This is a genomic window from Filimonas lacunae (assembly GCF_002355595.1).
Lineage (GTDB): Bacteria > Bacteroidota > Bacteroidia > Chitinophagales > Chitinophagaceae > Filimonas > Filimonas lacunae.
This window is the reverse complement of sequence record NZ_AP017422.1, coordinates 7,266,607-7,497,292: the sequence shown is the minus strand read 5'-3', so window position 1 is coordinate 7,497,292 and position 230,686 is coordinate 7,266,607. Positions and strand designations below refer to the sequence as shown.

The 230,686-nt window shown below is 43.4% G+C and carries 172 protein-coding genes and 2 tRNA genes (2 of these 174 running past the window's edge); 67 read left to right on the top strand and 107 right to left on the bottom strand.

Annotated features, from left to right (window positions below; translation table 11 throughout):
- Both FLA_RS29715 and FLA_RS29710 read right to left on the bottom strand, forming a co-directional pair.
- Positions 1-622: the 5' portion of a universal stress protein gene (locus FLA_RS29715; protein ID WP_076377198.1), read on the bottom strand. 218 nt of this gene lie to the left of the window's left edge; only the first 622 of its 840 coding nucleotides appear in the window; the start codon lies at positions 620-622; the stop codon falls past the left edge of the window.
- Positions 623-689: 67 nt separating this feature from the next.
- On the bottom strand, positions 690-1,886 hold the full coding sequence (locus FLA_RS29710; protein ID WP_231940362.1) for a thiolase family protein: 1,197 nt from the start codon (positions 1,884-1,886) through the stop codon (positions 690-692).
- Positions 1,887-1,974: 88 nt separating this feature from the next.
- Here FLA_RS29710 and FLA_RS29705 point away from each other — a divergent pair, with 88 nt between their 5' ends.
- On the top strand, positions 1,975-3,027 hold the full coding sequence (locus FLA_RS29705) for a quinone-dependent dihydroorotate dehydrogenase (protein WP_231940361.1): 1,053 nt from the start codon (positions 1,975-1,977) through the stop codon (positions 3,025-3,027).
- A 77-nt stretch (positions 3,028-3,104) separates the two neighbouring features.
- On the opposite strand, the gene FLA_RS29700 is transcribed toward FLA_RS29705, so the two are convergent.
- Positions 3,105-6,158: an AsmA-like C-terminal region-containing protein gene (locus tag FLA_RS29700; RefSeq protein ID WP_076377194.1), complete on the bottom strand. Its 3,054-nt coding sequence runs from the start codon at positions 6,156-6,158 to the stop codon at positions 3,105-3,107.
- A gap of 114 nt (positions 6,159-6,272) precedes the next feature.
- On the opposite strand from FLA_RS29700, the gene FLA_RS29695 reads away from it, so the two are divergent.
- The 8 genes from FLA_RS29695 (at position 6,273) to FLA_RS29660 (ending at position 15,220) form a co-directional block, all read left to right on the top strand.
- Positions 6,273-7,046 (top strand): TerC family protein, encoded by a 774-nt coding sequence (locus FLA_RS29695; protein ID WP_076377192.1) that lies wholly within the window; start codon positions 6,273-6,275, stop codon positions 7,044-7,046.
- 20 nt (positions 7,047-7,066) lie between these two features.
- Positions 7,067-8,260 (top strand): carbamoyl phosphate synthase preATP-grasp domain-containing protein, encoded by a 1,194-nt coding sequence (locus FLA_RS29690; protein ID WP_076377190.1) that lies wholly within the window; start codon positions 7,067-7,069, stop codon positions 8,258-8,260.
- Positions 8,261-8,718: 458 nt separating this feature from the next.
- The gene (gene radA / locus FLA_RS29685) at positions 8,719-10,095 is read left to right on the top strand and encodes a DNA repair protein RadA (RefSeq protein WP_076377188.1); all 1,377 of its coding nucleotides are present in this window, start codon (positions 8,719-8,721) and stop codon (positions 10,093-10,095) included.
- 2 nt (positions 10,096-10,097) lie between these two features.
- Positions 10,098-10,790, top strand: coding sequence for a ComF family protein (locus FLA_RS29680; RefSeq protein WP_076377186.1), 693 nt, complete (start codon positions 10,098-10,100; stop codon positions 10,788-10,790).
- A gap of 66 nt (positions 10,791-10,856) precedes the next feature.
- Positions 10,857-11,414, top strand: coding sequence for a glutathione peroxidase (locus FLA_RS29675; protein ID WP_076377184.1), 558 nt, complete (start codon positions 10,857-10,859; stop codon positions 11,412-11,414).
- Positions 11,415-11,497: 83 nt separating this feature from the next.
- A complete protein-coding gene (locus FLA_RS29670) occupies positions 11,498-12,721 on the top strand; it encodes a DNA polymerase III subunit (RefSeq protein ID WP_076377182.1) in 1,224 nt (407 codons plus the stop codon).
- Positions 12,722-12,842: 121 nt separating this feature from the next.
- Positions 12,843-14,300 (top strand): PSP1 domain-containing protein, encoded by a 1,458-nt coding sequence (locus FLA_RS29665; protein ID WP_231940360.1) that lies wholly within the window; start codon positions 12,843-12,845, stop codon positions 14,298-14,300.
- A 179-nt stretch (positions 14,301-14,479) separates the two neighbouring features.
- Positions 14,480-15,220 (top strand): porin family protein, encoded by a 741-nt coding sequence (locus FLA_RS29660; protein WP_096511386.1) that lies wholly within the window; start codon positions 14,480-14,482, stop codon positions 15,218-15,220.
- A 94-nt stretch (positions 15,221-15,314) separates the two neighbouring features.
- On the opposite strand, the gene FLA_RS29655 is transcribed toward FLA_RS29660, so the two are convergent.
- The 4 genes from FLA_RS29655 to FLA_RS29640 all read right to left on the bottom strand — a co-directional run bounded on the left by FLA_RS29655 (position 15,315) and on the right by FLA_RS29640 (position 21,915).
- Complete coding sequence (locus FLA_RS29655; RefSeq protein ID WP_076377175.1) at positions 15,315-16,493, bottom strand: hypothetical protein; 1,179 nt, start codon at positions 16,491-16,493, stop codon at positions 15,315-15,317.
- 18 nt (positions 16,494-16,511) lie between these two features.
- The gene (locus tag FLA_RS29650) at positions 16,512-17,162 is read right to left on the bottom strand and encodes an ATP-binding cassette domain-containing protein (RefSeq protein ID WP_076377173.1); all 651 of its coding nucleotides are present in this window, start codon (positions 17,160-17,162) and stop codon (positions 16,512-16,514) included.
- A gap of 80 nt (positions 17,163-17,242) precedes the next feature.
- The gene (locus tag FLA_RS29645) at positions 17,243-18,937 is read right to left on the bottom strand and encodes a DUF4836 family protein (RefSeq protein WP_076377171.1); all 1,695 of its coding nucleotides are present in this window, start codon (positions 18,935-18,937) and stop codon (positions 17,243-17,245) included.
- Between the two features lie 59 nt (positions 18,938-18,996).
- Positions 18,997-21,915, bottom strand: a complete 2,919-nt coding sequence (locus FLA_RS29640) for a glycoside hydrolase family 3 N-terminal domain-containing protein (protein ID WP_076377169.1) — start codon at positions 21,913-21,915, stop codon at positions 18,997-18,999.
- A gap of 285 nt (positions 21,916-22,200) precedes the next feature.
- On the opposite strand from FLA_RS29640, the gene FLA_RS29635 reads away from it, so the two are divergent.
- Complete coding sequence (locus FLA_RS29635) at positions 22,201-23,262, top strand: helix-turn-helix domain-containing protein (RefSeq protein ID WP_076377167.1); 1,062 nt, start codon at positions 22,201-22,203, stop codon at positions 23,260-23,262.
- Positions 23,263-23,551: 289 nt separating this feature from the next.
- Entirely contained in the window at positions 23,552-23,821 is a 270-nt protein-coding gene (locus tag FLA_RS29630; RefSeq protein ID WP_076377165.1) for a hypothetical protein, read from the top strand.
- A gap of 1 nt (position 23,822) precedes the next feature.
- On the opposite strand, the gene FLA_RS29625 is transcribed toward FLA_RS29630, so the two are convergent.
- From FLA_RS29625 to FLA_RS29600, 6 genes are all read right to left on the bottom strand, one after another.
- On the bottom strand, positions 23,823-25,289 hold the full coding sequence (locus FLA_RS29625) for a TlpA family protein disulfide reductase (protein WP_076377163.1): 1,467 nt from the start codon (positions 25,287-25,289) through the stop codon (positions 23,823-23,825).
- A gap of 3 nt (positions 25,290-25,292) precedes the next feature.
- Complete coding sequence (locus FLA_RS29620; RefSeq protein ID WP_076377161.1) at positions 25,293-26,666, bottom strand: RagB/SusD family nutrient uptake outer membrane protein; 1,374 nt, start codon at positions 26,664-26,666, stop codon at positions 25,293-25,295.
- Positions 26,667-26,676: 10 nt separating this feature from the next.
- Positions 26,677-30,087 (bottom strand): SusC/RagA family TonB-linked outer membrane protein, encoded by a 3,411-nt coding sequence (locus FLA_RS29615; protein ID WP_159445070.1) that lies wholly within the window; start codon positions 30,085-30,087, stop codon positions 26,677-26,679.
- A 431-nt stretch (positions 30,088-30,518) separates the two neighbouring features.
- Positions 30,519-31,697, bottom strand: a complete 1,179-nt coding sequence (locus FLA_RS29610) for a FecR family protein (protein WP_076377157.1) — start codon at positions 31,695-31,697, stop codon at positions 30,519-30,521.
- Positions 31,698-31,813: 116 nt separating this feature from the next.
- On the bottom strand, positions 31,814-32,509 hold the full coding sequence (locus tag FLA_RS29605; protein ID WP_076377155.1) for an RNA polymerase sigma factor: 696 nt from the start codon (positions 32,507-32,509) through the stop codon (positions 31,814-31,816).
- A gap of 616 nt (positions 32,510-33,125) precedes the next feature.
- Complete coding sequence (locus FLA_RS29600; protein WP_076377153.1) at positions 33,126-34,172, bottom strand: hypothetical protein; 1,047 nt, start codon at positions 34,170-34,172, stop codon at positions 33,126-33,128.
- A gap of 477 nt (positions 34,173-34,649) precedes the next feature.
- Between FLA_RS29600 and FLA_RS29595 the strand changes: the two genes are divergently transcribed.
- The gene (locus FLA_RS29595) at positions 34,650-35,099 is read left to right on the top strand and encodes a MauE/DoxX family redox-associated membrane protein (RefSeq protein ID WP_076377151.1); all 450 of its coding nucleotides are present in this window, start codon (positions 34,650-34,652) and stop codon (positions 35,097-35,099) included.
- A 52-nt stretch (positions 35,100-35,151) separates the two neighbouring features.
- Positions 35,152-35,451, top strand: coding sequence for a hypothetical protein (locus FLA_RS29590; RefSeq protein ID WP_076377149.1), 300 nt, complete (start codon positions 35,152-35,154; stop codon positions 35,449-35,451).
- Between the two features lie 27 nt (positions 35,452-35,478).
- Here the strand turns inward: FLA_RS29590 and FLA_RS29585 are convergent, their stop codons facing one another.
- From FLA_RS29585 to FLA_RS29540, 9 genes are all read right to left on the bottom strand, one after another.
- Complete coding sequence (locus tag FLA_RS29585; protein ID WP_076377147.1) at positions 35,479-36,888, bottom strand: RagB/SusD family nutrient uptake outer membrane protein; 1,410 nt, start codon at positions 36,886-36,888, stop codon at positions 35,479-35,481.
- Positions 36,889-36,917: 29 nt separating this feature from the next.
- Complete coding sequence (locus FLA_RS29580; RefSeq protein ID WP_076377145.1) at positions 36,918-40,490, bottom strand: SusC/RagA family TonB-linked outer membrane protein; 3,573 nt, start codon at positions 40,488-40,490, stop codon at positions 36,918-36,920.
- A 142-nt stretch (positions 40,491-40,632) separates the two neighbouring features.
- Positions 40,633-41,841, bottom strand: a complete 1,209-nt coding sequence (locus FLA_RS29575; RefSeq protein ID WP_076377143.1) for a FecR family protein — start codon at positions 41,839-41,841, stop codon at positions 40,633-40,635.
- Between the two features lie 53 nt (positions 41,842-41,894).
- Complete coding sequence (locus tag FLA_RS29570; RefSeq protein WP_076377141.1) at positions 41,895-42,467, bottom strand: RNA polymerase sigma factor; 573 nt, start codon at positions 42,465-42,467, stop codon at positions 41,895-41,897.
- Positions 42,468-42,685: 218 nt separating this feature from the next.
- Entirely contained in the window at positions 42,686-43,903 is a 1,218-nt protein-coding gene (locus FLA_RS29560) for a hypothetical protein (protein WP_076377137.1), read from the bottom strand.
- Positions 43,904-43,907: 4 nt separating this feature from the next.
- On the bottom strand, positions 43,908-44,279 hold the full coding sequence (locus FLA_RS29555; protein ID WP_076377135.1) for a hypothetical protein: 372 nt from the start codon (positions 44,277-44,279) through the stop codon (positions 43,908-43,910).
- A gap of 238 nt (positions 44,280-44,517) precedes the next feature.
- Positions 44,518-44,814 (bottom strand): hypothetical protein, encoded by a 297-nt coding sequence (locus tag FLA_RS29550; RefSeq protein ID WP_076377133.1) that lies wholly within the window; start codon positions 44,812-44,814, stop codon positions 44,518-44,520.
- A 142-nt stretch (positions 44,815-44,956) separates the two neighbouring features.
- Positions 44,957-45,565: a pseudouridine synthase gene (locus FLA_RS29545; RefSeq protein WP_076377131.1), complete on the bottom strand. Its 609-nt coding sequence runs from the start codon at positions 45,563-45,565 to the stop codon at positions 44,957-44,959.
- Between the two features lie 202 nt (positions 45,566-45,767).
- Positions 45,768-46,022, bottom strand: a complete 255-nt coding sequence (locus tag FLA_RS29540) for a hypothetical protein (RefSeq protein ID WP_076377129.1) — start codon at positions 46,020-46,022, stop codon at positions 45,768-45,770.
- 120 nt (positions 46,023-46,142) lie between these two features.
- Here FLA_RS29540 and FLA_RS29535 point away from each other — a divergent pair, with 120 nt between their 5' ends.
- The 4 genes from FLA_RS29535 to mutL all read left to right on the top strand — a co-directional run bounded on the left by FLA_RS29535 (position 46,143) and on the right by mutL (position 53,190).
- Positions 46,143-46,940 carry a hypothetical protein gene (locus tag FLA_RS29535; RefSeq protein WP_076377127.1) on the top strand — a complete coding sequence of 266 codons (798 nt, stop codon included), beginning with the start codon at positions 46,143-46,145 and terminating at the stop codon, positions 46,938-46,940.
- 24 nt (positions 46,941-46,964) lie between these two features.
- Positions 46,965-47,612, top strand: a complete 648-nt coding sequence (locus FLA_RS29530; RefSeq protein ID WP_076377125.1) for an alpha/beta hydrolase — start codon at positions 46,965-46,967, stop codon at positions 47,610-47,612.
- A 204-nt stretch (positions 47,613-47,816) separates the two neighbouring features.
- On the top strand, positions 47,817-51,047 hold the full coding sequence (locus tag FLA_RS29525; RefSeq protein ID WP_076377123.1) for a S41 family peptidase: 3,231 nt from the start codon (positions 47,817-47,819) through the stop codon (positions 51,045-51,047).
- Positions 51,048-51,162: 115 nt separating this feature from the next.
- Positions 51,163-53,190, top strand: coding sequence for a DNA mismatch repair endonuclease MutL (mutL, locus tag FLA_RS29520; RefSeq protein WP_076377121.1), 2,028 nt, complete (start codon positions 51,163-51,165; stop codon positions 53,188-53,190).
- Positions 53,191-53,332: 142 nt separating this feature from the next.
- Here mutL and FLA_RS29515 read toward each other — a convergent pair whose 3' ends face one another.
- Positions 53,333-54,652 carry a D-alanyl-D-alanine carboxypeptidase/D-alanyl-D-alanine-endopeptidase gene (locus FLA_RS29515; protein WP_076377119.1) on the bottom strand — a complete coding sequence of 440 codons (1,320 nt, stop codon included), beginning with the start codon at positions 54,650-54,652 and terminating at the stop codon, positions 53,333-53,335.
- A gap of 114 nt (positions 54,653-54,766) precedes the next feature.
- Here FLA_RS29515 and FLA_RS29510 point away from each other — a divergent pair, with 114 nt between their 5' ends.
- A complete protein-coding gene (locus FLA_RS29510; protein ID WP_076377117.1) occupies positions 54,767-56,809 on the top strand; it encodes a M13 family metallopeptidase in 2,043 nt (680 codons plus the stop codon).
- 80 nt (positions 56,810-56,889) lie between these two features.
- On the opposite strand, the gene FLA_RS29505 is transcribed toward FLA_RS29510, so the two are convergent.
- On the bottom strand, positions 56,890-58,026 hold the full coding sequence (locus FLA_RS29505; RefSeq protein ID WP_076377115.1) for a formimidoylglutamase: 1,137 nt from the start codon (positions 58,024-58,026) through the stop codon (positions 56,890-56,892).
- Positions 58,027-58,195: 169 nt separating this feature from the next.
- Between FLA_RS29505 and FLA_RS29500 the strand changes: the two genes are divergently transcribed.
- Positions 58,196-59,962 carry a BatD family protein gene (locus tag FLA_RS29500; RefSeq protein WP_096511378.1) on the top strand — a complete coding sequence of 589 codons (1,767 nt, stop codon included), beginning with the start codon at positions 58,196-58,198 and terminating at the stop codon, positions 59,960-59,962.
- On the opposite strand, the gene FLA_RS29495 is transcribed toward FLA_RS29500, so the two are convergent.
- From FLA_RS29495 to FLA_RS29475, 5 genes are read right to left on the bottom strand one after another with little or no spacing between them, the layout of a single operon-like run.
- Positions 59,959-60,669 (bottom strand): response regulator transcription factor, encoded by a 711-nt coding sequence (locus FLA_RS29495; RefSeq protein WP_076377111.1) that lies wholly within the window; start codon positions 60,667-60,669, stop codon positions 59,959-59,961. The genes FLA_RS29500 and FLA_RS29495 overlap by 4 nt on opposite strands.
- A 1-nt stretch (position 60,670) precedes the next feature.
- Positions 60,671-61,657 (bottom strand): sensor histidine kinase, encoded by a 987-nt coding sequence (locus tag FLA_RS29490; RefSeq protein WP_076377109.1) that lies wholly within the window; start codon positions 61,655-61,657, stop codon positions 60,671-60,673.
- Between the two features lie 5 nt (positions 61,658-61,662).
- Positions 61,663-63,216: an alpha,alpha-trehalase TreF gene (treF, locus tag FLA_RS29485; RefSeq protein WP_076377436.1), complete on the bottom strand. Its 1,554-nt coding sequence runs from the start codon at positions 63,214-63,216 to the stop codon at positions 61,663-61,665.
- 48 nt (positions 63,217-63,264) lie between these two features.
- Positions 63,265-63,747 carry a gliding motility lipoprotein GldH gene (locus tag FLA_RS29480; RefSeq protein ID WP_076377107.1) on the bottom strand — a complete coding sequence of 161 codons (483 nt, stop codon included), beginning with the start codon at positions 63,745-63,747 and terminating at the stop codon, positions 63,265-63,267.
- Positions 63,748-63,776: 29 nt separating this feature from the next.
- The gene (locus tag FLA_RS29475) at positions 63,777-64,652 is read right to left on the bottom strand and encodes a YicC/YloC family endoribonuclease (RefSeq protein WP_084206085.1); all 876 of its coding nucleotides are present in this window, start codon (positions 64,650-64,652) and stop codon (positions 63,777-63,779) included.
- Between the two features lie 107 nt (positions 64,653-64,759).
- Between FLA_RS29475 and FLA_RS29470 the strand changes: the two genes are divergently transcribed.
- The gene (locus FLA_RS29470; RefSeq protein ID WP_076377103.1) at positions 64,760-66,142 is read left to right on the top strand and encodes an aminopeptidase P family protein; all 1,383 of its coding nucleotides are present in this window, start codon (positions 64,760-64,762) and stop codon (positions 66,140-66,142) included.
- 116 nt (positions 66,143-66,258) lie between these two features.
- Positions 66,259-67,668, top strand: coding sequence for an FAD/NAD(P)-binding protein (locus FLA_RS29465; RefSeq protein WP_076377101.1), 1,410 nt, complete (start codon positions 66,259-66,261; stop codon positions 67,666-67,668).
- Between the two features lie 35 nt (positions 67,669-67,703).
- On the opposite strand, the gene FLA_RS29460 is transcribed toward FLA_RS29465, so the two are convergent.
- The 4 genes from FLA_RS29460 to FLA_RS29445 form a co-directional block, all read right to left on the bottom strand.
- Positions 67,704-68,777: a SusE domain-containing protein gene (locus tag FLA_RS29460; RefSeq protein ID WP_076377099.1), complete on the bottom strand. Its 1,074-nt coding sequence runs from the start codon at positions 68,775-68,777 to the stop codon at positions 67,704-67,706.
- A gap of 27 nt (positions 68,778-68,804) precedes the next feature.
- Positions 68,805-70,370 (bottom strand): RagB/SusD family nutrient uptake outer membrane protein, encoded by a 1,566-nt coding sequence (locus tag FLA_RS29455; RefSeq protein WP_076377097.1) that lies wholly within the window; start codon positions 70,368-70,370, stop codon positions 68,805-68,807.
- A gap of 19 nt (positions 70,371-70,389) precedes the next feature.
- Positions 70,390-73,377 carry a SusC/RagA family TonB-linked outer membrane protein gene (locus tag FLA_RS29450; protein ID WP_076377095.1) on the bottom strand — a complete coding sequence of 996 codons (2,988 nt, stop codon included), beginning with the start codon at positions 73,375-73,377 and terminating at the stop codon, positions 70,390-70,392.
- 332 nt (positions 73,378-73,709) lie between these two features.
- On the bottom strand, positions 73,710-74,462 hold the full coding sequence (locus FLA_RS29445) for an NUDIX hydrolase (protein WP_231940359.1): 753 nt from the start codon (positions 74,460-74,462) through the stop codon (positions 73,710-73,712).
- Positions 74,463-74,587: 125 nt separating this feature from the next.
- Between FLA_RS29445 and ligA the strand changes: the two genes are divergently transcribed.
- The 5 genes from ligA (at position 74,588) to nth (ending at position 79,601) form a co-directional block, all read left to right on the top strand.
- Positions 74,588-76,768 carry an NAD-dependent DNA ligase LigA gene (ligA, locus tag FLA_RS29440; RefSeq protein ID WP_076377093.1) on the top strand — a complete coding sequence of 727 codons (2,181 nt, stop codon included), beginning with the start codon at positions 74,588-74,590 and terminating at the stop codon, positions 76,766-76,768.
- 108 nt (positions 76,769-76,876) lie between these two features.
- Positions 76,877-78,163 (top strand): phosphopyruvate hydratase, encoded by a 1,287-nt coding sequence (gene eno, locus FLA_RS29435; RefSeq protein ID WP_076377091.1) that lies wholly within the window; start codon positions 76,877-76,879, stop codon positions 78,161-78,163.
- Positions 78,164-78,246: 83 nt separating this feature from the next.
- Positions 78,247-78,558 carry an FtsB family cell division protein gene (locus tag FLA_RS29430; protein WP_076377089.1) on the top strand — a complete coding sequence of 104 codons (312 nt, stop codon included), beginning with the start codon at positions 78,247-78,249 and terminating at the stop codon, positions 78,556-78,558.
- A gap of 81 nt (positions 78,559-78,639) precedes the next feature.
- Positions 78,640-78,918 (top strand): hypothetical protein, encoded by a 279-nt coding sequence (locus FLA_RS29425; protein ID WP_076377087.1) that lies wholly within the window; start codon positions 78,640-78,642, stop codon positions 78,916-78,918.
- 35 nt (positions 78,919-78,953) lie between these two features.
- Positions 78,954-79,601, top strand: a complete 648-nt coding sequence (gene nth / locus FLA_RS29420) for an endonuclease III (RefSeq protein WP_076377085.1) — start codon at positions 78,954-78,956, stop codon at positions 79,599-79,601.
- 46 nt (positions 79,602-79,647) lie between these two features.
- Here nth and FLA_RS29415 read toward each other — a convergent pair whose 3' ends face one another.
- Entirely contained in the window at positions 79,648-80,298 is a 651-nt protein-coding gene (locus FLA_RS29415) for a tetratricopeptide repeat protein (RefSeq protein ID WP_076377083.1), read from the bottom strand.
- Between the two features lie 103 nt (positions 80,299-80,401).
- On the opposite strand from FLA_RS29415, the gene FLA_RS29410 reads away from it, so the two are divergent.
- Positions 80,402-80,473: transfer RNA gene (locus FLA_RS29410), tRNA-Arg, on the top strand.
- Between the two features lie 93 nt (positions 80,474-80,566).
- Here the strand turns inward: FLA_RS29410 and FLA_RS29405 are convergent.
- Both FLA_RS29405 and dgt read right to left on the bottom strand, forming a co-directional pair.
- Positions 80,567-81,319, bottom strand: a complete 753-nt coding sequence (locus FLA_RS29405) for a hypothetical protein (protein WP_076377081.1) — start codon at positions 81,317-81,319, stop codon at positions 80,567-80,569.
- The gene (gene dgt, locus FLA_RS29400) at positions 81,300-82,934 is read right to left on the bottom strand and encodes a dGTP triphosphohydrolase (RefSeq protein WP_076377079.1); all 1,635 of its coding nucleotides are present in this window, start codon (positions 82,932-82,934) and stop codon (positions 81,300-81,302) included. Before dgt ends, FLA_RS29405 begins: the two co-directional genes overlap by 20 nt.
- 1,771 nt (positions 82,935-84,705) lie before the next feature.
- Here dgt and FLA_RS29395 point away from each other — a divergent pair.
- Positions 84,706-85,734, top strand: coding sequence for a S41 family peptidase (locus tag FLA_RS29395; RefSeq protein ID WP_084206083.1), 1,029 nt, complete (start codon positions 84,706-84,708; stop codon positions 85,732-85,734).
- 357 nt (positions 85,735-86,091) lie between these two features.
- Here FLA_RS29395 and FLA_RS29390 read toward each other — a convergent pair whose 3' ends face one another.
- From FLA_RS29390 to FLA_RS29330, 12 genes are all read right to left on the bottom strand, one after another.
- Positions 86,092-86,349 carry a hypothetical protein gene (locus tag FLA_RS29390; RefSeq protein WP_144263985.1) on the bottom strand — a complete coding sequence of 86 codons (258 nt, stop codon included), beginning with the start codon at positions 86,347-86,349 and terminating at the stop codon, positions 86,092-86,094.
- A gap of 483 nt (positions 86,350-86,832) precedes the next feature.
- Complete coding sequence (locus tag FLA_RS29380) at positions 86,833-87,753, bottom strand: NAD(+)/NADH kinase (RefSeq protein ID WP_076377073.1); 921 nt, start codon at positions 87,751-87,753, stop codon at positions 86,833-86,835.
- Positions 87,750-88,772 carry an SPFH domain-containing protein gene (locus FLA_RS29375; protein WP_076377071.1) on the bottom strand — a complete coding sequence of 341 codons (1,023 nt, stop codon included), beginning with the start codon at positions 88,770-88,772 and terminating at the stop codon, positions 87,750-87,752. The genes FLA_RS29380 and FLA_RS29375 overlap by 4 nt, the downstream gene beginning before the upstream one ends.
- 248 nt (positions 88,773-89,020) lie before the next feature.
- The gene (locus tag FLA_RS29370; protein ID WP_076377069.1) at positions 89,021-90,373 is read right to left on the bottom strand and encodes a DUF4302 domain-containing protein; all 1,353 of its coding nucleotides are present in this window, start codon (positions 90,371-90,373) and stop codon (positions 89,021-89,023) included.
- Between the two features lie 6 nt (positions 90,374-90,379).
- The gene (locus tag FLA_RS29365) at positions 90,380-91,777 is read right to left on the bottom strand and encodes a substrate import-associated zinc metallohydrolase lipoprotein (RefSeq protein ID WP_076377067.1); all 1,398 of its coding nucleotides are present in this window, start codon (positions 91,775-91,777) and stop codon (positions 90,380-90,382) included.
- Between the two features lie 18 nt (positions 91,778-91,795).
- Positions 91,796-93,277 (bottom strand): RagB/SusD family nutrient uptake outer membrane protein, encoded by a 1,482-nt coding sequence (locus FLA_RS29360; protein ID WP_076377065.1) that lies wholly within the window; start codon positions 93,275-93,277, stop codon positions 91,796-91,798.
- 38 nt (positions 93,278-93,315) lie between these two features.
- A complete protein-coding gene (locus FLA_RS29355) occupies positions 93,316-96,960 on the bottom strand; it encodes a SusC/RagA family TonB-linked outer membrane protein (protein WP_231940358.1) in 3,645 nt (1,214 codons plus the stop codon).
- 230 nt (positions 96,961-97,190) lie between these two features.
- On the bottom strand, positions 97,191-98,366 hold the full coding sequence (locus FLA_RS29350) for a FecR family protein (protein ID WP_076377061.1): 1,176 nt from the start codon (positions 98,364-98,366) through the stop codon (positions 97,191-97,193).
- 154 nt (positions 98,367-98,520) lie between these two features.
- Positions 98,521-99,090 (bottom strand): RNA polymerase sigma factor, encoded by a 570-nt coding sequence (locus FLA_RS29345; RefSeq protein ID WP_076377059.1) that lies wholly within the window; start codon positions 99,088-99,090, stop codon positions 98,521-98,523.
- A 165-nt stretch (positions 99,091-99,255) separates the two neighbouring features.
- The gene (locus FLA_RS29340) at positions 99,256-101,256 is read right to left on the bottom strand and encodes a fibronectin type III domain-containing protein (protein WP_076377057.1); all 2,001 of its coding nucleotides are present in this window, start codon (positions 101,254-101,256) and stop codon (positions 99,256-99,258) included.
- 11 nt (positions 101,257-101,267) lie between these two features.
- Positions 101,268-108,338: a carboxypeptidase-like regulatory domain-containing protein gene (locus FLA_RS29335; RefSeq protein WP_076377055.1), complete on the bottom strand. Its 7,071-nt coding sequence runs from the start codon at positions 108,336-108,338 to the stop codon at positions 101,268-101,270.
- 31 nt (positions 108,339-108,369) lie between these two features.
- Positions 108,370-110,064 (bottom strand): hypothetical protein, encoded by a 1,695-nt coding sequence (locus tag FLA_RS29330; RefSeq protein WP_076377053.1) that lies wholly within the window; start codon positions 110,062-110,064, stop codon positions 108,370-108,372.
- A 129-nt stretch (positions 110,065-110,193) separates the two neighbouring features.
- Between FLA_RS29330 and FLA_RS29325 the strand changes: the two genes are divergently transcribed.
- Together FLA_RS29325 and FLA_RS29320 are read left to right on the top strand one after the other, a co-directional pair.
- Complete coding sequence (locus FLA_RS29325; RefSeq protein ID WP_076377051.1) at positions 110,194-113,250, top strand: ligand-binding sensor domain-containing protein; 3,057 nt, start codon at positions 110,194-110,196, stop codon at positions 113,248-113,250.
- A gap of 50 nt (positions 113,251-113,300) precedes the next feature.
- On the top strand, positions 113,301-113,942 hold the full coding sequence (locus FLA_RS29320) for a response regulator transcription factor (RefSeq protein ID WP_076377049.1): 642 nt from the start codon (positions 113,301-113,303) through the stop codon (positions 113,940-113,942).
- Here the strand turns inward: FLA_RS29320 and FLA_RS29315 are convergent.
- Positions 113,914-115,167, bottom strand: a complete 1,254-nt coding sequence (locus FLA_RS29315; RefSeq protein WP_076377047.1) for a sensor histidine kinase — start codon at positions 115,165-115,167, stop codon at positions 113,914-113,916. The two genes, FLA_RS29320 and FLA_RS29315, sit on opposite strands and share 29 nt — an antisense overlap.
- Before the next feature lie 25 nt (positions 115,168-115,192).
- Positions 115,193-121,279: a HAMP domain-containing protein gene (locus FLA_RS29310; protein ID WP_197705838.1), complete on the bottom strand. Its 6,087-nt coding sequence runs from the start codon at positions 121,277-121,279 to the stop codon at positions 115,193-115,195.
- Between the two features lie 125 nt (positions 121,280-121,404).
- Here FLA_RS29310 and FLA_RS29305 point away from each other — a divergent pair, with 125 nt between their 5' ends.
- Positions 121,405-121,818: a response regulator gene (locus FLA_RS29305; protein WP_076377045.1), complete on the top strand. Its 414-nt coding sequence runs from the start codon at positions 121,405-121,407 to the stop codon at positions 121,816-121,818.
- A 160-nt stretch (positions 121,819-121,978) separates the two neighbouring features.
- Here FLA_RS29305 and FLA_RS29300 read toward each other — a convergent pair whose 3' ends face one another.
- The 5 genes from FLA_RS29300 to FLA_RS31305 all read right to left on the bottom strand — a co-directional run bounded on the left by FLA_RS29300 (position 121,979) and on the right by FLA_RS31305 (position 127,649).
- On the bottom strand, positions 121,979-123,400 hold the full coding sequence (locus tag FLA_RS29300) for an RtcB family protein (protein WP_076377043.1): 1,422 nt from the start codon (positions 123,398-123,400) through the stop codon (positions 121,979-121,981).
- Positions 123,401-123,418: 18 nt separating this feature from the next.
- On the bottom strand, positions 123,419-124,477 hold the full coding sequence (locus tag FLA_RS29295) for a nucleotidyltransferase domain-containing protein (RefSeq protein WP_076377041.1): 1,059 nt from the start codon (positions 124,475-124,477) through the stop codon (positions 123,419-123,421).
- Positions 124,452-125,228 carry a nucleotidyltransferase domain-containing protein gene (locus FLA_RS29290; RefSeq protein ID WP_076377039.1) on the bottom strand — a complete coding sequence of 259 codons (777 nt, stop codon included), beginning with the start codon at positions 125,226-125,228 and terminating at the stop codon, positions 124,452-124,454. The genes FLA_RS29295 and FLA_RS29290 overlap by 26 nt, the downstream gene beginning before the upstream one ends.
- An 11-nt stretch (positions 125,229-125,239) precedes the next feature.
- Positions 125,240-127,447: a TerD family protein gene (locus FLA_RS29285; protein WP_076377037.1), complete on the bottom strand. Its 2,208-nt coding sequence runs from the start codon at positions 127,445-127,447 to the stop codon at positions 125,240-125,242.
- A gap of 85 nt (positions 127,448-127,532) precedes the next feature.
- Positions 127,533-127,649: transfer RNA gene (locus FLA_RS31305), tRNA-OTHER, on the bottom strand.
- 269 nt (positions 127,650-127,918) lie between these two features.
- Between FLA_RS31305 and FLA_RS29280 the strand changes: the two genes are divergently transcribed.
- From FLA_RS29280 to FLA_RS29270, 3 genes are all read left to right on the top strand, one after another.
- A complete protein-coding gene (locus FLA_RS29280) occupies positions 127,919-128,947 on the top strand; it encodes a helix-turn-helix transcriptional regulator (RefSeq protein ID WP_076377033.1) in 1,029 nt (342 codons plus the stop codon).
- A 63-nt stretch (positions 128,948-129,010) separates the two neighbouring features.
- Positions 129,011-129,856, top strand: coding sequence for a methylated-DNA--[protein]-cysteine S-methyltransferase (locus FLA_RS29275; protein WP_076377031.1), 846 nt, complete (start codon positions 129,011-129,013; stop codon positions 129,854-129,856).
- A gap of 66 nt (positions 129,857-129,922) precedes the next feature.
- Entirely contained in the window at positions 129,923-131,374 is a 1,452-nt protein-coding gene (locus tag FLA_RS29270; protein ID WP_076377029.1) for an NAD-dependent succinate-semialdehyde dehydrogenase, read from the top strand.
- Here FLA_RS29270 and FLA_RS29265 read toward each other — a convergent pair.
- The 5 genes from FLA_RS29265 to FLA_RS29245 all read right to left on the bottom strand — a co-directional run bounded on the left by FLA_RS29265 (position 131,371) and on the right by FLA_RS29245 (position 137,329).
- Positions 131,371-133,161, bottom strand: coding sequence for an AMP-dependent synthetase/ligase (locus FLA_RS29265; RefSeq protein ID WP_076377027.1), 1,791 nt, complete (start codon positions 133,159-133,161; stop codon positions 131,371-131,373). The two genes, FLA_RS29270 and FLA_RS29265, sit on opposite strands and share 4 nt — an antisense overlap.
- Positions 133,162-133,277: 116 nt before the next feature.
- Positions 133,278-134,288, bottom strand: a complete 1,011-nt coding sequence (locus tag FLA_RS29260; RefSeq protein ID WP_076377430.1) for a tetratricopeptide repeat protein — start codon at positions 134,286-134,288, stop codon at positions 133,278-133,280.
- A gap of 10 nt (positions 134,289-134,298) precedes the next feature.
- On the bottom strand, positions 134,299-135,531 hold the full coding sequence (locus FLA_RS29255; RefSeq protein ID WP_076377025.1) for a DUF1015 domain-containing protein: 1,233 nt from the start codon (positions 135,529-135,531) through the stop codon (positions 134,299-134,301).
- Between the two features lie 20 nt (positions 135,532-135,551).
- Complete coding sequence (serC, locus tag FLA_RS29250; protein ID WP_076377023.1) at positions 135,552-136,622, bottom strand: 3-phosphoserine/phosphohydroxythreonine transaminase; 1,071 nt, start codon at positions 136,620-136,622, stop codon at positions 135,552-135,554.
- A 65-nt stretch (positions 136,623-136,687) separates the two neighbouring features.
- The gene (locus FLA_RS29245; RefSeq protein WP_084206077.1) at positions 136,688-137,329 is read right to left on the bottom strand and encodes a DUF502 domain-containing protein; all 642 of its coding nucleotides are present in this window, start codon (positions 137,327-137,329) and stop codon (positions 136,688-136,690) included.
- Positions 137,330-137,491: 162 nt separating this feature from the next.
- Between FLA_RS29245 and FLA_RS29240 the strand changes: the two genes are divergently transcribed.
- From FLA_RS29240 to FLA_RS29225, 4 genes are read left to right on the top strand one after another with little or no spacing between them, the layout of a single operon-like run.
- Complete coding sequence (locus FLA_RS29240; RefSeq protein WP_084206076.1) at positions 137,492-138,112, top strand: TetR/AcrR family transcriptional regulator; 621 nt, start codon at positions 137,492-137,494, stop codon at positions 138,110-138,112.
- A 4-nt stretch (positions 138,113-138,116) separates the two neighbouring features.
- A complete protein-coding gene (locus FLA_RS29235; protein ID WP_076377426.1) occupies positions 138,117-139,481 on the top strand; it encodes a TolC family protein in 1,365 nt (454 codons plus the stop codon).
- A gap of 19 nt (positions 139,482-139,500) precedes the next feature.
- Positions 139,501-140,646 (top strand): efflux RND transporter periplasmic adaptor subunit, encoded by a 1,146-nt coding sequence (locus FLA_RS29230; RefSeq protein WP_076377019.1) that lies wholly within the window; start codon positions 139,501-139,503, stop codon positions 140,644-140,646.
- A gap of 48 nt (positions 140,647-140,694) precedes the next feature.
- Positions 140,695-144,270 carry an efflux RND transporter permease subunit gene (locus tag FLA_RS29225; protein ID WP_076377017.1) on the top strand — a complete coding sequence of 1,192 codons (3,576 nt, stop codon included), beginning with the start codon at positions 140,695-140,697 and terminating at the stop codon, positions 144,268-144,270.
- 45 nt (positions 144,271-144,315) lie between these two features.
- Here FLA_RS29225 and FLA_RS29220 read toward each other — a convergent pair whose 3' ends face one another.
- Positions 144,316-144,612 (bottom strand): hypothetical protein, encoded by a 297-nt coding sequence (locus FLA_RS29220; RefSeq protein ID WP_076377015.1) that lies wholly within the window; start codon positions 144,610-144,612, stop codon positions 144,316-144,318.
- Positions 144,613-144,830: 218 nt separating this feature from the next.
- On the opposite strand from FLA_RS29220, the gene FLA_RS29215 reads away from it, so the two are divergent.
- Together FLA_RS29215 and FLA_RS29210 are read left to right on the top strand one after the other, a co-directional pair.
- Positions 144,831-145,190 carry a helix-turn-helix domain-containing protein gene (locus FLA_RS29215; protein ID WP_144263983.1) on the top strand — a complete coding sequence of 120 codons (360 nt, stop codon included), beginning with the start codon at positions 144,831-144,833 and terminating at the stop codon, positions 145,188-145,190.
- Positions 145,191-145,204: 14 nt separating this feature from the next.
- A complete protein-coding gene (locus FLA_RS29210; RefSeq protein WP_197705837.1) occupies positions 145,205-145,993 on the top strand; it encodes a TIGR00266 family protein in 789 nt (262 codons plus the stop codon).
- A gap of 58 nt (positions 145,994-146,051) precedes the next feature.
- Here FLA_RS29210 and FLA_RS29205 read toward each other — a convergent pair whose 3' ends face one another.
- The 3 genes from FLA_RS29205 to FLA_RS29195 all read right to left on the bottom strand — a co-directional run bounded on the left by FLA_RS29205 (position 146,052) and on the right by FLA_RS29195 (position 148,357).
- Positions 146,052-146,471: an organic hydroperoxide resistance protein gene (locus tag FLA_RS29205; protein WP_076377011.1), complete on the bottom strand. Its 420-nt coding sequence runs from the start codon at positions 146,469-146,471 to the stop codon at positions 146,052-146,054.
- A 146-nt stretch (positions 146,472-146,617) separates the two neighbouring features.
- Positions 146,618-147,388 (bottom strand): Bax inhibitor-1/YccA family protein, encoded by a 771-nt coding sequence (locus FLA_RS29200; RefSeq protein WP_076377009.1) that lies wholly within the window; start codon positions 147,386-147,388, stop codon positions 146,618-146,620.
- 60 nt (positions 147,389-147,448) lie between these two features.
- Positions 147,449-148,357 carry a polysaccharide deacetylase family protein gene (locus FLA_RS29195; RefSeq protein ID WP_076377007.1) on the bottom strand — a complete coding sequence of 303 codons (909 nt, stop codon included), beginning with the start codon at positions 148,355-148,357 and terminating at the stop codon, positions 147,449-147,451.
- A 281-nt stretch (positions 148,358-148,638) separates the two neighbouring features.
- Here FLA_RS29195 and FLA_RS29190 point away from each other — a divergent pair, with 281 nt between their 5' ends.
- On the top strand, positions 148,639-150,159 hold the full coding sequence (locus tag FLA_RS29190; RefSeq protein WP_084206074.1) for a T9SS type A sorting domain-containing protein: 1,521 nt from the start codon (positions 148,639-148,641) through the stop codon (positions 150,157-150,159).
- A 120-nt stretch (positions 150,160-150,279) separates the two neighbouring features.
- Here FLA_RS29190 and FLA_RS31605 read toward each other — a convergent pair whose 3' ends face one another.
- The 11 genes from FLA_RS31605 to FLA_RS29140 all read right to left on the bottom strand — a co-directional run bounded on the left by FLA_RS31605 (position 150,280) and on the right by FLA_RS29140 (position 167,297).
- Positions 150,280-150,429, bottom strand: coding sequence for a hypothetical protein (locus FLA_RS31605; protein ID WP_159445069.1), 150 nt, complete (start codon positions 150,427-150,429; stop codon positions 150,280-150,282).
- Between the two features lie 13 nt (positions 150,430-150,442).
- Positions 150,443-151,855: an alpha-L-fucosidase gene (locus tag FLA_RS29185; protein ID WP_076377004.1), complete on the bottom strand. Its 1,413-nt coding sequence runs from the start codon at positions 151,853-151,855 to the stop codon at positions 150,443-150,445.
- 64 nt (positions 151,856-151,919) lie between these two features.
- Positions 151,920-152,384, bottom strand: a complete 465-nt coding sequence (locus FLA_RS29180; RefSeq protein ID WP_076377002.1) for an SRPBCC family protein — start codon at positions 152,382-152,384, stop codon at positions 151,920-151,922.
- A 59-nt stretch (positions 152,385-152,443) separates the two neighbouring features.
- Positions 152,444-154,735, bottom strand: a complete 2,292-nt coding sequence (locus tag FLA_RS29175; protein WP_076377000.1) for a GH92 family glycosyl hydrolase — start codon at positions 154,733-154,735, stop codon at positions 152,444-152,446.
- Positions 154,736-154,740: 5 nt separating this feature from the next.
- The gene (locus tag FLA_RS29170) at positions 154,741-155,451 is read right to left on the bottom strand and encodes a basic secretory protein-like protein (RefSeq protein WP_084206073.1); all 711 of its coding nucleotides are present in this window, start codon (positions 155,449-155,451) and stop codon (positions 154,741-154,743) included.
- Positions 155,452-155,457: 6 nt separating this feature from the next.
- Complete coding sequence (locus FLA_RS29165; RefSeq protein WP_076376998.1) at positions 155,458-157,743, bottom strand: GH92 family glycosyl hydrolase; 2,286 nt, start codon at positions 157,741-157,743, stop codon at positions 155,458-155,460.
- A 32-nt stretch (positions 157,744-157,775) separates the two neighbouring features.
- Complete coding sequence (locus FLA_RS29160; RefSeq protein WP_076376996.1) at positions 157,776-158,723, bottom strand: hypothetical protein; 948 nt, start codon at positions 158,721-158,723, stop codon at positions 157,776-157,778.
- Positions 158,724-158,732: 9 nt separating this feature from the next.
- Positions 158,733-159,653, bottom strand: a complete 921-nt coding sequence (locus FLA_RS29155; RefSeq protein ID WP_076376994.1) for a PorP/SprF family type IX secretion system membrane protein — start codon at positions 159,651-159,653, stop codon at positions 158,733-158,735.
- An 11-nt stretch (positions 159,654-159,664) separates the two neighbouring features.
- Positions 159,665-162,295, bottom strand: coding sequence for a T9SS type B sorting domain-containing protein (locus tag FLA_RS29150; RefSeq protein WP_076376992.1), 2,631 nt, complete (start codon positions 162,293-162,295; stop codon positions 159,665-159,667).
- 24 nt (positions 162,296-162,319) lie between these two features.
- On the bottom strand, positions 162,320-164,143 hold the full coding sequence (locus FLA_RS29145) for a RagB/SusD family nutrient uptake outer membrane protein (protein ID WP_231940357.1): 1,824 nt from the start codon (positions 164,141-164,143) through the stop codon (positions 162,320-162,322).
- A gap of 25 nt (positions 164,144-164,168) precedes the next feature.
- On the bottom strand, positions 164,169-167,297 hold the full coding sequence (locus FLA_RS29140; RefSeq protein ID WP_076376990.1) for a SusC/RagA family TonB-linked outer membrane protein: 3,129 nt from the start codon (positions 167,295-167,297) through the stop codon (positions 164,169-164,171).
- Between the two features lie 175 nt (positions 167,298-167,472).
- Here FLA_RS29140 and FLA_RS29135 point away from each other — a divergent pair, with 175 nt between their 5' ends.
- The 6 genes from FLA_RS29135 (at position 167,473) to FLA_RS29110 (ending at position 173,623) form a co-directional block, all read left to right on the top strand.
- The gene (locus tag FLA_RS29135) at positions 167,473-168,924 is read left to right on the top strand and encodes a sensor histidine kinase (RefSeq protein ID WP_076376988.1); all 1,452 of its coding nucleotides are present in this window, start codon (positions 167,473-167,475) and stop codon (positions 168,922-168,924) included.
- Positions 168,925-168,935: 11 nt separating this feature from the next.
- On the top strand, positions 168,936-169,631 hold the full coding sequence (locus tag FLA_RS29130; RefSeq protein ID WP_076376986.1) for a response regulator transcription factor: 696 nt from the start codon (positions 168,936-168,938) through the stop codon (positions 169,629-169,631).
- Between the two features lie 62 nt (positions 169,632-169,693).
- Positions 169,694-170,314, top strand: a complete 621-nt coding sequence (locus tag FLA_RS29125; RefSeq protein WP_076376984.1) for an HAD family hydrolase — start codon at positions 169,694-169,696, stop codon at positions 170,312-170,314.
- Between the two features lie 19 nt (positions 170,315-170,333).
- Complete coding sequence (locus tag FLA_RS29120; RefSeq protein WP_084206072.1) at positions 170,334-171,800, top strand: M28 family peptidase; 1,467 nt, start codon at positions 170,334-170,336, stop codon at positions 171,798-171,800.
- A 552-nt stretch (positions 171,801-172,352) separates the two neighbouring features.
- Positions 172,353-172,700, top strand: coding sequence for a hypothetical protein (locus tag FLA_RS29115; protein WP_076376982.1), 348 nt, complete (start codon positions 172,353-172,355; stop codon positions 172,698-172,700).
- A gap of 140 nt (positions 172,701-172,840) precedes the next feature.
- On the top strand, positions 172,841-173,623 hold the full coding sequence (locus tag FLA_RS29110; protein WP_076376980.1) for a hypothetical protein: 783 nt from the start codon (positions 172,841-172,843) through the stop codon (positions 173,621-173,623).
- Positions 173,624-173,635: 12 nt separating this feature from the next.
- Here the strand turns inward: FLA_RS29110 and FLA_RS29105 are convergent, their stop codons facing one another.
- From FLA_RS29105 to FLA_RS29095, 3 genes are all read right to left on the bottom strand, one after another.
- Positions 173,636-174,004 carry a DUF4260 domain-containing protein gene (locus tag FLA_RS29105; RefSeq protein WP_076376978.1) on the bottom strand — a complete coding sequence of 123 codons (369 nt, stop codon included), beginning with the start codon at positions 174,002-174,004 and terminating at the stop codon, positions 173,636-173,638.
- 74 nt (positions 174,005-174,078) lie between these two features.
- Positions 174,079-174,672, bottom strand: coding sequence for a Crp/Fnr family transcriptional regulator (locus tag FLA_RS29100; RefSeq protein ID WP_076376976.1), 594 nt, complete (start codon positions 174,670-174,672; stop codon positions 174,079-174,081).
- Entirely contained in the window at positions 174,669-175,259 is a 591-nt protein-coding gene (locus tag FLA_RS29095) for a peptidylprolyl isomerase (RefSeq protein ID WP_231940356.1), read from the bottom strand. Before FLA_RS29095 ends, FLA_RS29100 begins: the two co-directional genes overlap by 4 nt.
- A gap of 59 nt (positions 175,260-175,318) precedes the next feature.
- Here FLA_RS29095 and FLA_RS29090 point away from each other — a divergent pair, with 59 nt between their 5' ends.
- The 5 genes from FLA_RS29090 (at position 175,319) to metH (ending at position 184,693) form a co-directional block, all read left to right on the top strand.
- A complete protein-coding gene (locus tag FLA_RS29090; RefSeq protein ID WP_076376974.1) occupies positions 175,319-178,468 on the top strand; it encodes an ATP-dependent helicase in 3,150 nt (1,049 codons plus the stop codon).
- Between the two features lie 43 nt (positions 178,469-178,511).
- A complete protein-coding gene (locus FLA_RS29085) occupies positions 178,512-180,074 on the top strand; it encodes an Ig-like domain-containing protein (RefSeq protein WP_076376972.1) in 1,563 nt (520 codons plus the stop codon).
- A gap of 37 nt (positions 180,075-180,111) precedes the next feature.
- A complete protein-coding gene (recR, locus tag FLA_RS29080; protein ID WP_076376970.1) occupies positions 180,112-180,732 on the top strand; it encodes a recombination mediator RecR in 621 nt (206 codons plus the stop codon).
- 192 nt (positions 180,733-180,924) lie between these two features.
- A complete protein-coding gene (locus FLA_RS29075; RefSeq protein ID WP_076376968.1) occupies positions 180,925-181,953 on the top strand; it encodes a homocysteine S-methyltransferase family protein in 1,029 nt (342 codons plus the stop codon).
- A gap of 37 nt (positions 181,954-181,990) precedes the next feature.
- On the top strand, positions 181,991-184,693 hold the full coding sequence (gene metH, locus FLA_RS29070) for a methionine synthase (RefSeq protein WP_076376966.1): 2,703 nt from the start codon (positions 181,991-181,993) through the stop codon (positions 184,691-184,693).
- Positions 184,694-185,523: 830 nt separating this feature from the next.
- Here metH and FLA_RS29065 read toward each other — a convergent pair.
- The gene (locus tag FLA_RS29065) at positions 185,524-188,637 is read right to left on the bottom strand and encodes an AsmA family protein (protein WP_076376964.1); all 3,114 of its coding nucleotides are present in this window, start codon (positions 188,635-188,637) and stop codon (positions 185,524-185,526) included.
- A 28-nt stretch (positions 188,638-188,665) separates the two neighbouring features.
- Positions 188,666-189,409, bottom strand: a complete 744-nt coding sequence (locus FLA_RS29060; RefSeq protein WP_076376962.1) for an LOG family protein — start codon at positions 189,407-189,409, stop codon at positions 188,666-188,668.
- Positions 189,410-189,486: 77 nt separating this feature from the next.
- Here FLA_RS29060 and FLA_RS29055 point away from each other — a divergent pair, with 77 nt between their 5' ends.
- The 4 genes from FLA_RS29055 (at position 189,487) to FLA_RS29040 (ending at position 191,382) form a co-directional block, all read left to right on the top strand.
- Positions 189,487-190,251, top strand: coding sequence for an exodeoxyribonuclease III (locus FLA_RS29055; RefSeq protein ID WP_076376960.1), 765 nt, complete (start codon positions 189,487-189,489; stop codon positions 190,249-190,251).
- An 8-nt stretch (positions 190,252-190,259) separates the two neighbouring features.
- Positions 190,260-190,565, top strand: a complete 306-nt coding sequence (locus FLA_RS29050) for a DUF4286 family protein (RefSeq protein WP_076376958.1) — start codon at positions 190,260-190,262, stop codon at positions 190,563-190,565.
- 293 nt (positions 190,566-190,858) lie between these two features.
- Positions 190,859-191,128, top strand: a complete 270-nt coding sequence (locus tag FLA_RS29045; RefSeq protein ID WP_076376956.1) for an HU family DNA-binding protein — start codon at positions 190,859-190,861, stop codon at positions 191,126-191,128.
- Positions 191,129-191,253: 125 nt separating this feature from the next.
- Complete coding sequence (locus tag FLA_RS29040) at positions 191,254-191,382, top strand: 30S ribosomal protein THX (protein WP_076376954.1); 129 nt, start codon at positions 191,254-191,256, stop codon at positions 191,380-191,382.
- 95 nt (positions 191,383-191,477) lie between these two features.
- Here FLA_RS29040 and pdxH read toward each other — a convergent pair whose 3' ends face one another.
- The 3 genes from pdxH to FLA_RS29025 all read right to left on the bottom strand — a co-directional run bounded on the left by pdxH (position 191,478) and on the right by FLA_RS29025 (position 193,994).
- A complete protein-coding gene (pdxH, locus tag FLA_RS29035) occupies positions 191,478-192,131 on the bottom strand; it encodes a pyridoxamine 5'-phosphate oxidase (protein ID WP_231940355.1) in 654 nt (217 codons plus the stop codon).
- A 155-nt stretch (positions 192,132-192,286) separates the two neighbouring features.
- Complete coding sequence (pyrH, locus tag FLA_RS29030; RefSeq protein WP_076376952.1) at positions 192,287-193,006, bottom strand: UMP kinase; 720 nt, start codon at positions 193,004-193,006, stop codon at positions 192,287-192,289.
- A gap of 79 nt (positions 193,007-193,085) precedes the next feature.
- Positions 193,086-193,994 (bottom strand): bestrophin family protein, encoded by a 909-nt coding sequence (locus FLA_RS29025; protein ID WP_076376950.1) that lies wholly within the window; start codon positions 193,992-193,994, stop codon positions 193,086-193,088.
- A 92-nt stretch (positions 193,995-194,086) separates the two neighbouring features.
- Between FLA_RS29025 and recQ the strand changes: the two genes are divergently transcribed.
- Complete coding sequence (gene recQ / locus FLA_RS29020) at positions 194,087-195,979, top strand: DNA helicase RecQ (protein WP_076376948.1); 1,893 nt, start codon at positions 194,087-194,089, stop codon at positions 195,977-195,979.
- A gap of 66 nt (positions 195,980-196,045) precedes the next feature.
- Here the strand turns inward: recQ and tsf are convergent, their stop codons facing one another.
- From tsf to rplM, 4 genes are all read right to left on the bottom strand, one after another.
- Positions 196,046-196,882 carry a translation elongation factor Ts gene (gene tsf, locus FLA_RS29015; RefSeq protein ID WP_076376946.1) on the bottom strand — a complete coding sequence of 279 codons (837 nt, stop codon included), beginning with the start codon at positions 196,880-196,882 and terminating at the stop codon, positions 196,046-196,048.
- Positions 196,883-197,001: 119 nt separating this feature from the next.
- Positions 197,002-197,883 (bottom strand): 30S ribosomal protein S2, encoded by an 882-nt coding sequence (rpsB, locus tag FLA_RS29010; protein WP_076376944.1) that lies wholly within the window; start codon positions 197,881-197,883, stop codon positions 197,002-197,004.
- A gap of 39 nt (positions 197,884-197,922) precedes the next feature.
- Positions 197,923-198,312, bottom strand: coding sequence for a 30S ribosomal protein S9 (gene rpsI / locus FLA_RS29005; RefSeq protein WP_076376942.1), 390 nt, complete (start codon positions 198,310-198,312; stop codon positions 197,923-197,925).
- 36 nt (positions 198,313-198,348) lie between these two features.
- Positions 198,349-198,792: a 50S ribosomal protein L13 gene (rplM, locus tag FLA_RS29000; RefSeq protein WP_076376940.1), complete on the bottom strand. Its 444-nt coding sequence runs from the start codon at positions 198,790-198,792 to the stop codon at positions 198,349-198,351.
- Between the two features lie 310 nt (positions 198,793-199,102).
- Between rplM and FLA_RS28990 the strand changes: the two genes are divergently transcribed.
- The 3 genes from FLA_RS28990 (at position 199,103) to FLA_RS28980 (ending at position 204,647) form a co-directional block, all read left to right on the top strand.
- Complete coding sequence (locus tag FLA_RS28990; RefSeq protein ID WP_076376936.1) at positions 199,103-200,284, top strand: C1 family peptidase; 1,182 nt, start codon at positions 199,103-199,105, stop codon at positions 200,282-200,284.
- 92 nt (positions 200,285-200,376) lie between these two features.
- Positions 200,377-202,311 (top strand): transglutaminase-like domain-containing protein, encoded by a 1,935-nt coding sequence (locus FLA_RS28985; RefSeq protein ID WP_076376934.1) that lies wholly within the window; start codon positions 200,377-200,379, stop codon positions 202,309-202,311.
- 32 nt (positions 202,312-202,343) lie between these two features.
- The gene (locus FLA_RS28980; protein WP_076376933.1) at positions 202,344-204,647 is read left to right on the top strand and encodes a DUF3857 domain-containing protein; all 2,304 of its coding nucleotides are present in this window, start codon (positions 202,344-202,346) and stop codon (positions 204,645-204,647) included.
- A 57-nt stretch (positions 204,648-204,704) separates the two neighbouring features.
- Here FLA_RS28980 and FLA_RS28975 read toward each other — a convergent pair whose 3' ends face one another.
- On the bottom strand, positions 204,705-205,403 hold the full coding sequence (locus FLA_RS28975; RefSeq protein WP_076376931.1) for a YjjG family noncanonical pyrimidine nucleotidase: 699 nt from the start codon (positions 205,401-205,403) through the stop codon (positions 204,705-204,707).
- Positions 205,404-205,494: 91 nt separating this feature from the next.
- Between FLA_RS28975 and FLA_RS28970 the strand changes: the two genes are divergently transcribed.
- Positions 205,495-206,202 carry an SDR family oxidoreductase gene (locus FLA_RS28970; protein ID WP_076376929.1) on the top strand — a complete coding sequence of 236 codons (708 nt, stop codon included), beginning with the start codon at positions 205,495-205,497 and terminating at the stop codon, positions 206,200-206,202.
- A 123-nt stretch (positions 206,203-206,325) separates the two neighbouring features.
- Here the strand turns inward: FLA_RS28970 and pheS are convergent, their stop codons facing one another.
- Together pheS and prfA are read right to left on the bottom strand one after the other, a co-directional pair.
- Positions 206,326-207,357, bottom strand: a complete 1,032-nt coding sequence (gene pheS, locus FLA_RS28965; protein ID WP_197705836.1) for a phenylalanine--tRNA ligase subunit alpha — start codon at positions 207,355-207,357, stop codon at positions 206,326-206,328.
- A gap of 36 nt (positions 207,358-207,393) precedes the next feature.
- Entirely contained in the window at positions 207,394-208,461 is a 1,068-nt protein-coding gene (gene prfA, locus FLA_RS28960; protein ID WP_076376927.1) for a peptide chain release factor 1, read from the bottom strand.
- 110 nt (positions 208,462-208,571) lie between these two features.
- Here prfA and FLA_RS28955 point away from each other — a divergent pair, with 110 nt between their 5' ends.
- On the top strand, positions 208,572-209,726 hold the full coding sequence (locus FLA_RS28955; RefSeq protein ID WP_076377410.1) for an amidohydrolase family protein: 1,155 nt from the start codon (positions 208,572-208,574) through the stop codon (positions 209,724-209,726).
- Positions 209,727-209,731: 5 nt separating this feature from the next.
- Here the strand turns inward: FLA_RS28955 and FLA_RS28950 are convergent, their stop codons facing one another.
- A complete protein-coding gene (locus FLA_RS28950; protein WP_076376925.1) occupies positions 209,732-210,592 on the bottom strand; it encodes an aldo/keto reductase in 861 nt (286 codons plus the stop codon).
- 154 nt (positions 210,593-210,746) lie between these two features.
- Between FLA_RS28950 and FLA_RS28945 the strand changes: the two genes are divergently transcribed.
- A complete protein-coding gene (locus tag FLA_RS28945; protein WP_076376923.1) occupies positions 210,747-211,430 on the top strand; it encodes an OmpW/AlkL family protein in 684 nt (227 codons plus the stop codon).
- Between the two features lie 46 nt (positions 211,431-211,476).
- Here the strand turns inward: FLA_RS28945 and FLA_RS28940 are convergent, their stop codons facing one another.
- Positions 211,477-212,133 carry an NAD(P)H-binding protein gene (locus FLA_RS28940; RefSeq protein WP_076376921.1) on the bottom strand — a complete coding sequence of 219 codons (657 nt, stop codon included), beginning with the start codon at positions 212,131-212,133 and terminating at the stop codon, positions 211,477-211,479.
- Between the two features lie 18 nt (positions 212,134-212,151).
- The gene (locus FLA_RS28935) at positions 212,152-212,640 is read right to left on the bottom strand and encodes a DUF1543 domain-containing protein (protein ID WP_231940354.1); all 489 of its coding nucleotides are present in this window, start codon (positions 212,638-212,640) and stop codon (positions 212,152-212,154) included.
- A gap of 107 nt (positions 212,641-212,747) precedes the next feature.
- Here FLA_RS28935 and FLA_RS28930 point away from each other — a divergent pair, with 107 nt between their 5' ends.
- Both FLA_RS28930 and FLA_RS28925 read left to right on the top strand, forming a co-directional pair.
- Positions 212,748-213,134 carry a hypothetical protein gene (locus FLA_RS28930; RefSeq protein WP_076376917.1) on the top strand — a complete coding sequence of 129 codons (387 nt, stop codon included), beginning with the start codon at positions 212,748-212,750 and terminating at the stop codon, positions 213,132-213,134.
- On the top strand, positions 213,131-213,910 hold the full coding sequence (locus FLA_RS28925; protein ID WP_076376915.1) for a dienelactone hydrolase family protein: 780 nt from the start codon (positions 213,131-213,133) through the stop codon (positions 213,908-213,910). Before FLA_RS28930 ends, FLA_RS28925 begins: the two co-directional genes overlap by 4 nt.
- Before the next feature lie 14 nt (positions 213,911-213,924).
- Here the strand turns inward: FLA_RS28925 and FLA_RS28920 are convergent, their stop codons facing one another.
- Both FLA_RS28920 and FLA_RS28915 read right to left on the bottom strand, forming a co-directional pair.
- Positions 213,925-214,173 (bottom strand): hypothetical protein, encoded by a 249-nt coding sequence (locus FLA_RS28920; protein ID WP_076376913.1) that lies wholly within the window; start codon positions 214,171-214,173, stop codon positions 213,925-213,927.
- A gap of 14 nt (positions 214,174-214,187) precedes the next feature.
- Positions 214,188-216,041: a gamma-glutamyltransferase family protein gene (locus FLA_RS28915; protein WP_076376911.1), complete on the bottom strand. Its 1,854-nt coding sequence runs from the start codon at positions 216,039-216,041 to the stop codon at positions 214,188-214,190.
- A 188-nt stretch (positions 216,042-216,229) separates the two neighbouring features.
- Between FLA_RS28915 and FLA_RS28910 the strand changes: the two genes are divergently transcribed.
- The gene (locus FLA_RS28910) at positions 216,230-216,622 is read left to right on the top strand and encodes a YkvA family protein (protein ID WP_084206068.1); all 393 of its coding nucleotides are present in this window, start codon (positions 216,230-216,232) and stop codon (positions 216,620-216,622) included.
- A gap of 38 nt (positions 216,623-216,660) precedes the next feature.
- Here the strand turns inward: FLA_RS28910 and FLA_RS28905 are convergent, their stop codons facing one another.
- Together FLA_RS28905 and FLA_RS28900 are read right to left on the bottom strand one after the other, a co-directional pair.
- Complete coding sequence (locus tag FLA_RS28905) at positions 216,661-217,158, bottom strand: DinB family protein (protein WP_076376909.1); 498 nt, start codon at positions 217,156-217,158, stop codon at positions 216,661-216,663.
- 79 nt (positions 217,159-217,237) lie between these two features.
- Positions 217,238-217,849 (bottom strand): hypothetical protein, encoded by a 612-nt coding sequence (locus FLA_RS28900; protein WP_076376907.1) that lies wholly within the window; start codon positions 217,847-217,849, stop codon positions 217,238-217,240.
- A gap of 125 nt (positions 217,850-217,974) precedes the next feature.
- Here FLA_RS28900 and FLA_RS28895 point away from each other — a divergent pair, with 125 nt between their 5' ends.
- Positions 217,975-218,820 (top strand): hypothetical protein, encoded by an 846-nt coding sequence (locus FLA_RS28895; RefSeq protein ID WP_076376905.1) that lies wholly within the window; start codon positions 217,975-217,977, stop codon positions 218,818-218,820.
- Positions 218,821-218,992: 172 nt separating this feature from the next.
- Here FLA_RS28895 and FLA_RS28890 read toward each other — a convergent pair whose 3' ends face one another.
- The 10 genes from FLA_RS28890 to carB all read right to left on the bottom strand — a co-directional run.
- Positions 218,993-219,574: an NUDIX domain-containing protein gene (locus tag FLA_RS28890; RefSeq protein WP_076376903.1), complete on the bottom strand. Its 582-nt coding sequence runs from the start codon at positions 219,572-219,574 to the stop codon at positions 218,993-218,995.
- A gap of 11 nt (positions 219,575-219,585) precedes the next feature.
- Positions 219,586-220,200: an HD domain-containing protein gene (locus tag FLA_RS28885; RefSeq protein WP_076376901.1), complete on the bottom strand. Its 615-nt coding sequence runs from the start codon at positions 220,198-220,200 to the stop codon at positions 219,586-219,588.
- A 73-nt stretch (positions 220,201-220,273) separates the two neighbouring features.
- Complete coding sequence (locus tag FLA_RS28880) at positions 220,274-221,392, bottom strand: AAA family ATPase (RefSeq protein WP_076376899.1); 1,119 nt, start codon at positions 221,390-221,392, stop codon at positions 220,274-220,276.
- The gene (locus tag FLA_RS28875) at positions 221,361-222,071 is read right to left on the bottom strand and encodes an RNA ligase family protein (protein WP_076376897.1); all 711 of its coding nucleotides are present in this window, start codon (positions 222,069-222,071) and stop codon (positions 221,361-221,363) included. The genes FLA_RS28880 and FLA_RS28875 overlap by 32 nt, the downstream gene beginning before the upstream one ends.
- A 168-nt stretch (positions 222,072-222,239) precedes the next feature.
- A complete protein-coding gene (locus FLA_RS28870; RefSeq protein WP_076376895.1) occupies positions 222,240-223,760 on the bottom strand; it encodes a c-type cytochrome in 1,521 nt (506 codons plus the stop codon).
- A 42-nt stretch (positions 223,761-223,802) separates the two neighbouring features.
- Positions 223,803-224,651: an SDR family NAD(P)-dependent oxidoreductase gene (locus FLA_RS28865; RefSeq protein ID WP_076376894.1), complete on the bottom strand. Its 849-nt coding sequence runs from the start codon at positions 224,649-224,651 to the stop codon at positions 223,803-223,805.
- A 94-nt stretch (positions 224,652-224,745) separates the two neighbouring features.
- Positions 224,746-225,951, bottom strand: a complete 1,206-nt coding sequence (locus tag FLA_RS28860) for a DUF1028 domain-containing protein (RefSeq protein ID WP_076376892.1) — start codon at positions 225,949-225,951, stop codon at positions 224,746-224,748.
- 228 nt (positions 225,952-226,179) lie between these two features.
- Positions 226,180-229,602, bottom strand: coding sequence for a polysaccharide deacetylase family protein (locus FLA_RS28855; protein ID WP_076376890.1), 3,423 nt, complete (start codon positions 229,600-229,602; stop codon positions 226,180-226,182).
- 63 nt (positions 229,603-229,665) lie between these two features.
- Complete coding sequence (gene recO / locus FLA_RS28850) at positions 229,666-230,403, bottom strand: DNA repair protein RecO (RefSeq protein WP_076376888.1); 738 nt, start codon at positions 230,401-230,403, stop codon at positions 229,666-229,668.
- A 75-nt stretch (positions 230,404-230,478) separates the two neighbouring features.
- Positions 230,479-230,686, bottom strand: the 3' portion of a protein-coding gene (gene carB, locus FLA_RS28845; RefSeq protein WP_231940353.1) for a carbamoyl-phosphate synthase large subunit. It continues 1,385 nt past the right edge of the window; 208 of the gene's 1,593 nt are visible here — the last part of the coding sequence; its start codon lies off the right edge, out of view; the stop codon is at positions 230,479-230,481.

The window sequence follows — 230,686 nt, the reverse complement described above, 5'->3', positions numbered from 1 at the left end:
CCAGCATCAGCCCTTCGTAATTGGCATCTTCCGGCAAAGGATCTAATTCACTGCTTACATTTAATACAAACAGCTTGGCCTTTGTCATTTCCAGCAAATCTACAATCGGCTGCACGGGAGTAGTTTGCACTACCTGCTTAAAATCGCAGGCCAGCATTACTTCTTCAATGGGCTTATAGCGGCACTCGGCCGGAATAATGATAACAGGTACATTGGTGTGTTTGGCAACATTGGTGGTATTGCTACCTACCAGCACTTCTTCTACTTTACCACCACCTGTAATGCCCATGATAATAAGCTGCACCTGTTCGCGCTCTACAATATCCTGCACGCCTTCTGTTAACGAATTGAACTCACAGGCAGATGCAATAGGGATAGTGGTGCTGTAAGTTTCTTTGATATTGGTAATAAAATTATCCATTCCGGTTTGACTAACCTGCTTTACATCATCCAGACTCAGCATTTGTAAGGTGGGCATCATAGGATCTACCGAAATAGGCAGCTCGTAACTATGATAAAATAACACCCGCGCGGCCTTAATATCTTCAGCTAATTGTAGCGCGTATAAGGCAGCATTCTTTGCAGTGGACGAAAAGTCGGTAGGAACCAGAATTGTTTGCATACATGAATTATTTTTTTGATAAAACTATACCTGGGGTACCATGCATACAATGACCAATATCATGCCATTACATATTCTCTATTATTCCTGCAATGCCTTGTCCACCACCTACACAGGCAGTAACAATGCCGTATTTCTTATTCAGTCGTTTCAGATCATTTAATATTTGCACGGTTAACTTACAACCAGTACAACCCAGCGGATGACCTAATGCAATGGCCCCGCCATTAATATTTACAATATCTGGGTTCAGGTTCAGCTCGCGTATTACCGCCAGTGATTGGGAAGCAAATGCTTCATTCAGCTCTACCAGGTCAATATCTCCTAAGGTCATACCTGCCTGCTTCAATACTTTAGGTACTGCTGCTACCGGACCTATGCCCATAATACGGGGATGTACGCCAGCACTGGCGCAATTTACCAGGCGGCCAATAGGTTTCAGGCCCAGTTCGTTTACCATACGTTCGCTCATTACTACCACAAAGGCAGCGCCATCGCTGGTTTGCGAGCTGTTACCGGCAGTAACACTACCACCCAATGCAAACGCAGGTTTTAATTTGCCCAACGCTTCCAGGGTAGTATCTGCCCTCACACCTTCATCCGTATCTACGATAAAAGTTTTCGATTTCTTCTTACCATTTTCATCCACATACACCTGCTCTACGTTAATAGGTAATATTCCAGGTTTGAAATAACCATTCTGAATAGCGTGCATGGCCTTTTCATGTGAGCGCAGCGAAAAAGCATCCTGATCGTCACGTGAAACATTAAACTCTTTGGCAACTGCTTCCGCAGTTAAGCCCATGCTCAGGTAGTAATCCGGTTCGTCTTTGGCAATGGAATAGGCAGGTACTGTTTTCCAACCAGCTGTAGGCACCAGGCTCATGCTTTCGGTGCCACCCGCTATAATGCATTCGGCCATACCTGTGCGTATTTTAGCTGTAGCCGTGGCTATGCTTTCCAGGCCGCTGGCGCAATAGCGGTTAATAGTGATACCCGCCACTTCAATACCTAATGCACGGGCAGCTATAATGCGGCCAAACTGTAAACCCTGCTCTGCCTCCGGCACCGCATTTCCTACAATCACATCATCCACACGTTTAGGATCCAGCTGTGGCACAGTGGCCATCAGCCCTTTTATAACTTCTACCGCCAGATCGTCGGGGCGATAAAAACGTAAACCACCTTTTTTGCTTTTTCCTACGGCGGTTCTGTATCCGGCTACTATATAAGCTTCCTGCATGGTATTTTGTTTCTTATCCAAATATAAACAATAAAATGTAAATAAGTTGTCTATGCAACTAAGTTAACATCAGCTTGTAATTTGCCGCGGGTGCATTTATCTTCGCGCCATGATATACCCCCTTCTTCGTCAATTACTGTTTAATCTGTCGCCCGAAAAAGCGCACTATTTTTCTATGAACCTGTTGCGCAGCGGGTGCAGTCTTGGGCCGGTAAAATCGATGGTACAGCAGTCTTTTGAATTAAAAGACAGCCGTTTGCAAAAAGAGGTGTTTGGCCTGCAATTTAAGAACCCGGTAGGATTAGGAGCCGGTTTCGATAAAAACGCAGCTTATTTAAATGAACTGGAAGCCCTGGGCTTTGGTTTTGTGGAAATTGGCACGGTTACCCCCAAGGCACAACCTGGTAATGAACAGCCACGCCTGTTTCGCCTGCCGGCAGATAAAGCGCTGATCAACCGCATGGGCTTTAATAACGACGGGGTGGAAGTAGTAGCAGAAAGATTATTGAAGTGGAAAAACAGAAAAATACAGTCTGGTGCCAACAAGATGATTATTGGCGGTAATATTGGAAAAAACAAGGTTACCCCCAATGAGGATGCCTGGAAGGACTATGAAATTTGTTTTACCCGACTGTTTGATGTGGTGGACTATTTTGTAGTGAACGTTAGCTCACCCAACACACCCGGCTTACGCGAATTGCAGGAGAAAGATTCGTTGCGTAAAATTTTATCGCGCTTACAGGAAATTAACCAGGGCAAGCAGGCCCCCAAGCCATTGCTGTTAAAAATAGCTCCTGACCTTACCAACGAGCAATTGAATGATATTGCCGACCTGGCAGCAGAAGTAAAGCTAAGCGGCTTGGTGGCCAGCAATACCACCATTGACCGTAGTAACCTTACCCCGAGCTCTAAAGCGGAAAGCGAAAAAATTGGCGCTGGTGGTTTAAGTGGTTTGCCCGTAAAAGCCCGTTCTACAGAGGTGGTAAGCTACCTGGCACAGCAAACCGGCGGCAAAATTCCTATTATAGCCAGTGGCGGTATTTTTACCGGAGCAGATGCCCGGGAAAAGTTACAGGCTGGCGCTTCATTAGTGCAAGTGTGGACTGGCTTTATTTATGAAGGTCCTTCTATTGCTAAAAACATTTGTAAGCAACTGTTATAAGACTATCGTTTGAACTGATGATATGAAAAAAGCCGCAGAAATGATTTCCTGCGGCTTTTTTATGAATGTACATGCTATTAGCTCTTTTTCTTTAACAGCCCTTTCAGCAAGCCTTTGCCCGCTTCTTCTACCTTTTGTTTGGTACTTAATGAATCTTTAGTAGTGGTGCTATCTTTTTTCGCGCCCAGCAACTGGTCTTTTAAAGCATTGCCGGCATCTTTCACCAACTGATTTTTAACGCTGGCTATAGTATCTTTTACCGCTTGTTTTGCAGCAGCCACCGCACTGTCGGCTGCCGCTTTCTTTTCAGCAGCAAAGGTGCTTGCCTGTTGTTTTAATTCATCAGCCACGCTGCTACCCGCCCCTGCCAGATCGGTGCTTACAGTTGGTTTATTAATGAAGCCACCCAGGTTTACTTTCAGATTGATAATATCGCCTGGTGTAATATTTATTCCTTTGCTGCTGGCTTTAGCAGCCAGGCTATTTACCAGTTGATTGGCCTGTGTGCCCAGTTTTTCACGCGGCACTTTCATATTGATCACATAATTCAGGCTTTGATCTAAACCATGTGTGCCGCCTATTTCCATGCCTATATCCTTCACCTGAACAGTAAAAGGTTTTACCAGCACTTTACCATTGGCAAACTCAAAGTGACTTTTAATGTCTTTTACCGTAATCTGCTGCAGATCGTTCAGTTTTAAGGTAGAAGCAATTTTATCCAGCGGACCGAACTTGCTAAGCATACCTTGCAGTAACAGCAAGGTGCCATCTCCGGATAAAGTGGAAAGATCGGGCATCATATTTTCGCCCAGGTTTCCTTTCAGGCTCATTTGTGAAGTAAGCTTGCCCGACAAAAACTGCCCTACAGGCATCAGCTTTTGTACGGTATTGAAAGCAGTAAAGGTTTTTTGAATATCCAGGTTTTGTACATCATAGGCCATGCTGATAGCAGGCTTCTTTTTACTGGCTTTGGTAGCATAGGAACCATTGAGCGCAATAGTACCGTCCAACGCTTCCATCTTCACATTTTTAAGTGTAACCGCTTCATCCTTTATTTCCAGTGTACCTGCAATATTCTTATAATCTACTTTATCATATTTCACATTTCCTGCGCTGGCATCTACTGTAAACTGGATATTGGCAGGCACTGCAAAAGGCTCTGATGTAACCGCTGTAGTATCAGCAGCGCTGGCAGGCACCATACCCATCCATTTATTCAGGTCTATTTTATCCGCATGCATTTGCAGTGTTCCTTTCAACGGCTCGTCTTTTAAAGCATACCCCAGCAGGTTATCAAAACCACCGGCAGCCGTAAAATTGGTTTGCATAAAGCTACCACTCACATTGCTGATGCTTACTCTGGCAGGTGTAAATGCCAGGGTGCCCGATTGCAATGCTACGCCATCCGGGTACTCTTTGGATTTGTACTCCACCTTAAACACCTGTAAAGTACCCGCAGTTTGAAAAGCGTCGTACTTTTTAGCATCTACATATGATTTCTTTCCTTTGCAAGAAATATCTGCATTCAGCTGTCCTGATAAGGAAGTACCTGGTTCAAATGTATAGAACTGCGCAATGTTGGCGAGGTTAAGCCCTCCTTTAGCAGTTACTTCAAAATAAGGGTCAGTGGCCGGCGTCTTTAACAACAAGGTTAAGTCAGCACCATCCTTTCCCACCTCCACGTGTGCAGATGGAACCTGAATAACAGTGTGGTCGGGCACCCCATCCGGGTTGGTAAACTCAATGCGTGCATGTGTGTTTTGTACAGGCTGAGGAAAAGCCGGAGAAGCATAATACAGTTTATTGATCTCCACAAAACCACTGGCGCTAAAGCTGCCCGGCTTTTGTTGTGTAACCACTACCACATCTCCTTTTGCCTGCACATCGGCATTAACCGTACCCGAAAGCTTTGTTCCGTTTTCCAGCTTTACAAAACGGGTAACACCGGCAAGATCTAAATTGCCTTTAGCGCCGGCATCAATGTATTGTTTGGTAAGCGGATTTTTTAACAGCAAATGAAAATCGAAAGGATCGGCGCCAAATTCAATATGTGCTTTGGATATATCCACTACAGTATTATCTGTAACGCCATCAGGGTTGTTTACTTCTGCTGCTACCCGGATGTTTTTAACCGGGGCAGGCAAATCAGGATACTGGAAAAAACCATCTTCCACATTCAGCTTAATATTATAAGCCGGTATTTGCACACCATTGTACACTCCTTTTACAAAGCCGCTCAACCCTGCCTTACCACTGGTTTTGATAGAAGCGAAATCGTTTTTATATACAGCCGGCACTAACGATAAAAAACTTTTGAAATCGTTGGAAGGTGCGTTAAAGCTGATATCCATGTTATAAGTGCTATCGTTCATGAACTGGAAAAAGCCCTTGGCACTTAGTTTCAGATCATTGATGGCAATGTCGTTTGTATTAAAAGTATACTTACTGTTTTTAGCATCTATCTGCAACTTCAGCCCTACTGCTGTTTTTGTATTCAGCAAATAAGGAATGCCCCCATAAGTGAAGGTTACTGCATCAGCTGTGGTGTGCGTATCCAGTGTAAACAAGTCGGACGTAAAATCGCCACTGCCTTCATGATTGAGGTTTACAATTTCTGTGCTCATGGCGCCTACCTGGTCGTCATATACAATATAGCCGTTGCTAATACTGTAATGCTGCAGTTGCATGCTAAAAGGCTTGCCTTCTGTGGTGGCCGTATCGGTTGTTGCATCCGGCTTTGTAATATTCCAGTTGGCTTTACCATCTTTATTTACAATAGCCCGTATACGTGGCGTGTTAATATTAACCGCATAAATGCTCATTTTACTACCACTGATCACACTCCACAGGTTTACCGCCACATCTGCTTCTTCGGTACTTACCAGGGTATCTTTGGCAAATTCATCAATACCCACCACATAAAAATGCTTCAGCGAAACGGAAGCACGCGGGAAATGACGGATGAAAGAGAGACTTACATCGGAAAAATCGGCTTTGGCCAGAATGTTTTTATTGATCTGTTCTTTTACAATACGGATGATTTTTCCTTTAAAAAGTAAGGGTAATGTAATTAACAGAGCAAGCAATACCAGCAGGCTGATACCTGTAATCTTCAGCACTTTTTTAAGCATCGTCTACGTTGGGTTTTGTATTAGTCAATTGGGGTTACAAATGAAAGATAAGGGTGATTTCCATTATTCGGAACTATTTTTGAATATTTGCTGTACATATTAGAACAGTTTGGCATGACACAAATTTTTACGGCTGACAACCTTGTCAGTTTTTTTGTATTGGTAATTCTGGAAGTGGTATTAGGCATTGATAATGTGATTTTTGTAAGTATTATCATGAATCGCCTGCCCAAAGCGCAGCAACCCAAAGCCCGTGTTTTGTGGATGATATTTGGTATTATTATGCGCAGCATTTTGTTGATGGGCTTAAGTTGGCTATTAGCACAAAAAGGCCATTATCTGTTTTCAGTGGCCGGAAAAGGCTTTGACCTCAGCAGTTTGGTAATGCTGGCGGGTGGCTTGTTTCTGATTTATAAAACGGTAAAAGAAATTCATCATAAGCTGGAAGGCGAGGAAGAGCATGCAGATGGCACTAAAAAACCGCTGGGCTTTTCTGCGGCCATTTTTCAGATAGTGCTGATTGACATGGTATTTAGCTTTGACAGTATTATTACTGCCGGGGGCACCGCCAAAGTGGTGGAAGTAATGATTGCTGCGGTGGTGGTAGCTATGATTATTATGTTTTTATTCAGCCCGGCCATTGCCGGCTTTATTCACAAACATCCTACTTTAAAAATGCTGGCCCTCTCCTTTTTGGTGATGATTGGCTTTGTATTATTAGTGGAAGGTTGGGACAGTGAACGTTCGCACGACCTGCACCTGAAAAACTACGTTTATTTTGCGATGGCCTTTTCATTTATAGTGGAATTGTTAAACATGCGCCTGAGAAAGGGACAAAAATCTGAGCCGGTGGAATTGAAATCCCCACGTCTCGACGAAAAACCCTAATTTCGCGCAATCTTTCGAAAATGAGCAATACACTTTCCTCCAACGAATCGAATCCGTCCGGTAAGAAAAAAATCATCGTTTTAGGTAGCGGTCCTAACAGAATTGGCCAGGGTATTGAGTTTGACTATTGTTGCGTGCATGGTCTGCTGGCTATTAAAGAAGCAGGTTATGAAGCGATTATGGTAAACTGTAATCCTGAAACCGTATCTACTGACTTTGACATTGCGGACAAGCTGTACTTTGAGCCCGTGTACTGGGAACATCTGTGGGAAATAATTGAGCTGGAGAAGCCTGAAGGGGTGATCGTTCAGCTTGGTGGCCAAACAGCCTTGAAGTTGGCTAAGCGCCTGCACGAGAAAGGTATACGTATTATAGGTACATCTTATGACAATATGGATATCGCCGAAGATCGCGGCCGTTTCAGCGACCTGCTGAAAGAGCTGGATATTCCGTATCCTCAGTATGGAACCGCTTACACTGCTGATGAGGCTATTGAAGTAGCCAACCAGGTAGGTTACCCGGTGCTGGTTCGCCCCAGCTACGTATTGGGCGGTCAGCGCATGCGTATCGTTATTAACGACGAAGAGGTAGAAAAAGCGGTGATCAGCCTGCTGAAACACATACCCAATAACAAAATACTGATTGACCATTTCCTGGATCGTTGCCAGGAAGCGGAAATTGACGGTATTTTTGATGGTACTGATTTTCACGTAATGGGCGTAATGGAGCATATTGAACCTGCTGGTATTCACAGCGGTGACAGTAATGCTGTGTTACCTGCCTTTAACCTGACTCCGATGGAAGTGACCACTATGGAGTTTTACGCTGAAAAAATTGCCCGTGCTTTAAATATTCGCGGTTTAATTAATATACAATTTGCTGTAAAAGAAGGAAAAGTGTTCGTAATTGAAGCCAACCCACGTGCTTCCCGTACCACTCCGTTCATTGCCAAGGCTTACGGCATTCCTTACCTGAACATTGCCACTAAGGTGATGCTGGAAGATAAAAAACTGAAAGACTTTACCATTAAAAAGCAGCTGAAAGGCTACGCCATTAAGGAACCGGTGTTCAGTTTTGACAAATTCCCGGGTGTAAACAAGGAATTAGGACCAGAAATGAAGAGCACAGGCGAGGCCATTCGCTTTATTAAAGACCTGCGGGACCCTTACTTCCGCCAGTTGTATAAAGAAAGAAGCATGCACCTGAGCAAATAACGAATAAATAAAGCCCCGTTTACAACAAACGGGGCTTTTTCTTTCTCATGTGCATTCTCATGCAGTGGAAATAGAATATCTTATTAATTCATTTTCTTATAACAGTTAACGCTTTGTTAAGTAAATATAACCTACCCACCTGACAAAACGGAATAATCCGGCCGCTTTTTTCCGGATTTTAAGGTGGGTTCAGGGGCTGTGAAAAGGGTGGCACCGTATAATGAATTAAATTTATATAAATGTGTATAACCCAACCTGACAGCATTACGGAAAAAGTGTCATTATGCCACGCTGGCTTGCATTTCAGCGATTCAAAAGTTTTCAACAAGGGCAAAAAATAATTTTGATTTGTGGCTCATTATTGTAATTTAGTGGCAGAATTTAATGGGTTAGTAAGTAAAAGGTCGGCATTCATGCTGGCCTTTTTACTTGGCGGCAAGTGACCTTATCTTTACAGCATGAGCAAAATAAAAACAGCATTCTTTTGCAGCAATTGTGGTTATGAAAGTGCAAAATGGCTGGGCAAATGTCCTTCATGCAACCAATGGAACACCTTTATAGAAGAAGTGCTGGACAAAGGCAATAAAAACGAACAGCATAACTGGAAAAATTACACCGAAACCAAACGCCAGGGTAAAACCATAGCCCTTAGCCAGGTAAGCAGCATTGAAGAAGAAAGAATTGTTACCGCCGACAGCGAATTAAACCGTGTGTTGGGTAGCGGCATTGTACCAGGTAGTATAGTGTTAGTAGCAGGCGAACCTGGTATAGGCAAAAGCACCTTGTTTTTACAAAGCGCATTGCAATTACAAGACGTGGTTACCTTATATATAAGTGGGGAGGAAAGTGAACAGCAGATTAAAATGCGGGCCGACAGGTTGGGCATTGTCAATGAAAACTTCTATTTGCTTACCGAAACTTCTACCCAGGTAATTTTCCAGGAGATTAAAAAGCTAAAGCCGCAACTGGTGGTGGTAGACTCTGTACAAACATTACAGTCTAACTTTATAGAATCATCTCCCGGCAGCATTTCTCAGATACGGGAATGTGCCGCAGAGTTTCAACGCTTTGCCAAGGAAACCAATACACCTGTTTTCTTAATAGGCCATATCACCAAAGACGGCAACATTGCCGGACCTAAGATATTAGAACATATGGTAGATACGGTGCTGCAGTTTGAAGGCGATCGTAACTATACCTACCGCATATTGCGCACATTGAAAAATCGCTTTGGCAGCACTGCCGAACTGGGCATATATGAAATGCTGTCTTCCGGTATGCGTCCGGTGAGCAACCCATCTGAAATTCTCATCACGCATAAAGAAGACCAGTTAAGCGGTGGAGCTATAGCAGCCACTATGGAAGGCTTGCGCCCGTTGTTGATAGAAGTGCAGGCACTGGTTACCCCCAGCGTATATGGCACCCCGCAACGCACCGTAAGCGGTTTTGATTTAAGACGTTTACAATTGCTACTGGCTGTGCTGGAAAAGCGTGGCGGATTTCAGTTTGGATTAAAAGATGTATTCCTGAACATTGCAGGCGGTTTAAAGGTAGAAGATCCATCCTCCGACCTCGCAATTATATGTGCCCTGCTTTCGTCGTATGAGGATGTTCCTATTCCACAACATATTTGCTTTGCCGGTGAGGTAGGCCTTAATGGTGAAATACGCGCCGTGAATCGTATTGAACAACGTATTGCAGAAGCAGAGAAACTGGGGTTTGAGAAAATTGTAGTATCCCGCTATAACCAGAAAAACCGGGATGCAGTTAAACACCTGAACATAGAAGTGCTGGCATTAGGCCGTGTGGATGAAGTATACCAGTTGTTGTTTTAAATATGAAACGCTATATCACCTCTTTGCTGCATTTGTTTTACCCCCACAACTGTGCGGGTTGCGGTTCTGATGTGTTAGCACCCGATATACCTGTATGTGCATCCTGCCATAGCCAGTTGCCGGCAACCTCCTTTATGGGAATAGAAGGCAATCCTGTTGAAAAATTGTTTTATGGCCGGGTGCGCATAGCGGCGGCAGGTAGCCTGTTTTATTTTACCCGGCAATCTGCCGTGCAACGCATACTTTTTCAGTTGAAATATGAACGCAACCAGCAAACGGGCTTATGGCTGGGTAAGCAATTAGGCCAGCAGTTAAAAAGCAGCGGAAGATTTGCCCACGTTACTGCTATTATACCAGTGCCATTGCATCATCGTAAACAAAAACAACGGGGCTATAATCAGTCGCAGTTAATTGCAGAGGGCATATCCTCCGTTTGTAAATGGCCGGTTATCACAAAGGCTTTACAACGTAGTGTATTTACCAGCACTCAAACACACCAGAACCGGGAAAACCGGTTGCTGAACCTGCAGAATGCTTTTTCCGTTCACCCGCAACACCTTCTGTCCCACACACACGTTTTATTGGTTGACGATGTAATTACTACCGGGGCTACCCTGGAAGCGTGTGCACTGGCCTTGCAACAGCAGAAAATTACCGTAAGCATTGCCACCATCGCCAGCACCTTGCTATCTTAACACAGTTTATTTTTTCGATACCCCTTAAATGCCCACCTTTGTTAGTATCATTAAAAATAAAAAAGCATGAAATACTTCATTTTTTGCCTCGCCTTTATAGCTATAGGTTTTGCTGCTATTAGCAAAACGCCTTCTTTCAAACCCAAGCCTAAGACTATTTATAATTTTAAGATTGCTTCTTTAGATGGCGGCACTATTGATTTCTCGGCCTACAAAGGCAAGAAAATACTGATAGTAAACACTGCCTCTAAATGTGGCTTTACTAAACAGTATAAAGGTTTGGAAGCTTTGTATGAAGCGCATAAAGACAAACTGGTGATTGTAGGTTTTCCTTCCGACAACTTTGGTGGCCAGGAATACCAGGACAACAGCGAGATTAAAGAGTTTTGCCAGAAGAACTTTGGCGTAACCTTCCCATTGACTACCCGTGTTGATGTAAAAGGAGACAGCATTACACCCGTGTTTGATTACCTGACTCACAAAGTGCAGAATGGTGTATTAGATGCAACTATTGGCTGGAACTTTAATAAGTTTATCATTGATGAAAAAGGCAACCTGCTGGCTCATTTCGACAGCAAGGTTACACCGGAAAGCCCTGAGCTGCTGAAGTATATAGAACAATAATCAGTGGCTGTACCTAACAGCCCTGTTATAACACCTGGAATAGCGGAGATATTTTTTGTTAGTTGAATTTTTGATGTAGGCATATGCAGTTTGATAAGGTTATCGGGCAAAAGGAAGTGAAACAGCATTTGGTAGAGATGGTACAGCAAAACCGTTTAAGCCATGCATTATTGTTTTTGGGAAAGGAAGGCAGTGGCGTATTGCCATTAGCCCTGGCTTTTACCCAATTTGTTACCTGCACCACCCGTTCGGGCAAAAATAAAACGCCTAAACAGGAAGCAGGCCCTTCTATGTTTGGTGACGAGCCAGCAGCAGAAGCGCCTTCTACTCCACAGTTGTTAAATGACTCCTGCGGCACCTGCCCCGCGTGTTTTAAGGCGCAGAAGCTGATGCACCCCGATATACATTATTCCTACCCTGCTATACCCCGCAAAAGCGGCGATAAACCTACCAGCAGTGATTATGCTACCGAATGGCGTGAGTTTGTAGCAAACCAGCCCTATGGCAATGCTTTTGACTGGCTGCAGTTTATAGGCGCAGAAAACAAACAAGGTAATATTACCGCCGATGAGTGTAACGATATCATCAGGAAATTAAGCCTGATGAGCTTTGAAAGCGAATACAAGATCCTGTTAATGTGGATGCCCGAATACTTAGGTAAAGAGGGCAACAAGTTGCTGAAATTAATAGAGGAGCCACCACCTAATACCTTATTTGTGCTGGTGGCCGAAAACGAGGAACAGATATTACCTACTATATTAAGTCGCTGCCAGCTGGTGAAAGTGCCTTTACTGGAAACGGCTGAAGTTGAAAAAGCTTTAATTGAACGTGCCAATGCCCCGGCCCAAACGGCCCGGCAAACAGCTGGTATTGCCGAAGGCAACTACCGCGAGGCGCTGCAATTATTGCAACATGCAAGCGACGACTGGCAAAGCCTGCTACGCGACTGGCTGAATGCTGCCTTAAAAGGTGGCCCCGGCGCACAGGTAAAATGGATTGAAGAAATAAGCAAACAGGGCCGGGAAAAGCAAAAGCAGTTTTTGCGCTATTTCAACCACCTGTTAGAGCAAAGTATACGTATCCGGGTAATGGGCGCTGATAGAATTATGCTGCCCGACCAGGAAAAAGACTTTGCCCAGCGCCTGAACAAAATAGCTTCCGTAAGCCAGCAACAAACGCTGATTGAGGAGCTGGACAAGGCCGCTTATTACATAGAACGCAATGCCAACGCCAAAATGCTGTTCCACGCCCTCACCATTAAGCTCTACCACATTATTCAGGATAAAGCGCTATTTTTGACTGGATAGACATTACAGTAATTACTAATAATATTGAAATCAAGGATATATGGGATGTGGATCATGTGGAACAGGCAAACCTGGCGGCTGTAAAAGCCATGGGAGCTGCGGCACAGGTAGTTGTAACAGAATGAATGTACACGACTGGCTGATGAACCTCCCTTTTAGCGATCCCGAAAGCAGTTGTAAAGTAGTAGAAGTATCTTTTAATAAAGGAAGCCGTAAAGAATATTTCAGGAATAATTCTCTTCAGTATTTTGAAAAAGGCGCATACGTAACAGTTGAGGGCGTAAGTGGATTTGATGTAGGGGAAATAAGCCTGACCGGTGAACTGGTTCGCCTGCAAATGAAGAAAAAAGGGGTGGATGAGTTTAACCCCGATATGAAAAGAATACTACGCCAGCCTTCTGAAAAAGACGTTGAACTATTTCAGCAGAACAAAGCACGCGAGCCACAAATGTTGATGCGCTGCCGCGCTATTGCCCGTCAGCTGAATATTCAGATGAAGCTGAGCGAAGTAGAAATTCAGGCTGATGGTAAAAAAGCTACTTTCTTTTATACTGCCGATGATCGCGTGGATTTTCGGGAAATGATTAAAATTTACGCCGGCGAGTTTAAGGTAAAAGTGGAAATGCGGCAGATAGGCATACGTCAGGAAGCAGCTAAAGTAGGTGGCATAGGAAGCTGTGGCCGTGAATTATGCTGTAGCACCTGGTTAACCGACTTTAAAAGTGTAACCACTACAGCTGCCCGCTACCAGAACCTGAGTATTAACCAAACCAAATTGAGTGGTCAGTGCGGCCGTTTAAAGTGCTGCCTGAACTACGAACTGGATACTTACCTGGATGCCTTACAGCAATTCCCGGACAATGCAGACACGTTGGAAACCACACGTGGCACTGCACACCTGATTAAAAAAGATATTTTCAAAAACCTGATGTGGTATGTGCTGCCCGATAGCAGCAAACAATACCCCTTAACCATACAGCGGGTAAAAGAAATAAAGCGTCTCAACGGTCGCGGCGAAAAGGTGGAAGAGTTACAGGCAGTAGAACTGGTGAACAACAAGCCCAAAGAAATAGAACCGCAGTTTGTAGACGTAGTAGGCCAGATAAGCCTGCGCAGCCTGGAAAGAGGTAGCAAGCGCCGTAAAGAAAAAGACCATCGCGAACAGCAACAGCAACGCAACGATCGCAAAGGTGGCAGCGGTGGTGGTCATAACGAGCGGGAAGCCAAAGCAGAGCGTAGCCATGAGCCACAACAACGTGGCGGTGGTGGAGGGCAGCAGCGAAATGCGGGCAATGAGCAACAACGCCAGGGCAACAACCAGGGCGGTGGGGGTAATAACAAACCACCTCAGCAACAACAGCAGCGCAACCAGCAACAAAAACCAAAGCAGCAACAACAGCCTCAACGCCAGGGTGGTGAGGGCAACAATAACCAGCAGCAAGGTAGTGGCAACAACAAACCGCCACAACAGCAGCAGAAACACCCGCCCAGGCAACAACGGCCACATCATAATCAAAGGCCACCACAGGATAAAAAACCGCCACAACAAACACCTCCTCCGCCTTCTGATAAGGCATAAAGGTGTTTTAACGATAAACTTTCAAATCGCCGTACTTTTACCCGTACGGCGATTTTTTTTCTACACTATTCAACCAGGCAGCATTGGCACAATATCCCCGTATACAGCTGGTAATCATCATTTTATAAATTCTGGCACGGTCTTGGTCTTTCTACCTGCATTAACCAAAAATTCGCACTATGAAAAAGAGAATGATTTTGATGATGGCAGGAATTGCAGGCTTTACAATGGTTAGCAACACCTATGCACAAACAACCACAACTACCACTTCTTCTAACACTAACCCAGGCGGGGTGTATATAAGAGGGGGTTTAAGTCTTGCCAACATTTCTACCAATGGAGATGGAACCACTAGCAGCTCTAATACCCTGGCCACTTTTAATGCTGGCTTTTTGGGTGACCTTCCCTTAAATGACATGTTTTCTTTACAAGCCGGTTTATTTTTACAAGGAAAGGGGGCTAAGGCTAACCAGTACCTGGATGACAACAACCACAACGACAACTATGTAAAAGCCAGTTTTCGTCCTTATTATCTGCAGGTTCCTGTAAACTTTGCGGTAAAAGTACCATTAGGAACTGATAGCCGTATTTTCATAGCTGCGGGACCGTTTGTATCTATGGGACTTTGGGGTAACACAACCGTTCGCACGAAAGTTGCCGGGGGAGCAGAAAGTGTAACCAAATCTGATATTAAGTTTGAATCTGTTGACGGTAATGGCCAAAATGACAACAACTACGATCGCTTTAAAAGATTTGAATTCGGCTTAAACGGCGCTGCTGGTATTGAAGCTGGCCGCATGATGTTAGGCGTTAATTACGATTGGGGCCTGAGCAAGATCAACCAGATCTATGACAATCAGAACAACGACAAAAACAAATACCGCACCTTTAGCATTAACCTGGGTTACCGCTTAAACTAAAAGGTATTTATTACAAAAGCATATTTTAAAGCGCAATAAAAAGCCGTAAGCAGTGAGATACCCGCTTACGGCTTTTCCTTTATAATAATGATACCTATTGCCTGATATACTTTTTGATAGTACTGCTGTTTACCAGCCATAATACTATTAAGATAACTAAAGCAGCCAGTATAGTGTATGCAGATAAAAAATGAGGGATGTACATACTCTGTGCTTCCAGTACATTAGCCAATACAAACTGCAGGATGGAAATAACCACCAGCACAGCAACAATTACTACAATATTGGATGGAAAAAAACGACGCATCAAAAAGCGGTATAACTGCGTAGGGGCTGCACCTAATGTAATAAGCAATATAATTTCTTCTTTACAGGAAGCAATAGTTAACTGAATAAACAGAGTGAATATCAATAAGGCAAAAAGCAACATCAGAAAGCCCGTAACCCCGGATATATTCACTACTGTGTTTACTATCTGACGGTATTTGCTGAAACGTGTTTTATCAGCATCAGTAGTAAGCCCATGATCTGCCAGGTATTTCACCAGCTCCGGATTACCTGCATCTTTTGTACGTATTACCACACGGGATGGCTTAGCATTGGTATTGTTACCAAAACGCTGATTGGCCCAATCCATAAAAACCTGCGGCACCAATACAGAAGATATTCTATCGCTAAAGCCTACCACTTTGGCGTAGTAGGGAAAAGAACCTAAAGAAGTGCGCACATTTACTTTAAGTGGCATGTTTTTTATCAGGTCTTGTGTCAACTGTGGCAAGCCCTGTGAAGTGGCAAAACCGAAGTTGTATAAATCCAGGAACATATTAGGAATGATGATAGGAATAAATTGCGATTGATCGTTCCAGGTCCAGTCTTTATCCACCACATCAATAAAAGCATCTGGTACGCTTTCAAAGAACAGATCGGTATAAAAAGGTAATTGCCCATCTCCACCTTCTGCCGATATTTTAAACCTGCTGGGTGTAAGCAAGCCCACAGCATCTACAAAAGATTGTTGTTTTAGCTCGTTAATTTCCTGGTCGCTTAAGGTTGTAGCACCTACCGTTTTTTCGTTCACCACCTTGTTCAGTACCAGGAAATTGGCTACACTATCCTGATTAGTTTTACCATGTAACAAGCTGTTATAATTCACCTGCAACTGCACAGCAGCCAGTATCAGCAATAAAGCCACCGACAAACCGGTTACTGCCATAATAAACCTGGTTCGGCCTGCGCTTGCTTTAATCAGTTTCTTTAGTAAGGTATTCAGCATACGATGATATAGGGTTAATTACAGGTTGTAAAAGACATTATAATCAAAATGTGCATCTTCATCCAAATCGGTAAGTACAAACCCGGCCTTACGCTTTTCGCACTCTTCTGCTATTAATGCAGCTGCTTTGCGGGTGTTGTTTGCATCCAGGTGGCTAAAAGGCTCATCCATCAGTAGCCAGTTAAAAGGCTGCACCAATGCACGAACAATAGCAATACGTTGCTGCTCGCCATAGCTGCAAAGCCCTGCACGCTGCTGTAGTATATGCGTAATGCCTAACCGTTCGGCCATGGCATCAATAACAGAAGCATCATACAATGGCGTGGGGGTAAGCACCCTGTTTAATTCTATATTTTCGCGCGCTGTAAGGTTTGTGAATAAACGTAAATCCTGGAACACCACACTTACTTGCTGCTGACGCAGCACTGCCATAGCAGTGGCATCATAAGCACGCTCATCTTTGTTATCCCATAACACAGCCCCTTTATAATCATCACGCAACCTGTACAATATATGTATCAATGTTGTTTTACCTGTGCCGCTGGGCGCTTTTACTTTAATACGCTGTCCTTGCTGCAACAAGACATCTGTATTCCAGATATCACTGCTGCGTTGTAATATTTTATCACGTAAAGGAACCGGTACCAGGTTTTGTAAGGCTAGTTGCATAGCTATTGATTATACACTACAAATCTATGTTACAAAAAAGCCCCGCTATACGGGGCTTTTATCAATATACTGTTATGTTATTATTTAACAGGAGCCACCGGCACTGCTACAGTAGAATCAACAGCTACAGAATCGGCAGCCTCAGCAGCATCCGAAGCAGCAGCTGCGCGTGCTTCTTCCTGCTTAAATTTATTTGCCACGGCCCATCCCAGTTTTACAAGGGTAGCCAGGCTGTTTTCTTTTTCATTACCGGTACGTAATTCCATTACGCCTTTTGAAGTGTTGCCTTCATATTTATCGGCGCTAACATAAGCATCTTTAAAAGTGGCTTTTACCTGGTTCATGATATCAATAGAAGAACTATCTACAGGTATAACGCTGAATATTTTGCTTAAATCAACATACATATAAGCCACTTTGCCTTTTCCTTTGCTGATTACATCACCAGGGATACCCGCTTTACCAGTACCTGTTTTGTATTGACCCAGTAAGGTAGAATCGCTGGCAACCAGCATGTTTTTCTCGTTCAGCTCTACCACCACAAAACCACCTAATGGCATGGCAGGTGTATAGCCGGTAGCGGTTTGTGTTAACCAGCCTTTAGCCGCTAAAGCAGACAGTACTTTATTATAAGACGCTTTATCTCCTACTTTCGCGTTGAAAACATATTTGATAGAAGGAGTTTTGGTTTTGTATTCAGGATAATCCGGATTAGACTTTTCTTCTACTACAAAATCGCTGAACACAACAGCCATGTCCCCTTTGAATGCCTTGGTAACATCTTCAACCGTAAAGCCTAATGTGGTCAGGTATTGGTTAGCTGTAGCTTCAAAACCGCCATACCTGATGATTTCAGCAATTAAGCCTAAGTCGAAGTTAACGGACAGTAAGCCGGTAACATTGTTAGAAGGATAAGTAGTTACCATATCCAGATCAACAGCAGATGGTGGATATTTTTTGATCATATCGGCCATTACCTTACCGCTGTACGAAGTGATATTAGCTTCTACCTTACCATTTTCAAAATTCACCACTATGCCTGAATAAGAATCTTTTACCAGATCGCTTATTTTGGTCATACCCAGCATAGGCAATGCATTAAATGCTCCACCGCTGTTAACCCACAACAGCAGGTCAGCCTTTTCTTTGATGAAATTTTTAAACGGATCAATAGCTAAGGCAGATTCTTCTGTCTTTAATTTGAACAGAGTAGCTAATTGCGTGCTGGCAGTTTTGCCGCTGGCAGCATTGTCATCAGAAAAAGAACGTGTTTGTGTGGCACCGGTTAAAATCAATACTTCATCGTTCCAACCTGCTACGGCATCACCATCCAGTTCTATTTCAGAATAGCCATCTACTTTTTTCACAGTGGCTTTAGGCATTTGCTTTTTCAGGTAAGCTTCCAGTTTAGAAGCGCTGGATACGGCAGCCACTGCACCAAACACCTGGGAAGTACCGCTCATCATAGAACCGCGCTGCTGAACAAAGCCGAATATGTCGCTCTGCCAGTCGATACCGGCATCTTTTAAATCTTCCCACTTTTTAATGTCTTCGGGAGCTACCTTACTTTCGGTAAACACTACTTTCAGCAGCGAGTCAATTTTAACCTGGCTGCCTTCCAGTTTATCGTTCAGTCTTTTAGCATTGGCAGCAAAAACAAAAGAAGCGTCTTTAGGGATGTACTTAATTTGCTTAGGTACACTCTTTTTGCAGGAGGCAAACAAAATAATGATTGCAACAACCGACAGGGATAAGGTGGTTTTTAGAATTTTCATTGTTATTCAAAGATTGATAAATGCTTAACGAATATATTATGAAAGTATGGCAAAGTGAACTAATTGTTACGAATGGCTTGATAAATAACCTCGTGAATAGCTGACCTGACATTCAATCGGGTTAATTTATCATTGCTCCCTCCTTCAGGGCAAACCCGGTTGCTCAGGAATATATACAACAGGTTTTGCTCAGGATCGGCCCATACGCAGGTACCAGTGAAGCCCGTGTGTCCAAACGCCTGTGCAGTAACTCCGGCAGCAGGATACGGAACTTTACGGGTGGCATTGTCCTTTTCCGGCTTATCAAACCCCAATCCCCGTCTGCTTACTTTACTGTGATAAGCGGTAAAAAAATCAATGGTTTCTTTTTTCAGCAGATGAACTTTATTCCATTCACCGCCATTTAATAGCAATAAATAAAGCTGAGCCAGATCATGTGCATTACTAAACAGCCCTGCATGACCGGCAACACCTCCTAAAAGAGCAGCTCCCGGATCATGCACATCGCCGCGTAATAGTTGCAGCCTGAAATACTTTTCCTGCTCTGTAGGTGCAATGGTGTTTACAGGTAAATATTTCCAGGGTTGAAAAGTGGTGGTTATCATATGCAACGGCCCATAAAAATGTTCGCGCGCAAACTCATCCAAAGGCATGCCAGATACCTCTTCAACCACCTTTCCCAGGAAAATAAAGTCATTATCACTATAAATATATGTGTTGGGGGCACCTAATGGGCTCTGTAAAATCCTTTTATAGAGTGTATCCTTCCAGGTATTTCTTAAAAACATGCCTTTGGCCACCCTTACCTGGTGGTTGCTATCCTCCTTTTCAACAAAAAAGCCCCTGAGGGGCTTTCCGGTCACCGTATGAATGGTTTCCTTGTAAAATGGTATAAAAGCAGTGAGTCCTGCCTGGTGTAGCAACAGATTTTCGAGAACCAGGTGCTCTTTATCGGTGCCCTTTACCCAAGGCAGGTAATCGCCCAGCGTTTTATGGATATCAATTTTACCTTGCTCATACAACTGCATAATGCTCACAGTAGTGGCTGAAATTTTGGTAACAGAAGCCAGATCATATACCGTTTCGGTAGTTACCGGCTCCTTCTTATCATAGTTCATATATCCGTAAGCCCGGTTAAATACGATGTTACCATCTTTTGCCACCAGCACCACACAACCCGGAGTGGCGCCTTTTTGAATAGCATTTTCAGCAATAGAGTCTATTGCATGGAGTGCCGCCGTATCTATTTTTATAGCAGTAGTGTTTACCGCAACAGACTTGCCGGAGATAATGCCAGTGCCATAGGTAAACTCCTTGCACACAGTAACAGGCAACGTACCATACGCTGTTTGCTTTCCTTGTAATAATGCCACTGCTGTTTCATGCATCAGGCTGTCATCTTCATAACAAGCCACCAGGTTATGCGCCTGGCAAAGATTTTTTATAGCGTAGGGATTGCCAAAGACAAAGCTGGTTACATTATCCTGCTGCTGCAACTGATTTAAAAGCGTAACAGCTGCATTACTGATTCCGAAGTTACCTGCCGGGTATTTATTATACTGATGTACTCCTATAATAATAGCGTCATAAGTTTTCGACTGTTCTAACAGTGCTTTTGCCTGGGCTTCTGTTTGTTTGTAGTCAAAATAAAAGCACTCCGCTCCCAACTGTTGCTGTAAAAGCTGCGCAAAACGGTTGGATTGTGCAAGCCCGATACCTATAAAAGCCACTTTCCCCTTTTTAACAAAGGGAATGGCGGCTGTATTTGTTTGCTTTAATAAGGTGATAGCCTGGGCATATACTTCCTTTTTTAAATCAGTAATACCTGCATTCAATTGCACGGTCAGGTTTTCGGTTTGTACAGGCTGCAGTGTGTTTAAGCCCAGGTTATACTTAGCCAGTAGCACGCGTCGCACATGTTCATCCAGTTGTTCTTTTGTAAAAAGGCCTTTCTTCATGGCTTTTTTTACTTTGCTGATCGTACCCTTAATATCACCCGGCAAACACAGCATATCATTTCCCGCAATAAGGCTTTGCAAGCCCGCCTCACCCGCAGGATAAAATTTGGTCACCCCTTTCATTTCCAGTCCATCTGTGAACGTAATTCCCTTAAATCCCAGCTGGTTACGCAATAGGCCCGTTACGTTTGCAGGAGATAAAGAAGTAGCGCGGTTGGGCGTGCTGTCAATAGCAGGAATATATAAATGCGCTACCATCATACTACCTACCCCCGCCTGTATCAGCTGGCGGAAAGGGTAAAGCTCCAAAGAATCTAACTGTGTAACAGACTTATTAATCACCGGAAGGTCCAGATGGCTGTCTACCGCCACATCTCCATGTCCCGGAAAATGTTTACCACACGCCATTACACCCGCATCCTGCATACCTTTGGTAATAGCAATGCCCCAGCGGGCCACTTTATACTTGTCTTCACCAAAACTGCGGAAATTGATAACAGGGTTATTGGGGTTGTTATTGATGTCTATTACCGGAGCGTAGTTCACCTGTATACCTATACGTTTACACTGTTCGGCAATAGCCTTCCCTACCCTGTACACCAGGTTTTCATCAGACACAGCCCCCAATGTTAGCTGATCGGGATATTTAGGCACACTGTCAAACCGCATTCCCACACCCGTTTCGCCATCTACACACACCATCACCGGAGTAGCGGCAGATGCCTGGATATGATTTATCATCTGCGCCTGTTTTACAGGCGGCCCCTGAAATAAACAAATGCCCCCGATATTGTATTTTTTGGCATAGGCCGCCACCTGATCATCGTAATAGGCAACTGTTGTGCCCTTCCGCTCGCTTACCCTTAGCACCATCAACTGGGCAATCTTCTCCTTTTTATTCAGTGTTTTAAATACACTATCTACCCAGTGAGCGGCCTGTTCATTCGCTTGCAAAAACTGTTGGGCGCCCGAATAACTCCATAAACAACATAACAAAGCCAAAACCAGCAGTTGCTTCATAAGATATAATTGGTTTATTTCTAATGACTAAGATAAGCATTAATTGGCCTGCCGCTGTTTTACACCAAAGTATGCCTGCAATTAGACACAGATATGCAAAAAAATATATGCGATGTATATGCAAATGAATTAATTTAATGCCGGAAACACATTCCACTCCTCTGGTTATCATATTCTTTTCCGTACTTATAGAAAGCTGCTAACAGGTGCAACAGGCACTAGTATCGACTTGCCAGTTCCACTTGGGTGATATCAGCATTTATTAACCAATAGGATTTATAACTTATGAACGACCTGTTAACCTTGCGCCATTGGCAAAAAGGTACTGCTAATAATGAGATACCCGCTGTGCTATGCCGTTATGTGCCCGAATGGCCACATAGCAATACAGAAACCCTGCACTACCCTTTTGGACATGTGATTACGGTATCACATACCGACAACAACACCCGGTATATCAGCCGCACTACCCATTTACCACATAAACCACAAACCTTTACTATTACCATACAACACCCGGCGGTGATATGCTATATCCGTGTAAAAGGCGCCGCCAGCATGCAGGTACAAAGCGAACATATCGATGCAGGTAACAGCACTATGCGTATTGGTTACCTCCCGGAAGGTGAAATAGCCGTAATGCCCGAAACAGGATTGGGCATTTCTATTATGATAGATATTGCCACTATCATCTCCCAATATGCCGACCAAAGCTACCAGGTACAGCAACTGTTGCAACACATCCGAAAAAATCCGCAACAGCTGCTAACCCTGCCTACTATCCCTCTCAACTACTGGCAACAAGGCGTGGTACACCTGTTACTGAATATAGGTAAGGATATGCAACACAGGCCTTCACTACATACCTGCACGCACCAGCTGGTAAGGCTTTACCTGATAGCCATGAACGATGATATTTCGGCCAGCACACAACAAAAACTCAATTTTGAAGTGCTTTCCGGTCGTAAAACAAAAAAAACATACCTGCTTCCCAACACATCTGAAAGCTTTCAATACTCAGCTATTGAAAACTATCTGCTTCAGCATTTAAAAACACATCTGAAAAAAGAAGAAGTAGCTACAGCCATGAACATTGGAGAAAAGGAATTTGTGCGCCTGTTCAAAGATGGTTATGGCAAACCTTATCGTGAAGGCTACCTGGAGCTTCGGATGCAAAAAGCATTTGAGCAGGTAATGCATGGGCAAGATAAATTATATAACATAGCAAGAAGCATAGGATACCAGCAACAGTCGGCCTTTGGAGAAAGGTTTGTTGAGTTTTTCGGTTTCCCTCCTACACTATACAAATGGCCATACATAAAAATAAAAAAACCATTATATAAATGAGCGGCAGGAAAAAGTCCTGTTGGGATATAAATGCCCCGGAATAAAAAAAAGTGTGTTCCTATATTTGTAAGGTCATTCATAAAGAGCACAACCAATGATCGCAAGCAGTAACCAAACTTCTATCAGTATCTGTATTATCCATTGCTCAGACTAAACCGGGCATTCGTTTCATTCATTTTCATACGCCAATCTATTAACTATAGCCAAAGCTGGCCGGGACTTGTGATGCGCTAACACCAGCCAGCCCAATCAGAACGGACATCATTTATTCATTACAAAATACGATTTTATGCAGAAGCTTAAAATTGCGCTATTGTTATTATCTATGGTAACCACGGGCATATTCGCCGCTATTAACCAAAAGGACAATGGAAAGAAATATTACCGCGACGCTTCGGGCGTTTTTCTCTTGAAAGATGGCCTGACCGGCACTTGCGAGTCGGGCGTTTATAACTGTGAGTATAAATTTAATGGCATCACTACTAATGTACCCATTAGCCAAACCGCTTCCGACTATACAGCTACAGGAACTGTATCACGGGTATTTATGCCGGATTAAGCTAGTTAACAGGAGAACAACTGATGTGTTCTCCTGTTTTCATTGCATGTATCGACTGAAGTAACCCATCTTTATTTTTGAGTACCCGTTGGTATTTAACAGCAAGGTTACCAGAAACATCAAACAACAACAAGGTTGGATACCCGGTGATGTTGTAAGCCTTAATCAGGGCATGTTCTTCTCCCTGCCCGCCTGTATAAAGGTTATATACATTAGATTGCTCATGAGTATAAATTCCATCGGCAACACTCTTTAGCCATAACATGTTATCATTGTCTGTACATACAGATAAAAACACAACATTCTCATCCTCCCTTAACAACTCCTCTACAGGATTCAAAACATCATGATACAACTGTGCACAACTTGCACATCCTGTATACCAAAAGTCCATCAATACCACTTTACCTGCAAAATCCTTCATATGAACCAATACATTAGAATTGTTATTCAGATGGAAAGGAAATGCGGCAGCCCCTACAGCAAGCACATGCTGCATTTGCTCCAGCTCTGTTTTAGCATATCTGTCCTGCATTAACAATAACGCCTCAGTAGCCTTTGCATCCACATCATTGTCTCTATAATAATTACTTTTGAAAAACAGCACAAACACCTTGTCTCTGCAAGAGCCGGCCGCCTGTTGCCTGATATAAGCAAACAGATTCCGCTTCAAAGAATACGTTACTTCCACCTGAGCATGCCAATAAGCAGTCTGAGCCCCATATCCATCACTGTCCCTTTCCCACTGTTTGCAAACAACAGCATTCATCTCCTCCTGAAACAATTTGTAAATATCTGCTCTGCATTTTTGCACTGCTACTTCAGAACTGAAAACACTCCGAACCAGGCTATGCGGCTGAAGCATTGAATGAAAATATTTTTCCTTCTGCAATAGCAACATTTGTTGTACCTGATGCTTCAAAAAAAACAATAGCTCTCCGCCAATCTGCTTACGGAATCTTTCCAGTACAGCTGCCTGCGAAACAGCTATTTTGTTATAGCTGGCTATAACAGAGTTGAGACTCATACGAAAGCCAGCCGAATCCCAACGTAACGCTTCTGCGCCCAGGCTGTACTGATGATGCAAGCGACTAATGTCATATTGACAAGATAAGTCCTCACGTCTCTTACCCGCGAAATTGATCTGATGATGTTTCCACAATAAAGTATAGGTACAACTATCGTATGCTATAAAATTTTCAAGAATTAACACCCGCTTTCCTGCAGACTTTCTGTATAGATTAAAACAATAAAACCTATCACCCGTATAAGCTACTATATCAAGACGACTATCCACTGTAATCAACTCACTCTCCCTTCCATTTAATACTCCCCAATACTTATAACTGTTATACACCACTACAAATGTGTCAGCAACATTACCCCTACGTTCAACTGTGCCAGAACCGGCGTTTACAGCTGTCATCAACAGAAAAAAAGCTACACACAAAACACCGGCCTGCCTCATAAGTTATCTGGGGTTTTGAGGAACGCCGGATAACCTTATTTCTTCATCAGGGATGGGAAGAACGTATCGTTTATCATTAGGCGGCAATACGTAATCAGATCCGTTAAGCTTTCTATATAAAGTAACCGCAAACCTGCTATCTCTATTCAATCGTTTTAAATCAGCCCATCGTAAACTGGTAAAGGGCATTTCTTTTCTTCGTTCCTGTATCACCTTTTTCAAAATATCCTCTCCCGAGTCTGAAGAGAAAGCTACATAGGTGCCAGGCTTGTAGCGCGTTGAGATTAAATCATTCAAATCTTTCAATGCTGCCATATTATGTCCTGTTCTGACATTAGCTTCCGACCGGATTAAATACAGTTCATTTACCGCTAATCCGGCAAAGGGATAAGAAGAACCTGTATAGGTTCCTTTAAAGTAATTCAATCCATTGTTTACCCTAAAAAAAGCCGCACGTCTGATGTCATTTGCTTCATATTGCTGATATAAAGCAGAATCAATGATTGCCCTGAACCCGGATGGAGATGCAATTCCATATACAGCAGATTCTGCATAAAAGATCACCTCCTTATTTTTAGGATATACAGGAAAGGGCCGGTTAACCGCAGAATTAATATCTGTACTAAAATTATAGAGTGAAGTACCCATTTGCAAAGCACTATCAGCATAGGCAACTGCAGCAGGATATTTCTCCATATCAAGATATATACGAGCCAATAAAGCATAAACAGCCTGCTTGCCAGGTCTTGATTGATAGAAAGGATAAGCAGGCAAATACAATAAAGCTTCCCGCAAATCGTCAGTAACTTTTTTATAGCAATCGCCTGTAGAGGAACGGCCAACCCTTTGATTTACATCTGACGACAGCCTGAGCTGGATGCCTAAATCAACTGCAGCAGTTGCAGAATCATAATGTGGAGCAAACAATTGAAGCATATTATAAAAAGCATAGGACCTGAAAAAAAGTGAAGACCCTCTTATATTATTCCATGCAGCACTATTCTTTTTTTCTGCCTTTTCCCATCCTTCCAAAGCCACATTTGCAAAAGCAACCATTAACGATGCATCACCCCAGTCAAACGGCGTTATTCCCTGGTATACATTTTCGTCCCATGTATAAGCCATCCGTTCAATAGGCAAACTAGCCGCAAGCCATGTAGAATAAGAAACATAATAATTATCACACCCAACAATGCCTAAGGCCGGGTAACTTGCATTCATGCGGTTTGTATTATCCAGCAACGCCTGAAAATCTTCTTCTACTTTTGGTATTACATCACTCTTATTCAATTTTACATCCAGCCATTCATCCTGTTTCTTACAAGCAGCCACTGTAAGTAAAAAAAGTACTATAGAGGTAAAGTAAAGCGTTTTCATATGCAAATTTTTATAGGCTTACTCTAACTCCCAAAGAAGCAGAGAATGGATTAGGAAAAGCGGCTAAACCGAGTTGAGAATCGTTATAGTCAGGATCAAGATGACTTTTATTGGCTCGCCATAATATACCAATATTATTAAGATAGGCATACACTTCAAAAGAGCTGATTGCTTTATTCTTAAATAAGGTATGCTTTAAATCATAAGCAATCTGAATATCCTGTAAACGAATATGATCCCCCTTCTCTACCAACACAGAAGAAAATCTATAGAAACTACTTCTATTCACGTCTTCCGGGTATATCAGCGAAGGAACAGATGTGATTTTTTCATCACCTGGTTTCTTCCATGCTTTAGCTACATCTGTATTAGGAGTAGACAGTAACTTTGAATAATCAGGATAGATAGAATTTCGTCTGAAAAAATATAGCAACTTATAGGTGAGATTAAAAGAGAGGGATATAGCACCATACCTGAAACTATTTCTCACAGCCCCAAACACTTTGGGACGTGCCGATCCATGAAATACCAGGTTATCATTAGACGTGTGTATCAGCGTGCTATAATCAGTGGAAATATCTTTATCTTTTATTCCTTGCGGCGCTCCATTGCCGGGATCAAGACCCGCCCATTTATAACTAAACATAGAATACAAGGGCTTGCCTACTACTGCAACAAGCCCGCCACTACCTGCACTATTACTACTTACCAAATCCGGCGCCAGATACCTGGCATCAAATGTAACTACCTTGTCTGTTAAATAGTTAAACAGCACAGTCGTATTCCAAACAACCTTTCTGTTCACAGGCCGTATATTTAAAACAACGTCTATCCCTTTGGTTAATGTAGCAGCAGCATTTCCGGCAAAAGAAAAAAAACCTGTTGATGGTGCCAGCGGCGCTGTTTCTACAAGATCTTCCCCACGTTTATTATATAATTCTACTGTTCCGGAAAGCACGTTACTGGCTTTACCAAAATCAAAACCAATATTAAAGGTTTTTACCTTTTCCCACCGGAGCTCCGGATTGGGAGGATTTACAATATCAGCGCCATTAGTACCATTTAATGTATTAATACCATATACTGCAGTTAAATAGCCTGCTCCATTATACACATTTCCATTATATCCAAAAGAAGCCCGCAACTTCAAATAAGGAAGCCATTGCACATGATAAAACGTTTCCTTGCTGATATCCCAACCAACGCCGGCAGACCAAAGCGGCGTGACTCTATGATTTGTTTTTACGCCAAATATGTTAGCCCCGTCTTTCCTGCCACTTAATGAAAAATGGTATTTCTTATCATAAGTATAAACCAGGTTGCTATAATAAGAAATAAATCTGCGCAAATTAGCCTGTTGTTGTCCCTGAGCAGCCGGTAGCTGCACACTTCCATTGGGATTAGTAGCATAATACTCGCCAAAATTGAGATTTGATATACCCGTGCCGTATTCATCGTTATATCCGTAAGTCTGGGTATAATATCCTTTATAATCGATCTGCCTTAATTCAGCTCCAACAATACCTGTAAGCTCGTGCTTTTGAACAAGCTGGTGGTAGTTTATCTGCCCCCTGGCATTATTGGCAATGGTAAGACCATGAAGGTTGTATAAAATCTGGCCCTTAGGAAGCGGATACGACAAGCTACCTGTAGCTGAATTGTATTGAGTATACTGATTCACCAGGTTTCTTACCAAAAAAGAACCCTCCGCATACAGCTCCTTTCCTTCCACAGCTTCTCTTTCGTTTTGATACAGCAACTCAACATTCAAAAAAGGAAACATCTTATATCTTACAAGCCCCTTCATAAGTATACCGTTAGTAGTTGACACATTATCGGCCATAGCCAGTTCGTTTAATGGATTATAAGTCCAATCCAGAAACCCCAGCGCCTTTACACTATCCAGGTAAGAAGAGCGATAATTCGTAATCACACCCAGATTATTGCCCGCATCATCTTTAAAACGAGCATAAGGAAACAGCTTGTTATTTAATGCAAAACCAGCCGCACCATATACAATCCTATTATTATTTCTGGTTCTGCCATTGGTATAAATGATATTAGCAGCCAGTTCCAGATTTTTAACAGGATAAAAAGAGGTATACGAGTTAACAGTAACACGATCATAGTTATTGCGTCTCAGGTAACTGTTATTTCTGTCATACCCTACTACCATAGCATACGACAGGTTATCACTTCCCCCTCTTAGTGTAATGGCATGTTGCAGGTTCACACTTTTAGTATACACATAACGATTGTAATCATTACGCACGTCATATCCTTTGAGTGCATTCATCTGGCTGGCAGAATCTACCGAAGAGATAATGCCTGCCCTCGTCTTAGCCATAATTTCAACAGCCGGGCTAATCGCGGGAAAGCTTTCATCATTACTTAAATCTGCATCATAAAACCCCTGGTTAAAAAGATAAGACTCCACTCCTATGTACTCAGGCGAAGGAATGTAATTATGGCTATAAAACAAATCGGGCTTCTGCCCGATTGTAATGTTAGAATTAAAGTCCACTTTCATTTTCTGGTTAAGCTCTCCTTTTCGGGTGGTAATTACAATAACCCCATTACCAGACCTGGCCCCCCAGATAGAAGCAGCAGCTGCATCTTTTAAAACAGTGATACTCTCTATAGCATTAGGATTAATATTACTAATGTCTCCCTCATAAGGGAAATTATCCAACACAATCAGCGGACTAGCCGCATTGCCCGGCAATAAGGTAGAGCGTCCGCGAACACTGATCAGTTCATCTTCCGGATTTGTTTTATTAAATATAAGCCCGCTGGTAACGCCATCTAATCTGTCTAAAATCCCTGTACTTACTCTCCTGTTCAGGAGTTCGTTATTCATAAAAAAATAGCTGCCGGTTGCCCGTTCTTTAGGCAGCGGCTGATATCCAGAACTCGCCACCCGAACACTGTTAATAGCCGTGGTAAGCTGATCTAGTGTAACTACTGTAACAACTGCTCCTTTTAATACCGTCTCGGTTGATTGATGGCCAATAAATGTGATAACAGCAGCTATGGAGTCTGTTTTGCTATAAAAACTGAACTTTCCCACTTGGTCGGTAACTCCCAGCACCCTACCCTCTTTGGTGGAAATTACAGCTCCATGTAACGTTTCACCCAGATTATCCAATACAACCAGCTGTATTTTTTTTACAGAGTCTTCTTCTTTTTGCAAACGCCCAGACGACTTTTTTAACCAGGAAACTACAATGTATTTGTCATTGACATTATAAGTTAAAGATTGCCCTTTAAAACATAAATCCAGGATCTCGTTCAAACCTGCATTATTTACATGTATGCTAACAGGAATAGACTTTTCAAGCACTCTTGCATCGTAGATAAAGGTATAGCCTGTTACACTTTCTATAACCTTAAATGCCTTAGCCAGAGGCTGTTCTTTCATCCGCAGATTATACCTCTGCCCATAGCCCAAAGACGCTATCAACAGAAAAGCAGCTACCTGCAATACAGCTAAAAACCTGGAACGATCAAAGGCACAGGAGAACCACATCCTGCGTAAACAGGTAAAGAGTTTATGTTGAAGGGAAAGCATAAGAAGTCAGTTTATAATGTTTGGCACGTAAACAACAACGGGACAAGGATTAAAAAATAAAGGCAGTGTAGAAACAGCGCCTTCTTTACTTGTGTTTGTGGTCCCCGTATAATTTATATTATTACGGCATGAAAACTATTTGTTACTTATCTTGTATTAATCTCCTATGTAAGTCTTGCAGTTAACGGACATAAAGCCTTTTAGCAATCGTTTCCTATTTGTTGGGCGTGCTTTATTCATTTGGGTACGGTTTTGATAAATATTATTTCTATGGCTTCCTATTACTTACTTATCTCTATCTTCCTCACTAATACTTTGTTTCCATTAATAGCAAACTGAATACTTCCTGTTTGCGACAACAATTCCAGGAGCTTAGGCAATGGAATATTTCTTGGAACTGTAGCAATCAATGGCACATTCATATCCTCTTCAAATACCACACTCACATTATACCATCTACCAACCTGCAACATCGCATCTTTAATATCTCCATTAAATACAAATACGTTATTCTTCCAGGCAATCACCGCATTAACATCCACGCTATCCAACACTTTTACATCCTTTTGTTGCTGCCCCTTTACCAGCACTGCTTGCTGGCCGGGAATCAGTTGCTTCGAAGCTCCCCCGTTTTCAATAACAACTGATCCCGCAAGCAATGTTGTTTTTATTGTATGTTCATTCTTATAAGCATGTACGTTAAATGAAGTTCCCAGTACCCCGATATTGCAGCTTTCAGTAGCTACAGTAAAAGGCTGTTTACTATTTCCGGTTACTTCAAAGTAAGCTTCCCCTGTCAAATGCACTTTTCTTGCATTTGCCCCACGGTCAATTTCATATGATAAAGAGCTTTCTGCATTCAACCACACCCTACTTCCATCAGGCAATATCAATTTATATTGTCCGCCACGAGGTGTAGTAAGTGTATTGTAAACAGCTTTGTGCATCTCTGCAGAACCATTTACTTTATACATCAACCATCCACTGTCCAGTTTTATAATATCCATGTCTTCTTCACTGGCAATAACACCCAAAGCAGCTTCACTCACATTTACTACCTTATTATTCGCCAATGTTAACAATGCAGCATCTTTTCCCGGTACTCCGTACACTTCTTTACCCTTATAACCCGCTTCAACACTATCAGATTTCGAAGATGCAGCGTACCACCAATAAGCTGTAGTAGCCATCAATAGCACAGATGCCGCTGCATATACCCAGATACGCCTCCATTTAAAAACCTTTGCTTCCTGTTTTTTTACAAGCGAGGCATCAGTCACAACCGGAGGTGCAATAGAATGTGGTGTTGAAGATGCATCCCCTTTCTCCTGCGTAAATTTTTCAAAAAGCTCTTCTCCCCCTTTTTCTCCTAACGCATCAAGCATCTTTGCTACACCTTTGGAACTGGCAACATTATTCTTGTATCTTTCTAAAAAATCATCCAATCTTTCTGTGCTCATACTTCCTCTTAATTAAGGCGTTAATACACCAGGTCAGGGGGCTTTTATAACGTAGAGGATGAAAAGGAAGAAGTCTAACATATGGACAAGCAACTTTTTTTAAAAAAAGTTGAAAATTAATCCTGTGCCCCCACCAACGAAGCCCGAACCTTTTTCATAGCTTCTACCATATAAAGGCCAACAGCAGACACACTGATGTTCAATTCGCCGGCAATATCTTTATGACTCATGCCTTCAAATTTGCTTAGTCTGAATACTTTTTGCTGCTGTGCAGGCAATTCAACTACCGCCTTTTCTACCAGTAGCATCAGTTCTTTTGTTTCGTAGGAGGTATGCGCCAACGTATCGGAGGTTATCAGGGTACTGGCTTCGTTAAGATCGATGATCTGTTGCCTGTTGGCTGCGTTGGTAAGATATTTATACAAGCACCTGGAAACAATTCTGAAAAGATAAGCGCGTGGATAAGTCACGTTTTCCAGGTATTTTTTTTCATCCCAGAGCCTTATATAAATTTCCTGAACTAATTCAGTAGCAATGGGTACCGATTTTGTCATTTTAAGACAATAACTGTACACCCGGGTACTTGTACTATCATAAAAACGCTCAAAAGCAACCGGATCTCCTGCTGCTATCGCTTTAAACCATTCTTTTTCATCATTGCTTCCTGCTGTGGATTCAGTGGGAGATAAGTGCTTTTTACCAATAAAGCCTTCCGGCAAATTAAATGCAGCAGCAAACAATCTGATAAGATGGCGAAAAAAAGCCTGTAATGTAAAAGATGGGCTAATTGCCTGTACGGGGTTAAGCATCATAACATTTAGTCATTTTCACCACCAGAGGTAAAATGAAACAATGCGTAAACAAACACCTTTAGCTGTTCCGTGTGCAAAATAATTATCCTTTACAATACTAATGGTGTTTACGAGTGTCACATTTTAATCAACGGGTAACTGTGATTCAAATCTATTAAAATTTAAGTATAAATATTACAGGAGATGATTTTAAACCCCAATTTTAATAGAAAAAACAAGTCTTTTCCAAACGCATTAATCGCTTGTTTAATCTGTTACCTATCTAAAATATAACTATATCTCACCTGAAAACTGTTGCATAAATAAGGGCGACACTCTTTCATCACATGCAGGTGATTTTTGGGCAACAAAACAGCCCTTAATATGTCAGCGATAGTAAAAGTTTTGTGGGAGATAGTAAATGATAAAAAATAAAAAAACAGATCCAGTAATTTTATCAGGCTTTACGGTTCACAGTTTTTAAAGATATATTTAAAAAGAGGTCATTATGTAACCGTCCTGATGTGTTTACTTCAGGAATGTACTTGGGGTGAAGGGCTACATTCCTGTGGCCTTTCTACGAATCCTGCTATACTGCCTTCTTTGTCCAAAGAAAGCAGCTATAACAGGCAGTAGTTTAATGAAAAAATATTTCGGGATTTACAGCAGTTTTTTGATTAAAAAGCTGCTCAATAGGCACGTCCATCCGTGTAATAGGTTTGGGATTAATAATTTCAAGATAAGCGCGCATTTCCTCTAAAAAATTATCCTCTGTTTCATTAAAGTTATCAATCCATCTTGCATATAAATTTCTATCCCTTTCTTCCGAACGGCCTGGCGTCATTAGAACACGCAAGGTTTCTTTTTCCTGAATAATAGTAGAATCGCCCTCCTTTCTAAACTCCAGTTCATAATCGCCATAATAAATGCTATATCGCAAAACCACCTTGCCGCTTCCATACAGGCTTAACAACTGCCCCGATTTCTCTTTCACAATATCCTCCAGCCGGTAAATACAGAAGTCTTTAATAAACTCGGCAACCCCCATACTGGCAGATGCAGCTACATCCATTCCATCATGGTTATTATACATCTTCAAAACACGGTTAATAAAAATTTCAGGCGGCTTCTCTTCATGCCTGTGCAAATACTGTACAGTGGCCCCATCTTCTGTTTTTAATACAGGATACTCTTTCAGATAAGCAATTAACACATCTTCCTGAATGAATTGTTTATGAAGATTGGAAGATCGCGTAAGTTCTACCATCTTCTCCAGGCTATCAAGCGGCTGATCTAACGTATATAACCGGTCGTGACAGTCGGTATAAAACATACTATTGCCGGAAATAAAAAAGCTTAACCCATACAACTCTTCCGCATGACAAACCAAACAGGCATTCCCTGTTTTATAAAGCTTTTCCAAATCGACAGTTTTTATTTTCTGAATCCCGCTTTCATCAAAAACCGGAAAATATTGTAAAAATTCTTCCACACCTCTAAATAAACAGGCATAATGAAGGGAACCTCCTATAGTAGAAGAGAACACAGAACTGCATAGTTTGACCTCCTCCTTTCCCTTCAAATCATTGGAATAAGCAATCTCTACATCAAACATATTAGTATCAGCGGTGTAGTAACTAGACAATAATTGAGTTACCAATCTAATCTGGGCTACGTTTCTCATAACAAAATACGTTTTACAACAATTTAATGAAATATATCATATCTGAACATTTTAAATGCGTAAGCCTGACAATTAATGGCCGCTTTACCATTTGCGCTTCACAAACACATTGATATATACCAACTTACCTCCATTTTTTACGCCAAATCAAATATCATTACAACTCAGGCAGTTACAAAAAAGCCATGCAAAAGTGACAAAAAAAGACAAAAAGCAAAGCTTCGGCGAAGTTTACCAATCACCTTGTTTTAATGAGTACAATACAAGTAAATCGGCACAAAAAATGCATGATAATCTGTGAACATTTGTGTCAATTTTAAGAGTATCCTAGCTTGGAATGCGCTTGAAAGAGTGGTATTTTTACTTAACACAACACACACATTGAACACCTAAATCAAAAAACGATCAAGTACAAAAATAAAGCCTGTTGACCTGCTGAAGAATCCTCCTTCTATTTATCAAAATGCATAAAAGACCATGAAAAGAAAAGAATTGTGCCTGGAAGTTATTTCCTGGCTCCTCTTCATATTATTTGTATATACGGCCAGTACCAAGCTGATCCATTATAAATTAACCATCAGCAATATGAACAACCAACCCTTTGATAATAAGTATTCCTCCTTATTAACTTTCGGGTTACCTATTGTTGAATTTATTATTGCCGGCTTGCTCATTTTTAAAAAGACGATGCTTTCAGGATTGTGGTCGTTTTTGGGCCTAATGGCGCTTTTTACGGGATATATTATATTAATTAAGGTAAACTACTACGGACGAATTCCCTGCTCGTGTGGCGGCGTTATTTCAGGCTTTAACTGGACACAGCACCTGTTCTTTAACCTGGCCTTTATTGGTCTGGCTATTATAGGCATTCTATTACACAAGCAGGTGTACGGTAAAACCCAACTTCAAATACAGCAGATGGCATAAAACCATCTGTATAAAATAGCTCTATTATACACGTTAAAACAAATCAGAATTTATGAAAAAACTTAAAATTGCTATTCTCGCAATAGCTGTAATTGCCAGCATTGGTGGAGTGTTTGCCAACAAAAAAAGGGGTTCTCAGTATTTTTATTTAGAAGTAGGTGAAACCGTTTCAGGTAAGAATGCTGTAAAAACAGCAGGTGATCAGGAAAACCCACCAAGCTCTTATTGTGAAGGAGGTTCCAATGCATATATATGTCGCATTTTAACAAACCCGGGCGCCCCAGCTTATCAACCAGGAGATTTGATTCCAAGAGCGGATTTCACTGCCTATGAATTTTACTCTGCAGAATAAATTAAAAAGGGTGCGAATGCACCCTTTTTAATGCCTGTTGTTTTGTATTAAACCCTCCTGCTGAAGAATGTTGTTATTAAAAGGATATACATAATTTATATCACCTGGCTCCAGCGAATAACTCTTTCCTTCAAATACACGAGTTAACTTTTTTGCAAACCTGCTATCATTGTTCAATCGCTTCAGGTCCTCCCATCTTATTTGTCCTGTCGAAGGAAATTCTTTCCTTCTTTCCATTAAAACGGTTGCCAAAGCAGAATCTGCATTTGAAGTAACATAATCAACATAAGTACCTGGCTTATACCTGTTACGCAATACATCATTCATATCCTTCAGTCCATCAGTTAGGTTATTTAAGCGAACATTACATTCAGCGCGCATAAAGAAAACCTCGTTAATACCCAATCCGGCAAACTGGTTCCTGCCTCCTGTGTAAGTTCCTATTATCCTTGCCTTCTGTGGCTGTAGATAAGTATAAAAAAGCGTTTTTCGCAGATCATTGTCGCTATAAGAGTTATATAAAACTGTGTCAACATAGCTTTTATTTACTGTAGTCCCTGGTGAGGCGATAGCGTTTGCAGCACCTTCAGCATAATACAAAATCTCCGGGTTGCCTTTAGTGTATGTTGGAAAACGATAGGTAACACTCAGAGAGATAGATGGATCTGTAAAATTTAGTAAAGAATTTTTATACATTAAAACTGAATCACAACATTTCTTTGCTTCAGCATACTCCTCCATCTGCAAATAAGCTTTTGCTAACAACGCATAAGCGGCCAACTTTGAGGGTCTCATAACAAATCTCGCAGTTACAGGCAAGGATGCAACCGCACCATTTAAATCACTTATTATCTGCTGGTAAGTATCCTGCACACTTGATCTTTGAACCAGAATATTCGCATCTGTAAATGTTCGTATAGGAATGCCTAAATCACCAGATGCAGTTACTTTATTATATTGCTTCGCATAGGTATTTACAAGATTATAAAACATAAAAGCTCTTAAAAATAAGGCATGCCCTTTAACAGAATCATATGCTAATCTATTGTCCGCAGTTTCTGTTATTTTCGCCAATCCTTCTAATGCAATGTTTGCAGAACGCACAATAATGTATGCCTGTGTATACCCGCCATCATAGGTGGTTATACCAAAAACATCAGGCTTCCACAAAAATGCATTAACAAAATACACAGGGGTTACTGTTGTATTATCTACCAGATAATAATTATCAATACCTGTAAGACCAATAGATATGTAATTATAATTAAGAATACCTGAATTATCCAGCAACGCCTGAAAATCGGCTAATGTAGTAGGAACTACATAATCATCATTGCTTTTAGCATCCAGAAATTCATTTTGTTTCTTGCAAGCCGTTACAAAAACGAACAACATAACCAACAACTGGCAATAATTAAATATTTTAAATTGCTTCATATCCTTTCCTGGTTAATAACTGAATCAAACTATAACGATGCTCTTACACCAAAGGAAACCGACAACGCCTGTGGCATATCCATACTATCCGGATCTATATTAAATTTATTCGCCCGCCAAAGAATCCCTACATTATACAAGTAAGAATATACTTCCATTTTTTTAAAAGCTTTCATAGTACTGCCCGTATTAAAAGTATAGCCTACTCGAATATCTTGCAAGCGAATATGATCACCCTTGGTTATCAACGCCTCGGAGTACTGAAAAAAAGCATTCCTATACCCGTTATCATTAGAGTTATACAAAAGTGAAGGGATGACAGTATTTTTTTCATCTCCCGGCTTTTTCCAACGCGAAGAATAATAAGCAGAGGAATAATTATTATATAAAGCATCTTGTTCATTAATAGAGACAGCAGGGCGACGGAAAACATAACCGAACTTATATGTAATATTAAAGGACAAGGAAATTCCTTTGTAATTAAAATCATTTCTGAACGAGCCATAAATAGAAGGCACACCTGATCCGGAATATACTACACTATCGATATTATAGTTATTAACAATCCCTGTATAATCCTTACTCACTTGGCCTTTTAAAATCCCCTGGGGATCTCCGGTTTGTGGATCAAGTCCTGCCCATTTATAACTTAATAACCCAAATAAAGGTTTCCCTACTACATACAAGAGATTGCCATTGTCAGTCATAACATTAATAGCTCCTGGTGGGGTATTATATGACAATATCTTATCCTTCATCAAGTTAAGTAACAATGTGCTACTCCAGTGGAAATTTATATGTTGAATATTAAGAGAAGTAAGCTTTACTTCCATTCCATGTGTAACAGTACTGCCAGTATTCCTATATACTTTCCCTGCATTACCAACTTGTGGAGGCTGCTGTAAATATACTTCTACCAAATTCTCTCCCTTTTTAATATAAGCCTCAATAGTACCAGTTAATATTTCATTTTTAGTTCTGAAGTCTAAAGCAAGATTAACATTTCGGACCTTCTCCCATTTAAGTTGTGGGTTTCCTAAAGCGATAATAGAAATGATTGGAACCTGAGTAGTAGGATCTGTAGAATAAAACCCTGTTGTATAGGCAGAACCTGCATTATAAATATTGCCATTATAACCATAAGTAAAGCGACCGCGTAAATATGGAAGCCAGCTTTCTTTGTAAAAAGACTCATTGCTGATTGTCCAGCCTAAACCAGCTGACCATAGAGGCGTTATCTTATTATTGGTTTTAACTCCAAATAAATTCGTACCATCTCTTCTGCCACTTACCGTTAAATCATATTTGCTTTTATAATTATACCCAATATTTGTATAATAAGAAATAAATCTATTTAATACATACCCGCCATTTGAATTACCTGAATACACATTAGAAATGGTGTTGCTGCCAGATGGATTAGTATTATAATAGCTATTATAATTTACATTTTGAGCAAAAGTCCCTGTAACATCATTATACCCTAAATAAGCCACCCTGGCGCCGCTAAAAGCACTTTCTTTTATTTCCGCCCCCAATATTGCAGTAATAGAATGATCGTTGAATCGTTGATTATAATTTATTTGTCCCCGCCCATTTTGAATTAACCATTTATAACGTGCATTTTCCAGTATAGCGCCTTTTGGGAAATTATAAATAAAAGTACCGGAAGATCTATTATACTGTGAAAAAAGATTCACATAATAACGAGTCGAATATGCATCTTCACTCATTTCATTTCTGGTAGTTGAAATCTGTTCTTCCCGTTGGTATTGTAATTCGAGTTGTAAAAATTTAGCTACATTATATTTAACAGCTGCTCTTAGTAGCAGATCATTCCTGTTTGTGATATTATCAGCAAGCTTTAAATCATTTAATGGACGATATGTTGCATCCATAAAGCCTAATTGACTAATGCTATCTACATAAACCTGCCTGTAGTCTTTTACAACTGCCATTGCATTTCCATTTGCATCTGCTAATTGCGCATAAGGATAGAGCAAAGGAGTTTTAGCACTCTTTGAACTAATATCACCATACCCAATATCATTATTCAATAAATACTTGCTCATGCTATAATTAGCTGCAAGTGTTACTTCTAGATTTTTTAGAGGTGTAAATATATTGGTAACATTAAATGTAGTGCGACGATAACCGTCTCGCACCAGATTGTCTCTGTTTCTATCATGTCCTACCGAAAAGGTATATCTGACATCCTTTGTTCCTCCACGAAGGTTTACAGCATATTGTTGATTTATGGCTTTCTGATATACATACTTCAACCAGTCATTTCTTACATCATTCTTTTTGTAAGCGTTAATGGCCTCATCTGCCGCCGCAGCAGTTATCTGGCCTGAACGTTTCTTTGCCAGAATTTCAACCACTGGAGATAATGCCGGAAAGGTAGTCGTATTGGCTATGTCATCGTTAAAATACCCCTTATCAAACAGATCTTTTTCCAGCTCAATATAATCTTCTGTATTTATGTATCCTTTGGCTTCTTTCAGTTTAGGTTTTCCTTTAATGGTAGTACTCGCATTTAATTCCAACTGCAGCTTTTGATTAAATGCTCCCTTTTTAGTTGTAATAACAACAACGCCATTGCCGCTTTTGGTTCCCCAGATACTTGCAGCAGCAGCATCTTTTAATACAGTAATAGATTCAACATCATTAGGATTGATATTACGCATATCTCCCTCATATGGAAAATTATCTAAAATGATTAGCGGGTTGGTATTCACTTCAACAGGAGAAAGTGTACTTACCCCTCTTATTGAATACCCCAATCCCTGCGTATTAGGCCCCGTTGTAAGTCTGGTAGCTCCATCTACAGTTGAGGTCAACATCCCACTGGTAATATTACTGATACGGCTTAAAATATCCGTACTGGAAGCCCTGTTAACATCTTCCTGGCTAAGCAGCACAAACGATCCTGTAGCCCTTTCCTTCGGTATTTTCTGATACCCTGTAACAGGGTTCAGCTTTATATCTTCCAGCTGCGCTACGGTGGGTTTCACTACAATAGTGATGGCAGGTGCGCCCCCTACAGAAGCTTCTGTTCTTTCACAGTTCAGACAGTTGGCTACCAATTGTGTATTCAGTCCCAACTTTGTGAGTGTAAAAGTGCCATCATCTGCAGTGATAGCATAACGATTCCCTCCTTTTACAGATACAGTAACCCCAGCTAAGGGTTCATTATTGTCATTCACCACCATACCTGTAACAGCGTACAGGGTGTCTTTTGTAGTACGTTGATTTTTGTCGCCCGGCGAATTATTGCCAGACCTTACTAAAACAGACTTGTCATTGATCCTAAAAAGATAGCCGCCTTTGGAAAAAAGCGTTTTTAACACCTCTTCCAGGGGAGTTTTTTTAACCTTTATGGTAACTAAGGGTGCATTTTTGAATATTTCAGGCTGGTAAGTAAAGGCAACACCAGTTTGTCTTTTAATCAGCTTCAGCACCTTTTCAATGGAAACATCATGAACATCCAGGGAAACAGTAGGCTCCTGCCTATAGGCATAAGTTTTTGCTGCAATGCAGAAAACGAGAAGTAAGACACAAATAATTTTGAAGGATACGGAAGGGTTAATAGAATTCATACCTTAATTTACTGCTATTTGGCTTTAAAGCACTTACAGATTAAGGCAAAAATGACAATAATTCTTCAACCAATAAAGAATTGTCGCCGTAATAGACGAGATAATATTCAAAATGGCAGCAAAATGAATGGAAATAACTGGCTTAGTTGATAAAAATGGTTCTGTTCTCTACTTTGTATTCCAGTTTCACGCCGATAAAGCGAATGTTTTCCAGGGTTTCTTCGAGCTTATTACTACGGTTGAATTTACCGGTAATGGTGGTTTCTTTTTTTACAGGGCTTTTATAAACGATTTTTACGTTATACCAGCGGGCTAAATCGTCCAGCACTTTGGTAAGCGGGGTATTCTCGTATTCAAAATATCCTTCTTTCCAGGCTATCACACTCTCAATATCTACATCTTTTTCCACTTCAATGTTACTACCCGCAAGCATGTTGGCCTGATCGCCTGGTTTCAGTACAAAGGCCTGTGTGTTATTGCTGGCAGCAACTTTAACGGCACCGCTTACAAGTGTAGCCTGAATAGTGTGATAAGTGTTGATATTGAAGCTGGTTCCCAGCACCTCAACATCCATGGCTTTTTCTTTGGAAGAAGAAGATGTAATAACGTGGAATGGTTGGGAAGCATTTTTGGCCACTTCAAAATATGCTTCCCCTTCTAACAGTTCAACGGTACGGCTGGTACCTTGAAATTCGGATGGGAAACGCAGCTTGGTAGCTGCGTTCATCCAAATCCTTGTACCATCGGAGAGAGTTAGCGAATACTCACCTCCGTTCGGAATTATTATGGTGTTTATCAGTTGGCCCAAGTACCCTGCTGACTTGTTATTAGCAACGGCCTGACTAATATCGTATGCGATCTGTCCTTCTGCTGTTTTACGAATACCGGCATTCCCTTCTTTAGCCAGCTCGCCACCAACAGAAACAGTGCTTAAATCAATTTGTTTTCCATTACTCAGCACCAGCGTAGCTTTTTTGCCACCCGGTACTATTGGCCCGCTTTGGGCAACAATAGTACCGGTCTGGTGATTTTTAGAGTGATTCAGTGCCCAAAAAGCGCCTGCACCCAGTATAATCAACCCGATTACACTTGCGGCAATTTTTGAATAGGTTAGCAACGGCCTAAGATTACCTGGTAATCTCTTTTCGTTGTTTTCATGAACAGCCTGCATTAGGCTCTCATGAGAGCGATTATATATCTTATCCAGCTCAGATTCTATTTCGGGAGCCAAAGCTTCCTCAAAATCCAAACCGGAAATCCAGGCATCTACCGCTTTAATTTCCTCAGCGGTAGCCTGTCCATCTGCATAGTGATGTAACGCCTGTAATATATCCTCTGGTAAGTTATCCATAGTGGTGTTATAACTATAAAGAGTAAGCTAAATGAATAAATACGTATTCGATTCTAAAAAAAAATTGCAATAGCTAAAAAAAACAGGGTGGCTACCTTTTCCAGTGATTTTTTCACTTTGCCCATACCTGTTTCCAGCTGTTTTTCTACGGTGCGGGGAGACAATCCGCGCTCCTCTGCTATTTGTTTGGCAGAAAAGCCGTTCAGCTTGCTATCAATAAATACCGTCCGGCATTTTTCGGGAAGTTTGTTTATTTCCGCATGCAGACGTTCCATTAGAAACTTGCTGTTATAAATATCCTCAGGGGTTTTCCCTGTAGCCTGCTCCGGCATTTGCTCACCAGGCATATATGTGCGCTTGCTTTTAGAGAGGAATCGGATAGCGCCATATTTGGTACAGGTAAAAAGGTATTTGCTGATATCTTCAATCTGATGCGTTGCACGATTTTTCCAGAGACTCATAAATATGTCCTGAACAATATCTTCTGCCGCCTGCAAATCTTTGGTGATTTTGAATGCAACATTATGACAGGAACGTGCATAGCGCTGATGCAACGCACTAAAAGCGGTTGCATCATCTTTTTTGATGAATTCTATTATTTCTGCATCACTACACTGCGTGTACATAATTATTTATGTTCTTGCCAGGGGAGGGTAATGTTCAGTGCAGGTGTGAGGAATAAATTCCCGGAACATCCCTTATAAGCAAAGTATTGTAAATATAATACTATCAGCAGGTTCCCCACCGTTTTTGAACCTTGTTTTTTCCTTAAAACATGGCTAAGTGCCCCTGATGTCAGGCGCTTCATAATTATATAATAAAGCAGGCAGGCTGCTAAGTGCTTTTAGCGTTTATTGCCAAACCCCGTTAAGAAACTCAATGCCGCCACCAGGTTACCGCCTTTTGATACTACGCCATCAAAATTGCGCCCAAACGAAAAAGTCAGTTTCTGGTTTTTCCAGATAGCATAATCTGCATTGAATATTAACCGCCAGGATGGCTTAATGGAACTTCCGGACACCACACTTCTATATAAAGCTTCCATGCTGGCGCTGAATTTAGAAGCCTCGTTTGCATAAATATAACGCACCCCATAGTCAAGGGTCGATAACTTTTCTTCTGTATTCGGCTCATTGTCTTTGGCAAAAACCTGGGAGGGATTATATAAATAACGTACAATACCCAATAGAGAACTCCCCTTTTTATCTGTATATCCAAACGTAGTCCACACTCCGGCATTATGCACATTGGAAGAATCGAACCTTTTATCCATGAACGCTGCACTAATTCCACCCGCCACATCCCACGACCACCCCTGCCTGTTTAATACAAAAGAAGCAGCGCTATCCTTTAAAGCTTTCAGGTCGTATTTCTTAAAATCGTCATTATTAAACTGGTCTACAACGGCGTTAATAGAATCGGAGATGGTTTTGTACGCCTGCGACTCGGTAAAAGCCAGTTTGTCTTTGGCAGTATCCAGCATATAACTACGTTGTTTGTATAACCGGGTATATTCCGGATCATTTTCCCGCCATTTACGCAAAGCTTCACTTCGGCTGCGGTTGATACTATACTGTACTGCCCAGATATGATTTAAACGCCTGGTGGTTTCCTTGTCATAAGCAGGTCGGACCAGGGAAAACTTAAACCCTATGGCGCCATAGGTATTTCCGGCCCTGAAAGTGCTAAGCGAAGAATCTTCCGGGTTTCTGATAGCTAAAGAAACTACCAGCGTTTGTTTAAACACATTTTTGAAATCTGTTTTAGCCAGCCCTGCAGTAGTAAAGTCGGTACGTTTCGACAATAACCAGTAGGGAGCCAGATCAATAGCATAGTTGGAAGGCAGTTTGGAAAAAGAACCTGTAGCTGATTGCAGCGAAAGCATAAAGGCCGAAATATCAGTAGGTTTTTCTATATCACTGGTAGCAAAACCCAACAAGTTAGCCCCCGGTGATGCAGGCGCTTTTAATAAGTCCAGATTAATGGTGGTATCCTGCGCTTTTATCACACATGAAAAAAAAGCGATGTATACAACGCTTAACAAAACAATTTTTGTCTTCATTATATCAGGCCTTGTAAAATTTAATAATGCAGAGGTAAGGAACCGACTCTCCGTTTTCATCCACTGTTTTAGAAAGCACATACTCTCTGAAAACTACTCCGCCTCGTAGCCGGAGAATCATTTCAGTATAGTTAGAGTCCTGCGAGGTATCTGTAACTGTGCTTATCACACGCAGCTCTTTGTTACTGAGTAACTGGTTAATGCCCACCTTCATCTCAGGCAAACTCCCTTTCTGATCAGCAATTAATACCTGGTCATCCAGCTCTATACTGGAAGACGCCGTTTGCCCGATAGCGCCAATTATAATTTCAAGAGAAACATCTTTACCGGTGTCATTCACCAGGTAAACAGTGTCTAAAGCAGTTCGAGTGGCCATATGTGGTAGTTTATCAAGCGGTACTGTAAACAAAAAGTTTTATTTAAAAAGGTTCGGAATACGAATATAGAAAAAACCCCGTATGGAAATACAGGGCGCTTTTTACCAAAACTAACTGCATTCATGCTTTTGCATGAGAGCGGATATTTAAACCTCAGGCATTTCTGCCGTCGCAACTTTAAAATTTGTGGGGAGATTGGATTTGTAGTGCGAATATAAGCGCCAATTATGGCCAACACTACTCTGAATAAAATGAATAAGAAGGAAATGAGGAGGATTCTCCCGGAAAAGATATGTCTTTTAAGGTTACCGGGCCACCACTTTGCACATGCTTCATTACCCCTTTTTTAATGTCCTCGGACATGGAAACCTTATCTTCTTCCTCCTCTAACCAGCAGTTCGCCTTTGCTTCGTTCTCGTATGGAAACCCCAGGGCAGATAAGACAAAGTCATATGCTTGTTTTTTACCGGAGGTGTGATAGTCAGGCAGATAAGGTACTGCATGGTCATCATTTACGTGCTGCTGAGAATACATAGGCTATTGTATAAATCATTAAAAAGATCTCAGATTTTTCATTTGGCTATGGGAAAAACTGTCTGTTGTTTCTGAAATTTAATTATATGATTTTATTTATACAATTCTTTTTTACTGTGTCAACATCAATCGAACACACCGCCTATTGCCAGTTTTCTATCTTTAATTGTTTAAAAAAAGTAGATTCTTCTATCTCTTTCACTTCACCTGGTTGCATATTTTCCAGCTGTAGGTCTTCAATGGCCACCCGGATTAAACGCTTGCATTTATGTCCCACTTCACGCACCATCTTCCTCACCTGATGAAACTTCCCTTCTGTAAGATGAATCAACAGCCAGGTATGGGGTATATAATCTTTGGTTTCAAATTCATGATGAAACAGGTTTGCAGGTTCGGGCACAATAACAACATCGCAAGGCGAAGTCATATATGTTTCCCCACCGGCAGCCGATATGGCTACACCGGTTTGTAAACGATGTAAGGTTTCTTCCTTTACTTCATAAGCCACCTTTACCAGGTAGGTTCGCTTATGGGGCACTTCGCCCTGGAACAATAAACGGGTCACTTTTTTATTGGTTGTAAGAATCAGTAACCCTTCACTCAAATTATCCAGCCGGCCTATAGCATGTGTTCCCGGCGGAAAATCAAAATCCAGATCACACAGCAATCGCAAGTCATGTGAACTCACAAATTGCGATAACATGTTATAAGGCTTGTTGATAATAAAATAGCGCTGCCCTCCCTCTCCCATATTGGTTACTTGTAAATGCAATTAAAAGTTAAAATCCGCCAACCCGCGGCAAATGTATTCAGCATAGCTATTAAGATGTTACCTTTATTAGGTAAGATTCAGACATGTATAGCCTTGGGCTTATTCATAACGGCATTATCTGAAAAACCGAAACAGTGTTTAGTTACTTCCAGGTTCTTTTGAAAAAACCACACCCTCCCTTTTATTCCAATATAGTTTCAATAGTTTGAGCAATCGCCTGCAATAAAGCGATGTCAGGCTCCGGCACCTGGTCTTTTCGTGCTTCGGGTGGTATCACCGCGCGATAGCGTCCTTCCTCATCTCTTTCAAAATAAACATCCATTCCCTCTGCAATGGTTACCCTGAATTTGTGCGTATACCCCATTACCAGCAGCTCGGCAGCAAAATTTCTTTCTTTGCCCTGATAATCAACAGTAAGTACAAAGCTGTCACTCATAATAGGTGCTAAAATACACCCATTACAGGCCGGTTTTACAGGTTTTTACCCACTAACAAAAACAAATAAGCATAAAAACTATACTTTGCGGAGAATTTACCAAAATAAACCCCTGTAAACATGTTATTTGCACGTTATAACACCTTGTTATTAAGTCTTTTTGTAATAGCAGCAGCAGTAAGCTCATGCGGCGGCTCGGGCGTTCAAAACCAGCCCTCTATTGTTGCGCCTGCCGATCCGATAGCCTCTACTTTTTCTAAACTGGACACACAAGTTTACTTCACAGGCTTGTGGGTAAATGAAACTTATATTTCTAACGTTAAACGTTCCAAATCGCCAAAGGCATCCCAGAAAGTAGAAGAAAAAAGCGGGATCAACATTCCAGGTAAAACCCTGGTTCCTACCAATTTCATTTTTGGGTTTCATGATGGTGGTGAAAACCTGGTGGTAGTGAAAAACGGTAGCAAATACCAGCTGTGGGATGAAAAAAGCCCTAACCCTACTATCGACATAGAAGTACTGGCTCCGGACAGACTGAAAATAGGCAACGAATTTTTTGTAAAAATCCCACAGGGCGTTAACCCCACTCAGGACCTCTCTATCCTTTCTACCGTATTATTCCGCGGCAACTACACCACTTCTAATGGTACTACTGTAGAGTTTAAAGAAACCGGTGAAGTAAAGGGCCTGGATGGCTATACTTCGTACAGCCCGATACTAGACTATAATGATGTGGCGTTAGATGTAGACCAGTTGATAATGGAAGGCCCGGGCAAGCCTGCAGAACACTTCGGTTTTAAGTTTGTGAATGATGCACTGCTTATTTACCAGTTAAAGTGTATCAGCAAAGACAGCACCAGCAACCAATGCTCTAAAGTAGACTTTGGCGAAACAAAATACATACTCAAAAGAAAATAGGCCTGTGCCATACAGCCTTTATTTATGAAAGCATATTTTATAAGCGGATTAGGCGCCGACAAAAGGGCTTTTGATAAGATAGTGTTACCTGCCCGGTTTGAGCAGGTTCATTTAGAATGGATTGCCCCACAGGCAACAGAATGCCTGACCCAGTATGCCAAACGTTTTGCTCAGCAGATAAACGGCGCAGAGCCGTTTATCCTGGTGGGTTTGTCTTTTGGTGGCATGCTGGCAACTGAAATAAGTAAAATACTACCTCCGCAGCAATTGGTACTCATTTCCAGCGCTTCTTCCCGCAGCGAGTTACCCCTGCTCTACCGCATAGCAGGCAAACTGCGCCTTGAAAAAATATTGCCTTATAAAAGAATCATCAAAAAGCCGGGAAAGATAGCCAACTGGCTTTTTGGTCCTTTTGACGAACACACCCAACAACTGGTACACAGTTACATAAAAGCAACCGAACCGCAATTTATGCAATGGGCCATCGGACAAATAAGTCGCTGGAAAAACAAGGAAAAGCCTGCTAACCTGTTGCAAATTCATGGAAGTGAAGACAAATTACTATGGGCAGGCTATTCAAAAGCGGGCTTTGTAATGAGCGGAGGGGGGCATTTATGCCTGCAAAGTCATGCGGCAGTTATAAATCAACTGCTTAAAAATCAACTCGTTTAATTATTTGCCCCTGCAAGACTACAGGGGCCACTGATAATTACACACATGAGAAAAAGCGCAAGATAGATTTTGCTTCGTCATTAAACAATACCTGAATGAAGGTATTTACCATTATTTAACCATTCATCCTTTCCCGACCCCAACAGTCCCGCATTCTTTTTATATTGTTTTCCCAACCTGTTTTGTTAACTTAATAACACTATCATGACGAAAACTTTATCAGGATTGGCGCTGGGACTGCTTTTCAGCACAATAGCGCTTGCACAGCCTGATGCCGGACTTTTCCGTTTTGCGGATGTTTCCGAAACACAAATTGTTTTCACCTACGCCAATGATATCTGGCTTATCCCTAAAGAAGGGGGGCAGGCTATTAAAATAACATCCCCTCCCGGCGTAGAATCCTTCCCAAAATTTTCTCCCGATGGCAAAACGCTCGCTTTTACAGGTAATTATGACGGCAATAAGGATGTATATGTATTGCCTGTTTCCGGCGGCGTTCCCCTGCGATTAACACAACATGGCTATACAGACCGCGTGGTGGACTGGACACCCGACGGCAAAAAGGTAATATTTGCTTCCATACGCGAAAGCACCAAAGAACGGTTTAACCAGTTTTATACCATTGCTGCTACAGGCGGCTCTGCCAGCAAATTGCCACTGGCCTATGCCGAATTTGGCAGCTATAGTCCCGATGGTAAAAAGATGGCCGTAGCCATTCGCACCCAGGCATTTCGCAGCTGGAAACGATACCGGGGCGGCATGAAGGCCAATATTCACATTTTCGATTTTACATCCCTTACTTCTGTTGATATTTCAGCCGATGATGAAGCAGGTGATGAGTTTCCGATGTGGCACGACCAGTTTATTTATTTCCTCTCCGACCGGGGCCAGGAAAACCGTATGAACCTGTGGCGCTACAATGTGAACTCCAAGGCCACCGAGCAGTTAACACACTTCAAAGATTTTGATGTGCATTTTCCTTCTTTAGGCCCTTCTGATATTGTATATGAAGCCGGTGGCAAGCTTTACCTGTATTCCCTGGCCAAACAGCAGGCTACAGAAGTGAAAGTAAACATCACCACCGACCAGGCAACTCTTCGCCCACGCCTGGAAAATGTAAAAAGTTACCTGCAGAACATTTCGATAAGTCCGGACGGAAAAAGAATATTAGCTAGTGCAAGAGGGGATATATTCTCCTTGCCAGCTGAGGAAGGCTATGTAAAGAACCTGACACATACATCCGGTATAGCCGAACGTTACCCTGAATGGTCGCCAGATGGCAGTAAAATAGCTTATTGGAGCGATGCTTCCGGTGAATATGAACTCTACCTGCAGGATGCTGAAAAAGAAACAGCACCTCAAAAGCTCACCAGCTATGGAGCAGGCTTCCGCTATAGCTTGTTCTGGAGTCCGGATAGTAAAAAGCTGGCGTTTATAGATAAAACTATGCGCATTTATGTCTATGATATAAGCACCAAAACAAGCACAGAAATAGACCGCGCCTTATATTTTATGCATGGTGCCCTGGAAAATTTCCGGGTCAGCTGGTCACCAGATAGTCGCTGGATAGCCTATGCCCGCGATTTGAAAAATCCGCACGAGGCTATTTTCATTTACGACTACACCAACAAAAAGGCACACCAGGTTACCAGTGGCTTTTACACCAGCACCAACCCGGTATTTGACAAAGAAGGCAAATACCTGTTCCTGTTTACCAACCAGGCTTTTAATCCTACTTACAGCGATTTAGATAATACCTTCGTATACGCCAATGCCACACAAGTAGCAGCCATCAGCCTTTCTAAAAGCACCCCTTCCCTGTTATACGCCCGCAACGATTCTGTAAACGTTAAAAAAGAAGGAGATACAAAAGGCAAAGAGGACGATGCGAAAAAAACGAGCAAGGCTGTTAACATCGACTTCGATGATATAGAAAGCAGACTGGTAGTGTTGCCATTGGCAGCAGGCAACTACGCTAACTTAACCACTTCTAAAGGCAAACTGCTTTATGTAAAGCAGAACAACACAGGAGCAGCCCCTGCCCCCGGTGCAATCAAATATTTTGATATAGAAGAACGTGAAGAAAAAACCATTTTACCCGGTGTCACCGACTACGCTTTATCAGCAGATGGTCAAAAGCTACTGGTACCACAAAATGGCAACTGGGCAGTGGTAAAAGTGGCCGAGAATCAAAAAATAGATAAGCTGGTGCCTACAGGTGAAATGAAAGCAACCGTAGATCCTAAACAGGAATGGAAACAGTTGTTTACCGAAGCATGGCGTTTGGAACGGGATTATTTTTACGATCCTAATCTTCATGGCGTAAACTGGCCGGAAGCCAAAGAACGATATGCGAAAATACTGGAACACGCCACCACCCGCGAGGAAGTGAACTTCATTATTGGGGAACTAATTGGCGAACTCAACTCTTCCCATACTTATTACGGGGGTGGTGATGTAGACAAGGAAAAGTCTACCAGCGTAGGCTACCTGGGCATTGACTGGCAACCGGAAGGACAATACTATAAAATTAAAAAGATACTACGCGGCGCCAGCTGGGATGCTGAAATCCGTTCACCATTTGATTTGTCTGGTGCCGATATAAAAGAAGGCGACTTTATCCTGGCGGTAAACGGCATTCCTATTACTACCGCCCAGGAACCCTTTGCCGCCTTCCAGGACCTGGCAGGCAAAACGGTAGAAATCACTTACAGTTCCACCGCCAGCCTTGCCGGAGCTAAAACCGTTACCGTTAAAACCCTTGGAGATGAATACCGGCTACGTCATCTTGCCTGGATAGAAAGCAACCGCAAAAGAGTGGCAGAAGCCAGCAACGGCGAGGTAGGTTACATTTTTGTGCCCAGCACCGGTATTGACGGCCAGAATGAACTTATCAGGCAGTACAACGCCCAATGGGAGAAAAAAGCCCTGGTAATAGACGAACGTTTTAACAATGGCGGCCAGATACCCGATCGCTTTATTGAGCTGTTAAACCGTAAACCCATCGCTTACTGGACCTTACGCGAAGGCAATCAGTGGCCATGGCCACCTTATGCCCATTTTGGCCCTAAAGTAATGCTTATTAATGGCTGGAGTGGTTCGGGCGGGGATGCCTTCCCGGACTTCTTCCGCAAAGCGGGTTTAGGTCCCATTATCGGTACCCGCACCTGGGGTGGTCTTATTGGCCTTACCGGGGCGCCAGAACTGATTGATGGGGGAGAAATCACTGTTCCTACCTTCCGAATGTACAATCTGGATGGCACCTGGTTTAAAGAAGGTCATGGCGTAGACCCCGATATTTATGAAGATGAAAACCTGGGACAAATGGCAAAAGGCATTGACGTGCAACTGGAAAGAGCCATCAGCACCGTTAAAGAACTGATTAAAACAAAAGGATTTACCCCTCCGGCATCACCAGGATATGAGAAAAGATAACAGAATTATAAATGGGCCGACCTTACCGGCCCATTTCTTTTGAATAACTTGTTGATTGATTGACTTTTTGTAGAAGTGTACTATTTTTACGGATTCAAAAAAAGGATAGCCAGTAGTGCCAGATATAATACAATTATTACCCGATAATATTGCGAACCAGATAGCTGCCGGCGAGGTAATTCAACGCCCTGCCAGTGCAGTAAAGGAGTTGCTGGAGAATGCAGTAGATGCAGGTGCTACCGAAATAAGACTAATAGTAAATGATGCAGGCAAAAGCCTGATGCAGGTGATTGATAACGGCAAGGGCATGAGCGAAACAGATGCCCGCATGAGCTTTGAACGGCACGCTACCAGTAAAATCAAAAATATAGACGATCTTTTCCAGGTGCGTACTATGGGTTTCCGTGGCGAAGCCCTGGCTTCTATAGCAGCCGTAGCACAGGTGGAACTGAAATCGCGCCGCGCAGAAGATGAGCTGGGCACTTACGTGGAAATAGAAAACAGTGCTGTTATTAAGCAGGAACCATGCGCCTGCCCCCTCGGAACAAGCATTAGCATGAAAAACCTGTTTTTCAACATTCCGGCCCGCCGTAACTTTTTAAAAAGCAATGCCGCAGAAATGCGCCACATCATAGATGAGTTTATTCATGTGGCAATGGCATTCCCCCATATATTCTTCTCTTTTACCGCAAACGGGGTAGAGCAGTTTCACCTTGAAGCCGGTAGCCTTAAGCAACGCATATTACAACTGATGGGCAACCAGCACAGCAGCAAGTTGGTGCAGGTGAAAGAAGATACTGACTATATGAATATTTCGGGTTTTGTAGGTAAGCCGGAAACGGCCCGCAAAACCAGGGGTGATCAATACTTTTTTGTAAACAACCGCTTTATTAAAAGCCCTTACCTCAACCATGCGGTAATGAGCGCTTTTGAAGGCATGCTTCCGAAAGACTGCTTTCCATTGTATGTGTTGTTTATAGACCTTGATCCTACCCAGGTAGACATTAACGTGCACCCTACCAAACAGGAGATTAAATTTGAGGATGAAAAAATCATTTACGCATTTGTACAGGCAGCCGTGAAGCATTCCCTGGCCACTTTCAGCGTAGCTCCCTCCCTCGACTTTACATTAAACCCGATCATTCAACAACTGGATGCAGTAAGTAAGCCATTTACCGACGATCAGCAACAATCGGCATCCGGTTCAGATTTATACAAAACATTTACACAAAAGCACCAGGCCCATGCTATAGAGGGCAGCAACAAAGCAGAACTGAAGCATTGGAAAGATGCCTTTACTCCCCTGGGACGAGAAAGCAGCAATAGTGGTGGTGGATATACAGGAAGTAATAGCAATGCAGCAGCAGATCAATACAATGCAGGAAAATATACAGATCAGGGCATGAGTAATAAAGGACAGAACAGCACCTCTGCAGGAGGATGGGCACAACCTGGAGAACGTAAGTTACCAGGGTTAACTGGTGAAGGCAGTGCTTTTGACGAAATAGGAGGCATTTCTACGGGTGGCATTGATAGTTTATACTCTCTTGAAATACCTGCCGCCCGCCAGCTGATACAAGGAGCTCCCTTATTACAGCTGCATAACACATACGTATTAGCTCCGGTTACCAGTGGCTTTATTGTTGTGCATCAACAACTGGCACATGAGCGTATTTTATATGAACGTTACTCCATAGCTGCCCACTCGCAAAGTATGGCTTCCCAGCAAAGCCTGTTCCCCGTTACGCTGGAACTGGCCGCAGCTGATGCCGCATTGTTACACGATCTATTGCCCGAGTTAAAAGCCATCGGCTACCAGGTAGAACCTTTTGGTAAAGACAGCTTTATTATCCAGGGCACCCCTGCCGATATTTCACAAGGCAATGAAAGACATTCTATTGAACTGTTAATTGAACAGTTTAAACATTTCAGCAGCGATATCAAATTCAGCAAACGCGAAAAACTGGTACGCTGCATGGCACGCCAGCAGGCCATTAAAGCCGGACAGGTTTTAAGCCAGCAGGAAATGGCCACCCTGGTAGAAGAACTACTGAAATGCAGCACGCCTAACGTTACCCCAACCGGTAATCCTACTTATCTGGAATACAAAGAAGATTATCTGGATAAGATGTTCGGGCGATAATATTCAATAACCCGGCTGTATAGAAACTGTATAACAAGCACAATACCGTTACTATACATCCGGCGCTTATTAAACACTGCCTGTAACCATATACTGAATGGCTAGGCACCCTCCCTAATAAAGCTCCGATTCATTTCAACGTTTAATAAGCATTCAAAATACCAATAAGCCATTGCTCTATCTGTTTTCTAACAGCACTTGCACTGGCCTGATGATTATTGATCAATACAGAAAAAGCCAGCGTCTTTCCTTTAGCAGTCAATAAATAACCACTTAAAGACAGGTTATTACTCAATGTTCCTGTTTTAGCATAAATCTTACCGGCATAATTGGTATACAATCCTTCCAGCGTGCCTTCATTACCTGTTTGCAAAATGCCGGTGATACGTTTCCAGCTGAAGTCTGTTTTCATTTTGGCAAGTAACCATACCATGTCCTGCGGCGATATCAGGTTATACCTGCTTAATCCACTGCCATCTACCCAGCGTGGACGTTGCGGCATACTCTTAAAATCAGTAGCTAACAACCTGGCAATAATAGCATCCGTGTTCATTTCATGCAGCTGCAAGCGTGACACCATCAGTAACGATTGCTCTGCATAGAAATTATCACTCCTATGCATCATAAAACGCAACACAGAGTCGGTAAGTTGCGAGTGAATTACGTATTGTTTACCACCTGCTTCATTGTCTTTTACAGCCACAATGGGTTGCCATATAAGGTTCTTATGCAACGTGTCACCTAATAACTGCACAGCTATACTATCCGATGTAATAAACGGAACAGCATACCTTTTAAGCGCTTTTCCGGAATTGGTGTAACTAAATGTATTTTGGTGAAACAAACGGTTGAAAGCATTTACATACCCGCTTCCTCCGGCATTCACCCCCGTAACAGCCGCGCTAAAATATCCTGGCACTACAGTTACCGGTTTACTTCCGCTAACCGTTACTACATTCCCATATACAGGCAACGCACTGCGTTCAGCCATATAGGCGTCGGCGTAGTCGTCCCAGGCCCAACCGGTTCCATATGCTTTCCCAGTCCATAAAGCGGGTAACAGATGTAGGGGTTTATCTATGTTTTTCAGATAGCTATATATAGGATGTATGGTAAAATCAGGATGTAATAAGGTGGGATCTCCTGTGGGGCGAATGTCCACATGATCGGGCCATTCCGTCACGTCCAATCCTTCCAGGCTATCGCCCAGGTATTTCATGGCAGCATAGCAGGTTAGTAATTTAGTATTACTGGCAGGCATAAAATACTTATCCGGCTGGTATTGGTATATATAGGCCCCGGTAGCCAGGTCCATTATACAAATACCCACATGGGCCGATGCCAGTTCTGGCAGCTGCTGCAGCCCTTTGTTTTCTGCTACCACCTGGCTTTTCTGTACAGCACAACCGGCTGCCATCATTATCCAGGCCCCATAAATCCCTAACAAATAATATTTTTTCATAACCTCTTAGTGTTCGCCTATCAATTCACCATCTTTAACTAAATAAAGTAAAAGCGTTTGCGGTGAAATAATAATTTTACGCCTTATTATTTTCTTACCCAGAAATAAAAAAGCATGAGAAATAGCATTTGTTTACATGGTGTGCTTATGGCGGGTGCGCTGTTAACAGGCACAGTATCCTTTGCCGGACCAGATAAGCCCGGCCAGCCCAAGTACATTGATAAGAGCAATATGGACCAGGCCGTTAAACCCGGCGATAACTTTTATCGCTACGCAAACGGCAGCTGGTTGAAAAACAATCCTGTTCCAGGCAGTAAAACACGCTGGGGAAGCTTTGACGTGTTACGTGAAGAAAGCAGCAAGCGCCTGCAGACACTGCTTACAGAAGCGGCTAAAAACACAGGCAAAGACAGGTCTACCCAAATGATTGGCGACTACTACACCAGCGCCATGGATAGTGCCGCTATTGAAGCCAAAGGTTTCCTGCCGGTTCAGCCCGATCTTAGCCGCCTGGCAGCGATCAGCAACCTGGAAGAAATTATCAATGAAATAGCCAGCTTACGCACACAAGGGTTTGGCGCTCCGCTGTTTGGCATGTTTGTAGGCCAGGACCGCAAGAACGTAACCACCAACATTGTGCAGTTAAGCCAGGGTGGTACTACATTGCCCGATAGAGACTATTACCTGAAAAATGATCCGCGCAGCAGATCTATCCGGGAAGCTTACCGCGCTCATTTACAAAAGATGTTTGCATTAGTGGGTGAAGGGGCTATGGCTTCTAACAACAGTGCCGACGCTGTATTACGTATAGAAACTGCACTGGCTAAAGTTCAGTTCAGCCGTGTGGAAATGCGCGATCCTTATAAACTGTATAATAAATATGCGGTAAAAGACCTGGCCACTCTTACTCCGGGTTTAAACTGGGCCGACCTGTTTGGTAAAATGAAGGTGCAAGCCGGTGATAGCGTACTGGTGAACAATCCACAGTTTTTAAAAACAGCAGATGCTTTGTTAAGCGCCGTGCCACTGAACGACTGGAAAAGCTACCTGCGCTGGGCAGTGTTGAAAACAACGGCTCCTTACCTCAGCAGTGCTTTTGTAAAACAAACATTTGAGTTTAACCAGGTATTGACCGGTCAGGCAGAACAAACGCCACGCTGGCAGCGCATGAGCAGCCTGATTGATGGCGACCTGGGCGACCTGCTGGGCCAGTTATACGTAGAAAAGTATTTTAAACCAGAAGCCAAACAGCGCATGCTGGACCTGGTGAACAACCTGCAGGCTACGTTTGAAGAACGTATTAAAAGGTTGGACTGGATGAGTGATGTTACTAAAGAAAAGGCGCTGGAAAAGTTACATGCCTTCACTAAAAAAATAGCTTATCCCGATAAATGGAAAACTTACGATGGTATTGTAATTACCCGTAACGACCTTATGTCCAACGTTCGCAGCTGTAACGTATGGGGCTATAATGATATGGTAACGCGTATGGGCCAGCCTGTTGATAAAACAAGATGGGGCATGACACCTCCAACCATCAACGCTTACTATAGCCCAACCAATAATGAAATCGCTTTCCCTGCCGGTATTTTACAGTTTCCCTTTTTCGACTTCGGTGCCGACGATGCGGTAAACTATGGCGGTATCGGTGCAGTGATCGGCCATGAAATGACCCACGGGTTTGATGATCAGGGACGCCAGTCTGCTGCTGATGGCAACTTAAAAGATTGGTGGACTAAAGAAGATGCAGACAAGTTTACTTCAAAGGCCAATGAAGTGGTAAAACAATATGATGCCTTTGCCGTACTGGACACTTTGCATGTAAACGGCAAACTTACCCTGGGTGAAAACCTGGCCGACTTAGGTGGTTTAAACATTGCCTATGAAGCTTATACTAAAACCAAGGAGTTTAAAGAAGGTAAAAAGATAGATGGTTTTACGCCCGCACAACGCTTCTTCTTAAGCTGGGCACAGGTATGGCGTAACAATGCAGTACCTAAAACACAGGCGCAGTTATTGCTTACCGATCCACACTCCCCTGGCGAAGCACGTGCCAATGGCCCTATAGTAAACATGGACGCCTGGTATGCTGCATTTGATGTAAAGCCCGGTGATAAATTATACAAGCCAGAAGCGCAACGTACTAAAATCTGGTAAAAGAGCTCCTTTCCCCTTGTTATATGATGACATCAAAAAAGCCGGCAATTGCCGGCTTTTTCTTTTATAGTTCCTATTCATTAAGATCTTTCTACCGCACGCAGCCATCTTTCCGGAATATCATTGGCTGCTGCGATCATATAATCGCGATGGCTACAGGCAATATATTTTCCGTCTGGCAATTGCACCCACCAACGTCCGGTACGCTTGCTTTGTAAAAACCTGGTTTCCACCTCAGCAAAGGCAATATTGAATTCGTTAAACTCATCCGTCATCTCCATTGGCGCTTCCTGCTTGCCTTTGTGTATGCCATCCATCAGGTACCACAGCATATGGCTGATTTGTTTGGCCGTTAAATCCTGCACATCCCTCTTAGGTGTATAGCCATATATGCCAATAGTGCTTAACTGTGGGCTCATACCTGCATATTGCATCAGCGTACATGCTTCCTCACCATTAAAGCCGTTCGGAGTTAAGTAATTAGCAGGAGCATGACTGTGCTGAATAGCAGCAATATCAAACGTAAGCATATTGGAGTTGCGGATCACGGGCTCCATTTCTTCTATATGTTCCTTTACACGACCTACACGATAACAATCAAAACGCAGCTTATCAATGGTTTCCAACATGGTAGGGTGTACCATATAGCTTTGAAAACCAATGTGATTGTAGTGTTTTATAAAGTTGGGATCGCTGGTAAGCAATTCCAGCATAAACGATTCCACAGGCAGCACGCTGTCAATATCCATGTCCATGCGGGCATCCACACAGGTCATTTCAATAATATTCTCTGCTGCTGCATACACGTTATATTGAGCGCGGGTAATATCGTGCGAACCTCCCAGGATAACCACTCTTTTATTGTGCGACACCAGTTCGGAAACTACCGCCCTTAAAGCACCATAGGTGTCATTTAAAGAAGCTCCTCTTTTTACATTCCCCACATCGGCCACTTTTACCGAGTCGTGCCAGTGATATAAACTATAAAAAGCACGACGGATAATATTGGGTCCATCAGAATGACTAAACCCCGGACCTTCTCCTCTCGCTTCGCCGCATCCTATCAAAATAATATCCGCTTCATCAATATCAGGCAGCTCTTCCTCGTATACAGCAATGTGTTTGCCCACCTGTGTATCCCGATAGCCTTCATCATTCGATAATTCGTAAATATTCACCGGTTCCAGAAAATCTATAATCGACTCAAAAGAAGACATGTAGTAATTTTTGTGATTGTCCCGGCAAACATACTAAAAGAAGTAGTAAATAATGCCTTTGTTGATAACACCAGGCCCGATTTACAAAGTGTTAAAAAGCCTGAAATGACAGATTTATACACCTTTTTTGTATACTACAGAAGGGGGCCGGCAGTTATATTTGTATAGTATGAAATATTTTACCTGTATCTGCTATAGCCTGCTATTGCTATTTACTGCTCACGCACAGAATGCGCAGGTACATTTTACCATACAAACTTCTGCACATGATATATTTAAAAATGATGTTCTCCAGGTAGAATATGTGATAAGCAATGCATCCTGGGTTTCTGACTTTATTCCTCCCAGCCTTAACGCCTGGAGCGTTAGTTCCGGCCCCATACAGTCGGAGGAAACCGTCAACATCAATGGTAAAAGCACCCATAAAAGCAGTTTCATATACATGCTCCGGCCTTTGAAAGCCGGCACGCTTACATTGCCTTCTGCATCTGTTGTTGCCAACAACCGTCGTGTTAGCTCTAACTCCATTACTATACATGTCATTGACAAAAACAATCCTTCTCCCATAGGCACTCCCCCACCTTCTGCCGCACTGCAGTCATTGTTTGGTGCGCAAAGTACCGATAGCGAGGAAGCAGCATTCAGTAAAGTTCCGGAATTGAGGGAGCAGGAGAATGCAACAGATAAAATTCGCAGTAATAGCTTTATAAAAGTGTTCACCAGCAAAAACACCTGCTATATAGGCGAACCCGTAATGGTAACATATAAGTTTTACCGTGCCCTGCGTAGTAAGGCGGTGGTAACCAAACAACCTTCTTTTTCCGGTTGCAGCGTAAAAGAGATTGCATTTGACGAGCAAAGCACCCAGGAAAAATATGGCAACAAAACCTATATAGTAAATGTGATACGCAAGGTACAGCTGCAACCTTTACAGGCAGGCCGCCTTCGCCTTGACAGCGCTACTGTAACCAATGAAATTGTGTTTGCCCTCCCGCATAAGCAGTATGCGAAAGACAACTTCCGGGCAGATATTCAGAATATGCCCCAGTTTATTGAGGTGCTTCCCCTGCCTAAACAGAACAAACCCCAGGATTTTACAGGCATCACAGGCCATTTTCGCATACAGGCACAAGCTAAGGACAATAATATTCCTGCACAGGAAAACAACAGCCTGCTTATCACTATTAGCGGCAAAGGAGACATCACAGGCATTAAGCCACCAGCAGTGAACTGGCCCGGTAGCACAGAGCATTTTGAAGCTACTACCGAAGACAACATAGACAAGAACCTCTTCCCCCTGGAAGGCAGCCGAACATTTGCCTATCATTTTATAGCATCCAAAGAAGGGGATATCACTATTCCTCCTGTACAGTTTTCTTATTTCGATGTAGAAAAAGAAAGGTATGAGTCTATACATACCGATAGCCTGCATCTTCATTTCAACAAGCCTGCAGGTAAAAAAGACTATACACTTTTTGCAGAGGAAGGTGGTAATAAAAATCTGCTCTGGATGATAGTAGCAGCATTACTGGCCGGTGGTGCAGGTGCATGGTGGTATTATCGCCGTAAACCAAAGAAGCCATCTGCTTCTAAAACCAAGCCGCAAGCACAAACGATACCACCTGCCAGGCCTGATTTTATTATCTCGTTTGATATACTAAGTAATATTGAAGATCACTATCTCTTCTTCAATAAAAGCAAAGACATATTATCACTGGCCATAGGAGAAAAAACCAACACGTATAACGTTCCTTTTCCGGTACTGCTTACCGCATTGCAGCAACATGAACAATATGCGCACCTGGTAACTGATTGCAAGCTACTATATGAGGATTGCGATGTAGCAATGTATTCACCCGATATCAGCAGTAGCGACCGGGCTAATACACTGGATAGAATGAAAAAGGTATTACAGCAGCTCAGGCTTATCCCTTAAGCATCGTTGTATTTATATCCCACCCCTCTAACGGAATGAAAGTGTTTGGGGTTACGGGTGTCGGCTTCAAAATATTTGCGGAAGTTGAGTATAAAATTGTCAATGGTACGTGTGGTAGGATATACGTTGTAGCCCCATACCACCTGTAATATCCTTTCGCGGGTAACTACCTCATTCCTGTTTTCAATCAGCAGCTTCAACAGCATCGCCTCTTTCTTGCTTAACTGTACCAGCTCACCACTCCAGGTAGTGGCTTCCTGTGCCTTAAAATCTATCCTGTTACCACCAAACGCATATTCATTATCGATGGTTTCCTTATCCTGCATACGCTTGTTCTTCTTTATCAGCTTCTCCACACGCAGCATCAGTTCTTCCAGGTTAAAAGGCTTGGTTAAATAATCGTCTGCACCTTTTTTCAACCCCAACACCCGATCGCTGCTGCTGTTGCGGGCGCTTAAAATAAGAATGGGTACATCAATATGCTGAATGCGAATGCCTTCTGTAACGCCGATACCATCCAGCTCGGGCAGCATAATATCCAGAATCACCAGGTCAAAATATTCTGCCTGCACCGCCTTTAGCGCTTCTGTACCATTGAAAGCAGAAGAAACACTGTATCCTTCCATTTCCAGGTTCAGCTTTAACGCTTCGTGCAAATTCTCTTCATCCTCTACTACCAGAATATTGCCTTTTTGCTCTGTAGCCATATTATACCGATTGTAATGTTACAGTAAATATACTGCCCTGTGGAGTATTATTCTTAACGCCAATGCTGCCTTTATGATCTATGGCAATCTTTTTACAAAGGTAAAGCCCCAGGCCGGTGCCTTTAGTGCTTCTGGTGTTCTCGTTGCCTATTCTATAAAACTTGGTAAATATTTTTTTCTTTTCTTCATCGGGAATACCAGCTCCTTCATCCGCCACCGAAAGCTTCGCCCACTTCCCTTCCACTTCCAGGCTCACCTGCACCGGCTTATCTTTTGCCGAGTACTTTAACGCATTTTCCAGCAGGTTGCTTACCAGCAGTTGCAACAACAGCTGTTCCCCTTCTACATATATACCCGTTTGTATAGCAGGTACAAAAATCCGTTGCGGATAACGGGCTACACAATCATCCAGCACATCTTCTGCCAGCTGGCTAAAGTTGAGTTCCTGCCGATTTAACCGGTAACCACCTGCTTCCAGCTGTGCCGAAACCAGGATATTATTACATAGCTCATTTAAACGATTGGTTTCCTGTAATGTGTTGCGCAGGAGTTTTTCCCGTTGCGGCTCTTCCAGCTTGCGCTTTAGTAAGGTTTCCAGGTTTAAACGGGCAACAGCAATAGGCGTTTTTAACTCGTGGGTTACCGCCATCATAAAATTCTGCTGCTGGTGCGACAATACTATCTGCCTTTTGGTAGCACGATACACAAACACAGCGCCTACCAGTATTAAACATAAAAAGGTAGAACCTTCTCCAATATATTGAAAAGACTTTAAGCGCCTTGCCTTATCAAACTCCAGCACTTTGTTATAATACGTGGGATCATCTTTTTTTAATTCACTTACCCTAAACACATACATCTGCTTGTTCTGTGTTTCCAGTGAAATAAACCAGAACACCAATGCCGCTATAATATAGAACAGCAAAAACCATGATACCAGCGTAATAAACGTTAAATGCTTTTTTCTAAAGTATTCGGCAATGCTCATAGTAATTATTGCAGATTATACAGCTTAATCAATTTTAACAGCACACCGTTTGTCCAGCCAAATCCATCCTGAGCAGGATATTCACCTCCGCCACCTTCTGCATTAGCATCGGTAACGTTATACTTTTCCATCAACTTACCAGTGGCTTTATATACCCGGGTATTGAGTTGTACCCAACGGGCGGCAATGCTTTTAGCCAGTTCCTTTTTGTTATAATTGTTCATGGCCTGCACCCCCATCCATTGCAAAGGCGCCCATCCATTAGGCGCATCCCATTGCTGGCCAGTGGTTTTAAGCGAAGTAACCAGTCCACCTGCTTTTAAAAACCGGCTTTCCAGTGTTCGCGCAGCTGCATTGCCTTGCTCTGTAGTAGCAATGCCCACAAACAAAGGCATTAACCCGGCTAATGTAAGCTCTTTACTACGTGCGCCGGTTACATGATTGTAATCTGTAAACCAGCTGCCAGCTGTATTCCAGCAATATTTCAGGATAGCATTCTTCCTTCTGATGGCCAGCTTTTGATAATAACTGCTTTGTACAAGGTCGCCCGTTTCTTTATAAGCTTTGCTTAAAGTCAGTTCCAGGTGATATAACAAACAATTGAGATCTACCGGTATAAAGTTCACCGTTTGTATCGTAGCCAGGGTTTTACCATCAGCCAGCCAGCGACTGCTGAAGTCCCAGCCACTCTCTGCACCTGAGCGCAGGTTACGGTATAACTGAGGTGCTTTTTTTCCTACGGCTGCCCCCAGGGTAGAATCCTCGTAATAAGATTCCTGACGTGGCACTATATCCTGATCGTAATAACGGTTTAAAATAGTTCCATCCGGCATTTTCACTGCGTGCCCTTTAGCAGCAGTTTTATCCATCCAGTAATTATATTCCCGCTGTAAAGCCACCTGGTATTGGGCATACACCCTGTTGCCCGTTTTCTCCGCCAGTAAGTCCAGCATCATAGAAAAGAAAGGGGGTTGCGAACGGCTTAAGAAATAAGTGCGGTTGCCATTGGGAATATGACCATACTGCTGAATCATGTATGAAAAGTTGTTCACCATACTTTCCATCACATCATACATTCCGCTCTCCTGTAACCCCAGCATAGTAAAATAAGAATCCCAGTAATAAATTTCACGAAAACGGCCGCCAGGTACAATATAAGCGTTGGGCAACGGCAATAAAGTACTTCCTGTTACCTGCTCATCCGGCTGATGCAATAATACCTTCCACAACTTATTAATATGCGCCGATACCGATTCTGAGGTGTCAGATACGTAACCGGATGCCACTTCTGCCGGAGCAGTGAAATTGGCTTCCACAAATAGCTTTAAGGAATAACGAACGCGGGGATTATTTTTCAGTCCTTTATAGGCTGCGGCAATTTCAGCAGGATCTTTTTTAGGTATACAATCCACAAATGTTTTACCGTCGGTAAACACATGGTTCATTTGCACATCCGTAAATAAAGGTCCGTACAATTTATCCGGGGGAGTGTAGGCACCATACTGTGCCTGTAAACAGGTATAACATATTACCAAGGGTAGGAACAGAAGCCTGCGCATAAACTTGCCATTTATGAGAATAAACAAAAAAGATAGGGTATTGTTGCTCTATTGCTTTTCTATACGGATGCCTGCGTTTAATACGCTGTGCAAAGGATCTTCTCTCATGATCTGTTTCACCACAAAAGTGTAGCTGCCTTTTTTAAACAGCGCCGGAGCTTTTGAAAAAGCAATCCGGTGTTCATATACATCATCCATACCCGAGCCTAACCACTTCTCTCCATCTGCCAGCGTAAACTGCCTGGAAACGGTATAGGCAGAGTCAGGTGCTTTCACCTGAATCTCTACCCAAATATTCTTATAACGGTAAGCATCGGTATGGCGCATTACAAAAAACAACTGGTAAGGCTGCAGCGTGTCTGTAATATCAAAAGTAAAAGAAGGAGCATCATCGCTGCTCCATTCATGTGAAGCAAAAGAAGCTGTTTTTTCATATAATCCTACTGTAGAGGTACAGGAAGTGAGTATCATACTTCCTGCTGTCATCATCATTGCTACCAGATATACAATTTGCTTCTTTGTCCTTACCATATAACCATTTTAACTACTAATCGCCTGTCTTATAGCACGTTTAATACCTGTTCCTTGGCTTTTTCCAATTCATCTTTCATAATAATTACCGCCTGCTGAATCTGCGAATCGTATGCTTTAGAACCGGTAGTGTTAATTTCACGTCCTATTTCCTGCAATATAAAAGACAATTTTTTACCCTTGCTCTTTTCTTTCCCTTTCAGGATATTTTTAAAGTAGCTACAGTGGTTAGTTAAGCGCACCTGCTCTTCACTGATGTCAATTTTCTCAATATAGTATATCAGTTCCTGCTCCAAACGGTTAGGATCATAGTTTTCTTTACCTACATTATCTTCCAATACCTTTACCAGTCCTTCTTTAATTTTGGTTCTGCGTAAAGGCTCCAAAGTGGCTACAGTAGCTTGCTGTTCTTCAATTTGTTGAATGCGTGCCAGCAAATCGGCTTCCATCACTTTGCCCTCTTCCAGTCTGTGCTGCGTTAAATGAGCGATAGCTGTAGAAAGAATAGCCTCAAATTTTGCGTAATCATCCTTGGAAAGCACGTCTGTAACAGGTGCAATTACTTCCGGCAATTTCAATAAAGTGCTTAAGATATTATCTGTACCAATATTCAGTTCCTGAGCCAGTTGAGAAACGGGCTGATAATATGCTTTTACCAGGTCGGTGTTAATAGAAACCGGTTTACCTGCACCATTCTGTTTCAGGTAAATAATGCACTCCACACTACCACGCTCTAATTGTTCGCCCAGCAGGTTACGTACTTCAAATTCATAAGGTTTCAGCAACGCCGGTATGGTTAATCGTAAGTCAAACTGCTTGCCATTCAACGAGCGCACCTCTACCAGAAAGGTTTTATCACCAATGGTTTGTTCCGCTCTGCCATAACCGGTCATGGAATATATCATAAATAACTCTTATTAAATGCGTAAAAGTAGTTGAAAATAAGCAAAATGTAGTGATTAAGTGTTAATAGCGGCAGAAAGCAGTTCAGAATGTTGCCTAACTTTGCGCCATGTTTACGAAAGAAATATACACAGCAAGAAGACAACAACTACAGGCTGGCGTAGGCAATGGCCTGATATTATTACCTGGGAATGACGAAGTTGGCATGAATTACAGGCACAACACCTATCATTTCAGGCAAGACAGTACCTTTTTATATTATGCCGGCATTAAGCGTCCCGGACTGGTATTTATACTCGACGTGGATAATAACAAAGAGATAATACTAGGTAATGAGCCTACTATTGACGACATTGTATGGACCGGCCCACTGGAAACCTTGCAACAACAGGCCGAAAAAGCAGGCATTACACAAACCGCTCCTGTATCTGCTTTACAAGGTATCCTCGACAAAGCAATAGCTGCCGGCCAAACCATCCATTATACCCCTCCTTATCGTGCCGACGCTACTGCCCAGTTAAGCGAATGGCTGAAAATTCCTTACCTGCAGGTAAACAGCAAAGCATCCGTTACATTGATTAAAGCAATTGTGGCGCAACGTTCTATCAAAGCCGATATAGAAATTGCAGAAATAGAGAAAGGTGTAAACACTACCGCTGCCATGCAACTGGCTGCTATTGCCGCTTCTAAAGAAGGCGTTACCGAAACCGAGGTAGCCGGCATATTACAGGGCATAGCTATTAGTGCAGGTGGCAACCTTAGCTTTCCCACCATCCTTACCGTAAATGGCCAGATACTACATAACCACTATTCCCAAACCATTATGCGCAAGGGGCAAATGGCCTTATGCGATTGTGGTGCAGAAACAGCGATGGGGTATGCCGGTGACTTAACCCGCACTTTTCCTGTAGGTAAATCATTCACTGCCCAGCAGCGTGAAGTGCATGATATTGTGTTGCAGGCACAACTAGCCGCCATTGAGGCATTAAAGCCCGGCGTATTGTTCAGAGATGTTCACTTTGTGGCCTGTGAAAAACTGGTAGACGGTTTAAAAGCACTGGGGTTAATGCATGGTGATAGCAAAGAAGCGGTAGCAGCAGGAGCGCATACCTTGTTCTTCCAATGTGGCCTGGGTCATATGCTTGGCATGGATGTGCATGATATGGAAAACCTGGGCGAACCTTATGTAGGATATACAGAAGAGCTTACCAAAAGCACAGAGTTTGGGTTAAAATCGCTGCGTTTAGGCCGTGCCCTGGAACCTGGCTTTACCGTAACCATCGAACCAGGCATCTATGTTATTCCGGAATTAATTGATATGTGGCAAGCGAAAAACCATTTACCACAGTTCATCAATTACGATAAGGTAAACGCCTTCCGCAATTTTGGGGGCATACGTATTGAAGACGATTTCCTGATCACTGCCAGCGGCAGCAAACTGTTAGGCAACCCTGTTCCTAAAACATGGCAGGAAATGGAGGGTCTTAAATAAAACCCATAAACGACCAACTTGCGGGTTTTACATACCAAAACCCGGTTTCCTTCTGCCATATGGCAGTGTTTTTTTGATTAACACTAAGCTTCTATTTTTATGCAAACAGAAGCTTAGTGTCTACTCCGGTTATTGTGATTATTGGTGGTGGTTTTTGCGGTATGATGACAGCCGTACATCTGTGCCGGAAGGCACAAACGCCCCTGCATATAAAAATCATCCACACAGGCCATCCTTTTGCAAAAGGGGTAGCCTATAGCACTTACAGTAAAGAACACCTTTTAAATGTACGCACCAAAGGCATGAGTGCCTTTGCCAACACTCCGGATCATTTTGTGCAATGGCTGCTGCAACAACCAGATTACAGCAACATAGATGCTACCCTTCTCGGCAATGCGTTTGTTCCACGCATCGTCTATGGCAACTATTTACAGCATATATGGGAACAAACCCTTTTTAACAAGCCGGAACACATCAACGTTGAAATCATTACCGATACCGCCATTGATATTGTCCATTGCGTAAAAGGTTATCATGTTATCTGCGAAAACAGCGAACCCATTATCGCAGACAGCATTGTATTAGCTACCGGTAATGGCCAACCACGTTTACCTGGTGGCATAGCAGCGCAACATAACAATAACCCCTGGGCACAGGAAAGCGTGCAAAACGTATCAGGTTATACAGATATATTAATTGTGGGCAATGGATTAACCATGGCCGACACCGTTCTGGGTCTTCGCGAAAATGGCTTTACAGGAGTGATACACACCATTTCTCCTCATGGCTATGCCTTACGGCCACATGTGGCTCCGCATTCAACGTACACATTGCCTGAAGAGGAAGTTAATGCCAGCCACACTTTGCAACATTGGAAACGGCTTATATATAAAGAAGTGTCTCTGGCAGCTAAAACAAGTTTACCGCAGGAAGTGGTAATTGATGCTTTACGCCCCTACACCTGTAAGGCATGGCAGCAACTCACCCTGGCCGATAAGCAGCTATTTATAAAACAGCTGGGGCACCGCTGGAATGTGTTACGCCATAGGCTTCCTGCTCCTATACATCAAATACTGGCACAAGAACAACAGCAGGGAAAGCTGGTTACACATGCCGGCATTATTACACAAACCAGCCAGCAACATCCCAACACCACCATACAGGTATACTGGCAAAACCGCTCAGGACAGACACAGGCAACATTAGCTGTTCAAAAAATCATTAATTGCACAGGGCCTGACAACAACGCCACAGCAAACAGCAACCCGCTGTTACACACCCTTTATCAAAAAGGAGTGATTGTAGCTGATCCCTTGCAATTGGGCATACTGGTTAACAAAGCCAATTTTTCTATTATCGACGCAGATGACTTTAACCATAAGAGGGTTGTAACGTTGGGTAATAACTTAAAAGGCCTGCTTTGGGAAAGCACAGCAATACCCGAACTGCGTAACCAGACCGAACAAACGTCTGCCTATTTATTAGGTATACTTTTCAAGGCACAAAAAAAGCCCGTATATAAATAATATACGGGCCTGAAGTGGGGGATGCAAAATACTTCCTAATTCTTTTGAACCGAATAGGTATAATATCCGGCACCAGCACTTAAGTTAAGTTTTACGGTATAGCTACCTGCCGTAGTAATTTGAATAGGTATGCCTCCGTTAGATAACCTTGTACCCTGCAAGCCAAAAAGATTTGCACTCTTTGTGCCATCACTATTGGCCCTGAATTTAAAACTGCCTGCAACCAGATTGGTTACTACTGACCAGGTTTCTGTAGCAGCGTCAAATGTCATTTGCGTATCAGTAGTAGTACCTCCCGAAGTGGCAGTACCTGTAAGTCCCCAGGTAGTTTTTGTAACAGACCACACTGCCGTAGACATATTAGCCGCTACACGATAATATCCCGCAGAAGGAACAGATAAATTAGCAGCAGAGCCACTGGTTGACAATGCGCCATTTAACACACCATAAGACACCGCCCAGCTACTGTCAGGAGTAATTTTGAATTCCAGAGATCCTGCCGGGAAGTTGATATAACCTTCATAGTTATTATCACTCTTCACTGAGTTAAGAACATGCGCTGTTGGGGGCGACCATCCCTGGTAGGCTCCTGGTGCGTATATGGTAGGATATTTAATTACTATCGCGTAAGGAGTTACTGTCAGCACCAGCGTATCTGAATATACAGGCTCAACAGTTGAACTTCCACTGGCGCTACCACCTTTATTCACGTCCGCTCTTACCCTTACCTGAACCTGGCTCGCAACATTAGCAGCCAAACCAGTGGTCTGATACAGGATAGTATCTAATTGCGCATGTGTAAACCCTTTGGTAAAAATGTCATTCCCTATTTCAACAGTAGTAGGATTTGCAAAATTATCCGATGCCAGGCCAAACTCTAACGAATAGGTTACTGCTGCACTATAACCATATTTCACCTCTGTCCAGTTAAAAGACGCAACAGTGGTAGAAGCCTTAAAGCTATCCAGCACTAACGCAGAAGTAACGCTAGTGCTTATTTTAGAAGCATTTTGTGCACCAAGAACGGCCCTGCTTTCATCTTTCTTACAGGCAGTTGCATAAGCAACAACTGCACCTGCAAAAAGAAATATATTGAACCACTTTTTCATATAAGCGATTTATTGATTGTATTAAAATTAGTACCCGGTATTCTGCTTTAAATTGGTATTGGCAATGATATCAGAAGAAGGAATCGGATAGATATTGAAATGTGCATCTACACTCTTTCCTCCCGAAACACCACCTTTCCACGGCCAAAGATAAGTGCTGGTAGTAAACTTGCCGTAACGGATCAAATCGGTACGTCTGGTACACTCCCAGAATAATTCACGTGCTCTTTCGTCCAGAACGTTATCAACAGTAAATGAAGTTACATTTCCAGATGTGTTTCCAAATGCTCTTTGACGCAACACGTTGATATAGTTAATAGCGTCTGAGGTATTGGTTCCTGCACGTAATGCAGCTTCCGCATAAGTCAGATACATTTCACCCAAACGGAATAACGGGAAATCAACATTCGTGTATACTCCATTGGTTGACGCAGGTGTAGTACTATCCTTATTCAGGTTTCTGTACTTAATTACCTTTTTACCTTGCTCAAACTTAGACACATCTGTAATAGTACTGCTGGTACCATAAAACATAGCCCTTTTATCCGCAGCGGCAAAAAGATCCGGCAAACTGGATGTAGTACGGTTACCACCCCAACCGCCATTGGGTACACCAAAGCTGGTTGGATTCATATCTGCGTTAATAGCAGAGTTAACCAGGAAGGTGGTACCACCATAGTTTTGAGAATAGTTACCGTCGTAGTTAATAGACAGGATGATTTCGTTATTACCAACGTTGTTATCCGCCATGAACAGCTGACCATAAGTGCCCATTAAAGAATAACCGGCATTGATCACTTTATTAGCATAAGTCATTGCTTCCGGATAATGGGTAGTACCGGTATACACACCTGCATTCAAATATAAACGCGCCTGTAATGCCCATGCCGCAGCCTGGTCTGCACGGCCATATTCATTGGTGCGGGGTGCCATCAGTAAAGAGTCCACTGCCAGCAGTTCAGATTCTACATACTTGAACAAATCAGCACGTTGAATCTGTGGCGGCATGGAGGTTCCAATCTGGCTGGCTTCTGTAACATACGGAGGATTGGCAAACATATCCATTAACACCCAATATTGGTACGCTCTTAAAAAACGGGCTTCTGCACGGAAATACTTAACTGTAGCAGCATCATTACCTGTGATATTACGGCTTGCCAGCTTGTCGTCAGTAGACTGTTTAATAAAGTCGTTACAAACGGTAATCTGGTAAATGCTGCGGGTATATAAACCTCTTAAAATGGTGTTGGCAGATGTCCACGATAAATTGTGGAAATCAGGCACACCAGGATCAGTCCATACGCACATCGCTTCATCGGTAGACAGCTCCTGCGCATTCCAGTACAACCTGATAAAATCAGAAGTACCAGCATCAATACCACCCAGGTCTGACTTATCAGAGCCTTCACTGCTGGTTAATGCAAAGGCGGCATATGCTTTGGCCAATGACCCTTTATAGGCAGTAACGCTGCCATAAGCGCTATCGGCATCAATACCGTTAGTAGGGTTTCTGTTCAGGTCTTTTGTACAGGAAGTCATGCAACCTGTCAGCAGCCCCAACACCCCTAATATATTCAACAAATTCTTTTTCATATCCTATTCGTTAAAGCTATTAATTAAAAGTAAGATTCACTCCCAGTGTATATGTTCTTGGTCTTGGATAAATTTTGTAATCCACACCTGTATACACAGAAGGATAAGTACCTAGATATCCAACTTCCGGATCTACACCTTTGTATTTAGTAATAACAAACACATTCTGGCAGTTGGCCATCACCGTCATACCTACTTTATTATTCAGCACACGGCCTACATTGTAGCTCAGGCTCAGGTTATCCATTCTCAGGAAAGAAGCGTTTTGCACATAGTAGTCGCTAAAAAACTGGTTATACTGGAATCCGGTTTTGAATGCATCAGATGCTGCATTGGAAATGTACTTGTTCGTGTTATTAATAACACTGGTAATACCAATGTTAGCAGCAACGTTATTATATACATAGTTTCCAATGTTGCCACGTAATACAGTAGCCAGTGTCCACTTTTTATAAGTAACGTCCGTTGTAAAACCTAAGATAAATTTAGGGAATGGGGATTTATAACGATATAAGTCGTTATCATCTACTTTATGATCGCCGTTTAAATCAGCGTAAACACCTTCAATAGGCTTTCCGTTTTTGTCATATACCTGTTTGTATACGTAGAACGCGTTAGGGCTGTAACCAACAGAGTGAATCTGTATGGTGTTACCTGTACCGCCGGTGATACCACCTGTAGTGTTACCTGCAAAAGAAGAATCGGTTGACTGTGTTAAGCTGGTTATAGTGTTCTTGTTGTAAGCAATGTTAAAACCAGCATTCCAGCTAAAGTCTTTATGATTGATAATAGAAGCATTGATAGCTAATTCCACGCCTTTGTTAGACATGTTACCTACGTTAGCTGTAACAATGTTGGTAAAGTTAGAACCAACAGGCAGTGTAATAGGCCCTAACAGGTCTTTGGTTTTCTTCTCGTAATAATCAATGCTACCGGTAATACGGTTTTTGAAAAATCCGAAATCTAAACCAATGTTGGCAGAACGGGTTTCTTCCCATCTCAGGTTGGTAATATAAGCAGCACCATACGTAGTATAGTAAAAGGTATTTCCAAACTGGTACAAGGCTGTGTTATTAGCGCTATAAGAGTATGAGCCAATATACCCGTAATTACCAATACCATCCTGGTTACCGGTTACACCATAAGTACCACGCACTTTTAAATCAGACAACCAATCTATTCCTTTCAGGAAGTTTTCCTGGCTGGCACGCCATGTAACACCCACAGAAGGGAATTTACCCCAACGATAATCAGGAGCAAACTTGGAAGAACCATCTGTACGGTAAGAAGCAGATAAGATATACTTACTGTCGAAAGTATATATCAACCTTGCATAGTAAGAAATCAATGTGTTTCTTGGTTTGTCATATGCATAAGTAACGGCCTTTAATACAGAATCACGGGCATTCAGTGTAGGGTAATTGTAAGTAGTGGTCAGGTTATCGTAATAACCATAACCAGCAGTTACGTTTATATTACTCTTAATTTGCTTTAAGTCCTTATTATAGTTCAGGAAAAACTCACCCACCCTGTTGTTCACTTTCTGCTTGTAAATGGTGTGAGAACCACCGGTAGAATAGTTAGAAGCAGCTTCCTGTGGAATAAAAGTATATCCATCACCTTTAGCAATATCGTATCCCAGGTTTAAGTTCGCACGGAGTTCCGGTAAAAAATGGAGCTTATAGTCAAACTGAATATTACCAAAGCTTCTGTTCACCTGGCCACGATCTTCTTTCTGGTTCAGTAAACCCACCGGGTTTTTAGGCGCGTTGGTATTTAATGCACCATTAGCATCTACCCACTCAAAATAACCCCCATAAGCACTTTTTCCACTATATACCGTTTGAGTAGGATCAAAAGTCAGAGCGGAAGAAATAGCGTCCTGGTTACCAAATCTTGATTTGGCAATTGTTCCTTTCAGGTTGATATCTACTTTCAGGTGATCGTCAAAGAATTTGGGACTTACGTTAATAGCAGCAGAATAACGATCCAGGTGGTCGTTTTTCAAAATACCATCCTGGTTTAAAAAACCTACTGAAACGCGGTAAGGCACTTTTTTAATAGCACCGCTCACACTCAGGTTATTATCGTTGGCAACAGCTGTTCTGAATATTTCTTTCTGCCAGTTGGTATTGGCAGAACCTAACAACTTGGTATAAGTAGTATCTCCCTGTGCCTGTACATAAGATCTTACCTGAGCGGCAGACAACACATCTACATACCTGGCGGCTTTGGAAGAAGAAACGTTAGTACTGAAATTGAGAACCGGCTTACCACTTTTTCCCTTTTTAGTGGTAATTAAGATAACGCCGTTAGAAGCACGTGAACCATAAATAGCAGTAGAAGCCGCATCCTTTAACACGGTGATATTTTCAATATCATTCGGGTTAATCAATGCCATCGGGTTAGACACACCCGAAATGCTTTGTACTGAGTTGGCCACAGGCACCCCGTCAATTACATATAAAGGGTCGTTACTACCACTAATAGAAGCACCTCCACGAATACGAATGGTACTTCCAGATCCTGGCTGGCCACCTGCCGGTGTAATAGAAACACCTGGCACTTTACCCGCAATCAACTGATCTGGTGAAGTGATTGTACCCTTTTGGAAATCTTTAGAACCCACCGATACAACCGAACCGGTCAGTTCTTTTTTCTTGGCGGTACCATAACCAATTACCACCACTTCGCCTAAGGCTGCGTTAGTAGCTTCTAACCTTACATTTATGGTAGTTCCTTCAATAGCTACAACCTGTGTAGCGTAGTTAAGAGAAGTTAATTCCAGCGAGTCTTTTCCAGCCGGTATCCTTAAAGTGAATGTGCCATCAGCTTTAGTGCGGGTGCCAATAGTGGAGCCTTTTACTAAAATTGATACATCTGCTAGTGGAGATCCATCCTTCGAGTCTGTAATTTTTCCTGTAACTACTTTATCCTGCGCAAGTGCCGGCAATGCTAAGCATAACAGCGGCAATACCAGCGGCAATAACAGTCGTTTGAAATTCATATCATGTGCGTTTACTAGTTTATGAAAATCACTTTAAAGGTGATTGGTTGAAAGTGGTGAAGCGGGTGGGGGTTGTAAACAAGGGAGCCACGCAGAAGAATACCAGCTGGCTCAGTACGGATAAGACAAGCAAATAGAGAATGATCATAGTAAAAATTTTATGGCAATACAAACAATCGTGTGCGTATATCGTACACATTTCAATTTTAACACTACAAAAGTGTGTAATTTTTACACAAACCAAAAAAAAACTTAAAGATTTATACCTTAAAAAGAGGTAAAAACGAATAACACCTCGATAAAGCATTAGTTCTTAATGCCTAGAAAGAATTTTAGAAGTCGATTCCAATCCAGCTACGCTGGCTTTTTTCGTACTTCTGAAAGTTAAATTTATACAGGCGACCTGGGCGGTGCGGCACATCATCTTCATATTCGCCGGTGTCAATTAACAAATCCATCGCGAAAAATTTCTTACGGAAGTTGCGGCGATCCAGCTTCACCCCTAAAATCACCTCATACAGGTTCTGCAGTTCACGCAGGGAGAATTTATCAGGCAGCAGGTTAATACCCAGTGGATGTTCCTGCATACGTTTTTGCAACCATTTATAGCAGTAATCCATTACCTCCTGGTGATCAAAGGCCATTTCCTTTAAACCGTTGATGCTATGCCAGTGCAACTCATTGTCATGAATTTTCAACTGGTGGTGTTCTATATTCAATAAGGAGCAATAGGCAACAGTCAATACCCTGCCACCCGGATGGCGGCCTGGCCGGCTAAAGGTACGCACCTGCTCCAGGTACACATCGTCCATCCCGGTTCTGCTGCGCATAATCCGGTAAGCTGCATCGTCCAGCTCTTCCTGGTCGCCGGCAAAATCGCCTAGCAACGACCATTTGTCCTTAAACAATTGTAAATCACTGCGAATAAGCAACACTTTCAGCTCATTTTCGTCAAAGCCGAATATTACACAGTCAACAGTAATAGGAACTTTAGGATAAGAAGCCACTAACTCAACCGCTTCTTTAATCATGTCACTTTCGCCTGGCTCACCAGTAGCAGTCTGGATATTAGGATTCATATTCATAATGGCAATAATGCGGGTTTAGGTTCAAAAATACAATATTCCTCTCGTTTGTGTAATTTTTACATACCCCTGCAGGCATGCGCTTCGCCGTAAGCTAATTACCTTTAGCCCCACAAATATCTAATATGTATTCGTTAGCGGAAACAAAAACACTACAACAAAGCACGCAAACACTAAAGGAAGTAAAAGAACTGAACCAAACCCACCTGAACGAATTAAAAGAGGTATTGCGTTTTCATGAACACCGATATTATGTACTAAGCGAACCGCTGCTGGCCGATGCCGAATACGACAGCCTGTACAAACAGCTGGAAAAAATTGAAAAAGAACATCCCGAACTGGTTACTCCCGATTCGCCCACACAAAGGGTAGGACTGGGATTAAGTAAATCTTTCCCTACCGTACAGCACCTGGTGCCTATGCTGTCGCTGGAAAACTCTTATAATGCAGATGACCTGATTGATTGGGACAGGAAGGCCCGTGAATTAACCGGCCTGGACATCATAGAATATTGCGCCGAACCCAAATTCGATGGCGCCAGTATCTCCCTCATTTACGAGAACGACCAGCTGGTACGTGGCGTTACCCGTGGTGATGGTGTAGAAGGGGAAGACATTACCAATAACATACGCCAGATACGCTCTATTCCACTGTCTGCGCCTTTTTCCAAATATGGTATACAGCAGATTGAAATTCGTGGCGAAATCATCATGAGCAAACAATCTTTCGAAAAATACAATGCTATGCTGGCCGAGAAAGGCGAATCAGCACTGGCCAATCCGCGTAACGCTGCCAGTGGTAGCCTGCGCATGAAAGACCCACGCGAAGTAGCTAAGAGAAACCTCGAAGCTTTTTTATACCACGTTAGTTTTTACACCACCACTGAGGGTGTAACACTGGCAATAGATGGCAAGCCCAACAACTCTCTACCGGAAGAAGCCATAGAAGCACATGGCACAACATTACCTACCGCCCATACGCCATTGGCTACACACTCTGGCTCACTGCAAATGCTGTGGGAATGTGGCTTTCGCTCGCCTCAGAAAGAAAAGCAGGTGTTGCAGGGTATAGAAGAAGTGATTAAGCATGTGCATGATTATGAAGTGATGCGCGATACCCTGCCCTACGAAATTGATGGTATGGTGATTAAAGTGAACAACCTGTTATTACAGGATCAGATGGGCATGACCACCCACCACCCCCGTTGGGCCATGGCCTTTAAGTTTAAAGCCCGCCAGGCCACTACCCGCCTGCGTAGTGTAGAATTCCAGGTAGGCCGCACCGGTGCAGTAACCCCCGTTGCCAAGCTGGACCCCGTGTTTATAGGCGGCGTTACCGTTAGCAGCATTTCTGTACACAACGAAGAATACATACGCGAAAAAGACCTGAAAATTGGCGACACCGTATTGATAGAAAGAGCCGGTGACGTTATTCCACAGATAGTGCAAAGCATGCCGGGTCTGCGGGATGGCAGCGAACAGCCTATTGAGTTTCCCCGCCACTGCCCCGTTTGTAACAGCGAGCTGGCGAAGGAAGAAGGAGAAGCCGTGTGGCGCTGTATTAATATTGAATGCCGTGCACAGGTGCTGGAGCGTATGATCCACTTTGTGAGTAAAGACGCTATGGATATTAAAAGCCTGGGCGAAGCCAATATTCACCGCTTTTACGAGCAAGGCCTGTTAAAGGATATCCCCGGTATTTACACGCTTGACTTTGAAGCCATTGCCCAGCTGGACAAGTTTGGCAAAAAATCTATCGAAAACCTTACTGCTGCCATTGAAGCCAGCAAGCAACAACCGCTGCACCGGGTAATTTACGGCCTGGGTATCCGGTTTGTAGGGGAAACCACCGCCAAAACTTTAGCCAACAGTGTACACCAGCTGCTGGAACTGGAAGGTAAAACAGAAGAAGAGCTGCAACAGCTGGAAGATATAGGCGTAAAAGTGGCACAAAGCATTGTAAAATTCTTCAGCAATCCGCAAAACATACAGATGCTGAAACAGTTACAACAACTGGGGCTGCAAATGGTGAATAACAAAACCAGCACCGCGACAGGCGACAATAGCCTGCAGGGGCAAACCTTTTTATTCACCGGCACTATGCCTGTTTTAAAAAGAAGCGACGCCGAAGCGATGGCCGAAGCGCATGGCGGAAAAATAGTAAGTGGGGTAAGCAGTAAATTAAATTACCTGGTGGTGGGCGAAGACGCCGGCAGCAAATTAGAAAAGGCAAAAAAAATTAATACCATCAAAATTATTGATGAGGCTGCTTTTCTGAAACTGGTGAACGACCAACAGGCTGAATAACAACTATTAACTAACACCAGTTAGCTGTATGTACGCAAAAAAGATTGTTTATTTGCACCACAATTAACCAATGACCTCTATTCTAAAACATTAAACCAATAATTAGTCATGAGCTACATTACCGACATTCATGCCCGCCAGATTTTAGATAGCCGCGGCAATCCTACAGTAGAAGTAGATGTTTTAACCGATGGTGGCCACCTGGGCCGCGCTGCTGTACCAAGCGGTGCTTCTACCGGTATTCATGAAGCTGTTGAACTGCGCGATAACGACAAAAGCGTTTACGTAGGTAAAGGTGTTTTAAAAGCTGTGTCTAACGTAAACGACATTGTAGCTGAGCAATTAATCGGCTGGGAAGTTTCTGATCAGGCTGGCATTGATGCTAAACTGCTGGAAATTGACGGTACCGAAAACAAAAGCAAACTGGGAGCTAACGCAACCCTGGCAATTTCTATGGCTGTAGCTAAAGCTGCTGCACTGGAAAGCGGTTTACCTTTATACCGTTACCTGGGTGGTGTTAACAGCACAGTGTTACCTATTCCTTTAATGAACATCCTGAACGGTGGTGTTCACGCTGATAACAAAATCGACTTCCAGGAATATATGATCGTTCCTGTTGGAGCAACTACTTTCAGCGAAGGTTTACGTTGGGGCGTTGAAATTTTCCACCAGCTGAAAACCGTTTTAAAGAAAAAAGGTTACAGCACTAACGTAGGTGACGAAGGCGGTTTTGCTCCTGATATCCAAAGCAACGAAGAAGCTATCGAAACTGTACTGGCTGCTATTGAAGCTGCTGGTTACAAAGTAGGTACTCAAATCGGTATTGCCCTGGATGCTGCCAGCAGCGAAATGTTCAAAGACGGCAAATACAAATTCTATAAGAGCAGCGGTAAAGAAATCACCAGCGATGAGATGGTTGCTTACTGGACTGAGTGGGTAAATAAATATCCTATCGTTTCTATCGAAGACGGTATGGCAGAAGAAGATTGGGAAGGCTGGAAAAAACTGACTGACGCTATCGGCGACAAAGTACAGCTGGTAGGTGACGATCTGTTTGTTACCAACACCAAAATCTTACAGCGCGGTATCAGCACAGGAACTGCTAACAGCATCCTGATTAAAGTAAACCAGATTGGTACTGTAACCGAAACTATCAACGCAGTTCAACTGGCACAAAACAGTGGCTACACCACCATCATGAGCCACAGAAGCGGTGAAACAGAAGATACCACTATCGCTGATCTGGCTGTTGCCCTTAACTGCGGTCAAATCAAAACCGGTTCTGCTTCCCGTACCGACCGTATGGCTAAGTACAACCAATTGATCCGTATTGAAGAGGCTTTAGGTGCTAACGCTATCTATCCTAACGGTAAAATCCGTTTCTTCAAGAAATAAGACTAACAAATAGTCATAAACTTCAATAGCCGGGATGACGATAGTCATACCCGGCTATTGAGTTTTTATCTACCTTTACTTTTATGAAAAAAGCTGTGGCCATTTTCTCATTGCTTAAAAATAAATACCTGCTGTCGGTAACTGCATTTGCCCTGCTGATGCTGTTTTTTGATCGCAATGATGTTTTTACGCAAATGGAAAGAAAAAAACAGCTGAAAGAACTACAGGCCAGTAAACAGTTTTACGTAGAAGAAATAGAGAAGACGAAGAAAGAACTGGCCGAACTGCAGAATAATCCGGCCGCACTGGAAAAATACGCCCGGGAAAACTACTACATGAAGCGTGACAATGAAGATGTGTACATTGTAGAAACACCCGACTCCAAAAAAAAGTAACCAATTCCAGACAATAACAGCACCTATCTGCCGTTTAATTAATTGTCTGTACTGCTTTTATAACATTGTTACCAGATCACTATGCACAATTGTACTACTGAAGATCTATTGCTGTACTTAGATGACGATTTGCCTGCCGTAGAACGTTCAAATATTGCCGCTATGTTACAAGATAACTGGGCCTTACGCGAAAAATTGCAAGTATTGAAAGAGGCCAAAGAACAACTAAACAGCGCACCTTTACAGGCGCCTAAACACAAAAGCCTGCAAAACGTACTCAATCATCTTTACAAAACCCAAAAGCGGGAGAAGCTTGCTTATGCAACGTTATATCCCAAACCTGCGGCAGATATAAGATAAGCCGGTATTTTCGTGTCAGTTTTTATCATACTACTATGACACGAAAGGAGAAGTACCAGTTTGTAATCAATTATTTCGAAAAACACGCCCCGGATGCCGAAACAGAATTGCTGTACGACAATCCGTTTCAATTACTGGTAGCAGTAATACTATCCGCCCAGTGTACCGATAAACGGGTAAACCTCACTACCCCCGTTTTGTTTGCCCACTACCCCACTCCCTATGCAATGGCAAATGCCACCTTCGACGAGTTGTTCCCTTTTATCAGAAGCATTTCGTACCCCAACAACAAAACCAAGCACCTCATAGGCATGGCTAATATGTTGATACACGATTTTAAAGGGGAAGTGCCTATGACGGTGGACGAACTGGTAAAACTGCCCGGCGTAGGTCGCAAAACAGCCAATGTAATTACTTCTGTGATAGATGCACAGCCCAATATGGCTGTTGATACACACGTGTTCCGTGTATCGCACCGGTTAGGCCTTACCACTACTACCGCCACCACCCCGCTGGCCGTAGAAAAACAACTGATTAAAAACTTCCCTACCGAACTCATTCATAAAGCCCACCACTGGCTCATATTGCACGGCAGGTATATTTGCCTGGCCCGCAATCCTAAATGTCCCCAGTGCGGGCTTACCGAAATATGTAACTACTACAGGAAAGTGATAAAAAAATAAAAGGGCCTTATGGCCCTTTTATTTTTTGTTACGGTATCACTTATCCTTATCCAGGTATACGTGAAATATATTTTTCAATCTCTTTAATCTGACTGATCACCTCTTTGGTGGTAGGCTTACAGGCTTTTGCCTTACGGAAAAAGTCTTTAGCAGCCCTGAACTCGCGCTTGTTCATAAATATCTGGCACATACTCAGGTAAGCCACCGCTTCGCTTTCCTTATCCGGAATACCGGCGCGGATAGCAGCACGGATATATTGCTCTCCGTTTCTAAAATCACCTTTCTGTAAGGCCATCATACCCAGCTGTAATTTGTTGGCACCTTCGGCTTCCGGCATGGGAGATCCAAGTTCAGAGCTTTTTTTCAGGTGCTTTTCTGCCGCATCAAAATCCTGCGACATCATGGCCATGTTACCCTTAATGGTAAAATACGTAGAACGGATAGGCTTATATAAGAGGTTGGGAAACCAGATAGAATTTAATATTTTCTCCACTTCCTCTACACGACCCTGTTCCATCGGCTCCTGTATCAAACGCAGTGGTCCGATGAAAAAATGGCTGAATAAAGCAATTACACCAAGGAAATACAAGATAAAAGAAGGCCAGAACCCTGTGGTTACGTTCACAGTTACCGCCAGCACAATGGCCAGAATCCCCAGCCAGAAACGGTATTTAATAAGGACGTTGTAGAACTTCATACATCAATTTTCGAGCGGCAAAGATAGGCGGTTAACACAAACTAAAGATTTTTAGATTGTATAATGCTGTATTCCATTATTTTTGCAGCCGAAAGAAACTACAGGTCCTGTAGTTCAATGGATAGAATAGAAGTTTCCTAAACTTTAGATACAAGTTCGATTCTTGTCAGGACCACATAAAACGCGATTTTTAGCCAATTGACTAAAAATCGCGTTTTTAATTTCTGAATAACTTTCTAGCTAAATAGGCCAATATCCTTGTCACAAATCACATATTGACAGAAAACCCCAGATCTTTTTTTCCTAAGTTTTTTGCAAAAACCTTTAGATACTCTTTTATATAGTGATATGGATATATAACGTCGTTAAAATGCTTGCGCTGAATTTTTTCGAAATCATCCTCATTATATTTCTCAAAGTGGCTAATGCAATACTTTTGTAATTCCTTTGAAACTCCCAAAAAGTATTTATGCTTGTAATAAAACGTATTAACAATGCACAGATGGGGCAATGGGTTTTCTTCTAAAACTAAATCCAACTCCCTTGTTTCTAAAAATCGTTTAAAAGTTGGTGTATAAACAAACTCCTTGTTGTTAAAGTCAAAAACAACTGAAGAAAAGTTAAAAAAAACGGTATTAGGCAAACTGTAATGTTCAAAAAGCTCTCGCGACACTTTTTTCTCAGAATAAGCCCATGTGTTACTAATATGCCATATATCAAAGGTCAAGTTTCCAACCTCCACTTTGTATCCACCAAAACTATTTCTCTTCCAAGAATATGCCCTAAAAGCAAATTCCATTAAACTTTCATCGAATTTTATAACAATGTCTAAATCCCTAATCTTACCCTTATAATTTAAAAAAAAGTTCCTAATAACACCACTAAAAATATGCACCTCAGCAAAGCGAGATAACTCATCCAAGAAGCTAAATGCTTCGATTCCTATATTACTTTTTAAGTAATACAAAAACTCATTTGAATAAGACTTCGAGTTCGATATATCAGCTAATCTTCTGTCCACTTATTTTTTGATAATGATCTAAGGCATACTGATCAGTCATGCCAGAAATAAAGTCCAAAATTATTCTAAATTTATAATAGTCGTTTAAATCCTCAAAATCTGGCTCAGCTATTTCATAAAGTTCCTTTCTCATTGTTCTTAATTCCACTAACTCGGCTTCTTCAAAGACCTCAAAAAACTGCCTTTTAAACATCTTCTCATAATCTTTTGCTATTTCAGAGAACCGTTTATGCTTAGTAGAAAGCATATCCTGCTCTTTTCTTTTCTCCGCTATATAATCAGCATTACCAGCAAATCTTTCTATATCCATTGTCAAAGAAGCTATCAGTTTTTCAAGCTTCCGATCTCCTATCTCAACCAGGTTCTCTTCAATTGCACAACTAATTACTGATTTGGAAATTAAATTTTTTGCTCGTTGAACATACTTAGGATTCGGATTAAAAAGAAACTCAATGTAAAAATCTAGAAGTCCAATAAAAACCGAATGCCCTGTAGACTCCAAATAATTTATCTCTCTCGATTTAAAAATTTTCTCTTTACAAAAGCTCTCTAACACCTTATAAACTTTATCAGAATCCTCTCTGATTAACTCCATATTATACTCCCCAAGCTCAATTTTTTCAAGATTTTCTTCAAAATTCCTAAAAGCAAGATCAACGAAGTAACGTATTAAGCTGATTCGAATGTTGACAATTTTAGCATTCGGTGTCAAAAAAGGATCTCCACAAGTAGAAGCAATTTTCTTTGCAATAGCTGATTCATTTTTACCAAAACATTCACCAACATATTGAATATCGAACAGGCCCTTATTAAACCCATCCTCCATATCCATACATAAATAGGCGATTGAATCTGCCGCTTCCATTAAATAACATAAAGGATGCCTTAATGTTCTGTCATTTAGCCTTAACCCACATTCCTCAATAATCATAGAAAAATAATGCTCTTCCGAAGCAAAAACTCCATGTTTACTTTTTTCGATTCGCTTAGAAAGTAATTTCCCCTCACTTTTTAGTCGCCTTTCAGCTTCCGAATTAATCTCCTGAAAATTAGGGTATTTAAGGTATGAAGCTAAAGTAGCATATGTTAGATTCAACCCAAAAGGATTATCTAAATACTGTAACTTAGTCAACACTCGCAATCCCTGTGCGTTGCCATCATAATGAAAGAAATCTTTCTTCTCCCTCTCTGTTAAATTATAAAAATTGGCATGTTCCTCTTCATCTTTTCTTTTAAAATAATCTGATACTATAGTTTCTCCAAAATGTCCAAAAGGAGCATTGCCTATATCATGAACCAAACAAACCCCCTGCAATAAAATGGGGAAAATCCTTAACAGTTCTAACTCAGTTTTCCCGGTTCTGCTTTGCAAAAGCTCTGACTTACTAAGCTTTAATCCAAAAGTATATCCCAATGACATCACCTCGTTTGAATGGGTTAATCGAGAATGAATATTATCATCTGTAGTTAAAGGAAAAACCTGTGTCTTATCGTGCATCCTCCTTAAAGCAGGACTAAAAATAATTCTACCGTAATCACTCTCATACTCATTTCTAATGTCTGCTATTTTTGACTGCTTTATCCTTTTATTTGATAAAAGCTTATTCCAATCCATTCTCATAAAGTTTTATTGTAGCGTGAGTTAAAGGTTTAAAATACAACATACTACGAAAAAAACGTTCACATAGCAGCATTTTTATATTTGCCTCCCTTTTACTGTCACCATATATTATTCAGGTAAGTATGTAACCCATAATAGTGAAAGGGGTGAAAAAATAGGCGAACTAACTATCACAAACGATATTGTGATCCAACTATTTGAAAATTTATATATCGGGGCTGTTTCGATGTTGTAAGGAGGACATATGAAGAACCCATAAACTTGATTATAACAGGCAAGTCTTTAATCGCTTCGAAATTCTTACAGAAGCATTGAGCCTTCTCGCCTAATCATTTTTTACTCGAAAAACACAAACCTACTGAGGGGCTTGGGCAATTAGGCAGGTCCGGCAATTTCGAAAAAGCGACCAAATCAAACAGAAATTTGTTAGATATTTCTCCATCTAGGATCACGAGCATGATAAGCCCGCTGTAATCCAGCAGGTTTTATTTTGCCTAACTTATCCCGGTTTGTAAGGCATCATTGGATCATGCGCAAAAGTTGTGGAGTAGAATACTTTTACAATAGGGCTGCTTAAAAAACCACTTTATTTTTTCGCGCAGCAACTTGTAATTGTCACCCGCTAATTTATAGAAATGGTCGGAAAGTTCCGTGGGTACTTTTTAAAGTTTTCAATTTTCATCAAAGGTTGTTTTCTCCTCCGCCAAAACTTTAGATTTTCGACAGCATGTTTCCTGGACACTTTATGAGATTACAAATGTTGCTTAGAAAGTTGCTTGCTACCATGCGCAAATCTTAAAATTACGCCAATAGGCTGTCCTATGCGGCTCAAAGATTTCAAATTTTGAGCTGAGAATTTGTAATTGTTGCCTGCAAACTTATAGGAATGGGCGGCAAGCTTCCTGGGCATTTTTTAAAGTTTCCAATTTTCATCAGAAGGCTGTTTTCTCTTTCGCCAGAACTTTAGATTTTGGTCCGTGTGTTTTCTGAGCACTTTCTGAGATTTCAAATGTTGCTTAGAAAGTTGCTTGCTGCCATGCGCAAATCTTAAAATTATGCCAGTAGGTTACCTGATGCGGCTCAAAGGTTTCAAACTTTGCGCTGAGAATTTGTAATTTTCATCAGCAAATTTGTAAATGGCGTCATAAAGTCCAACAAGGAAGTTGGTTAGCTGGTCCGGCAACATTTGTTTAATGAAGGGCATATCTCAGAAGATAGTCCTGAATCGCTAAAAGTTATTCCACTCCACAACTTTTGCGTATAATCCGCTATTACCGTAGAGTGCGTGAATATTGAACGAACCAGGTAACTAAACTTAGTTTCAGGGGCAGCGGACAACTACTGATATTCTTTTGTTAATGAAATGAATATGATTGCGAAACATACTATCCTTATTTTATTATACTAATATTTTTGAATACATTATTTTTAGACAAATAGATGTTGTAATCTACCAGGTCGAGTAACATTTATTAAAGTTTTGCGTATAGGCCTATAAGAGCGCAAGACTATTTTGAGTTATAATATAATGATTGATTGTTTTTTACATAGAAAATCGAATATGTTTATCAAACGCTTATTAACCTTCTGCCTTCTATTTATCGGAACAGGATTTGCCTATTGCCAGAACTGCAACTGTAGCACAGCCTTCCAATGGTTGAAAAAGACTTTTTAGGAAAATGATGCGGGATTTAAATACATACTTTCCATAAAAGGGCAGGCTGCCTATGATTATCATACTCAAAAAATCCAGGAAAAAATCAATGTGGCAAAAACCAGGGAAGAATGCTTACCTGTACTACAGGAATGGTTGCATTTTTTTAGAAAAGGGCATATTTACATCAAAACGCTTGAGAGGGAAAAGGGCAACGAAAGCCCGGCTCTTGCCAAACAATTAGATACCCTTTCCATTAAAAATCAATTTAAAGAATGGCCGCGATTACCAATTTCTCTTCCTGAATTTGAAAAATACTTGAGCAATAAAAAAACTCAGGACTTTGAGGGTATTTGGGATGGCACACCATATAAAATTGCTATTAAAAAAACAGAAAATGGATATAAGGGTATCCTAATAAATAATGTTTCTCCTTATTGGGAATCAGAACAGATAAAACTGGAAATAGTAAGAGAGGGTAATGAGTTAAAGGGAATAGCTTATATGCGCGATCATTCCAAAGCTAAAAGCGACCATATAGAATGTATGGGTCAGAATTATTTACACGTTGCCGGCCTTTGGTTGAAGCGGCTGGCACCGGTTCTTCCTACGGAAACAGAAGTCCAGGAGTATTTAACATCAGGGAATGCCAAAAGCCCATTTATAAAACAGCTCGACAACAATACTCTGTATTTCAGAATCCCTTCATTTGATCCGAGACAGAAAAAGGCAATTGACAGCGTGCTAGACGCGAACGATGAAATACTGTCAAAAATGCCAACCCTTATTATCGATATTCGAGGTAATGGAGGCGGTAGCGATTTTAGCTTCAGTCATATCATCCCCTATTTAAAAACAAATCCAATATCAACTTTTGGAGTTGAATACCTGAGTACATCCATAAATAATAACAGGATGTTGGATTACATTAATAAACCGGAATACAAAACTTTTTTTACTGATGAACAGAGGGAATGGGCAAAGAAATCATACGATACCTTACAGAAGCATTTGGGAGAATTTATCTATTTGAAAGAGCCTATAAAAGAAAAAGAAGGGGAAGACGCTGCCACAAAAAGAGCATACCCCAAACAAGTGGGCATTATAATAGATGGTGAAGTAGGTAGCTCAGCCGAATAATTTGTGCTGGCGGCCAGGCAAAGCAAAAAAGTAAAATTTTTCGGAACTCCTACTTTTGGGGCAGCTGACATTTCAAATATGTACTCTATAAAAGACCCTTGCAACGAATATGAATTAGGGTATAGTCTATCTCGCAGCAAGCGAATTCCACAATATATTATAGATGATCGCGGTTTGCAGCCGGATTATTTCATTAGCAATGAAGTCCCGGCGTTTAAATGGCTGGCGTATGTGAAGCAAATCCTGGAACAGTAGTTCTATAAAAGGCAAACATTTACCTGCTACATGTTTAGTCTTTAGTTGTATAAACTAATTTTCCGCTGGTGCAGGTTTACACTAATCTGCCATCGGCGAATATCACTCCGGGGCAGGTTTGCTCCCGCGTTGCATCCGCCCATCTTTCGCAGCCATGGGTTTACGCCCGTGTGCCACCAGTGCATACCATGCCGGTACAGGTTTATTCCGGCGCAACATCGCCGCATCTTTCTCTGCTGCTGGTTTACGCCAGTATACCACCGGCGAATACCTCGCGGGTACAGGTCTACTCCCGGGCAACACCAGCGTAAGGTAAAAGGGCGCCGGATTATGTTGGAAGGACACCAGCCCGTCACTCACTGGTACAAGGTTATCCCTCAGCAGCACCAGAAAAGTCTACAAGGGTAGCACATTCTGTTGGAGGGGCACAAGCCTATCACTCACTGATACCAGGTTATTCCTCAGCAGTACCAGAAAAGTCTACAAGGGTGCCACATTCTGTTGGAGGAGTACCAGCCCGTCACGCACTGGTACAAGGTTATTCCGCAGTAGCACCAGGAAAACGTACAAGGGTACCACATTCCGTTGGAGGGGCACCAGCCCGTCACGCACTGGTACAAGGTTATTCCGCAGCAGTACCAGAAAAGTGTACAAGGGTACCAGATTATGTTGGAGGGGCACCAGCCTGTCGCACACTGGTGCCAGGTTATTACTCAGTAGTACCAGAAAAGGATAAAAGGGTGCCTGATTTCGTCGGAGGGGAACCAGCCTATCGCACATTGGTATTAGGTTCTTACTCAGTAGCACCAGAAAAGGGTACAAGATTTAGCCTGGGTAAACAGATTACGTAATAACCAATCTGGCCGTTTCCGGCGCAATACCGATGGTAGCAATAGAGCCGCTGTTGAAACTTAAAAAATCAGCTTCTACACCATCACTGAAAATAACCCCGTTGGCAGGCATTAAGGATTCTATTTTCAGCAGAGATTGCTGTTTGATCGATCCCAGCGTAATGGCAGTTTGCGTTCTAATGCTTTTAAAGGGCTCCCTTACAGCAAAGATCAATTCATTCTCTTTCAAAACAGGCCTCAGGGCTGGTTGCTTTCCACCAAAGGCATTCGTAATGCCATAAGCCATATTCATAATTGAACTCAGCCACCCCGTTGAACCCGCAGGAGTAGAAACGATCAGTCCGCTCGAAGAGTGTTCTTCGGTATTTGCTTCATAGGTAATTTTATACCTTGCCGATACATGGGACGAGGCTCCAATAAACAGATCGTTAAATGCAAGCAATCGTTGCCCATCATTGAGCCGGGCTTCTGCCAGCCTTTTTGTCTCAGCCTGGTATTGATTGGTAATAACCCCCTCAACACCCTGGATAAAATCTGAGGTATTGAATGGCAGAAGCACACCATCATAGCGGTCTATATCCGGATTCACAGCTATGATGGGAATACCCCTGGAGTACTTTGCGGTGTTAGCAACAAGGCCATCCTGACCAATTACAATGATGAGGTGATTTTCAGAAAAAATAAAAGAAGGCATAAAAACCCTGTCAACAATTTTATACTTGATGACTTTAGTAAGTCTCGACTGAACTTCGTTCAATGAGTGATGGAAGGTTTCATGCTCCTTCTCATAATCCTCAAAATTTCCCCCTGATCTCTCAATGTAAAACTTAGCCTGCGCTTTAGTATTAAAGCGTTCTACTAAAGACTCCAGCCTTGTTTTGTTCTTCACTATAATAGCATACTCTACACTCATTTTCTTCTTTCTGGTTTTTCACTCAGTAATGAACTTAATAAATCAGGACTGATATTCAGATTCCCTACTTTATCAGCATTTTCAGCAAGTTCTCTAAAGGCCAGCGCAATACTAAACCGTGGATCAGAATTATTACCCAATGCAGTCAAAATTTTCCAATCCATTTCTTTGTATGGTTTTAGAGTGGTTTCTAAAACATAGCCCTGGGTTTCGGCTTCTTTCTTATCATTGGCAGTTTTTTGCTCAATAAATTGCTTTCTCTGATTCTCTACAGAAATATCAGCCTCCAGTTGCATCTCTCTCAGCTTTCTTTCATTGTCAGCTTGTTGAACTCTGGATTCCATTTTCTTTTCTGCAATCTGTTTTTGTTTCTCCTCTACCGCTATTTCAGTATTTAATTCTGTTTCCTTAATAATACGTTCCTGCTCAACAGCAAAGTTCCTGCGCTCATATATGGCCTGATCTGCTTCCTGCTGCAATTTTTCCCTGGTTTCCGTTTCCAATGCCCTTGCCATTTCAGGAGTAGCAGAAATTCCAAGAATGTTAGCCCCCAGAATTTCAATACCTAACATTCCAATCGCAGCCGATGATTGTAAACCTTCCAGAATCTTATTCTCTATTGCTTTGGCAGATCGTATAGCATCTTTTAGTTTAATACTATGTATATAAGCCGAAGTAGCGGTTTGAGCCTCGTTGATAATACGTTGGTTCAGCTTTTCAATATCATTCTTTTTGTACGCGCCACTGTCGGTAACAGTGAAATCTAAAACATCCGCAAGCTCTTTCGGTTTGCTGATCTTATAACTGATTTGTCCCTGAATGTTCACTTGCTGATAGTCGTTGGTAGACTCACTAAAAATAAAAGGCAGATCATTGCTCCCCATTGGAATAGCTACAATAGAGCTATTGGGTGCAAAGTAAAAGAAGGAAAGCCCGCGTCCTTCTTTTTTTATGCTCCCACTTTTAAAATGCAGAACATAAGTCATTGAATCGAATTTGATGTGTTGGATGCCAAACATATGGCTTAGGTTTTATGTAAAAGTATTTGTTAGCGTTATTATGACGCAAATAAATAAACTTTTGCTTACTACCCAAATTATTTGCGTTTTTTCTACGCAAACAAGATTAACCAACTTCTTCGGCTTAAGCTAATTCGAAGCTCCACGGGCAGCTATTCTTATCCTCGTTTTCTAACGCTACTTAAAACAGGAAGGCCTTACCCACGCATAAGCGCAGTAAGGCCTTCTGAAGAATATGGGGGATACTCTTACTGTTTTCGCATCCGTCCGTACATAAAATCACTGGCATTGCTGGTTTTATACAATCCTCCCAGTGTAGGGGATGATGGTGTAGAACTCACCACCCAATCCGCTTTGAAAGGACCGCTTTGCAGCCAGGTTAAAAAACTTCCGATCTGAGTAATCCTGGTTGTCCAGTTTGTATTGGAAACAGATGGCGTATAGTTGGTTAGGGTGATAGTATTATCTGCATAAGTATAAGTAAACGATGCATCCGCCAGGTAATGGGTAGAGCCGCTCCAATACCAGATTCTGACTAAAGCAGTAGTGCTGTTGGATAATCTGAACTCAACTGTATCTACATACCTGGACGTGGAAGAAAACCTGCTGATCAATCCACTGAACTCACTGTTATAATTAGACGTTACACCAGTTGGCAGCGTGGCAACAGCCGTGCTTGGATAAGCGGTTCCATAGCAGTAAATAGAATTGTACGTTTTAGTTGAGCCAAACATATCAACAAAATCAGCTAAAGGAGTAGGATTTTGCAACACAGCATACTCCTTACCGCTGTCATCAATAGCCACCAATGTATTGGCGTCTTTTAATTTGAGGGCAATGATTTTTACACCTAATATCTGGATGGCATCGGTGAAGTAAATGCCATCAATGGAATAACCAAAACCTCTTGTATCAGATGCAATGGAATTATCGGCCTTTTTCACCTGCGCTGTAGCAATCTTTCCGGCAATGGAAAAACCCACCTTAAGGTCGCTACCCTCCGCATTTACCAGGATATAATTGTTATTATGTGTTGTAAAAAAGGTGTTGAAATTAGCGATGGCCGTTTTATACTCTCCGTTATTATACTGGGCAGCTTCACTGGCAGAAGCCTTCATCATATAAAGATAGTTTTTATACTTCTTACCTCTTAAAATAACAGTATCTGCTGAAGAACGGATATACTCAAACTCTATATCACTTTGCAATCCGTTTCCCGTAGTTCCTCCATTTACACTTGTTTGCGGGTCCTGCATAATGGAGATGTAATTGTATGTATCAAATGACAGCTGGGTGTTCATCACATACAATATCCGGTAAGTAGAATTTTTAGCAGTAATTGCTGCATCATTATTCCAGTCAGCATACATAACCACCTCTCCCACCGAGTTAAAATTCATATAAAACCCATAACCGCTTCCTGCAGCAGAGGTACGTAAAAAGCCTTTCCAGCCATTAACACCTTCCAGCAGTTTGTTTTGCAGTTCGGCATTACGCTCTTTCATGCGTTCCTCAGGCAATTGATCAAAAACCAGATCAACATCATGTTTCACACAACCAGCCAGAGATACAAGTAAAATAAAATATAATAATTTGTTCATAGTATATTATTTATAAGTTACCGGACCATAGAAGTAATTAGTGGCTGTTCCGTTTACATAAAAACCAGCAAAGGATCTGTACAAAGCATTGCCGGACGTGATGGTTGTTGGCAGGTAAGCCGCAATAAATTGCCTGTTCACAAGATAAGGCAGTATGTACTGCTCAAATGCAGGCTGTACCTGCGCATTAGCGCCATTAGAATAGTTAGTAGTTGTTCCTTCCGGCATTTTTTTAGAAAAACTAACAAGCCCCGTGCTGGTATTCAGCGCAATAGTAAAGTCATAGTCTGCAACCAGGTTGGTGTTTGCACTATTTCTATAATACGCTCTGAACGCCATTTGTGTGGCAGTTGAAAAAACAAACTGAATACTATCCAGCGTTCTGCTTCCCAGGGAAAACAATGACGCTTTATAGTTATTATACACAGTAGTGAAAGCAGCAGAAGAACCGTACGTTGTATAATGTGTAGCAGATGGATTAATAGTGATGGTATTTACGGCATTGCCCGCAATTCTGTAAGGAAAACTTAAAGTAACATCTTCCGGATCTACCACACCATAACTTGTTTTTAAAGCGCTTTGTACCTCAGCCTGTAACTTATAAAGATCGATATTAAAGTAGTTGAGCAGGTACTGATAAATAATAGACTCCTTCTCTTTCAATCTTGCCTTGCCAGTGGCGCCAGCCTGGGCCAGGCAGTTGTTGTACCATACCGGTCCCTCCACTACAATATGTCCCACCATTTCAGCAAAATCTTCTGTATAGGCAGAGCTTGCATACGGTGATACAAAACCTAACATACGCGTCGCGCTATCCGTTTTTGTAGTCCATTCGGGATCATAGTCACCTTTGGAAACCAGTTCAAATGCAGGAGGAATAGGAATGCTCTGGTTTAAACAGTGTGTAAATTCATGGTGCACTGTTCTCATTCGCCTTCTTACATTTTCGCCGTTAGCAGCAGAAAAATTGTTTAAATCATATAAATCTACCCTTCGCGCATTTGTGGCCGAGCCTAACGTATAAGAGTTGTCGGTATTGTAAGAGCCGGAACCGTAAAGCACCCATTGCTTGGGAAACTGTACTTTTCCAAAACTGGCACCTGCAATTTTACTGTAAGGGTTGATAAAGCAGGTAAGCACTGCCTGCATGGAAGGTTGTACCTTATTTAACTCAATGGGCGCTACGTTTTTGGCATACTCAGCTTCGTATAATGCAAACCGGTATTGCACATTAATATTCCAGGGCACATTAAAATAAGTATTCAACCAGGTATCTACGGCAGAAGAAGTAGCCGGAATATCCACCGTATAATCATCCATTGAAATATCCAGGTTCTCATCAGATTTTCTGCAAGAGACCAGAAGGACTGAAAACACCGTATATAATAAAAAAAGTTTTTTCATATCTCAATTAGTTTATAGTTATCGGGGATTGGGTGCAAGATTAGATGCTTTTTGAGCAGACTCAGGAATCTGGAACATTCTCCTGTTGTCGTCTGGCCCTAACTCTTTATAAGTAGCATCATTATTAACATCTATATAATCGTGTTTAACAGTAATACGATGCCTCAGCACATCCAGCCATCTCAAACCTTCGGCCATAAAGGCACGTCTTTTAAAATCAAGCACCGTAAGAATGATGGCCTCCTGATCGTCTGTAACATTGAAATAGGCTTTTGACTTTTCAGCAGTTACTCCATAAGCAGCCTTAGAATAACCTGAAATACGAACGCTTGCCATCAAATCGCAATCCGCAATAGCCCTATCCAACATACCTAGCTGTGCATAAGCTTCCGCTCTGTTCATTAACGCTTCATCAGAGGTTAACAAAGGCAACATAATATAAGGTCGGCCGGTTCCGGCAGATACATTGGTGTAATAGAAATACTCCCAATACTTATATAAGGTATAATTACCTGTACCGCTTGTCCACGACCTGTAGTAGAAGGTACCTCCAGCAGGCGAAGCTTTGGTATAGTACCCTGAATACACATTCACGCCCAACCCGTACCTGCTGGTGCCGTAGCTGGTGGAACGCTGATACACAGAATAGGTTTCGTGCAATAAAAGATTGAACTTCTTATCACCCTTGTTAAACCATTGCCTGTATTCGTCAGCAGACAGGCTCGGCGTTTCTGCCGCTATATTCCTGATGTTTCCGGTAAAATCGCCACCGGTAAATATAAGATTGGCATGATCAACCACCTTTGCCCACTCGGCCTTAAAAGAGTAGAACCTTGCTGCAAAAGCATGTGCTGCTGCAGGCGTAAAGTGATAAGCCGGTACCGCCCACGTACCACCGGTTAATAAAGGAATTCCTTCTTCAATATCTTCTTCTATTTGCGCATATACCGAGGCTACCGTACCACGTCCATATTTTTTGATAGCTGCTTCCTCCGGTTCTAGTACATAGGGGATACCGGGCGAATCATTCGCCCCACCTGGTACATATGCTTTTGCAAAAAAAGTAACCAGCATAAAATGCCCATAGGCACGGGCCAGCAATGCTTCTCCTCTATAAGGATCGGCAGCCGCTCCCAGGTTATATTCTTTAATAGATTTTAAAGCCTGGTTGGCTGCAGCAATACCTTCATACACACCAGTCCAATATTGATAAGGGGTGTTATTACCGGTAGATGCTACTTCCTCCCAGTTATACATTTCAGGAAAAGGCGTAGTGGTGTTGGTTCCGGAAACCAAAGGCCCTTTATCACACGCATTGTCCGAATATAATTCGGCCATAGCCATGTAACCGTAAGATGGATAGGCTGTTCCCACCAATTGAGCCACCTTTTCCACTGAATTTATTTCTGTCCGGTTATCTGGTTCCTGCTCCAGAAACTTTTTACAGGATGAGAGAGAGATAACAGAAACCGCTAGTATTGATAGTATCTTAACTTTCATAATTTGAGTAATTATCGGGTCTAATCAGATGATGATTGCTACAATCCGGCTTTCAATGAAAAAGTGAATTGCTTGGGAACAGGCATTGCCACACCACCATTGCTAATGAATTCAGGATCTTGTCCCAATAAGTTTTTATCGGAATATAATAACGCGATATTATTACCTACAAGAGAAAACTGCATAGCATTGAGCCCAAGCCTTTTCACCAGGCGCTGAGGCATCTGGTAAGATACAGACACCGTTTTCAGGCGGATAAAGTCACCTTTAGCTACCCTTTGATCAGAGTAATTATAAGCGTTATAAGCATACCTGGGACTCAAGGAAGTTCCTGTAGACAACCGGGTAAACTGATCATACGAATACTTATCCAGGATAGAAGGCACCTTGGTAACGGTTTCATCACCAGGCATAATCCAACGGTTCTTCATCACTTTACTCATGGAGTAAAGATCATCGTAGCTGGCAGCAAAAATGGGTTGCAGTCTTACATAATTTCCCCATGAGTAAGTAACCAGGGCAGATATAGAGAAGTTCTTATAATCAAATTTGTTGAAAAAACCGCCGGTGAAAGTAGGATCGGTAGGACCTTCGTACTTTAAATACTTTACCGTAGTACTTTGTAAATTGATGTAATTGTCTTTTATACCAGCTTCACTGATATAGGTAGGCGATCCGTTTACTGAGCTTAAGCCATCAAACGGGATAGAGAACAGGCCTCTTTGCGCATAACCCTCTACCGTTCCGCCTTCTGCCCTTACCACATCCCATATTCTGGGCGACATTTCTAACCGGGTGATCTTGTTCTTGTTGATAGCCCAGTTCAGTTGAGTACGCCACCTGAAACCGTCGGGACGGGAATTTTTTACAGGTGCCCCACCAATGGTAAACTCCAGACCATGCGCATCCATGGTACCATTATTAATGGTTTTGGTATCTTCCCCACCAATACCAGACGTTTGAACATCGCTGATTAAGTCATGAATTTTCCTGTTATACCAGTCAATAGTAACATTTACATTACCATTAAATAAACCCAGGTCGGTACCTATGTTTACTTCATTCGTCTTCTCCCACGTTAAATCAGTATTGGCCAGTGATGAAATATAGGTTTGCGTCTCTTTTTCTGTTTCATAAGGTCGGTACGCCACACGGTTATAATAAAGAGCAGCAGTATTACTGGCGTTTCCAATATTACCCACTAATCCATAAGTAGCCCTCAGCCTTACCGAAGACAATACCTTGCCGGGTTTAAAGAATTTTTCATTATCAATATCCCAGGCTCCGGACACGTTCCAGGTGGGCAACCATCTTGCCTGTTCCGACTTACCCATTTTATTGGAACCATCCATACGGGTAGTGAAGTTGAAACTATACTTGCCATTGTAGTTATAAGCACCTCTGAACATGTAAGCCAGAAAACGGTCGTAGCTGTTAGACATCGCAAAATAAGCGTCACCGCCTTCTGTTGCCTTTTTAAAGTAACGGTAATTGACATTTACCACACCGCCGTTCTCGTAATCGTAGCCAACACCATCAAAATTATAATTCTGCCTGTCTGCAGTACGCGCTTCCATAGAAGCAAACAGGTTAAACTTATGGTCCTTAATCGTTTTGTCGTACTCCAGGTTATTACGTACGTAGTAATTGGAGATTTTATTTTCATACGTATTAAAGAAGCCGCCATCCGGCAAAACCACCACAGGTAATTCGTTATTATCCGGATCGTCGTAGAGATAAGTATTGTCGTCCACTACACTGGTGCTGCTATATGCCCTGAACGCAGCAGCCATGTTAGACGATGCCTTTATATAATGATTCCTGGTTGTTTGCGCAAAGCGATACGCACCGTCAATGGAATATTGCAACTCAGGGGTAATCTTGTATTTCAATCCGCCCTGAATTTTAATATCCATCATTTGCAACTTCAGGTAATTATTATTAAGCTCATTCACAATATTGAAAGGAGCCCAGTTCATAACAAAATACTCCAGATCGCCCTTTTGATCATAAGGAGTGATCATCCTGCTGGTGTTGATGGCATACGTGTAAGGATTAATGTCGAAAGACCTGGAATAAGCTCCATACACAGCATCAGACTGGCGGGTAAGCGTTCCGGGCGCTCTTTGATTCCTTACCGATGCATTGGTAAGAAATTCTATACTCAGCTTATTGTTAACCTTAATAGTAGTTCTGTTATTAGCAGTATACCGGGTTACCGCATCACCCAACGTTTGCCCGTTATCGTGCATGTAGCTGCTGGAAAAATAGTTCTGAAATTTATCCGTTCCTGCAGTTACACTTATGGCATGTTCCTGCATCAATGAGTTTTTAAACAGTACATTAAACCAATCTGTATTCGCCCTGGCATACCGCTGCAAAAAGCTATTGCGGCCAGCAAGATTCTGATCGTTACTCAATGCCCAGGAATCAGACCCTGCATCATAATTATACATCTGGTTATATAACTTATAAAAGATACCTCCATTCTGAGGAGTAGCTACAGAAGCTGGCCGCAGATACCCCTTGTTTTCCATCTCAATCATAACCGACATCTGATCGGCCGAATTCATGATATCAAACTGGCTATAGCTAGGCTTTAAATAAGTAGTAAAGTTTCCGGAGTAATTCATATTAGCCTTTCCCTGCGTATTACGGCCTTTTTTGGTAGTTACCACAATTACCCCGTTCATCGCCCTTGCACCATATAATGCAGTAGCAGCAGCATCCTTTAATATAGTAAATGATTCAATGTCGTCCGGACTTAAGCCAGCCACAGAAGAACCAATCAGCGTGTTGGCATCACCGGTAGAAAGCGCCTCGTTAGAGATGTTCACTATATCTTCCAATATAATCCCATCCACTACCCACAAAGGCTTGTTATCACCTGACAGTGAAGTGGCACCTCTTACTCTTATTTTAGGAGCTGCACCAAAAGTTCCGGAAACGTTTTGAACAGATACACCGGCAACCTGTCCTTCCAGCATCCTGGAAACATCAGGAATACCACTACGTTGGGCATCTTTAGCATTCAGTTTAACAGTGGCACCGGTAAATAATTTCTGGTTAAGATTCTGGTAACCGGTAGATACCACCACCTCTGACAGTTTATTCTCTGTAGCTTTCAGTTCTACAGCAATCTTTTCTGTGGTAGCCCCCAGCTTTACTTCTTTAGCCACAAAGCCAACAGCATTAAATACCAGTATGGAATTTTCACTAATGGATTTGAATTCAAACCTGCCTTCTTTATCAGTAGTGGTGATGTTTTTAGTTCCTTTTACCATTACAGAAACATCCTGCAAGGGAGTACCCTCCGCATCCTTTACCACTCCCGATACGCCAATGTTATTGGCTGCTGCATTCAGTACCAGGGGAGCATCGTAATGCATGGTCAATGCTTTTATCACCACCACACTGTCCACAATGGCATAAGAAAGCGACTTACCAGACAGGGCAAGTTTTAACGCCTTTTCCAATGGCATCCCTGTTACCGAAAGATTCACATTGCCGGCCTGTTGCAGCATCACTGTGTTGTACACAAACTGAAAGCCGGTTTGTTTCCGCATTTCCAGGAACGCCTTTTCTATAGGGGCATTCTTCAACCGGATGGTAACATTTTGAGACAATCCTTTTGCCGAAACCTGTAGAGAGGCAACAGTAGTCAATAGTAATACGAGTCTCATAATCCGCATAGTTTGATACGGTAATCGTCGCAGTAGGGGCACAACGATCCCATAAGCAGTTAATTTCATACTTTTGTTGTGTTGGGTTTAACTTTTGAAATGTTCAAGTCGACTGTTCGGCCCACGTTACAAGCCAGTAATGTTCCACCATTACTGGCCTATTTATATAAGGGCTTTATTTGTACTCTGTTTGTTTTCTCATTTGAATGTATCAGTATAGTTTGTTTTGGTTAAGAGCGAACAACAATTACATTACCCTCCATGCTAAAATGTACAGTTCCTGTCATCTCCAGCAGTTGCAGTAGTTTGCTTAATTTATCTTTGCGGGATACCGTACACGTAAACTTAAGCTGGCGTACTTCTCCTTCATATCGAACATCTACGTTGTACCACCTGGATACCTGCCGCATAATTTGCGCAACATCTGCTCCATTAAAATAGGTGCGGCCATTTTTCCAGGCAGTCTCTTCCTCTACATCCGCCGTCTCCACTTCAATACCAGGTGCCTGGTGATGTATCACCGCGTGCTGTCCCGGATTGAGTATTTTAGAAGACCGGTCGGCAGAAGACACTTTAACAGCTCCCTCCACCAGTGTAGTAATCATGCTGGCTTCATCACTGTATGCCATCACGTTAAACGCTGTTCCTAGCACCTGCACCGATCTATCTCCCATCTTCACTTCAAAAGGATGAGCTTTGTCTTCTGCCACTTCAAAATAAGCTTCCCCCTCCAACTCCACTACCCTTGTAGCACCCGTAAATGCCGTAGGAAAGCGGATAACAGAAGAAGCATTCATCCAAAGCCTGGTTCCATCTGAAAGCGTGATAAAAAACTCACCACCCCGTGGTGTGGTAATGCTGTTATACGCCACAGCAGCACCGGCAGCATTTTGTTTATAAGCCAGCTTTCCATCCTTCATCAACACCTGCGCACCTCCCTGATTCCCAATCACCCTATCACCGTTACTGCCAAGATCCACCGTAGAATTATCAGCCAGCGTTAGAATGGCTGTATTGCGACCCGGTTCTTTTTCTGGTTTCTTCAAAGTAACAGATGCTGTTGGCGACTTCACCCCGTTATGTCCGAAGAACAAATAAGTTCCTCCCACTAAGAACAGGAATACAGCTGCTGCAGAAAGCCATCGTTGATTTCTCCTGAAAAAGCTTGCTTTCACCACTCTTGCAGGTTTATCAGCCTGCATTATTTTCTCAAAAACGGTATCATACAAAACATTGTCAGTTAAAGCAGCACCCCTATCCTCAGCAGCCATCATCTCCGCTACATGCGCTTCAAAATCAGCCCGTTGTTTACCACTCACCAGTTGATTCAACTCCTCCATTTCCTCTTCATTCAGCTTGCCCGCACTTAATCGCCCCAACAGATATTCTATTCTTGTACGATCCATCAGTTGTATTTTAAATATCACCGGCTACCATTGAATGGAGATTTTCATAACAGTAGTACCCGGTGCTATTAAAATAGACAGCACTCGTGTAAGAACGTCACGACTTTTTTATCAATTTTTTAAGAAAATTTTCGGGAAGCCTTCAAAAGCACGGTTACAGGCTGGAAAAACCTGCATCCATCATGTGTTCCCGTATTTCACGCAATGCAGCTGACAATTGATTTTTAACCGTTCCTACAGGCATATTCAAATGAGCGGCTATAGCAGCCGGCTTCATCTGCTGTTCTCTGTTCAGCCAATACAATTTTTTCTGATGCTCGGAAAGGGAGTCTACCGCCCGGTGAAGTTGAAGGGTAAGTTGCTGTAAATGTGTGCGCTCGGTAGAATCGGTTTGCTCTGTATCATATAAAGCAGTGCCAAAACCTTCTTTCCGCTGCCGGCGCTTTATTTCCCGTTGCAGATGATCGCTGTATACCCGGGAGGCGATACGATAAATCCATCCTGCTACATTTTCTATCTCCGGCAACCTGTCCCGGTAAAGCCATACGCGGATAAATGTTTCCTGGATAATATCTTCTTCTAATCCTTCCAGGCCGGAGTGCCGTCTTAAAAACGTGTGCAGGGTGGCAGTATATTGCAAATAAAATTCATAAAAGGCACGTTCATCACCTTCCGCAATTAATTGAAGATCAATTTTCTTATACTCGTGGGGAACTCCGGGCACCTGTAGTTTTTTCTCCCTTGCAAGATAGAAAAAATGCCCAATTATGCTACAGAATTGACTCATCCGGAACATAATTGGGCAAAACACCCATATTCTATCGACAATACTTTGAAAAACACCACATACCCGTCTCCGCTTTCATTGACAAAAGGCCCTGCCAGGTAATTAATATACTACATATACCTTATTACTCATCACCACCTCCATCGTGTTATCCGCCTTGTCTGGCTGTAAATAGTAATAATAAGTTTTGCCTTTATCCGCCTTGCTATCCTCAAAGCTTAATATCTCTGCATTTACCGTAGCTATTTTTTCCGGCTCATTACCACGGGTGTAGCGATACACGCCATAGGCTCTTACCCGTGCATCTGTATTTTGTTGCCAGATGAGTAGTATGCTGTTTTCGCTGGCACTCGCTGTCAGCTCCGGAGCCAGCAATGGTTGCGACGGAATATTTATTCTTGCGGTAATGGTTTGTGCACCTGTAGTGCTATCCTCATCCGCACACTCTATAGCATATACATAACTTATACCTGGCTCTGTGGTAGAATCCATAAAGGATGTAAACTCAGCGGGATAATGAAAAGCCACTGCTCTGAAAGAAGTATCCCTGTCCGATTTACGATAAATATTATAGAAGGCAAAGCTATTATCCATCAGTTTCATATCATACCATATCAGGCGCACTTTCTGGTTTTGCATCAGCACCTTTACTTCACGTGGCGACAGCAGTATTCTTTTTCCCTGCGGCTGCCTGCCTGTTACATAAGCAGGTACAGAAAAGGCACTTACCTTATTACTCAAATTTTCACTTACCACGCTATACATGTATAATGTGGCTGATTGCAGCAAGGTAGAGCTATCCAGAAACTCATTAATGGAATCCCGCACTGGCAACAATTCGCTTATTCTTTCAAACCGCTCACTACCGGAAGCTTTACGATATATATAATACCCGCTGATAACACTGGTATCCGGCGCGTTCTGCCAGCTTACCAACACCCCTTCACGTATACGCGTCGCAGTTACAAAACGGGCAGGCGCATCGTTAGTGGTATCCTGCAGCATACCAAATGTTTTCACACTTCGGGCACTGTTACGTCCCATCTTATCTGTCATCTGCAGGTAATAGTAATATTTTTTACCAGGCACTATGCGGTAATCAGCAAACAGAGTATCTGCCGGCCCCGTAATACCCACTTCTTCAAAACCAGTGCTGAACGAATTGCTGCGCATGATATGCACACTACCTATATAACCGGGATCTGGCAACAGGTAATGTACCATGATGGCTTGCTTGTCTGTATTGGCATCGGCACGCACAAATTGCGGAGTAAGCAGTTCATTGGGATTCATACAAGTTGCCGGTACTGTGTCCGACACGATATTGCCTCCGCCACCAAAAGCATTCAGCGGCACAATATAATACCGGTACATTTCACTGAACACCGCTTTATTATCCTGCATGTTATAGATCAAAGTATCTCCCTTCTGCACTGCGCCCGTCATACAATCCAGTAGTTCAAAGGTGTTATCATTCCCTTCAGCCCTGTATACCTGGAAGCGCTGTACAGGCATGGCACCTGTTACGTACCATTGCAACATAACAGCATCACGCTCTGCCTGGCGGCGTAAAAAACGGGGAGCTGGCGTTTGTAGTCTTGCAGGAAAGGAAACCCAGTTGCCCGCACGCTCTTCTGCCCCGATAGCAGTTTCTGTTTCTTTGATAATGCGATATTGATACGTGCTGCCAGCCTTCACAGTGGTATCGGCCAGTACAATATGAAAAGCCAGTTGCCCGGGCAAAAAGCCCACTTCATTTAACAGCGAATCAAAAGTGCCATACCGCTTCCATTTGCGCCATGCTTCTGCTACATCCAGTTGCTGTTCAAAACCGGGCAGCAACTGCCGGGCTTCTTCATAATTTGCCAGCACATCCGTGGCATTATCAGGATTATGAAAACGCCGTATGGTAACCCACGCCGTATTGCCTTCCCGCTCTCTGCGCTGAAATAATAACAATGAGTTCGTTGCCGTGTCTGGTAATACCGTGTTATAAACAAACACAGCATTACTTCCGGCAAAACAGTTATCGTCGTTCTGCTGTGCTATAGCCGGCAAGCAAAACAGCAAACAAAAGAAAATGTATATATATCGGGTAGCCATATACTATAAGATTATAAATAAGGTAATTTAATAGTGGTGCCGAATTTTTCGTCCAATAAGTTTACATAGAGATAGGCCTGATTAGGACTGGTAGCACTCTCTTTTTTTTCTATATCTATACCTCCAATCAAAGTAAGTGTTTTGCCAATGCCCTCTTTATGACAGCCCGGCGGCACCGTAACACCCCATACTTTTACCGACTTACAGCTGGAATTACATACTCCAAAACCCACATAGGCCGATCCACCCAACTGGGCCATCATTTCCACATTTAACTTGACATAACTTTGCGTAATCAAATCCTTAGGATTGGTAATAAAACCTGCCATTCCCTTCAAGGCCGGCAAGATCATTTTAAGGTTACCCTGTGCATTAATCTCTGCACTTAACGATACGCCTGCACAGGCAATACCGATACTGGCTCCGCCATTCACATTTACATAAGCGCCAATTTTCACACCTCCTATTACAGTAGGCGTGGTTTCGTCAAACGAAAGCATGGCATACGCATTGGCATAAAGCCCATATCCAATTTTTATACTGGCCACTGCAATGTCAATGTCTACTGTAGGCAATGGAAGTTTTACATCCACTGCTGCCACAAACAATGCCCCGTTCATCTTACCAAAGTCGCTGTTAAAACCGTTGGGTAATATACCATTATGAAATACCGGTTGAATAATCTGCAGCTTCTCATTATCAATAGTAGTGCTACCCACACAAAACGCTCCACCTGCACCATTCAGCGGGAAGGGAACTATTCTCAGTTCTTTAATATTTACGCTACCCAGGAAATACCATTCCCCTATACCACCCAGCAACATTTCTACAGCCGCATCAAAAGTGGCAGCCGGCGTTTTCATGTCAGTAATCTGCAACGAACCCACTACTGCCTTTTTCTCAAAATCGTAGGTAAGGTTAAAGGCACTATTAGGCAACATGGGGAAAGGCATATTCTTCACGCCAATCTCCGCTTTATTCGCCACCAGGTCGCCCTTCACCTCAAAGCCCATATGCGTGGGTTTATCTTCCGTCATACCATTGGCAAACACATCTCCCTCAAACCAGAAATTATTCCAATTGCCTTTATCCAATACCATAGCGCCTTTAATACCACGCATTTGCTGGCCGGTGCCTAAATTCATTGTGTTTTTAATGGTAGTATCTACATCCAGCCGGGTTGTAGCTCCATACTTCACAAACTTCACCGTAAAGCCATAAGGCGAATTAGTCACTTTGTCCCTGATAATGCCCGTTAATTCCAACCGGTTTCCGGTAAACGTTTGGTTAGCGATAGAAAACTCTACCCTTATTCCATTCGTTATCATTTTCAGTCCTGCAATGGCCGCATGCTTATGAATCAGCTTACCATTCTCTGCCGTATAGTTTAAACTATAAGGCGCATTATCCGTTCCTGTAAAGCCAGGTATACTAAAATTCAATGCCCCGTTTATTTTCAGGTAATCCTTCCCATTCTCTATTTCAAATGGAGCAAACACCGAGAAATTGTTCAACGTTAAAGAAGGATGTGCCTGCTTTAGAATAATGCGCGATTCATTTCCCTTACTGTATAAGGAGATATTCATAATTCTCAGCTTATCCCCATAAGCAAGGTCTGGCAATCCGGCAATCTCCGTTAATGAACTGTCTGCCACCTTTGGCAACAACGACAACGACCAGCAACCATATTTCTTATCATACAAGGTTCCATACTGGGCCGCTTTGTCAAACCCAAAGGACACCATGGTTTGTGACTGGTTAAAGTTGAGCTTCATTACACCCGCCAGCTGTATATTATTCAGCTCCAGATCGCCAAACCCGATAGTGGTTTCGCCAATCTCCAATCCTTTAGCTGGCACTGTTATAGCTCCGGCCTCCACATTACCCGTTAACTCCAGGTTTCCATTTTGTATATACCAGCTCTTACTGGTAATACGCCAGTTATCCAATGGAATAACCACTTCCGTAGTGCCACCAATAGCGCTCATAGCCTTATCTGTTACACGCACTTCTCCAATGTTCAGCTTAATATCCGGCGATGCAACGTTTTCCAGTTTAGTATGCACAACCGACATCAGGTGCACGCCATCTTTGGCAATAAAACTTTTATTACTGGCTTCGGTACGGTAAATATTATTCAAGGTATAGTGTACGCCGCCCGCTTTGGATTCCAACGTGTAGTTACCCGTAATAGAATTGCTCAAAGCTGTCTCGGAAGCAAACACCGGAATTTCATTAGCAACCGGCACATTGATCAGATAGTCCTTATCATACGCATTAGGCGCTTTATAAGCATTGTAATCTACCTGTGTTTTATAATCACTTGCACTTACACTTAATGCCTTGAATTCTGTTTGAGGCGCATCCAGCGACACAGTACCTTTCCACTGCACATTACCCACCAGGTTATTACTGTTCAGCGTTACAGTGCTTCTGATGGTGCCTTTTGAATCGCTTTTATTATAGGAAGTGATAGTAATACCCTTGTTAAATCCAGATAGCTTAGCTGAGTAACCCCCATGCACCGTAACATCCACTCCGTCATCATCCACAGGTATTTCCCCGGACTCTGTCTGCATTTTTGTTTTCGTAACACCCTGCCCGTCTATGCCATCCAGCGGCTTTTTAGGCGCCGGAGCATCCTTCAGCTTCACAGCAGTAAAGTGCAGATGCTTCGCTTTGGCATCTATACCAAACACACTATTACCCGTTACAGTAATACTTCCCGTAGCAAAAGTTCCCTTAATGCCAGTAGTCAAAGCTTCCATCTCTACAGGGAAACCATATAAAGAACTTAAATCCACCTTATCATTCCCTGTAAGCGCAAAGTGAACAGTTTGTGTATTTTCCTTCTGTATGGCAGCACTGGATGTCGCATTTTTTGCATTATTAGCTGCTCCACTTAAATTGATATTCGTCCCGATATTGCCTCCAACGGAATAATTATTCTGCGCCACGCCCGTAACCCCCGCGCCGTTGCCACCAGAGCTATTACCATTGGAAGTATTGGTTGATACCCCTTCCAGTTTTACCTTTTTGCTTTCCCCGATCAAACCGGTTTTTACAGCCGAAATCGTTACCGTGCTTTTATTTAAAGGCAAGCCATCTAAACTATACGCACCTGTTGCATCAGAATATACTTCTGTCACATTGCTCAACTCCTGCACATACACCCTGGCATCTTTTACAGGCTTTCCGTTCTGCGTTACCTTTCCTGATATGGTTAAAGCGGGTTCCAGCTTTATCAACAGATCTTTAGGGATATCATCATTGGAGTTATTGCTCACCCATAATGTTTTAGTAACATGCCCTGCACTGGCCACCTGCACCCTGTAGTAAGCGATGTTAGCTTCAAATGAAAAATCCTTACAATGATCTTTCAGTAACAGCACCGGATTAGCAGCTGGATTAGATGATTGCGGAACGTCCATAATAGTAACCGTACCCATCAACCCTTTGGATGTTTGAGCATCCAGCAAACACACACTGATCCTGTTCCTCCGTGTATACATTTCAAAATCAGGCAAGGTTTGCGTTGGCGAAGTGGCCTGCCCGTTAAAGTTGGGCACCTTTATTTTCTCTGTAAAAGTTTGTGTGCGGTAATGCACATTATCTTCCGGAATTACGGTAAACGTTACCGATCCGTAAGGCGTTGTTAAATCTACCCCAAGCGAACTGGTCACATATTGATTCTTGAAGAAATCCATCGTCGTCTTTATCTTCTGGCTACCCCAGCTAAACTGGTCGCCCACTACCACGTTAGCCGCAATAGGCTTGCCGCTTTCCGCATCCTTAATTTTTACATGCACCAGTTGTGGCGGTAGCAAAAAGCCCTTTACCGTTTCTTTTACGCCTGCCACCATAGGCGATCCGGAATAAATAACCTTATGCCCTGTTATAAACCCATTTTTAGAGAAGGTTACCAGCTTCCAGCCTTTATACTTACCCTGACTGGTTGGATCAGAGAAACGGAACAAAGCATCGTTGCCCGTCACCTGTGTTTCCTGTATCTGTATATTCCCATTAATGGATTCCAGCAAAAGCGCTCCCAAAACTCCATTCTCTTTAATCTCCGTTTCCATTTTCGTTGCAGGCAAAGCCTTCTTCATATCATACAAACGCACGGTTACACCCGGCAAAGCAGTCGCACTGTTATTGCTTTGCGGATACACACCTCCTTCTATATAAGGCGCCATTGCAAACAATTCCACACTCTTTGCTTCGTAGATATGCGAAGCACTTACAATATCCTTGTTAAACACAAAGTCCTGCTTCGGATAGTAGTCGGGCCAAACAAGCTTATGAAACACACTCACACTCACCGGTGCGCCATATTGCGTGGAATAATTCAGCGAAGAAGTAATACCTGACTCCGCATACACATAATACTGATCATTCGCATTGTTGAAATCGCGTGCCACCAGGTTATCAAAATGCACTTTGCCATCCGACCCTGATTCTGCATAACCAATTACATTGTACAATACATTATCTGCATCGTGCAATTGCTTCACAGGCAAATTCTTCTGTGGCCCTTCATTCGCAGGAATGCCCCATTGCTGCGGTTTTACACTCGCTTTCCGGCAAAGGAACACACGCTGCCCCGCCAGTTTTTCTTTAAGATTGGTTTGCGTATTCTTACCTGTCATTATGGGTTCAAAAGCATATTCCTTTACCCTTGCCACCAGCTCACCTACATTATAGGTATTGCCCGCCAGGAAGCGAAAGCTTTTATCGGGACTACCATAATAAGGATTGTTTATCGTAATAAACTGATCCAGCCCCAGGAATAACGCATTGCCCACACTATAATCATTATAGCCTACCAACCCTGCATTCAATTCAAAATAACCACTCTTATCAGTAGTAGCCGTAGCAAACACCCGGTTCTCGCCATTCTTATTCGTTATATCATACTGCCTGCCCGTTTCTCCCTTACTTACATCCGGCATAGTCCATAATATAGAACGGAAGCTGATGTTAACATTAGCCAGTGGGGCAGGAGCCGTATTTTTAAATTGATATTTCAATACACCTTTTACTTTCACAGACACATAAGCAGGCTTTAACTCCACCGACTTACTGGTAATTCCCGCCACCAGCAACGGACGATATTCCGGTATAGCACCAGCAGGCTGATAGCCATATTCCTTTATATCAAAATATACCGAAGCTCCTTTATACTCCGCATATACATAATAGTTCTCTGTATTGTCCAGGTTATTCACCAGGTTATAGAAATCGGCCTTCGCCTGGAAGTTGTTAGGATTACTATAATCAGCCACCTTTTGTGTAAGAGCCGATTTTTTAGCTACAATATAATAGTTAGCCCATTCTGTAAAAGTGGGCTTCTTATCTGCCTGTGAAGCAAACAGGATCTTGCCTGTGTTGTCCCCTTCACCTGCAGGCACATATTTACCCACGCCTTTAGCGTTTCCACCTTTCACACCTTTACGCAATACGTAAATATCCACCATGTCATCTGCCTTATTTTCCAGGCTTACATTCTCCTGCTTGCCCTTATCGGCCGAAAACTCTTTATCCCTGTTTATTCGTACAGATAATTTGTAGTTATCTGCAAATACCATTTGCGCACTGGCATTTACATAACTGCCCCCTTCGTCATCTACCACGTAGATATATTTAGCCGGATCGGAATAGTGCTTGTTTTTGATATTGATATAATAGCAATAGATCAGCGCCGTTCCACTGGAACTGGCTTCTGCTATATAACACCGCTTAGTGGTAGTGGCGGCAAAAGTGTAATTGCCAGCACTATCCGTAGTGGTAGTAGCAATCACCTGCCCTAAACCACCGGCAGCTACGCCCGCAGGCTGCATGCCGCCATAGCCACCCGGCAACCCGGTAACCGGTATACTGTCAATATGTAAATAAGTGATCTTTACCGAATCCTTGCCCACATTAGCCACCTGCGCACCTTCCGGCAATTGCAGGGATTTAAACGTAGTGCGCGACACCGTCTGTGTCATCGTAGTCTTCTTAATGCTCATAGCCACCGTACACAAACCATAGCAAAGCTGCAACTGCTCATTAGCCAGGTGCAGCGTATCGGCTTTTACTCCATTGAAAGCAGCAGGTAAAGAAGCCGCATCCGCAGTGCTATGAAAACGATAACTCAGCACACCTGTTATACTAAAACTGTTACCCGCCATTTTTATTGCAGGCCTGGTAACCTCTTCTCTCGAATCTGCTGTTGTTCGCAACTCTGCTCTTCCATACTTAAATACGGCAGCCCCGCTGGTGCCATTATTTTTAAACAGTATTCTGCCGGAAGGATCAGTAGCTACTACCCGCCAGGCATAATATTTATCCTTTTTCAAAGCCAGGTTACCCACATTATATACATAAGAGGTGGTTCGCACCTTTTGCGATAACAGGGGAAAACTGGCTGCATCCAATACCTGGTTAGGATTGGCATTGCGCGCAGGCATCTCCTGTATTTGTAAAGTATATTCTGTACCCACCGGCACAGCACCGGGGTTCATCCAGTTAAAGATCACCGTTTGCGGAGTAGCGGCGTTCACGCTATCGCCTGGTAATGGGTTCACTAGCACCGGCGGTTCGGGATAAGCAATGGTAAGCAAAGCACAACCCAATGGAGCAGCACCGGATAACAGCCGACCAGAATTGTAATCAAGCGCCTGCACACACAAACTATAATTACCTTCCGGCAGGCGTAGGGTACGCGCCAGGGTATTACGGTCAATGCCCTTTATATCAAAATTATTCAGATCCAATATTTCACTCAACGCAGAACCATTCAACTGCCTTACCTGGAAAGGTGCCAGTGTAATCATCTGCGACGACACAAAGCCAGGCTTGGACTGTATCGCAATACCATTATCGCCCGTAGCAGACCCCGCCAGCCTTACCTGCAGCGTATTGTTGGTAGTATTTTGCAATGTCATAAACACCTTGTTGGCATCGCTGGAAGTGTAATTAGATAAATAAGGCGAGTAAGGCGGCGTTACCCCTATGGTGATGTTTACCTGCGCCAGCGGTTGCTTCGCAAACCCCAGCAGCAGCAATACAATACCAGTAACGTATTTAATGTATCCCATAACTTTTAATTATTGTAGCTCACCGCAATGACTAAAATGTATATGCGTATGTGAAATTGGTTCTGAACTCGGAAAAAGAAGGATTCAGCGTTTCATCTTCCGAAGCGCTTCTCAGGTAGGTGAGTGTGGCATTCACACTGTTTCTTTTACTCACCCGCACCGATCCTGTAAAGCTGCCGCTGATATAATGCCCTGCCTTCACACTATTAGTAGATTGCAGCTGATAGCTCCAGTTGGTATTTAATAACAGCTTCGATTGCCATAACTGCTTATCCAGTCCCAGCGAAGGTCCATGTATCACTGTATGCACCGAAGGAGCGTCTGCCACCGTATAGTTATACACAGCCGACACATTCACCCCTGGTTTTACAAAACCTACCTGGTAAGAAAGATTACCTGTTTTACTATTCGTTTCCGAATTGGCAGCCGTAAAGCTGTTTAAATCCACCATCGCCTGGTAATTGGCTACCAGGATAATATTTTGCGTTAACTGGTCACTGTTAAACGAAAAGCGCGCCATGCCATTCAGGTTGTGATTGGTTCTCGCCACCCGTAAAGTATCAATAACCGGGTTTAAACCCCGGCTCTGGTTAATGCCATAATTGCTGTATTGCACGTTGGCCCCGAACGATTGCACGTTATAGCCCACATTTACATTACCAATCGTTTTATTAGAACGAAAACTTTTATCCTTCAATATATTATCATGCTGCCATCCCAGGCTACCACTCACTACCAGCTTACGCTGCAGCAGGAAAAAAGAAGGGGCCACAGTGTAGTTTTCCACATCCGTTTCAAAATAATAGGCCCCCATCGACTGATAATTAGGATCAATTCTTTTATACTGCAGCTTCACCGTAAATGCCTTGGCCTCATAACCAATAGCCGCCTGCGCCGCCGTCAGCGCCTGCGTGCTGGCGTTGATCTTTGCAATTCGGGTAAGCAACTTCGCATCTTTCAGCAGTTCATTGGAAAACGTATCGGCGCCCAAATCCCTGGTATATAAACTACCCGCACCATCACCTTCCAGCAATATATGCTTCAGGATCTTATACCGGAAAGAAACGCCAAACACCGCGTTTTCAGCAGGGGTAATATTATAAGAGGAAGGAAGTTTGCGAACCGAATTGCTATCATCCTTCGCCTTCAGATATATAAAGTCAATATGATTTTCTTCTGTGCCATAACCAATTTTGGCCGCATAACCCGTTCTTTTATAAGCAGGTATCTGGGTAAATACATTGGAGCTTTTAGAAGAATCGGCTTCAATGGCTTTATTAAAACGGCCATAGATGAATCCCAGTCTCAGTTTACCGGGATTCACTTCTACGCCACCGCCTAAAAATACAGCTCCCCCAAGCGTATAAGGCGAAAAAGTTAACGAACGCCACCCTGCGTGTACCGTAAGCCACTTATAGCGTGGACTGGCCCCATATTGATTAAATGGCTGCGTAAAACCTCTTTGCTGGTCCGACACCACAATACCCACCGGAAAACTGATGCCATATAACGACACTACCGGTGAACCACTCACTAAATAAGAAAATTTTCTTGCACGGGATGGAATGCCACTAACTTTATAAGTACCAATGCCTATGCCTACGGTTCCTGATATGGAAACTGGCTTTTGTTTAGCCAATTGATCAATATCCTGGGCATGTAAAAATGAAAAAGACAAGCATACAAAAACCGGCAGCAGCCCGCTTTTGTACATCAATTGGCGCATAAGCATAATTTTTAGCAGGGTGAAATTCCTTTCATAAGTATAACAAAAGTGCCTACATTCACTTTACAGATGAATACCCAAAAAGGGTTACCGCATTAACCAGGTTAATGAGTAATTTTCATTATACGTATGAACAGGATAGTGCCATATATAATATTTCTATTATTACTACTCTACCCCAACCCACTGTATTCACAGGCACTTTCTCCATTAAGCAATAATTTCCAGTTCGAATTATACAACACCAATAATGGACTAACTGATAATTTTATCAGTAAAATAGTTACAGATAAAAAAGGTTTTTTATGGATAGCTACTAAAAACGGGCTAAGCCGTTACGATGGGTTTCACTTTAAAAACTACACGCATATCCCTGGCGACAGCAGCAGCCTACGCAGTATCTGGACCACCGACATGCTATTGGATTCGCAAGGCACCTTATGGGTAAGCACCGAAGGAGGCATCTGCTATTATGATGAAGTCAATGACTGCTTCCGGTACATTAATACCAGCAAAGACATGCAGGTATTATATAAAGCTCCCCTGTGCCCGGGTAACGATCGCAGCACCATATGGGTAGCGGCAGAAGACGGTTTATGCCGTATCAACACCATTACCAAAACATTCACTCACACCTCCCTGCACCGCACCCCCGACCCTCAGTGCATTATCTCCGATAACCATAACAGGATATGGATAGGCACCCGCACCAATGGCATGTACCGCTACGATGGCACTACCCACCAGCACCAGAAGCTCAACATCCCTGTTATTCCAGCCGATTGCCAGATTATGGATTTTTATAAAGACACAGATGGAATGGTATACGGTGGCACCAATGCCGGGCTATTATGTATCAACGACACTACTATACAACTTTTCAATAAAGGTTCCGGCAATGTCAGCACTACCGACTTTGACGACATCATGTGCATTACTTCCTTTCCCAAACTTACCGGCCCCGATCGCCTGTTATGTGGCACCTACGACAATAAAGTGCTGGTGTTTGATAAAAACAAGAAAGCATTTATCTATAGCTGGCAAAACACCAATGCCAAACTAAGCAATATGCCACACGGCATTTTCTCCTGCCTGTTTACTTTGCATAATATATTATGGATAGGCACCGACCATGGCATGTATAAGCTGAACCTGGATAAACAGGATATTGTTACAGAAAACATCCCGCAAATTATGTTCAGCAGCAATATTGTACTTGTAAAACAAATATTGCAGGATCCTGAGCAAAAACACCTGTTGTGGATGACACTGGATAAACCATTAGGCGGCATTGCTATTTACAATACCACGCAAAAAAAAGTAACCCACTGGCTGCAAACACTGCCCAAGGGAAAATGCCCTGAAACCTGCACTGCTTATAACGACCTGCTAACTGATAACAAAGGCCGGATATGGGCACTGAACGATAAAGAAATTCATTGTTATAATACGAAAACACATAGCCTTACCAAACATATGCTTCCCCGCATATGCATGTCGGCCGACCTGGATAAAGAAAACAACCTATGGATTGGCACAGACAAAGGCATTTTGCATTACAACACACAAACCCGTGAATACAAGTTATTCGATCATGTATTCAACGGCACACCAGTAGAAAACAGTTCTCTCTGGTGGCAATTTGCTGCTACGGGCATCCGGCACGATGGCGCTCATACGGTGTGGGTTACCTCCATTAAATATGGACTATTCAGCTTCAATTGTAACACCGCACAGTTTACCCCTCACCGTCAACCTTTCAACACCTGTTACGAAACCAAAAACAGGTGTTCCTCCCTCAGTTTCGACAGTGCAGGCAATATATGGATAGGCACCATGGCAGGCCTTACCACCTATTACCCACGTAACGACAGCTTTGTTAACTATAACCGCATTCACGGCCTGCAATCGACCTATGTATATTCCATACGGATGGATAACCGGGAGTGTATCTGGGGCCGTGGCAATTCTGGCATATTTTACTACGACATTGCCCATAAAAAGTTCACTAACTTTTTGCTGCCAGCCGAGCAAAGCAGCGCCTTTTTCAAACAAAGAATATCCAGGGCCGATAATAAAATACTGGCGGGATTTGAAGGGGGATACAACATATTCGACGCCCCCACGCTCAGTACGGGTAACGAAGCACCACCACAGCCATACATTGCCGACTGTCATGTAATGAACAACCGCTATTATTACAACAGGGATAGCGTTGCTTTTCAACAGGCTTCCTTCGGGCATCATGCAAGCATTTTCCGGTTCGACTTCAGTGCTATTAATTACAACGATAACAATAACGCTACCTTCTTATACATGCTGGATGGGTTAGACAAAGAATGGCAAAAAACCGATATGCCCTCCTATGCCAGCTACACGCATCTCTCTCCCGGAAAGTACACGTTCAAAGTAAAAACCCGCAACAGTGCCGGTATAGAAAGCACCGTTATAGCTACCTTTCCCTTCACCATTCAAAGCGCCTTCTGGCAAACCTGGTGGTTTTACACATTGATAGCATGCGCTTTAATGGCTTTGTTATATGCTTTATACCAGGTGCGCATTAAAAGGGTTACCGCATTATACCGGCTGCGGTCTAAAATAAGCAAAGACCTGCACGACGATATTGGCGCAGCCCTCAGCAGCATCAGCATTATGAGCGCTGTTACACAAAGAAAGATAGACAGCCACCCGCAGGAAGCTAAAATAGTAGCTACCAGGATTGAAAACACCAGCCGGAACATGGTAGGCGCTATTAGTGATATGGTATGGAGCATTAACCCGGATATAGATACACTGGAGCAAATTATTATACGGCTGCGCGAGTATATGAGCAACATGTTTGATGAAACACAAACGCAATACCTGTTGCATTGCTCGCCACAGTTGCTTACCCGGAAAATTAGCATGGAGTTACGTAAAGACATTTACCTCATCAGTAAAGAAATCATCAACAACACCGTTAAATATTCAGCCGCCAAACATTTTACCCTCTATTTTTCTATAGAACAACATATGCTGGTAATGAATGCAGAAGACGATGGGGTAGGGTTTGATACCACACAAACAAAAAAAGGCAATGGCTTATATAATATCATACAAAGGGTTAAAGAGCAAAAGGGCAGAAGCAGTATCACCTCCGACAACAATGGCACACGCTGGCTTATTAAAATGCCCCTGTTAAAATAACCCCAATTGGGTATTTTCACCCCATTAAAGCACCACTACATTTGACTAGCATGAGGAGTATTAAAATAATCATATTTGAAGACAACCCGTTAATGCAGCAGTCTTTATCCGATCTGCTACAGTTACAGCCGGACTTCGAAGTAGCAGGGGTGTATTCAAACGCCAAACATATCTGCCGTTTATATGCACAGCACCAACCAGATATTATTCTGTCGGATATAGACATGCCTGAGGTAAACGGGCTGGAAGGCATTAGCCAACTCAAGAAAGAATACCCCGAAGCAAAAACATTAATCCTTACCGTATTTGACACCAACGACAACATACTTAATGCCATATGCCTGGGAGCGGATGGCTATTTGCTTAAAAGCACCCCACCTGAAAAAATTATAGAAAGCATTAAAGATGTGATTGAAGGCGGTTGCCCGTTAACCCCTTCGGTAGCAAAAAAAATACTCACGCATTTTCCTAAAACCCGCTTTGTAGCTCCCAAACAGGAAGAAAGCCTGAGCGAGAAGGAAAAGGAAGTACTGGAATACATGGTGAAAGGATACAGCTATAAGATGATAGCCAATAGCCTGAATAAAAGCGTAGAAACCATACGCGTTCAAATAAAAAGCATCTACCGCAAACTGCATGTTAACTCCAATGCAGAAGCTATTATTAAGGCAATGAATGGTTATGGTAAATAACACCCTGTTTTTCTGGCAGGGTAATTACAAAAGTAGCACCTTCATTTATCTCGCTGGCAGCGGTAATAAAACCGCTGTGCTGCTCCATTATCTTTTTGCAGATAGATAGCCCTATACCCGAACCTTCTATTTCATGATAGCTATGCAGGCGCTTAAATACAACAAAGATGTCTTCACTATATTTTTTTTCAAAACCAATACCGTTATCAACCACAAATATTTTGTAATAGTTGTTATCGCCAGTAGCTGACTGCTCGGCATAAATATGCACTTCCGGCACGGTGTCTTTTTTTCTAAACTTGATAGCGTTGCTTATCAGGTTATAAAACACCTGCCGCATTAAGGTAGGTATCACATGCGCTACCGGCAAAATACCTAAAGTTATTTTTGCCTTAGACTGATGAATTGCAATTTCCAGTTCACCTAAAGCTTCCTTAACAATATCATTTAAATCGGCAGTTACAAAATCTCCGCCCTGCACCGCATGTCGCGAAAACCGTAACAGGTCGTTCACCAGTTGCTGCATGCGGATAGTAGCGTTGATAATTTTAGTGATATACTTATCTACTTCCCCTTCGGTATCTTTCTTCTGCATGATCATGTCACTAAACACTCTTATCTTTCGCAGAGGCTCCTGTAAATCATGCGAAGCGATATAGGCAAAGCGATCCAGTTCTTCATTCACTGCTTTCAGGTGAATATTATTCTGTACCAGCAAGCGGTTTAAATCCCTCACCTTTTGCTCCGATGCCTCGCGCTCTTCTATCTCTTTTTGCAGCGAAGCATTAATGTTGAGCAATTTAGTTTCCTGCGCCTGTAATGATTGTGTTTTCTGATAAAGCTCTACAAACAATCCCACCTTTACACGAAGCAGTTCAGGGTTAATAGGCTTGTAAATAAAATCAACCGCACCCACCTTATATCCCTTGAAAATGGCTTCATCTTCATTATGTGCGGTAATAAAGATGATAGGTACGTTCTTCAGCTTGTCACGCTGATAAATCAACGCTGCCGTTTCAAAACCATTCATGTCCGGCATTTGCACGTCCATCAATATCAATGAAAAATCAAATTCCCTCAGCAATATCTTCAACGCAGCCCTACCCGAACCAGCCTTTACAATATGGTAATTTTCTTTTTCCAGTATGGACTCGATAGATAACAGGTTATCGGGTCGATCGTCCACAATTAATATTTTGATAGTCTCTTTTTCCTGCACTGCCATTTTTTTAGAAGCATACGTGAATAATTTACCTGTATAACCAAACGCGCATCAGTGACAACAGCTGATCAATTTTTAACGGCTTGGTTATATAATCCGAGGCTCCTGCTTCCAAACATTTCTCTCTATCCCCTTTCATAGCCTTAGCAGTTACTGCAATAATAGGCAACGCACTGTTCTTATGTTCCCTGCGTATCTTCTGCATGGTTTCATACCCATCCATTTCAGGCATCATAATATCCATCAATACAATATCAATATGGTTATTCTCATCCAGAATGTTCATCGCTTCCTTACCGCTTTCAGCAGTAATAGTGTTAATCTGATACCTTTCAAAAGCGGTGGTTAATGCAAACAGGTTACGCACATCATCATCCACCACCAATACATTTTTATGTATCAGCACATCTTTCTGCGAGCGCAGGTCTTCAATCAGCTTCCTTTTCTCCGGCAATAATGTGCTATGATTAATATGCAGCTGCATTATCGTTTCTTCCAGCAGCAGGTCTAAAGAATTCACCCCTTTCAGCAATATTTTATTGGCATACTGCTTTAGCTTAGACTTTTCTTTGTTGGAGAAATCTTTTGCCGAATATACAATCACCGGCGTTGCATTGTAAGGGTTTACATTCTGCACACTGGCTACAAACTCAGCCCCTTCAATATCAGGCAGCATAAAGTCTGCGATAATACAATCGTAAGCACGGTCATTGATCATATCCAATGCTGCTTGTCCGTTCTCGGCAAATTCCATCTGTATCAAGTCGCCATTGTCCAGTATACGCGCTATCTGTGATGCATCTGGCTCGTTGTCTTCTACCACCAGCACGTTTTTACGTGCACGGCTGCTTTGTTCGATAATACCGGAAAACAATATCGTCAGCTTCTCAGAAGTTAAAGGTTTCAGGTTAAAACTGCGTGCACCACGGTGCATAGCCAGCAATCTGTTTTCTTCGCCCGATATCAGGTGTATAGGAATATGACGCAGGTTAATATCGTTCTTAAACAAATCCAGCACACGCCATCCGCTGGCATCGGGCAGTTTTACATCCAGCGTTACCGCTATAGGGTTAAACTTATTGGTTAAATCAAACACCTCCCCAAAACTGGTAGCCACTACCACTTTCAGCCCCATCTCATGCGCTTTCTCCTGCATAATTTTGGCAAAGCGCACATCATCTTCCACTATCAGCACCACCTTGTCGTTCTCTACTATATGCGTTCTGTCGTCTCCTACTTCATTGATAATCTCATTCAACCCTTCCAGATCTTTTGCTTCCACCGCCTTCACAGTAGTTACCGACTGAATCACTTCTGCATCATACCCTTCCAGTAATTTATACTCGTTCACAGTAAGGCTGCTTTGCTTTTCCTTGCGTATAGTAGCCGGGTTGTACTGTAAAGGCAGGAATAAAGTAAAGGTGCTTCCATGCCCGGTTTCGCTTTCCAGTTCAATAGAACCACCCAACAGATCGGCCAGACCGCGGCTGATAGATAAACCTAAGCCCGTACCGCCATACTTACGGCTGGTAGAGCCTTCCGCCTGTTGAAACGCTTCAAATATGATATTTTGCTTGTCTTTAGAGATACCGATACCCGTGTCCTTAATCTCAAACGCCACCACCCTGTCTGCACTCTCCAGGCTATGGCTCAGCAAACGCCAGTTACGTTTGGCTTCATAAATGCGCAGGCGCACTTCACCTTTTTCAGTAAACTTAAAGGCGTTAGACAACAGATTCTTCAATATCTGGTTTAAGCGTTGTACATCTGTTTCCAGTGTTTGTGGCAGCATGTCTTCCACATCAATGCTAAAGCGCAGGCTTTTACTTTCTGATATATGCTTAAAGGTAGTTTCCACAAAGCCTATCACCTCGCTAAAGCGCACTTTAATAAAGTCGGTAGAGATATAACCCGATTCAATTTTAGAAAGATCCAAAATATCATTAATCAACTGGATCAGATCATCCCCGCAACTGTGAATGGTTTTTGCATACCGCACCTGCTTCTCGTTCAGGTTGCCATCAGGGTTTTCATACAGCTGTTGCGCTAATATCAGCAAGCTGTTCAACGGTGTACGCAACTCGTGCGACATGTTGGCCAAAAACTCAGATTTATACTTAGAGGTCAATTGCAGCTGTTCTGCTTTTTCTTCCAGCGACTTCCTGGCTTCCTCCACTTCTTTGTTCTTGCCTTCCACTTCATCTTTTTGCTTCACCAGCAGGTGAGCTTTATCCTGCAACTCTTCGTTGGTTCTTCTTAACTCATCGGCCAGTGATTGTGATTGCTCTAACAGATGCTCCGTACGGGAGTTGGCTTCAATGGTATTTAATACAATACCAATACTTTCTGTTAACTGTCCTAAAAAGTCAAGGTGTGTTTGGCTGAACGAATCAAAAGAAGCCAGTTCAATTACCGCTTTAATTTCTGTTTCAAACAATACCGGTAATACAATCAGGTTAATAGGCGGCGCTTCACCCAGGCCCGAACCTATCTTAATATAATTAGAAGGAACATTCGTTAATAGTATACGCTCTTTTTCAACAGCCACCTGGCCTACCAGGCCTTGTCCTAATTCAAATTCGCGCGACAGGTTTACTTCATCACCATACGCATAGGCCGCAAACAGTTTCAGCTTAGGTGTTTTGTAATCATCTTCCTGCTCCAGGATATAAAACATACCCTTTTGTGCATTTACCACCTGTGCCAGCTCGGAAAGGATACGGCGTGTTACCGTGTTCAGATCTTTCTGGCCCTGCAGCATTTGTGTAAACTTAGCCAGGTTCGATTTCAACCAGTCCTGTTCCTGGTTACGCAGCGTGGTTTGTTTCAGGTTGGCGATCATCTGGTTGATGGTATCTTTCAGCTGTTCCACCTCACCCTTCGCTTCCACACGAATCATCTGTGTTAAATCACCTTTGGTTACCGCACTGGCCACCGCCGAAATAGCACGTACCTGTGTAGTCAGGTTTTCAGCCAGCTGGTTTACGTTCTCCGTAAGGTTCTTCCATATACCCGATGCACCCGGCACACTTGCCTGGCCGCCCAGTCTACCTTCTACACCCACTTCACGGGCCACGGTAGTTACCTGGTCGGCAAACAACGCCAGGGTATCAATCATTTCATTAATGGTTTCTGTTAACTGTGCCACCTCACCACGCGACACGATGCTTAACTTCTGCTTCAGGTTTCCGGTAGCCACCGCGGTTACCACCTTGGCAATACCCCTTACCTGGTTGGTAAGGTTAGAAGCCATCATGTTCACCGAATCGGTTAAGTCTTTCCAGGTACCACCCACGCCTTGCACCTCTGCTTGTCCACCCAGCTTACCTTCCGTACCCACTTCACGCGCTACACGCGTTACCTCAAACGCAAAAGAGTTCAGCTGATCCACCATCGTGTTAATGGTGTTCTTCAAATCAAATATCTCCCCCTTTACATCAATGGTTACTTTCTTCGATAAGTCACCCGATGCCACCGCCTTGGTTACCTCGGCAATGTTACGCACCTGCCCCGTAAGGTTACCCGTCATCTGGTTTACCGAGTCGGTAAGGTCTTTCCAGGTACCGGCCACACCAGGCACAAACGCCTGGCCACCCAGTTTACCATCCGTACCCACCTCACGCGCCACACGCGTTACTTCCGATGCAAACGCACGAAGCTGATCCACCATCGTGTTCAGCGTTTCTTTTAATTGCAATATCTCCCCACGCACATCCACCGTAATCTTACGGCTCATATCCCCATTCGCCACCGCAATAGCCACATCGGCAATGTTACGCACCTGGGCAGTAAGGTTACCCGCCATCATGTTTACCGAGTCGGTTAAATCTTTCCAGGTACCACCTACACCCGGCACGTTTGCCTGGCCACCCAGCTTACCTTCCGTACCCACTTCACGCGCCACACGCGTTACTTCCGATGCAAAGGAACGCAGCTGCTCCACCATCGTGTTAATCGTATTCTTCAGCTCCAGGATCTCTCCTTTTACATCTACTTCAATCTTGCGCGACAAGTCACCATTCGCTACCGCCGTAGTAACCTCCGCAATGTTACGCACCTGCGAAGTAAGGTTAGAGGCCATGATGTTTACCGAATCCGTTAAGTCTTTCCATAAACCTTCCACACCCGGTACATCTGCCTGGCCACCCAGCTTACCTTCCGACCCCACTTCACGCGCCACCCGAAACACTTCCGATCCAAAGGAGTTCAACTGATCCACCATCGTGTTAATGGTGTTCTTTAATTCCAGAATTTCCCCTTTTACATCCACCGTAATCTTGCGCGACAAATCACCTTTCGCCACCGCCGTAGTTACCTCGGCAATGTTACGTACCTGGGCAGTAAGGTTACTTCCCATCTGGTTTACCGACTCTGTTAAGTCTTTCCAGGTACCACCCACGCCCTGCACTTTCGCCTGGCCACCGAGCTTACCTTCTGTACCCACCTCCAATGCCACACGCGTTACTTCCGATGCAAAAGAGTTCAGCTGATCCACCATCGTGTTAATGGTTTTCTTCAGCTCCAATATCTCACCGGCAACATCCACCGTAATTTTCTTAGATAAGTCACCATTCGCCACCGCCGTAGTTACCTCGGCAATGTTACGCACCTGCGCAGTAAGGTTACTTCCCATCTGGTTTACCGAATCGGTCAAATCCTTCCAGGTACCGCCCACACCCTGCACTTTCGCCTGGCCACCCAGTTTACCTTCCGTACCCACTTCCAATGCCACACGCGTTACTTCCGATGCAAAAGAGTTCAGCTGATCCACCATCGTGTTAATGGTTTTCTTCAGCTCTAATATCTCACCGGCAACATCCACCGTAATTTTCTTGGATAAGTCACCATTGGCCACCGCCGTAGTTACCTCGGCAATATTACGCACCTGGGCTGTAAGGTTACCCGCCATTTGGTTTACCGAATCGGTCAAATCTTTCCATACACCACCCACGCCTTTTACCGTGGCCTGTCCACCCAGTTTACCTTCCGAACCTACCTCACGCGCCACACGCGTTACTTCCGCCGAGAAGGAGTTCAACTGATCCACCATGGTGTTAATGGTATTTTTCAGTTCCAGGATTTCTCCTTTTACGTCCACCGTAATCTTACGCGACAAGTCGCCACGTGCCACCGCAGTAGTTACCTCCGCAATGTTACGCACCTGGCCCGTAAGGTTACTGGCCATTTTATTTACAGAATCAGTTAAGTCTTTCCACGTACCGGCCACACCTTTTACTTCTGCCTGGCCACCCAGCTTACCATCGGTACCCACTTCCCGCGCCACACGCGTTACTTCCGATGAAAAAGAGTTCAGCTGATCCACCATCGTATTAATAGTATCCTTCAGCTCCAATATCTCGCCCTGCACATCCACCGTAATCTTCTTCGACAAATCCCCTTTTGCCACCGCGGTAGTTACCTCCGCAATGTTACGAACCTGCGCAGTAAGGTTACCCGCCATCTGGTTCACCGAATCGGTCAGATCTTTCCATACACCCGCCACATCTTTCACCTTGGCCTGGCCGCCCAGTTTACCTTCCGATCCCACTTCGCGCGCCACACGGGTTACCTCACGGGAAAACAGGTTTAGCTGTTTCACCATTTCGTTCACCTCGGTGGCAATACGCGCAAACTCCCCCTGTAAAACGTGGTCTTCTATCTGTAATGGCATTTCCTGCGACAGATTTCCCTTTGCCACAGAGCTGATTACGTGTGCAATTTCAATGGTGGGATGAACCAGATCGGAGATCAGGCTATTAATAGAACCTACCGCCACACTCCACGAGCCTCTGGCGCTTCGCGGCATTTCTACACGGTGGTTGAGCCTGCCTTTTTTACCAATAGTATTACGGGCGAGCATTAATTCTTCCACTAATAATTCATTCAGCGATATAATCTCATTTACGGTATCACAGATTTTACCGCTTAACCCTGTACTATCGCCAGGCATTCGCACACTAAAGTTTCCATTCTTAACATCCAGTAACACCCTCAATAGTTCAGGAGTATCTAATTCTTCGCTGTGCGACTTTTTCGCAGATCCATTTTGCGGAATATTTTCCACAGTATCAGTTGGTAAAGAGACTTTTGCAGTTCTCTTTTTGGGAGCAGTCATGAAAGGTATTAGAGTTTAAACTTGATAAAAGATAAAAATATCTGTTCAGGTTATCGAGAAGCATTGCTTTCATATGAAAACCAAATAGTAATTTAGCAGCACCTTTCATATAACCATTTAATTTGATGCAATTTTTAGGCCATTTAAACAGGCTGATTTTGTTGGCTGAGGACGACAGTGACGATCAGGAACTATTAGAAAGCGCGTTTGGAGAAATTGATCCGTCGTGGCAGGTTGTATGTATACCTAATGGAAGAAAGTTTGTGTCGTACTTAGACACTATACAGGATAAAGACCTTCCCGCTTTGCTGGTGCTGGACTATAATATCCCGGAATTAACAGGAGTGGAAGTTGTAAAGGAACTGAATAATCATTCCCGCTACCAGGAGATACCCAAAATTATATGGAGCACTTCCAGCTCACCGGTATTTAAAGCCATGAGTATGGAACTAGGTGCAGCTGATTATATTACCAAACCCAATGATGTAGCTTCTTTCTTAACTATAGCTAAGTATATGCTCTCGTTTGTAAAAGCATAATATTTTTACTGATATAACATCAGCTACACACATTCCTTTTATACAAAAGCAGGAAAAACAACTTCCCCTGCACAGGCCCTAAATAAAACCTGAACAAAGCGGGAAGCAGCTTTTCCTGCAACACTATCAGATTACCTTATATAAGGCATCTGTTGATGAATTAATCTTCTTTGCTGCCATCATCTGCCATACGCACCATTTTAGGTTCAAAACGGGCAACAACATCTACCAGGTCATGCTGGGCAGCCATTACTTTATGAATATCCTTATACGCCATAGGCGCTTCATCCAAACCGGCCCCGATTAAGGTAACACCATGCTCTTTCAACACCGCCTTCATATCCTGCTGCGATATCTGCTGAATAGCCTTGGTACGGCTTAACTGGCGTCCGGCACCATGCGAAGCGGAGTTAATAGCATCTTCATTCCCTTTACCTCTTACCAGGAAGCCTGGCGCTGTCATGCTACCCGGAATAATACCCATCACATCTTTACCGGCTGGCGTGGCTCCTTTTCTATGCACAATCACTTCTTCACCATGCCATTGCTCTTTCCAGGCAAAGTTATGGTGGTTTTCCACCTTGGCTAATACACGCGCCCCTACGGCCGCGGTTAACTTATTATGAATTACTTCGTGACATGCCGAAGCATAATCGCCTGCCAGGTTCATAGCCAGCCAGTATTCCTGCCCGGCTTCTGATGCCATATCCAGGTAGGCCAGGTTAGCAGCCTCTTTAGGTAAACGGCAAATATCTTTTGCCAGCCTGGTATAATATCCTGCTATAGTAGCCCCCAAACCTCTCGATCCGGAATGCGATAACAAAGCCAGGTATTTACCCTTTTCTATATTCAATACTTCGTCACGCTGTTCAAATTCAATAATACCCCATTCCACAAAGTGGTTACCTCCCCCCGAAGATCCCAGTTGTGATGCAGCTTTATCCTGCAGATTTTTAACAAACGGGGTAATATTGAATTCGCTCCGGTCTAATACCGCATGGTCAGCTTTATAACGGCCATGAAAACCATGTCCCGCACCAAACTTGGTATGCGCTATCAGTTCACGTTTATAAATAGCTTCGTTCTCATAGAAATGTTCTGCCGGGATATCAAATACCGATAACGCCATTCTACAACCGATATCCACACCCACGCCATAAGGAATAATAGCGTTACGGGTAGCCAGCACACCACCTATAGGTAAGCCATATCCCTGGTGCGCATCAGGCATTAATGCCCCTGCCACCGTAACGGGCAATTGCATCGCTATTGCCATTTGCTTACCTGCGCCTTCCTCTATATAATCCGCACCATATACGGCATATTCTCTTTTTTCTTCTATCAGGGCAATAGTAGTATCTACCGGCTTATTCAATTCTTCAATCAGGGCTGTAGCTAATGACTCCATATGCTCGTCATCCAAAAAGTTCTCCGGATACTGTTTCACCTTCGTTAGCAATGCCAGCAATTCTTCCCGTGTTATATCCGGCAATGCTGCCGCCGCTTTCAAGGCTTCCCCCAACACACGGCCTTCGGTATAACCAATGGCCAGTAAATCATCTCCGTTTATCTCTGTTTTCATAAGTTCCGTTTTATATAGTTAGCTATATAGTTTATCACGCATAGCCACTAATATGTTTTCAATCTTGTCTTTATCAGGTGTTTGCTGCAAAGCGGTATCCCTGTAGGCTATTACCAGCTTTTCCTGTAAGTCTTCTGCCATTTGCAACAGTTGCTCATAACTGTAAGCGCCCGATTTAATAGCCAGCAACTCCTCCCTGTTCGGGCGTTTTACCACCAGCGTTCCTGTTCTTGCTATTTCCTCTGCCACCTGCAACAGTCGTATCGTGTGCATCATGTTTTTAGCATCATACTCCCCGCCATGTGCCTGGTTACTCTGATAACGATCTTCATTGCGTTTCTCCATCCACTCCCAGTATTCGCGGTATTCTTTGCAATACATAGAGTAGCCATCTATATTACAATGAAGATAAGCGACTATCTTTTCCCCTTTCGGAATAGAAGACAAACAAACTTCATTTGCCAGTTCACTGCTTACTATACCGCGATATTTCAGGGTGTTATCGACATCGTAATACAAAGCATACAATCCTTTTGCATGTGACATAGCTGCCAGCCCGCAGCGCTCCTGTTGCCATCCCTGCGCTATAAGCCAGGCAGGTAAAGCAATGGCATCCTGCCCTTGCATCACATAGCAAAAATCCAATACCCCTTTGCGCTCTTTCTCTACCGGCCGCATCATTTTTTTATTCAGCCCCCTGGCTTTCTTTATCTGTGTAAGTGCATAGTTGCCAAAAGTTTCCTTGCACAAAGCAGATAAAAACAGGTCAGGCGACAATTGCTGCATTAGCGGGTGCCTGTATAAAACACAGTTATCCGGCGCGGCCAGCAGTTCCAGTATGTTAGGGTTGTTTTTTAGAAGCAGGGCCATAAACTTTCCCAATTCGTAGTATACCTCATCATTGGTGCTGTTACTTACCTGGTCAATATAATCCAGCCCATAAAACTTTTCTTTAGGCCAATAATAAACACCCCTGATATCGGTATCAGACTGTGCAGTAGCCAGCCCGTAAGCCCTGCTACCGCTTACACATTCCAGCAACAATAACCCTTTATCTTTCAATTCCTGAATAGTCATATTCCTGTAGTGTTTTTATAAAGAACGCATCCAGTTTGTCTACACTTGTGTTTCTCTTTTCCAGTCCGCTGATAGCTGCGTTGCATTCCGCGATAGTAGCATTGATATAGTTTTTCAACAGATCACTTGCAGCTACCTCCTGTTTTTCTTTAGCGGTGGCCTTAAACAATACCAGCTCTTTCACATGCTGTTGCAAAGCTTCCGGCAAGATACACAACAGATCATCAATAGTCAACGGTGCTATCCCCCTTGTATCAAGGTTCCATTTTGCCGACAACAACGACCTTATGATATAAAACAATGCCTTTATCGTAAGGGGCGCACCGGTCATTTCTTCACCGGTAAGCTTTCTTACCATGCCCATATAATGGCACGCACTCACCCGCACATCCAAATAATCAGGAGCCAGATTGTGCAACCCATCTAAAAAACCTTCCTTCTCTTTATATACTATAGGCGACTGCATCCATTCAAAAGGAGTGGCATTCGACTTTCGCATCAACTGCAATACCTTCCTCAAATCCCAGCCATATATATCCAGTTCATCTACTATAGGTAAACTGATATGATCTTCTTTTTCTGCTATAGACCAATACGCGTTCCTGTTATGTACATATATAAACCGTACATCAAAATCGCTATCGGGTGAAGGAAACTGCCACGCCCTGCTTCCCGATTCGCAGGAGTACAGTATTTTCACCTGGTACTCCCGCTCTATATCTTTCAGTTTTTGTTCTATTCTATTTCTCATACCTCTCTCCTTTAATCAATTAACAATTGCGTTACCGCTGCCGTATTAAATGCCCATTCTTTCGAATACACTTCATCGGCCTCCTCAGCTGCATTGGCCAAAGCCAGTTGCTGCGCTGCTGCTTTCATAGTTAACAGCTGTCCTATGGTAGTTTTAGCGGCCAGCTTTCTCAACAACAAGGTTACCCCGTTGGTATCCATACACTGAACAATCGGACCATCAAACGGCATTTCCAGCCACACCACTTCATTACGTTCCACATCCAGTACACCAAACACCAGCCCTTTATCTAACTTGTTCACCACACGCACCTGGTGTTGCACATGTGCAGGGTTATAAGCCACTCCCGTTCTCTCCGAAATTTTCATCGGATGCCTGCTGTTCATCCAACCCACTACCAGGTTGGGCGTAATAGCACCCGCAGTATAGGCGTTACAGGAGAATATCACATAACCCGCACCTGCTTTTCGTAATACTGCCGTATCTATTTCTATATATTCGGCTGTACCTACTTTATCAGGAATAGACCGGATATCTCCGCTATGCTTACAACCAGTTATTACCAACGAGCTATAAGAACATCTATCCACGCTGCTAGCATAAGTAACCAGGCAGCTTAAATCCATATCCAGGTGAGCGGCTGCCAACCCTGTACCCCACTGCATAAACAAACGAACCGTATTGCTTTCCAGTTTAAAACGGGTACCCATTAATGCCGCCGGCATATCCTGCACACTGCTGCTTCTATCGCCTATGGACAATGGAATCTGGAATAATTCTGGAGCAATGAACATGCTTTTGTTACTGTTAGGTATTTTTTCAAAACGCTTTTTCACCGCCAGCAAACACAATGCTCTTACTTCTTTACGCATAGCATCCAGATCGTCCTGTTCATATATGCTTAACAATATATTCCCTGGTACCACTTTCTGAATACCTCCTAAAGGCTTTACTACACGTGTGCTGTTTTTAGTAAAATAGTCTTCTGCATACATATCCAGCGTTATTAACAAGCGTGCAGGCACCTTATCAATAATATCTGCAAATGCAACTGCCGTCTCTTCTTTTCCAAACCACAGCATATTGGCAAACAGCGAACGCGCAAATAAACCCGGACGTTGTTTCAACAGTTGAAAAGTAGCATCAGCATCATACTGATTTCTCCCCTTATTCACCTGACCCTGCCATACACTATACTCTTCGTTATAGAACTTATCCAATACCGATTTCAGTTTTTCAAAACCAGCACGCTGGCTATACTCCGGCAAACGCAATGCACGTATAAAACGCACCCACATAGCTCTTTTAGCATGCATTACTTCACACATAGCATTATCGCTCATAGGCAGGTGGTTTAACCACTGTGCTATCACCACACTTTGCTTCCGGGTATATTTCAGTTTCAGCTTTTCTTTCGCCTGTAATTTGTTCGCTACTGTTCTGTTACGCACATAACGTTTGGCCATTACAGCAGGCTCTATGATCTGCAAAAAACCAGTATGCTTAAACCACAGGTAACGCATGATATCAGCAGGGCTGCTAAACAAAGCCTGAGCATCCTGTGCTTTATCCAAAGCCACCAGTTTATCAATCACCGCCATACGGGTTTCCTTCATCGCAATATCTACCATTGGTAATGGAAAAACATCCAGCAATGCATTCAGGCTTTCTGTTTGTGTAGCATCCAGTGCCGTTTTAGACAACAGCAGATCATATAAAAATGCTTCCGCATCTTTCTCTGTCCACAATTCCAGCACTTTCAGCTTACCATTGTTTTTGGTCAGCTTCAATTCTTCTGTAATAAAAGGCATACCGCAATAAGGGCATCCGTTATAACGCTCTAATGGAAAAGTATTGGCAGGTATAATATGCCCACACTCCAGGCGGGTTCCTTTACCCTGGAACAGATTGGTAAAGTAGGTGATAATATGATCCAGCAAGTTTTCACCGGTAGCATTACCCCAATCTTTCACCAGCGGCGCCCAGTTTTTGTTTACGCCCATCACCTCTTTCATAGTAGCCAGCACCTGCGCATGATAAGCAGGCGTAGCACCGCCTAATGCATACAACAGATCAGGCGACACGCCATAACCCAGTTTAGCCAGGTTAGCCACCAGCACAGCACAAGTGCCTGTTAAACTTCCCGCCTGCACTTTACGGGCAGCAGCAGGAACAAACAATGCTTTTTGACGTAAACTCACCTGTAATAAACCTTTCATAATTGCTGTTTTTTAAACCAGATAATGTTGCTACTGCTGTCTTCCTAATAGATGTTTGAAGTAAGTAACAATTGACCTAAGTAAGTAAAGCAGGCTGGACTCGAACCAACATCCCATGTATCCCTTAAGTAGTAAGTTTGATTTGACCGGAACGATAATTACAAAACTTATTACATTGCTCTACCAATTGAGCTACTGCTTTATATTCGAAGAGGTAATGGAATCAGTGGAACTTAAAAGGGTTTTTGAAGTAACTTATTCTTGACCAACCTTCGATACATCAAAGATGGCCCTGCCACTACGCAAGGGATGTGCGCAGAAAAAAATCTTTTCCAAACAAGGCTACAAAAAATTGTTTTTCAATCAGTTAGCACACAAAAAACTTTCCACCACTTTACAAATTATTTATTTGCGCAATTCCACTGCGCAGTTTGCATGGTATCTTTTATTTTTAAACCCACAATACACGTTATGTCTATTAACAAACTAGCCCTTATCCGTTATAAAACCATTGATGATTGTTTAAGAAACCGTCGCAGAAAATGGACACTCGACGACATCATTGAAAAAGTAAGTGAAGTATTATATGACAATGAAGGCATTGAAAACGGTGTAAGCAAACGCACCATACAGGCCGACATTCAACTGATGCGCAGCGATAAATTAGGATACAATGCCCCCATTATTGTGATGGATAAAAAGTATTACACCTACGAAGATGCCGAGTATAGCATTACTCAAACACCCATTAACGATGCAGATGTAGAAAAGATGAAAGTGGTGGTGGGATTGCTGAAACAATTCAACGGGTTCAGCTATTTTGAAGAGATGAGCGAAATTATTGCCCGGCTGGAAAACAACCTGTATTACAGCACACATCAAAGCCGCAACTGCATTCAGTTTGAAGACAATAAACAACTCCGGGGTTTACAGCATATCAACCCGCTATACCAGCATATACTGCATCAAAGAACACTGTTTATAGAATACCAGTCGTTCAAAGCCCTACAGCCACGCAAGGAGATTTATCACCCTTACCTGCTGAAAGAATACCGCAACCGCTGGTTCCTGCTGGCCAAACCTAAAAGAGGAAATCATTTGTTAACACTGGCACTAGACAGGATACTTAATTTTGAACCAGCCCCTGATGAAAAATTTGTAGAATATAAAGGCATAGACTTCGATACCTATTTCAGCGATTTAATAGGAGTTACCAAAACTCAAAAGGATAAAACCTATAAGGTAGTTCTGCATGTAAACAAGTATAACGCACCCTATGTAATTACCAAGCCCTTGCACGCTTCGCAAGAAGTATTGAAAGAAGACGAAACAGGTATTATCATCCGTATAGAAGTGGTACTGAATTTTGAACTGGAAAGGGAAATCCTGGGCTTTGGCGAATGTATGAAAGTGTTATCTCCCCGTCTGCTGGCTTCTAAAATAAAGAAACGCATAGCCGCTTCCATGGATAGATACGATGCAGCAGCGCAAACGGAATAAGCAAGAAACGGGTTGCCTGCGCATCTATGCAAAGGTACCTTTGGTAAGTATAAGCAACGTAATATGGAAACGCAACAACAAACACACTATAACAGCATTGCACAGGCAATAGATTATATACAGCAGCACCTCACACAACAACCTTCGCTGGAAGAGGTGGCTGCGCACGTGCATATCAGCCCTTACCATTTTCAACGCCTGTTTACAGAATGGACCGGTGTAAGCCCTAAAAAGTTTCTGCAATACCTCAGCCTGGAACATGCCAAGCATATACTTAAAACCAGACAATACACTTTATCCGACGCCGCCTTCGAAACTGGCCTATCCGGCACCGGCCGCCTGCACGACCTGTTTATGAATATAGAAGGTATGACGCCCGGGGAGTACAAAAACGGTGGCCAGGCGCTCAGCATACACTACAGCTTTGCCGAAAGCCCTTTCGGACCATTTATAATAGCATCTACCACTAAAGGCATTTGCTATATGGCTTTTGCCGAAGAGCCACAGCAGGCATTTGTTCAACTACAACACCAGTTTCCTAATGCCCACTTTGAGCAAATGACCGACAGGATACAACAGAACGCCCTATTCCTATTTACGCAGGATTGGAGCAAGCTATCCGAAATAAAACTGCATTTAAAAGGCACCGCTTTTCAGCTGAAAGTGTGGGAAGCCTTATTAAAAATACCCATGGGGCACCTCACCACCTATTCTGATATAGCCAATGCCCTGCAACATCCACGCGCCAGCCGTGCAGTAGGCACTGCTGTAGGTGATAACCCGGTGGCTTTTCTTATTCCCTGCCATCGTGTAATACGCACCAGCGGCGCTTTAGGTGGTTACCATTGGGGGCTTACCCGCAAAACTGCCATTATAGGCTGGGAAAGCGCCAAAGCCGACAATCATTAAGCCCATTTTTAACACAACCATTTCTGGCATCGTTTTGTTAGTATTGCTTTTTATAACAATACTATTATGCAACTCACATATCCGGCTTTACTGCAACAAGGTATTTTTATCAATAACAACTGGCAAACAGGCGCGGCTACCTTTCCCGTATACAATCCCGCCAACGGCGAGGTTATCACCAACGTATATAACGCAGGCGTTGCCGAAACGGAACAGGCCATACAAGCCGCTGATGCCGCTTTTCCAGCCTGGAGCAATAAACCCGCCAAGGAACGAAGCGACATTCTTAAAAAGTGGTACCAGCTAATTATACAACACAGCAATGATCTGGCTTTATTACTTACTACCGAACAAGGCAAGCCACTTACAGAAGCCAAAGGAGAAGTACAGTACGGTGCGTCTTTTATTGAATGGTTTGCCGAAGAGTGCCGCCGCACTTACGGACAGGTGATACCCGCCCCGGTAGCCGACAGGCGTTTCTTTACCATCAAACAGCCCATTGGTGTTGTAGCTGCCATTACCCCCTGGAACTTCCCCATAGCTATGATCACCCGCAAAATAGCGCCAGCCCTGGCAGCTGGCTGTACGGTAGTACTAAAGCCCGCAGAAGACACACCTTTATGCGCCCTGGCTTTAGCCCAGCTGGCTAAAGAAGCAGGACTACCTGCCGGCGTATTAAATGTGATCACCACTTTACAAGCTGCGGAAACAGGCAAGCTGTTAACCACACACCCGGCTGTACATAAAATCTCTTTTACAGGCTCTACCGAGGTAGGCCGCATACTGATGCAGCAGTCCTCTTCTACCCTTAAAAAGTTATCACTGGAACTGGGCGGCAATGCCCCCGCTATTGTGTTTAACGATGCCGATCTGCAGCAGGCCGTAAAAGGCACACTGGCCAGCAAATACCGCAATGCCGGGCAAACCTGTGTATGCGCCAATCGTGTGCTGGTGCAAAAAGACATTTACCCTGCCTTTATGAAAGCCTACCAGGAAGCCGTTATGGCTATGCAAGTAGGCAACGGCACTACTGATGGCGTAACCATAGGCCCACTGATTAACCAGGACGCCATCGACAAAATACAGAAGCTGTTAAAAGATGCGTTTGACAAAGGAGCAGAGCTGCTCTGTGGCGGTAAGGTACATAGTGCAGGCCCGCTGTTTTTCGAGCCTACTATTATCACCCACTGCACACCCGAAATGGAGTTAAGCAGGGAAGAAATCTTTGGCCCTGTAAGTGCTGTATATGTGTTTGAAACCGTGGAAGAAGCTATTGCCTTAGCCAATAATACCGAATATGGATTAGCCGCTTATTTCTTTTCAAAAGATGTGCAACAGGTATGGCGTATTGCGGAGCAGTTGCAGTATGGCATTATTGGAATAAATGAAGGAATTATCTCTTTTGCAGAAGTACCGTTTGGTGGTATTAAACAAAGCGGATATGGAAAAGAAGGTAGTTTCTATGGTATAGAAGACTACCTTATTACCAAATACCTTTGTTTAGGCGGCATTCACTAACCGCCCTCATAAATATGCTCAATAGCATCTTTATATTTCTCCATAATCACTTTCCTTTTCAGGCTTAATTTAGGAGTCATTTCACCTGATTCAATACTCCATTCGCGTGGCAGCAGTTCAAATTTCTTGACCTGCTCTACGTGGTTGAAGTTTTCATTCAGGCTTTCTACTATTTCTTTATACTTTTCTATCACCTTCTCGTTCTTCACCACATCTTCATGGTTGTTGAACGGAATATTGTTTCGCTTCATCCATTTTTCCAACGTACTGAACGAAGGCACAATCAGTGCGCCTACAAATTTTCTTTCCGGCCCCACCACCAGCACCTGTTCAATGAAAGCATTCTCTTTCATCTTGTTTTCAATGGGCTGTGGCGCCACGTACTTACCACCACTGGTTTTAAACAGCTCTTTCTTGCGGTCGGTGATCTTCAACATGCCTTCATCCCACACACCTATATCACCTGTATGTAACCAGCCGTCTGTCACCGCTTCTGCAGTAAGGTCGGGCCTTTTATAATATCCTTTCATTACACTAGGGCCTTTCACACATATCTCACCGTCTTCGGCCAGTTTCACTTCCAGGCCATCGATTGGCGGGCCCACAGTGCCAAATTTCTTCCATTTGTTATCGCGCCTGTTCACGCATATCACCGGGCTGTTTTCCGTAGGCCCGTACCCTTCATATACCGGCACACCCGCCGCACTAAAAATGCGCAGCAGCTTTGCCTGGCAGGCCGCACCACCGGTTACAATAAAAGAGATATTGCCCCCCAATGCTTCGCGCCACTTGCTAAACACCAGTTTATTGGCAATGGTCAGTTGCAGGTTGTACCATGCACCGCCACTTACCCGGTTATCATATTTCTCGGCCAAACCTACCGACCAGTAAAACAGTTTACGTTTAATACCGGTAAGCTGGCTACCTGTGTTCATAATTTTTTCAAATACCTTTTCCAGCAAACGGGGCACCGTGGTAAAGCCGTTCGGCTTCACTTCTTTCAGGTTGTCGCCAATGGTATCCATGCTTTCAGCATAATAAATACCAATGCCGCTATACAGGTAAATGTAGGTAACACATTTTTCAAAGATGTGATTCAATGGCAAAAAGCTCAACACCTTATGGTCCGGCGCATCTTCAAAAGGAAAACTGATTTTACTTAAGTACGCATTACTTACAATGTTCTGATGGGTAAGCATTACGCCCTTAGGTGTACCTGTTGTTCCAGACGTGTAAATGATGGTAGCTACATGACTATCCGGAATGCGCGCTTTCACACCCTCCACATCATGTAAAGAAGCATCCCCGGCCGGCACCAGCAAATCTGCCCAATGTGCCACACCTTCTACCTTATCGAACGTATATATGTTTTTAAGAGTAGATATCAATGGTAAGATATCCTTCACCTTATCGTATAACTCTCTGCTGCTGATGAAAATGTGTTTAACCGCGGCATCGTTTAAAATAAACTCTATTTCGTGCGCGTTGGTGGTAGGATATAAAGGCACCAGGATAGCCCCGGTCTGCTGCACGGCCAGATCGGTAAATACCCATTCCGGTCGGTTATTACTGATAATAGCAATTTTATCTGCACTATCCTCGTCAAACTGATTACCGCTTACACCCAGTTTCAACAACCCGGCGCTAAAGCGATTCACAATTCCTGCCACATCTCCTGTGCTATAAGTTTTCCATTGGCCATTTACTTTGCTGGCCAACATATCCGGTTTGGGAAACTTTTGTAACTGGTACGTTACTGCGTCAAAAAGTCGTTTACATTCCTTCATACTGCAAGAATCAAATGTATATGCAATTACCCATTTAAGATAGTTATTATACGGGAAATAAAAAAGTTCCTGCCACTACAGCAGGAACTTTTCCTTTATCCTTAACACATTGTTTACTAATGCGCGTAATACTGTCCTTCCGGAACTTTAAACACCCTGCTTTGTTGCAGCTTCGCAAAGTTATTGCTCTCTTCTTCATGAGCTTTCATCCATGCCTGGTAGGCATCGGGGCTGGAAGCAGCGGTAAACAACCAGTTGTTATAAGCGCCAAATATACCTTCCTGCAGCAGCTGACGCTGATGATCGAACAAACGGTAAGGATACTGTGTAGCATATTGTTTAAACCACTCCAGTATAAACTTAGAACGTAAGTTGGTTAACGATTCAGTAGTGATACCATCCGAAGTAACCTCTGTAAACTTGCTAAAGGTTTCGGCAATGGCCTTGGTAAAAGGCGTGCCTTTAGTTATATAAGCATTGAGCAGCGTAGGCTTCAGAAACAATATCTTATAGTCATCCTTTACAATATTTTTCATAATCACCGTGCGCTGGCTCAGGCTTTCAATGTTCAGGAAAATTTCGCCGTAAATTACCGCCCATAACAGGTTGTCTTTTTCGTCGTAATACCTGGCCGCGTTATAATAATTGGTGCTGATGTTGGGGTCTGCTTCAATACCTTTTTCCCAATACACAATAGCCTGTTCCAGCTTGTGTTGCATGGCGTATAGTTCGCCCCACTCGTTATACAGCACACCGCTTTTAGGATACTTTTTCAATCCCTTCTTATACAGCTTTTCGCATTCAGTATATTCCGCAATGGCCTTGTAACTTAAACCCAGGGTCTGGTAACCGGTTTCGTCAGGATAAGCATCTACCAGCTTTTTCCCTACTTCTATGGCATGTGAATAGTCTTTCTGCAAATAGTAAGCAAAGGCAAGATCTTTGCGAATGTTCACATTGCGTGGTTCCTGGTCGGCAGCACGGTTCAATACCATAATGGCATTTTCGTAATCCCCTTTCTTTAAAAAGGCTTTTCCTTTTTCATGCAAACTACCGTCACCATCCTGCGCCCTGGCTATAAAGCCGACGCCTGCACATGCCAATAATACCAGCACTCGTTTTATCATATTCATAGTTCTATTCGTAAATCAGATGCGTTAATAAACCATCTCTCAACTTCGGCTCAAACCAGGTGCTTTTGGGTGGCATTACGTTACCACTGTCGGCAATGGCAAACAACTGGTCAATGCTTACCGGGTATAAACTAAAGGCAACAGCCCATTCACCACTGTTCACTCTTTTTTCCAGTTCGCCCAGTCCCCTGATACCTCCTACAAAATCAATGCGCTTATCTGTACGCGGGTCGTTAATCCCAAGCAACTCAGACAATATATTATTTTGTAACACACTTACGTCCAGTATTCCAATCGGATCTTCGGTGTAAGTAGCTGGTTTCGAAGTCAATTTGTACCAGGTACCGTCTAAATACATGCCAAATTCATGTAATTGTGCAGGATGCACAGCACCCGATGCAGGTGTTAACACAAATTTGTCTTCTAAACGTTTCAGAAAATCCGCCTTCGACAAACCATTCAAATCCTTTGCTAACCGGTTGTAATCCATAATATACAACTGGTTAGAAGGAAACAACGTAGTAAGGAAATAGTTGGCTCCCTCTTTGGCACCGCTGCCAATTGCTTTACGCACCTTAGCGGCAGAAGCAGCACGGTGGTGACCATCGGCAATGTAGGTACAAGGCACTTCTTTCTCAAATAGGGTGGCTATTTCTTCTACCGCTTTTTCGTCGTTTACAATCCAGATAGTATGCTGAATGTTATCGTCCGCAGTAAAATCGTATACCGGGTTCTTTGTTTCCTTCCACTTCTCCACCAGGGCGTCAATGCCTGCATGGTTGCGATAGGCTAAAAACACGTTACCTGTTTGTGCGCCGGTAGTTTTGATATGGTTAATACGGTCCTGCTCTTTTTCGGGGCGGGTAAACTCATGCTTTTTAATAATGTCGTTTTCGTAATCATCCACACTGCTTGCGCACACCAGCCCTGTCTGGCTTCTGCCATTCATAATCAGCTGGTATATATAATAGCAATCTTTCTCTTCTCTGAACAGCAATTCTCTTTTAATAAAAGCCTCCAGGTTTTCCTTAGCTTTTTCATACACCTGCGCGTCGTGAATATCTACCGATTCAGGAAGATCTATTTCACTTTTAGTGATATGTAAAAAAGAGTTAGGATTACCCTGTGTTTCCACTTTTGCCTCCTGGCTGTTCAATACATCGTATGGTTTGCTGGCTATTTGTTTAGCCAGTTGAGCCTGTGGGCGTAAAGCCTTAAATGGTTTAATAATTGCCATTATTGTAAGTAGTAATTAAGTTAAGCATGTTTGTTGGAAAAATCGGTCATCAGGTCGCAAAACGCCTGTACGCTGCTCAAAGGCAATGCGTTGTACATCGATACGCGTAAACCACCTACACTGCGGTGTCCCTTCACACCTACCATACCTTGCTGTTTGCACAGGTCCAGGAATTCTTTTTCCAGCTCTGGCGTAGGCAACACAAATACGGCATTCATCAGGCTGCGGTCTTCTCTGGCCACGGTAGGCGTAAACAGCGGTTGTGCATCCAGTGCGTTATATAACAGGTCTGCCCGCTCTTTCGCTTTTTGCTCCATAGCAACCAGGCCGCCATTATTCACAATCCATCGCAGGGTAAGCATGCTCACATATACCGCAAATACCGGTGGCGTGTTTAACAACGCATCCGCTTCAATATGCTTGCGGTAATCCATAATAGGAGGGATGGCTCTGCTTATTTTGCCTAAGATATCTTTCTTAATCACCGTAAGTGTTACACCCGCTGCACCCATATTTTTCTGAGCGCCGGCATAAATAAGCGAGAAACGGTTAAAGTCCATCGGACGGCAAAAGATATCACTGCTCATATCCGCAATCACAGGAACCTCTGTGTCGGGAATATGATGCCATTGTGTACCTTCTACAGTGTTATTGGTAGTATAGTGTAAATAAGCGCTGTTGGCAGGAATGTTCAGCTGCTTATTAATATAAGTATGGTTTTTATCGGCCGAAGAAGCAGCCACGGCTACATTGCCAAACAGTTTGGCTTCCTTAATAGCTTTGTTACCCCAGATACCGTTGTCACAATAAGCAGCAGTTGCATTCGCGTCCAGTAAATTCATGGGCACCTGCATAAATTGCGTGGTAGCTCCGCCGTGCAAATACAGCACTTCATAGTCATTTCCCAACCCCATCAGCGATTTTACATGTTGCTGCGCTTCGTGTAAAACAGCTTCAAAATAACTGGTACGGTGGCCTATTTCCAGGATAGACAAACCGGTGTTATTAAAGTTGTGAATGGCATTTGCGGCTTCGGCGAGTACTTCCTGTGGCAAAATCGAAGGCCCTGAATTGAAATTATGCATTTTCATTTCATCAAATTAGAGCTGCAAAGTAAGTGATTTGAAACAAAGGCTTGTTAGTATAGCACCTGCGATTAATCCACATGAGTTACCCCGCCCGACACTACAAATTTCATCGCATCGGAGGCGCCAGTATTTTTAATCGGCTTTACTTTATAACGGGGTACCAGGTAGGTGATGCCGGAAATAGCGTAAGAATGCGGCACATATACCACCACATAATCTTCCAGTTCAAAATGCGCCGCGCTTTCCTGGGTTAAAAACCCCACCCGCCAAATGTCCGGACCATCTACATTTACCAGCACCGGCTGGTCAAACTTCTTTTTATTGCCGGCAAAAGCTTCCATAAAATCCTTTACCGAAGTATAAATAAAGCGTACGCCCGGTGTTTTTTCCAGCACCTTATCTAATATATGTACCAGGCGGGTGACTACAAAAGAAGAGGAAATCCAGCCCACCAGCAGCACAATTAATATTACCACCACAAACCCCAGCCCCGGTGTTCTTTCCAGTTCACCGGTAGAATTATGCTCCAGCACATGCGGAAACAGGCTGTGAATAATATTGGGCAGTATATTATCAATAGTGTTGAACAGTGTTACAACTGCATACACGGTAATAACAATAGGTGCCAGCACCACCAGCCCCTGTAAAAACAGCTGCAAAAACCTGCGCCAGCGAAAAATAACCAGTATCCGTTTGAACCCCATTGACATCCGTGATAATTTGACGTAAAAGTACACACTCATCCCTCTATATCGCCATTCAACCTTAAAAACAACACGGAAACTTACAGCCACAAAAAAGTTTCCATAGTTTTAATTCAGGAAAACAGCACAGCAGCAACCTGTTGCCTGTTTTTTGCCTAAAACAATACTATGGAAATAAAGGAAAGGATCAGCGAGAAAGCAGAGGAGCTATTTCTACGTTTTGGCGTTCGCAGTATTACTATGGACGAAATCGCCAGTCAGCTGGGCATGTCTAAAAAAACTATTTACCAGTCTTTTACCGATAAAGATGAACTGGTTTATTCTGTGTTTGACCAATTGTTCAGTAAGTGTAGCACCGATTGCCTGACCGATAAAGAACGGGCCGATAATGCCATACACGAGCTGTTTCTGGCGATGGACATGATGCAGGAGTTTCTTAAAACCATGAACCCTTTCGTACTGTACGACCTGGAAAAATATCACCCGCAAACCTTTAAGAGATATCTCGATTTTAAAAACAACTACATGTACCAGTACGTGAGGGATAATGTAGTGCGGGGAATAAAAGAAGAAGTATACCGGGCAGATGTGGATATAGAAATAGTAAGCAGGTTTAGAATAGGCACCGCCATGTTATCGCTGGATGCCAACACATTCCCGCACAACAAGTTTAATGTGCTGGAAGTGGAAATTCAATTGCTATTGCTTTATGCTTATGGCTTAGCCAGCCCTAAAGGGGTTAAGCTTATTCAAAAATATAACCAACAACGTGAAAGCAAAAAAGGATAATATTATGATTACAGCAAGGAACGGCATGGTGTTACTCAGCAGCCTGTTATGCACAGGAGTGCTGGCGCAAACACAGCCCCCTCCGTCTCCCGAAGTACACCAGATGAGTGTGCGGCAAACGATTGACTATGCCAAAAGTCACAATGTGCAAGTGAAAAATGCACTGCTGGATATTCAGGTTCAAAAAGAAAGTAACCGGGTAACCACTGCACAGGCCTTGCCCCGCATTAACGGTTCAGGCAATTTCACGGACTATCTGAAACTTCCTGTAACAGTTGCTTCCAGTGATAATTTCCCCGGCACCGGCGCACCTCCCGGTACCCTTATACCTTTTTCTTTTTCTACCAAGTATACCGCTTCCGGCAGCATCACCTTACAGCAGGTATTGTTCGATGGACAAGTGTTTGTTGGTCTCCAGGCCCGCAAAACCTCCATTGATTTGTCTACCAAAAACGCTGAAATAACAGAAGAGAATATCCGCGCCAATATTTACAAGGTGTATTACCAACTGGTGGTGAGCAAAACCCAGATGGAACAAATAAATGCCAATATTGAAAAGCTGGAAAAACTGGTACACGATACAAAGCTGATGAACGAAAACGGCTTTGCAGAGAAGCTGGATGTAGACAGGGCATCGGTACAGTTGTCTAACCTGCAAACTGAAAAAATAAAAACAGAGAATACCATCACTAATGGCTATTTAGGTCTGAAAGTATTAATAGGCATGCCCCCTACTGACTCACTCGCACTTACCGATGTAATCACCGACGAGGAAATAAAAGCAGGCGCACTGGATGCCGGCATTTATAAATATAGTGACAGAAAAGACTTCCAGGCTTTACAGTTAACACAAAGCCTGTATGAATACAACATCAAAAGCCTGCGCATGGGCTATTTACCTACACTTAGCTTCAATGCCAACTACAGCGAAAATGCCTTTCGTAACAAGTTTGACATGTTTAGCAATGAGCCCTGGTATGCCAGCTCCTACATTGGTTTGAGTCTGAACGTTCCCATCTTCAATGGATTCAGCAAAAGCGCCAATATAGCAAAAGCCAGGTTGCAATTACAACAAAGCCAGAACCAGACCGAATCGCTTAAACTTAGCATAGACCAGGATGTATTCAAAGCCAGGAACGACTTCAGAACATCCATTCTTACTATTGATAACCAGAAGAAGAACATGGCGCTCGCAGAAAGCGTATATACCCAAACACGCAAGAAGTATGAGTCCGGGCTGGCTTCCAGCACCGATCTTACCAATACGCAAACCGAACTGCGCATTGCACAAAGCAACTATATCTCTTCCCTGTACGATGCTATCATAGCCCGTATAGATTATTTAAAAGCCACCGGCCAATTACAATAACCATTATCAACCGAATTATATGCAAAAAGTAATTACCTTATCTATACTCCTTACTGCCTTTACCGTTACTACCTGGGGCTGTAAAGAAAAAGATCCGCTTGCCGCAAAAAAGAAAGAGTTAGCCGAGTTAAAATCAAAGCAGGCTTCGCTTGTTGATGACATAACCAAACTGGAAGCCGAGGTAGCTAAACTCGATCCCAACGCTGTGCCGGAAAAGCCTAAACTGGTAAGCCTGGATACTATTAAAACCACTCCTTTCAGCCATTTCATTGAACTGCAGGGCAAAGTGGATGCAGAGAATATTGCTTATGTATCTCCCCGCAACGGAACCGGTGGGCAGGTAAAAGGAGTGTATGTAAAAAAAGGCGAACGTGTGCATAAAGGCCAGCTGTTATTGAAACTGGATGATGCCATTGCCCGCAAACAAATTGCACAACAGGAAACACAACTGGCTTATGCACAAAACCTGTATGAACGCAGAAACAACCTGTGGAAAGAAAACATAGGCACCGAAGTGGAACTGATCACCGCCAAAAATAATGTAGACCAGGCACAACGTCAGCTGGACCTGGCTAAGGAACAACTTAGTTTCAGCAATGTGTACGCCGATATGGATGGCGTAGCAGAAGAAGTAAATATTCGTGTAGGTGAACTGTTTACCGGCCAGCCTACCAGCGGTATTAAACTGGTAAACACCAGCAACCTGAAAGTAACTGCACAGGTACCTGAAAACTACCAGGGTAAAGTAAAAGAAGGCGATAAGCTGGAAGTAGTGTTTCCCGACATCAACAAAAGCATTACTGCCCGTATTTCACTTTCAGGCCAGTTGATTGATGCCAACAGCCGTTCTTTCTATATTGAAGCACATTTGCCCGATAGCAAAGAGTTTAAGCCCAACCAGGTAGCCCTGGTGAAAATTCAGGACTATACTACAGCTGCTGCCACTACTGCCCCTATCAACACTTTACAAACAGATGAAAAAGGCAAATTCCTGCTGGTAGCCATTAACGAAAAAGGCAAGCTGCGTGCTAAAAAGCGTGTTGTACAGGCAGGTGAACTGTACGGCGATAGAATTGAAATTAAAACCGGTTTACAGGCGGGTGATGTTATCATCACCGATGGTTATCAAAGTTTATACGATGGGCAGCTCATTACTACCCACTAATACCTGTGTTCGTTATTAAACAGCATTCAACACGCAACATTTATTGTTATGAGCGCATTAGACAATTTCACAGGTAAGTTTAAACATTTTAAACCCACTACCTGGAGCATTAAAAATAAAACCTCCATTTACCTGCTGATGCTTATGGTAAGTTTGGGGGGCATTTTCCAGTTTCTTACGTTACCGAAAGAACAGTTTCCCGACATCGTTATACCTACTATCTATGTATCTACCATATATGTGGGTAACTCTCCAAAGGATATGGAAAACCTGGTAACACGCCCTATTGAAAAACAGATCAAAGGCATTACCGGCGCTAAGATTAAAAAATTCACCAGTACCTCGCAGCAGGACTATTCCGCCATTATAGTGGAATTTGACACACGGGTAAAAACCGACATCGCCCTGCAAAAAGTGAAAGATGCGATAGATAAAGCCAAACAGGATTTACCTACCGATTTAACCCAGGAGCCTACTGCACTGGAAGTGAGTATAAGTGATCAGCCGGTGATGTACGTGAACATTAGTGGCGATTACGATCAGCAGCGTTTAAAGAAGTATGCAGATGATATGAAAGACCGCCTGGAAGATCTTACACAAATTAACCGTGTAGATTTGGTAGGTGCTCCTGAGCGTGAATTCCAGATTAACGTAGATAATTACCGCATGCAAGGAGCTAATATCACGTTTGATGATATTGCCAATGCGGTACAACGCGAGAACATGGATATATCCGGCGGTTTGCTGGATGTAGGCAATATGAAGCGTAACCTGCAATTGAAAGGCCAGTTTAAAACGGCCTTTGATATTGAAAAGGTAGTGCTGCGTAATGGTCAGGGAAAAACCATTTACCTCAAAGATATTGCTGTTATTAAAGACACCATTAAAGACCGGGAAAGCTATGCACGCCTGGATGGCAAAAACGTAGTAACCCTTAACATCATCAAACGTTCGGGCGAAAACCTGATTGAAACTTCTGATGAAGTAAAGAAAGCGGTGGATGAAATGCGGGCTACTGTTTTTCCTAAAGACCTGAAAGTAGTAGTTACCGGTGACCTGAGCATTAAAACCAAAGCCTCCTTTAACGAGCTGGTAAACTCTATCGTTATTGGCTTTGTTCTGGTATTAATTATCCTTATGTTCTTTATGGGCGTGGTCAACGCCTTCTTCGTGGCCTTGTCGGTACCACTGAGTATGTTTGTGGCCTTCGTGTTCTTACCAGCCGCAGATATCATAGTAGGCGGTCACGTAACCCTCAACTTTATTGTGCTGTTTGCCCTGTTGTTTGGTTTGGGTATTATAGTAGACGATGCCATTGTGGTCATTGAAAACACACACCGCATCTTTACCGAAGGCAAGGGCAAAATAAAAACCGAAACCTCGGCTATGATGGCTGCCGGCGAAGTGTTTGTGCCGGTGCTGGCAGGTACGCTCACCACCCTCGCGCCTTTCTTCCCACTATTATTCTGGCCCGGCATCATTGGTAAATTTATGATTTACCTGCCTACCATGCTCATATTTACACTGGCCGCTTCGTTAGTGGTAGCGTTTATTATGAACCCGGTATTTGCCGTTGACTTTATGAACCATCCGGAAGGGGAAGAAAAGCCACCCAAGTCGGCTATGTTTAAAAAGCCAGGCTTCTGGATTGCTATAGCAGTAGGCATCTTACTGGACTTAGCCGGTGCCACCTTCTGGGGCAACCTGTTAATCTTCTTTATGTTCCTGGTAATACTGAACAAGTATGTATTTGATGATGCTATTCATGCCTTCCAGAACAGGGCCTTGCCATGGATCATGAGCCATTACGAAAACCTGTTACGCTGGGCATTAAAAGGCTGGCGCCCTGCCTACCTGCTGTTAGCCACCTTTGGCCTACTGGTGTTTTCATTCGTGTTCTTTGGCATACGCAAAGTACCGGTGGTATTTTTTCCTAAAGGAGATCCCAACCAGGTATATGTTTACCTGAAGCTGCCTGTAGGTACTGCCGTGGAATATACCGACTCTGTTACAAGCGAACTGGAAAAGCGGGTATACAAAGTGCTGGGCATGGAAAACGGCAAACACAACCATGTGGTGGAAAGTGTTATCACCAACGTGGCCGTAGGTGCCAGCGATCCTACCAGCGGCGACAGAAGCACCCGTTCCGAACTGGGCCGTATACAAGTATCCTTTGTGGAATATGAAAAAAGGGAAGGCACCAGCACGGCACCTTATCTTGATTCTATACGTAAAGTAATGAAAGGTGTACCCGGCGCAGAAATATCGGTTGACCAGGAACAAAGTGGTCCGCCAACCGATCCGCCGGTGAATATTGAAGTAGCCAGCGAAGACTTCGACGGCTTAATTAAAACAGCAGTATCCCTGAAAAACTACCTGGATAGTATACAGGTGGCTGGTGTGGAAGAATTAAAACTGGATATTGATTTAAAGAATCCCGAAGTAACCTTAACCGTTAACCGCGAGCGTGCTTTAATTGAAGGCGTATCTTCTGCACAGATAGGGCAGCAGATAAGAACAGCCTTGTTTGGCCGTGAAGTGTCTAAGATAAAAGAAGGGAAGGATGAATATAAAATTCAGTTACGTAACCAGGAATTACAACGTAAAAGTCTGGCCGACCTGTTAAACATGCGCATCTATTTCCGCGACCTGGCAACCGGCGGCTTTAAAAGCATTCCTATCAGCAACGTAGTAACATTCGATCTTACCAACACACTGGGTAGTGTAAAACGGAAGAACCAGAAGCGTATGATCACAGTACGCAGTAACGTGCTATCCGGTTATACCCCTACCGAAATAAACACAGTTATCAAAGGCCACCTGGATAACTTCAAAGGCAAAGCAGATGGTGTAACGCTTAAGCAAACCGGCGAAGGCGAGCAACAGGCCGAAACAGGCTCCTTCCTGGGAAGCGCGTTAATAGTAGCCTTAATGCTGATATTGTTTATCCTGGTGTTACAGTTTAACAGCATTAGCAAATCGGTGATCATTCTTACCGAAATCATATTTAGTATTATTGGTGTGCTGCTGGGCTTCTCCATTTTTGGAATGGAAGTATCTGTAGTAATGACCGGTGTAGGTATATTAGGACTGGCAGGTATTGTCATTAAAAACGGGATATTGGTGATTGAGTTTACCGATGAGTTACGCGCCCGTGGCCTGCGTACACGCGAAGCGGTAATACAGGCAGGTAAAACACGTATCATCCCGGTATTGTTAACAGCCGTGGCCGCAATATTAGGTTTCATACCTATTGCAGTAGGCTTTAACATCAACTTCGTTACCCTGTTTGCCGAGTTAAACCCACACATCTTCTTTGGTGGCGATAACGTGGTGTTCTGGAAACCTTTATGCTGGACCATCATCTTCGGTCTCATCTTCGCATTTTTCATGACGCTGATTATTGTACCAAGCATGTACCTGATAGCAGAAAGATTAAGAAGACCCATGCGTAGTATGTATGGTGGCAAATGGATTTCTATGCTGGGCATACCGCCATTAACCCCCATCTTCCTGTTGTTAATGTCTGTTACATTAATCAGACACAGATGGGTAAAGGCAAGACGCCGTAGAAAACTACACAACCAACGGGTAAACGAAGCCTTTATAGGCAGCTGGTTTTAACAGATAAACATATAAATGCCCCGGCTGCAAACCGGGGCATTTATATTATGCTGCGGTAGCGGGTGTAAATGCCACTACACGTGCAGGAGCTGGAAAAGGGTGTATAATAGAAACCGCTTCTATTAAAGCCCCCAGTTTTTCGTAAAAGAAAACAATTTCACTTCGTTGCAGGGCTGTTAACCCATCTGAATATTCGCTGCCAATGCAGGCTTTGGCAAACTGCCACAGATGTTGATAACTGGCCGGCAAATTAAAATAATCGAAAAATTCTTCGATGGCCAGGGAAGGTTGTTGTAACTGCTGGCTGGTTAAATACCGGAAAGAGGTAGACTGTTCATTCATATAACAATTTTTATTTAGTATGTACCACGAAAAAGATGTTATATGCGTAATCAAAGTAAATTAGTACTAAGATTAACGCCCGCATTTGCCGGAGGGAGAAGTAAGTAGTAAGCACTTCAAAGATATTTTCATTTTATTTGAATTTCAAATTTTATTCAGCATTTTTACTATTAAAATTGAATATTGCTTTGAATTATTTGCCAGGTAACTTATACATTTTGCGAAAACACCGCAAGCTGCAACAGGAAGGAATGCAGGATGCCCTTGGCATATCCCGCGCCACCTGGAGCAATTATGAAAACGGTAAAACAGAACCGTCTATCCAAACGCTGTTACAGATTGCCACTTATTTCAACGTTTCGGTAGACGACCTGTTGCGAACCGATTTAAGCCAGCATCCGGACTGGCAGCAACAGCCCGGCGCTATCAACTACAAGCAGCAACTTAAAAGAAACTTGCAAAACAAAGATTCTTTGATAGCCCTGCATGATAGCGGAGCGGATATACCCAACACATTATTGCAGGAAATACTGGACGAACTAAAATTGATACGTCAACATATCACACACAAACCATAAACAAACACATTACCATGATCAATAATCACGAAATAGACTACCGCATTATCGGGGAAGAAATGCAGTATGTAGAAATAGAACTGGACCCCAACGAAACAGCCGTAGCCGAGCCCGGTGCCTTTATGATGATGGACGACGGCATTAGCATGCAAACCATTTTCGGTGATGGCAGCCAGCAACAAAACAACGGTTTGCTGGGCAAATTATTCAGCGCCGGCAAACGTATGCTGGTAGGCGAAAACCTGTTTATGACCGCTTTTACCAACGTTGGTCAGGGCAAAAAGCATGTAAGCTTTGCTTCCCCTTATCCCGGTAAAATCATTGCGCTCGACCTGTTACGTCTAGGCGGCCGGGTAATATGCCAGAAAGATGCTTTCCTGTGTGCAGCTAAAGGAGTAAGCGTAGGCATTGAATTTCAACGTAAGCTGGGTACAGGCTTGTTTGGCGGTGAAGGCTTTATTATGGAAAAACTGGAAGGCGATGGCATGGCCTTTATGCATGCTGGCGGCCACGTACTGGAAAAAGAATTGCAACCCGGTGAATTATTAAAAGTGGATACAGGCTGTTTAGTAGGCTTTACACACGGCGTTACCTACGACATCCAGTTTGTAGGCGGCATCCGCAACACATTTTTTGGTGGGGAAGGCGTATTCTTTGCCACCTTGCGCGGTCCCGGCAGAGTATGGATACAATCACTGCCCATTAGCCGCTTAGCTGGCCGCATCATGCAATACGGCACTTACAAACGTAAAGAAGAAGGAAGCATCCTGGGTGGCTTAGGCAACCTGCTGGATGGCGATTAATAAGAGTAGCAGTTATTTATAACAAAACAGGTGTGGCTTTCACCACACCTGTTTCTTTTTATATCGTTACTTCCAGGTTTACATCTACATTACCCCGCGTAGCGTTGGAAAAAGGACATATTTCATGCGCCTTGGCAGCCAATAACCGCGCGGTTTCCATATCCACACCCGGTATATGCACGTGCAGGGTTATTTCCAGTCCAAAACCACCGCCGTCTTCTTTGCCAAAGCCCACCTCCGCAGTAACACGGGTATCACCTGCAGGCAGCTTAGCTGTTTTGGCCACCAGCAGTAAAGCGCCGTCAAAGCAGGCCGCATAACCTGCTGCAAACAATTGCTCCGGGTTAGTATAAGCACCACCGCTGCCACCCATGGCAGCAGGAATACGTAAATCCAGATTTAATACACCATCAGAACTTGTCACTTTTCCGTCCCTGCCTCCTGAAGCTGTTGCTGCTGCTGTGTATATTATCTCCATACTTGCGACTTTAGATAGGCTAAAGATAGCCCATTATGCCGCTAAGGGCTAATCTGTAAAAGTTAATTTATCATAGGATAACATACCTGCACAAAAAAGCCCGGCGAATATTTTCCGCCGGGCCTTACTATTCTGGTAGTAAATACTTAGTTTTTGCTGCTGCTTAAGCGGCTCAGTAACTTTAAAATCTGGATGTATAACCAAACCAGGGTTACCAGCAGGCCAAATGCACCATACCATTCCATGTGTTTAGGGGCACCCATTTCCTGTCCGCGCTCAATCATGTCAAAATCCATAATCAGCGTCAGCGCAGCAATAGCCGCTACAAACACGTTAATACCAATGCCTAATAAACTGGCATCTTCCCAACTCATAAAAGAAAGTGGCGCACCAAATAAAGAAAACAGGAAGCATACCACGTAAAACAGGCCAATACCTATAGTAGCAGAGATCATTACCGCTTTAAACTTAGCAGTAGCCCTGATAATTCTAAAGTTATACAAAGCAAACATCACCAGTGCTACAGCAAAGGTTAAGCCTACCGCCTGCATTACAATACCGGGGTTGCTTTTTGCAAAACGTGCATTTACAATAACTGATAAAGCACCTAATGCCAAACCTTCCAGTATACCATATAAAGGAGCCAGGAAACGTGCAGTAGTGGGTTTAAAAGAAATTACCAGTGCACTTACCAAACCACCAATTAAACCTATCCAGAAGAAGGTCATCATGGTATCCATGTCGCCTATGTTAAATAAGCGCCAGGTATAGGCTGCACCACCTAATACCATTACTAATAAGAAACCAAATTTAGCCATCGTTCCGCGCACGGTCATTGTCTCTTCATTGGTGAAAGACATAGACTTGTTAAAGATTTTCTCGCTTAACGTTGGATTGTCAGATTGAAACAAAGCCATAATAAATCGTGTGTTTTTTCGGTATGAAATTACAAATTAAGTAAATGTAAGAGTTGTTAATTAATTACCCTCATATTGGGGCCTTTTCAGGCGGGGGTAATTGTCAATGGTTTCAAAAACGTAATGTGGATTCTTTTGTAACTCACTGATAAACAACCGTAAAGAATCTGCATCCTGTGGCTGGCGAAACATACGGTCGTGCGCCAGCAACACAATATGATTGCGGCTATGGCTCTCTTTCCGTTCAGCAGCCGTATTCATCATTTTCAGCATGCTGCTTACGTGCTGAACAGGACGTGCGTCTTTATGGTTAAAGTTCCATTCCAGATCCCAGCCAATCACATTGTAACCCAATGAATCCAGCAACAGGCTCACCGGCTTCACAATTTTAGAAGCACGCACCTCTCCACTGTCGCGCACCCAGGCACTGTTACCGGGCAGGCGTATAATTTTATAAGGCACCTCCAGGCTTTTTTGCGCTTTTAAAAAGTCGGACAGCGCATAATCCGGATGGTGGTAAAAATACTGGTAGTGGTTGCCGGCATGGGTATAGCTATGGTTGGCCAGCAATATTTGTGGATAGCTATAGCGGATAGTATCTACTATCTGCGCCATTTTCTTATCAATGGCATGTTGCCCTACCATAAAAAAGGTAGCTTTTACGCCCAGCTGGCGGCAAATATGATACACCCCCATGGTGCCGTGTTGCGGACCATCGTCAAATGTAAGATAGATATACACTTTGCTGGTGTCGTACACAGGTGCATTCCAGGCAAACCCGCTGTTAGCGGTTTCATCTGTAATTAATGCGGTGTCGGTCACCTTCTTTTTTTTGCTGGTAACAGAACTGTCAGTTTTCTCCTTGTCTGTTGAGGAAGAGTTATTACTACAGGCGGTTGTTAGCGTAAGGGTGTTTACTAATACGAGTAATAGCGGATGTAAAAGCCGCCTGGCAGGTTTAATGGACATGATGGGTAGCACCTTTATAACGATAAAATGGACGCAAAAGTAACACTCTTTGTCCATCACCCCCTTGATTCAAGGTTTTTTAATAAAAAATCAAAGTTCAGCCCCTTATATCACAAAACAACAGGAGCAACGGCTTTTATTCACACACCTGTGGCATTACCAGGCGAATGCTATGGGTTTTCCCCTATCATTTTAGTATATTGAAGGGTATCTCAGCTACTGCTACACTACCAAACACGGAAACCCAAACGTCAACCTATCATTCAACCTAAAAAAATTCCATGAGACAAACATTTACGCTTCTCTTTTGCCTGCTTGTATGCTCTTTAGCAGCAACTGCACAAACCATCTCACCCAGCAATAACGATGAATATTGCCCGGGCGATTACACCTTCACCGTTACCGTTCCCGGAAGTGGCCCAAATGTGCTTGCGATGGGCGGTTCAGCTGTCATGAGCATGAACATTCCCAATCCAACAACTCCTAACTCTATCACATTCACCTTCATTGGTAGATTGGCCGATGTGAATGTAACACAAACTTTCAGGGTAAGCTACACAGCAGCAAGTACCGGGTCGCTCACCTCTTTTGACTTTCCCTTTGCCAAAATAAAATCCTTGTTCGGAGCCTACGGTTCAGCATGTGCCAATATTTACCCGAATGTATCCGTTTTAAATGCGCCTATATGCCAGGAAAACGCCTTTACTATCAGTTTTGCCAACAGGCAGTTTGTAAACACAGTTACAGGCGCTTGCTTTGGAACCGTTACCTCTTACGAGTACCTGTTGCCTGTCAACTGGAAATTAAACGGTCAACCTTCTACTGGTAACTGGCTAGCATCGAACAACAGTGTAATCATCACCTCTGATAAGGTTACTGGGGGTGTAATCAAAATAAGAGCAGCTAACAGCTGTGGCAGCAGTTTGTATAAAAGTGGCGAATTGACAATCGGTATAGACAGACATCTACCCACATTAACAATGAGTGGCCCATATACTATTTGCAGCGGCAGCAACTATACCTATACCATTTCGGGCATACCAACAGGAGCCGCAGCCACCTGGACCAGTAACAGCTATTATGCGATTTCTTCCTCGGGCAGCACAGCTACCGTTAGCCCCTACTCTTATTCCAACGGAGGATCTACGGTTGCAGCTACTGTGGCTTATCCCGGGTGTACGCTTAATTTCCCTGTATCTACCAATGTTTCTTTAGGCGTACCCTATTCCACTTACAACATAGTGGCTTATCCGTATGAAGAATTTTGTTACCAGCTGGGCGGCATTTATTCCTTTACGCTAACACAAGCAACCGGCATTCCGGCAGAAAGCTACCAATGGGGTTACCGTATTCAGGGAACGGGGATAGAAGTATTAGACCCTTATTATATCAACGGTTTTACCTTAATTCCCGAGCAGATGGGAGTGTATGAAATATTCGTAAGGCCTAAAAATGATTGCGGAGTAGGTCCGTTGGAATCGGTTAGAACCATTCCTATTCCATGTAACCTGGCAACAGCAAGAGCAACGCCCGTTTCAAGCCTTTATCCAAACCCGGCAGTAAGCTCCACCACAGTAGAACTAAGTGATAAAACTGCTGCCGGCGAAATAGTTAAACTTAATTACACTACAGGGGAAATCCGACTGGAAACAATGACCGGTGAATTGATTACATCTATTCCATTCAATAAAAAACAAGCCCGGATATCCATTAATACCGCCGGCCTAAAAGCAGGGCTATATTTGGTTCGTATTAAACGCGGCCAGCATGTAGAAACCAAAAAACTGATAATAGCAAAATAACTACGTGCAATAGTGCTTGTTAGCGTGTAGCTGATATATAATAAAAAAAGGCTGTATCGGACATTGATACAGCCTTTTGTATGCGAAAGCGAGATTGTTATAAATGATAACCGGCAAAAATCAGCTGCCACGGCTGCCACCTGTTTTCACAGTTTTAACAGAGCCTGCTGCTTTACCTGGCTTGGCAATAAACTTAGAGCCCTGTACATTATTTACTTTCGCTTTTCCAGCCTTTTTACCGGCATTCTTGTTATTCACTGGTAACGACATAAGCATATTGATTTTAACGGGGGTGAAGATATGAATTATACACACCCAATTCAGCAATGGCCGGGAAATCGTGATAAGTGGTGAGCCAAATTCTTATCTTTTGCCCCTTTACCCGGGCAAACCGGTGCAGTTTTACACGGCTGACAACGTTACCTGAAAACAACGGCTTCCATTCTCCACCCTGGTAATATTCTACCCGGTAGGCCGTAACATTGGCCTTTGGCTCGGTAAGCACCAGGGCATTAAACGATTGTTCCTTTCCCAGACTCACTTCATACCAGGGTTCTTTTACTTCCCTGTTCGATTCCCAGGAAGTGGTAAAATCATCATCATTGGCAAAATCCATAATATTCATGTCCCAGCTCCAGCTGGAATTGGCAGGCTTGTGCTTAGCCAGGTTGGTAGAAATAATGGGATCGCCCGTAACCGGCAAAGAAGGTATAGGCCCTTCATTCTTCCACAAAGTACCTATCTCCTGTAAAGTAGCCAGTGCGTTGGAGTCAATCAGCCCATCCCGGTTAGGCGCCACATTCAAAATAAAATTGCAACTGGCCTTATTTAAAGGCACCAATTGGTTATTCACCAATGCCGTAGCCTGCTTTACAGGCTTTGTGGGAAAATCTGTTTTCCAGAACCAGGCATCATTCACCGGCAAACAGGCTAAGGAAGGCATCCGGTTTTCGGGGTTAGATACCCGTTGCCCTGCCCCCATCTCGTATGTTTTAATATCCGTATAAAACAAACCCTCTGCCGGATACTTGGCTCCATTTAAATCCATCACCAGGCAATTAGGTTGCAACTTCTTCACCAGCAGGTATACTTCTTCAAAAGAAATATCATCATAGCTAATACGCGACCACGGCGCATCCCACCCGTCAATGATCAGCGCTTCCACTTTACCATAGTTGGTTAACAGTTCTGTTAACTGCTGCTTTACCATTGTCCTGTGTTGCTGGGTAATGCTATTGGGCCTGAGTTTATGATGGGTATCTAAAATAGAGTAATACAGCATCACTTTTAAACCATTGGCACGAAAGGCCTGCACATATTCTTTTACCACATCCCGCTTAAAAGGACTGTTCATTACATTATAATCTGTGCTTTTGGTATCCCATATGCAAAAACCGCTGTGGTGCTTGGTAGTTAAACAGCCGTAACTCATGTTAGCGCTTTTGGCCGCCAATGCCCATTGGTTACAATCCAGCTGCTGCGGATTAAACACTGCTGCCGGTGTTTCGGGGTCGGGCCAATCCTGGTTAGCGTAAGTAGGAATGTTGAAATGAATGAACATACCAAACCGGAGATCTACAAACTGCTGCTGTAACTGGTGCAGCGTAGCGGGGCTTTCATTAGCAACAACCTGCGCCTGCCCCTGCAGGCAAAACCACACGGCTAATACAGGTAATAAAAAAGCTACACGTCTCATAAGCATAATTATGTATATAAATATATCGCACAATTATATAGCCTTCCTATATAAACGCAAAAAACTATGCTTTAAATAATTGTGCAATGCGGGTGTAGCGGTAATCGAAAATATGTTTCAGCTGTTTTTTCACATACAACGCATGCGCCAGCGAACCCAACCAGCCAAAAGGAATTTTGTAATGAACAATATCTGTCATTTCTACGCCGCCATTCACGGCTTTAAAATGGTGCTGATGGTGCCAGAGGGCATAAGGACCAAAACGTTGCTCATCTATAAAGTAAGCACCTTCCTGTACATGGGTGATCTCCGTCATCCAGTACAAACGGATAAAACCCAGTAACCGCAGCTTGTATTCAATAATCTGCCCGGCATAAAGCTTGTTGCCATGGTATTTGCTAACAATATCAAAACCCATATCGGGTGGTGTAATTTCTACAAGGTTGTGCGCACTGCTAAAGAACTGCCAGGCAGTGCTGATATCTACCGGTAACCATTGTACCGTTTTCAGTGAGTATACTTTAGACATAAATTGCCGGTAAAATTGTGATAATACACAAATGTACCGGCAATTATAATACCGCTTTATTAATGCTTATTGCTCATCACAAATACCAGCTTGCCACCTTTGACAATATCCGCATGGCGGATGGTGTATTTATTATAAGGAACACCATTCAATAACAGCTGCTTTACATATACATTGTTATCACCCTGGTTTTGCGCTTCAATGGTAAACGTGTTACCATTTTCCAGTGTAATCACCGCCTTATCAATAGCCGGACTGCCAATAGCATATTCATCGCTACCAGGCGCTACCGGATAAAAGCCAAGTGTACTGAACAGATACCAGGCGCTCATTTGCCCGCAATCATCGTTACCACCCAGTCCCGCCGGACCGGTATGATACTGATGCTTTAAAATCATACGCACCCTTTCCTGTGTCTTCCAGGGCATGCCCGTCCAGTTATACAAATACACCACGTGGTGCGAAGGCTCGTTGCCATGCACATAATTACCAATAATGCCATCACGGGTAATATCCTCAGTATGCTCAAAGTATTTATCCGGCAGCTCCATGGTAAACAGCGAATCCAGGTGCGCCGCAAAACGTTTACGACCGCCCATCATAGCGATAAGGCTATCAGGCGCTTGCGGTACATACAAACTGTAGTTCCACGCATTACCTTCTATAAAGCCCTGTCCTTCGGTATCCAGGGGATCAAACTCTTTTTTAAAGCTGCCATCACTTAAACGCGGACGCATAAAACCGGTAGAAGCATCAAATACGTTTTTATAGTAACCTGCTCTTTTAATAAAAGTGTTGTACACATCCATCCGGTTCAGCTTTTTAGCCATTTGCGCAATGGCCCAGTCGTCATAAGCATATTCCAGTGTTTTAGACACCGAAGCACCGCTTTTGTCTTCCGGCACATACCCTTTATCTATGTAATATCCCACGCCTTCAAACCAACGGTTGCTGGCAGTGGTTACACAGGCATCCAATGCTTTATTGACATCAAAAGGCGCGTTGCCTTTCACCACGGCATCGGCCAGCAGCGAAACCGAATGATAGCCCGTCATGCACCAGTTTTCATTGGCATAGTGGCTCCATACCGGTAACATGTGCAATGCTGTTTGGTTAAAATGCGCCAGCATAGATTGCATCATATCTGCATTCCTTTTGGGCTGCACCAGGTTAAAAAACGGATGCAGGGCACGATAGGTGTCCCATAAACTGAAGGTGGTGTAATTGGTAAAGCCTTCTGCTTTATGCACATTCTGATCCAGGCCTTTATAATTACCATCTACATCCATATAGGTAGTGGGGTTAATAAAGGTGTGATACAGGGATGTATAAAAGTTTTCTTTGGCTTCTGTATCCTTTGCAGTGATCATAATTTTTTCCAGTTCGTGTTGCCAGGCCTGTTGTGCCTGTTGCTTCACTTGCTCAAAATCCCAGCCGGGCAATTCTGTTCTCAGGTTTAACAACGCCCCCGCACTGCTTGCGGGTGATAAGGCAAACTTTACCAGTATCTTTTCATCCTGGCGGGTATCAAAGTCAAAATACATGCGCAGCTTTTTACCAGCCAGTTCCGGGAAGTTATCCTCCTGGTTAAACTTGCGCCAGAAGCCACGATATACCTGCTTATCAGAATAGTCTTTACTGCCATAATGCTTGAACGGTTTGGAAAAGCTCATGGCAAAATATACGGTACGCGTGCGGCCCCAGCCGTTGGTTTGACGGTAACCCGTAACCAGCGAGTCATTTACCACCTGCACATAGGTCCATACATTTTTGGCATCATAGTTATAAATGCCATGCATCAGATCCAGTATAATATGCGATTTGTCCGAAGCCGGAAAGGTATACTGATGCAAACCTACCCGTGCAGTAGCTGTAAGCTCAGCCGTAATATGATCATCGTCCAGCTTTACCTTATAGTAGCCCGCCTCTGCCACTTCGTTACTGTGCGAAAAAGCGGAACGGTAACCGCTCAACGGCTTATCGGCAGTACCAGGGTTTAACTGCAAAGCACCCACTGTAGGCATGATTAAAAAATCGCCCAGATCAGAATGCCCAGTACCACTGAAATGCGTATGACTAAACCCTACAATCGTTTTATCATCATACTGGTAACCTGCGCAATATTTATACACGTCTTTATTGTAGGCGCCATTTTGTTCATAGCTTAAAGTATCCGTATCCGGACTCAGCTGCACCATACCAAACGGCACCGTAGCCCCCGGATAAGTATGCCCCATACGCTGGGTGCCTATAATAGGTTTTACATATTGCACCAGATTATCCACGGGCCTGGTTTGCGCTGCTGCAAAAGAGCAGGGCAACAATATTATTAAGGGGAATTTACTTTTCATCTGTGTTAAATTACAGGATTCAGTGCATATTCCTGCCACAATTCGTTTACTGTTTTTCCTGTTTTAGCTTTCCAGTAGTTTTCTGTATACGTGTGGGTGCGCAAAGCATTGTCCAGCCCTTTTACAAACTTTTTATCATACTGTTTTTCAATCCATACCAAAAAGCGCGCAGTAACACGGTAGCTATTGGTATAGTGCTGCGAAGCATTGAATTCGGGTAACTTCCAGCCATCACCTGCATTGTCCACGCCCATTTTAAAACGCACATAGTCTGCAATCCCCTCTGTTACCCAACCCGGCCCTGCACCACCAGGATACGATTGCACCAGGTGCATTACTTCATGTGTTACCACATCAATATCTTTCGGATGCTTGTGCATATATTCCGGGTTATACCTTACTATGCCCGCCGCAGTAGCAGCCACACCTTTATAACCGGGGTCCATTATAAAAATCACCTTTTTAATAGTAGCGGGGTTATACAGCTTCGCCTGCTTAGGATATACCGTAAAAAAGGCATCCGTCATTCTTTGTTGTAACCCCTTGTCCATAGCAGAATCTTTGTTTATGAATATCAACGTGTATTCTCCCCTGGTAACAGAATCTTTAGAGAGTATATCCTGCTCGCTGATATAACTCCAGTCCTGGGCAAAGCTTCGCCCTGCCACCAGCATCAGTATGCCGGTGGCCAAAATCTTCCACCTGTTTTTTATCATGGTATCCTATTTATTGGAAAACGAATACGGGGCTGCATCCGCAGACACACCTCTTTGCAGCGCTGGCTTGCTACTCATTACTGCCTGCATAGTCCCGCCTTGTAAAATATCGAAATGATTAATAAAGTTTTTATTGTATACTTTTCCGTTAATGCTCAACTGCTGTATATAACGATTATCGTCACTGCCATCTTTGGCTTCAATGGTAAACTTTTTACCATTTTCCAGCGTAAGCACTGCTTTGGGAAACAGGGGCGCACCAAGCACATACTCAGGCGTAGCAGGGCACACCGGGTAAAAGCCCAATGCAGAGAATACATACCAGGCAGAAGTTTGCCCGTTATCTTCATCGCCGCAATAGCCATCAGGCGTGGCCTTGTATAAACGGTTCAACGCTTCTCTTATCCAGTATTGCGATTTCCAGGGCTGGCCCGAATAGTTGTATAAATACAACATGTGCTGTATAGGCTGGTTGCCATGTGCATACTGGCCCATGTTCACAATCTGCATTTCGCGTATTTCGTGAATAGTACCTCCATAGTAACTATCATCGAACACAGGCGGCATTTTAAACACCGAATCCAGCATATTGGTAAACGCCGCTTTACCACCCATCAGGTTTATTAAACCCTGGATATCATGAAACACCGACCAGGAATAATGCCAGCTGTTGCCTTCGGTAAAAGCATCGCCCCATTTCAAAGGATTAAAAGGCGACTGAAATTTGCCATCTTCATTCTTACCGCGCATCAGTTTAGACGAAGAGTCGAACAGGTTTTTATAATTCTGACTTCTTTCTGCATAAATACCAATTTCCCCTTCCGGCTTTTTCAGGGCCTTGCCTAGCTGGTAAATAGTAAAATCGTCATAAGCATATTCCAGTGTGCGGGCTGCGTTTTCATTAATCCCAACATTATAAGGCACATAACCCAGCTTGTTGTAATAGTCCACACCCTTACGGCCTACCGCCGACATAGGGCCTTCATTGTTGGCGCCATGTACCAATGCTTTGTATAAGGTTTCAATATCATAACCACGTATGCCCTTGATATAAGCATCTGCTACCACCGAAGCCGAATTGTTACCCACCATAATATCTGCAAATCCCGGGCTGCTCCATTCCGGTAAAAAACCGCCTTCTTTATAATCATTGATCAAACCTTCCTGCATCTCTTTATTAATGCCAGGATACATCAGGCTTAAGAAAGGGTATAAGGCACGGAAAGTGTCCCAGAAGCCGGTACCGGCAAACATATAGCCTGGTAATACCTGACCGTTATAAGGACTGTAATGCACAGGCTTACCACTGGCATCCAGTTCGTACAATTTGTTAGGGAATAACAAGGTGCGGTATAAACAGGAATAAAAAGTACGTGCCTGGTCTATAGTAGCGCCTTCAATAGCAATGCGCCCCAACTGTTTGTTCCAGGCCGCTTTGGCCTGTTGTTGTATCTTTTCAAAACTGTTAGTACCCAGTTCATTCAGGTTACGCTCTGCCTGCTCTGCACTGATAAACGAAGAAGCTACTTTCACATGCACCTGTTGCTCGTTGCCCGATGTGGCAAAGCCCACAATGGCACCTACCCGGTTTTCCTGCAATTCCAGTTTACCGGTTTCAACAGCATTGTTTTGCCAGGCGCTGGTGGTGGTAAAAGGCTTATCAAACACCATTACAAAATAGTTCCTGAAATTGGTAAGCTTGCCCCTGCTGTATTTAACTGAGTAACCTATTATTTTACGCTCGGCTGGAATAATCTTAATATAAGAGCCTTTATCAAAAGCATCTACTACTACAAAAGCACTGTCTTTAGCAGGGAAGGTAAAACGGAACATAGCCGCTCTTTCTGTAGGTGTAAATTCGGCTGTTACATGATGATCGGCCAGGTATACACTATAGTAGTAAGGCTTTACCACCTCTGCCTTGTGCGAAAACCAGCTGGCCCTGTCATCTTCCTTAAACACCGCTTTGCCAGTAACCGGCATAATAGCAAACTGCCCGTAGTCGTTCATCCACGGCGAAGGCTGGTGCGTTTGTTTAAACCCGCGGATCTTTTCTGCTCCGTAAGTATACTGCCAGCCATCTCCCATTTTACCGGTTTGTGGTGTCCAGAAGTTCATTCCCCACGGAACAGCAATGGCGGGGTAGGTGTTGCCATTAGAAAGACTGCCCTTGGAATCGGTACCCATCAATGGGTTTATCCATTCTACCGGGTCAGTGACAGACGCAACACGCTGCGCTTTAACAGTTCCTGTAAGTGCCAGTAAGGATAAAACGGCCCAACAATGCTTCATGCTTGTATGTTATATTTTATAAATTGTCTCGCTTAATAAGTAATGCCCGGAAAATCGGCCTGCGCATTTTCAAACTGTTGCTGATATGTAGCCGTCCATCCAAAAGCAGTAGTTGCCTGTGCCTTTAAATTCACACCGGCTGCACCACTCCAGAAATGAAAAAACTCGCCCCAGTTCATATCCCTCATATATTCGGTGCCACCATCAATTGTTTTCTTAGGAAAATGCTTACTCAATAACACAAAATAATTATTCAGCACTTTAGCGCCACCATACTTTGTGTAAATAGGATAAAACCAGTTTTTAAACCATTGTGTATTGGCAACCGGAAAATCATCTTTTCCATTTATCACCAGGTTATACCAACGGGTAGCATCGTTTTCCATCCCTAATCCTTTATACACATCGTATATATAAATCTCCATCCACTTACTATCGCCCCATAAACCAAAAGCAGGCGAATTATGCACTCCTTTAGACGCCCCTTCTACAATATGCCCTACTTCATGTGTGGTAAGATCAAGATCGTTACCCGTGCCTGCCGTCCATGCTGTTGCCGAACTACTGCCGCAATCAATTACATTTCTGTTATCGTGGCTGGCGTCGAAATAGGTGGAAGGGTGCCCGCCACTGTATTTACCTGCATGAAAAATAGCATATAGCCGTGTTTCGTTGCCAAATTTACCATATACTCTTTTAGTATAATTCCAAACATTCGCTAAATAATTAGGCGGCCAGGTAATGGCACGGTTTACATCGGCATCGAAATAAACAGCAATGCTGGTATCGTAATACACCCTGGTTAACAACTGTTTATGCTCTAACCAATGTTCCTGCCAGGTAGCTGGCGGTGGCACAGCAGTATCTGCCCCGCCACCTGCCGGCGACACATAACCCGACGTTTTGTTTTTACTACAGGCCGCAGCCATGTTACTTACTACTAACCCAATCAGCAGTGTTTTTATCCAGGCCTTGTTCATATGTTATATTTAGTGCTTAGCCAGGTGGCCCGGCTTAAGCGTAAAACCAATTTCAAAATTGCCACCGGAATACCCTTTTAAAGCATTTACACGGGTATTGTATACCGCATTGATCGTTATCACATCTTTGATAATACCGGCACCCGCACCCGCCATAAAGCTCTTGCTGCTCTGGTACATGCCAAACACATACATACGTTCCTCCAAAAAGCTACACTGCGCCCCGGCATCTACCAGGTTATCATACCCTTTCACCTGCCTGAACATGGCCATAGGTTGCAGCCAGATACCTTCACCATCTTCACTTATTTTTACCTTATACGAAGCCGCTGCAAAAAACACGGGCTTATTTACCCAGCTACTGGTGCTGCTTTTAAAATTGGTTACCAACCCCGGAGCAGCCGCCTGTATAGTCAATCCTCCATCCGTATAAGCGGCCCCAAAGTCAGCATCGAATTGCACACCCCTGCTGTTAAAACTCGTTAAAGTAGCATCATCCTGTTCTCCGTTCACTGCACCATAATCAATTCGCTCATTACGCACACCGGCCGATAAACCCAAATGCAGCTTGCGGCTTTCTGAAAAAGAAATATGATAGGCATAGGTAGCCATTACATTCGTGTTCTTTAATACGCCTGCCTTTTCGTTATACGCATTTACGCCCACGCCTACACTATTGGTAAGTCCATAATCAGCTGTTACATATTGAGAAGTAGGACCCTGGTCAATGTTAGCCTGCTCTCTGCGGTAAGCCGCATTCACCGTTAACTGGCGTGTAAAGCCGGCAAAGGCAGGATTCAACACATAACGGTTTTGAAAATAACCGGTGCCGGATGGCAACAGTTGTGCGCGGGCAGTGCCCGCTGCTGCCACACAGGCAGCAGCCAGCAACATGCTCATCAGTTTTCTGTATGAATATATCGGGTTCATTGTAGCAGATTTTAGTTACGATCGCGAATAATGGTTAACACTCCTTTTACCGGTTCAATGCCATTGCCCAGCTCAATCACATATACATAAGTGCCTTGGGCCAGCGGCGCACCGTTTACAGTACCGTTCCAGGTGTTGGTATAGTTTACCGCATGAAATACACTGCGTCCCGCGCGGTCAAACACGGTTACCTTGTTATTAGGGAAAGAGCTGATATTCCAGATAACCCAGGTATCATTCTTACCATCGCCATTAGGAGTAAGCACGTTCACCGGTTTCAGGTTATAATCTGTATCCAGCTTCACTACCACCGATGCCGAATCAATACAGCCCTGCGCATCCGTTCCCTTTGCTTTATACAAGGTGTTTACCGTAGGCTTCACCGTTAACACATCGGCATTCTGCGCCCCCACAATACCATGCGCACTATCCCACACATAAGTAGCAGCACCAGAAGCCGTAAGTTGTACCGTTTCGTAGCGATTGATGAGAGTGCCCGGATTGGCAGTGATGGTCACATGAATAGGACTTACAATGACCGTAAAGCTTTGCGAGTAAGTATCTACACCCTCATTTAACGTACCGCCGTTATCCGTGGCGGTAACAGTTACCACGGCAGTATCGGCCACCCCATTTACCTGGTAGGTAATAGTAGCTTCTCCGTTAACCACATTACTGATAGATAAAGCAGCAAACACATTGCTATTATCGCTTACTACCCCTAAAGAAACCGTTTGCCCGGCTTCCTCTCCGGCAGTAATACCTTTGATAGTGATAGTTTGTACAGAAGTGTTACAGGTTTCAATATCACTGATAGCGTCCAGCGTAGGAGCCGTGTTGCTTCCGGAAGTGATCACATCTACCACGTCGGTATAGTTAGAAGTACCTTTGGCGTTAAAGGCCCTTACACGATACCAGTATTGAGTAGCCATGGTAAGAGTGGTATCTTCATAGCTTACCACGTTGGCATCTACCGTTGCTATCAGTGTAAAGGAGGTGCCGTTAGTGGAGCGTTCAATAGTATATCCTGTTTCAATATCCGATTTATCTTCCCAGGTAAGCAGTACGGAAGTATCGGAAGTAACTGCTGCTGTTAAAGCCTGGGGTGTTAACGGCAGTTCAGGATCCCATACCGTAATAGTATCCACCACATTGGTAAAGATAGAAACCGCATCACCCGCTTTTGCCCGCAGGCGATAGTAATAACGGGTACCACCCAACAACCCGGCATCGGTATAATTGTTCGCAGATGCAGCAGTAGTAGTAATGGTTTCGAAATTTTCATCCGTATCTTTTGAACGCTGCAACTCATAACCTGTAACCGTAGCGCTGCTACTGGTGGTCCAGGTTACCTTAACTGACGACACCAGCACGTTACTTACAGTAAGCCCGGCAGCGGGCAAAGGAGCATCGGGGTCAAGCCCGTACAGCTCCCATTCCGCTATCTGACTGGGAACATTAGAAGTAGAGTTACCAGCAGTAACATGCCATTTGTAATATTGATAAGCAGTAGCGCTGCTGCTGAGATAAAAGTTACGCGTTACGCCCCTGCCCGAAAACGTTTGCCCGGTTTGCTTATCCAACTGTACCCAGGTACTGCCGTCATTAGAACCTTCCAGCGTCCAGTCTTTCGGATCTCGCTCTTCTGCGTCATTGCCCGAAGTGATGGTATAATATATCAGCAGTTTCGATTTCACTGCTTTATACATCATCCAGTAATCGGCCGGAACCGATAACTGAGCCTGTGGTATCAGGTATTTGGTGCCGGTATTGTTATCAATTAAATGGGGCGAGTTTTCGTTAACATTCGTGTTCTCTTTATCCACCGTTAACACACCGCCATCATCTGTCATATCCAGCAGCTCGCCACCAGAATTATATGTAGTAACAGAAGCCACAGTGGAATAAGCAGTACTACCGTATTTGTTCACCGCCCGTACACGATACTGGTAAGTAGTGTTAATAGCAGCTTTCGTATCCATATAAGTAGTTGTGGCCCCTGTGGCAATAGTGGTATAATTAGTACCATCCGCACTGCGTTGCAATTCGAAGGAACTGTTGTTGACTGAGTTATTTGTCCAGCTGAGTGAAACAGTGGTACCAGACAAAGCCAATGCTTTTAAGGCCGATGGCACGCCCGAAGCTGCCGAAGCCCCCAGCAAACGCCACTCAGAAAGCTGAAACAGCGTGCTGCCATTATTAGCCGAAATATTCATCCGGTAATACAGGTAAGCCGCAGGAGCGCTGGCAATATCAAATACACGCGTTTGCTTGCGGTCTGGAAAAGCTTCGTTGGTACGTGTATCTACCACCGTCCAGGTGCTGCCGTTATTAGAGCCTTCCAGCTTCCATGTTTTAGGATCGCGGGTAGGGCCATCGTTACCCGATGTAAGCGTATACTGCCCCACCGTTTGTGCAGCACTAAACTGCAACTGCATTAATAAAGGTGATGTATAGGTACAAAGGAATTTGGTAGTGATATCATTGTCCACCACTTTTTTAGAGCCTTCGCTACCATCCGCACCGGAAGCATTATCAGCCGATGCAGTTAATACACCGCCCGTTGTTAAATCCTGTGCATGCACACTGCCCATTATCAACGCCAATGCAGCCAGGAGGTATAGGGATTTACTTTTTCTCATAATTGTCGGTTTTTAAGCAATGGGTTACCATCCGGTGTTTTGAACAAGTTGCTTGTCTTTATCAATTTCAGATTGCGGTATGGGCAGCAGGTAATGCTTCTTCGCAAACACACGGGTTTCTACTACCACTTTGTTGTAAAAGTTGGTGCCATCTGCATTAATATTTAAACCGTATTTAGGGCCCGCATCTGTTTGTTCGGCTATTTTCCAGCGACGCGTATCAAAGAAGCGTACGTTTTCAAATGCCAGCTCCACTCTTCTTTCTTTCCGTATAGCTTCCCGCATCGCCTCCTGTGTAGCAGGTATATCCAGCGCATCGGTGCCCTCCCCATATAAAGGAATGCCTGCACGCTTCCTTATCAGGTTCAGATATTTCACCACGTTTTCATTACCAGGCGTGGCTTCATTTAAAGCTTCTACATAATCCAGGTAAATATTGGCCAGTCGGAACAATACCAGCGAACGGCTTTCATCGCTCCACTTACCCAACGATAAATTTTTACGCACCATATACCCGGTAGCGCTATGGTCAGAACCGGATACTTTAATACCGGAGTTGCCGGAATATTGCGTACTGGTGATCACATCACCATAATCTGTATTCAGCCAACGGCTGCCATCGTAGGTAACGCCCACATAAAAACGTGGTTCGCGGTTAGCCCACTGGTTGTAGGTGTTGCGCGACGCATTATCGAATGGCGCTTTAAAAGAAGAAAAGCCTGTAGCTACATAACCAGAAGCCCCATCCGTAATAGAACGTCCATTAGCAGTAAAATAGGCATCCACCATTTCCTGCGTAACCGCCAGCGCACCGCCGCCTTTTACATCACCATTAAAACCATTGTGATAAGGCGTTTTATCGTATTGCCAGAAGCTGATATTACCCACCGGCCGTGCCAGTATCCACTCTTTGTTCCAATCGGTAAGCATTACATCCCTGCACGACAAATAAGCGCTGAACTTACCATCTGCGTCATTTTTTTCATATAAATCATACACAGAAGGAACAAACTCATCAATAAAGGCCTTGGCAGCATCTGCCGCTTTCTTCCATTTATCGGCCGTATAAGTTTGATTGATTAGTTGTGTACCATCCGCATTTTTTAAAGCTGCATAATCCGTATTGCCATTATACAACGGGCTGGCGGCCAGTAGCAAAGCCTGCTCTTTAAACGCCATAGCAATGCCCTGAGTAATTCTGCCAAAGTTGCGATCACTGGGCACCACCAGCAGGTTAGGTTTAGCTGCATCCAGCTCGCTAACAATGTAATTGATACAATCATCAAAACTGTTACGTGGCAGCTGAACATCATCAAAAGAAGCATCAGGCGAAATAGGATTGTCGCCCGTAAGCACTACCGGGCCAAACATGCGTACCAGGTAATAGTAATACATAGCACGTAAAGCCCTGGCTTCGGCTTTGTATTGCTTAATCAATGCCGAGCCCAGTATAGTGGCTTTATCTACATTGGCCATAAAATAACCGGCATTGCGAATGCCTTTGTAATAACGGCTCCACAAAGTGCTGTACCAGCCATCTGTAGTGCTGATAGTGCCTAATATAACGGAGTTGGCCGTGTTATTATCCCACGAATACTTGGCTTCATCAGCAGCACCGGTCCACGGCCCTGCAGTAGTGTTATAACCCGCCACAAAGCGCTGTGTAGCTTCGTCCGGAACGGCACTGTACACATCGGCCAGGAACGATTCGGTAGTAGATTGCCTGGTAAAAATATCATCCGTAGTTAAACGGTCGTCCGGCACCTGGTCCAGGAACTTTTTCTGGCAGGAAGGCGCTGCCACCAATAAAGCAGCGAGTATATATATGGAGTATTTTTTGCGCATCATAATAGATCTTTTTACGTGAAACAGGTTATTGTAAAGTGGCCTGTAAACCGATAGCAAATGTTTTGATATTCGGATACTTGGTTCCGTTACTCGTGTTCAGTTCTGAATCCCATAATTTGAATTTGCTGAAGGTGAGTATGTTTACACCCTGGAAGTATACACGCAGGTTTTTAACACCAATGCTGTTTAAAGTAGACTTAGGAAAAGTGTAGCCAAAGTCTATTGTTTTTAAGCGTACAAAATCCATATCCTTTAACCACCAGGTGCTGGTAAGCGTATTGTTCTTATTGGCAGTGCTGCCATAAGCCAGCCTTGGATAAAAGGCATTGGGGTTAGGATTGGCTTCTGTCCACCTGTCGGCAGCAATAGCATACAGGTTGCTTCTGTCGGCACCGGTACCATTGTTAAACGGAATAATACCATCGCCCGCAATAATCCTGTCAGCCCCGCTGGTACCCTGGAAGAATGCGCCGAAACTAAACCCTTTCCAGTTTACATTAAACCCGCCGCCATATACCATATTAGGCACATCACCATTACCAATGCGGTGTACATCATAGGCATCAATAATACCGTCGCCATTCATATCCTTGTAGCGGATATCCCCTACACGCGGGTTGCCAATGCCCGATTGGTTAGGACTTTTGGAAATTTCGTCCTGGCTTTGAAACAGGCCTACGGCTTCATATCCGTAAATAGATAAGGCGTTGCTACCCCTGCGATCCATATAAGCATATTTAGGAGTAGGCTGGTCGTTCTCTATCAACCTGTCTTTGGCATAGGTAAGGTTGCCACGCAGCGTCCAGAAAGTGTTGCCTACTTTCAGCATTCCCGACTCAATGGTTAAGTCAATACCTTTGTTATCAATAATGCCCAGGTTACCCCATGGATTTTGACTTAAGCCAGCAAAGCTGGCCAAACTTCCTCTTTGTAAAAACACACCGGTTCTGTGTTCTTTAAACAGATCTACCGTTACAGATAAATTGTTATGCAGTGTTTTAAATTCAATACCTAAATCCTGTTTATGCGAAGTGGCCCAGGTAACATCCACGCCATAACTGCTGATACCTACACCCAGCATCGGGTTCTGACGGGTACTACCAAACGTGTAACCAGGTGTTGACTCCACAAACGTTTGAAACAAAAAGCGATCTATCAGGCTCAACTCATTGGTAGCACCGCCTGCACCAACCGTACCATTAGAGTAACGCAGTTTGAAAAACTGGAAACTATTTTTGAATGGCTCAAAAAAGTCTTCCGAAGACACTACCCAACCAACACCAAAAGAGGGGAAGAAACCATAACGTCTGTCAGGAGCAAAGTTTTCCGATCCGTTATAACCGAAGTTAAACTCTGCAAAGTATTTGTTATTCCATGCGTAAGTAGCCCTGCCCGCATAGCCCCGGTAACGATAGGGTATAGAACCCACCAGGTCGGTAGCAAAAGCATAGGTATAATCATTCTGGTTATACAACAATAAACCACTTACATGGTGCTTACCAAAATCGCGGTCGTAGTTAATGGCCGATTCCAGGTAAAATCTTCTGTTACCGCCGTTTACCCTGGCATAGCTTAACGCATCAGAACCTTCATGGGTTAACACCAGGTTTAAAGAACCGTCGTCCTTGCGCGGATTTACCTGGTCTACAAAATAGGTGCTTCTTAAACGAACACGATCTATGTTATGTTCATTCAATACATCAAACGAATACAGGAAGTAAGCAGATAAACCCTTTACCCAAAAATCAAAGTCCTGTAACAGCTTCACGTTAGAAAACACCTGGTTTTTAAACTGTGAGCGGTAGCCCCTTTGTGTAATATCCGCATACGGATTACGCTGGTCGCCGTTAGAACTCTGGCCCGGTACAAAATTGCCCGGATACATTACCGGGTAAGCTACCGGTGTAATTTGCATGGCCTGCGAAAATGCATCCTGCGAAGTAACACCAGGATAATTGGTATTGGAGATATAGCCCTGCAAGCCCAGCTCAAATTTAGTATGTGCGGTAAGGGCCAGGTTCAGGTTGCTGGTAAAGTTATAACGCTTAAACCGGGTGCTGGCATCGTAGTTACTTAAGCCGTCTGTTTTCAGCATCCCTTTTTCATCATAGTAAGCCAGCGACACATAATAATTGGCATTGCTGGTGCCACCGCGGCTGCTTACATTCAACCGCCTGTTTTTACCGGTTTTATCAAACACCGCATTCATCCAGTCTACATTCGGGTATACATAAGGGTCAACACCTGATGCCGTTTTGTCAATATAATCCTGTGCATATTTAGGCGTTTGACCACTGGCTAACATAGCCTCATTGGTAAGGTTCATGTAGGTGATACCATCTGCCAGTTCGGGTGTGCGGGTAAAAGCGGTAATGCTTTCGTTGTAATTAACATTGAAAGTGGTTTTACCCACTTTGCCCGACTTGGTTTTAATTAAAATAACCCCGTTCGCACCTCTTACGCCATATACAGCAGTAGCAGAAGCGTCTTTTAATACGGAGAAGGACTGGATATCCTGCGGATCAAAACTGTTTAAATCACGCTCAATACCATCTACCAGTATCAATGGCTTGGCGTTATTGCTGCCAAAGGTAGAAATGCCGCGTATCCAGATGTCGGCCGCATCAGCACCCGGCTCGCCGGTACGCTGCACGCCTATTACACCCGCAATACGGCCGGCCAGCATAGAGCTCAGGTTGGCCACCGGTTGCTGTAGTTCTTCTACATTCACCGACGACTGCGCCCCCACCAGGCTTACCTTTTTCTGTTTACCAAAACCTACTACCACCACATCATTTAAACTGCCCGATACCGCTTCCAGTGTTACTTCAAACACAATGCGTTCGTTTATCAGGAAGGTTTGTGTGTTATAGCCCACAAAAGAAAAAGCGAGGGAATCGCCTTGGTGGGCTGCCAGGCTAAAAAGGCCATCTTTATCGGTAAGGGTGTGCTGGCCCGTTCCCGGAACCGATACACTTACGTTGAGCATTTTATTGTCCAACGCATCTTTCACCCGGCCACTGACTGTAATTACCTGGCCGATGGTTGTTTTTTTCTGTGCCATTACCGGAAGTGCTGCCGATGATGTAAAAAGCAGTAAAAGAAACACACGCACACGAAGGCGTGCCGCTCCGGGGAGATGTTTTCTTCTCATAAGCATTCTATTGTTTTGTATGGTAGATAAAGCAGTTGCGAAACCAATAGTTTCACCTTACTAAATTAAATTGCAGTACAGCCGCAACCTGTCAACAGACTGCAAACAGATTGTTAACGGAATTTAAACGCGGCGCAAACCCTTTCTGTTCCTTTTAAAATGTGCTACATTTCAAATGCGAAGTACCCAACGCGCCCACCGCATGAAAAAATCGTCACTGACTACTTATAAACTCATTAGTATATTAAGCCTGCTGATACTTTCCAGTGTACAGTTTTTCCTGGTATACAATACCTACGAGCTAAAAAACCAGCAATACTATTTATCGGAAAAGACCATTATCAGCGACGAATACGCCCAAAGCATCCGTAACGATAAAGCCTTTCCCGGCGGGGCAGCCATTATAGACAAGTATATCCAGGGCAGCATGCACGAAATAGAAAGCCTGCATAATCGTAAAGCACCCAATTTCAATCAGTTTAAAGAACAGCTGTTAAACAACATGTTTGCCGAGCTGCGCCAGAAAAATAACATGGACAGCCTGCTACAGGCCATTCAAAAAAAACAACACCTGAATCCCTATCTCAAATACCTGCTTACCATCAGCAAGCTGGATGTGGCCTTCCAGGGAAACAGTTATGTTCCCTTGTATACCAGCCAACAGTATTATCATGGCATTGACTCGGCCATTCAAACAGTAAACGGTATTGTGATTGGTGGCACACTGGAACATGGCAACGATCACAACCGGGTAATAGCACTTACTGTTAGCAGTGCTTCTAACTATAGCTACCGCATTACGTTTAACCTGTATGTGGATAGCTATAACAGGCGACTGGCTATTTTAAATCAAATGATGCCCACCTTTGGGTTGTCTTTGTTCGCTATTTTGTCGGTAGTGCTGTTGTTCTTTATTACTTTCCGAAACTGGATCAAGCAAAAAAAGATTGCAGAAATGAAATCGGATTTTGTAAACAGCATCACCCACGAGTTTCACACACCGCTGGCCGCAATTATAGTAGCCAATAAAAACCTGCAAAATGATAAAGTGATAGAAAACCGCGGCAACATTAAACCCCTTACGGATATTATTCAACGGCAGAGCGACCGGCTGAAAACCCTGTTTGAGCAAGTGCTGGATATTACCAGCCGGCAAAACCTGCAGCTGCAAAAAAAGGAACACGCTTTGCATGTGTTGCTGGAAGACATACTACTGGACTACCGCTTAAAAATTACCGATGAAACCATACTGCTTACATTTAACAAAAATGCCGCAGACGATACTATTAAGGCCGATGCCTTCTGGCTTACCACCATGCTGGACAATATCTTTGACAATGCTATTAAGTACAATGCCAGCAGCAGTAAAAAGATAGACGTATCTACCTACAACGAAGGCAACCGGTTATTGCTGGTAATAGAAGACAACGGCATTGGCATGTCGCCCGAAATAAAAAAACACATCTTTGAAAAGTTCTATCGCCATCCCGGTGTTTTAAAGCACACCACCGGCTTAGGCCTGGGCTTGTTTTATGTAAAGCTTTGCATAGATGCGCACGAATGGCATATTGAAATAGAGAGTACACCTGAACAGGGAAGCAGGTTTATTATTATCATACCCCAATAATAATAATGCACATGAAAACCAAAGTATTATTTGTAGAAGATGAAACTGACCTGGGCAATGTGATTAAGCAATACCTGGAGATAATGGAATTTGAAGTAGACTGGTGCGAGAATGGTTTGCTGGCATTGCAAAAGTTTAAAGCCAACCCTAATGGCTATCATATTATGCTGATAGATGTAAGCATGCCCGGCATGAATGGCTTTGAACTGGCCGATCAGCTGATTGCCCTAAAAAGTAATATCCCTTTTTTATTCCTCACCGCACGCAACGAAAAGAAAGACCGTTTGCATGGTTTAAAAATCGGGGCCGACGACTACATAACCAAGCCCTTTGATATTGACGAACTGGTGCTGCGCATGAAAAACATCATCCGCCGCAATCATATAGATATACAACCTGCTGTGCCTGCACCCGATTGTGTGGAACTGCACGATGTGCTTTTTTATAAAGACCTGCTAAAACTGACCATTCAACACCACGAAATAGCACTTACCGTTCGCGAAGCCGAACTGCTGGACTTTTTATTTAAAAACCAGAACCGCATTTTAAAACGCGAAGAAATATTGCAACAGTTGTGGGGCGAGAATGATTACTTCCTGGGCCGTAGCCTGGATGTGTTTGTTTCGCGCCTGCGCAAACATTTAAGCCGGTCTAAGAAAATAGCCATTAACAACGTGTATGGTGTAGGCTTCGTCTTTTCCTGCTGATTTTAGCGCCGGTTACTTTATAAAAGGCCAGTATCTTTGCCCCTCCTTAAAGCACAGATATCATGAGTAATCCCGGCACTATTGAACAGAAACTGGACAAGCTTACCCGTTTAACAGAAGGTTATGATGCGTTTTTGTACGACTGCGACGGCACCCTGGCCGATAACATGCAGGCACATAAAGACTCTTACGTAAAAGTGGCTAAAAGCTACGGACTGGACATGGACGCGGCTATTATTGACGAGCTGGCCGGCTATCCTACCGTGCTGGTAGTGAAAGAAATAAACAATCGTTACGGCACTAACTTCGACCCCGTAGAGTTTGCCACCACCAAGTCAAGAGTGTTTTTTGAAGAGTATATTGAAAAAACATTGCCTATAGACTTTGTAGTAGCCCACTTAAAAGCCCACCATGGTAAAGTAAAAATTGGTGTGGTTTCCGGCGGTAGCAGAAGAACGGTTTCTAAAACCTTAACCGTATTAGGTATATTCGATTTGATTGAGGTAATGGTATGCGCAGGCGAAACACCTAACGGCAAACCGTTTCCCGATCCGTTTTTAAAAGCGGCAGAAGAACTGGGCATTGCCCCTGAACGCTGCATTGTGTTTGAAGATGGTGAGCCTGGTGTACAAGCCGCTACCGCTGCAGGCATGCAGTCGATAAGGGTGGATAAGATCGTATAATCCAAACTATCACATACATATGAGAAAACAAACGTTAGCAGTAGCAGGTATACTGGCTTTTGCCTGTACCGCTGCTACTGCTCAGCAACCAGACTGGACGCCTGTGTTTACGCAGATGAACACAGAAGTACTTACCCATTCAAAAGCTTACAGCACACTACAGGAAGCCACTTCCACCATTGGCCACCGCCTTACCGGCAGCGCCAACGGCAAAAAGGCCGAAGAGTATGCTTTTAACCTGCTTACCCGCTATGGCTTCACCAACGTAAGGTATCAGCCTTTTGAAGTAGAAAGCTGGAGCCGTGGCACCATAGCCGTTACCACCGGCAGCAACGCAGCCGGTCAAAAGCCTGTAAAAGCCGTGTCACTGGCCCACTCACCCGTTAAAGCCGATGTTACCGCACCATTGGTAGATATGGGCAATGGGGTAGAAGAAGATTACACAACCGCAGCCGGAAAAGTAAAAGGTAAAATAGCCCTGGTGTACCTGGGCGTGTTACCCGGTTCTAAAGAAGGCACTCCACATTTACACCGTTCCGAAAAAACCGCTATCGCTACCAAACATGGTGCTGCCGGCGTTATTTTCATCAACGCTGTACCGAATGGTGTGCTGTTAACCGGCACCGCTTCTGTTACCGGCAAACTCATTCCCATCCCCGCCGTATGTATCGGGCAGGAAGATGGCATGGCCCTGAAACAACAGCTGACCACGCAGCAGTTGACCAGCCACATTCAACTCACCAACTTTTCGGGTAAGATCAAGGCCCGCAACGTCATTGCCACTATACCCGGCAAAAGCCTGCCTAACGAAAAAATAGTAATAGGCGGACACCTGGATAGTTGGGATCTTGCCACAGGTGCTATTGACAACGGAATAGGTTCTTTTTCGGTGCTGGACATCGCGCGCACCTTCCAGGCCCTGCACCTGCAGCCCGCACGTACGGTAGAGTTTGTGTTGTTTATGGGTGAAGAAGAAGGTTTACTGGGTTCTAAAGCCTATGTAAACGCAGCTATCAAAGACAAAAGCATTCACCAGTTGCGCTATATGCTGAACTACGACATGACCAACGATCCCAAAGGCTATAGCACTACCGACTCGGCCAGCAAAGAGCTGTTTCAGCATATAGGCGCTATTGCCCATACACTGGACACCAGCTTTACCAATAGCTTCCGCAACGAAGCCGGCCTGCATAGCGATCATCAGCCTTTTATGCTGCAGGGCGTACCTACTGCCGGCGGATTTGGCGGTAAACTGCCCAACAATGCAGGCGCCTGCTATCATGCCGATTGCGATAACTTTAGCCTGGTAGATGAAAAGGGATTGCAAAACACGGTACGCTTCAGCGCCATGCTACTGTATGGTATTGCCGATGCACCGGTGTTAGTGGCCAAACATTTCACCGATGCCGAAACACGCGAATTCCTTCTTAAAAATAACCTGAAGCAACCCCTGCAAATAGCAGGTGAGTGGAGATGGGAAAAGTAATTTTTCCGTTCTACAGGTTTGATATTATAGGCCCTGTTATTAAAAGAACACTATGTTGCTTTTGATGACAGGGCTTTTTTATCCCCCACTACCTATAATGTATAAAACCACTGTTTACACTCTTAATGCTTTCTCTACAGCAAAATAGTACCGTTTCTTACCAGTAATTCCTGACTAAAAAGCAAATCCTGCCAAATTTTAATCCGGGCAAACAACAACTAAATAAATTAGCAAATTATGCATTTAATAAGAATGCAACTGTTTATTACCGGCAACTTTAGTTACCTTATACACGCACTGAACGCACCCTTATGGCAGACTATTGCCTGAAACTGCCCATTTTGCTATGATATTTAGGAAATCAAGTCTTTCCTCATACCGTTATTAAACTATAATAACATATATTTTATTTTACATAGCTACACACCCAGCCCCTTACCACCAGCAGATTGGCAATGACAACCTTGTTCATAAAACAATCTTTTCGTTATATTTACGTTATTCAATAAGAAAGAAGCTGCATTTTTTTATATTGATAAAGTACCCGGCAGTATGAAAACTATTATATCTACAGTGGCAATTTTGCTATTAAGCATAATGTCTGTACACGCCCAAAGCGCCAACGTTTCTACTATATCTGTTATGGGTAGTAACCAGGCAATGAATAATATGCAGGCAAGCATTCAATCTACTGGCATTAAATCCGAAGCAATTACACCAAACGACTCTACCATAATAATAGCATGTGATTTTGGGGTTGCACGTAGAAACAGGGTAAAACAACTAAGGGAAACATCTATTATAAAAACCCGAAGCACCGACACCACTAACATCAACTGCCCGGTGTATACCTTTATCAAGTGTAAAACAGAGGTGCCGGCCACCACTAACCAAAAGTAAGTATCGTAACCAACTGCTGCCATTGCCATCCTTCACGCCACCCCGGCAATATAATAATTAAATAAAATTATATTTACTACTTAAAAGCACACAAATCATCCTTGCCGAAAGTTTGATTTCCTATTGCGCAAATCCTATACATGAAGGCACACCTCACAAAAAAACTGCTTACAAGGCTCCTTGGAGGGTTTTGCATTTTGGCTTTTGTCGCCTTCACCTATTGGAAAGAAGATATACAAGCTGGCAAAACAGTACCCATTACAGCACATAACCATTCTCAAAAATCAGTAACGGTGAATACGCCTTATGTATCCACTCATGTAACCTCGTTATTAACCAATCCCTGCCTGGTAACACTGCTGGATAGTATCACCAATCCTTGCTTATCTACCTATATATCACATTTATTCGCCTATACCTATAATGGAAGCCAGGCTACCTTTAGTTTGAGTATTGCAGAAAGCGATACAAAAAAATGTCCCGGCTGGACAGATGTATCCCGGTCTAACCCCAGTGAGCTAACCATTTATTTGAATAAAAGCATTGCTCCCGATGCATCGCGTGAGTATTGGACCACTGTTCTGGGACATGAAATCATACATTCTTTTATCATTATCAATCATATGGCTCCTCATGTAACACCCGGTGTGCCCCCTTACCTGGAAGTAACACACGAGCTGATGGTAAAGAGCTGGGTAACCTCCCTGGCAGAGTTTATCCGTACCTGCCATCCCGCCTTATCTAAATATGATTCGTTTGGGCTGGCATTAGATGGCTTGCAGGATATAATGATAGGGCACGGGTATGAAAGTGATACCAACTGGGATAATTTTATACAAAGCCATTACAATATCTCTATTACCGAAGCTGGTCATGTGGGTGATGCCTATGCTTTTGGAGGTTACGGAACAGAATGCCCATAAGGTAAAAACCGGTTAAACATTCTTTGCCTTTCCCGTCATCCCTAAATGCGTATGATTAAAACCATCTTCATACTTCAATCCAAACCCCAGCACCCTGTCAAAATTGCTATGTGCCCAAAGCAACAGGCCCACAAATTCCACCCATACGTTATGCAACATATAACCTGCTATCGCCAATACAATAGCCGGTAAAAAATGATGAAACAGGTTATATGTCCATGCTCCCAAACGCGTGTTTACAGCGTAACCTATCATGCTAATGTCCGGAGAAAAGAACAACAGCAACCATGCCCACCAGCTAAAATGCACAGGCAGCAGGTACAATAAAAAAAGGGATAAGAATAACTGAGCTACTATTTCTGCTTTCAATAAAAGTTTCATGTTATCGGTATTTTGATAACACAAAGCTCGGCCACATAGCTGCCCGTTGAATTAACAATAGATAAGAAAAACTGTCAGCTTTTGGCACTTCTGTTACGAATGCGACTTAAACTTACCGGGGTAATGCCCAGGTAAGAAGCAATGTATTGCTGCGGAATACGCTCCATAATCTTCTGCTTATTACCCTGTAACAATTGCTGGTAGCGCTCTTCGGGGCTTAAGGTAAGCAGGCTTACCATCCGTTCTTCCAGCCCCATGGCCAGGTATTCGGCCAGCAGGCGACCAAAACGCTCCCAGGTTTTAGACGCATCATACAAATCGCAAAGCTTCCGGTAAGCAAACACAATCATCCGGCAATCAGTAAGCGCTTCAAAGGTCAAGGGAGAAGGCTTTCCGGTAATGCAGCTGAAATAAGAGCCGGTAAAATGATTTTCAAAGTAGAAATAGGTGGTTTTCTCTTCCCCATTCACCGTGTAGTAGTGCCGCATATTCCCTTCCAGCACCCAGCCTATTTCGGTGGCCGTGCGGCCTTCCTTTATCCAGCATTCATTTTTGGCCAGTGAGCGGTATTGTAATGCCGGCAACAGCAAATTCCAGTCGGCATCTGTAAGCAGCACAAAGCGGGAGATAGCATTGCGGAATTGGGTAAGGTCGTCAGGTGTTATCATAAACGCGTAATGTTATAAATGCTTACCACAGGCTTAAAATACTGGTCGTCTTCCGGGCGGTTATATACCGCTTTCACCACTTTCATACCTTTTACCACCCTCCCAAAAGCAGCATAGCCCTGCCCGTCGTCGTTATTAGCCCCGCCGTAATTAAACCCGGGCTGATCGCCCACGCAAATAAAAAACTCTGTAGTGCCACTGCCCGGTGTGGTACGCGCCAGTGACACCGTACCATTCAGGTGTTGAATACCTGTTTGCTGCGTGGTTTCGTGTGGTATGCCCGGTAAGCTGCCGGCCTTGGTATGGTTGGTGCGCCACAAACCGCCCTGTATTAAGTTGCTTTTAGGCGCGTTGGAAGGTTGATTGTCATCAGTAAGCACCCGGTAAAAAGAAGTGTTCTTATACAAGCCCGAATCTACATAGCTTAAAAAAGCAGCTACTGTTTTAGGGGCCTTATCCGGATAAAGTTCTATTTCTATATCACCATCCCGTGTTTCAATCACTACATGCGGGTTCTTGTATTTGGGTTTACAGGCGGCCAGCGTCAGGCAACTTACAACCAGCGATATGAATAGATTACGCATCATTATTTTTTGAAAAGGAACACAAAAATAGTAAACACCCCGCCATATATTACCTTTGTTGCATGGTTGGCAAGCAACAGCAGTCAGAAAAGTTTCAACAGGTATACCAGCAATTGAATCCCCAGCAAAAACTGGCTGTGGATACAATTGAAGGCCCTGTAATGGTGATAGCCGGCCCGGGAACGGGGAAAACGCAGATTTTAAGCGCACGCATCGGTAAAATACTGACCGATACAGATGCCCGTCCCGAAAACATTCTTTGCCTTACCTATACCGACGCCGGGGTGGTAGCCATGCGCAGGCGTTTACTCAACTTTATAGGTGCCGATGCTTATAAAGTAAACATTTACACTTTCCACGCCTTTTGTAACGATGTGATACAGGATAACCTGTCTATGTTTGAAAAAACAGCGCTGGACCCTATATCAGACCTGGAACGCATAGAGCTGTTAAAGCAACTGATAGATACTTTTCCTAAAAACCACCCCCTGAAACGTTACCGGGGCGATGTGTATTTTGAAATCACTAACCTGCAATCGCTGTTCAGTACCATGAAACGCGAAGGCTGGACACCCGCTTTCATCAACAGCAAAATAGACGAATACATTGCCAGTTTACCTTTCAGAGACGAATACATTGCCAAGCGGGCAGTGAAGGAGTTTAAGAAAGGAGATGTGCGCACCGATAAGATTGCCGACGAGCAGGAAAAGATGGAAAAGCTACGCGCAGCCGTAAACGAGTTTGACCATTTTCAGCAAGCCATGCGCCAACGCAATCGCTACGATTTTGACGACATGATCAACTGGGTGATACGCGCTTTTGAAGAAAACAAAGGCATGTTAAACCGCTACCAGGAGCAGTTTTTATATATCCTGGTAGATGAATACCAGGATACCAGTGGTACGCAAAACAAGCTGGTAGAGCTGCTGATCAACTTCTGGGAAAAACCCAACGTGTTTGTGGTGGGTGATGATGACCAAAGTATTTACCGCTTCCAGGGCGCGAACATTGAAAACATGCTCACGTTTGCCGATAGCTATAAAGACACCCTGCTTACGGTAATACTCACCAATAATTATCGCAGCACCCAGCCCATACTGGATGTTTCTAAATCGGTCATTGGTCGTAACCAGGAAAGGCTGGTTACCCAGATAAGCGGTTTAAGCAAAGAGCTGATATCGGCCAACAAGCGCATCAGCCACATGATACACCGCCCGCAGATAAAAGAATACATGACCCAGCGCCAGGAAATGATTGACATTACCCTACAGATTGAGCAACTGCTGAATGAAGGGGTAGGTCCGGGCAGGATGGCGGTGATTTATAAAGAGAACCGGTACGGCGAAACATTGGCAGAATATTTCAGGGCGCGCAACATTCCCATGTACAGCAAGCGCAGCCTGAATGTGCTGCATATTCCGCTGGTACAAAAGATATTATTACTACTACGTTACCTTTCTGCCGAGCTGGATGTGCCTTATGGTGGCGATGAAATGTTGTTTGAAGTATTACACTTCGACTGGTTTCATATCCCCGCCATTGAAGTGGCGAAAGTAAGTGTGGAAGCAGCAGACAGAAAGTACGGAGAAAACAAAACCACGCTCAGGCAACTGCTGGTAGAAAAAAGCAACCAGCCTGCACGCGACCTGTTTAGTGTAAACATTCATCCTAAGCTCAAAGATGCCAGCCAGATTATAGAAAAGCTGGTAAGCGAGGTGCCTAATATCACCCTGCAAAACCTGTTTGAAAGCATTATACGCGGGGCAGGCGTGCTGGGCATTATTATGAAAAGCCCTGACAAGATTATGATGATGCAGGTGTTAACCACCCTGTTCGATTTTGTGAAGGAAGAAACCCGGCGCAATCCTATTTTAAATGTTCACGGCTTTATTAACATTATAGACCTGATGGAAAAAGAAGGCATCAGCCTTCCCATGACACAGGTAAGTGGCAACGAAAAAGGCATTAACCTGCTTACTGCCCACGGCAGTAAGGGTTTGGAATTCGAATACGTGTTCCTGGCGGGTTGCAATGCTGCTTCGTGGGAAAAGAAACGCAAGCCCGGTGGTGGCTACAGCATGCCCGATACGTTGTTCTCTTCTGCTGCCAGCGCCGCACACGAAAACAACGAAGAGCTACGCCGCCTGTTTTATGTAGCGCTTACGCGTGCCGAGCAACACCTGTGTATTTCGTACAGCCGCTTTAAAAGTGATGGTAAAGAGCTGGAACCATCTATGTTTATTGCCGAGATACAGGAAGAACATAGCCTGCCGGTAGAAAAGGTAACCGTAGATACAGAAACAGAATTCGGTTTCCAGGGCCTGGCCTTCCATGCCCTGCAGGCTCCGGAAATTGAGCAGGTAGAAGCAGACTGGATCACCCGCATGCTGGATAAGTTTTCCATGAACGTTACAGCCCTCAACAACTACCTTAAATGTCCGCTGGAGTTTTATTTTAAAAACCTGGTGCGCATTCCTTCGCCCAAAAACGAAGCCACCGAATTTGGCTCGGCCGTACACTACGCGCTGGAAAGGTTGTTTGAAAAAATGAAGACGAACAACGAACAGTTTTCGCCGGTAGCAGACTTTATTACCGACTTTGAACGATACATGCACCGCCACCGCGAAAGCTTTACCCGCGAGCAATTTTTAAGAAGACTGGAATACGGGCAGGATGTGCTTAGCAATTACTACGAAAAGTACATCAACGAGTGGAACAAGATCGTTTCTATAGAACGCAATATCAAAAACGTAATAGTTAACGGCGTGCCCCTGAAAGGCAAGCTGGATAAACTGGAATTTTTTGGTAAAGAAGCCAACGTGGTGGATTATAAAACCGGCGATCCGGATAAAGCCCGTGAAAAACTGTTACCTCCCAACGAAAGAAACCCCAATGGGGGCGACTACTGGCGGCAGGCGGTTTTTTATAAAATACTGGTAGATCAGTACGAGCGGAAATCTTGGAAGGTGGTAAGTACCGAATTTGACTTTGTAGAGCCGGATAAGAAGAAAGAATACCAGAAACGCAAAGTGGTGATTGCCCCGGAGGACATTACCACTGTAAATCAGCAAATTAGCCTGGTGTGGGACAAAATACAGGCCCGGGATTTTTACACCGGCTGCGGTAAAGAAGACTGTCATTGGTGTCAATTTGTTAAAACCAATAATATGGCCGTTAAACTACACGAAATAGCGGAAGAAGAGGAAGTGTAAGAAGCGGGAAGAGGTTATGTTTGCAAACTATATGCGTTTACGGATGAAACAATCATTTTTGCCCGCCTTTGTGTTGTTGCTGTTGCTACCTGCTACACAACTTTTACATTCCTGTGCTAACATTATTCCTCCCAGCGGCGGACCTAAAGACAGTTTGCCACCTGTGCTGGTAAGTGCAGTGCCGCGCGATTCTGCATTGCACTTTAACAGTGATAAAATTGTTATTACATTCGACGAATACGTTACGCTGGATAATGCCCAGCAAAACCTGATAGTATCGCCTGTTCCTAAAAACGCCCCACAGGTTTCTGGCAAGCTGCGTACCATTACGGTAAAACTGCGCGATAGCCTGGAAGCCAATACCACTTACTCCATCAATTTTGGCCATGCCATTAAGGACGTAAACGAAGGCAACGTGGCTAAGCAACTGACTTACGTATTCAGCACCGGCAGCTACATTGACAGCAACTACCTGGAAGGTCGTGTGCTGGTAGCCCAAACCGGTAAAGTAGATACCACCCTTATTGCAGTATTGCACCAAAACCTGAACGATACGGCTATTTATAAAAATACGCCACGTTATTACGCCAGGATAGACGGTAGCGGCAACTTCCGTTTTGCCCATTTGCCGGCCGAAACATTTTCCCTGTTCATTATCCCGGACGATTACAGTAAAAAATATGACGACAGCACCAAGCTATTTGCCTTTGCCGATTCTAACATTACCGTAAGTACACATACCCCATCCGTTACCATGTATGCTTACCAGGAATATAAAGAAGGCCCCAAAACCAAATCCACCACTACCAATTCAGGTAATAATAATCCTAATAAGAAAAAGGATAAGGATAAAGAAAAAGAGGAGGATAAGCGCCTGAAAATAACAGGCACTTCCCTGGCAGGCGGCGAGCAGGATTTGTTAGGAAATCTGCAAATAAGCTTTAACAGGCCCCTGCGCAACTTTGACAGCACCGCTTTCGTTTTAACAGATACCGGTTACAAGCCTTTGGCTAAGCAACCTTCTGTTAGCTGGAGCGATACCACGGCCACCAAACTTACCCTTCGCTATAGCTGGCAGGTAGGTACACAATTGAAACTGATTATAAAGGACAAGGCGGTTACCGATAGTGCCGACATGAACTTATATCGCACCGACACCTTGCCATTTGTTACCAAAAAAGAAGCAGCTTACGGCAGCATAAAACTCCACTTTGAGAAAATAGATTATGCTAAAAACCCGGTGCTGCTAATTACGCAAAACGACAAGACGGTTGACTCTGTGTTCATTAAACAAAAAGAATGGTTCCGCAGGTTGTTTAACCCCGGTGACTATGAACTGAAAATATTGTACGACACCAATGCCGATAGCGTTTGGACTCCTGGACAATACTGGTTAAGCACCACCAGAAGGCAACCGGAATTAATAGTACCCGCAACACCCGCCAAAATATCCGTTCGTGCCAACTGGGACAACGAATGGGATGTAAGCCCGGGCGATCCGTTTGAAGCACATGGCCCTGATGGTAAGCGTAAAGCAGGCGCTGGAATGGGTGCCGGTAAAGGCGGCGGAATCGGTAGCGGCAAGCTGCCAGGCAAGTCGCTATAAAGCATAGATATTGCTTTTTACAGCTTAATTTTGTGTTATGCAGCTACCATCTTCGTTGTTAGAAAATGCGGTGAATGAATTTTCCAAATTACCAGGTATAGGCAAAAAAACGGCTTTACGCCTGGTACTGCACCTGTTAAAACAGGAGGTGGGAGCTGTGGAACAATTTGGCGATACAATAGCCCGCATGCGCCGGGAGATTCAGTTTTGCCAGCGTTGCTTTAACATTAGCGATGCCAATTATTGCAGCATCTGCGCCAACAGCCTGCGCAACCAGCGCCAGATTTGTGTGGTAGAAAACATACGGGATGTTATTGCCCTGGAAACCACACAACAATTCAGCGGCACCTACCATGTGCTGGGTGGCATTATCTCCCCCCTGGATGGCATTGGCCCCGATCAGCTGAACATTGAATCGCTGATACATCGCGTGGGCCAGGAAGGAACCGAAGAACTGATCTTTGCTTTAAACCCCAACATACAAGGCGACACTACCATTTACTATATCCAGAAGAAAATCAAACACTTACCCTGTAAGGTAACCACTATAGCCCGCGGCATAGCCTTTGGTGGCGAGCTGGAATATGCCGATGAACTTACGCTGGGTCGCAGCCTGGCCAACCGCCTGCCGGTGGACAGCTATATCAGCAACCGCTAAGACCATCATATTGCCGAATGTTCATTATCTTTGCATCCTCAGGCAGATTTGTTTATTGTTCGGCCTGTAAAAATCTGAACTAATAAACGTCTAAGATGCCACCAACCGGTACCCCAAACGTTTACCAACTCAGAAGCAATCATTCTTACAGTTAAATAAAAGGAGTTTTCCCGTTAGGGAAAAAGGATAGGCATGAAAACAATTCAGGAATGTTTACAGGAACGCATACTGGTAATTGATGGCGCTATGGGCACTATGATCCAGCGCTATAAACTGCAGGAAGAAGATTACCGTGGCGAAAAGTTTAAAAACTGGCATTGTGATGTGAAGGGCAACAACGACCTGTTAAGTATTACCCAGCCGGGCATTATTGAAGAAATTCACAAGCAATACCTGGAAGCAGGTGCAGACATTATTGAAACTAACACTTTCAGTAGCACCGTAATAGCCCAGGCCGATTATGACATGCAGGAAGTGGCTTACGCCATGAACGTGGAAAGCGCCCGTGTTGCCCGCAAAGCAGCGGACGAGTATACTGCTCTCAATCCGGATAAGCCCCGTTTTGTAGCAGGCGCCATTGGCCCTATGAACAAAACCTTATCACTCTCTCCTGACGTGAATAACCCCGGCTACCGCGCCGTTACTTTTGATGAAGTAGCCGATGCTTATTACGATCAGATTAAAGCCCTGGTAGAAGGTGGCGTGCACCTGTTGCTGATAGAAACCATCTTTGACACCTTAAATGCCAAAGCGGCTATCTATGCCACCCGTAAGTTTTTTATGGATACTACCGGCAAGCCCGATGGTGAAGGCACCTTGCCTATCATGATCAGCGGTACCATTACCGATGCCAGCGGACGTACCCTGAGCGGTCAAACCCTGGAAGCATTTTATATTTCTGTAAGTCATGCCAGGCCGTTAAGCGTAGGCTTAAACTGCGCCCTCGGAGCCAATGACATGCGCAGCCATATTGAAGAACTGAGCCAGATAGCCGGCTGCTTTACCTCAGCTTATCCTAACGCAGGTTTACCGAATGCAATGGGTGAGTACGATGAAGCGCCACACGAAACAGCGCACTTTATTGAAGAGTGGGCCGAAAAAGGATTTGTAAACATTGTGGGCGGCTGCTGCGGCACTACCCCCGATCATATTAAACATATTGCAGACAATGTAAAACGCTTTCAGGCCAGGCAAATCCCTGTACTGGAAACAGCGCTTTAATTGTTAAGGAAGAAGTTTTTACAACGAGATACATTCAATGAGCATTATCAAGCCATACTTACGCCTTTCGGGTTTAGAACCATTAGTAGTACGCCCCGAAACCAACTTTGTAAACGTAGGTGAGCGAACCAACGTAACCGGCTCTAAGAAGTTTGCACGCCTTATTAAGGAAAACAAATACGAAGAAGCTTTAAGCGTTGCCCGTCAACAGGTAGAAAGCGGCGCACAGGTAATTGACGTAAACATGGATGATGCACTGCTGGACGGTGTACAGGCCATGACCACGTATTTAAACCTGCTGCAAAGCGAACCTGACATTGCCAAAATTCCGGTAATGATCGACTCCTCCAAGTTTCCCATTATTGAAGCTGGTTTAAAGTGCGTACAGGGCAAGTGCATTGTAAACTCTATTTCCATGAAAGAAGGGGAAGACAAGTTTATAGAGCAGGCTTACATATGTAAAAGCTTTGGCGCTGCGGTAATTGTAATGGCTTTTGACGAAAAAGGCCAGGCAGATACCATGGAGCGCAAAGTAGAAATATCATCACGCGCATACGAAATATTAACCCGGCAGGTAGGCTTTGCCCCGGAAGATATCATTTTTGATATCAACGTGTTTGCCGTAGCCACCGGTTTGGAAGAGCATAACAACTACGGTGTAGACTTTATTGAAGCCTGCCGTATCATCAAACAAAAATACCCGCTGGTGAAGATCAGCGGTGGCGTAAGTAACCTGTCGTTCTCTTTCCGTGGTAACGAACCGGTAAGGGAAGCCATGCACTCTGTGTTCCTGTACTACGCCATTCAGGCCGGTATGGACATGGGCATTGTAAACGCAGGCCAGTTACAGGTATATTCCGAAATTGAGCCGCAGTTACGCGAACTATGTGAAGATGTAATTCTTAACCGCAACAACGATAATAACGAGGCTACTGATAAACTCATTGCCTTTGCCGAAACCGTAAAAGCAAGCGGCAAAGAAGTGAAAAAGGATGATGCCTGGCGCAACACCAGCGTAGAAGAGCGTTTAAAACATGCGCTGGTTAATGGCATTACTGAACATATTGAAGCCGATACCGAAGAAGCGCGTGTTAAATATGGCCGTCCGCTGTTAGTGATTGAAGGCCCGTTAATGGACGGCATGAACGTGGTAGGTGATTTATTCGGCGCAGGTAAAATGTTTTTACCACAGGTGGTGAAAAGCGCCCGCGTAATGAAGAAAAGCGTGGCGGTGCTTACCCCGTTTATTGAAGAAGAGAAAAAGAATAATCCCAATGCACAGCAAGGCGGTGCAGCCAAAATATTAATGGCTACCGTAAAAGGCGATGTGCATGATATTGGTAAAAACATTGTAGGGGTGGTATTAGGCTGTAACGGCTATGATATCATTGACATGGGCGTGATGGTGCCTGCTGATAAAATACTGGACACCGCCCAAAAGGAAAACGTAGACATCATTGGCCTGAGCGGATTAATTACTCCATCATTAGATGAGATGGTACACGTGGCCCGTGAAATGAAACGCCGCAACATGACGCAACCATTGCTGATTGGTGGCGCCACCACATCCCGCACCCACACCGCGGTTAAAATAGAACCGGAATACGGCAACGGTGTTATTCACGTACTGGATGCCTCCCGTAGCGTAACCGTAGCAGGCTCGCTGTTAAGCAAAGAACAGAAGTCGGGCTTCCTGGATGGGGTAACTAAAGAATACATTAAGCTGCGCGACGATTTTGGTAAGAAGAAATCTGTTAAGCAATACATTACCTACCCCGAAGCACAGGCCAAAGCCGTGAAGGTAGACTGGGATAATTACCAACCTCCCGTACCCACCTTTACCGGTATTAAAACGTTTGACAACTACGACCTCGCAGAAGTAAGAGACTATATTGACTGGGGCCCCTTCTTTATTTCTTGGGAGCTGGGTGGCCGTTTCCCCGACCTGCTTACCGATAAAGTAATTGGTGTAGAAGCCACTAAGCTGTATAATGATGCCAACGCCCTGCTGGACAAAATAATAGCAGAGAAATGGTTAAGCGCACACGGTGTAATAGGCTTCTGGCCTGCTACCCGCGTAGCATCGGATAGCGTATTGGTAAAACAAGGCGCTGCCAACTCCGGCGATATTAAACTGGAATTTATACGTCAGCAGGTAAAGAAAGCAGCCGACCTGCCCAACCTGTCACTGGCCGACTTTATAAAACCAGCCGCAGCCGGCAGCACAGAAGCGAATGACTACCTGGGTGCTTTTGCGGTAACCATCAAAGGTATAGAACCCCATATCAAACGCCTGGAAGCTGCTTTTGACGACTACAATAAAATTATGCTGCAAGCCCTGGCCGACCGTTTTGCGGAAGCTTTTACCGAGCTGTTGCATAAAAAAGTAAGAACTGAATACTGGGGCTATATCAACAACGAGCAGTTAAGTAACGAACAACTGATTAAAGAACAATACGTAGGTATACGTCCGGCACCAGGCTACCCTGCCTGCCCTGACCACACCGAAAAATACAAACTGTTTGATCTGTTAAACGCTACTGAAAACACGGGCATTACCTTAACAGAGTCACTGGCCATGTACCCGGCGTCGTCTGTTTGTGGCTGGTATTTCAGCCATCCGCAAAGCCAGTACTTCGGTATCGACAAAATAAACAACGACCAGTTTGAAGATTACATTCAAAGAAAAGGAATGAGCAGAGACGAGGCGGAAAGATGGTTACGCCCGATTTTAGAATAATGATTTCACCGGGTATTCGTTTGTACAGTGAATACCCGGTATTTTTTACCTGTGATTAAGCACTTACCTTCTCCTTTATAGCACTTTGCTATCCTTTACAAGCACTGCCCCCTCATGGAAAAGTATGCTGGTTGTATTCGGCAGCATGGAACAATCGCCTGACAGTACTTATAACCCATTGAAAAAGAAATACAAACAATTACCAGGTACTTACCAGCTATAGATAAACACATACAAACCATATCCAGATACATTGTAACATTTGGCGAGTACTCACTAACCGCTTTATACCCCTTAGCAATTGCTTACAAAGACTTACAAAATAGCAGGAAGCGCATACAGTTTGTTTATGGATACTTAGTATCTAGTTGTAGGTACCCTCCATTTCATGGTAAGCACTTACCAGCTGGTTTTAGGGCATTTACAGAGCCGTTGTAAATACTTACAAGGCAGTTTGTGAGTGCTTACAATAGAGTTTGTAAGTACTTACAAGGTCGTATGTAAGTACTTACAAAGTGGTTTGTGGGTACTTACGAAGCGTTTGTAAGTGCTTACAACAGAGTCTGTATGTACTTACAAGGTCGTATGTAAGTACTTACAAGGTGGTTTGTGGGTACTTACGAAGCGTTTGTAAGTGCTTACAATAGGGTTTGTATGTACTTACAAGGTCGTATGTATGTACTTACAAAGTGGTTTGCGGGTACTTACGAAGCGTTTGTAAGTGCTTACAATAGGGTCTGTATGTACTTACAAAGTCGTAGTAAGTACTTACAAGGTGGTTTGCGGGTACTTACAAAGCCTTCTGTAAGCACCCCTAAAGCATTGAAAATCTATTGATCGCCTTCTTCTGAAGTTTCTTCCAGCTTGTCTGAATCTTTTGCGCGGCGCAGTTTTACTTTGGGGTTTTCCTGCGTTCCGGTTACACTAAAAGGGATACCAATAATACCCAGTGGCGGTAAGCCTAAACGACCGCTCAGGTTCAGGCGTCCGTCAAAACTTACCTGGCCTTCAAAACGTGGTCGAAACCCGGCTACCCTCATTTTGGTACGCTCAATGGTGATGATATTATTGTTGATGGTAGACTTAATATCTATTTTGGAAAGGTCTGCATCTTTTAAACCTTCTCTGCCGGTGCTGCTACCTACAGCGTTCAGTAGCTTAAAGCCACGCATTTTTACCTGTTTCACACTCAGTACACCGCCACCTTTTAAAGAAGGATAGATAGGCTGCATATCGCCGTTCAGCTTTCCGCTTAATTGATAGTCGAGCGAGATAATACCCTGTGCTTTTGCAGCAGCGGTAACCATGTTTCGGAACAGCTCCACCTCTTTATACATACGCTGCACATCAAACTCACTGGCATTAATATGATAGTCAAACTCCGCCTTCTTTGGCGTAAGGCTTTTATAGTTGGCGTCCATGTTTACCTTACAGCCTGCCAGCTCAAAGCCGGCATTTTGCAGGTTAATAGCACCACTATCCACCTTTATACTAGCATTGGCATTTTTAATAATCAGGCCCTGGTATTGTACCTGCCCAACAACAGCTGCCAGGTGCAGGTTTAAATTATCCGGCACCAGTATTACCCCCGTAGAGGCAGGGGCAGGCGCACCACTACCCGCTACATTGGAAAAGGCCATCAGTTCATCCACTTTTACAAAATCGCTTTTTACATCAAACGTTCCCTGTAAAGGGGCATGGGCTTGCGTAGCATAGGCAATTACATTAGATAAATAACCATTCATGGTTAATTTAGAAGAACCATACTTGCCCTGGAAAGCATCAAACCACATCTTATCCTGATCAAAACGGAAAAGCCCGTTTTTAATCCATAACGGTTGTGGAAACAGCTCGGAATATAAAGCAATGTCACGCACTTTTAAAGTACCCTTATTGGCCAGTTTATCATAATTACCGGCGGTGGCATCACTTTGCAAGCCACGCAGCGATAAATTCGTTTGTATAAATCCTTTGAGGTTGTACCCTTTTACCGCAAACAGCTTGTACAACTTACCCACATCAATGGTTCCCTGGGAAGCAATAGCATAACGAAGGTTATCCAGGTTACGCAGGTCGGCACGGAACGAGAACGGCTGACCGGCAAACAGGAATGAAACCGGACTGATATCAATTTTCAGTGTGCGGAAGTTACCGGCACTGCTGCTGATATCTGCCTGCACCTGTATTTGCTGTAAGGGCTCGGGATAATACTTGGTTTGTATAAACCCATTCTTCAAGGTAAGATTGGCTTCAGTTACCGGGAATACTCTTTTAGCTGCCACATAATGCCCTTTGGTAGTAATATTCACAGCCAGGTCACCCTTCAGCGTCATACTATCCAGCGGATACACCTGGGCAATATCGCTTAAGTGCAATACCGATTGCAGCTTGCCTTCCATAGAGAAATCGGCTGCATTGTATAGTTTAAAAAAGCCTTTGATATAGTTGCTTAACACTTTTGCACTCAGGCTGTCTACACTGAGCGTAGTGTGCTTGTAATCGTTATCGGGACAAGAAGCATTGATAGAGAAATTAATGTCCCGGATAGCTTCTGGTACCGAGGCATATTTGATATAACCGTCTTGCAAAGAAGAGTGAAAAGTGAATTTAGGAATGCTGGTAATTACCGTATCCACCTCACGCAATCCTGTTTTTACTACACTGGTAGCATACTTACCTTCTGCCAGCAAATGCACATTGCAACGGCCTTTCATATCCAGCGGTTCAAAGCCAATGGCCTGGTCCCATTTTTCCAGGTCAATAGCGGCATTCAGCTTGGCGTATATTTCCGGTTCTTTTAAACCGTTCACTCTTACTACAGAGCTTACATAGTCTTTATCAATGTTAAAGTAGATAGAGTCCATGTTTACAAACAAGCTATCCGGCTTCATCTGCGGCACACGCGCCTGCAGGTTCAGAAACAGGTTTTTAATAGGTGCGGGCGCTTTCTTATTCGCCACATACCCATCGCGTATTTTCATGTTCAGTTCCAGGCTGGGCATCTGGTTAGATGCAGCACTGTACATACCAGCCAGGGAAGCGTTGATATCACCAAAGCCACGCACGTCTGTATTGGCCAGCCATCCCAGGTATTCAGCGGGCATGGCAGAAAAGATATCATGCAAATCGGTATTCGCTGTTTCCAGCTTAAAGTCCATATTATACCCGGTGCTTAAGATATCAAAGTGCCCTTTGAAATGAACAGGCAAAGAGTTGATCTTTAAATCGTTCTTTTCAAACAACAGCGAAAGCGAATGGGTATTGATTTTAGTAATTAAGTCGGCCTGTAGTTTTTTAGAGAGAAAGTAGTTTTGATGGTCATAAGAAAAATCTACCGAATCGGCTTCAATATGGCTATCCAGGTCAAAGATCGCTTTCTCAAAATCGCCGCTGCCAGTGTAGTTAAAGCCTTTAAAGCTCATGAGCATGGGCAGCGAAGCATCATCATAGATAATGCTGGTATTGTTAATAACAATACTTTCCATTTTAAGGGTAGCATCACTGCTGTCAGCAGGGTTACTGGTAGCCTTGTCACTTTTGGAAGCATATACATTGTAGTTGGCTTCCCCTTTTTCATTTACCAGCACATGAATATGCGCATCATCTACGAATATCTTATTAATCGTAAGCGTGCTGGAAAATATGCTGGATAAATCAAGCCCAAGCGAAACCCCTTCGGCCGAAATAAGCGTGTCTTTACTAAACGGAGCAGAACCTTTTAAAGTAAAGTCGTGCAACGTTAAAGTAAGAGAAGGAAAGTGACGGAAAAACGACAGCCTTGCTTTGGAAAAGTTCAGCTCACCCTGTATGGATTTATTGGTCCAGGTCTTTATTTTTTTAGCAATAAAGCCGGGAAATATGGCGGGTAGCAAAAAAAGCAAAGCAATGATTGCTGCTATAGCAATACCGCTCACTTTCAGTGATCGGAGCAGAAGGGATTTCATATTTGTACAGAGGTATGTATGTAATTTATTATTTTTTCTCGAACAACCACCACAGCCGGCGGCGTGTTTTTACTTTATAATTTAAGGAAAGGTATTTCGAAATATGATTAATGGCCTCGTTAATATCATCCGTTAACAACACCAGTTTCATGTCGTCGGCAGAAATAGTGCCCTTATCTGCCATATCCTGCATTACGTCCCACAATGGCTGATAATATTCTTTCCCGTATAATACGATGGGAAAGTCGTTAATTACTTTGGTTTGCACAAGCGTAAGGGTTTCAAAGAACTCATCCATAGTGCCAAAGCCGCCAGGCATGATGACAAAAGCATAAGAGTACTTCACCAGCAACACTTTACGCACAAAAAAGAACTTCATATCAATGGCCCTGTGCAAATAGGGGTTGGCATGTTGCTCGTGGGGTAATATAATATTGCAACCTACCGACATTCCATTGTTTTCATAAGCGCCTTTGTTGGCCGCTTCCATAATACCCGGTCCGCCGCCCGTCATAGTAACCAGCCCCAGGCCGGCAATACGTTTCCCAAACTCCACGGCAGCTTCGTAATAAGGATGTCCGCTTTTAAAACGCGCCGATCCAAACACCGTTACACAAGGCCCCAGAAAATGCAGCTTGCGAAAGCCTTTTATAAACTCAGTAAACACCTGCCAGGCAAAACCGAGTTCATAAATTCGGGGTTTAGGTCCATCGAGGTAAGCATTCATTGTACCCGCAGGAATAATGCGGTCTGTCTCCTTTATTGCGTCCATTCAAAGTGGCTTTTTTGTACCACCCCGCAAGTTAATTATAACTGTTGTATTACTTTGCACTATCAATTGAGAATCACATGCGTATTATTTCCTATAACGTTAATGGCATCAGAAGCGCCATTACCAAAGGGTTTATCGACTGGCTGAAAACCGATCCTGCCGACATTATATGTGTGCAGGAAACCAAAGCGCATAAAGAGAACGTGAACTATGCCGCTATTGAAGAGCTGGGCTACAGCACCTACTGGTTCAGTGCTGATAAGAAAGGATACAGCGGTGTGGCCATTTTCACCCGTATACATCCCGATGAAGTGTTTTTTGGCAATGGCATTATGCAAAGCGATGCAGAAGGACGGGTAATACGCCTGGACTTTGGAGATATTACGGTGGTAAACGCGTATTTCCCCTCGGGCACCAGCGGTGATCTGCGCCAGACGTATAAATACCAGTGGCTGGACGAGTTTTACGAATACCTGGATGTGTTAAAGCGTACCCGCCCCAACCTGGTAGTGGTAGGCGATTACAATATTGCACATAAAGACATCGATATTCACGATCCCAAGGGCAATAAAAAGTCATCGGGCTTTTTACCGGAAGAAAAGGCCTGGATGGACAAGCTGTATTCCAACGGCTTTGTAGACACCTTACGTGAGTTTCATACTGAGCCACACCTGTATAGCTGGTGGAGCCAGCGTTTCCCGTCTGTGCGCCTGCAAAACAAAGGCTGGCGTATTGATTACATCAGCGTTACCACGCCTTTGCAAAGCCGGTTAAAAGGGGCGGAGATTTATCCGGATGTAAAGCACAGCGACCATTGCCCTGTTTTTGTGGAATTAAACTAAACGTACCCATGCTTATTTATAACGTTACAACCAAAGTAGACTGGCTGGTACACGATAACTGGCTAAAATGGATGCAGGAAGAACACATTCCGGCAGTAATGGCCACCGGATGCTTTGAAAAGCACCAACTGGTGCGCCTGCTGGATACCGACGAAACTGAGGGTGTTACCTATGCCGTGCAGTATTATGCTAATGGAAATGTAAGTTATAACAGGTATATAGACCTGTACCAGCCTGCATTTCGCGAGGAAGCGGTAGATAAGTGGAAGGCCCGGGTTATTTCGTTTCATACCCTGATGCAGGTTGTGAATTGAATGTGGAAATCTTAATTCTAGTGGTTTTCTCATTCGGCAAAGTGTTGTATATTACCCAAACCCGCCACAGCACTGCATTAGCAGGGATAAAAGGCTGTAAGGCTTTACAGCATTGCCTTTCAGAAAACCTACACCAGTTCTAACGGGCGTCCGGCAACCGTTAGGCTGCTAAAATGCAGGGCCGATGCGGCCTTCAGGCTGTTGTAAAAGTGTGAAGGTTGCCTAAAAAAATTTTGCCGGTATGTAAAAGCCAATAAATTTGTTTCAGTAAATCACAACTTAAAACATACACTATGAACAAAGCTGAATTGGTTGCAAAACTGGCCGAAGATGCAGGTATCACTAAAACACAGGCAAATGCGACTATCGATTCTTTCGTAGAAGCAGTAACTAAAACCCTGAAAGGTGGTGGTAAAGTTACCCTGGTTGGTTTCGGTACCTTCTCTGTGTCTAAGCGTGCAGCCCGTACAGGTCGCAACCCTCAAACTGGCGAAGTGATTAAAATAAAGGCTAAAAAAGTAGCCCGCTTTAAAGCTGGTAAAGAGCTTTCTGCGAAAATCTAATGGTATAATTGCAAAAAGAACTTGCTAAAGCAGAAGAATAGCTTATTCTTCTGCTTTTTTATTGTCTAAAATTTACGAATTTCGCGGTTCGTCGTTTATTTTGTAACCACTAAAAACTTTTTAAAATGGGTAGAGGCGATAAAAAAACCAAAAAAGGCAAGATTTTCAAAGGTTCTTATGGCAAAAGCCGTAATTCAAGACCTACTAGCTCCAGCGCTAAAAGAGCAGCGGCAGCTAAATTACAAGTAGCTTAATCAGCATATGTTGATATGATGAATGATGTCTGATATAGAGTACAGTAACCTGTTTTTACATATCAGACATCACAAAGTCATATTCCCTCCTTTATTTAAGGCGCCAGCCTTTCTATTTTCCAGCTGTTATTATCCAGAAGCGCATATTGAATTCTATCGTGTAAACGACTGCTTCTTCCCTGCCAGAACTCTATCATCACAGGTTGTACCACGTAGCCACCCCAATGCCCGGGACGCGGAATAAAGGCATCACCGGCAAACTGTGCCGTATTCACTGCCACAATCTGCTCCAACACCTCACGATTGGCCAATACCTGGCTTTGCGGCGATGATAAGGCGCCAATGCGACTACCGGCAGGGCGCGATTGAAAATAGGCGTCACTATCCTCTTTACTTACCTTTTTCACAATACCGTTAATACGCACCTGGCGTTGCAATTCGCGCCAGAAAAACACCAGCTCGGCACGTGGGTTGGCGGCCAGTTCCCGGCCTTTAGCGCTGTTATAATTGGTAAAGAACACAAAGCCATTTTCGTCAAAGCTTTTCAGCAATACGATGCGGGCCGAAGGAATACCGTCCGGCGAAGCGGTAGCCAGCGTCATCGCATTTACCTCGTCCAGGTGACTGTCTATAGCCTCTTTCCACCAGGCATCAAACTGCGTAATGGGGTCTTTGGCCACTTCCTTCTCATCAAGGGTTTTAAGGCTATAATCAGTGCGTATGTCTGCAATTGCTTTTTGTATAGACATAGGTATATGGTTTAAGAGTTCAAACCTACAGCAAAAAACGGAATGGAAGAATGACATACGTCATATGCCACGGCAAAGGTCAATAGCTTGAAAAACAAAGCCGTAAACAGTGTGCTACCACTGTTTACGGCCTGTAAGAAGATTATATTCAATGGTTATTTTACCAATGTACCAATGCCACTGCCTTCTACCACTTTTAACAGGCTGCCCGGCTTGTTCATATCAAAAACAATAATAGGCAGTTTGTTTTCCATGCAAAGGGTGAAAGCGGTCATATCCATTACTTTCAGATTTTTGCTGATGCACTCCTGGTAAGAGATTTCATCGTAACGGGTAGCAGTAGGATCTTTTTCCGGATCGGCAGTATAAATACCATCTACACGGGTGCCTTTTAAAATAACATCAGCCTGTATTTCAATAGCACGCAATGAACCGGCAGTATCGGTAGTGAAATAAGGGTTACCGGTACCGGCACCAAATATCACTACACGGCCTTTTTCCAGGTGACGCATAGCGCGACGGCGCACATAAGGCTCGGCAATCTGCTCCATTTTAATGGCGCTTTGCAGCCTGGTGAACACACCAATTTTTTCCAGCATCGCCTGCATAGCCATCGCGTTGATCATAGTAGCCAGCATGCCCATATAATCGCCATGCGCCCTTTCAATACCAGAGTCATGCTCGTTCATTCCCCTGTAGATATTACCACCGCCAATAACCAGCGCTACCTGAACGCCCAGATCGGTAACTCTTTTAATGTCGTTGGCATATTGCTCAATTATCTGGGGATTAAAAGGGTCAAAACCATTCTTTGACTCGCCCATCAGGGCTTCTCCCGACAATTTAAGCAGGATACGTTTATATTTCGGTAACATGTATAGAGGAATTTGTGGGTGCAAATAACCTGAATTTTTCCGCAAATGCCAAATCGTTCCCCTCCCTTACATCCGCGGTTTACATTACATATTCACCATTAATAGGCCTTACAGGCTGTGGAATTTCTTTTTCGCCCATCATTTCCAGCAGGTTTATTTCTATGGTACGGCTTATCTGGTTCATAGAAATGCTGGTGGTAAGTGTGCTGAAAGGGTCCATCAATGCCTGCCCGTTGTAATGGGTAATATGAAACACCGAGCCTACAATGCTGCCCATGATAATAGACCATGGCCCTATTGACTGTGAACACACCATCGTAATCATCACCGTAAACAGCAGTATAAACAGCCGGGTAAAGAAAATATAAATGGTAGGAAATACCGTGTTTTTGATGCGTTCGGCCTGCCCCATACTGTCGCTGAACTTCACTAACAGTTGGTTCATCTCCATAAACCGGAATCCATCCAGGTAGCCTTCCTGCGACAGCATTTCCAGGTCGCGACTTTGCAACATTAATATAGCGTTGTGCATGTTGGAATGGCTTTCTACCAACGCCAGCTCCTGCTCATCCAGGTATTTGCGGTACCCGGTGTCATTCTGCGGCCGCAGTGCTGTTTTCAAAGCATATACAAAGGCGATATGCCTTTTTACCATACGTTGCTTCAGTGCTTCTGCGTCTGTATCATCTTCTTTCGGCACCACATAGCACAGTATGCTTCTGGCCCACGAACGTGAGTCGTTTACAATAGCGCCCCATATTTTGCGCGCTTCCCACCAACGGTCGTAAGCCTGGTTGTTATTAAAGCCTACAAAAAATGCAATAGCCGGCCCCAGCACGGTGGGGATAATAGGAGGTAGTATGAAAAATCGTTCTATTATATAGGTATCTGCATAGTATGCTATTACACACGATAACAGGATAATAAGGTCTACCTTCCAGGTATATTGCAGTACACGTGTAAATCTAAAGCTGGGCGAAATAGTCATAATCAGTGGCGTTTTCCGTCCATTACCTGCAAATAATCGTGCCGATATTATGTTATCTTCACTGTTCTTACCAGTTAGAATAATGATGTTGCATGAAAGACACAGGCAATAGTTCGGAGAGATTGTTACAGTTATTAAAAGAACATTTTGGCTTTACGGCCTTCCGGCATAACCAGCAGGCTATTATTGAAACCATTTTATCGGGCAAAGATTCGATGGTGCTGATGCCTACAGGCGGTGGAAAATCGGTTTGTTACCAGATACCCGCCTTAGCATTGGAGGGGCTTACTGTGGTGGTTTCGCCCCTGATTGCATTGATGAAAGACCAGGTGGATGCATTGCACCAGAATGGTATTGAAGCAGCCTATCTGAATTCTACCCTGTCTAACTACGAGCAACAGGATATACTGGATCGTTTGCCCCTGAAAAATAAGCCGGCCTTAAAAAGCCAGTTAAAGCTTTTATACATTTCACCGGAACGCTTATTGGGCGAACGCAATTTTTTAAATCATCTGAAAGAGAAGGTGCAGGTGGCATTGTTTGCCATTGACGAAGCACACTGTATTAGCGATTGGGGTCACGATTTCAGGCCCGAATACCTGATGCTGGGCAACCTGAAACAACAGTTTCCGGAAACACCCATTATTGCACTTACCGCAACCGCTGATACCAATACCCGTAACGACATTATTAAAAAGCTGCAGTTAACCCACTATGCCACTTTTGAAAATTCGTTTAACAGGCCTAATATCAGCTACACTATTAAGCCGCGTAAAAACCATTTTGACCATCTGTGTCAATATCTGAAAGAACGCCGTAACGAAGCAGGTATTATCTACTGTCTCTCACGCAACAGCACCGAAACGCTTGCCGAAAAGCTGCGGGAACAAGGCTTTGACGCCATTGCCTATCATGCAGGGTTAGAAAAGCAGGTACGGGAAGAAAGGCAGGACCTGTTTTTAAAAGACGAGGTGAAGATTATTGTGGCCACCATTGCCTTTGGTATGGGCATTAACAAAAGCAACGTGCGTTATGTAATACATATCGACATGCCTAAGAACCTGGAAGGGTATTACCAGGAAACCGGTCGTGCCGGGCGCGATGGGCTGGCCAGCGAAGCATTGTTGTATTACACCGGTGCAGATGTAATTAAGCTTACCAATATGGTACAGGTAGAAGGCAACGAAGAACAATCGCGCCTGATGCTGAAAAAGCTGAAACAGATGGCCGAATTCTGCGAGCTGCATACCTGCCGCCGCAAATACCTGCTCAACTATTTTAGTGAATATACCGGCAATTACTGTGGCAATTGTGATGTGTGCCTGAGCGACCAGGTGAAAAGCGATATGACCATTGCCGGTCAAAAGATACTAAGCGCTGTAAGCCGGCTGGAAGAACGCTTTGGGTTGAACTATGTTATAGACTTTTTACGTGGCAGCGACGCCATTAAAGGTATGCACCGCGGGCTTAAAACCTATGGTGCAGGTAAAGAGTACAGCAAAGACCAGTGGCGTTCTTTTATGAAAGAGATGATACAACTGGGCTACCTGAAACAAACAGATGGCCAATACCCTATACTACAACTTACCGAAGAAAGTAAGCCTGTATTAAAAGGGGAAGCGGTGTTGATGCTGACAGTACTTACCAAAGCGCCGGAAACCAAAACCAAACCTGTTGCCACGAAGGGTGTTGCCGCATCCATGCCTGCCATAGAACAGGACCTGTTTGATGCATTGAAGGCTTTGCGTAAACAAATTGCCACCAGCGAAAACGTGCCGCCTTATATTATTTTCTCCGATGCTACTTTAAGTGAACTGGCCAGCTATTTGCCTATTACGCTTAGCGATATCTCCAAAATAAACGGATTTGGGGAAGTGAAGATGGCTAAGTATGGCGAGCCGTTTTTAGAAATGGTGCAGGACTATTGTATCAACCACCAGCTATACACCCGCATACAACACAAGCAGGATAAACGTAAGAGATAATACCACTAAAAAGCCCGGCAGCATATGCTACCGGGCCTGTATATTGTTAGTATGTTATCTTAGATATTAACCTAAAGCAACACGTTTGAAAGACAGAACTTTAACGTCGCCGCTGCTTTTCAGGAATTCAGCAACAGTTTTGCCACCGTCTTTAACAAAAGGCTGAGCTAATAAAGTTTGCTCTTTGAAGAAAGCATTCAGTTTACCATCAGCAATTTTAGCGATCATTTCAGCAGGTTTGCCCGCCATTTTAGGATCAGCAGAAATTTGCTCGGTAACGATAGCTCTCTCGCGTTCTACTGCTTCAGCAGGTACGCTTTCAGGATCAACTGCAACCGGGTTCATAGCAGCAATTTGCATAGCTACGTCTTTACCAGCTTCAGCAGATTCTTTATCTAAAGCTACCAGTACGCCCATACGGTTTGCACCGTGGATGTAAGAGGCAACATAAGGAGCTTCTACTCTTTCAAAACGGCTAACACCGATTTTTTCACCGATAGCAGCCAGTTTATCATTGATCAGATCTGAAATTTTAGCACCGTTGATGCTTACTTCGTTCAGTTCTTCTGCGCTTTTTACGTCGTTAGCAATAGCTGCATCAGCAATGCTTTGAGCAAAAGCAACGAAGTCCGCGTTTTTAGATACGAAGTCAGTTTCGCAGCTAATACACAGAACAATACCAGTTTTGTTGTCAGCGGTAGTTTTAGCCAGGACCACACCTTCTTTCGCTTCACGGTCGCTGCGTTTAGCAGCAACTTTCTGTCCTTGCTTACGTAACCAGTCAATAGCAGCTTCAAAGTCACCATTGGTTTCGGTTAACGCTTTGCGGCAATCCATCATACCGGCGCCGGTAGCCTGACGCAGTTTGTTAATATCAGCGGCTGTAATTGATACAGTTGACATAGTATTCTTTTATGATTTTAATGGTGAATGTTGAATTTTAAATGCATTGTCTAATATAGACGCTTCATTTAAAACCCAACATTCATCCTTACGATTTAACTATTTGGAAATGTTGACGACTAGCGTGGACCGCCAGTGCTTGGACCACCCGGACGACGGCTTGCACCACCTGGTACACGACGTTTAGCAGGAGCACCACCACGAACTTTACCACCACGTGCAGCTTCAGCTTCTGCTTCTGCCTGGATACGTGCTGCTTTCTTTTCGTTTTCGTTATCTACTTCTTCCACATCATCATCTTTAGCAGCCTGACGCTCAGCTAAACCTTCTGCAATAGCAGCAGTGATGTAGTTAGTGATGATAGCGATAGATTTAGTAGCATCATCGTTTGAAGGAATAGCGAAGTCAACTTTGTTAGGATCACAGTTGGTATCAACCATACCAAAAGTGGTGATGCCTAAACGCTTAGCTTCAGCTAATGCGATATGCTCGTGCCCGATATCAACCAGGAATAAAGCTGCAGGCAGACGACCCAGCTGGGCAATACCACCTAATACTTTTTCCATTTTGTCTTTATCGCGGGTTAATGTTAAACGCTCTTTCTTAGTTAAGCTTTCTGCGCTACCATCAGCCAGCATTTTTTCAATGCTCTGCATTTTCTTCACGCTCTTACGAACAGTGTTGAAGTTAGTAAGCATACCACCTAACCAACGCTCAGTAGCAAAAGGCATGTTAACGCGTTTAGCGCATTCGCTAACGATTTCTTTAGCCTGTTTTTTAGTTGCTACGAACATGATCTTTTTACCGCTTTTAGCAATTTGCTTTAACGCAGCTGCAGTTTCCTGCAGATGGTCAACGGTTTTGTTCAGATCTATAATATGGATGCCTTTCTTTTCTGCAAAGATGTAAGGCAACATTTTAGGATTCCACTTCTTACGCAGGTGTCCAAAATGCACGCCGGCTTCGAGTAATTGCTGTTGCAATGAAGTGTTATTTTCCATTGTACTAATTTGTAAAGTTTGATGATAAGATTGTGAATATTAACGCTTGCTGAACTGGTAGCTACGACGGGCTTTCTTATGACCGAATTTCTTACGTTCAACACCACGTGGGTCGCGTTTCAGGTAACCAGCTACTTTTAAAGCAGGGCGAAACTCAGGGTTGATTTCCAGCAGAACGCGGGCAACACCCAGTTTAGCAGCTTCGGCCTGACCTTTTAAGCCACCGCCAGTTGCGTTTATCTTCACATCAAATTTATCTAAAGACTCGATAGCCTTTAAAGGCGCTTCTACCTGATTTTGCAGGTATACCAGCGGAAAGTAAACTTTGTAATCTTTATCGTTAACAGTGATCTTACCTTCGCCCTTAGTAATGAAAACACGGGTTACGGCTTCTTTACGACGACCAACTGCATTCTTTTGCTTTTCCATTTATAACTATTTGGAATTTGAAATTTGGATTGGTGATTAGAACTTAAGTTCTTTAGGTTGCTGTGCAGTGTGCGGGTGCTGAGTACCAGCGTACACGAATAATTTCTTGATCATTTTGCGACCCAGACGGTTTTTAGGTAACATACCTTTTACAGCACGCTCAATAATAACCTCAGGACGACGCTTGATCAGATCTTTTGCTGCTTCCTCTTTTTTACCACCAGGATAACCGGAGTAGTTGATGTAGGTTTTGTCTTCGAACTTGTTGCCGGAGAAAACCACTTTGTCAGCGTTAATAAAAATTACATAATCACCGGTATCAACGTGTGGAGTGTAAGAAGCCTTGTTCTTGCCGCGCAGAACAGAAGCGATTCTTGAACACACACGCCCTACGGTTTGATTAGTACCGTCTACAACGTACCAATTGCGTTGTACGGTAGCCGCATTTGCATGCTTGGTTGTGAAATGAAGTTTGCTCATTTTTTGTATTTTTTTATAATCCCACCCAACGCTAACCCGTCAGGCACCCCAAAAAATTCGGGAGTGCAAAGGTAACAGCACAAAACGGTTTTTTATTCCTTTTGCCAACTATTTTACAACACACCCTTGCAACTCGCTGATTTTCAATAATATTTTTGAACATATTTTTAATAAAACACATCAAACCGGCATAAAATAAGGCCTTTTTAACATTTTTTAGGCTGCAACACAATGCCGTGGCACTTTTTGTAATACCCATTCCCCCTAACTTAGCTCCCTTAATTTTTTGAAAACGAAGTACAAGTATTTTATGAACAAAAAGTATGTGGTGCTGCTGGCCATGCTTCCGCTAGGTAGCATTATGGCGCAGGACAACCTGGTAAACTCGCTGAATGCCAACAAAAGCGATGCTTCTAAAGAAAAGTTCACTTTCACGCCTGTTATTAACATAGAAACTACTTCTATTAAAAATCAGGGCAGCAGCGGAACCTGCTGGAGCTACTCCGGCAATTCTTTCCTGGAAACAGAAATGCTGAAAAAAGGAAAAACACCTGTTGACATTGCTGAAATATATACCGCACGCTGCGTATACATCGAGAAAGCAAAAAACTATGTGCGCATGCACGGTTCTGTTAGCTGGGGAGATGGTGGCGAACTGCACGACGTAGTGAACATTTATGCTAAATACGGCGCTTTACCACAAAGCGTATACAACGGCTTAAACTATGGTACTGCTGTAAACAAGTTTTCAGAAATGCAGGATGCTTTAAAAGGCATGCTGGATGGTATTATTAAAAATGCCAACGGCAAATTAACCCCAAACTGGATTGTTGCTTTTACCGCAGCTTTAGACGCCTACCTGGGTACTGTGCCTGAAAAATTCGATTACAACGGCAAGTCTTATACTCCACAAACCTTTGCTAAAGAAGTAGTTGGATTAAATGCAGCTGATTATATTGAAATGACTTCTTTAAACGATCAGCCTTTTTATCAGAAAGTATTCTTACCGGTTCCTGACAACTGGAGCTTTGACCAGGCTTATAACGTTCAAATGGACGACATGACCAACGTTATTGACAATGCCCTGAAAAATGGCTATAGTGTAGGTTGGGCTACCGATGTAAGCGAAAAATACTTCAGCTGGAGAAACGGTGTAGCGTATGTGCCTGAGAAAGATTTTGAAGACATGAACGACGCTGAAAAAAGAGATATGTTCAGCGGTCCTAAGCCGGAAAGAACTATTACTCCTGCTATGCGTCAGCTGGCTTTTGACAACTTCTCTACCACCGACGACCATGGTATGCAGATTGTAGGCCTGGCAAAAGACCAAACCGGCCGTGAATACTACATTGTGAAAAACTCATGGGGCGAAAGCAACGATTACAAAGGCTATTTATACGTAACCAAAAACTTTGTGAAGTTTAAAACCACCGGTTTACTGCTGAACAAAGAAGGTTTACCTAAAGATATCCGCAGCAAACTGAAAGCATAATCAGCATTTAATTTTTCTGATATATATCGCTAAAAAGGGGCTTATGGCCCCTTTTTTAATTATGTTTGTTCCGGACCCCTAAATCACCAAGAATGAAAAAGCCAACGTTGTTGTTAGGTTGCCTATGGATATGTGCAACCGCCTTCGGCCAATATCAAACCTCAGATGGCGAAGGAGTATTAGCAGCCTCTTACCTTAAAAAACTAGACAAAAAAGCCCGTTTCGGCGCTTCAGACATCAAAAAAGAAATCACTTTCAGTACCGGCAAAGGGCTTAACGGTCAGCCAGTTACCACAGCGGAAGAAAAAGGCGTGGTAGAAATGGTGGCCATGGACAACAAAGTTCCTATGGGCTACCTGATTGCCGACAACGAGTTTCGTAAACTGGATGATTACGATTTTGAGATTTTTTACAAAACCGGCTTTAAAAGCCAGAAGTACCCGCCCGAAAAAGTATCGTTAACAGATGAAAGCATTTACTTAGACGACAACTTTGGTTTGTGGTATGGCTTTAGGGCAGAAGAATCGGGCCAGCGCAGCCGCTTTAAATTCACCAGCACCTTTAAAGATGCAAAGTACCTGAGCCGCGTTTTCTTTCATGAAAGCTTCCCGGTAAAAAGTTCTACTATCAGCTTTAAAGTACCTGATTGGCTGCAACTGGAAATAACCGAGAAAAACTTTGCCGGTTACACCTTTAAAAAGGGCACTAAAAAAGAAAAGGGCTTTACTACGTACACCTACACCGCCGATAACTTATCCGGCATGAAACACGAAGCCCATTCTCTCGCATCTCCTTATTACTTACCACACCTGATTATTACTGTACGCAGCTTTAACATCAACAAAAAAGACTACAACGGCTTTAAAGGGCCTGACGATATGTATGCGTGGTATAACTACTTATACAAAAAAGCAGATAACCAGGCCGAAAGCATTAAACCGGTAGTACAGCAACTGACCCAGGGAAAAAGCACCGATGAGGAGAAGATTAAATCTATCTATTACTGGGTACAGGACAACATTCGCTATATCGCTTTTGAAGAAGGGTATGCAGGTTTTATTCCACAAACCATACAGGAAGTATATAAAAACAAATACGGCGATTGTAAAGGCATGGCCAACCTCTTATCAGCCATGCTGAAAGAGGCTGGCTTTGATGCACACTTCTCATGGATAGGCACCCGTGAAATACCTTACGACCGCACAGAGGTGCAATCGGTTTGTGTAGACAACCACGCTATTTGTGTGCTGTATCATAATGGCAGTACCTACTTTTTAGATGGCACCGAAAAATACCAACCACTGGGCAGAAATGCTTACCGCATACAAGGTAAAAAAGTGCTGGTAGAATATGGCGACACCTACAAAATTGAAACCGTACCAGAAGCCAGGGCAGGTGAAAACACACAATACACCACAGCCGCACTGGTGCTGCAGGAAGATAAAATAAGCGGGCATGTGAAAGTATCTTTTGAAGGAGCTACCAGCAGCCTGTTCCATTACATTTATAACAGCATACCCACTAACAGGCGTAAAGATTTTATCAATAGCCTGCTGCAGTTCAATAATAAAAATGCCGAAGTAACCAACATACGAACTTCCGATTTTAAAAGCCGTGATTCGGCCATTGTTATTGAAGGCGATGTAGATTTATCAGAGCAGGTTACTGTGGTAGAAAACAGGTATTATACCAATATCGATTTCTTCCCCGGCACCATTACCCGCTTTATACCGGAAGATTCGCGCAAAACACCCATTGATATAAACGAAGTGTACACTTCTTCTGATGAAATAACACTGGAGTTACCAGCTAATGGCAAGCCTATTTCACTGCCTAAAAGCTTTACCAGCGAGTTTTTACAAAATACCATGCAAGCCAGCTATACCGCACGCGATAACAAAATTATCCTACGCAAAACAATGGTGATTAACAGCCCGGTAATTAACAGAAGTGATTTTGACAACTGGAAAAATTTCTTAAACAAGATAAAAGCCTTTAATAAAAGCAACTTATCTGTTCAATTGTAATGCACCTTGTTATTCACCCCCAACCTCATTTCATGAAACGCATTCTATATAGTTTACTGGTATTCATGGTAGCCCACTCTACCATCCATGCACAACAACGTATTACCGCCAGGGAACTGGAAACCCTGGAAAAAAACAATAAGGCAGTAAAACTGCTGGAAGAAACGGATGAAGATTTTAAAGACGTTGCCAGCACCTCAAAATGGCCGGAAGAAAGCGCCGTGATACTGGCGCAAAAAACCAGCTTTGACTTTGATAAAAAAGGCCTGAGCGCAGGCAAGCGCATTGGCCGTAACATATGGGGTGCATTACTGGCGCCTATTACCTTTGGCACCTCTATTTACTACGCCAATGCCAATAATGAAACCAGCATACTGGTGCAGGAAACCGAGCGTCGTAAAATTTTATTGCAGGACAAATATGCAGTAGAAAACTACTCCATATTATACTTTCGTTTATCCGCCGAAGGCGATGCTTTTACTGCACGTATTATCAAAAAAGACGGCACACAAACGCCTGTTGACTTAACCGATGCAGTGAAAGTAGAAAACAACGCTTCTGTTCCTTCTTTATTCACCAGCTACACCGATGCCAAAAGCAGTTCAGGATATCGCCCTACCTTTTACAAAGTGGCCATACCTGATATGGAAGAAGGCGACATTGTAGAATATGAGTACGTAAACTTTAACACCCGGAAGTATAACCAAAACCCGGATTATAAAGAGTTTGAGCCTATTTATTATTTGTGTAACAGGCCCCTGCCTGTAGTAAAGCAGGTATTGGAAGTAGTTACTGAAGACGATAAATACTATGTAAGCTATAAAAGCCTGAAAGGAGCACCGGACTTCACCTCTACCAATACCAACGGAAATAAAGTATACAGATGGGTGGATAATAACCGCGAAACAGTAAGCCGCACACGGTATGTAAACAAATTAATAGAACTGCCTTCCGTTAAGTTCCAGGTAGTGTATGCCCGCAACAACAGTAAAAACCTGGTGTGGTTTAAAGATAATGAAGACCCTAAAAGCAATATCACGCTGGAGCAACTGTCGGAAAAAGCCAAAACCTTCTGGTTTAACCCCGGCAAATTAAGAACCACCGGAGAATATACAGATGGCCTGAAAGCGGGTTTTGACGAAACTGCAAAAGGCATTTATAAAGCCATGCGCAAAAAAGATATCACCAACGGCTCGGAAGACGAGTTTATACGCAAAGCCTATTATACCGTGCGCTCTCAAACCTTATACAGCAATTGGAGCGATTTTGGTTTTGCTAAAATTTACTCGGCCTTGTTAGCAGAAAAAGGCATCGCACACGAAATAATAGTAACCACTTCCAACACGGAATCTACTATTGAATCGGCTTCCTTTGCACAGGAGCTGAAATGGCTGATACGCTGCAAAAACAAGTATTACGCAAACCCCGATGAACACCGCAACCCGGAAGAACTGCCCGAAGAGGTATGTGGTAATCCGTCTGTTCGCTTCAACGCACTGGACGAAAAAACAAAACCTGTTACAGAACCATTACCCGCTACAGATACACTGCTTAACACCTTGAACGCACAGGTGAAAGTGAATGTAACCCCCTCTACCAACAGCTACCTGCTGGCAATAGATAAAACAGTAGAAGCACAAGGATTGATTAAAGAAAACCTGATGGATGAAGTGCTGGCCTACACGCCCTTTATGGAATCGGATTTTCGCAACTATGATGGCACCGGCATGTGGGAAGGCCTGAATGAACAAATGGAAACCAAAGCCATTAGCGAATTTGCCCAGCAAAAAAAAGAATGGAGCGAAGAGAAACCTAAAATGATGAAGTCTATTGCAGAAGATTACTACAATGTAACAGTAGCAGACTACTCAGGTTTTAAACTGATCCAGGACGGACGCAGCTATAAAAAAAGCACGCTCAAATACAATGAAACGCTGACATTAGATGATGCAGTAAATACCGTAGGAGAAGATCTGCTGGTTTCCTTACCTGCACTGGCAGGCGGTGGCAACCAAATAAAACTGAAAAAGGATGACGTTGCCCGTACCTATCCCGTGTATATAGATTATGCCCGCACTTTGAACTACCGCATTATTTGCCCTATACCAGCTGGCTATACTGCACGTGGAGTAGAAAGCCTTACTAAAGAAGTAAGAAATGAAGCCGGTTCGTTTGTAACCAAAGGACGCATTGATGAAAATAAAAACGTGGTAATTGAAGTAAGGAAAACATTCAGCAAAAGCCAGTTGCCTGCGCAGGAATGGCCACTGATGATGGAGCTGCTGAAAGCCTCTTATGCATTTTCAAGATCCAAAATCCTGTTTAGTAAAAACTAAGACTGGTAAGATAAAAGAAAAGCCGGTGGCGTGTTGAAACGTCACCGGCTTTTTTATTTACAATATGGTTTCCAGTTCCTGCAAATGCAGGATGGTATAAGTAGGTTGTATATGGGCCTGCACATTCAGATGATTTACAAACACCGTGTCTAATCCTGCATTCATGCCCCCCTGTATATCTGCATCCAGGTTATCGCCTATCATAATGCTCTCCCTTACTGTTGCCCCTGTAGCTTGTAAGGCAAACTCAAAAATGGCTTTATTAGGCTTTAAGCTATTGCTCTTTTGAGAAGTGATCACCTCTTCAAAAAAATGAGTAAGGTTGCTGCTGGCTAACTTGCAATGTTGCACTTCATCAAACCCGTTGGTGATAAGATGCATGCGATAACCTTTATTACGCAGGTAGTTGAGGATTTCTACCGTATAGGGAAACAGGTTTTTGCGATAGGGAAGCCTGTCGAGAAATTGAACAGACATATCTTTTGACAAAGCTTCATCACCTATTTTAAAGTCCAGCAGGGTAAACCACATTCTTTTCCAGCGAAGCTCTTCCTGTTTAATATATCCTTTGGTATACCTGTCCCACAGGCGGTTATTGTGATGGCTATATTGTTGAAAGAACAGGTTAAAATCATGTACACCTTTTGCTTCCAGGGCGTTGATAGCATACAATTCAGACAACGTTTCTTTGGCATTGGTTTCAAAATCCCACAACGTATGATCCAGATCGAAGAATAAATGTGTGTATGTTGCCATGGTGTAAAATTACTTCATACCACCCACTTACCCGGTTTGTACGATATTTGTTACCTAAAAATTCACATTTCATACCGTAAAAAACGCTCGCATGAATATTGTAATTACCGGTGCTTCAAAAGGATTAGGAAGAGCTATTGCTGAAAAATTTGGAGAAGACAAGCAGGGACATGGCCTTTTTTTATGCGCCCGTAACAGTGAGCAACTAAGAGCATTTGCATTGGAATTACAAGGCCGTTTTCCACGCACCAATGTACAGTACTTTGTATGCGACATGAGCAAACAGGAAGAAGTGCAGGCATTTGCCAACTGGTTTTTAGCTTTTAACGTTAAGCTGGATGTGCTGGTGAACAATGCCGGCCAGTTTATACCCGGCAGTGTGCATAACGAAGCAGCAGGGGCCTTGGAAAAAATGATAGAAGTGAATTTATACAGCGCCTACCACCTTACCCGCGCTGTGTTACCTCATATGATGGAAGCCCGCAGTGGCCACATATTCAACATGTGTTCTATAGCTTCTTTACAAGCGTATAGCAATGGGGGAGCCTACAGCATCAGTAAATTTGCCCTGGCTGGATTTTCTAAAAACCTGCGGGAAGAAATGAAACCCTATAATATCAAAGTTACCTCGGTATATCCCGGCGCTTCCTACACCGATTCGTGGAGTGGTTCGGGCATAGATCCTAAACGCATTATGGAAGCAGGAGATGTTGCCGCTATGATATATGCAGCTTCTTACTTATCGCCGCAGGCATGTATGGAAGAAATTATACTACGTCCCCAACTGGGCGATCTGTAAAAGAGTATTCCCAAGCGTTTGGAACCGCTTATTATAATACAGGCAGCGCAAAACATAGGTTATATAAAAAACAGTTCCGTATTGATTGAATACGGAACTGTTACTATAGAGAGTTTATTGTATTTATACGCCACCCGTAAACTGATCCAGGAACCTGACATCGTTTTGCGAATACAAACGAAGATCGTTTACACGGTATTTCAACTGGCAGATACGCTCCATGCCCATACCAAACGCAAAGCCTGTGTATTTGCTGGAATCAATGCCAAAATTGTCGAGCATTTTAGGATGCACCATACCACAGCCCAATATTTCTACCCAGCCGGTATGTTTACATAAAGAACATCCTTTACCGCCACACACCGTACAGCTGATATCCATTTCGGCACTAGGCTCGGTGAAAGGGAAGTAAGAAGGACGGAAACGTATTTTCACATCTTTACCAAACATCTCCTGCACAAAGAAATACAGGGTTTGTTTTAAATCGGCAAAGCTTACATGCTCATCAATATACAAACCTTCTACCTGGTGGAAGAAACAATGCGCACGGGCGCTGATGGTTTCGTTACGGTATACACGACCGGGGCAGATGATGCGGATAGGTGGCTTTTGTTTTTCCATGACCCTTGCCTGCACACTGCTGGTATGCGTACGCAGTACCCAATCGGGATTTTGCAGAATATAAAAGGTATCCTGCATGTCACGCGCCGTGTGGTTTTCGGGCATGTTCAACGCAGTGAAGTTGTGCCAGTCGTCTTCAATTTCCGGACCTTCTGCTACAGCAAAGCCCAGCCTTTTAAAAATGGAAACAATCTGGTTACGAACAATGCTGATAGGATGACGGCCACCTACATTTACAGGGGCGCCAGGTAAAGTCCAGTCGAAGTCAACACCGGCAGATGCACCAGCATCAGCGGCAGCACCTTTCAGGCTTTCCCATTTTTCTTCTGCCAGTTGTTTCAGGTCGTTCATTACCTGGCCAAAGTTTTTCTTCTGGTCGTTGGGAATGTTTTTCATTTCACCCATCAACCCTTTGATAATGCCTTTGGTACCCAGGTATTTAATACGGAATTGTTCTGCTGCATCGCTATCCGAACCGGTAGCAGCATTCATTTCCTGTTTCAGTTGCTCAATCTGTTGTAACAGTTGTTCCATGTAATGAATATAATAAGTTCTATAGAACCAGTATTATTAATTATTCTGTTTGCTCATCTTTTCTGCGTTCTCAGCTATCTGCAACGCTTCAATAAACTCTTCAATTTCACCATTCACTACAGCATCCAGATTGTAAGAAGTTAAACCAATACGGTGATCGGTTACACGTCCCTGCGGCCAGTTGTAAGTACGGATTTTAGCACTACGATCGCCGGTGCTAACCAGGGTTTTACGCTGGCGGGCAATTTCATCTTCCTGCTTGCGCACCTGCTCTTCGTACAGCTTGGTACGCATCATTGTCATGGCCTTTTCGCGGTTACCCAGCTGGGTACGCTCGGTCTGACAAATAACAACCGTACCGGTAGGAATGTGGGTAAGCATTACCTTGGTTTCTACCTTGTTTACGTTTTGTCCACCCGCACCACCGCTTCGGGATGTTTCCATTTTAACATCAGCAGGGTTCAGTTCAAAATCCACTTCTTCCGCTTCGGGCATTACCGCCACGGTAGCAGCTGAGGTGTGCACACGGCCCTGGGTTTCGGTGTTAGGTACCCGTTGAACACGGTGCACACCACTTTCAAACTTCAGTGTTCCGTACACGTCTTCACCGCTCACTTCCACCATCACTTCCTTATAACCACCTACAGAGCCTTCACTTTCACTCACTATAGCTGTTTTCCAGCCTTTTTTAGCGCAGTAACGCAGGTACATGTTCAACAGGTCGCCGGCAAACAAAGAAGCTTCGTCGCCACCGGTTCCTGCCCGTATTTCCAGCACCGCATTTTTATCATCCTGCGGATCTTTCGGTATCAATAATTTGGTAAGATGCTTTTCCAGCTGCACTTTTTTCTCTTCCAGCTCCGGCAACTCCATCTTTGCCAGTTCGCGCAGTTCTTCGTCGTTACCATTCAGCGCATCTTTGCTGAAATTGTAATCATCCATCACCCTGCGATATTCTTCGTAAGGCTGCACAATTCTTTCCAGCTGGCGGTATTCTTTACTTTGTCTACCAAACTCCTTCTGGTTATTAATAATTTCAGGGTTGGTCAGCGCAACACCTATTTGTTGAAAACGTGCCTTAATAGCATCTAACTGGTCTAACATCTTGTATGGTTTACCTCCTTATGCGGCAACAGGTAACCTGGCATCCGCCTAAAGTGGCGGCAAAATTAAGTGTTTTCGCCCGCATGCAGCGTGTCATGTACCTTTACAGCATGGCATATTTAAAATTTCAGGGGGAAGGCCTGTTTAATGGCCGCGAAATTTTACCCGCAAACCAGGTATTGATTACCAACGAGAAAGGAATAGTCGAAGATATTATAGCTGATTCTGAGGCGGGAGCCGATGTTCAACACGTAAACGGAATACTTTCGCCAGGCTTTGTTAACACCCACTGCCACCTGGAATTAAGCCATATGAAAGCGCTTTTACCTGAAAAAACCGGGCTGGTGGCTTTTGTTACCGGTGTAATGCAACACCGGAACTTTTCGCAGGAAACCATATTGGAAGCCATAGCCGCCGGCGAGCAGGAAATGTGGGATAACGGCATTGTAGCGGTAGGGGATATTTGTAATACCACCCACACCGTTGCGCAAAAAAGCTTACACCGCCTTCATTACCATAACTTTATAGAAACAAGCGGTTTTATTCCCGCTTCGGCCAATACCCGATTTGAACAGGCTGTGCAAACCTATAAGGCTTTCCCTGCCGTTCACAGCTCTATTACCCCTCACGCACCTTACTCAGTATCGCCGGCTCTTTTTGAGCTGATAAATGAACATTCTGCCGGCAAGGTAATTTCGGTACATAATCAGGAAACCCCGGATGAAGATGCACTTTTCCTGGATGGCATTTCCAGCTTCAGGCAATTATATAGTATGCTGGGGGCCGATATTTCCTTTTACCAACCCCCTGGCTGCACTTCTATACAATGCTGGCTACCTAAAACAGATAAACCCAACCAGGTATTGCTGGTCCATAATACCTGCACCACGGAAACAGACATCCGGTTTGCTCAACAACTGGCAGCAGGCCGGCAACAAACGCTTTACTGGACGCTTTGTCCCAATGCCAACCTGTATATTGAAAACAGGTTGCCCCACGTGGATCTTTTGGTGAAACATCAGTGCGCCATTACCGTAGGCACCGACAGCCTGGCCAGCAATTGGCAATTAAGCATACTGGCTGAGCTGCAAACCCTGCGCACTCATTTTACAGAAATTCCATTGGAACAACTGCTTCAATGGGCCACTTTAAACGGTGCGCAAGCATTGCAGCTGGCACACACATTGGGCAGCTTTGAAAAAGGCAAGCAACCCGGTGTGTTATTATTGGATAAAAGACTGGAAAGTGTAAAACGGTTGTTATAACCGTTTTACATACCCGCTATTTTTTGCAGCACCACCATTTCTTCTTCGTTTAACATCACCTCTGCTGCCTGTATATTTTCTTCCAGGTGTTTTACACTGGAGGTACCCGGAATCAGCAATATGTTGGGTGAATAATGCAATAACCAACTGAGCGCCAGCTGGTGCAGGCTTACTCCTTTTTTGGCTGCAAACTCCTCCAGCCTGGACAATTGTTTAACATTGCCACCTCCTAAAGGATACCAGGGAATAAAAGCAATACCACTATCATTACAATATTGCAGTTCTGCTTCCCACTTCCGGTTATCGAAGCTGTACATGTTTTGTACAGATACCACCTCTACATATTCCTGGGCTTTTAAAATATCAGCCACTTTTACCTCAGACAGGCCAATATGTTTAATCAACCCATCTTCCTGGGCTTTTTTCAAAAAAGTCAGTGAATCTTCAAAAGGAACATGAGGATCTATACGATGTAGTTGGTACAGCTCAATACTATCCAGTCGCAAACGTTTCAGACTTCCCTCTAATGCTTTACGCAAATGATCGGGATGTGCATTAACGGGCCATTCATCCGGCCCCGTGCGGGTAAGCCCACCTTTGGTAGCGATAACCAGGCTGGCATGATAAGGATATAATGCTTCGGCAATCAGCTCTTCCGATACATTGGGACCGTAACTGTCTGCTGTATCAATAAAATTTACACCTAGCTCTACCGCACGTTGTAACACCCGTATCGCTTCTTCTTTATCGGCCGGCGGCCCCCATATTCCCTTGCCCGTTATACGCATAGCGCCAAAACCCATACGGTTAACAGTAACACCACTTTTTAGCGTGTAGGTCCTTTTGAACGAAGTAACTGTGTTCATATATTTTGTATTAAAGTGTTTGCCTGTTCATTTACTCAAATAACACGTAACGTTCCATAACAACAGATGATAAAAGTCATTTGTTCAACTGCTATTTGTCATTTAACAACATGTAGCACCCTGCTAGCTTTGCAGTATCAACAAAACATCATTTATGAAAAAACTATTCATCGTTGGTTGTTTACTGGCAAGTTCATTCCATGTATTTAGCCAAAAAAGCAACGAATGGAGAGTAAGGCTACGTGGCTTAGGAATTGCTCCGCAGGAGAGCGCCAAAATTGGAGTGATTGGCGGAGATATCAACATTAGCACTGCTTATATTCCCGAACTGGACTTTACTTATTTCTTTACCAAAAACATGGCAGCTGAATTAATACTGGGTACCTCTAAACACAACCTGCACACCACAGGCTCTGACCTATCTGCCATTGGCGGCCCCAACAAGGCCAATGTAGACCTTGGTAGTGTATGGCTGTTACCACCTACATTAACTGTGCAATATCACCTGCCTTTTAAATGCGGCTTAAAGCCTTATGTAGGTGCCGGTGTTAACTACACCATTTTCTATAGCAAAAACAGTGGCTCTGTGGTGAAAAACATTTCTTACGAAAACAAATTCGGCTTTGCCACACAACTGGGCATAGACTACGACATCAGCAAAAAGTTATACCTGAATATAGATATAAAGAAGATATTCCTGAAAACCAATGCAACCGTAGATGCGTCTAATTTAACGCCTGCTGAAAGCCCCGAATTAAGCCCGGTGCTGGCAGGTATTGGAGCAGACACCAAAATAAACCCCTGGGTGGTTGGTATAGGTATTGGTTATAAATTTTAGAATAATGTGAGAGGCAACAAAAGGGCATTCCGGAAGGGGTGCCTTTTTATTTAGCAGCAGCCAGGGCAAATAACGCATTGTTTTCGTAAATAGTAACACCAGCTTTTGCGGCAACCGCCACCTGCATCATAGCCCGCGCCACCTGTGCACCCGAAACAGGCTTGTACTTTTTAAAGATGCCAATAGCATTAAAAGCTTTCACCAGCATTACGCTCAGGTTTTCGCCGCCCCGTTTGTTTTTGCGTGCTCCATACAATGGTCCTGGCCTTACAATAGAAGTGCTGGCAAAAGGCAACCTGCTTACCCCTTCATCCAGCTGACCTTTCATTTGTGCATAGAAGAAGCGGGATTCAGTATCAGCTCCAATAGAAGACACCAGCACATAAACAGGTACATTGTTTTCAGCTGCTATAGATGCTACTGCAAACTGGTAACTATAATCCACACGATATTGTGCATCTTTTCCACCAGCCTGCTTCATAGTTGTACCCAGGCAGGAGAAAAGTACATCCCCCTGCACTTCCTGCTTCCATAATTGTGGCTTTCCAAAGTCAATAACATGTTCTTCCAGTTTTGCATGCGTAATGCCCGCCGATTTGCCTACCAGTATCTTTACTTTTTCAAAACGGTTATCATCCAGTAGCAAATGCAGTAACTCATTACCAACCAAACCTGTAGCTCCGATTATAATAGCAGTTTTCATATATGTAGTTACAACGTATCAAAAGCTGTTTAGTTTAAAATACCCCAGGTGTATCTCGTCTTCCGGTAAAGCCTCTTCTTCTTTTGTAATGTAAAGGCGGTATTTTTCTTTACAGAACTGGGGCAAAATATCTTCAACTGCATAAATATCATCAACATCTACCCCGTATTTATCATCTACATGGGCCGATGCACTATGCCTGAAAAATGTAGTTTGTTTGGCCTCTTTTATGGCACTGTTTTTATCACTTGCTATAGAAAGTACCTTATAATGAAATTCTTCAAACTCACCAGCCTTGTAACCACCCAGGTTGAGAAAAAAGAGCTTAGTGCTGCTTTCGGGCTCCATAATATTTACCGATGGAGCAGGCAACACCGTTACCCGGTACCCGCTTACCAGGTTCACTTCACGCCAGGCATCGATATGTATACCTTCTTCGCCCTCCGGCCAGAAAGTTTTTATAGCTGGAACCAGCTCTTTTATAGAACTACCTATAGCAAAAAACATATCATGCTGTTCTGTATGTCGGCCAGCTGGTTTACATCCCAGTAAAAACATAAACAATTTTACCCCTTCCATGCCATGTTGTATTACCAGTAAAACTATACTTTAATATGCTACTGCACACACAAATTATATGGCTGTTTTTGCTGGCTCTGCCGGTGGCCTGCATTGCCTGGACCATCACCCATGAAGAAGTATTTTTAGAGCCCCGGCAATACTGTATTGAAAGAAGCAGGAAAAGCCGAACATTATGGCAGCGCAAGTTGTTTTACCTATTCACCTGTGAATACTGTTTTAGTCATTATGTGGTGATATTCATACTGCTGTTGTCCGATTTTCAGTTGCTATTAACCGGATGGCGTGGTTATATTATTGCAGGCTTTTCGCTGGTATGGATAGCCAACATGTACATGAGCTTGTTTGCCTGGTTACGCACCAGTTTGAAAAAGGAAAGAACGGAGATTTCTATCGAGGAAAAAAAACTGGAAAAATTATGAAAAAGATTATTTCCATATTGGCCGTTGCTATCGGGTTGCTACGCATGCAAAACGTTACCGCACAAGGATATGATTTTTCCTATCAGGATAACAATACCACACTCAAAGGTTATTACTGCAAACCCAAAGCAAAGGGGGTTAGCAAAATACCCGGCGTTATTATTCTGCATGCGTGGACAGGCATCACCGACCACGAAAAAAACACCGCTTCTATACTGGCTCAATACGGTTATCATGCACTGGCCGCAGACATCTATGGCAGTAAAGACCAACCCGCTAACACCAAAGAAGCAGGAGCCGTTTCTGCCAGGTATAAAAAAGATTATGTTACTTATCAATCACGCATTCGGGCAGCCATCAACGCATTGATAAAACAAGGTGCGGATGCTGACAATATTGTGATAATAGGCTATTGCTTTGGCGGCACCGGCGCACTGGAAGCTGCACGGGGCGGCTTACCCGTAAAAGGAGTAGTGTGTGTACATGGGGGATTAGGCAAAGATAGTTCACGTAATAATATACCTATAAAACCTGCTGTATTGGTGTTGCACGGCGCAGACGACCCACACGTGTCAGAGAAAGAGATAAAATCATTTCAGCAGGAAATGCGCAGCAGCAAGGCCGACTGGCAAATGATATACTTTGCGAACGCAGTACACGCATTTACCGACCCTGCTGCCGGCAACGACAACAGTAAAGGAGCTGCCTATAATAAACAAGCCGATGAACGCAGCTGGCAATACCTGTTACAGTTTTTGAAAGAGGTGTTTCAGTAGTTAGCCCTCGCCCATTATGCATGAAAAAGTGCTATGATAATAGAGCCCCCGATCAGGAAAGACACACCAACTCCTAATAACAATCCTATCCCTGCTTCACTCTTCCTGTTTATTACCAGCAATACCACACCCAGCACCAGTTCTGCAATCGGTGCCGTATATTCCAATACACCTATCACTGCTTTTTGATAGGCGAGTATTAATAACACCAGGTTAACCGCGACAGCCGCCAATGCTACTATCAGTATTTTTCTAACTTTCATTTATTGTATCTTAATTACCATGCTATACCATAATCCTCACCATGATTACTGGAACCACCCCAGAAGCTTCCATGTTTCCAATCGAAATAAATAGCATTAACAGGACCGGATGTTCTGGACTCATACCGGGCATGATATCCCATCTTTTGCAGTTGTTTACGCACTTCTTCCGGCGTAGTTACATTTAACAGGATAGACCCCGGCTTAGGTTTTCTGTCTTCTCCACCTAAGGAAAGATATAATTGATCGGTATTGATATTAGGCGCTTCGGTAGCCTGCTGCACCGTCATACCAAATTCTACCATATCCAGGAAAAACTGTAGTAGGTTCTGATCTTGTGTATCGCCGCCCTGTACCGCAAAAGACAGGAATGGTTTGCCATCTTTTAAAGCAAGTGTAGGTGTTAACGTTACCCGCGGTCTTTTACCAGGCTCTACTACGTTGAAAGGATTTAACGCAGCATCCAGCACAAAGCTTTGCATACGCTGACTCATGCCCACACCGGTATGCCCTGCAATACAGGCCGGCACCCAACCGCCACTGGGCGTAATAGATACCACCCAACCGTCTTTATCGGCAGCTTCTACCGAAGTAGTACCACGCCACTGCTTATCCAGGTATATATCATCTACCGGCTTATCGGATACTGCATAGGTTTTATGCAGCAGATCGAGGTAAGGATTGGTTTCACCCTGGAAAGGATAGGGATCGCCCGGCGCTACTTTAGCATCATTTTGCAAAGTATCCATGGTAGCGGAACGTTGTTTGGCATAAGCTTTTGACAGCAAACCTTTCATAGGCTCTGCCGGAGGAAAATACGGATCGCCATAGTAAAAGTCCCTGTCGGCAAAAGTCATGTTCATGGTCTGGTACAGCGTATGGATGTATTTTGTGGAGTTAAAGCCCATCGCTTTCAGATCGAAGTTTTCCAGGATATTCAGTGATTGTAACAACATGGGCCCTTGTGTCCATTGCGGAAGTTTGTACACATCAATACCACGGTAGTTTACAGTCAAAGGTTCTTCCTGTAACACTTTCCACTTAGCCAGATCGTTCAGGGTAATTAAACCACCCTGCTCCTGGCAACCTCTTACAAATTCTTTGGCAATATCCCCTTTGTAAAAGCGGTCGTAAGCGGCATAGATAGCTTCTTTACGGCTTTTTCCTTTTTTCAGGGCCACCTGTTCTGCATCTACCATTTTTTGCAAAGTGGCCAGTAATTCCAGCTGCTTAAATATTTCACCCGCTTCCGGTGCTTCGCGCTGTTCACCTGCATGCGGCAGAAACACCGATTTGGAATAGGGCCATTCTTTTATCTTGTCTTTATTCTTTTCTATGGCATTAGCCGTTTGTGCTTCAATAGGATAGCCTTCTGCCATTTGCATGGCAGGCGTTAATACCTCTTTTAAGCTCATGGTACCATATTCGGCCAGCATAGTACATAAACCGCCCGGCGTTCCGGGAGTTACAGCAGCCAGTGGCCCATATTCCGGTGGCCAGTTCATGCCTTTATTTTTGAAAAACGAAGCAGTGGCACCTGTTGGCGCTACGCCCATGGCATTGATTCCTATTACCTTTTTGGTTTTAGGATTATAGATAAGCGCCTGGGTTTCGCCCCCCCAGCTTAATACATCCCACATGGTGCAGGTGGCTGCCAGCATAGCACAGGCAGCATCTACCGCATTACCCCCTTTTTGAAAAATAGCGGAGCCGGCTGTTGCAGCCAACGGCTTACCGGTAATTGCCATCCAGTTTTTACCATGTAACGGTGGCTTTTGTGTTTGTGAAGGCTTAAACTGAGGAGGTTGGGCAGTTACCGATACACCGGCTAACACTGCTGCCAGCAATAAACTAGTTTTCTTTCTCATGACAGATCAAAGGCGCATTTACACCCTTTGAATAAAGATACTATATACCCGGAATGGAAGAGGTTGCTAACAGAATTAATCGGTTAATGCCAACACTGCAGCCCGCCAACGCATGCTCCATTGCGGGGCACGATTTTTCTTATCTTTAAAACATACTGAATAGCCTTTCCATCATCAAATACTAAAACTTGGCAAAAGGAAGCTTTATAGGAGGAAAATTGCGCCTGTTGAAACAGGATACCCTGGTGTTATATTTTGCACTGCGTCACCCATTAACACCATTGTTACCCAAAGTGGTGGCAGCACTCACCCTGTTATACCTGGTAAGTCCCTTAGACATTGTTCCCGATGTTATTCCTTTTTTCGGTTACCTGGACGATTTGCTGATTGTGCCGTTTTTTATCAACACCTCTGTCAAACTACTTCCCGCGCAAGTAAGGATAGAGTGTGCGGAAGTTGCACGGAAACGGGCACGCAGGTTAACATTAGTTTTTACCCTGTTTATCGTATGCCTGCTGTTGTTGATGGTGTGGTTATTTATACTAACATGGCAGGCATTACATTCTTTGTTTAACTGGTAAAAAAACAGCCGGCTGCAAACAACCAGCTGTTCAGCTATTTAAAATTTAGGTTCATCTGCACTAGGACCATAACTTCCCGGAATAGGTACATTCAACAGGCGCAGGTAAACACCTAACTGCGCCCTGTGATGTATTATCTGGCTCAACACCATTCTTAAAACGGCTACCTTGGGTTCGGCACTGTAAATATCTTTACCGTTACGAAGCGTCCATATATCAGATAGCACCTCATCAGAAGCTTTTGCCAGCTGTTCTTTTGCTTCCATCAACATCCGTTCAAAATATTCCAGTAATGCCGGCGTATTGCTGATCGTTTCTGGCTGGTAAGCATTGGTAGCAAAATCCAACTCGCTTGTATGCAACACCATACCTATCCATGATGGCAATTCGGCAATATGCACAGCCAGCCGCTGAATAGTCATGCTTTTTTCATGTGGCTGCCAGTCGTATTTGTCGTTAGGAATGCGTGATAACATTCTACGGGTGGTGGTGCCTTCATGTGCCAGCTGCTCCTGCATAAATTGAATGATAGTCATAGTATTGTTTGTTTTATCATACAAAGTAACCACCGCAGACTGACAACCCTATGTCAGTGCTTTTTGTCTTTTTTTTAATTTATACGCGGGTAGCACTGGCAGGCACACGTCCTTCTAAAAACTCCTGTCTTTGTGTTGTATCACCCAGCTCCATGGCAAAGTTTTCCCATTCGCCTTTGCTGTTTATTACAGCACAGTTCCAGCCACCTTCTACATCATCTTCAAACTGCCACAAAATATGGTAGCCTTCTTCATTAGAAAAACCTTCACCATCTGCCTGTAAAATACCACCTATTTTTTGCCAGATAGCCGCCTGAATAGCGGTTACAACAGGGTAGTGATTTTCTTCAAATGCCGCATCCAGTAACTGGAAAGCATAGATCACTTTTACCTTGTCAAAAAATGTATTTAACCATTTGGCGGCAGAAGCAGGTTTAAAATCTAAAATGGTTTCTTTAAACTCTTCCAGCTCTTCCAGACCAAAATCGCCCTTTTTTACCGGGTTGCGCTCTAGTTCGGTAAGCACTTCTTCCTTGTCACTTAATATTTCTATGGCAGTCCATTTTTCAGGCTTTTCATCATCTGCTACCGCAAACTTTGCGCGTAAACCATCTGCTTCCAGCGCATCCAGCAGTTCATCTAAATGAATATCAGGGTCTTTCGTACCCAATACACGTATATAGTAACTCATGCGGCTAAATTACACAAATTACGCAGGGTGCAACACGCTGTTAAATTATTAATAAAGCATATATGGGCACTTTCAACAACTGAAACCTTGCTGTACTTTCATTATACAATGCTAAAAACTCTACTATGAAAAGGCTTACTTCTGTGGCGTGCGCAATAGGTGCATTTTCTTTTGCACTTGTATCATGCTCCCGGTACCAGCTCAGTACCATCGCCAGCACTAACACTGTACGGAGCGAAGTGGATGGCCGCTTTGTACAGGAAAACGACTCTTTAAAAATTATCTATTCCTTTTATGGCGAAAATGCTCCGGTTTCTATTGAGATACACAATAAGCTGGACGAACCATTGCTGATTGACTGGCAACGATCGGCATTGACCTATAACGACAGTGCTGTTAGTTATGCAGGTAATTCTGCCAACTTAAACGCCGACATTAACAGCGCCAGCTATAATTGGGGCACCCGCTGGAGTACCAGTAACGGTAACATCAACGGCACCATTACCCTGCCGCAATACAGCGATTTTATACCTCCGCATTCTTTTGTAAAGCGAACGCCTTTGCAATTAATGGATGTGTTTGTAAATAGTATACCAGACACTGCCTTTAAAAAAGTGAAGCTACCTACTAACCAGACAGATGTACCAACGGTGAAAGGAAAGTCGGTTTCTTTTACCAAAGAGAACACCCCGCTGGTATTTAACAGCTATCTTACCATCGTCTCTAACAACTCCGACAAAAAGGTTTCTTATCAGCAACAGTTTTACATTGCAGAAATCATTAACACTAACACCAACCCCGATAACATAGCGCTGTACGATTTAAAAAGCGGCGACAGGTTTTATGTATCAGAAAAAACAGGCTATGGGAAAACGGCTCCCACGGTAGGCGCCATTGTAGCTATTGGCGCCGTAGCGGCGCTTTCGGAAAGTATAAATCACAACAACAATAATAACAACAGAAAGAATTAGTGCTGATAACCACATTGCTGTAATACAGCTTCTACCAAAAGCGGCTTTTGCGTATGAATTGGTACGCAAAAGCCGCTTTTTAATTTCAGGTATAACAATATCATCGACACAGCAAGTAAAGGCCCTCTAAAGGTTGTTTTCTTTCAAAGAGGAGAGTGTTGTTGATATGCTGTTATCCCATCAACTGATTTAGTTTAGCATATTGTAATAGCATAATGGTTTTGGCATCTTTTATCTCACCGGTAACTATCATTTCCATAGCTTGCTCTAATGTTACTTCCAGCACTTCAATTTCCTCCTGTTCATGCGCTACACCTCCACCTGCGTGTACTTTCATTCCTGCATTGTATTCGGCAACAAAAAGGTATAGCATTTCGGTAACAGAACCAGGTGAAGTATAGGCTTCCATTACCTTTTGTATATGTGTTATTTTAAAGCCAGTTTCTTCTTCCACCTCCCGTTTAGCGCATTCTTCAGGGTTGTTGGAATCTAATTTTCCTGCGCATACTTCTATCAACATGCCATCTTCATTGCCATTCACATAAGTAGGTAGTCTGAACTGGCGCGTAAGTATCACCGTTCCCTGTTCTTTGTTATATAGCAACATAGCCACTCCATTGCCTCTGTCATATGCTTCGCGCACATGCGTTTGCCAGCGGCCGTCATTTTGCTGATATTGATAGATTGCCTTTTTTAAAATGGACCAGTTATCCGAAAGTATTTCAGTAGATAGCTCTTTTACCCTGTTATTCATTGAAAGTATATTTATAAAATAGATAGCTCGTATTCCATGTTACTACGGGCCTGCTGCTCATATTGCTGAAAAAACAGCTCTGTCTTAAATATACGCTCCATCTGCAGAAAATGTTTTAAAACTTTTTTACGACCGGGTATGTATACAATATCAGGGTAGATCTTATATTCCTTACGCACTTGCTGCATATAGGTTTCGTATGCCGGCTTATCATATCCTAAAATAGCCAGATCGGCATCAGTAAACATATTGGTATCGTTGCTATCAGCTGCCGTATGCGCCTTGGTTGCCAGAATATGCTTACGGCATGCTTCTATAGTACTAGCAGGAACATTGATGTTAGTAAGCCGTTTTACCGCCAGCAAGGCACTTTTTTCTTCATTGTCTTTATTCAGCACCTTGTACACAATATCGTGGTAAAACAGCGCGAAAAATACAGCGTCGGGATTAGTGATAGCATGTTGAAACTGCTGCAGATCGCGACAGATATTTTCGAGGTGTGCCAGTGTATGATAATAACGCCCCTTTTGAGAATGCTGCTGTTCAATTTCTATCCAAAGCCCGGTTACCGTATCATCGTCTTTGGCATATTGGAGGGCAAGCGGCGTGAAAATTTGCCTGAGCATAGGATACTGTTTAATTGCATATTAAATGTAAGACAATTAAACACCCGCCACAAAGGATATGGCGGGTTATTTATTAAGCATAATATTCTACTTCGTGCGCCTCCCACAAGGCTGGCACCTCCAGTTTGCCAGCCAGTTTATCTATTACAGCAGCAGGTACCACTTCGTTCCTGCTTTTATTTTGCCCATGTAATTTATTATAAGGAACTTCTATATAAATAATTTTTACGCTGGCATCATAGGCCATAAACAGCTCTATTAACTGCATACGCATTTGCCGGGTAATGTTGGTAGCATTCCACACAAAACCGGTTTGTTTTCTTAACATTTCCCGGGCCTGCTCTTTAGCTGCCTGAATCACCTTTCCGTTTCCGTTTTTATCGGTAGCAGCGATACCCATTTCTGTACGTAACTGGTCAAGCGAAACAACAGGTTTGTCCTTATAGTGCCTTCTAACGTAACTGTCTTTTCCCGAACCCGGCAAGCCGCTCATCATAATCACTTCTGCGACAGCTGTTTTAAAAGGCTCATATCCGGTGTAGCCTTCTTGCTGCGAAAAATAATACATCCTGGCAGCAGGCGAAGGAAAATGAAAAGGAACACCCCAGCAATGATGCTCTTTACAGAACTCTTCAAAGCAGTCAATACGATACAGCAATTCCGCCTGATCGGCACAAACCCTGCCCAACACATCCGCCCTTGCCAGCAAAGCCAGCCATTGCATATTTATTTCCAGGCTGGCCATCACAACCGCCTTTACCGGATCGGGCTTTTCAAACAACCACAAAGGCAAACCATGATACCGCACCAGGCTCACCACACTTTCCCTTATAGAAAAAGGGGTATCTATCTCTTTGTATAATAGCTGCCTGGCTTTCATAGCTCCTTTTCTGGCATGCCCATGTGACGTAATACTACCATCAGGCACTGTTATCGTGGTAGTAGCCTTTTCTACATCGTGCAACAATGCCGCTGCCCATAAAATTTCCTGTTGCTGTGGCAACAATTGTGCATACGTTGGTTCCTTTATCAACGCATCCAGCACCATACGGGTGTGAATGGCCACATTACCCTCGGCATGATGACGTGCATCCTGTGGTACCTCTTTCATAATAGCCACCCATTCAAATGTACGCTCCAGGTATTCCCAGCTTTTCTCTTTACCGATTGTCCACATACTTTCCTCCTTCATTTTTTAAGGAAGCCCTTTTCCAGTTGCGCGTCCAATGCACATCTGTTTTTACATGCCCTTTGCGAACATATTTAAACACATTACACGCAAAATCCTCCATTGCATAGCCTTCGGCATTTCTTGTGACAATGCCTTCCATTGTCACAGGCACTCCACTTGCTGCATCAAAAGGCATCAACATGCCACTTCCCTGTACTATTTGCTTCACTTCACTTTCAAACACTGCCTGTTGATGCGGAGGTGTCATCCTTTTTATTTCCGGCACTACCGGCAAATCAAGCATAGCAGCGTAAAACTTTGTTTCTTCCCAACCCAACCAATGTTCCCCCTCTCTCACTGCAAACACATAATAGTGATGATCAAGGTTTTTATATTCAATAGAATGCACTGCATATAGGTTTTCCACAAATACTTCCAGCACACCCAAATCATTTTTAATCAGTTGCCAGTATCGCCGTAAATCTTCGGTCCACGGCGAAGTGGTAGGTGCCGCATGAGAACGGGCAAAAACACCCAGCCTGGATAAGCAATTATTTTCTCCATCCAGCTTTTCCGTATGTACCAACTCCTTCATCGCACTTACATACTTCCAGTAATCAACAATAATTCTGTCGTCACTGGTAGTACCCGGCGAAAATGGATAATGATATGTACGGCCATATTTTCTTGAAATGGCCATGTAATATTTCTTTAGTTAAAACAATAAAAGTCACCGCCTGTCCCTGAGAAGGAAGGCTTTCATTAACATGAATATGTGTGTGACATTACATGGCTCAAAACTTACAGTGTTATTTAAAAAGTAGCAAAGGTAATTAAAAATATTTTATTGATTTGTAACATAACAACACTAAGCCCCACCTATAGGATGTTGACAATTACAAATCACCCCTTTCACTTTTTCTTTCATTCGCTCTATTTCCTTGTCCAGCGCTTTCATGTCTTTAAAGTGCTTTGTCTTTTTTACTTCGAAAGTGGCATCTTCCATTTTTAAGTTTTCCAAGTTCTTTTCTAATTCCCTTTTACTAACCTCTTCAATAGACATTTCAATCGTTTGTGTGGGCGATGTTCTAAAATATCGCTGCCCATAAAAGATCCTACCCCCTTTTTCTCCTATTGCAATAATAAAAGCATCTTTATTCATAGGCAATGAAATGTTTCCATCGACTGCATAAAAACCATAATCTACTTTGTTTTCAAGAAGTCCACCTTCTACAAATACTTTATAGGAAGGGATGACCAGATACATATTAATCACATCACTATAAACTCCTTTCTTTTTAACTACCAACTTACTATTGGCAACATCAGGCATATCCAGTATACAATCAATGTTATGCCAGCCATACGTATTAATAGTAATCTTATAATACTCAGCATTTTCATAAGGTGGCACGACTTTTTTTGTATCGATAATAACAGGCTGCACTAACAAAGAATCGACGCTTACAGTAAAAGCGGTATCGTAATTTCTATTGTACTCAACTTTAGCCCCATTTTCCTCCATGTATGCTTCCCTTTTAGCCCATAACTTCTCTAGGTATGCCAGATTAGTAGAATCTTCAGCCGCTGAAGTTTTCTTTGGAAACTCCGTCACCCCCAGCCTTTCTGTTTCTCGCCTAAAATATTTCAAAAGACATTCAATGTCATCATCAGAAAGTGAAGGGAATGTATTCATAGGCGTTTTGTTATATTCATCATAAAGACAAACAGCATAGGCACATTTTCCGCTATGAATCACAGCCTGGTTGTTTCTTATAAACTCAATTAAATGTCGCTTGTTGGGCCATCTGTTTTCCACATTAGCCAAAGCAGGCCCAGTAAGTTTTTTAGCTATTGCATGACAGGAAGCACAGTTATTATTAAATAAAAGCCGTGCGTCACAATTGGCAGTATCACTGCTTTGAAGCGATTTAGGTTCTTCCCAATCAATTCTTCCTTCTTTTTCCACCCCACTATACAACTTCATACTGGTATCAGCATACACAGCAGGCACCTCTACCTGTAACGGCTTTACAATTTTAGAAGCTTCTTTAGTAGAAATGTAAAACATACCATTGCTGCGCAATAACTCCTTACCAGACATGGTAGTAAGGCCACCGTTAAGCATATCATATAACGACAATGCTTCTTTAATAACCACTGTTACCCGCTTTCCATCAGCTTGTATACTTCCTCCCGGGATATGCACTCTAATGCCCTCTTTTGTGGTAAGTGTAGTATCCACATCTGTACTGATAGCAAAATATTGTTCGGTCAGGTTAGCAGGGGTAATCACTTGAGACGCCGGCGGCTTAGTGCTATTGTTGCAGGATGCAAAAACTATACATAGTACAGCAAGCAAGCTGTAGAAACTTTGGGCAGGTTTCATGACGAAAGGTTTAAGGTGATATTCCCAAAGTTACGGTTTCTGCTAATTGCTACCGATCAAGGCTCCATAATCCGCTGGTGTATAAAAGAATTTTGCAGCATAAGCAGCTTCTGATTGCCATTTTACTGCTTTTACTTCTTTGCCAGAACTGTTACCTACAACTAAGTATAAAGGTGGATTATCCTCTTCGGCCACATCAATAATGCCCATAGCAACCCGGCAGGTACTGGTGGCCTGCAACGCGCTAGCCTGTAGGTATTTTACATGTGAACTTTTTACAGCGTCATAAGCTTCTAAAGGACGCTTGCTGATAATTAGTGACTCCGGCACAGAAGCATGGCAAAAACTGCCAGGCGTTACCACCGTTACGTGCGCGCCAAATGCTCCTGCATCTTTATACAACACCTCTGAAAAGCCCATTACCGCATGCTTAGCGGCAGCATCAGGTGCCCAACCTATAGCAGCATTTACGCCTTCATCTGAAACGATATTGATGATATGCCCCGATTGCTGTGCCTGCAAATAAGGCATGGCTCTTCTGATAACATGTAAGGTGCCAAATACATTCTTTTCAAAGTGCCGATTGGTTTCTTTACGCAGTTGTAATGAGACACTCCGGTTAGTGCTATAGCTTCCATTATTCACCACTACATCAATGCGCCCAAAAACTTCGTTCACGCTTTTCAACACCTGTGCCACAGCACTATCAGATGCAGTATCCAGCTGTAGTGGAAGAAAAGCAGGATGGTCGTCACCTATAGTCTGTATCAGGTCGTAGATGTTGGGAGAAGTTGCCGCCACATTGTGTCCCAGCTGCAATAGTTGTTTTACAAGGCTAATGCCTAGTTCGTTGTTTGCGCCGGATATAAACCATGTTTTTTTAGTATTCATTACCCGTCTTTTGTAAATACAAAATTAAACGACGGATGAACGATTACACTTACGCTATTCAAAGCAAAAATTATAAAATTCAAAGTATTTTAGGCTACAGCCTGGCTTCCAGATTCGCAGGATCCAGCTGTAAAGAACGGGCGAAAGCACTGGCTGCATCTTTAGGATAGCCAATTACTTTGTAGCTTTTTCCCAATAAATACCAGATATAAGAATGCAAAGGATATTGTTGCAGGGTTTGTTTAGCCAGATTAATTGCTTCTGTATGTAAACCCAGGTTCTGGTACTGCTGAATGGCAGCCATCCAGTCTTTTGCAGTAAAAAAAGAGGATTGTATCAGGCCTTGCATACCAGGTGCATCTTTCAAACAATAAAACGCCGGGAGATTTTCCCGCCATTCCGGCACTTCCCGTAAAGCGCGCTGTATCCATTGCACAGCAGTGCTATCCTGATGAAGCAACAGATAAGCAGTCACAATTTTTCCATAAATGCCCGTCCACCCACTTACCAGTTTTTCACCTTCCTGCAACAGTTGTACACCTCTATCCATACGCCCTTCCCTTACCTGGTAAATAGCCTGGTTTAGCCGGATGCGCCCATAATGATAGTTGAGTAATTTTTGTAAGTCTTCAAAAGGAGTGTGGGAGTTATCTACACGAAAATCTATCTGGTTAAACCATTCATTATTACTGCCTTTTACCATTACCGCGCAGGACTGCTTACCATTTATTTGTCCTCCTGCATGTTGTCCGGCAACCAGGGCTGCTGTAAGCCTTTGTGCCAACGTTCCTTTGGTTTGTTCAAAAACAATAGCCAGGCTATCTAACACATGTGGTGCTAACTGGTTGCCCATTACCGCATATCCTTTCCCTGTTTTATGGGAGGATACCCCTTTCCAGTAAGTAAGCGTGTTGCCGGTATAAGCAAAAGAATTACCTATGCTATCGATTACACAAACCTGGCGATAGGTAGCATCTTCGTCTTTTATTAATTGCTCTTGTATAACCTGTTGAGGAGTTTTGCCTTTTTGTAGTTGTTGCAACCCTTTAATACCATAGGCGGGTTCCGTTTCGGCAATCACCGCAATAGCCCCCACACCAGGCTGGATATAAATAGTAGAGTTTCCTACATATAAGTTATTAGTAGCTACAGCAATACCCCATTCTTTTGCCTCGGCATCGTATGCAGCAATAGCAAAAGTGGCATTGATATTTTTTTCAGTAAGTAAGCTGGGAAGATTTTGGCTTTGGGCAAACAGGAACCAGGTACCAAAGAATATCAGGAGAAAAACTCTTAGCATTAGCATTGGTATTTGTTCTGGTAAATGTAGTGATGAGAGACATCTCATTAGCCAGAACACCTGCCACACATATAAAAATGGGACCTTATATAAAAAAAATTCCCTGCTATGAATAGCAGGGACTTCAACCCTAAACCCTTAAAAAACATTGTAAAGGTAGTTTTTTGTATAGTATCAAAAATACTTTTGATGTTAAAAAACTGCTTAAAAGTTTTACATTTTACGCAATTACCTCATCTGTTTCACATTACCCGTGCGCTTTAATACGCCCCAATGCTGCAATTCTCCCTTAACAGCCCTTAACAGTGAACGTATTAATACTACCATCAAAAGCCAGCGATACACCAATCTTTGAGGTAACATCCATACTAATTTCCCGGGTTTTTCGCTTTCCAGCGAAAATGCGAATAGCGCAATAGCCGCATCTACCACTGTAAATAGCAGGTAATACTTACCAATACGGGTAGCGTTTTCGGTAAATAACCCAATAATCATTAGCAAATCGGCCAATGGTGTGAAAAAGGGAATTACATACTTAAATAATAATATATCGGGAAAAGCAAGCCATCCGAGGGATTTATACCGGAAGTTAAAGGTAACATCCTTGTTTTTCCATACCGTTTGCATAACTCCAAAGCTCCAGCGGAAACGCTGTTTCATAAATTGCTTTAACGTTTCCGGCGCTTCTGTATACGCATAAGCCTTAGACTCATTGGCCACTACAAAACCCGCTTTTAGTATACGGATAGTGATGTCGCAATCTTCGGCAAGTGTATCGGTAGTAAACCCACCTGCCATAATCAGCGCATCTTTTCTAAATGCCCCAATGGCACCAGGCACCACAGTAATGGCATTGATATAGGCAAACGCTTTGCGATCAAAATTCTGACTGGTAATGTATTCAATGCTTTGCCATTTGGTAAGAATATTTACTGTGTTACCCACCTTAACTGTTCCGGACACAGCGCCCATTTGCGGCTGCCCTGGTTGTAGAGGACGCAGGAAATGTTGCATCAGCAACCCTACCGCATCCGGGCGTAGCTGGGTATCTGCATCAATACATACTACAAAATCGGCATGAGATTGATTGATACCATAGTTCAATGCAGAGGCTTTACCTCCATTAGGTTTGGTAAATACTTTTATCTGGCTGTGCCCGGCAAATGCCTGTGAAACTTTTTCATATGTACTGTCTTTACTACCATCATCAATAAACAGTATTTCGAAAAAAGGATAATCGCACAGCAACAGGTTTTGCAAAGAGCTTACTGCGTTTACTTCTTCGTTATAAGCAGGTACAATGATAGAAACAAGCGGCAGGCTTTCATTAGCTGTAGAAAGCGCCGGCAATGCGGCCAGCTTCTGCTCTTTTCGCTTTTGCAAAATGGCCAGTACTGCCATTACCAGCAGCCGGATAGTGCTTAGTATCAGGAATACAATAAAAAGCGCGAACAGAACATGGCTACCATAATAGCCGATTTGTACCAGTAAAAAATTAGATTGTATAATATCAAAACCACTGCCTTTAGGCACAGGCGGCATTAACTCGTCTTTGTTTTTGCCTAACAAATCGGCAATAGTGGTAAATGTATATCCCTTGCTACGGAAATACTTGATAATACGGGGCAGCGCTTCTACCGTATGCTCACGGGGGCCGCCGGCATCATGCAACAGAATTACATTACCTCTGTCCTGGAAACGGACCACACGATTGAAAATAGTATCTGCATTCAGATTAGGATCAATGCTTGCTTCCCAATCGTTAGGGTCAATACTTTCACCAATAGTTAAATAATTACGTGTACGACTTAATGCTACAGGCACCAGCTCTTCTATGGTTTCAGGTTCACTATCAGCATTGTAAGGCGCACGGAAAAGAATAGTGCTGCGCCCCGTTAAACACTCTAGTAACAGCCGTGTTGCATCCATTTCCAGAAAGGCACGTTGTTCACTTACACGCGCCATGTTAGGATGCGTAAAAGTGTGGTTACCTATTTCATGCCCTTCTTTAAATATTCTTTTTACTAAAGGAATATTATTCTCCGCTTCCAGGCCCACCAGGAAGAAAGCCGCCGGCACTTTATACTTAGCCAGTGTATCCAGTATTTGCTTTGTATAAACAGGATCAGGACCATCATCAAAAGTCAACACCATTTTTTTACCAATGGGTTTACCCCATTTCTGAACTACATACATAGAAGGTAAAGAATCATAATGTTCTTCACTAATCAGCATATCAATAGTATCCAGTTCCGTAGAAATATGGCCGGGCCGCGGTGTAGCTACTACATCCAGCACTTCACCTTCTCCTATATAATCTACGTCGTCAGAGCTTTCTACACGGCTAAACTCACTAAAATCAAACTTTCGTAAGGCTGCTTTGGTCATGGGCTTATCATAAAAATCCCAGATACGGCTATCCTCACTTCCTAAACGCCATAAAGCTGTTCCGGCTAACCCATACTCAGTAGCAAAGCGTAGTGTATTAAAATTAGTAGCGGCATCGGTAGCAAATACCGTGTGTGGAACATTGTTGTCATCTACATAAGAAAACTTGATATTATAAGTATTGTTATCAAAATCAGTTTCCACTTTTCGCTCACGTGCAATACTCACTGCTTCCTGGAATGTTACGTTAGCAGCTTCTTTACCCTGCGGCCAGTCGTACCCATAACCCGCAATACACAATACAATTTTATCGGAAGGCACTTGTTTAGCGATATGATCCACCGCAGCTTCAATCCACTTCTGACTGCTTACAGGCCCTGGCTGAGTGTTGGTAGAAAACTCGTCATAAGCCATTAAAAAGAGATAATCGTTATATTTTGCCAGTGTGGGATAATCATAATCTTCATTAAACACCGCCACATCCTGTGTTACCATTAAGCCTTTGCTGTGCAGACTTTCGTATAATTCCTGCTGAAACAATGCTAATGGTTCGTTTGTTTCTTCCTGCAACTCTTCAAAGTCAATGTTGATACCTTGAAAATGATTGGCTAGTAAAAACCGGGAAATATCATTAATTAAACGTGCCTTCTTGGCCGGATCGTGCAGTATACGGTGTATAACATCCCCCCTGAATTTATCTACACAAAAGTTGGTGAGCATGGGCATTACTTTAACGCCCGACTTTTTAATCAGGCTAAATGCCCTTACATCAATGTTTACAGTAAGTGTATCGGTATTGGCATCCAGGAAAAACCATTCCGGTATCACCAGGTTTACATGAGAGATATTGCGCTTTAAAGAAAAATACGATTGCGCATCCCAGGCAACATAGAAGGCAGCCCGCACCCCCAGGCTATCGCTGAATAAAGGGGAGTTTGACAAATCTAAACGTTCATTGCGTTGTCCTACACCGTTTCCCCTGTTCCATTGTTTAGTGATAAAACTACGGAAACCCCGGTATTGCTTGCCCAGCCTGGACTCTTTATAAAAGATGGGTTTATCCTGTAAAGCGCTTTTCAGTAATTCATTCCGGTCTTTCAGTTGAGGTAGGGAGGGCATGTAGGCATTATGCAGCGAGAGATACAGCACTACACCTGCAAGAATTACCAGGAATAAAACAATTCGACCGCCCCATTTGAAGCGTTGCCAGCGGCCGGGACCTTTGGTTTGAAAAATTTGCGCAGAAGGTTGTGGTTGGTTCATACGATGTGCAAGCTACACATCCCATGGATTCTACACATTAAAATTCATTTAGAATAATATTATTTATGCTAATACTTCCTGTAAAATTTCCAGGCTACGTAAAGTACCAAAATCGGTTACGTGCAATGCGATATAATGTTGCAGATTTTCCAACAAATCGCGACGGTGAAAACGCGACATATGAATATCTTCCAGATCATTATAGAATTGGATGCTGTTGATGCGGGAAGCAAAAGCTGCTGTTTCGCCACTTACAAAATAAGGATGGGTAGGTGGTTCTGCGGTAAACATACCTTCCTGCAAATCCAACACAGGCGTTCGCTTGCTAAACTCTCCTTGCAATTGAAACCCCAGTTCACTACCCAGATGCAGGGTAAAATAAATGGGAAGATTGGCCACCAGTGTATCCGCGCCTCTGTCCAGTTGTTTTAAAGTATCTTCTATCAGGTAAAACAATTCGGGGTTGGCTTCGGGCTGTTTGAGACTGTGCTGTACCACTTCAATAACATACATGGCCACTGCATTACGCACCACGTTAAAAAACACCTTATCGTATAAGTAAGCCCAGTCGTACTCCCTTATAAAGTGCAGGTGCTTGAATTCGTTATGATACACTTCCATCTGCAAAATAGCGCCGGGTTGAAACAAGCCTGCTTTACCCTGCGATTTTTTAGAAGATTGCCGTACCCCTTTTACCATATAACTCTGCAACCCGAACAACTCGGTATACACACTGGCAATAATGCTGGTTTCGCCATATTTAACCGTGCGTAATACAATGCCCTTGGTTGCGTGCGTCATATATAAGAAGAAAAGCGGATGACAACTGGTTGGCAGCTGTCATCCGCTATAAATATAATGCTTTGTGTAAATCGATTAATTTTCAAAGCTGCTGTAGAAATAAGGCGTTTTAGCCTCAAACTCAGCGCTACAGGTATCTACCATTTTGTATACACGGGTAATACCAGCTGCTTTTCTTTTCTCATACACCTGGTCATCTGTGCAATCTGTACGTAACAGTTTTGCAATCTGCTCATCGCTGAAACCGTTTTTCTTAGCGTCTTTCAGCAATTGCAGTGGCAAT

Excerpts from the sequence above, each read along its gene's own strand:
- FLA_RS29705 (WP_231940361.1), top strand. The coding sequence starts at position 1,975 with ATGATATACCCCCTTCTTCGTCAATTACTGTTTAATCTGTCGCCCGAA.
- FLA_RS29700 (WP_076377194.1), bottom strand. The coding sequence starts at position 6,158 with ATGCTTAAAAAAGTGCTGAAGATTACAGGTATCAGCCTGCTGGTATTG.
- FLA_RS29695 (WP_076377192.1), top strand. The coding sequence starts at position 6,273 with ATGACACAAATTTTTACGGCTGACAACCTTGTCAGTTTTTTTGTATTG.
- FLA_RS29690 (WP_076377190.1), top strand. The coding sequence starts at position 7,067 with ATGAGCAATACACTTTCCTCCAACGAATCGAATCCGTCCGGTAAGAAA.
- radA (WP_076377188.1), top strand. The coding sequence starts at position 8,719 with ATGAGCAAAATAAAAACAGCATTCTTTTGCAGCAATTGTGGTTATGAA.
- FLA_RS29680 (WP_076377186.1), top strand. The coding sequence starts at position 10,098 with ATGAAACGCTATATCACCTCTTTGCTGCATTTGTTTTACCCCCACAAC.
- FLA_RS29675 (WP_076377184.1), top strand. The coding sequence starts at position 10,857 with ATGAAATACTTCATTTTTTGCCTCGCCTTTATAGCTATAGGTTTTGCT.
- FLA_RS29670 (WP_076377182.1), top strand. The coding sequence starts at position 11,498 with ATGCAGTTTGATAAGGTTATCGGGCAAAAGGAAGTGAAACAGCATTTG.
- FLA_RS29665 (WP_231940360.1), top strand. The coding sequence starts at position 12,843 with ATGAATGTACACGACTGGCTGATGAACCTCCCTTTTAGCGATCCCGAA.
- FLA_RS29660 (WP_096511386.1), top strand. The coding sequence starts at position 14,480 with ATGAAAAAGAGAATGATTTTGATGATGGCAGGAATTGCAGGCTTTACA.
- FLA_RS29655 (WP_076377175.1), bottom strand. The coding sequence starts at position 16,493 with ATGCTGAATACCTTACTAAAGAAACTGATTAAAGCAAGCGCAGGCCGA.
- FLA_RS29650 (WP_076377173.1), bottom strand. The coding sequence starts at position 17,162 with ATGCAACTAGCCTTACAAAACCTGGTACCGGTTCCTTTACGTGATAAA.
- FLA_RS29645 (WP_076377171.1), bottom strand. The coding sequence starts at position 18,937 with ATGAAAATTCTAAAAACCACCTTATCCCTGTCGGTTGTTGCAATCATT.
- FLA_RS29640 (WP_076377169.1), bottom strand. The coding sequence starts at position 21,915 with ATGAAGCAACTGCTGGTTTTGGCTTTGTTATGTTGTTTATGGAGTTAT.
- FLA_RS29635 (WP_076377167.1), top strand. The coding sequence starts at position 22,201 with ATGAACGACCTGTTAACCTTGCGCCATTGGCAAAAAGGTACTGCTAAT.
- FLA_RS29630 (WP_076377165.1), top strand. The coding sequence starts at position 23,552 with ATGCAGAAGCTTAAAATTGCGCTATTGTTATTATCTATGGTAACCACG.
- FLA_RS29625 (WP_076377163.1), bottom strand. The coding sequence starts at position 25,289 with ATGAGGCAGGCCGGTGTTTTGTGTGTAGCTTTTTTTCTGTTGATGACA.
- FLA_RS29620 (WP_076377161.1), bottom strand. The coding sequence starts at position 26,666 with ATGAAAACGCTTTACTTTACCTCTATAGTACTTTTTTTACTTACAGTG.
- FLA_RS29615 (WP_159445070.1), bottom strand. The coding sequence starts at position 30,087 with ATGAAAGAACAGCCTCTGGCTAAGGCATTTAAGGTTATAGAAAGTGTA.
- FLA_RS29610 (WP_076377157.1), bottom strand. The coding sequence starts at position 31,697 with ATGAGCACAGAAAGATTGGATGATTTTTTAGAAAGATACAAGAATAAT.
- FLA_RS29605 (WP_076377155.1), bottom strand. The coding sequence starts at position 32,509 with ATGATGCTTAACCCCGTACAGGCAATTAGCCCATCTTTTACATTACAG.
- FLA_RS29600 (WP_076377153.1), bottom strand. The coding sequence starts at position 34,172 with ATGAGAAACGTAGCCCAGATTAGATTGGTAACTCAATTATTGTCTAGT.
- FLA_RS29595 (WP_076377151.1), top strand. The coding sequence starts at position 34,650 with ATGAAAAGAAAAGAATTGTGCCTGGAAGTTATTTCCTGGCTCCTCTTC.
- FLA_RS29590 (WP_076377149.1), top strand. The coding sequence starts at position 35,152 with ATGAAAAAACTTAAAATTGCTATTCTCGCAATAGCTGTAATTGCCAGC.
- FLA_RS29585 (WP_076377147.1), bottom strand. The coding sequence starts at position 36,888 with ATGAAGCAATTTAAAATATTTAATTATTGCCAGTTGTTGGTTATGTTG.
- FLA_RS29580 (WP_076377145.1), bottom strand. The coding sequence starts at position 40,490 with ATGAATTCTATTAACCCTTCCGTATCCTTCAAAATTATTTGTGTCTTA.
- FLA_RS29575 (WP_076377143.1), bottom strand. The coding sequence starts at position 41,841 with ATGGATAACTTACCAGAGGATATATTACAGGCGTTACATCACTATGCA.
- FLA_RS29570 (WP_076377141.1), bottom strand. The coding sequence starts at position 42,467 with ATGTACACGCAGTGTAGTGATGCAGAAATAATAGAATTCATCAAAAAA.
- FLA_RS29560 (WP_076377137.1), bottom strand. The coding sequence starts at position 43,903 with ATGAAGACAAAAATTGTTTTGTTAAGCGTTGTATACATCGCTTTTTTT.
- FLA_RS29555 (WP_076377135.1), bottom strand. The coding sequence starts at position 44,279 with ATGGCCACTCGAACTGCTTTAGACACTGTTTACCTGGTGAATGACACC.
- FLA_RS29550 (WP_076377133.1), bottom strand. The coding sequence starts at position 44,814 with ATGTATTCTCAGCAGCACGTAAATGATGACCATGCAGTACCTTATCTG.
- FLA_RS29545 (WP_076377131.1), bottom strand. The coding sequence starts at position 45,565 with ATGGGAGAGGGAGGGCAGCGCTATTTTATTATCAACAAGCCTTATAAC.
- FLA_RS29540 (WP_076377129.1), bottom strand. The coding sequence starts at position 46,022 with ATGAGTGACAGCTTTGTACTTACTGTTGATTATCAGGGCAAAGAAAGA.
- FLA_RS29535 (WP_076377127.1), top strand. The coding sequence starts at position 46,143 with ATGTTATTTGCACGTTATAACACCTTGTTATTAAGTCTTTTTGTAATA.
- FLA_RS29530 (WP_076377125.1), top strand. The coding sequence starts at position 46,965 with ATGAAAGCATATTTTATAAGCGGATTAGGCGCCGACAAAAGGGCTTTT.
- FLA_RS29525 (WP_076377123.1), top strand. The coding sequence starts at position 47,817 with ATGACGAAAACTTTATCAGGATTGGCGCTGGGACTGCTTTTCAGCACA.
- FLA_RS29515 (WP_076377119.1), bottom strand. The coding sequence starts at position 54,652 with ATGAAAAAATATTATTTGTTAGGGATTTATGGGGCCTGGATAATGATG.
- FLA_RS29510 (WP_076377117.1), top strand. The coding sequence starts at position 54,767 with ATGAGAAATAGCATTTGTTTACATGGTGTGCTTATGGCGGGTGCGCTG.
- FLA_RS29505 (WP_076377115.1), bottom strand. The coding sequence starts at position 58,026 with ATGTCTTCTTTTGAGTCGATTATAGATTTTCTGGAACCGGTGAATATT.
- FLA_RS29500 (WP_096511378.1), top strand. The coding sequence starts at position 58,196 with ATGAAATATTTTACCTGTATCTGCTATAGCCTGCTATTGCTATTTACT.
- FLA_RS29495 (WP_076377111.1), bottom strand. The coding sequence starts at position 60,669 with ATGGCTACAGAGCAAAAAGGCAATATTCTGGTAGTAGAGGATGAAGAG.
- FLA_RS29490 (WP_076377109.1), bottom strand. The coding sequence starts at position 61,657 with ATGAGCATTGCCGAATACTTTAGAAAAAAGCATTTAACGTTTATTACG.
- treF (WP_076377436.1), bottom strand. The coding sequence starts at position 63,216 with ATGCGCAGGCTTCTGTTCCTACCCTTGGTAATATGTTATACCTGTTTA.
- FLA_RS29480 (WP_076377107.1), bottom strand. The coding sequence starts at position 63,747 with ATGGTAAGGACAAAGAAGCAAATTGTATATCTGGTAGCAATGATGATG.
- FLA_RS29475 (WP_084206085.1), bottom strand. The coding sequence starts at position 64,652 with ATGATATATTCCATGACCGGTTATGGCAGAGCGGAACAAACCATTGGT.
- FLA_RS29470 (WP_076377103.1), top strand. The coding sequence starts at position 64,760 with ATGTTTACGAAAGAAATATACACAGCAAGAAGACAACAACTACAGGCT.
- FLA_RS29460 (WP_076377099.1), bottom strand. The coding sequence starts at position 68,777 with ATGAAAAAGTGGTTCAATATATTTCTTTTTGCAGGTGCAGTTGTTGCT.
- FLA_RS29455 (WP_076377097.1), bottom strand. The coding sequence starts at position 70,370 with ATGAAAAAGAATTTGTTGAATATATTAGGGGTGTTGGGGCTGCTGACA.
- FLA_RS29450 (WP_076377095.1), bottom strand. The coding sequence starts at position 73,377 with ATGAATTTCAAACGACTGTTATTGCCGCTGGTATTGCCGCTGTTATGC.
- FLA_RS29445 (WP_231940359.1), bottom strand. The coding sequence starts at position 74,462 with ATGAATATGAATCCTAATATCCAGACTGCTACTGGTGAGCCAGGCGAA.
- ligA (WP_076377093.1), top strand. The coding sequence starts at position 74,588 with ATGTATTCGTTAGCGGAAACAAAAACACTACAACAAAGCACGCAAACA.
- eno (WP_076377091.1), top strand. The coding sequence starts at position 76,877 with ATGAGCTACATTACCGACATTCATGCCCGCCAGATTTTAGATAGCCGC.
- FLA_RS29430 (WP_076377089.1), top strand. The coding sequence starts at position 78,247 with ATGAAAAAAGCTGTGGCCATTTTCTCATTGCTTAAAAATAAATACCTG.
- FLA_RS29425 (WP_076377087.1), top strand. The coding sequence starts at position 78,640 with ATGCACAATTGTACTACTGAAGATCTATTGCTGTACTTAGATGACGAT.
- nth (WP_076377085.1), top strand. The coding sequence starts at position 78,954 with ATGACACGAAAGGAGAAGTACCAGTTTGTAATCAATTATTTCGAAAAA.
- FLA_RS29415 (WP_076377083.1), bottom strand. The coding sequence starts at position 80,298 with ATGAAGTTCTACAACGTCCTTATTAAATACCGTTTCTGGCTGGGGATT.
- dgt (WP_076377079.1), bottom strand. The coding sequence starts at position 82,934 with ATGGATTGGAATAAGCTTTTATCAAATAAAAGGATAAAGCAGTCAAAA.
- FLA_RS29380 (WP_076377073.1), bottom strand. The coding sequence starts at position 87,753 with ATGAGTGTAGAGTATGCTATTATAGTGAAGAACAAAACAAGGCTGGAG.
- FLA_RS29375 (WP_076377071.1), bottom strand. The coding sequence starts at position 88,772 with ATGTTTGGCATCCAACACATCAAATTCGATTCAATGACTTATGTTCTG.
- FLA_RS29370 (WP_076377069.1), bottom strand. The coding sequence starts at position 90,373 with ATGAACAAATTATTATATTTTATTTTACTTGTATCTCTGGCTGGTTGT.
- FLA_RS29365 (WP_076377067.1), bottom strand. The coding sequence starts at position 91,777 with ATGAAAAAACTTTTTTTATTATATACGGTGTTTTCAGTCCTTCTGGTC.
- FLA_RS29360 (WP_076377065.1), bottom strand. The coding sequence starts at position 93,277 with ATGAAAGTTAAGATACTATCAATACTAGCGGTTTCTGTTATCTCTCTC.
- FLA_RS29355 (WP_231940358.1), bottom strand. The coding sequence starts at position 96,960 with ATGAGACTCGTATTACTATTGACTACTGTTGCCTCTCTACAGGTTTCG.
- FLA_RS29350 (WP_076377061.1), bottom strand. The coding sequence starts at position 98,366 with ATGGATCGTACAAGAATAGAATATCTGTTGGGGCGATTAAGTGCGGGC.
- FLA_RS29340 (WP_076377057.1), bottom strand. The coding sequence starts at position 101,256 with ATGGCTACCCGATATATATACATTTTCTTTTGTTTGCTGTTTTGCTTG.
- FLA_RS29335 (WP_076377055.1), bottom strand. The coding sequence starts at position 108,338 with ATGGGATACATTAAATACGTTACTGGTATTGTATTGCTGCTGCTGGGG.
- FLA_RS29330 (WP_076377053.1), bottom strand. The coding sequence starts at position 110,064 with ATGCGCCAATTGATGTACAAAAGCGGGCTGCTGCCGGTTTTTGTATGC.
- FLA_RS29325 (WP_076377051.1), top strand. The coding sequence starts at position 110,194 with ATGAACAGGATAGTGCCATATATAATATTTCTATTATTACTACTCTAC.
- FLA_RS29320 (WP_076377049.1), top strand. The coding sequence starts at position 113,301 with ATGAGGAGTATTAAAATAATCATATTTGAAGACAACCCGTTAATGCAG.
- FLA_RS29315 (WP_076377047.1), bottom strand. The coding sequence starts at position 115,167 with ATGGCAGTGCAGGAAAAAGAGACTATCAAAATATTAATTGTGGACGAT.
- FLA_RS29310 (WP_197705838.1), bottom strand. The coding sequence starts at position 121,279 with ATGACTGCTCCCAAAAAGAGAACTGCAAAAGTCTCTTTACCAACTGAT.
- FLA_RS29305 (WP_076377045.1), top strand. The coding sequence starts at position 121,405 with ATGCAATTTTTAGGCCATTTAAACAGGCTGATTTTGTTGGCTGAGGAC.
- FLA_RS29300 (WP_076377043.1), bottom strand. The coding sequence starts at position 123,400 with ATGAAAACAGAGATAAACGGAGATGATTTACTGGCCATTGGTTATACC.
- FLA_RS29295 (WP_076377041.1), bottom strand. The coding sequence starts at position 124,477 with ATGACTATTCAGGAATTGAAAGATAAAGGGTTATTGTTGCTGGAATGT.
- FLA_RS29290 (WP_076377039.1), bottom strand. The coding sequence starts at position 125,228 with ATGAGAAATAGAATAGAACAAAAACTGAAAGATATAGAGCGGGAGTAC.
- FLA_RS29285 (WP_076377037.1), bottom strand. The coding sequence starts at position 127,447 with ATGAAAGGTTTATTACAGGTGAGTTTACGTCAAAAAGCATTGTTTGTT.
- FLA_RS29280 (WP_076377033.1), top strand. The coding sequence starts at position 127,919 with ATGTCTATTAACAAACTAGCCCTTATCCGTTATAAAACCATTGATGAT.
- FLA_RS29275 (WP_076377031.1), top strand. The coding sequence starts at position 129,011 with ATGGAAACGCAACAACAAACACACTATAACAGCATTGCACAGGCAATA.
- FLA_RS29270 (WP_076377029.1), top strand. The coding sequence starts at position 129,923 with ATGCAACTCACATATCCGGCTTTACTGCAACAAGGTATTTTTATCAAT.
- FLA_RS29265 (WP_076377027.1), bottom strand. The coding sequence starts at position 133,161 with ATGAAGGAATGTAAACGACTTTTTGACGCAGTAACGTACCAGTTACAA.
- FLA_RS29260 (WP_076377430.1), bottom strand. The coding sequence starts at position 134,288 with ATGATAAAACGAGTGCTGGTATTATTGGCATGTGCAGGCGTCGGCTTT.
- FLA_RS29255 (WP_076377025.1), bottom strand. The coding sequence starts at position 135,531 with ATGGCAATTATTAAACCATTTAAGGCTTTACGCCCACAGGCTCAACTG.
- serC (WP_076377023.1), bottom strand. The coding sequence starts at position 136,622 with ATGAAAATGCATAATTTCAATTCAGGGCCTTCGATTTTGCCACAGGAA.
- FLA_RS29245 (WP_084206077.1), bottom strand. The coding sequence starts at position 137,329 with ATGTCAATGGGGTTCAAACGGATACTGGTTATTTTTCGCTGGCGCAGG.
- FLA_RS29240 (WP_084206076.1), top strand. The coding sequence starts at position 137,492 with ATGGAAATAAAGGAAAGGATCAGCGAGAAAGCAGAGGAGCTATTTCTA.
- FLA_RS29235 (WP_076377426.1), top strand. The coding sequence starts at position 138,117 with ATGATTACAGCAAGGAACGGCATGGTGTTACTCAGCAGCCTGTTATGC.
- FLA_RS29230 (WP_076377019.1), top strand. The coding sequence starts at position 139,501 with ATGCAAAAAGTAATTACCTTATCTATACTCCTTACTGCCTTTACCGTT.
- FLA_RS29225 (WP_076377017.1), top strand. The coding sequence starts at position 140,695 with ATGAGCGCATTAGACAATTTCACAGGTAAGTTTAAACATTTTAAACCC.
- FLA_RS29220 (WP_076377015.1), bottom strand. The coding sequence starts at position 144,612 with ATGAATGAACAGTCTACCTCTTTCCGGTATTTAACCAGCCAGCAGTTA.
- FLA_RS29210 (WP_197705837.1), top strand. The coding sequence starts at position 145,205 with ATGATCAATAATCACGAAATAGACTACCGCATTATCGGGGAAGAAATG.
- FLA_RS29205 (WP_076377011.1), bottom strand. The coding sequence starts at position 146,471 with ATGGAGATAATATACACAGCAGCAGCAACAGCTTCAGGAGGCAGGGAC.
- FLA_RS29200 (WP_076377009.1), bottom strand. The coding sequence starts at position 147,388 with ATGGCTTTGTTTCAATCTGACAATCCAACGTTAAGCGAGAAAATCTTT.
- FLA_RS29195 (WP_076377007.1), bottom strand. The coding sequence starts at position 148,357 with ATGTCCATTAAACCTGCCAGGCGGCTTTTACATCCGCTATTACTCGTA.
- FLA_RS29190 (WP_084206074.1), top strand. The coding sequence starts at position 148,639 with ATGAGACAAACATTTACGCTTCTCTTTTGCCTGCTTGTATGCTCTTTA.
- FLA_RS31605 (WP_159445069.1), bottom strand. The coding sequence starts at position 150,429 with ATGTCGTTACCAGTGAATAACAAGAATGCCGGTAAAAAGGCTGGAAAA.
- FLA_RS29185 (WP_076377004.1), bottom strand. The coding sequence starts at position 151,855 with ATGAGACGTGTAGCTTTTTTATTACCTGTATTAGCCGTGTGGTTTTGC.
- FLA_RS29180 (WP_076377002.1), bottom strand. The coding sequence starts at position 152,384 with ATGTCTAAAGTATACTCACTGAAAACGGTACAATGGTTACCGGTAGAT.
- FLA_RS29175 (WP_076377000.1), bottom strand. The coding sequence starts at position 154,735 with ATGAAAAGTAAATTCCCCTTAATAATATTGTTGCCCTGCTCTTTTGCA.
- FLA_RS29170 (WP_084206073.1), bottom strand. The coding sequence starts at position 155,451 with ATGATAAAAAACAGGTGGAAGATTTTGGCCACCGGCATACTGATGCTG.
- FLA_RS29165 (WP_076376998.1), bottom strand. The coding sequence starts at position 157,743 with ATGAAGCATTGTTGGGCCGTTTTATCCTTACTGGCACTTACAGGAACT.
- FLA_RS29160 (WP_076376996.1), bottom strand. The coding sequence starts at position 158,723 with ATGAACAAGGCCTGGATAAAAACACTGCTGATTGGGTTAGTAGTAAGT.
- FLA_RS29155 (WP_076376994.1), bottom strand. The coding sequence starts at position 159,653 with ATGAACCCGATATATTCATACAGAAAACTGATGAGCATGTTGCTGGCT.
- FLA_RS29150 (WP_076376992.1), bottom strand. The coding sequence starts at position 162,295 with ATGAGAAAAAGTAAATCCCTATACCTCCTGGCTGCATTGGCGTTGATA.
- FLA_RS29145 (WP_231940357.1), bottom strand. The coding sequence starts at position 164,143 with ATGATGCGCAAAAAATACTCCATATATATACTCGCTGCTTTATTGGTG.
- FLA_RS29140 (WP_076376990.1), bottom strand. The coding sequence starts at position 167,297 with ATGAGAAGAAAACATCTCCCCGGAGCGGCACGCCTTCGTGTGCGTGTG.
- FLA_RS29135 (WP_076376988.1), top strand. The coding sequence starts at position 167,473 with ATGCGAAGTACCCAACGCGCCCACCGCATGAAAAAATCGTCACTGACT.
- FLA_RS29130 (WP_076376986.1), top strand. The coding sequence starts at position 168,936 with ATGAAAACCAAAGTATTATTTGTAGAAGATGAAACTGACCTGGGCAAT.
- FLA_RS29125 (WP_076376984.1), top strand. The coding sequence starts at position 169,694 with ATGAGTAATCCCGGCACTATTGAACAGAAACTGGACAAGCTTACCCGT.
- FLA_RS29120 (WP_084206072.1), top strand. The coding sequence starts at position 170,334 with ATGAGAAAACAAACGTTAGCAGTAGCAGGTATACTGGCTTTTGCCTGT.
- FLA_RS29115 (WP_076376982.1), top strand. The coding sequence starts at position 172,353 with ATGAAAACTATTATATCTACAGTGGCAATTTTGCTATTAAGCATAATG.
- FLA_RS29110 (WP_076376980.1), top strand. The coding sequence starts at position 172,841 with ATGAAGGCACACCTCACAAAAAAACTGCTTACAAGGCTCCTTGGAGGG.
- FLA_RS29105 (WP_076376978.1), bottom strand. The coding sequence starts at position 174,004 with ATGAAACTTTTATTGAAAGCAGAAATAGTAGCTCAGTTATTCTTATCC.
- FLA_RS29100 (WP_076376976.1), bottom strand. The coding sequence starts at position 174,672 with ATGATAACACCTGACGACCTTACCCAATTCCGCAATGCTATCTCCCGC.
- FLA_RS29095 (WP_231940356.1), bottom strand. The coding sequence starts at position 175,259 with ATGATGCGTAATCTATTCATATCGCTGGTTGTAAGTTGCCTGACGCTG.
- FLA_RS29090 (WP_076376974.1), top strand. The coding sequence starts at position 175,319 with ATGGTTGGCAAGCAACAGCAGTCAGAAAAGTTTCAACAGGTATACCAG.
- FLA_RS29085 (WP_076376972.1), top strand. The coding sequence starts at position 178,512 with ATGAAACAATCATTTTTGCCCGCCTTTGTGTTGTTGCTGTTGCTACCT.
- recR (WP_076376970.1), top strand. The coding sequence starts at position 180,112 with ATGCAGCTACCATCTTCGTTGTTAGAAAATGCGGTGAATGAATTTTCC.
- FLA_RS29075 (WP_076376968.1), top strand. The coding sequence starts at position 180,925 with ATGAAAACAATTCAGGAATGTTTACAGGAACGCATACTGGTAATTGAT.
- metH (WP_076376966.1), top strand. The coding sequence starts at position 181,991 with ATGAGCATTATCAAGCCATACTTACGCCTTTCGGGTTTAGAACCATTA.
- FLA_RS29065 (WP_076376964.1), bottom strand. The coding sequence starts at position 188,637 with ATGAAATCCCTTCTGCTCCGATCACTGAAAGTGAGCGGTATTGCTATA.
- FLA_RS29060 (WP_076376962.1), bottom strand. The coding sequence starts at position 189,409 with ATGGACGCAATAAAGGAGACAGACCGCATTATTCCTGCGGGTACAATG.
- FLA_RS29055 (WP_076376960.1), top strand. The coding sequence starts at position 189,487 with ATGCGTATTATTTCCTATAACGTTAATGGCATCAGAAGCGCCATTACC.
- FLA_RS29050 (WP_076376958.1), top strand. The coding sequence starts at position 190,260 with ATGCTTATTTATAACGTTACAACCAAAGTAGACTGGCTGGTACACGAT.
- FLA_RS29045 (WP_076376956.1), top strand. The coding sequence starts at position 190,859 with ATGAACAAAGCTGAATTGGTTGCAAAACTGGCCGAAGATGCAGGTATC.
- FLA_RS29040 (WP_076376954.1), top strand. The coding sequence starts at position 191,254 with ATGGGTAGAGGCGATAAAAAAACCAAAAAAGGCAAGATTTTCAAAGGT.
- pdxH (WP_231940355.1), bottom strand. The coding sequence starts at position 192,131 with ATGTCTATACAAAAAGCAATTGCAGACATACGCACTGATTATAGCCTT.
- pyrH (WP_076376952.1), bottom strand. The coding sequence starts at position 193,006 with ATGTTACCGAAATATAAACGTATCCTGCTTAAATTGTCGGGAGAAGCC.
- FLA_RS29025 (WP_076376950.1), bottom strand. The coding sequence starts at position 193,994 with ATGACTATTTCGCCCAGCTTTAGATTTACACGTGTACTGCAATATACC.
- recQ (WP_076376948.1), top strand. The coding sequence starts at position 194,087 with ATGAAAGACACAGGCAATAGTTCGGAGAGATTGTTACAGTTATTAAAA.
- tsf (WP_076376946.1), bottom strand. The coding sequence starts at position 196,882 with ATGTCAACTGTATCAATTACAGCCGCTGATATTAACAAACTGCGTCAG.
- rpsB (WP_076376944.1), bottom strand. The coding sequence starts at position 197,883 with ATGGAAAATAACACTTCATTGCAACAGCAATTACTCGAAGCCGGCGTG.
- rpsI (WP_076376942.1), bottom strand. The coding sequence starts at position 198,312 with ATGGAAAAGCAAAAGAATGCAGTTGGTCGTCGTAAAGAAGCCGTAACC.
- rplM (WP_076376940.1), bottom strand. The coding sequence starts at position 198,792 with ATGAGCAAACTTCATTTCACAACCAAGCATGCAAATGCGGCTACCGTA.
- FLA_RS28990 (WP_076376936.1), top strand. The coding sequence starts at position 199,103 with ATGAACAAAAAGTATGTGGTGCTGCTGGCCATGCTTCCGCTAGGTAGC.
- FLA_RS28985 (WP_076376934.1), top strand. The coding sequence starts at position 200,377 with ATGAAAAAGCCAACGTTGTTGTTAGGTTGCCTATGGATATGTGCAACC.
- FLA_RS28980 (WP_076376933.1), top strand. The coding sequence starts at position 202,344 with ATGAAACGCATTCTATATAGTTTACTGGTATTCATGGTAGCCCACTCT.
- FLA_RS28975 (WP_076376931.1), bottom strand. The coding sequence starts at position 205,403 with ATGGCAACATACACACATTTATTCTTCGATCTGGATCATACGTTGTGG.
- FLA_RS28970 (WP_076376929.1), top strand. The coding sequence starts at position 205,495 with ATGAATATTGTAATTACCGGTGCTTCAAAAGGATTAGGAAGAGCTATT.
- pheS (WP_197705836.1), bottom strand. The coding sequence starts at position 207,357 with ATGGAACAACTGTTACAACAGATTGAGCAACTGAAACAGGAAATGAAT.
- prfA (WP_076376927.1), bottom strand. The coding sequence starts at position 208,461 with ATGTTAGACCAGTTAGATGCTATTAAGGCACGTTTTCAACAAATAGGT.
- FLA_RS28955 (WP_076377410.1), top strand. The coding sequence starts at position 208,572 with ATGGCATATTTAAAATTTCAGGGGGAAGGCCTGTTTAATGGCCGCGAA.
- FLA_RS28950 (WP_076376925.1), bottom strand. The coding sequence starts at position 210,592 with ATGAACACAGTTACTTCGTTCAAAAGGACCTACACGCTAAAAAGTGGT.
- FLA_RS28945 (WP_076376923.1), top strand. The coding sequence starts at position 210,747 with ATGAAAAAACTATTCATCGTTGGTTGTTTACTGGCAAGTTCATTCCAT.
- FLA_RS28940 (WP_076376921.1), bottom strand. The coding sequence starts at position 212,133 with ATGAAAACTGCTATTATAATCGGAGCTACAGGTTTGGTTGGTAATGAG.
- FLA_RS28935 (WP_231940354.1), bottom strand. The coding sequence starts at position 212,640 with ATGTTTTTTGCTATAGGTAGTTCTATAAAAGAGCTGGTTCCAGCTATA.
- FLA_RS28930 (WP_076376917.1), top strand. The coding sequence starts at position 212,748 with ATGCTACTGCACACACAAATTATATGGCTGTTTTTGCTGGCTCTGCCG.
- FLA_RS28925 (WP_076376915.1), top strand. The coding sequence starts at position 213,131 with ATGAAAAAGATTATTTCCATATTGGCCGTTGCTATCGGGTTGCTACGC.
- FLA_RS28920 (WP_076376913.1), bottom strand. The coding sequence starts at position 214,173 with ATGAAAGTTAGAAAAATACTGATAGTAGCATTGGCGGCTGTCGCGGTT.
- FLA_RS28915 (WP_076376911.1), bottom strand. The coding sequence starts at position 216,041 with ATGAGAAAGAAAACTAGTTTATTGCTGGCAGCAGTGTTAGCCGGTGTA.
- FLA_RS28905 (WP_076376909.1), bottom strand. The coding sequence starts at position 217,158 with ATGACTATCATTCAATTTATGCAGGAGCAGCTGGCACATGAAGGCACC.
- FLA_RS28900 (WP_076376907.1), bottom strand. The coding sequence starts at position 217,849 with ATGAGTTACTATATACGTGTATTGGGTACGAAAGACCCTGATATTCAT.
- FLA_RS28895 (WP_076376905.1), top strand. The coding sequence starts at position 217,975 with ATGAAAAGGCTTACTTCTGTGGCGTGCGCAATAGGTGCATTTTCTTTT.
- FLA_RS28890 (WP_076376903.1), bottom strand. The coding sequence starts at position 219,574 with ATGAATAACAGGGTAAAAGAGCTATCTACTGAAATACTTTCGGATAAC.
- FLA_RS28885 (WP_076376901.1), bottom strand. The coding sequence starts at position 220,200 with ATGCTCAGGCAAATTTTCACGCCGCTTGCCCTCCAATATGCCAAAGAC.
- FLA_RS28880 (WP_076376899.1), bottom strand. The coding sequence starts at position 221,392 with ATGAAGGAGGAAAGTATGTGGACAATCGGTAAAGAGAAAAGCTGGGAA.
- FLA_RS28875 (WP_076376897.1), bottom strand. The coding sequence starts at position 222,071 with ATGGCCATTTCAAGAAAATATGGCCGTACATATCATTATCCATTTTCG.
- FLA_RS28870 (WP_076376895.1), bottom strand. The coding sequence starts at position 223,760 with ATGAAACCTGCCCAAAGTTTCTACAGCTTGCTTGCTGTACTATGTATA.
- FLA_RS28865 (WP_076376894.1), bottom strand. The coding sequence starts at position 224,651 with ATGAATACTAAAAAAACATGGTTTATATCCGGCGCAAACAACGAACTA.
- FLA_RS28860 (WP_076376892.1), bottom strand. The coding sequence starts at position 225,951 with ATGCTAAGAGTTTTTCTCCTGATATTCTTTGGTACCTGGTTCCTGTTT.
- FLA_RS28855 (WP_076376890.1), bottom strand. The coding sequence starts at position 229,602 with ATGAACCAACCACAACCTTCTGCGCAAATTTTTCAAACCAAAGGTCCC.
- recO (WP_076376888.1), bottom strand. The coding sequence starts at position 230,403 with ATGACGCACGCAACCAAGGGCATTGTATTACGCACGGTTAAATATGGC.